The sequence below is a fragment of the Brumicola blandensis genome (genome assembly GCF_031846165.1).
Classification (GTDB): domain Bacteria; phylum Pseudomonadota; class Gammaproteobacteria; order Enterobacterales; family Alteromonadaceae; genus Glaciecola; species Glaciecola blandensis.
Window position 1 is genome coordinate 288,357 of sequence record NZ_JAVRIE010000003.1, and the last position, 169,288, is coordinate 457,644.

Annotated in this window: 149 protein-coding genes, 6 tRNA genes, 1 other RNA gene, 1 pseudogene and 1 riboswitch (1 of these 158 running past the window's edge); of the genes and pseudogenes, 116 read left to right on the forward strand and 41 right to left on the reverse strand. The window is 42.2% G+C overall.

The window, feature by feature from the left end:
- The 19 genes from RM544_RS09730 to fliJ all read left to right on the forward strand — a co-directional run.
- Window positions 1-420: the 3' portion of an SDR family NAD(P)-dependent oxidoreductase gene (locus tag RM544_RS09730; protein ID WP_311361595.1), read on the forward strand. It extends 348 nt beyond the left edge of the window; 420 of the gene's 768 nt are visible here — the last part of the coding sequence; the start codon falls outside the window, past its left edge; its stop codon occupies window positions 418-420.
- A 3-nt stretch (window positions 421-423) separates the two neighbouring features.
- Window positions 424-1,992 carry an AMP-binding protein gene (locus tag RM544_RS09735; RefSeq protein ID WP_311361596.1) on the forward strand — a complete coding sequence of 523 codons (1,569 nt, stop codon included), beginning with the start codon at window positions 424-426 and terminating at the stop codon, window positions 1,990-1,992.
- Window positions 1,989-3,137, forward strand: a complete 1,149-nt coding sequence (locus tag RM544_RS09740) for a LuxE/PaaK family acyltransferase (RefSeq protein ID WP_311361597.1) — start codon at window positions 1,989-1,991, stop codon at window positions 3,135-3,137. Before RM544_RS09735 ends, RM544_RS09740 begins: the two co-directional genes overlap by 4 nt.
- Entirely contained in the window at window positions 3,130-4,503 is a 1,374-nt protein-coding gene (locus RM544_RS09745) for an acyl-CoA reductase (RefSeq protein ID WP_311361598.1), read from the forward strand. Before RM544_RS09740 ends, RM544_RS09745 begins: the two co-directional genes overlap by 8 nt.
- A gap of 238 nt (window positions 4,504-4,741) precedes the next feature.
- Entirely contained in the window at window positions 4,742-6,046 is a 1,305-nt protein-coding gene (gene aepX / locus RM544_RS09750) for a phosphoenolpyruvate mutase (RefSeq protein ID WP_311361599.1), read from the forward strand.
- Window positions 6,046-7,182, forward strand: coding sequence for a phosphonopyruvate decarboxylase (gene aepY, locus RM544_RS09755; protein ID WP_311361600.1), 1,137 nt, complete (start codon window positions 6,046-6,048; stop codon window positions 7,180-7,182). The genes aepX and aepY overlap by 1 nt, the downstream gene beginning before the upstream one ends.
- Before the next feature lie 74 nt (window positions 7,183-7,256).
- A complete protein-coding gene (locus tag RM544_RS09760) occupies window positions 7,257-8,396 on the forward strand; it encodes a phosphonoacetaldehyde reductase (protein WP_311361601.1) in 1,140 nt (379 codons plus the stop codon).
- Entirely contained in the window at window positions 8,393-9,325 is a 933-nt protein-coding gene (locus tag RM544_RS09765) for a nucleoside-diphosphate sugar epimerase/dehydratase (RefSeq protein ID WP_311361602.1), read from the forward strand. The genes RM544_RS09760 and RM544_RS09765 overlap by 4 nt, the downstream gene beginning before the upstream one ends.
- Window positions 9,326-9,412: 87 nt before the next feature.
- A complete protein-coding gene (locus RM544_RS09770) occupies window positions 9,413-10,264 on the forward strand; it encodes a pirin family protein (RefSeq protein WP_311361603.1) in 852 nt (283 codons plus the stop codon).
- Window positions 10,265-10,439: 175 nt separating this feature from the next.
- Window positions 10,440-11,240: a flagellin gene (locus tag RM544_RS09775; protein WP_311361604.1), complete on the forward strand. Its 801-nt coding sequence runs from the start codon at window positions 10,440-10,442 to the stop codon at window positions 11,238-11,240.
- A 199-nt stretch (window positions 11,241-11,439) separates the two neighbouring features.
- A complete protein-coding gene (locus RM544_RS09780) occupies window positions 11,440-12,873 on the forward strand; it encodes a sigma-54 dependent transcriptional regulator (RefSeq protein ID WP_311361605.1) in 1,434 nt (477 codons plus the stop codon).
- Between the two features lie 168 nt (window positions 12,874-13,041).
- Window positions 13,042-14,280, forward strand: a complete 1,239-nt coding sequence (locus tag RM544_RS09785; RefSeq protein ID WP_311361606.1) for a sensor histidine kinase — start codon at window positions 13,042-13,044, stop codon at window positions 14,278-14,280.
- The gene (locus tag RM544_RS09790; protein ID WP_311361607.1) at window positions 14,277-15,644 is read left to right on the forward strand and encodes a sigma-54-dependent transcriptional regulator; all 1,368 of its coding nucleotides are present in this window, start codon (window positions 14,277-14,279) and stop codon (window positions 15,642-15,644) included. The genes RM544_RS09785 and RM544_RS09790 overlap by 4 nt, the downstream gene beginning before the upstream one ends.
- A 250-nt stretch (window positions 15,645-15,894) precedes the next feature.
- Complete coding sequence (gene fliE, locus RM544_RS09795) at window positions 15,895-16,233, forward strand: flagellar hook-basal body complex protein FliE (protein WP_311361608.1); 339 nt, start codon at window positions 15,895-15,897, stop codon at window positions 16,231-16,233.
- Window positions 16,234-16,244: 11 nt separating this feature from the next.
- Complete coding sequence (gene fliF / locus RM544_RS09800) at window positions 16,245-17,939, forward strand: flagellar basal-body MS-ring/collar protein FliF (protein ID WP_311361609.1); 1,695 nt, start codon at window positions 16,245-16,247, stop codon at window positions 17,937-17,939.
- 12 nt (window positions 17,940-17,951) lie between these two features.
- Window positions 17,952-18,992, forward strand: coding sequence for a flagellar motor switch protein FliG (gene fliG, locus RM544_RS09805; protein ID WP_311361610.1), 1,041 nt, complete (start codon window positions 17,952-17,954; stop codon window positions 18,990-18,992).
- Window positions 18,992-19,807, forward strand: a complete 816-nt coding sequence (gene fliH, locus RM544_RS09810; protein WP_311361611.1) for a flagellar assembly protein FliH — start codon at window positions 18,992-18,994, stop codon at window positions 19,805-19,807. The genes fliG and fliH overlap by 1 nt, the downstream gene beginning before the upstream one ends.
- Complete coding sequence (gene fliI / locus RM544_RS09815; protein WP_311361612.1) at window positions 19,785-21,155, forward strand: flagellar protein export ATPase FliI; 1,371 nt, start codon at window positions 19,785-19,787, stop codon at window positions 21,153-21,155. The genes fliH and fliI overlap by 23 nt, the downstream gene beginning before the upstream one ends.
- A gap of 7 nt (window positions 21,156-21,162) precedes the next feature.
- Window positions 21,163-21,615, forward strand: a complete 453-nt coding sequence (gene fliJ / locus RM544_RS09820) for a flagellar export protein FliJ (protein ID WP_311361613.1) — start codon at window positions 21,163-21,165, stop codon at window positions 21,613-21,615.
- Window positions 21,616-21,727: 112 nt separating this feature from the next.
- Here the strand turns inward: fliJ and RM544_RS09825 are convergent, their stop codons facing one another.
- Both RM544_RS09825 and RM544_RS09830 read right to left on the reverse strand, forming a co-directional pair.
- A complete protein-coding gene (locus RM544_RS09825) occupies window positions 21,728-22,162 on the reverse strand; it encodes a hypothetical protein (protein ID WP_311361614.1) in 435 nt (144 codons plus the stop codon).
- Between the two features lie 121 nt (window positions 22,163-22,283).
- Window positions 22,284-26,525, reverse strand: a complete 4,242-nt coding sequence (locus RM544_RS09830) for a response regulator (RefSeq protein ID WP_311361615.1) — start codon at window positions 26,523-26,525, stop codon at window positions 22,284-22,286.
- Window positions 26,526-26,820: 295 nt separating this feature from the next.
- Between RM544_RS09830 and RM544_RS09835 the strand changes: the two genes are divergently transcribed.
- The 26 genes from RM544_RS09835 to RM544_RS09960 all read left to right on the forward strand — a co-directional run bounded on the left by RM544_RS09835 (window position 26,821) and on the right by RM544_RS09960 (window position 56,479).
- Window positions 26,821-29,238, forward strand: a complete 2,418-nt coding sequence (locus RM544_RS09835) for a flagellar hook-length control protein FliK (protein ID WP_311361616.1) — start codon at window positions 26,821-26,823, stop codon at window positions 29,236-29,238.
- A 125-nt stretch (window positions 29,239-29,363) separates the two neighbouring features.
- Window positions 29,364-29,882 carry a flagellar basal body-associated protein FliL gene (fliL, locus tag RM544_RS09840; protein ID WP_311361617.1) on the forward strand — a complete coding sequence of 173 codons (519 nt, stop codon included), beginning with the start codon at window positions 29,364-29,366 and terminating at the stop codon, window positions 29,880-29,882.
- A gap of 85 nt (window positions 29,883-29,967) precedes the next feature.
- The gene (fliM, locus tag RM544_RS09845; protein ID WP_311361618.1) at window positions 29,968-31,026 is read left to right on the forward strand and encodes a flagellar motor switch protein FliM; all 1,059 of its coding nucleotides are present in this window, start codon (window positions 29,968-29,970) and stop codon (window positions 31,024-31,026) included.
- Between the two features lie 16 nt (window positions 31,027-31,042).
- Window positions 31,043-31,513, forward strand: a complete 471-nt coding sequence (gene fliN / locus RM544_RS09850; RefSeq protein ID WP_311361619.1) for a flagellar motor switch protein FliN — start codon at window positions 31,043-31,045, stop codon at window positions 31,511-31,513.
- A 133-nt stretch (window positions 31,514-31,646) separates the two neighbouring features.
- Window positions 31,647-32,018, forward strand: a complete 372-nt coding sequence (fliO, locus tag RM544_RS09855) for a flagellar biosynthetic protein FliO (RefSeq protein ID WP_311361620.1) — start codon at window positions 31,647-31,649, stop codon at window positions 32,016-32,018.
- Window positions 32,019-32,064: 46 nt separating this feature from the next.
- Window positions 32,065-32,796 carry a flagellar type III secretion system pore protein FliP gene (gene fliP / locus RM544_RS09860; RefSeq protein ID WP_409220070.1) on the forward strand — a complete coding sequence of 244 codons (732 nt, stop codon included), beginning with the start codon at window positions 32,065-32,067 and terminating at the stop codon, window positions 32,794-32,796.
- A 4-nt stretch (window positions 32,797-32,800) separates the two neighbouring features.
- Window positions 32,801-33,070, forward strand: coding sequence for a flagellar biosynthesis protein FliQ (gene fliQ, locus RM544_RS09865; RefSeq protein ID WP_311361621.1), 270 nt, complete (start codon window positions 32,801-32,803; stop codon window positions 33,068-33,070).
- 43 nt (window positions 33,071-33,113) lie between these two features.
- Entirely contained in the window at window positions 33,114-33,890 is a 777-nt protein-coding gene (fliR, locus tag RM544_RS09870; RefSeq protein ID WP_311361622.1) for a flagellar biosynthetic protein FliR, read from the forward strand.
- A 33-nt stretch (window positions 33,891-33,923) separates the two neighbouring features.
- Window positions 33,924-35,051 carry a flagellar biosynthesis protein FlhB gene (flhB, locus tag RM544_RS09875; protein ID WP_311361623.1) on the forward strand — a complete coding sequence of 376 codons (1,128 nt, stop codon included), beginning with the start codon at window positions 33,924-33,926 and terminating at the stop codon, window positions 35,049-35,051.
- A gap of 199 nt (window positions 35,052-35,250) precedes the next feature.
- Window positions 35,251-38,214 (forward strand): ligand-binding sensor domain-containing protein, encoded by a 2,964-nt coding sequence (locus RM544_RS09880; protein ID WP_311361624.1) that lies wholly within the window; start codon window positions 35,251-35,253, stop codon window positions 38,212-38,214.
- A gap of 108 nt (window positions 38,215-38,322) precedes the next feature.
- The gene (gene flhA, locus RM544_RS09885; RefSeq protein WP_311361625.1) at window positions 38,323-40,422 is read left to right on the forward strand and encodes a flagellar biosynthesis protein FlhA; all 2,100 of its coding nucleotides are present in this window, start codon (window positions 38,323-38,325) and stop codon (window positions 40,420-40,422) included.
- 32 nt (window positions 40,423-40,454) lie between these two features.
- Window positions 40,455-41,954 carry a flagellar biosynthesis GTPase FlhF gene (gene flhF / locus RM544_RS09890; protein WP_311361626.1) on the forward strand — a complete coding sequence of 500 codons (1,500 nt, stop codon included), beginning with the start codon at window positions 40,455-40,457 and terminating at the stop codon, window positions 41,952-41,954.
- Window positions 41,951-42,802, forward strand: a complete 852-nt coding sequence (locus tag RM544_RS09895; protein ID WP_311361627.1) for a MinD/ParA family ATP-binding protein — start codon at window positions 41,951-41,953, stop codon at window positions 42,800-42,802. Before flhF ends, RM544_RS09895 begins: the two co-directional genes overlap by 4 nt.
- An 11-nt stretch (window positions 42,803-42,813) precedes the next feature.
- On the forward strand, window positions 42,814-43,542 hold the full coding sequence (locus RM544_RS09900) for an RNA polymerase sigma factor FliA (protein WP_311361628.1): 729 nt from the start codon (window positions 42,814-42,816) through the stop codon (window positions 43,540-43,542).
- A gap of 50 nt (window positions 43,543-43,592) precedes the next feature.
- Complete coding sequence (cheY, locus tag RM544_RS09905; protein ID WP_195732081.1) at window positions 43,593-43,976, forward strand: chemotaxis response regulator CheY; 384 nt, start codon at window positions 43,593-43,595, stop codon at window positions 43,974-43,976.
- Between the two features lie 31 nt (window positions 43,977-44,007).
- Window positions 44,008-44,766, forward strand: coding sequence for a protein phosphatase CheZ (locus RM544_RS09910; protein ID WP_311361629.1), 759 nt, complete (start codon window positions 44,008-44,010; stop codon window positions 44,764-44,766).
- Window positions 44,767-44,778: 12 nt separating this feature from the next.
- Window positions 44,779-47,013 carry a chemotaxis protein CheW gene (locus tag RM544_RS09915; RefSeq protein WP_311361630.1) on the forward strand — a complete coding sequence of 745 codons (2,235 nt, stop codon included), beginning with the start codon at window positions 44,779-44,781 and terminating at the stop codon, window positions 47,011-47,013.
- A gap of 57 nt (window positions 47,014-47,070) precedes the next feature.
- The gene (locus tag RM544_RS09920; RefSeq protein WP_311361631.1) at window positions 47,071-48,180 is read left to right on the forward strand and encodes a protein-glutamate methylesterase/protein-glutamine glutaminase; all 1,110 of its coding nucleotides are present in this window, start codon (window positions 47,071-47,073) and stop codon (window positions 48,178-48,180) included.
- Window positions 48,177-48,947 (forward strand): ParA family protein, encoded by a 771-nt coding sequence (locus RM544_RS09925; protein ID WP_311361632.1) that lies wholly within the window; start codon window positions 48,177-48,179, stop codon window positions 48,945-48,947. The genes RM544_RS09920 and RM544_RS09925 overlap by 4 nt, the downstream gene beginning before the upstream one ends.
- Window positions 48,937-49,725, forward strand: a complete 789-nt coding sequence (locus RM544_RS09930) for a chemotaxis protein CheW (protein WP_311361633.1) — start codon at window positions 48,937-48,939, stop codon at window positions 49,723-49,725. The genes RM544_RS09925 and RM544_RS09930 overlap by 11 nt, the downstream gene beginning before the upstream one ends.
- Window positions 49,726-49,764: 39 nt before the next feature.
- Window positions 49,765-50,256, forward strand: coding sequence for a chemotaxis protein CheW (locus tag RM544_RS09935; RefSeq protein ID WP_311361634.1), 492 nt, complete (start codon window positions 49,765-49,767; stop codon window positions 50,254-50,256).
- A 164-nt stretch (window positions 50,257-50,420) separates the two neighbouring features.
- Window positions 50,421-50,918 (forward strand): DUF2802 domain-containing protein, encoded by a 498-nt coding sequence (locus tag RM544_RS09940; protein WP_311361635.1) that lies wholly within the window; start codon window positions 50,421-50,423, stop codon window positions 50,916-50,918.
- Window positions 50,919-51,043: 125 nt separating this feature from the next.
- Window positions 51,044-51,967, forward strand: a complete 924-nt coding sequence (locus RM544_RS09945; protein ID WP_311361636.1) for a homoserine O-succinyltransferase — start codon at window positions 51,044-51,046, stop codon at window positions 51,965-51,967.
- A gap of 109 nt (window positions 51,968-52,076) precedes the next feature.
- Window positions 52,077-53,129, forward strand: coding sequence for a homocysteine S-methyltransferase family protein (locus tag RM544_RS09950; RefSeq protein ID WP_311361747.1), 1,053 nt, complete (start codon window positions 52,077-52,079; stop codon window positions 53,127-53,129).
- 37 nt (window positions 53,130-53,166) lie between these two features.
- On the forward strand, window positions 53,167-55,794 hold the full coding sequence (gene metH, locus RM544_RS09955; RefSeq protein WP_311361637.1) for a methionine synthase: 2,628 nt from the start codon (window positions 53,167-53,169) through the stop codon (window positions 55,792-55,794).
- A 52-nt stretch (window positions 55,795-55,846) separates the two neighbouring features.
- Window positions 55,847-56,479 (forward strand): DUF938 domain-containing protein, encoded by a 633-nt coding sequence (locus RM544_RS09960; protein ID WP_311361638.1) that lies wholly within the window; start codon window positions 55,847-55,849, stop codon window positions 56,477-56,479.
- Between the two features lie 76 nt (window positions 56,480-56,555).
- Here the strand turns inward: RM544_RS09960 and RM544_RS09965 are convergent, their stop codons facing one another.
- The 4 genes from RM544_RS09965 to RM544_RS09980 all read right to left on the reverse strand — a co-directional run bounded on the left by RM544_RS09965 (window position 56,556) and on the right by RM544_RS09980 (window position 65,577).
- Window positions 56,556-58,511 carry an alpha/beta hydrolase family protein gene (locus tag RM544_RS09965; protein ID WP_311361639.1) on the reverse strand — a complete coding sequence of 652 codons (1,956 nt, stop codon included), beginning with the start codon at window positions 58,509-58,511 and terminating at the stop codon, window positions 56,556-56,558.
- Between the two features lie 72 nt (window positions 58,512-58,583).
- Window positions 58,584-61,775 (reverse strand): TonB-dependent receptor domain-containing protein, encoded by a 3,192-nt coding sequence (locus tag RM544_RS09970; protein ID WP_311361640.1) that lies wholly within the window; start codon window positions 61,773-61,775, stop codon window positions 58,584-58,586.
- 430 nt (window positions 61,776-62,205) lie between these two features.
- Window positions 62,206-64,287 carry a M13 family metallopeptidase gene (locus RM544_RS09975; RefSeq protein WP_311361641.1) on the reverse strand — a complete coding sequence of 694 codons (2,082 nt, stop codon included), beginning with the start codon at window positions 64,285-64,287 and terminating at the stop codon, window positions 62,206-62,208.
- A 129-nt stretch (window positions 64,288-64,416) separates the two neighbouring features.
- Window positions 64,417-65,577, reverse strand: a complete 1,161-nt coding sequence (locus RM544_RS09980; RefSeq protein WP_311361642.1) for a GNAT family N-acetyltransferase — start codon at window positions 65,575-65,577, stop codon at window positions 64,417-64,419.
- Between the two features lie 35 nt (window positions 65,578-65,612).
- Here RM544_RS09980 and RM544_RS09985 point away from each other — a divergent pair, with 35 nt between their 5' ends.
- The 15 genes from RM544_RS09985 to RM544_RS10055 all read left to right on the forward strand — a co-directional run bounded on the left by RM544_RS09985 (window position 65,613) and on the right by RM544_RS10055 (window position 81,645).
- Window positions 65,613-66,056 carry a regulatory protein RecX gene (locus tag RM544_RS09985; RefSeq protein ID WP_311361643.1) on the forward strand — a complete coding sequence of 148 codons (444 nt, stop codon included), beginning with the start codon at window positions 65,613-65,615 and terminating at the stop codon, window positions 66,054-66,056.
- Window positions 66,057-66,158: 102 nt separating this feature from the next.
- Window positions 66,159-68,750, forward strand: coding sequence for an alanine--tRNA ligase (gene alaS / locus RM544_RS09990; RefSeq protein ID WP_311361644.1), 2,592 nt, complete (start codon window positions 66,159-66,161; stop codon window positions 68,748-68,750).
- 239 nt (window positions 68,751-68,989) lie between these two features.
- Window positions 68,990-69,184: a carbon storage regulator CsrA gene (gene csrA, locus RM544_RS09995; RefSeq protein ID WP_311361645.1), complete on the forward strand. Its 195-nt coding sequence runs from the start codon at window positions 68,990-68,992 to the stop codon at window positions 69,182-69,184.
- A 196-nt stretch (window positions 69,185-69,380) separates the two neighbouring features.
- A tRNA-Ser gene (locus RM544_RS10000) sits at window positions 69,381-69,473 on the forward strand.
- Between the two features lie 123 nt (window positions 69,474-69,596).
- A tRNA-Arg gene (locus tag RM544_RS10005) sits at window positions 69,597-69,673 on the forward strand.
- A gap of 23 nt (window positions 69,674-69,696) precedes the next feature.
- A tRNA-Arg gene (locus RM544_RS10010) sits at window positions 69,697-69,773 on the forward strand.
- A gap of 286 nt (window positions 69,774-70,059) precedes the next feature.
- Window positions 70,060-70,320 carry an OadG family protein gene (locus RM544_RS10015; protein ID WP_311361646.1) on the forward strand — a complete coding sequence of 87 codons (261 nt, stop codon included), beginning with the start codon at window positions 70,060-70,062 and terminating at the stop codon, window positions 70,318-70,320.
- 13 nt (window positions 70,321-70,333) lie between these two features.
- On the forward strand, window positions 70,334-72,121 hold the full coding sequence (oadA, locus tag RM544_RS10020; protein WP_311361647.1) for a sodium-extruding oxaloacetate decarboxylase subunit alpha: 1,788 nt from the start codon (window positions 70,334-70,336) through the stop codon (window positions 72,119-72,121).
- Between the two features lie 4 nt (window positions 72,122-72,125).
- Window positions 72,126-73,259, forward strand: a complete 1,134-nt coding sequence (locus RM544_RS10025; protein WP_311361648.1) for a sodium ion-translocating decarboxylase subunit beta — start codon at window positions 72,126-72,128, stop codon at window positions 73,257-73,259.
- A 288-nt stretch (window positions 73,260-73,547) separates the two neighbouring features.
- The gene (locus RM544_RS10030; protein ID WP_311361649.1) at window positions 73,548-74,624 is read left to right on the forward strand and encodes an SPOR domain-containing protein; all 1,077 of its coding nucleotides are present in this window, start codon (window positions 73,548-73,550) and stop codon (window positions 74,622-74,624) included.
- 25 nt (window positions 74,625-74,649) lie between these two features.
- Window positions 74,650-77,607 (forward strand): fimbria/pilus outer membrane usher protein, encoded by a 2,958-nt coding sequence (locus tag RM544_RS10035; RefSeq protein WP_311361650.1) that lies wholly within the window; start codon window positions 74,650-74,652, stop codon window positions 77,605-77,607.
- On the forward strand, window positions 77,604-78,146 hold the full coding sequence (locus RM544_RS10040; RefSeq protein WP_311361651.1) for a hypothetical protein: 543 nt from the start codon (window positions 77,604-77,606) through the stop codon (window positions 78,144-78,146). Before RM544_RS10035 ends, RM544_RS10040 begins: the two co-directional genes overlap by 4 nt.
- A 22-nt stretch (window positions 78,147-78,168) precedes the next feature.
- A complete protein-coding gene (locus RM544_RS10045; protein ID WP_311361652.1) occupies window positions 78,169-78,993 on the forward strand; it encodes a fimbrial biogenesis chaperone in 825 nt (274 codons plus the stop codon).
- Window positions 78,994-79,176: 183 nt separating this feature from the next.
- Window positions 79,177-79,764, forward strand: coding sequence for a DUF4402 domain-containing protein (locus RM544_RS10050; protein WP_311361653.1), 588 nt, complete (start codon window positions 79,177-79,179; stop codon window positions 79,762-79,764).
- Window positions 79,765-79,941: 177 nt separating this feature from the next.
- Window positions 79,942-81,645, forward strand: coding sequence for a PglL family O-oligosaccharyltransferase (locus RM544_RS10055; RefSeq protein WP_311361654.1), 1,704 nt, complete (start codon window positions 79,942-79,944; stop codon window positions 81,643-81,645).
- A gap of 4 nt (window positions 81,646-81,649) precedes the next feature.
- Here the strand turns inward: RM544_RS10055 and RM544_RS10060 are convergent, their stop codons facing one another.
- Genes RM544_RS10060 through pspF form a run of 6 tightly spaced genes read right to left on the reverse strand, consistent with a single transcriptional unit; the run spans window position 81,650 to window position 88,168 of the window.
- Window positions 81,650-82,444: an ATP-binding cassette domain-containing protein gene (locus tag RM544_RS10060; protein WP_311361655.1), complete on the reverse strand. Its 795-nt coding sequence runs from the start codon at window positions 82,442-82,444 to the stop codon at window positions 81,650-81,652.
- Complete coding sequence (locus RM544_RS10065; RefSeq protein ID WP_311361656.1) at window positions 82,441-83,499, reverse strand: oligopeptide/dipeptide ABC transporter ATP-binding protein; 1,059 nt, start codon at window positions 83,497-83,499, stop codon at window positions 82,441-82,443. The genes RM544_RS10060 and RM544_RS10065 overlap by 4 nt, the downstream gene beginning before the upstream one ends.
- Window positions 83,499-84,392, reverse strand: coding sequence for an ABC transporter permease subunit (locus RM544_RS10070; RefSeq protein WP_311361657.1), 894 nt, complete (start codon window positions 84,390-84,392; stop codon window positions 83,499-83,501). Before RM544_RS10070 ends, RM544_RS10065 begins: the two co-directional genes overlap by 1 nt.
- Window positions 84,379-85,410, reverse strand: a complete 1,032-nt coding sequence (locus tag RM544_RS10075; RefSeq protein WP_311361658.1) for an ABC transporter permease subunit — start codon at window positions 85,408-85,410, stop codon at window positions 84,379-84,381. The genes RM544_RS10070 and RM544_RS10075 overlap by 14 nt, the downstream gene beginning before the upstream one ends.
- Window positions 85,407-87,020, reverse strand: coding sequence for an ABC transporter substrate-binding protein (locus tag RM544_RS10080; protein ID WP_432264483.1), 1,614 nt, complete (start codon window positions 87,018-87,020; stop codon window positions 85,407-85,409). The genes RM544_RS10075 and RM544_RS10080 overlap by 4 nt, the downstream gene beginning before the upstream one ends.
- A 38-nt stretch (window positions 87,021-87,058) precedes the next feature.
- The gene (gene pspF / locus RM544_RS10085) at window positions 87,059-88,168 is read right to left on the reverse strand and encodes a phage shock protein operon transcriptional activator (RefSeq protein WP_311361660.1); all 1,110 of its coding nucleotides are present in this window, start codon (window positions 88,166-88,168) and stop codon (window positions 87,059-87,061) included.
- Window positions 88,169-88,388: 220 nt separating this feature from the next.
- On the opposite strand from pspF, the gene pspA reads away from it, so the two are divergent.
- The 7 genes from pspA to maiA all read left to right on the forward strand — a co-directional run bounded on the left by pspA (window position 88,389) and on the right by maiA (window position 94,629).
- Entirely contained in the window at window positions 88,389-89,078 is a 690-nt protein-coding gene (gene pspA, locus RM544_RS10090; protein ID WP_311361661.1) for a phage shock protein PspA, read from the forward strand.
- A gap of 115 nt (window positions 89,079-89,193) precedes the next feature.
- Entirely contained in the window at window positions 89,194-89,409 is a 216-nt protein-coding gene (gene pspB / locus RM544_RS10095; RefSeq protein ID WP_409220072.1) for an envelope stress response membrane protein PspB, read from the forward strand.
- Complete coding sequence (pspC, locus tag RM544_RS10100; RefSeq protein WP_311361663.1) at window positions 89,406-89,882, forward strand: envelope stress response membrane protein PspC; 477 nt, start codon at window positions 89,406-89,408, stop codon at window positions 89,880-89,882. The genes pspB and pspC overlap by 4 nt, the downstream gene beginning before the upstream one ends.
- A gap of 275 nt (window positions 89,883-90,157) precedes the next feature.
- Window positions 90,158-90,985, forward strand: coding sequence for a phenylalanine 4-monooxygenase (gene phhA, locus RM544_RS10105; RefSeq protein ID WP_311361664.1), 828 nt, complete (start codon window positions 90,158-90,160; stop codon window positions 90,983-90,985).
- 170 nt (window positions 90,986-91,155) lie between these two features.
- Window positions 91,156-92,709 (forward strand): transcriptional regulator TyrR, encoded by a 1,554-nt coding sequence (gene tyrR / locus RM544_RS10110; RefSeq protein WP_311361665.1) that lies wholly within the window; start codon window positions 91,156-91,158, stop codon window positions 92,707-92,709.
- Between the two features lie 194 nt (window positions 92,710-92,903).
- The gene (locus tag RM544_RS10115) at window positions 92,904-93,914 is read left to right on the forward strand and encodes a fumarylacetoacetate hydrolase family protein (RefSeq protein ID WP_311361666.1); all 1,011 of its coding nucleotides are present in this window, start codon (window positions 92,904-92,906) and stop codon (window positions 93,912-93,914) included.
- A 55-nt stretch (window positions 93,915-93,969) separates the two neighbouring features.
- The gene (maiA, locus tag RM544_RS10120; RefSeq protein ID WP_311361667.1) at window positions 93,970-94,629 is read left to right on the forward strand and encodes a maleylacetoacetate isomerase; all 660 of its coding nucleotides are present in this window, start codon (window positions 93,970-93,972) and stop codon (window positions 94,627-94,629) included.
- Here maiA and RM544_RS10125 read toward each other — a convergent pair.
- On the reverse strand, window positions 94,616-95,083 hold the full coding sequence (locus tag RM544_RS10125) for an Lrp/AsnC family transcriptional regulator (protein WP_311361668.1): 468 nt from the start codon (window positions 95,081-95,083) through the stop codon (window positions 94,616-94,618). The two genes, maiA and RM544_RS10125, sit on opposite strands and share 14 nt — an antisense overlap.
- 223 nt (window positions 95,084-95,306) lie before the next feature.
- Here RM544_RS10125 and RM544_RS10130 point away from each other — a divergent pair, with 223 nt between their 5' ends.
- A complete protein-coding gene (locus tag RM544_RS10130) occupies window positions 95,307-96,359 on the forward strand; it encodes a Glu/Leu/Phe/Val dehydrogenase dimerization domain-containing protein (RefSeq protein WP_311361669.1) in 1,053 nt (350 codons plus the stop codon).
- Between the two features lie 85 nt (window positions 96,360-96,444).
- An RNA gene (gene ffs, locus RM544_RS10135) (signal recognition particle sRNA small type) lies at window positions 96,445-96,541 on the forward strand.
- A gap of 34 nt (window positions 96,542-96,575) precedes the next feature.
- Here the strand turns inward: ffs and RM544_RS10140 are convergent.
- Window positions 96,576-96,857: a late competence development ComFB family protein gene (locus RM544_RS10140; RefSeq protein ID WP_311361670.1), complete on the reverse strand. Its 282-nt coding sequence runs from the start codon at window positions 96,855-96,857 to the stop codon at window positions 96,576-96,578.
- A 511-nt stretch (window positions 96,858-97,368) separates the two neighbouring features.
- On the opposite strand from RM544_RS10140, the gene RM544_RS10145 reads away from it, so the two are divergent.
- The 4 genes from RM544_RS10145 (at window position 97,369) to RM544_RS10160 (ending at window position 104,349) form a co-directional block, all read left to right on the forward strand.
- A complete protein-coding gene (locus RM544_RS10145) occupies window positions 97,369-100,212 on the forward strand; it encodes a TonB-dependent receptor domain-containing protein (RefSeq protein ID WP_311361671.1) in 2,844 nt (947 codons plus the stop codon).
- A 123-nt stretch (window positions 100,213-100,335) separates the two neighbouring features.
- Entirely contained in the window at window positions 100,336-102,159 is a 1,824-nt protein-coding gene (locus RM544_RS10150) for a 2OG-Fe(II) oxygenase family protein (RefSeq protein WP_311361672.1), read from the forward strand.
- The gene (locus RM544_RS10155) at window positions 102,152-103,096 is read left to right on the forward strand and encodes a class I SAM-dependent methyltransferase (protein ID WP_311361673.1); all 945 of its coding nucleotides are present in this window, start codon (window positions 102,152-102,154) and stop codon (window positions 103,094-103,096) included. Before RM544_RS10150 ends, RM544_RS10155 begins: the two co-directional genes overlap by 8 nt.
- On the forward strand, window positions 103,096-104,349 hold the full coding sequence (locus tag RM544_RS10160) for an aspartyl/asparaginyl beta-hydroxylase domain-containing protein (RefSeq protein WP_311361674.1): 1,254 nt from the start codon (window positions 103,096-103,098) through the stop codon (window positions 104,347-104,349). The genes RM544_RS10155 and RM544_RS10160 overlap by 1 nt, the downstream gene beginning before the upstream one ends.
- Here RM544_RS10160 and RM544_RS10165 read toward each other — a convergent pair.
- The gene (locus RM544_RS10165; protein WP_311361675.1) at window positions 104,346-105,041 is read right to left on the reverse strand and encodes a 2OG-Fe(II) oxygenase; all 696 of its coding nucleotides are present in this window, start codon (window positions 105,039-105,041) and stop codon (window positions 104,346-104,348) included. The two genes, RM544_RS10160 and RM544_RS10165, sit on opposite strands and share 4 nt — an antisense overlap.
- A gap of 1 nt (window position 105,042) precedes the next feature.
- Window positions 105,043-105,759 (reverse strand): SapC family protein, encoded by a 717-nt coding sequence (locus RM544_RS10170; RefSeq protein WP_311361676.1) that lies wholly within the window; start codon window positions 105,757-105,759, stop codon window positions 105,043-105,045.
- Between the two features lie 313 nt (window positions 105,760-106,072).
- Here RM544_RS10170 and RM544_RS10175 point away from each other — a divergent pair, with 313 nt between their 5' ends.
- Genes RM544_RS10175 through RM544_RS10200 form a run of 6 tightly spaced genes read left to right on the forward strand, consistent with a single transcriptional unit; the run spans window position 106,073 to window position 111,023 of the window.
- Entirely contained in the window at window positions 106,073-106,840 is a 768-nt protein-coding gene (locus RM544_RS10175) for a DUF3450 domain-containing protein (RefSeq protein WP_311361677.1), read from the forward strand.
- 5 nt (window positions 106,841-106,845) lie between these two features.
- Complete coding sequence (locus RM544_RS10180) at window positions 106,846-108,204, forward strand: MotA/TolQ/ExbB proton channel family protein (protein ID WP_311361678.1); 1,359 nt, start codon at window positions 106,846-106,848, stop codon at window positions 108,202-108,204.
- Between the two features lies 1 nt (window position 108,205).
- Window positions 108,206-108,730, forward strand: a complete 525-nt coding sequence (locus RM544_RS10185) for a MotA/TolQ/ExbB proton channel family protein (protein WP_311361679.1) — start codon at window positions 108,206-108,208, stop codon at window positions 108,728-108,730.
- A gap of 11 nt (window positions 108,731-108,741) precedes the next feature.
- Entirely contained in the window at window positions 108,742-109,140 is a 399-nt protein-coding gene (locus RM544_RS10190; protein ID WP_311361680.1) for an ExbD/TolR family protein, read from the forward strand.
- A gap of 1 nt (window position 109,141) precedes the next feature.
- Window positions 109,142-109,750, forward strand: a complete 609-nt coding sequence (locus RM544_RS10195; protein ID WP_311361681.1) for an energy transducer TonB — start codon at window positions 109,142-109,144, stop codon at window positions 109,748-109,750.
- Window position 109,751: 1 nt separating this feature from the next.
- A complete protein-coding gene (locus RM544_RS10200) occupies window positions 109,752-111,023 on the forward strand; it encodes a tetratricopeptide repeat protein (RefSeq protein ID WP_311361682.1) in 1,272 nt (423 codons plus the stop codon).
- Between the two features lie 50 nt (window positions 111,024-111,073).
- Here RM544_RS10200 and RM544_RS10205 read toward each other — a convergent pair whose 3' ends face one another.
- Window positions 111,074-113,356 carry a GNAT family N-acetyltransferase gene (locus RM544_RS10205; protein WP_311361683.1) on the reverse strand — a complete coding sequence of 761 codons (2,283 nt, stop codon included), beginning with the start codon at window positions 113,354-113,356 and terminating at the stop codon, window positions 111,074-111,076.
- Between the two features lie 64 nt (window positions 113,357-113,420).
- Here RM544_RS10205 and RM544_RS10210 point away from each other — a divergent pair, with 64 nt between their 5' ends.
- The 13 genes from RM544_RS10210 (at window position 113,421) to lysS (ending at window position 125,906) form a co-directional block, all read left to right on the forward strand.
- Window positions 113,421-113,834 carry an acyl-CoA thioesterase gene (locus tag RM544_RS10210; RefSeq protein WP_311361684.1) on the forward strand — a complete coding sequence of 138 codons (414 nt, stop codon included), beginning with the start codon at window positions 113,421-113,423 and terminating at the stop codon, window positions 113,832-113,834.
- A 107-nt stretch (window positions 113,835-113,941) separates the two neighbouring features.
- Window positions 113,942-114,044, forward strand: a riboswitch (TPP riboswitch).
- Window positions 114,045-114,096: 52 nt separating this feature from the next.
- Complete coding sequence (locus RM544_RS10215) at window positions 114,097-116,208, forward strand: TonB-dependent receptor (protein ID WP_311361685.1); 2,112 nt, start codon at window positions 114,097-114,099, stop codon at window positions 116,206-116,208.
- A gap of 13 nt (window positions 116,209-116,221) precedes the next feature.
- Window positions 116,222-116,479, forward strand: a complete 258-nt coding sequence (locus RM544_RS10220; RefSeq protein ID WP_311361748.1) for a YkoF family thiamine/hydroxymethylpyrimidine-binding protein — start codon at window positions 116,222-116,224, stop codon at window positions 116,477-116,479.
- Window positions 116,476-117,084 carry a nicotinamide riboside transporter PnuC gene (gene pnuC, locus RM544_RS10225; protein ID WP_311361686.1) on the forward strand — a complete coding sequence of 203 codons (609 nt, stop codon included), beginning with the start codon at window positions 116,476-116,478 and terminating at the stop codon, window positions 117,082-117,084. The genes RM544_RS10220 and pnuC overlap by 4 nt, the downstream gene beginning before the upstream one ends.
- Window position 117,085: 1 nt before the next feature.
- On the forward strand, window positions 117,086-117,886 hold the full coding sequence (locus tag RM544_RS10230) for a phosphotransferase (protein WP_311361687.1): 801 nt from the start codon (window positions 117,086-117,088) through the stop codon (window positions 117,884-117,886).
- Between the two features lie 79 nt (window positions 117,887-117,965).
- Window positions 117,966-118,042: transfer RNA gene (locus tag RM544_RS10235), tRNA-Trp, on the forward strand.
- 110 nt (window positions 118,043-118,152) lie between these two features.
- Complete coding sequence (locus RM544_RS10240; protein ID WP_311361688.1) at window positions 118,153-118,515, forward strand: hypothetical protein; 363 nt, start codon at window positions 118,153-118,155, stop codon at window positions 118,513-118,515.
- Entirely contained in the window at window positions 118,512-118,997 is a 486-nt protein-coding gene (locus RM544_RS10245; RefSeq protein ID WP_311361689.1) for a GNAT family N-acetyltransferase, read from the forward strand. Before RM544_RS10240 ends, RM544_RS10245 begins: the two co-directional genes overlap by 4 nt.
- A gap of 99 nt (window positions 118,998-119,096) precedes the next feature.
- Window positions 119,097-120,674 (forward strand): peptide chain release factor 3, encoded by a 1,578-nt coding sequence (gene prfC, locus RM544_RS10250; protein WP_311361690.1) that lies wholly within the window; start codon window positions 119,097-119,099, stop codon window positions 120,672-120,674.
- A 12-nt stretch (window positions 120,675-120,686) separates the two neighbouring features.
- Window positions 120,687-122,420: an arginine--tRNA ligase gene (argS, locus tag RM544_RS10255; protein ID WP_311361691.1), complete on the forward strand. Its 1,734-nt coding sequence runs from the start codon at window positions 120,687-120,689 to the stop codon at window positions 122,418-122,420.
- A 139-nt stretch (window positions 122,421-122,559) separates the two neighbouring features.
- Complete coding sequence (locus RM544_RS10260) at window positions 122,560-123,132, forward strand: NADPH-dependent FMN reductase (protein WP_311361692.1); 573 nt, start codon at window positions 122,560-122,562, stop codon at window positions 123,130-123,132.
- A gap of 105 nt (window positions 123,133-123,237) precedes the next feature.
- A protein-coding gene (gene prfB, locus RM544_RS10265; RefSeq protein WP_311361693.1) for a peptide chain release factor 2 occupies window positions 123,238-124,336 on the forward strand; the annotation gives its coding sequence in 2 pieces (ribosomal slippage) (window positions 123,238-123,312 and window positions 123,314-124,336; 1,098 coding nt in all).
- 25 nt (window positions 124,337-124,361) lie between these two features.
- Window positions 124,362-125,906 (forward strand): lysine--tRNA ligase, encoded by a 1,545-nt coding sequence (gene lysS / locus RM544_RS10270; RefSeq protein ID WP_311361694.1) that lies wholly within the window; start codon window positions 124,362-124,364, stop codon window positions 125,904-125,906.
- Window positions 125,907-126,022: 116 nt separating this feature from the next.
- On the opposite strand, the gene RM544_RS10275 is transcribed toward lysS, so the two are convergent.
- From RM544_RS10275 to RM544_RS10285, 3 genes are read right to left on the reverse strand one after another with little or no spacing between them, the layout of a single operon-like run.
- On the reverse strand, window positions 126,023-126,934 hold the full coding sequence (locus RM544_RS10275) for a ketopantoate reductase family protein (RefSeq protein ID WP_311361695.1): 912 nt from the start codon (window positions 126,932-126,934) through the stop codon (window positions 126,023-126,025).
- A 34-nt stretch (window positions 126,935-126,968) separates the two neighbouring features.
- Complete coding sequence (locus RM544_RS10280; RefSeq protein ID WP_311361696.1) at window positions 126,969-127,697, reverse strand: pseudouridine synthase; 729 nt, start codon at window positions 127,695-127,697, stop codon at window positions 126,969-126,971.
- 16 nt (window positions 127,698-127,713) lie between these two features.
- On the reverse strand, window positions 127,714-128,274 hold the full coding sequence (locus RM544_RS10285; protein ID WP_311361697.1) for an Hpt domain-containing protein: 561 nt from the start codon (window positions 128,272-128,274) through the stop codon (window positions 127,714-127,716).
- A 219-nt stretch (window positions 128,275-128,493) separates the two neighbouring features.
- On the opposite strand from RM544_RS10285, the gene RM544_RS10290 reads away from it, so the two are divergent.
- The 4 genes from RM544_RS10290 to RM544_RS10305 all read left to right on the forward strand — a co-directional run bounded on the left by RM544_RS10290 (window position 128,494) and on the right by RM544_RS10305 (window position 134,063).
- Window positions 128,494-131,331 carry a M16 family metallopeptidase gene (locus RM544_RS10290; RefSeq protein WP_311361698.1) on the forward strand — a complete coding sequence of 946 codons (2,838 nt, stop codon included), beginning with the start codon at window positions 128,494-128,496 and terminating at the stop codon, window positions 131,329-131,331.
- Between the two features lie 114 nt (window positions 131,332-131,445).
- Window positions 131,446-133,023 carry a glutamate--cysteine ligase gene (gene gshA / locus RM544_RS10295; RefSeq protein ID WP_311361699.1) on the forward strand — a complete coding sequence of 526 codons (1,578 nt, stop codon included), beginning with the start codon at window positions 131,446-131,448 and terminating at the stop codon, window positions 133,021-133,023.
- A 156-nt stretch (window positions 133,024-133,179) separates the two neighbouring features.
- Window positions 133,180-133,803, forward strand: coding sequence for a transglycosylase SLT domain-containing protein (locus RM544_RS10300; RefSeq protein WP_311361700.1), 624 nt, complete (start codon window positions 133,180-133,182; stop codon window positions 133,801-133,803).
- Between the two features lie 131 nt (window positions 133,804-133,934).
- Window positions 133,935-134,063 (forward strand): DUF3149 domain-containing protein, encoded by a 129-nt coding sequence (locus RM544_RS10305; protein ID WP_311361701.1) that lies wholly within the window; start codon window positions 133,935-133,937, stop codon window positions 134,061-134,063.
- A 61-nt stretch (window positions 134,064-134,124) separates the two neighbouring features.
- Here the strand turns inward: RM544_RS10305 and smrB are convergent, their stop codons facing one another.
- Complete coding sequence (gene smrB, locus RM544_RS10310; RefSeq protein ID WP_311361702.1) at window positions 134,125-134,697, reverse strand: endonuclease SmrB; 573 nt, start codon at window positions 134,695-134,697, stop codon at window positions 134,125-134,127.
- A gap of 78 nt (window positions 134,698-134,775) precedes the next feature.
- On the opposite strand from smrB, the gene prmB reads away from it, so the two are divergent.
- The 3 genes from prmB to RM544_RS10325 are packed head-to-tail and all read left to right on the forward strand — an operon-like array spanning window position 134,776 to window position 138,171.
- Window positions 134,776-135,780: a 50S ribosomal protein L3 N(5)-glutamine methyltransferase gene (gene prmB, locus RM544_RS10315; protein ID WP_311361703.1), complete on the forward strand. Its 1,005-nt coding sequence runs from the start codon at window positions 134,776-134,778 to the stop codon at window positions 135,778-135,780.
- A 58-nt stretch (window positions 135,781-135,838) separates the two neighbouring features.
- The gene (gene aroC, locus RM544_RS10320) at window positions 135,839-136,936 is read left to right on the forward strand and encodes a chorismate synthase (protein WP_311361704.1); all 1,098 of its coding nucleotides are present in this window, start codon (window positions 135,839-135,841) and stop codon (window positions 136,934-136,936) included.
- Window positions 136,937-136,956: 20 nt separating this feature from the next.
- Complete coding sequence (locus RM544_RS10325; RefSeq protein ID WP_311361705.1) at window positions 136,957-138,171, forward strand: MFS transporter; 1,215 nt, start codon at window positions 136,957-136,959, stop codon at window positions 138,169-138,171.
- Window positions 138,172-138,247: 76 nt separating this feature from the next.
- Here RM544_RS10325 and RM544_RS10330 read toward each other — a convergent pair whose 3' ends face one another.
- Window positions 138,248-138,829: a Fe-Mn family superoxide dismutase gene (locus RM544_RS10330; protein WP_311361706.1), complete on the reverse strand. Its 582-nt coding sequence runs from the start codon at window positions 138,827-138,829 to the stop codon at window positions 138,248-138,250.
- Between the two features lie 287 nt (window positions 138,830-139,116).
- Between RM544_RS10330 and RM544_RS10335 the strand changes: the two genes are divergently transcribed.
- Window positions 139,117-139,446, forward strand: a complete 330-nt coding sequence (locus RM544_RS10335) for a Grx4 family monothiol glutaredoxin (protein ID WP_311361707.1) — start codon at window positions 139,117-139,119, stop codon at window positions 139,444-139,446.
- A 102-nt stretch (window positions 139,447-139,548) separates the two neighbouring features.
- Here the strand turns inward: RM544_RS10335 and RM544_RS10340 are convergent, their stop codons facing one another.
- Both RM544_RS10340 and rnt read right to left on the reverse strand, forming a co-directional pair.
- A complete protein-coding gene (locus RM544_RS10340) occupies window positions 139,549-139,743 on the reverse strand; it encodes a bacterioferritin-associated ferredoxin (RefSeq protein WP_311361708.1) in 195 nt (64 codons plus the stop codon).
- Between the two features lie 72 nt (window positions 139,744-139,815).
- Window positions 139,816-140,457, reverse strand: a complete 642-nt coding sequence (gene rnt, locus RM544_RS10345) for a ribonuclease T (protein WP_311361709.1) — start codon at window positions 140,455-140,457, stop codon at window positions 139,816-139,818.
- 166 nt (window positions 140,458-140,623) lie between these two features.
- On the opposite strand from rnt, the gene RM544_RS10350 reads away from it, so the two are divergent.
- Window positions 140,624-141,496 (forward strand): flagellar protein MotY, encoded by an 873-nt coding sequence (locus RM544_RS10350; RefSeq protein ID WP_311361710.1) that lies wholly within the window; start codon window positions 140,624-140,626, stop codon window positions 141,494-141,496.
- 4 nt (window positions 141,497-141,500) lie between these two features.
- Here RM544_RS10350 and glpQ read toward each other — a convergent pair whose 3' ends face one another.
- Together glpQ and gloA are read right to left on the reverse strand one after the other, a co-directional pair.
- A complete protein-coding gene (glpQ, locus tag RM544_RS10355) occupies window positions 141,501-142,535 on the reverse strand; it encodes a glycerophosphodiester phosphodiesterase (protein WP_311361711.1) in 1,035 nt (344 codons plus the stop codon).
- Window positions 142,535-142,921, reverse strand: a complete 387-nt coding sequence (gloA, locus tag RM544_RS10360; protein WP_311361712.1) for a lactoylglutathione lyase — start codon at window positions 142,919-142,921, stop codon at window positions 142,535-142,537. Before gloA ends, glpQ begins: the two co-directional genes overlap by 1 nt.
- Before the next feature lie 396 nt (window positions 142,922-143,317).
- Here gloA and RM544_RS10365 point away from each other — a divergent pair, with 396 nt between their 5' ends.
- Both RM544_RS10365 and RM544_RS10370 read left to right on the forward strand, forming a co-directional pair.
- Complete coding sequence (locus RM544_RS10365) at window positions 143,318-144,124, forward strand: alpha/beta fold hydrolase (RefSeq protein WP_311361713.1); 807 nt, start codon at window positions 143,318-143,320, stop codon at window positions 144,122-144,124.
- 35 nt (window positions 144,125-144,159) lie between these two features.
- Window positions 144,160-145,011 (forward strand): GGDEF domain-containing protein, encoded by an 852-nt coding sequence (locus tag RM544_RS10370; RefSeq protein ID WP_311361714.1) that lies wholly within the window; start codon window positions 144,160-144,162, stop codon window positions 145,009-145,011.
- Between the two features lie 178 nt (window positions 145,012-145,189).
- Here the strand turns inward: RM544_RS10370 and RM544_RS10375 are convergent, their stop codons facing one another.
- Window positions 145,190-145,600 carry a DUF6326 family protein gene (locus RM544_RS10375; protein ID WP_311361715.1) on the reverse strand — a complete coding sequence of 137 codons (411 nt, stop codon included), beginning with the start codon at window positions 145,598-145,600 and terminating at the stop codon, window positions 145,190-145,192.
- A 391-nt stretch (window positions 145,601-145,991) separates the two neighbouring features.
- Here RM544_RS10375 and RM544_RS10380 point away from each other — a divergent pair, with 391 nt between their 5' ends.
- Complete coding sequence (locus tag RM544_RS10380; RefSeq protein WP_311361716.1) at window positions 145,992-147,008, forward strand: helix-turn-helix transcriptional regulator; 1,017 nt, start codon at window positions 145,992-145,994, stop codon at window positions 147,006-147,008.
- Between the two features lie 21 nt (window positions 147,009-147,029).
- Here the strand turns inward: RM544_RS10380 and RM544_RS10385 are convergent, their stop codons facing one another.
- Window positions 147,030-147,218, reverse strand: a complete 189-nt coding sequence (locus tag RM544_RS10385) for a hypothetical protein (RefSeq protein ID WP_311361717.1) — start codon at window positions 147,216-147,218, stop codon at window positions 147,030-147,032.
- Window positions 147,219-147,422: 204 nt separating this feature from the next.
- Between RM544_RS10385 and RM544_RS10390 the strand changes: the two genes are divergently transcribed.
- From RM544_RS10390 to RM544_RS10400, 3 genes are all read left to right on the forward strand, one after another.
- Window positions 147,423-147,959, forward strand: a complete 537-nt coding sequence (locus RM544_RS10390) for a MarR family winged helix-turn-helix transcriptional regulator (RefSeq protein ID WP_311361718.1) — start codon at window positions 147,423-147,425, stop codon at window positions 147,957-147,959.
- Between the two features lies 1 nt (window position 147,960).
- Window positions 147,961-148,815, forward strand: a complete 855-nt coding sequence (locus tag RM544_RS10395; RefSeq protein WP_311361719.1) for a CPBP family intramembrane glutamic endopeptidase — start codon at window positions 147,961-147,963, stop codon at window positions 148,813-148,815.
- 215 nt (window positions 148,816-149,030) lie between these two features.
- Entirely contained in the window at window positions 149,031-149,732 is a 702-nt protein-coding gene (locus RM544_RS10400) for a DUF4386 domain-containing protein (protein ID WP_311361720.1), read from the forward strand.
- 41 nt (window positions 149,733-149,773) lie between these two features.
- Here the strand turns inward: RM544_RS10400 and RM544_RS10405 are convergent, their stop codons facing one another.
- Window positions 149,774-150,823: a helix-turn-helix domain-containing protein gene (locus RM544_RS10405; RefSeq protein WP_311361721.1), complete on the reverse strand. Its 1,050-nt coding sequence runs from the start codon at window positions 150,821-150,823 to the stop codon at window positions 149,774-149,776.
- Between the two features lie 164 nt (window positions 150,824-150,987).
- Here RM544_RS10405 and RM544_RS10410 point away from each other — a divergent pair, with 164 nt between their 5' ends.
- The 4 genes from RM544_RS10410 to RM544_RS10425 all read left to right on the forward strand — a co-directional run bounded on the left by RM544_RS10410 (window position 150,988) and on the right by RM544_RS10425 (window position 154,095).
- Window positions 150,988-151,482 (forward strand): hypothetical protein, encoded by a 495-nt coding sequence (locus tag RM544_RS10410; RefSeq protein ID WP_311361722.1) that lies wholly within the window; start codon window positions 150,988-150,990, stop codon window positions 151,480-151,482.
- Between the two features lie 109 nt (window positions 151,483-151,591).
- Window positions 151,592-152,047 carry an RNA polymerase sigma factor gene (locus tag RM544_RS10415; RefSeq protein ID WP_311361723.1) on the forward strand — a complete coding sequence of 152 codons (456 nt, stop codon included), beginning with the start codon at window positions 151,592-151,594 and terminating at the stop codon, window positions 152,045-152,047.
- A 1-nt stretch (window position 152,048) separates the two neighbouring features.
- The gene (locus RM544_RS10420) at window positions 152,049-152,645 is read left to right on the forward strand and encodes a hypothetical protein (RefSeq protein WP_311361724.1); all 597 of its coding nucleotides are present in this window, start codon (window positions 152,049-152,051) and stop codon (window positions 152,643-152,645) included.
- A 127-nt stretch (window positions 152,646-152,772) separates the two neighbouring features.
- Window positions 152,773-154,095 (forward strand): serine hydrolase domain-containing protein, encoded by a 1,323-nt coding sequence (locus RM544_RS10425; RefSeq protein WP_311361725.1) that lies wholly within the window; start codon window positions 152,773-152,775, stop codon window positions 154,093-154,095.
- Window positions 154,096-154,206: 111 nt separating this feature from the next.
- On the opposite strand, the pseudogene RM544_RS10430 reads toward RM544_RS10425, so the two are convergent.
- Both RM544_RS10430 and RM544_RS10435 read right to left on the reverse strand, forming a co-directional pair.
- A pseudogene (locus RM544_RS10430) lies at window positions 154,207-154,419 on the reverse strand (endonuclease III); the annotation flags it as partial.
- Between the two features lie 107 nt (window positions 154,420-154,526).
- Window positions 154,527-155,054 (reverse strand): LysE family translocator, encoded by a 528-nt coding sequence (locus RM544_RS10435; protein WP_311361749.1) that lies wholly within the window; start codon window positions 155,052-155,054, stop codon window positions 154,527-154,529.
- Between RM544_RS10435 and RM544_RS10440 the strand changes: the two genes are divergently transcribed.
- Complete coding sequence (locus RM544_RS10440; RefSeq protein ID WP_311361751.1) at window positions 155,023-155,154, forward strand: hypothetical protein; 132 nt, start codon at window positions 155,023-155,025, stop codon at window positions 155,152-155,154. The two genes, RM544_RS10435 and RM544_RS10440, sit on opposite strands and share 32 nt — an antisense overlap.
- A 31-nt stretch (window positions 155,155-155,185) precedes the next feature.
- On the opposite strand, the gene RM544_RS10445 is transcribed toward RM544_RS10440, so the two are convergent.
- Entirely contained in the window at window positions 155,186-155,884 is a 699-nt protein-coding gene (locus tag RM544_RS10445; RefSeq protein ID WP_311361726.1) for a CPBP family intramembrane glutamic endopeptidase, read from the reverse strand.
- A 138-nt stretch (window positions 155,885-156,022) separates the two neighbouring features.
- Between RM544_RS10445 and RM544_RS10450 the strand changes: the two genes are divergently transcribed.
- Window positions 156,023-156,955: a LysR family transcriptional regulator gene (locus RM544_RS10450; RefSeq protein ID WP_311361727.1), complete on the forward strand. Its 933-nt coding sequence runs from the start codon at window positions 156,023-156,025 to the stop codon at window positions 156,953-156,955.
- Window positions 156,956-157,003: 48 nt separating this feature from the next.
- On the opposite strand, the gene nth is transcribed toward RM544_RS10450, so the two are convergent.
- The 9 genes from nth to RM544_RS10495 form a co-directional block, all read right to left on the reverse strand.
- Complete coding sequence (gene nth / locus RM544_RS10455) at window positions 157,004-157,636, reverse strand: endonuclease III (protein WP_311361728.1); 633 nt, start codon at window positions 157,634-157,636, stop codon at window positions 157,004-157,006.
- Complete coding sequence (locus tag RM544_RS10460) at window positions 157,633-158,334, reverse strand: electron transport complex subunit E (RefSeq protein ID WP_311361729.1); 702 nt, start codon at window positions 158,332-158,334, stop codon at window positions 157,633-157,635. The genes nth and RM544_RS10460 overlap by 4 nt, the downstream gene beginning before the upstream one ends.
- Window positions 158,327-158,986: an electron transport complex subunit RsxG gene (gene rsxG, locus RM544_RS10465; protein WP_311361730.1), complete on the reverse strand. Its 660-nt coding sequence runs from the start codon at window positions 158,984-158,986 to the stop codon at window positions 158,327-158,329. The genes RM544_RS10460 and rsxG overlap by 8 nt, the downstream gene beginning before the upstream one ends.
- Window positions 158,983-160,056: an electron transport complex subunit RsxD gene (gene rsxD, locus RM544_RS10470; RefSeq protein ID WP_311361731.1), complete on the reverse strand. Its 1,074-nt coding sequence runs from the start codon at window positions 160,054-160,056 to the stop codon at window positions 158,983-158,985. Before rsxD ends, rsxG begins: the two co-directional genes overlap by 4 nt.
- Window positions 160,053-162,029 carry an electron transport complex subunit RsxC gene (rsxC, locus tag RM544_RS10475; protein WP_311361732.1) on the reverse strand — a complete coding sequence of 659 codons (1,977 nt, stop codon included), beginning with the start codon at window positions 162,027-162,029 and terminating at the stop codon, window positions 160,053-160,055. Before rsxC ends, rsxD begins: the two co-directional genes overlap by 4 nt.
- A gap of 10 nt (window positions 162,030-162,039) precedes the next feature.
- A complete protein-coding gene (gene rsxB / locus RM544_RS10480) occupies window positions 162,040-162,609 on the reverse strand; it encodes an electron transport complex subunit RsxB (RefSeq protein WP_311361733.1) in 570 nt (189 codons plus the stop codon).
- Window positions 162,609-163,187 carry an electron transport complex subunit RsxA gene (gene rsxA, locus RM544_RS10485; protein ID WP_311361734.1) on the reverse strand — a complete coding sequence of 193 codons (579 nt, stop codon included), beginning with the start codon at window positions 163,185-163,187 and terminating at the stop codon, window positions 162,609-162,611. The genes rsxB and rsxA overlap by 1 nt, the downstream gene beginning before the upstream one ends.
- 219 nt (window positions 163,188-163,406) lie before the next feature.
- A tRNA-Asn gene (locus RM544_RS10490) sits at window positions 163,407-163,483 on the reverse strand.
- A gap of 29 nt (window positions 163,484-163,512) precedes the next feature.
- A tRNA-Asn gene (locus tag RM544_RS10495) sits at window positions 163,513-163,589 on the reverse strand.
- A gap of 938 nt (window positions 163,590-164,527) precedes the next feature.
- Between RM544_RS10495 and RM544_RS10500 the strand changes: the two genes are divergently transcribed.
- The 3 genes from RM544_RS10500 (at window position 164,528) to RM544_RS10510 (ending at window position 169,258) form a co-directional block, all read left to right on the forward strand.
- A complete protein-coding gene (locus tag RM544_RS10500; RefSeq protein WP_311361750.1) occupies window positions 164,528-165,883 on the forward strand; it encodes an MATE family efflux transporter in 1,356 nt (451 codons plus the stop codon).
- Between the two features lie 2 nt (window positions 165,884-165,885).
- Window positions 165,886-167,901, forward strand: a complete 2,016-nt coding sequence (uvrB, locus tag RM544_RS10505; protein ID WP_311361735.1) for an excinuclease ABC subunit UvrB — start codon at window positions 165,886-165,888, stop codon at window positions 167,899-167,901.
- A 427-nt stretch (window positions 167,902-168,328) separates the two neighbouring features.
- Window positions 168,329-169,258 carry a LysR family transcriptional regulator gene (locus RM544_RS10510; RefSeq protein WP_311361736.1) on the forward strand — a complete coding sequence of 310 codons (930 nt, stop codon included), beginning with the start codon at window positions 168,329-168,331 and terminating at the stop codon, window positions 169,256-169,258.
- Window positions 169,259-169,288 lie beyond the last annotated feature (30 nt).

Consider the following 169,288-nt stretch of genomic DNA (forward strand, 5'->3'; position numbering starts at 1 on the left):
CAGCTTTTGGTGAATGTCACAGCTTGCTTTCAACACTTGCAACTGGCAAGTCGACTCATGACCAAACAGAAACAAGGCAGCATTATAAACGTAAGTTCGGTTGTTGGTCTCGACGGAGCCTCTGGACAAGTCGCTTATAGTACCAGTAAGGCTGCGCTTTTAGGTATGACTAAATCGGCTGCAAAGGAGCTCGCTAAGCTCAATATAAGAGTCAATGCGGTCGCACCGGGTTTCATCGAAACGCCATTGACGGATGCTTATCAAGATGAAAAACGCCAGGCGGTGCTTAACAATGTGGGTATGAAACGTGCTGGCACCGCCAATGAAATTGCTGCCACCATCGTCCATCTTCTGCGCTCGGACAGCGCTTACATAACTGGCCAATGTATCCGTGTTGATGGCCTGATGACCGTTGCTTAAAAGATGACTTACTTCTATCAAAACCTAAAACAGTTTGGTGATAGTATTGCCTTGATTCAAGGTGATGCAGAACTCAGCTATAGCGGTTTGGCAAAGCAGGTTGAAGAGAGAGCGCTAGCGATTCAAAACGCAGTTGAGCAGTCAATGAGCGATATGGGCTTGAATGGCTCAGAAGCAGACCAACCACCCAAGCGCTTGGTCGGCATGATTGCTGATAATTCAGTAGCCAGCGTAGTGAATTATTTAGCGCTACTGTCACAAAATTACGCAATCCTTTTTATTAGCGAAGCACAACTTGAGACGCATCAGAAAAATGTTGATAAAGCACACAATAGAGAAACGCAGCCGCTTGACGTGATCAGTGCATATCAAATTCGAGTGGTGATACACGAAGAAACGTTTCATACTTTGCATCCTCAAAGTGCCAAAGATAATAGCGATACGCAAACTATGTTGCCGAGTATACAAGACAATGTTGCGCTATTACTCAGCACCTCGGGTAGCACGGGTACGAGTAAACAAGTGGTCCTTTCTTACGATAATCTACAAGCTAATTGCGACAGTATTTGTGCTTATTTACCCATCGAAAAGTCTGACGTGACCATTACCACTTTACCCTTCAATTATTCCTATGGTTTATCTATCATAAATACTCATTTAGCGGTGGGAGCGAGTATTGTTCTGACCTCACTCTCAGTAATGCAGAGAGAGTTTTGGCAAACATTTGAACGACATGCAGTCACGAGTTTTGGTGGTGTACCGCATAGTTATGAAATGCTCTTGCGCTTAAAGTTTACGTCTATGGCGCTACCCAGTCTGAAATATTTTACTCAAGCCGGTGGCAAATTAAGCCCTGATAGGGTGAAACAGCTTGCAAGCTACGCGAGCGATAATCACAAGTCATTTTTTGTTATGTATGGGCAAACTGAAGCGACAGCTAGAATGGCATACGCTGACCATATCAAACTCTTGGCCAAACCAGAGACAATTGGCAAAGCGATACCCAATACCAGACTTCGCGTAGAAGGCGATGAGCTTGTGTTTACAGGTGAAAATGTGATGTTGGGTTATGCAAACTCCTGCCGTGACTTGGCGTCATTGCCTGGCGTTGCATTACTGCACACCGGTGATCTTGCTTATGAAGATGATGACGGTGATTTTTTTATCACCGGCAGAAGTAAGCGCATTGTTAAGTTATTCGGTGAGCGTTTAAGTTTAGATGCCTTGCAAAATTCTTTGCAAAGCGCTCTGCAACGATGTGCCGATTCGCACACCTTGCGTAATATGATTGAACATGTATTTTGTGTCGGTGATGATAAACGTTTGCACATTGCAGTCGTGGTGAGCAGCGTGGCAAAACAGAGCGACGCTGATATAGAGCTAATCTTGAATACGCTCAAGCAGTATATGCGAAACCTGAATATCCATGCGAGCGCAATGAAGTATCACATCATCAATGAAACCCCGTTAACCTCAAATGGTAAGGTTGATTACCCTGGTTTGCTGGCCAGTTTGCAAAGTCAGCAGGTAGCAAGCAGGTCAGCGACAGGACAGGCAGGAGAGCAGTCTTGAGTTTCGATAGCACCGACAATATTGCAAGTGAAGATCCAGCAAAAAAAGCGGCATACGAAGCTTACCTGCAAGGCTTTCAGAGCCTGTTGGAAACTGCGCCTTTTTCATTGAGTAAATTTGCAAAAGATAAGCTATTAGGTGCCGTGATCAAAGATTTGCATGAATACCATACTACCCAGTGTCTTGCGTTTAAGCATATTCATCAAGCTATCGAGTTTTCGTCAAACTCACAAAATGATCTATTGTTGCCGTCAATTCCTATGCTTGCCGTTCGCCTATTCAAACAGCATGAACTGAGCAGTATTGAATCAGAGGCTATTTTCAAAGTACTCAGTTCTTCAGGGACGAGTGGCCAAACACCTGCAAGAATACTACTTGATCGTGATACCAGTGCACGGCAATCCAAAGTCTTAGTGAATATCATGCAAACCATACTGGGTAAGCAACGTTTGCCGATGCTAGTTATTGACAGTGAATCAGTTGCGCGCGGCCGAGCAGGCTTCAGTGCGAGAACCGCAGGGATACAAGGTTTATCTTTTTTCGGGCGCAAACATACCTATGCTCTAAATGAAGACATGAGCCCTAACTGGCAGGCTATTGAGGCGTTCTTTGCAGCACATGGCAAAGGTCCTGTTCTCATCTTTGGCTTTACCTTTATGATTTGGCAATATTTGATCAAGCAAGCGAAGCAAGATAAAAGGCAATTCGCGGCTGAAAAAGCGCTGATAATTCACAGCGGTGGGTGGAAAAAATTAGAAGCAGAAAAAGTCGACAATGCCACCTTTAAAAAGGCATGCGAAAGCATGATAGCCGGCAGCCAAGTGCATAACTTTTATGGTATGGCGGAGCAGGTAGGTAGCATATTCATTGAGTGTCCATTAGGTCACTTACATGCGCCTAACATGGCCGAGGTCTTAATTCGCCGACCACATAACTTGAGTCTTGCCGAACATGGAGAAACGGGGATCATTGAGGTACTTTCAGCCTTACCTAGTTCTTATCCAGGACACGCTATTTTAACTGAAGATATGGGCCGCATATTAGGTGAAGACGATTGCCCATGCGGTTGGAAGGGTAAATACTTTGAAGTTTTGGGTCGTATCCCGAAGGTCGAGGTGAGAGGGTGTAGTGACACGCATGGATAACATTCACTTTTTAAGCCCCTGCAAAGTTAATGGTGACTTCGTTAGAACGTTGCCTATTCTGCCGACGAGTCAGTCTGGCAATGCTATTGTTGATGATAGCGCTCATACACATGCTCGTACAAAGAAAAGTGCTCATATCTACAAACATAGCCTTGAAACATGGTTAAGCGATTTTATAAAGACTCAGCCTTTACCTGCGTTCTATTCTCTGAGCTTTCATTTCATTGAAGACCTGTCTAAGAAATTATTAAAAAATCCACAATATCGTGAATACCCTGAACTTATTGCTTTAGGCTTTTGGTTACGAAAATCAAATTTGAGTAAGAAAATCGACTCGGCCAAAAATAAAAGAGAAGAGCACATTGAGAGTCAGCAAGCACTGGGCCTTGTCGCGCACTTTACGCCAGCGAACGTTGATACGATGTTCATTTATAGTTGGGTTGCCTCGTTACTGATTGGTAACCTAAATATTGTCCGAGTGGCCAGCCAAGACTCTGTCAGTAAAGTATTACTGCTAGAGTTGATCAATGCGCTATTCGCTGAGTCAAGATACCAAGAGATAGCAAGTCGAAACGTGTTTGTGAGTTATGACAAGTTATCGGATGCAAGCCAAATCATATGTGCGAAAGCCGATGCACGAATGATGTGGGGTGGTGATGCAAGTGTTGCGCAGATTCAAGCGCTACCAACTAAGTCGCATACAAAAGACTTTAGTTTCGCCGATAAATATTCGGTCGCTATCGTTTCAGATAATGTAATCTCTCATTCTATTGAGAATATAGCGCAGCGTCTGTGGCGTGATACGCAGGCTTTTCAGCAACAAGCATGTTCCTCACCGCGTGTCCTCTATGTGATTCAGCAAGAGACAAGCAAGAGTGAATTGAGAAAAGCACTAAAAGCATTGTTTGCCAAGCTAGCGCAAATGGCGAAAGCTGATAAAGGTGACTGGCCTGATATTGGTAGAACTAATGAGCATCTATTAGCCCTGCAAAATTTGGCCGTTGGACAACTATGTTGCCCAGATGATGCCCTGATTGCATTAAACTTAGTCAGTGCAATATCCCTAGATACACTGAGCCAAGATGCTCTCGATCGTCATTCAGGTAATGGCTTGTTTTACGTCAGAGTTGTCTCGTCTACTGAAATAGTCGCCGATGAATTGGCGACTTGTTTACCAGATAAACTACAAACGGTATCGATTGCCATTGAAGACGATATAAACCCCAAGATTGCAGACAGCATCTATCATTTGTTAGGTCAGCGTATACAGCATGAGCAATATCGTGTGCAAGCACTGGGTGAAGCCTTGGACTTCAGCTTTCATTGGGACGGCTACGACCTTTTGCGTCAACTAGCAAAAAATTAAGCTTCTTTCGAGAGCTTGGTGCCTTGTTGACAAAAGAACACGCGAAAAACTACCTTTAAAGACGCGGCAATAGAAAGTGTCTGGCATTCATTTTGCTTTGTATTTGATAACACCGCCGGTTTGCCGCCATCAATAGGTCAATAATTTTATGATTTGGCCGATATCGTGACAAACCTTATGTCATCACAACGAAGATAAGATCGGCGACAACCTCAACTACAAAGGTAAACAATTTACAATGAGCGATAAAACAGTTTATGTCGGCATGAGTGCTGACCTTGTGCATCCTGGGCATCTCAACATATTGAACAAAGCAGCTGACTTAGGTGACGTCACCGTCGGCCTGCTAACCGACCAAGCGATAGCAAGTTACAAACGAGTTCCGTTCATGACCTTCGAGCAACGCAAACAGGTGATAGAGAATATTAAGGGTGTGAGTAATGTCATCCCTCAACATACCTTGGATTATCGCGATAATTTAAATGCGGTGAAACCAGACTACGTGGTTCATGGCGACGACTGGAAAGAAGGGGTTCAACAAAAAACCCGTCAACAAGTTATCGACTGCCTTGCTCAATGGGGTGGTGAGCTTGTTGAAGTGCCTTACACACAAGGTATTTCTTCAACACAATTGCAGGCAGCCATGAAAGATCTTGGTACAACACCTCAGATCCGCTTGAAAGCCTTACGTCGATTATTAAATGCCAAACCTCTCGTGCGCTTCCTTGATATTCATAACGCCTTGTCTGGCCTGATCATTGAAAATACCAAAGTTGAGATCGAAGGGCGTATTGAAGAGTTTGATGGTATGTGGGGTAGTAGCTTGACTGACTCCACGGCAAAAGGTAAACCAGACATTGAGGCAGTGGATGTATCTTCTCGTATGAGTACCTTAAACGAAGTACTAGAGGTAACAACAAAGCCGATTATTTATGATGGCGATACTGGTGGTAAAACAGAGCACTTTGTATTTACAGTAAAAACACTCGAGCGCTTGGGAGTGTCAGCTGTCATTATCGAAGATAAAACAGGTTTGAAGAAAAATTCTTTGTTTGGTACTGATGTTGAACAAACCCAAGACAGTATCGAAAATTTCAGTTTGAAAATTCAAGCCGGTAAACGCGCTCAAGCAACCGATGACTTTATGATTATTGCACGCATCGAAAGTTTAATTTGCGGGCAGGGAATTGATCATGCTATTGAACGTGCTGAAGCTTTCCTTGAAGCAGGAGCCGACGGGATTATGATCCACAGCCGTGAAAAGTCACCAGACGAAATTCTGACGTTTTGCGAAAAGTATGCGGCATTGCCGAATAAGAAATACCTCATTGCAGTACCTTCTAGTTACAACAGTATTTATGAATCTGAGTTGCAAGCTGCCGGCGTGAATGTAGTGATATATGCTAATCAACTCTTGCGCAGCGCCTATCCAGCAATGGTTTCCACAGCGCAAAGTATCTTGCAACACGGTCGCTCAGCGGAAGTTGACAAAAATATGATGCCGATTAAACAAATCTTAGAATTGATCCCGGGGACGAAGTAATGATTGCACCGAGTGAATTTTGCGATTTACTGCAGGACCAGGGCATAGATTTCTATTGCGGTGTGCCTGACTCATTATTAAAAAATCTGTGCGAACATATTGATCAAAACACATCGGCGTCAAATCATATTATTACCGCGAATGAGGGCAACTCGATTGCTATGGCAAGTGGTTACCACCTCAGCACAGGAAAGGCTGCGATGGTGTATATGCAAAACTCTGGAATGGGGAACACGGTCAATCCTTTAACGTCACTTGCCGACCCAGAAGTTTATAGTATTCCTATGTTAATGGTCATCGGTTGGCGAGCTGAGCCTGGTGTAAAAGATGAACCACAGCATGTGAAGCAAGGGGCAATATCAACACAACTTTTAGACGTGCTAGACATTCCTTATGTTGTGCTGGATAAGACATCCCCCTTAGATGAGCTGCCGGAATTACTGGCAAAAATGTACGCAGAGAATCGACCTGTTGCAGTGCTTGTCAAAAAATCTGTCTTTACAAAGTCAGCGGCTAAGACTGCATCTACAGAAGCGTCATTAGGTCAAGACGAACTGATGTTGCGAGAGCAAGCACTATCGACAGTATTAACAGCGCTTCCAAAAGAGGCACTGGTCATTTCGACAACGGGTAAAACGAGCCGAGAGTTATTTGAATTACGCAAAGCTCAAGGTGATGTTTGTGCCGACTTTCTGACTGTTGGAGCGATGGGACATGCCTCCTCAATTGCCATGGGGGCTGCACTAGGCTCACCGGACAGGCAAGTTGTTGTCATTGACGGTGATGGCGCATTATTAATGCATATGGGCGCAATGCCAATTATCGGTGCACATAAGGTAAAGAACTTGCTGCATATCCTGCTTAACAATGGGTGTCATGAATCGGTAGGAGGTCAAGCGACCGTTGCTAATACATTAGATATTCCAAGTATTGCCTCTTCCTGTGCCTACGTTCACTCTGCGAAGGTAAGTAAATCGGAAGATATTCAAGCTAGCATTGCGCAATTTGTGGGTGTAAAGTCTGGACCAAATCTGCTCGAAATTTCAGTTAAACCGGGTTCAAGAGATGATTTGGGGCGACCCACTGAAACACCCGTCGCCAATAAGATGGCTTTTATGGCGAAAGCAAAGCAATAAGTAAAAGCCGTAATCAACATACTCAATACTAGCTCGCGAACATCCGAGTAAAAAGAGAAGTCTAAGAGAGTGAAATGATAAACAAAACAACTATCATCGAAACCCAAACGCTGAACGCTTCTCTCAGCCAATTGCTCATTGAACTCAACAACAACTTACCTTTAAATAAAGGGGTGCGAGTCCTGATTGTAAGTTCCGCTGGTTTCGTGAAAAGGGGATTAACAAAACACCTCATCGACGGTCTCGAGCATGATTTCGAAGGAGTGCAGATCGATCGCTACTTTGACGTCACACCAAATCCAGAACAAATGGCTTTGCAAAACTTTGTCGATGCCCATTCAAAGCAGACTGCCCACAGTGTCAGTTCAAAACCAGCATTTATCATTGCTGTTGGTGGCGGCAGCGTCCTAGATAGTGCAAAAGTGCTCAGTCGATGGTTAGAGCAGCCCAGCGTGAACTTCGATGCCTTGCTGCAATCGGACGCTCAGTGTATTCCTCTCATTGCCGTTCCTACTACGTCTGGCACGGGAGCTGAAGTGACGCCGTTTGCGACGGTTTGGGATACATTAAGTCATAAAAAATACAGCGTGATGAACGTCGCACCGACATATGCTTTGCTCAATCCCTCGGTAACGAGCAGTTTGCCAAATGAAGAAACATTATATGGTGCGCTTGATGCCTTAAGTCACGCCTTAGAGTCGCTTTGGAACAATAATCGCAATGACACGAGCGCAGCGTTTGCATTAAAAGCCATTCCACTGATTTTAGACGCTTTACCCACTGCTTTAAATGGCGCTGACGAAGATGAGGTTTTACAAGCAAGAGCGAAACTTCAGCAAGCAGCCTGTTTTGCTGGGCAAGCGATTGCAACTACCAAAACAGCTTTGGCTCATGCAATGTCATATCCCATTACATTAAGTTTCGGTGTGCCGCATGGATTAGCGTGCAGCTTTACCTTGTCTGCCATTATTAAGCATTACCGCCATGAAACCTTGCATTTGCCAGAAGTACTAGCTAACAAGGTCTGTGCGCTTCTCGATAGCTTAGATTTGCCCACCTACCTGAAGCATTACACGCAAAGTCAATCGATAGTAGAGTCAATTGATTTTAATCTGGACCCCAGTCGCGCAGGGAATTTTGTTGCACCCTACAATGAGGATGTGTTGACCGACATCGTAAACGAATCGCAAAACAAGGTTGAAGAACAATCATGAGTAAAGAAAGTAGCCAGAAAAAAATTAAAACGATTTTATTCGGCGCCGGTCCAGGGGCGGCAAATTTCATAGCAAATTATCGAGTGGAGCGAGAGTTTATTGCTATTCTTGACAATAACTCTGATAAGAGTGGCTCTTTATATGAAGGCTTGCCTGTGCATTTACCAACGATTTTGCGCGAACTCGAATATGACGAAATTGTTATCACGACGCAGTGGGTTGAAGAGGTTAAAGTTCAGTTACGGGATAAGGAAGGTGTTGCTCCAGACAAAATAGTGATTCCACAAAAAAATCAATTAAAAAAGCCATATCCATTTGAAAACCCCAACAGCCTCGAATTAGCGCGACAAGTCGTTCTCGGCTTAAGTCAATTGGGTCTAAACGCTGGAGTGGAACTAGTTGTAGACTTTGGCACTCTATTAGGTATTGTTCGTGATGGCGATATTATCCCTTGGGATGATGATATAGATTTTGCTGCGCCACTGGGTAGTGAACTTGAGATCGAGCAAATTCTAAGAAAGTTTGTTCAAACTAACGTTCACCCAGTTCATTGGTCTATCAGAAAAGTCACCAGAAATGATGGAGTCTGCACTTGTTTACTCTTGGAGTTTTCAGAGCTTAACGAAACGTATAAGCCTTTCACGTCTTCCGTCAGCTTTCGCGAGAACGTAGATGGACGTTCACTACACTTGCCTAGTATTGGAATGTGGTACGCGCCGGAACACCACTTTGCAGGTGCCGATAGTATCGAGTGGCGAGGGCAAGAAATTTTAGTACCCAAAGACCACCTCGCTTACCTGACCTTCCAATATGGTGATTGGCAAACACCAGTGAAAGATATTCAGTTTGATGACTATGCACATATCCAAAGTGTGAGTTTTGAGGAAGTCAAAGCCGCAGGCATAAGTGTTGAGAATTTAAAACCCTAGTATAGCGACGCTTTTGTTTTTTCTTGTTTTAAAAGCAAAGGCATTCTGCCAGTATAGTGCTAATGACAATATACTCGAGCACAGAACGTGGCAAAAGAACTCATCGCAAAAGAGCATGACTTAGGTGGTTTAACCGTAAAACGTGTGCTACCTCATTTCGAAAAGAAAATGGTCGGTCCTTTTATCTTCTTTGATCACATGGGTCCTACTCAGTTTAAAGCTGGGCAAGGTATTAACGTAAGACCACATCCACATATTGGCCTTTCAACCTTAACCTATCTGTTTGAAGGCGGTATTTTACATAGAGATTCTCTTGGCAATCACTTGGAAATACTACCTGGCGACGTTAATTGGATGACCGCTGGCAAAGGCATAGTGCATTCAGAAAGAGAGACCTTCGAAGTAAGAGCCAATCCTCATGCAATAGATGGCTTGCAATGCTGGATAGCATTACCAGAAGAAATGGCTGAATTAGAGCCTTCTTTTATTCATGTGAAAAAGCAGCAATTACCGCAAATTATTTTTGAAGATGTAATGATGCGTCTTGTTGTCGGCGAAGCTTTTGGCCTTAGCAGCCCCGTAAAAACTTACTCACCGATGTTCTACCTTGATATCGCAGCCTGCGCAGGTTCGAATATTGAAAGACCAAACCCGACACAAGAAGCCGCGGTTTATGTCATATCAGGCAAAATTTCCGTCGCTGGCACTGAGTATGGTGCGGGACAGTTTGTGTTGTTTGAAGAGCAAGACATGGGCTTCTCTTTCTTGGCGCCTGGGCGAGTAGTGATGTTAGGTGGGCAGAAATTTGAAAAGACACCCTACCTGAAGTGGAATTTTGTGTCTTTTAACAAAGACCGTATCGACCAAGCGGTAGATGATTGGAGAGAAAGAAGGTTTCCTGACATTCCTGACGACAACAAAGAATTCATTCCTTTTTGAAAATGTTCATACAGCAAAGATCAAGAGCTCAAATAAAAGTTAAGCATTTTCAGTGTGTTATTTTTGAATTGTAAAATAATGAAAATAATTACTAAAGTTCTCTTTGCCACCGCCGATAACCTGATGTGGAGTAATGTTTGTCAGCGTGACACAGCTTTACGAGAGGAGAAGTAATATGATCAAATTAGACGGTGCAAGTAACTTAGGTTTATTGCAACAAGTCCAAGACAAGCAATCAAGCCTACTTGAAAAGCTTGCTTCTGGAAAACAAGTGAATAAGGCTTCAGACGACGCGGCGGCGCAGTTAATCATCGATCGTCTTACGTCCCAAACTGAGGGTAGTCGTCAAGCTATTGCGAATGCTTACGATGGTATCTCACTTGCTCAAGTTGCCGAGTCTGGTTTAGCTAACATTAATGAAGACGCTAATCGTATTCGTGAGCTAACAGTGCAAGCGGGCAATGGCGCTCTGAACGACTCTGATCGCCAAGCACTGCAGAGCGAAATCTCACAGCTACAAGAGAATATTGCCTTAACGGTAGAACAAACTAACTTCGCGGGTAAGCCGTTGTTAAGTGGTGACCAAGACATTAAATTTCTGGTAGGTGATTCTGCGGGGGCGAATATTAACGTTGAAACCAACAATGTGACTGATTCGATCAGTGGTTTATTGAGTATCGATGTAACAGATGCTGAATCTCGCCAACAGGCTCTAGATATTGCGGATGGGTCCCTAGAGACTATTGGCAGCTTTAGAGGTGACTTAGGGGCAACTCAAAATCAGTTCGCGAGCGCCGCGAGAGTATTGAGTGAATCATCGATTAATACACAAGCTGCTCAAAGCCGTTTACAAGACTTAGATTTTGCGCAAGCGACTAGCGAGTTAGCTGCGGCACAAGTCCAGGGGCAAGCCTCTTTGTCAGTCCAAGCACAGTCAAATCAACAACAAGGTCAAGTTTTAGCCTTACTTTCATAAACGATGAAATCGAAAACGCGCATTTTGCGACATTTATGAATAAAAAAAGCGGCTTAGCCGCTTTTTTTTATGGTAATCCCTTGGTTATCAGATACCATGTGAGTATATTATTCTGGGTACAGAAGTTTAGGTTATCGATGAATACACCTATGCCCCAAATTTTATAGCGCATATTGTTTGAAACTCAATTGAGGTAGAGATGAAGGAAATTCTGATTATCAGCGACAATGAAGTTCGTAAAAATAATCTGAATGTGATACTGACTTTTATGGGTGAGGCTTGCAGTCATAGTGAATATAATCATTGTTTAAAAACGATTGAGAGCAAACCTAACTTACTCGCTGTGCTGATAGACGGTGAGGTACCTGAATTAGCCGAAGACGTTATCGAAAAATTTCAATCCATTCCATTCGTCAATATTGGTTTTCAACTTAGCGCAGAAACTTCTTTCAAAAATATGATGGGTTCACTATTTGAACCGGTCACCATGCCAGCACTGACTGAATTGTTAAACAAGTGCCAAGACTTTCGACGATTAAACACACCATCGCTTGGCTCTACAAGCGGAAAAACCAGACTATTTCGAAGCTTAGTCGGTAATAGCGATGGTATAAAAGAGGTGCGAGCTCTAATAGAGCAAGTGGCCCCGACCGAAGCCAATGTGCTCATTTTAGGCGAATCAGGCACAGGTAAAGAAGTTATCGCGCGTAACATTCATTACATGTCGAAAAGGCAAAAAGGCCCATTCATTCCTGTTAATTGCGGCGCGATTCCAGGTGAACTGCTTGAAAGTGAATTGTTTGGGCATGAGAAAGGTGCATTTACTGGTGCAATAGGGTCTCGAAAAGGTCGTTTTGAACTTGCGGAAGGTGGCACACTTTTCCTTGATGAAATTGGTGATATGCCGTTGCAGATGCAGGTAAAATTACTTCGTGTTTTGCAAGAAAGAATTTTTGAGCGCGTCGGTGGCACAAAGACAATGAAGTGCGATGTACGTATTGTCGCAGCAACTCACCGTCACCTTGAAACTATGATTAACGACGGAAAGTTTAGGGAAGATTTGTACTACCGCTTAAACGTATTCCCAATAGAAAGTCCAGCGCTACGTGAACGAGGCCAGGACATTCCTTTGCTTTTACAAGAGTTGGCCCATCGCTTAGAAAATGACAATGAAAATATTGTACGTTTTAACGATGAAGCACTGCGCTCATTAATGGCACATCAGTGGCCAGGTAACGTACGTGAGCTATCGAATTTAGTTGAGCGTCTCGCTATTTTGTATCCTACAAAAGTAGTGGGCGTGAATGATCTTCCTGTTAAATACCAGTACGGCGATATTCCAAAACCTGTCAGCTCTTTGAGTGAAGAACAGCAGGAAAGAGAAGCCTTGAACGAACTGTTCGTATCGCAACAGGATCCAGAAGGCGAGTTGTCGCAAAGTGGCATGTTGAGCACTGCGTTACCTTCTGACGGGGTGAATTTGAAAGAGTATCTCTCTGACTTAGAGATCAACTTGATCACACAAGCACTAGAACAGCAAGATTGGGTAGTTGCAAGAGCTGCTGATCAACTAGGAATGCGCAGAACCACGCTGGTCGAAAAAATGCGGAAATATGAAATTAGCCGCCAATAAGCGGTGTTAAAAAATAAATAATAAAAAGCCTTTGTCATTTTCTTGACGTTCAAAAAGGCTTTTTTTTTGGCTTGAAAATCAATAAAAACTAACAAAATCAATTGATTAAAATTTGGCATGGCTCATGCATTATCTCGGCATAACCGTAGTTGAGGTAAGAAAAGTATTATGTCGCAATTTAATCAGAGTTTTTTTGTCATTGAACCACAAAATCCATTTTCCGTTGGTATGAATGATAGTACCGTGTTTCAGCCTGTCAGCCTTGAAAAGCCAAGCTCGCTAATTAGAGTAGGCACGCAAGCGCGCGTTGAAGTAAAGGAACATGATGAGAAAGACTCTGTAGAAGAGTTGCAGAATAAAGCAAAACGTCTTAACCACTTATTAGAAGTTATGCCTGCTGGCGTCATCGTGCTAGACCAGTTTGGACGAATTAAGCAAGCCAATCAGCAAGCTGTTGAACTGTTGGGTGAGCCCTTAGAGAAAGAGTTGTGGCGAGAGATTATACATCGCTCGTTTAAGCCACAAGCGGATGATGGTCATGAGGTTTCGTTGCGAGACGGCCGAAAAGTAAAATTATCAATTACGCCTTTGGTTGAAGAGAAGGGGCAACTGATTGTGATTACTGATTTAACTGAAACGCGCGAACTACAAAGCCGCATCAGTCACTTACAACGACTTTCATCGCTCGGAAAAATGGTAGCCTCACTTGCACATCAAGTGCGTACGCCATTATCTTCTGCCATGCTATATGCAGCCAATTTACGCTCACTCAATCTAAATAACGATATGGCTGACCGTTTCACCACCAACTTGCAGAACCGGTTGAAAGACCTAGAAAGCCAAGTGAATGACATGCTTCTATTTGCGAAAAGCGGCGAGCAACAAATCGTAGCGCCACTTACCTTGTATCAAGTCATGGTGAATAGCGTTGAAGCGGTAGATGCCCTGCTTGGCACTAAATCAATCCACCTCAAATTGGATGATAAACCACTAGATGCTGAATTGATGGGGAATGAAACTGCATTAACTGGCGCTATCAGTAATCTACTGCACAATGCCATTCAAGTATCTAAAGAGGGTGATGTAATCCATGTGAACTGTGATGTAGTTAATGAAGACGACGTAAACTACATTCGCATTAAGGTTAAAGATCAAGGTTGTGGTTTATCTAGTGAGCAGATCGATAGAATATTCGAACCGTTCTTTACAACAAAATCTCAAGGCACAGGCCTTGGACTAGCGGTGGTGAAATCTGTGGCAAAGTCTCACAAAGGTTTTATCAGAGCTGAAAATAATCAACACAAAGGCGCTTGTTTTACCCTCATGCTTCCTTGTTTAAGCAGTGCGAGCAAAGCCGTAACAATCACCCCTCAAACCAAGAAAATTGAATATGGAGCCGCGATATGAGTAAAACCAAAATTCTCATTGTTGAAGACGACCATGGCTTGAGAGAAGCCCTAGTTGATACACTCATGCTTGGAGGTTATCAGGTCACACCGGTTGATTCAGCTGAAAATGCGATGGTCAAACTGGGCAGTGCGTCGTTTGATTTGGTGGTGAGCGATATTCAGATGGGTGGCATGAGCGGCCTGTCGTTGTTAAAGAGTGTGAAAGCAAAATACCCTAAATTACCCATGTTGTTGATGACTGCATTTGCAAATATTGACGATGCAATTCAGGCAATGCGCGATGGTGCAACCGATTACTTATCGAAACCATTCGCTCCTGAAGTATTATTGAACTTAGTTGGGCGTTATGCGCCGGCACAGAAAGTTGAATCCACAACACCGATTGTGGCAGATCCATCAAGTATTCGTATGCTAGAGCTGGCGCGCAAAGTCGCCAAATCCGATGCCACTGTGATGGTGCTAGGACCAAGTGGTTCAGGTAAAGAAGTGTTATCGCGCTACATCCATGATCAAAGTCGTCGTAATTCATCTCCATTTGTTGCCATCAATTGTGCTGCAATTCCAGAAAACATGCTAGAAGCCACGCTGTTTGGCTATGAAAAAGGTGCGTTTACAGGTGCGGTTCAAGCTTGTCCTGGTAAGTTCGAACAGGCGCAAGAAGGCACCTTGTTGTTAGATGAAATTACTGAGATGGACTTAGCTTTACAAGCTAAATTACTGCGAGTTCTACAAGAGCGCGAAGTTGAGCGCTTAGGCGGTAGAAAAACGATTTCCTTAAATGTGAGAGTAATAGCGACGAGTAATCGCGATCTAAAACTTGCAGTAGATGAAGGGAAGTTTAGAGAAGATTTATACTATCGATTGAATGTGTTCCCTATCACTTGGCAGCCACTCAGTCAGCGTATTGGCGATATCATCCCATTGGCGAAACATATGATTCAGCGTCATGCTTCTGCGCAAGGCATCGTGGTGCCCGATATTACTATGGCGGCCCAACATAAGCTGATGCAGCATACGTGGCCGGGCAATGTTCGTGAGCTAGAAAACGTTATTCAACGCGCATTAATTTTGTCTGAAGAGGGCAATATAGATAGCGACGACTTGATGATTGAAGCGACGAACAACGTAGAACGTACCACAAGTACACATTTTAATGCTGAGACTGAAGAAAATACCGACGCTGTCGATAACAATTTATTAGGGTCAGAACTTCGATATCAAGAACATCAGATCATTCTGGACGCTTTACAAGCTTTTAATGGCAAGCGTAAAGACGTTGCAGAGAAGTTGGGTATAAGCCCAAGAACGTTGCGCTATAAGTTAGCAAGAATGCGTGATTCTGGTATTGAGGTTCCGAACTAAGTCTATTTTTAAGTACGATTTCCCAATGCTTGTTTGTAAGCAGTAAAGACAGGATGTCATCCCTATTATGCCGCTAGCCTTTAGCGGCATTTTTTTGTCACTCACTTTCTTATCCCAAATATATCACTAAAGCCTTGCCTGTATTGCGCTACAAGCTAGTTCATGAAGTTGGCACTGTTATTGCAAAATCCACATCAATCGTCGGTATTAGGCCGCAGAAATTCAAAATAATGACACAAGAGGCATTGTGATGGACATTAAAGCAAACTCAATTTATCAGGAAATGCAGGCAATGATGGGTGATATCAAACCTATTCAGTCACCTATTCAATCTGGTATGCCAGCGGGCTTGGGAAATACTTCAGGTGCGCAATTCTCAGATATGTTGAGTCAAGCAGTAAACAATGTGAACGATATGCAGGCGACCTCTCGTGAAATGCAAAAGTCATTTGATATGGGCAACCCCGACCTCAGTCTAGCTGATGTCATGATTGCCAAAGAAAAGGCGGGTATTGCTTTTGAAGCAACCATGCAAGTACGTAACAAAGTACTTGAAGCCTACAAAACTATTATGAATATGCCGGTTTAAGGAACTAAGTCGTGGCTGAAGCAGCAAGTACAGAACTCGCACTATCCGATAATCTTGATAACGGAGATGATGCAGTAGAGTCAAAACCCAGTTTGGTAGACCAGTTGGGTACTACTGAGATGGTTAGACAAATTACCTTGGTTGTTACCTTAGTGATTTGTATCGCCATCGCCTTTTTCGTGTTTTTGTGGTCAAAAGAGCCGACTTACCGTCCTTTGGCTCAAATGCCTACTCAAGAGCTGATTGAAACGCTTGATTATCTCGACCAAAACGAAATTCAGTACAAGCTAGAAGGCAATACAGTTTATGTCGTTGAGTCACAATTTAAAGATGTGAAGTTCGGCATGGCGCGCAACGGTATTAGTAATGAAGCGTCCCAAGGCACTGATATTATCATGCAAGATATGGGCTTTGGTGTGAGTCAGCGCGTTGAAATGGAGCGTTTGAAGCATGCTCGCGAACAACAGATTGCACGTACAATTGAAGACATGAATGGTATCGGTAGAGCCAGAGTGTTGCTTGCTTTACCCAAAGAGAACGTGTTTGCCCGCAGAGAGAAAAAGGCAAGCGCAACGGTTGTGGTAACCGCTCGCCGTGGCAATGTGATTTCGGGAGAAGAAGTTGACTCTATTGTTGATATTGTGGCCAGCGCTGTGCAAGGCATGGAGCCTAGTAGAGTCACCGTCACCGATAACAATGGGCGTTTATTGAATTCGGGATCACAAGATGCAGGTGCATCGGCTGCCAGAAAAGAATATGAGTTAGAGAAAAAACGTGAATCAGAATACATGGAAAAGATAGATTCTATTCTGATCCCTGTATTAGGTTTGGGTAATTATACAGCACAAGCCGACGTTACCATGGACTTTACTGCGACTGAGCAAACTCAACGTCGCTATAATCCAGACTTGCCGGCTGTGCGCAGCGAAATGATTTCAGAACAAAACAATGTTGGCAACGTAATTGCGGGCATTCCCGGGGCTCTCTCGAATCAACCGCCATTAGATGCCAACATCCCAGAAAATGCGGGTGGTGGTGCTAACGGTGCTCCTGTCCCAGGAAGTAACAGTAAAGAATCAACCCGTAACTACGAATTAGATACAACGATCAGCCACACTAAAAAGCAAAGCGGTGTAATTCGTCGCCTTAGTGTTTCTGTGGCTGTGGACTATACTTCAGCTACAGCTGAGGATGGTACCGTATCAATGACACCTAAAAGCCAAGAGGAACTGTTAAATATTCGTCGCTTGTTGCAAGGCGGTATTGGTTTTGATGTGACTCGCGGAGACTCTTTAGAGGTGGTTAGCATTCCATTCAATCGAATTGATTTGGGTGCGATTGAAGAAAAGCCACTGTGGGAACAAGAGCGCTTTATGCCAATCTTAAAGTTAGTATTGGGTGCCTTAGTCATTATTGTTCTCATCTTCTTTGTGGTTCGCCCAATGTTGATGAAACTTATCTTCCCAGAGAATAATATTGCTGATGACGAATTTGATGAATCTGATCTAGACTTAGGTGATGATCCTATCGCGATGCTAAGCGATGAATTCGACGAAACACAAGTCGGTTTTGCTGCAGATGGTTCATTGATGCTGCCAAACCTGCGTAAAGATGAAGATGTACTGAAAGCAGTACGAGCCTTAGTTGCGAACGAGCCTGAATTATCAGCGCAAGTAGTGCGCGGTTGGTTGTTACAAGACGAATAAGGAATAGAAAAGATGGCTGATGATCAAATTGAAGAAGAAAAACCGCTCTACGACGTCAACAAATTAGACGGCGTTGAAAAAGCATCCATTCTATTGTTAAGTTTATCTGAAGAAGATGCTGCCCAAATTTTAAAGTTCATGGAACCCAAGCAGGTCCAAGTACTCGGTGCAGCAATGGCAGCGATGGACGATATGACGCAGGACAAGATTACTGCAGTGCATACGCACTTTATTGATGAAATTCAGAATTACTCGACTATTGGCTTCAAGAGCCAAGACTTCGTAAAACGTGCATTGATTTCCGCACTAGGCGAAGATAAGGCCGCGCATCTACTTGATCAAATTATGACAGGTAGCGGAGCGAAAGGCCTTGAGTCTCTAAAATGGATGGACTCGAAACAAGTCGCTACGATCATCCGAAATGAGCATCCTCAAATTCAAACAATCGTGATGTCATATTTAGAGCCTGAACAGTCAGCCGAGATATTAGCGCAGTTCCCTGAGAAAGTACGTTTAGACCTATTAATGCGTGTTGCCAACTTGGAAGAAGTACAACCGGCGGCACTACAAGAGTTGAATGAGATCATGGAAAAACAATTTGCCGGTCAAGCCGGTGCACAAGCAGCCAAAATGGGCGGCTTGAAGTCAGCTGCAAATATTATGAACTACCTCGATACCAACATTGAAGGTCAGTTGATGGATGCGATTAGAGAGCAGGACGAAGAAATGAGTCAGCAGATTCAAGATCTGATGTTCGTGTTCGACAACCTCATTGATGTTGATGACCGCGGTATTCAGGCTATCTTGCGTGAAACACAGCAAGAAAGCTTAATGAAAGCAATCAAAGGCGCTGATGAAGAGTTACGTAACAAAATTACTGGCAACATGTCTAAACGAGCCGCTGAGATGCTTTTGGATGATCTTGAAGCCATGGGTCCTGTTCGCCTGAGTGAAGTCGAAACAGCTCAAAAAGAAATTCTCTCCATTGCACGACGCTTAGCTGATGCTGGTGAAGTGATGCTCGGTGGTGGCGGTGGTGAAGAGTTCGTTTAATGACTATTTCTAGTAGTAAAGGGAGCACTCAATCCTATCGACCTTTGAGTCAAGCAATGCAAGACGATGCACAAGCCTGGGATTTACCTACGGTTGATCCCAGAGTTAAAAGCACAGAAACAAATGCTTTAAATCGAAGCCGCGAATGGAAATATGAACCGCCAGAAATTGAAGAAGAAGTAAAACCCTTAACCGCCCAAGATATTGAAGCTATTCGTCAATCTGCCTATGAAGAGGGTTTAGCCTCAGGTAAAGAAGAAGGCTATGAAGCCGGTTTTACTGAAGGTAAGGAAGCGGGTTTCGAAGCCGGTATGAGTGAGGGCAAAGAACAAGGCCTTGCACAAGGAATGGAGTCGGGACAACAACAAATTGACGAACTGGCTCGCAGCTGGCAAAACATCATAGAGCAAGCTGCCAAACCTTTGGCGCAGGTGAACTTAGACCTAGAACAAGAGCTAGTGATTTTAGCCTCAAAGCTAGCAAAAGCGGTAATTGGTGTTGAAGTCCAAACCCAGAATGACGTGTTACTGGCAGCAATTAGCGAAGGTATAAAAGTACTTCCCATTCAAGAAAGCCAATATCAATTCCAAATGAATCCTATCGATTTAGCAATGGTGAAAGGGCATTTTGGTGAACAAACAATTCAAGACAATCATTGGCAACTGATTGAAAACCCGAGCATGGAGCGCGGTGGTTGTGAAATTACTACGGTGAATAACGCCGTTGATATGTCCATTGAACGTCGCAGTAAAGAAGTATTCAATCAATTTTTATCTGCACAGGGAGTGAATCATGACCCTCGCAATGCTGGATAAAATAAAACAATTACAAGAACAAGTCCCAACGCCAACACCTATTTCTTCTGGGAAGTTAGTGCGTGGTGTAGGGCTAACATTAGAAGCGGTAGGGTGCCAAGTTCCCGTCGGTGGTCGTTGCCTAGTGCAAACTAGCGCAGGTGAGATTGAAGCCGAGGTTGTTGGTTTTTCTGGTGACATTACCTACTTAATGCCGAGTGAATCCGTTAAAGGGATCGTACCAGGATCTCGTGTAAAACCCTTATCAAAAGACAGTGGTTTGCCTGTGGGGGACTCATTATTAGGTCGTGTTATCGATGCCAATGGTGAGCCATTAGATGGAAAAGGACCCTTAGGTTGTGATGCGAGCGCATCATTGACGCCCCCCCCGATTAATCCTCTTGTACGCAAACCAGTAAAAGAGCCACTTGATGTTGGTGTAAGAGCCATTAATACCGTATTGACTGTCGGAAAAGGACAACGAATGGGTTTGTTCGCAGGCAGCGGTGTGGGTAAAAGTGTGCTTATGGGTATGATGACTCGAGGTACAAGTGCTGATGTTGTTGTAGTGGGTTTGATAGGTGAACGTGGTCGAGAAGTAAAAGAATTCATTCAAGACATTTTGAGCGAAGAAGACCGTGAAAAAGCGGTCGTAATAGCAGCACCTGCAGATACTTCACCGCTCATGCGTTTAAAAGGGTGCGAAGCTGCAGTCACTGTTGCTGAGTACTTCCGTGATCAAGGCAAGAATGTATTATTGCTCATTGATTCCTTAACACGTTATGCAATGGCACAGCGAGAAATTGCTTTGGCTGTTGGTGAACCGCCAGCAACGAAAGGATATCCACCATCCGTCTTTGCTAAATTACCCGCACTAGTTGAACGGGCAGGGAATGGCACTGAGTTGCAAGGTTCTATCACTGCGTTTTACACGGTACTAACAGAAGGCGATGACCTACAGGATCCGATTGCTGATTCTGCCCGGGCGATTCTGGACGGACACGTTGTATTGTCGCGTAAATTAGCTGAGTCAGGGCACTATCCAGCTATTGATATAGAAGCGTCGATTAGTCGTGTAATGCCTCAAGTTGTTGATGAAGAGCATGTGCTTCAGGCACGCAATATCAAGCAGGTTTATTCCACCTATCAACAAAACAAAGATTTAATCAGCATCGGTGCATACGCAAGAGGGTCAGACAACCGTATTGATTTATCAATTGCGGCCGAACCTGCAATCAACGCTTTTTTACAACAATCGATGGGACAAGTCATCCCTTTCCAAGATTGCATCGAATCAATGGCGACCTTGAGTCAAGGTTTGAACGCAGCATCTGCGCATGGGCAACAAGCCCAGCAAAATCAGCGGTAGGTGATGTGTGAGTAATTTAAAGCAATTACAACTTGTTGCTGATCTTGAAACGAAGAAAGAGCAAAAGTTCGCCCAAGACTATCAACAAGCTGCACGAAATTTAGAAGAGAATAAACAAAAACTATCAGGCTTAGAGCAATATCGACTCGACTACTTGCGCCTAATTCAGCAAAAAGGCCAATCGGGCGTTGAGATGAAAGAGTTACACCAACACCAATCATTCGTTGGAAAGCTGGATCGCGCCTGCGGTCAACAGATGCAGTTTATCAGTCAAGCAACTTTAGTGGCTGATCAAAGAAAGCGACAGTGGTTAGCCCAGCAAAAACGCCGAAAGGCTATTGAGCTACTCATCACCAATAAGCATCAACAAGCACAAGTGCTAGAAAACCGCAGGGAACAAGAGATGTTCGATGAACTAGCGATGCAAAAGTTTGTTCGCAAAGCACTGCATTCTAATTAAACGTCAAAAATGACACTTAATCGGGCAGATACTCACCCATGATCAGGCTAAGGTGTACAGGAATATATGTGCTCCCAGTAATGTCGATCGGCGTTAATCCATATCAGCCTAGCTAATTGTTGTCTCTATCTGCTTCGTTTTTTTCGCTACCATCTTTCGACTTTAAGGCTAGCACTAAAATGATAATACCCATGACATAAAACCACGCTTCGTGGATCTCGAATTGTGCGTCATTTAAGCCTTCAGCGGTGGAAGCTTCATTGCTGTTGTTAGCGCCAAGGTAAGTTTGCTCACTGCTAATAAGGGCTGCATTTGTGGACAACATATCTAACGTAAACTCACTAACCTTGGTATTATCCTTGGCTTGAGCTGGATTCGCCATGAAGAGCATACAAGTGCAAAGTAAGATTGTAAGCAAGGTGTTGTGTATATTGAATATATCGCTTCTCATTGGAAGTCCCTCTTTCATCATTCGAGCAGTATCTATTTTACTAGACTCGCTCAACTTCATTCCGTGACCATCTCGCTTCTGATAGCGTAACGGCATATGTAATACCACTTAAGAGTATCTCAAAATAGCAGTTCTTCATTTCAATATTGTTGCAACAATTTGACAATTTGTTGCAAATTTCAATGCGTAGCTCGGTTTTTATGCGTACCAAGATAACTTAAGAGATCTTATTTGACTGAGAAGGGCTTATGCCAAAATGCTTTTTAAAACTGCGAGAGAAATAAGCCAAGCTTTCAAAACCGCAGGCATAGGCTACCTCTGAAATTGACAAGGTATGTTGATTTAATAAGTCATGTGCCTTTTGCATTCTGTGCATCACAATTAAGTTGAGAGGCGTTTCTCCAAACTCTTTTTTACATTTTCGAATGAGTGTGTCTCTGGACATAAATAAACTTGCTGCAAGAGATTCAACATTAAAAGAAGGGGATGCCAATTGTTGATTAATTTCTAACTGTACTTTTTCTTGGAAGGCGTTATGTGTGTTTTGCGCCGGTTTGCTTGAATAGCTTATTGGTAAAGAATCACGGACTTGTTTGCGTGCATTGATTTGTGCATTCACCCGCATGACTAACTCAGATGTATCAAAGGGTTTAGTCAAGTAATCATCAGCGCCAACAGCAAAGCCTTCCACTGTCTCTCGCTTCGTTGCTTTTGCAGTCAATAGTATGACTGGTATAGTTTGAGTTTCTGGATTCTTCTTTACCGATTCCGTTAATTGCAAACCATCCATAACCGGCATGCTTACATCAGAAATGATCAAGTCGGGCAAAGTGTGTTGAATAAGCTTCAGGGCATCCTTACCGTTTTTCGCTTGCAAAATACGGTAAGAAGCAGACAAGCGTAAACTAATAAAATTTAGTAGTTCGTCGTTATCATCAACAACAAGCAGCGTTGTTCTGTCTTCACTTGTGTCTTTAGGTTTAGGTTGTGAGAACGGGCCTGATTCAAGCGATGCTGGAACAGTTGTTTTAGTCTGATTTGCGTTTGCACCGGTGGCTTCGTGCAAGTGAATATCGATTGGTTCGATAATCTGCTCACTTGAAAAATGCGCATTGCCTAGTTGCAGCTCCAAGGTAAAGCAACAACCAGGCTCTTGTTTATCCACTAAGCGCACTTCTCCTTGGTGCAAATGCATAATTTCCTTCACCAATGCTAGCCCAATACCAGTGCCCGGTTCAGTATGCTGTTCCGAGGATTTATCCTGATAAAATCGCTCGAACACTTTATCTCGTGCTTCCTCGCTGATCCCTTTTCCGTTATCTATGACGCTAATAACTGCTTTGCGGTGTCGTGAGTCTATTTGTAAATCAATATTAATTTCACAATGTTCACCTGCGTACTTAATCGCATTTGAAAGTAAATTTGATACACACTTTTCAATTTGATCAATATCGAACCACAATAATAGGGGCTCTTCACAGTTCGACGTAGTGAGTGTTTGATGATGTTGTTTGGCCCACAAGTCAAAACGCTCTTGCAAACTGCGCAAGAGCATCGAAATATCATGTTGTGCCACTCTGATGGGCAACTTTCCAGCCTCTAGTCTATTTAGGTCGAGAACTTGACCAACTAAAGCAAGCATTTTACTCGCATTGTTCAAAGCGGTCGTTGCTAAATACTGCACGTCTTTTGATATCTCCGCTTTGTGTTCGCTAACGATTTCCTCCAAAGGGCCAATAGTTAGGGTCAGAGGCGTCCTAAACTCGTGCGAGACATTGCTGAAAAACCTGTCTTTCAAAATTTGCTGATGCTTGAGTTGCTCGACTTTTTGGTTTACGTCTGCAGTGCGCTCTTTAACGATACTTTCTAAGAATCTGTTTTTTTCACGTAACTGCGCTAAGCGCCACTTTTGAACTAAGTAAGCAAAGAGTACAAAGAGGCTAATGACTAGAAATGTGAATATAGCAATAGCGAAAGGAGTTGCGTACCAAGGTGCAAGCACCAGCAATGGATATTCGGTTTTGGTGACCCTACCAAATGCATCTTTTGCCTCCACTTCGAATAAATAGCTGGCTGGCGATAATTCATTAAAGTCACGGTAGGTCTCGAGAGACCACTTGGACCATGTTGGGCTTGCGCTGTATGTCGGCTCGGTGGCACTGAGATCATTTATCTTTGCCATTCTTGTGCGATACAAGATTGGTTTTGCTGAATAGTGGTCACTGGAAGTGTATGAAAAGCGTAAATTAGTCTGTTCTGGTAATAAGCTTAAAAAGCGTTCTTGCAAAGCGACTTTTTCGAAATCGAGATGTTCCCCGCTTCTATTAATACTGCGAATATGCACACTTGCTATGTTAGGAAGCTGCTCGGCTTTAGCAATATTCACACGATAGACTTCGCCTTTATCTCTAATAAACCAAAGTACACCGTCTTTCGTTATAAACAGGTCACTAAAACCACCATCTGGCACGAAATCAAATATGATACTTTTTTCTAGCCAATTATCTAAACTCAGATCTTGGTTGTTGTCTTGCCTTTCAAAATAGCCGCTCTTACCATTTTTACGATACCAAATTCGTTCATTTTGCCCCACTATGCCGTCACTCAAAGCGCCTGATTGGACAATTTTGTCGATAGCTTCGTTGTCTGATAGCCACTGGTCAGTGAAAAGGCTCGAGCGATAGCGCTGTAGTACGTTACCGTCGAATGAGAACAACTCCCCGCCACTACTAATAATAATAGTGTTATCAATATTGAAAAGCTCTACAGGGCCGGCAAACAAACCGTCCTGCTCGGTTAGCTTAATAAGCTCGGCTTTATCTCCTAACAGACCAACTTGCTCAAGATAATAAAGCTCTCCTGTCGCAGTCCCCATGAACAAGGTGCCGCTCTCATCAATTTGGAGGCTGATAAGCTGATCATTAGTGCCAAGAATTGCTTGTTTTTGCCATACACCATTTTTTGTTTTATCTAATATGAATGCGCCGTCAGAGCTACTTGCGATGAGTTTGCCACTCAATGGGTCTATTTGCATGATTCGTCCCAGACCGGCGGCAACAAGCTGCTTTCCTTGCCTAGTGCTTAAAATATCATTAAGTGTATTTCGAGCATCATAGTTTAGTGCAGTTGAACTGTGTTGCTCAATATGTGAAGGGCTCTGTTTATTGACCTCGAGCTCAAATATTCCACTCCATTTTGCGTGCACTAATGCATCCTTGAATTCGATAATGTCCACACTACTTTCTTGATTATCGCTCAGTGGCAGAAACTGAGGGCTGAGAAGCTTATTGGCGCTAGCGCTTAACTTAAATATACCGTTTCCTGCGGCTAAAATGCCTCGACTTGTCTCTTTTAGCCTGAGGATCTCAGTAGAGCGATTGCCAATTTTAAACTGACTAATAATATGCGCAGGTGTCATCTTAATAATATTCGGTATACCCGTTAACCAGATATTGCCTTGGCGGTCCTCCTGCGCAGAAAAAACCGTATTCATACTGATATCAGACTCTATGTAGTTCCTGAGGAAATGCAGATTTTCATCAAGCACAAACAGGCCGTGATAGACCGTTGTGATGTAAAAGTAGCCATCGGAAGAGAAAATAGCGCGATACAGCTGTGTATCCTTTGGGAAATCACTTGGGTTGAGAACTTGAAGTAAGTCAGTATCTTCTAGTCGATAAACACCATGTGACTCAGTCACGAATACTATCTTTTGATTTTTATCTTGTAGTATTTGCGTAACACGCGATTCTGAGCTTAGTGTATAAGGCAAAGTCTGATGATTCAGGATGATATTGTCTTGTTCAACGTGTGTCGTGATCTTATTGATATGCTGGTCATTTTTCGCTTTATACCAAAACTCATTATCAATATTGAAAATGAAGTGTTTACTTGAAATTGCCCCTTCCACTATTCGCAATTTTTTGCCGTCATAGAAGAAAGTAAATTGACTGGAAACAAATAGGACACCATGTTCATTGCTACGTGTCGACCATATTTCACCAAATTCCTCAATGTTCGGGAGATATTGAGCAAGCAGGCTTGTATACTTCAGCTTACCTGCTGCACTTATCGACACTTTGGCTATATCGTTGGTTGTGCCCAGATAAAGCTCTCCTTGCCACTCAGCTATTTCTCTTACTGGTGTTGCATGAGGAGTCGAAATGTTGCTCCAAGAACTCCCGTCCCACATTGAAATGCCGCTTGTGTGTCCAACATAAATAAATCCTTTTTTATCCTGAATGGACGTCCAGTTTTGGTTATGCCCACCATGTTCATTTGGAGGATATACCGTAATTAAAGGTTGGCCCACAAATTGATACTGCTGTTCCTGAGCCTGCATTCCAGATTCATTGGCATGAGCGACAAAATGCAAGAATAGAAAGATGAAAAATGAAAGCCCGACTAAAGCTGTGTCGTGAATTACCTTCATGAATCTGTCGCTTGGAGCTAAAAACATGCGTAATAATTTTCCTTATCTGTTTGGCCTAACACAGTAAATAGCCTTATAGAGACAGCCGGATGGACCTAGTTTGAAGCAAGTGCCTCAGCACTTTATTCCCTCCGAGCAGTGTAGCGCAATTCATGAATAAGAACCAAGGCGAAGTGAATACTTGCTTGACCGTTTTTTTACTGTTGGTACGGCCTTTGCAAATTCACCTAGTATTGTAACTAAATAGCCTGTATTTTTTGAATTAATAGTTAATAAAAACAGAAGTTTAGTCTTATTGTCACGGTTTGGATGAAAATTAATTATGCAACAATTTGCCACCGCTCAAACAACTATTGCCGCATCAAACATAGCGTTTGAAGAGATCCAAGTGAATTCACCTGTGAGCCGGGAATCAGCTGGCTCTCAGTATGATAATAGTCAACAACGCAGCGCATTTGAAGAAGCTTTAGCTAGGCAGGAAAAGCAAGCTGAAAACCGTCGTGAACCTGAGCGTAATGATAATAAACGCAACAGCCAGGTTCAGGATAAGAATGCAGAGCAAGCTCAGTTGAGCCGAGAAAGAGCGCAAGAGAGTCAAGAAGCTAGGAATAGAAAAAGAGATGAGCAGGCTGAGCAAAGCAGGCTCGACAATGAGCGTAATCGAGACTCAGACAAGCAAACGAGCTCGACAAATAATGCTTCATCAACCGAGCGCTCAGAGCCGACAAATCGAGGTTCAGCAAGCTCAGAAAAGCAGAGCGAGGAGCATTGTGTAAATTGTGAAGAGCACCAAACCGCTCTGCATGAGCAAGCTAAGCTAAGTGAAGCTAGTGAGGAGCAGCGCAATATTGACGAAATTTTAGTGGCTGAGAAAGCAGCGGCACAAAAAGAGGCTTCCAGCCAATCAGGTAAATCTGAAAACGAGGCTGCATTAGCACCAGGCGAGGAGTTCAATTGGGTTGACTATGTTGACCGTATTAAAGACCTCTCTGATAAAAATATTAGCAATGATTTGTACATTGATGACTCAAGCAATAATGAGGACTTTTTCAAACAGGCACTAGACTCTTTGGCTTTAACTTCAACGAAGAATGCCAGTGATAGTTCAGACGAAATTGCTGTAGACAGTGTTTCTGATATTGTCACAGAAGAGACAGACACAGAGTTTCTGGAAATTCATCTTAGTGAGAAAGAGCTTGAAGCGCTGCTGAAGGCGAGTGGTGTAGAAAAAGAATTGAGTTTGCATGGTGACGCACTTGAGGAATTAGACAAAGCGATTACGTCTTTATTGCAGCAATTAATGGATAGAAGTGGACCAAGCGAAGCTGATCCAGCCGAACAAAATCTTGAATCACAACAAGAGACATTAGGTGCATCCGAAGTAGATGCTAGCTTATTGAAAAACCTTCTATTATCTTCTGAACAAGAAGCTAAAGCGATGGCCAAAGCCAATGATGCGAAATTACAGGCACTTGATAATGAGAATGCGGTTCCAAATGAATCTTTAAGCGCTTTTGAATTGGCTCAGGATGAGTTTACCGATCAAGAAAAAGTACCTCAGCCAATCGAAGGCAGCATTGATGACGCACTTCTTGCCGGTATCAAACCAGTAACAGGTGAAGTTGAAGGCGAAAAAGTAGCACAGCCGCTTGATAGTGAACTCAAGCCAAATCAAAACCCAAACATCGATACACTAAAAGAGGACGTGATTGATGAGTCTGCGCTCATATCTGCTTCAACTCTTGCATCGACTGGAAAATCTGAAGGTAAAGAAGCCAAAGTAGCTACAGTAGCGCCATTAGTGCTTTCGATGGGTGACAAATCAGCGAAAAAACAATTGGAAGTGCTAGCCAAGTTACCGCCAGAAGCTGAAGCAGCTGCGCTTGAAAATATTACTCAGCGTTTAGAAACGACCATTTCTGACTTGAAAACAGAAGGTAAAGCAACTGAATTTATTGCCGCTTTACAATCTGGGGTCAAAGAGATGAAAGAGCAATTAAAGCAAGGTAGAGAACCAGGTATAGACTTGAAAAGTTTGGTTAATGAAGCGCTAGCGAGTGCCGAAGTCAAAGTGCCTCGGGCCGAAACCGCGGGTGTTGATAAGCAATTAACTCAGATTAACAATATCTTGTCAGCTGCGAGCTCAATTAACCAAAGTGCGCAAACGCTGCAAAGTCAAAACTATCTGAATACAGGCTTAAGTGAAGTTCAGGGCGTAAAAGAGATAGCACAACAGCAACTTGAAAGTACCAAACTAGCGCAACAAACCCTAAACTCTGATAAAGCCGTCAATATATTCAAGCCAGAGGGTCAACAACAATTGACTGAAAAAGTCCGCTGGATGGTTAATAGCCGAAACTTGAGTGCTGAAATACGCCTTGATCCACCAGACCTAGGTGGCATGAATATCAAAGTGAATATCAATGGTGATTCAGCCAGTGTGAGCTTTGTTGTGCAATCCCAACAAGCGCGTGATGCTCTTGACCAGGCAGTGCCCAGACTACGAGAAATGCTTGAAGAACAAGGTATTGAACTTGGACAATCATCAGTAGAGCAAGATAGTTCTGGACAGAATCAAAGTGCAGAGCAAGACACCATGGCAAAAAATGCGAATGCAAATGGCAATCTGGCACAACAATCGCAAGATGGGGTAACAGAGAGTCAAGAAGAGCACGCTTCGAATCATATCGAACAGAGAATAAGTGGCGCTAGCATTGGTGGCATCGATTACTATGCCTAAAATGACTTATACTAACACTGACAACAAAGTGTAAGTGCAGTGTCGAAAATCTGACAAGACTGTCATTAAGTTGTTGAATCGTTTGATTTATAAACAGTGTTTCGTATTTATACAGAGAGAAAATAATGGCTGATGAAGAGTTAGAAATCGAAGAGGGTGGCAAGAAAAAAGGCAAAATGATGTTAATTATCATCATTCTTGTTGTGCTACTTGCTGGCGGTGGCGCTGCTTATTACTTCCTATTTATGGGAGAAGAGCCTAGTACGACTGAAGATGGTGAAGAAGTTGCCAGCGAGATGGTTGAAGACGAAGTTATGCCTGAAGGGCAAGCACTTTATGTTGCGATGCCCAGAGCTTTCACCTTTAATGCACCTGGTGTCGCACGAGAAAGAATTGTGCAAATTGAAGTCCAGCTTATGGTGCGCGGTTCGATAAATGAAGAGCTAGCCAAGCGTCATATACCGATGATAGAGGGCTCTCTTCTGCAAGTTTTTAGTGCATCGAATGCTGACGATTTAGTTACAGATGTGGGTAAAGTCGAATTAAAAGAAAAAGCCACAGCGCAGGTACGTCAAACCATGATGGAACTAGAGAAAACATCTGTGGTAGAGCAAGTGCTATTCACCGGTTTTGTTATCCAATGATAACGCATACGAAAAACGTAAAAGAGTGTCTGTTAGCAAACAGCAAAATGCTTGATAGCAGCGACTCCCAAAACAGAGAATAAATGTGAGCGACTTATTATCACAAGACGAAATTGACGCACTCCTTCACGGCGTTGACGATGTTGAAGAGGAAGAGGTTGAAGAGGTTGTAGACGATGGCTCCGCCATGGAATATGACTTCTCCTCCCAAGACCGCATCGTGCGCGGGCGTATGCCGACATTGGAAATCGTTAATGAACGGTTTGCAAGGCACATGAGGGTTAGCCTATTCAATATGATGAGGCGTTCTGCTGAGGTGTCAATTAACGGCATTCAAATGATTAAGTTTGGGGAGTACATTCATACCTTGTTTGTTCCCACTAGCCTAAACATGGTTAGATTTCGTCCTTTGAAAGGTACAGGCTTGATCACCATGGAAGCACGACTTGTGTTTATTATGGTAGATAACTTTTTTGGCGGTGATGGTCGCTATCATGCGAAAATTGAAGGTCGAGAATTCACCCCAACCGAAAGACGTATTATTCAGATGTTACTGAAGCTGATCTTTGAAGACTATAAAGAGGCTTGGGGTCCGGTAATGGACGTGTCGTTCGAATACTTGGACTCAGAAGTGAATCCAGCAATGGCGAACATTGTCAGCCCAACCGAAGTGGTTGTCATAAGCTCCTTCCATATTGAATTAGACGGCGGTGGTGGAGACTTCCACATTTCATTGCCATATTCAATGTTAGAACCGATTAGAGAGTTGCTTGACGCTGGTGTCCAGAACGATAAAGAAGATACCGACTTCAGGTGGAGTAAGGCACTACGTGATGAAATTATGGATGTGCATGTTGGGCTCACCACACATTTGTTGGACATGAATGTGTCGCTTGAAAGACTGATGAATTTTCAAGCGGGAGATATTATCCCAATAGATATGCCGAATCATGTCACGGTGTTTATAGAGGAATTACCTACGTTTAGAGCAAAACTTGGTAAGTCCCGCGACAATATTGCTCTGAAAATAACAGAAAAAATTCCAAGACCACATTCCGTCAAGTCTGAGCTTCAGTTGTTGACGAGAAATGGCAAAGTGATAGATAACGACGCCGAACTTCAGGTGTTAGAAGAAGATTTATAAAAGATAGGAAAAAATTATGAGTGAAGATGGCGAAGGCTTAGATGATTGGGAAGCAGCGATGGCCGAACAAGCTGAGGCTGAGGCAGGCGAATCAGACGGTGGAGATCCACAGGATGACATTGATGCCATAATGAATGAGCAAGCAGCAGGCGCAGGTGCGACTGACGATGCACAACCTGCAGAGTTTGACGAGTTGCAAGAAGATGCCCCAATTTCTCAAGCTGAGAAGAAGAAGCTTGATACGATATTAGATATCCCTGTGACCATCTCGATGGAAGTGGGACGCAGTGAAATTAGTATTCGAAATTTACTCCAATTGAACCAAGGTTCTGTTGTTGAATTAGACCGCGTTGCGGGCGAACCATTAGATGTTTTAGTAAATGGCACGCTGATTGCTCATGGAGAAGTAGTAGTCATCAACGATAAATTTGGAATCCGTTTAACCGATGTTATTAGCCAAGTCGAGAGAATCAAAAAACTCAGGTAAAAACCTTTATAAATTAGGGTCTTGCATCCTATTTCTATTTTTGTTTTGTAGCGTGGTCAACGCGGAGGCTTCGGCCTCCACCCCCCAAACCTTACAAAACCCCACATCAATACTGTCAATTTTTCTAAGCCTTATGTTAGTCGTCGCCATTATTTTAGCGCTCGCTTTTGTTGCGCGTCGATTTAATGTCACTCAAGCAGGCAACGGTCAATTAAAAGTCGTTGCTTCTATGAGTGCAGGTGCGAAAGAAAAGATTATGGTAATAGATGTGGCTGGCGAGCAATTCTTGCTAGGTGTCACCGCACACAATATCAATCAGTTGGGTAAGTTAGAAAACCCAATTGTCAGCAAAACAACGACGGTGGCCGGTAACAAGCAACTTAACCATGATGACAATGCCCAACTCGCTTTCAAAGACAAGCTAGTGCAAGCAATGGCGCAAGCGATGGTGGGTTCAAAAAATATTCCCAAAGCTGGATCACAAGGACAGTCTAATGAAGCGTAGCCGCGTATTAACGTTTCTTGAGCGTAGCGCGCCGCTGATGCTCATCATGGGTTTGTTAACCTTGTTTTTTAGTGGCAGTGCGATGGCACAAGAAGGTATCCAAGCGATTACTGTGACCACGGCAGATGACGGCTCACAAGAATACAGCATGACCTTGCAAGCCTTGTTCATCATGACGGCGTTAAGCTTGATCCCAGCGTTTATCATGATGATGACATCGTTCACGCGGATTATTGTTGTTTTGTCTATTTTACGTCAGGCCATCGGTTTGCAGCAGTCACCATCGAATCAAATTTTGATCGGTGTGAGCTTGTTTCTTTCAATGTTCATTATGGCGCCAGTGTTTGACGAAATTAACGAAAGCGCTTTGCAGCCTTATTTGAAAGAAGAGATGACGTCTATTCAAGCTTTCGATGTGGCCAAAGAGCCGATGCGCGCATTTATGTTATCGCAAACGCGCATTAAAGATTTAGAAACATTTGTACAAATTGGTGGCTATGAAGACCAGTTTGATGATCCTGCTGATGTTCCTTTAACAGTCTTAATCCCAGCATTCGTGACGAGTGAATTGAAAACCGCATTCCAAATTGGCTTTATGTTATTCATTCCATTTTTAATTTTGGACTTAGTCGTCGCTTCTATTCTGATGGCTATGGGTATGATGATGTTGTCTCCAATGATTGTTTCCTTACCATTTAAACTGATGCTGTTTGTGTTGGTAGATGGTTGGAATTTAATTTTCGGTACCCTAGCAACTAGCTTTGGCATGGGAGTGTGACGATATGAGCCCAGAAGTTTTTGTGGAAATATTACGCAGCGCTATGCTGATTGTTATCGTCATTGTCTCAGCAGTGATTGTACCGAGTTTGATCATTGGTCTTATTGTTGCGGTTTTTCAAGCGGCGACATCTATCAACGAGCAAACGATGAGTTTCTTACCTCGTCTTATCGTGACTCTACTTGCATTGAGTTGGGGCGGTAGTTGGTTGGTTCAAAAGATGATGGATTTCACCTTTGAAATGGTCCATAGCATTCCATCGGTAGTGGGCTAGCGTATGTTGTCTCGTATTTTGACTGGAAGGCAGTACTAAGCACATGGAAATTGTCGCATCTACAATCACTAATTTTATGGCAGACTACCTTTTGCCATTTATGCGTATTTCTGGCTTGTTTGCCGCGATGGTAGGTTTTTCAGCGAAAACGATTCCGACCCCAATTCGCAGTTTATTGGCCGTATTATTAACGCTCATGATTGTACCTAATATACCACCCGTACCAGTGCAAGACCTAGTTAACTTAGGGTCTTTTGTGCTCGGTATCAAACAGCTCATCATCGGTATCGTGATTGGCTTTATTTCGATGATGGTACTCAATACTTTTGTTTTGGCTGGTCAAATTATTGCAATGCAGACGGGCCTGGGTTTTGCCTCAATCGTCGACCCAGTGAACGGCATAAGCGTGCCCGCTGTTGGTCAGTTTTATTTAATTCTAGCAACGCTTTTATTTTGGACCTTTGACGGTCATTTATCCATGATTCAAATGATTGTGATGAGCTTTAAAGCCTTTCCAATTGATGCTCCATGGTGGACAGGTGAACAGTTTAGGTTGGTTGCACACTGGGGAGGTTGGATGTTCGTATCCGCCGTGACTATGTCTCTTGCACCCATCGTGTCTTTGCTTATCGTGAACCTAGCGTTTGGCGTCATGACTAAAGCTGCACCACAGCTTAATATATTCAGTTTGGGCTTTTCGATAGCGCAAATAACAGGGTTACTTATTATCTATATCACATTAAGTAATCAGACTTATCATTTCGAGCAGCAATGGCAACGTGCACAAGAGTTCATGTGCAAGCTATTGCTGACGTGTTGATCAACCATCGACTCTCGCAGAGGATATTAAAGCATGGCTGACGACTCCTACGAAAAAACCGAAGAACCCACCCCCAAGAAACTCGACGATGCCCGAAAAAAAGGGCAGGTTGCGCGATCGCGTGAATTGTCCACGGCATTGGTCTTAATTTTCAGTGCAATTGCGTTTTTGTTCGTCGGTTCCTATATTGCTTCAGCGATGTTTAACGTCATGCAGCGCTCATTCATGCTCTCCAGAGATGAAACCTATGACAAGGTTCACATGTTTCAGATTTTAGAAATGTCTGTGACTGAATCTGCTTGGCCTGTGATGATGTTCATGATTATTTCGTTGATAGGTGGGATTTACGGCAGCATTGCCTTGGGCGGCTACAATTTTACTTGGAAATCGGCGGCACCAAAAGGTAATAGACTCAGCCCAGTTCAAGGCTTTAAAAGAATGTTTGGCACCAATGCGTTGGTTGAGTTGCTAAAAGGTATTGCTAAAGTCTTGGTCATCGGTGGAATGGCCTATATTGCGCTGATCATCTTCGAAGATGAAGCCTTGCACCTTGATATGGAGCTTTATCCTTTAAACCTCTTCCATGCTTTGAATATGATTGAGTGGGCTTTCCTCATTTTATGCCTAGGGATGATCCCGATTGCTCTGATTGATGTTCCATACCAAAGTCACAAGCATAATGAAGAAATGAAAATGACCATGCAGGAAGTGAAAGATGAAAGGAAAAATGCAGAGGGTGATCCGCAGGTTAAAGGGAGGATCAGAAAGCTTCAGTATCAGGCTGCCGCGAATCGAATGATGCAAGATGTACCGGAAGCCGATGTTATTGTGACTAACCCGACTCACTTCTCAGTGGCACTTAAATATGAACAAGATGGCAATCGTGCCCCGGTTATGGTCGCCAAAGGTGCCGATGAACTAGCCATGCACATTCGTAAGATTGCAAACGCACATGAAGTTCCTATTATCGAATCGCCAATGTTGGCGAGGGCTATTTTCTACAGTACTGAACCCAATGAAGAAATACCGTCTAAATTGTTTATGGCGGTTGCTCAAGTATTGGCTTATGTGTATCAATTAAAAGCATACAAAAACGGAAAAGCAAGCAGACCAAAACCGCTGAAGAAAAACTTGCCAATACCACCTGAGCTCAGACGGTAGTTATTAAAAGTACTTAAAGTACGAGTGTTAAAGTCGGTGTTTTAGTGCGTAAAGCATTGATTCATCGAGTGCTTTGCTTATTCCAAGAAACACCATATACTGGTTGTGCTTGTTTGTTTTGCATACGGTTTCTGCATAAATTTTTGTCGAAATTTGACTGTATTGCCTATTTTTACTAACGCCATTATTGAATTACCTAATGTTAAAACCATCTTTCTATGTAGTGTTGTTTTTATTTTCTGCTGTCGTGTCCAGTCGCCAAGCTGTGGCGCAGAATTTGCCGCTGGATTATCAGTTGCCCTTAGCAAAAAGCTATAGTGTCGAAAACGGCTTATCTCAGGTGACAGTGAGTGATATTGCACAAGACAAGGATGGGTACATTTGGTTAGCAACGCAATCCGGAATTGATCGCTTTGATGGTTATGATTTTATCCATTATGGGCAAAGTGATGACCCAAGTAAGGGCCTGAGTTCCGCGTTTGTTTATGCTATTGAAATTGATCCTTCTTCTGGCGATTTATGGATTGGTACACTCAATGGCTTGAATGTAATGCGAGCAAAAACACGGCGCTTTGAACAGCTTGAATTACCCAATGATTTCGATGATAACGATAAAACGATACACAGTATTCATATTGACGAAGGTGGCAGTATTTTTGTCGGCACACAAAAAGGCCTGTACGCAAAGTATGCCGGTGAGAACGAATTCCTTCGTTTATCACCGCAAGCTGAAATTATTACGGTAGAAGATATCGCTGAACATGATGAACAACTTTTCATCGCGACGTCCGCTGGTTTGTATTCATTGGATAAAATGAGTCGGCGTTTTTCTCTCGCTCTATTGGAAGAACAAAATGTAGAGTCTGTGTTTGTAGATAACCAATCTCATCTTTGGATTGGTACCATTGGCGATGGACTATATCGGGCAAAACTGACAAATGATGGCTTTTCTAATTTAGTTAAGCTTTCCGTTGAGGAAGGTTTTACGAATAACTTGATTAACGATATTTACCAGGTTCGTGACAACAGTATTTGGGTTGCAACGACCAATGGTTTGTCAATTTTTCCAGATCCGAACAAACTTGACTTTGTGACTTTTTTCGAAAGTAGCTCTAATTCCAAAGATACGCTTCAAAGTCATATTCACACTCTTTTCTCTACTGACAATGGCTTGGTTTTCTTAGGCACAAACGGCAATGGTGTTGGCGTTATAGATCAAAATAAAAACATGTTTAAGCGATTTGTATTGGACAATACCCAACATCATTTCAGTATTGCTCCGAAAGAGAACGATGTAAATTGGTTGGTTGCTGAAACGGGCATTTGGATATTAAACCCAGACAATAGTGTATCAGGCCCGTTGATTGATGAAGCAAGAAGCCAAAAGACAAATAAAGTCATGTCGGTTGCCTATGACAAATCAACTCGAACACTTTGGATTGCCACTCGCCTTGGCCTTGCGCGTTATCAGGATGGCGACGAATTTATAGAGTCAGTCGATTTAAAAAATAAAGAACTGTACACACTAGAATTAGCGCCTACCGGGGTTTGGGTAGGGACCACAAAGCATGGATTGTATTTTTATGACTTTGAAACCCAAAGTACTACCATGCACTTTAATACTCCCATGGTGATTGACATCGTTTACTCCAACGAAGAAGAACTGATTGTTGGAACCACCAACGGTTTATTTTTAATCAATCCGCAAAGTCGCCAAGTGCGAGTCATTACCGAAGATAAAAACAATCCAAACGGAATAGCACACAATGTCATCACATGGGTTTCTAAAGTATCGGCATCTCGATACTACGTTGGCTTGCACGCCCATGGCTTGATGCTCATGGAACTTGATGATTTTCAAACCGCCCCCGTATTTACACAATTGTTTAAAGACTCAGAACTCAGTGCCTCTTCGATTGGCGCGGTGGTAGAGGATGAGCAGGGATTATTGTGGATATCTACAGAACGGGGCATCGCCAGAGGTGATTTAAAAACGCAGAAACTTGATTATTTTGGTCAAAATGATGGCACAAACGAGAGTGGTTACTATATTGGCGCGGGAGCCAAGAACTCTGATGACAAGATTCTGTTTGCAGGTGATCAAGGCCTGACTTACTTCTACCCCGAGAGTATTTCAAAAAATGAAGAAATGCCTTCACTACATATTACTAAAATAGGCAAGCTAAGCAGCGAAGATAATTACGGTGCCAGCACTTACGTAGACGAGAATAATAACTTCACGAGGGTGACTTTGCGTCCAGAAGACCTGTTATTAACAATTGATTTCGCTGCCTTGGAGTATGGTAGTCCGGAAAGTATCGAATATGCGTATCGTTTACTTGGTTTTGATAGTCGCTGGCAATATCTCGATAGCAGAAATCGCACAATCACCTATACCAATTTAGATCCTGGTAACTACCAATTGGAGATTAAATCTACCAACCGCTATGGGCTGTGGAGTGATACACCTCGGTTTGTAGATATTCAAGTACTCCCCCCTTGGTGGCAAACGCCGATCGCGGTGTTACTTATCGGTATTCTTGTATTTCTGCTTCTATTTGGCATCTTTAGATGGCGAACATACGCATTACACAAGCGCTCCGAAGAGTTGTTGCTATCAGTCAAAAGCAAAACACAAGCATTGCAGCTTGCGAACGAGAGACTCAAGGTATTAACCACACTCGATCCCTTAACCGAGGTATATAACCGCCGTGGCTTCACTGAGAACCTATCCAGAGAGTTTTCACGGTATCAACGAGAGCAAGTTCCTTTTTCCATTATTCTTATCGACATTGATTTCTTTAAGAAAGTTAACGACAACTATGGGCATGAGTCTGGTGATATCGTGTTAAAGGAAATTGCCGATGTTTTGCGTCAATCTACGCGCAGTTATGACATGTTAGCGCGATGGGGGGGAGAAGAGTTTATTGCCTTGTTACCGAATACCAAATTACCAGAGGCTATTTTATTAGCCAATAAGTATCGTGAGACGATTGCTGAGCATGTATTCGCTGTGAAGCAAGGCGAAACCAGCATCACGCTGACTGCTGGTGTAGCGTGTATAGAAGAACATAAGAGCGCTGATGATTGCATTAGCCAAGCTGATAAACTACTGTATGAAGGTAAAAATATGGGCCGAAATCAGGTTTTACCTATGCTCTAAATACAAGGCAAAAGCCCGAATATTTTACCTATTTCAAGTTCTTAGACAGCTTGGCACGGTAGTTGATATAACCAAGGTATTATTCCTTAGCTGTCAAAATTCTGTTGTATGCAATTAACCACCGCTTTTCAACGTGTTGATAAAACACAAATAAAGAACATAGCTGCCGGCATGGGCGCACCAGTGGTCGTTCTCGCGATTATGGGTATGGTCATTTTACCGATGCCAGCCATTCTTCTGGATGTGTTATTTAGTTTTAATATCGCACTGTCACTCGTCATTATTTTGGTGTCTGTTTTTACTAAACGTCCAATTGATTTTGGCATCTTTCCGCTTGTTCTATTAGTCGCTACAGTATTGCGTTTAGCGCTGAACGTTGCCTCTACTCGTATTGTTTTAATACAAGGTCACGAAGGTGGAGACGCTGCTGGTAAAGTGATTCAAGCTTTTGGTGAAGTGGTTATTGGTGGTAACTATGTGGTCGGTGTCGTTGTTTTCGCGATACTTTTGATTATCAACTTTAAAGTAGTAACCGCTGGTGCAGGCCGGATTTCAGAAGTGAGTGCACGATTTACCTTGGATGCAATGCCAGGTAAGCAAATGGCGATCGATGCCGACTTGAACGCAGGCTATATCGATCAAGACCAAGCTCGCAAGCGTCGTGAAGAGATTACAACAGAAGCCGATTTTTATGGTTCGATGGACGGTGCGTCAAAATTTGTAAAAGGCGATGCAATTGCTGGCTTATTTATTATGTTAATCAACATTGTTGGTGGCTTGTTTATTGGCATGTTCCAGCATGATTTACCCTTCAGTAATGCCATGGAAGTCTACACTATTCTCACCATTGGTGACGGTTTGGTGGCTCAAATACCTTCACTTTTATTATCGGTTGCCACGGCGATTATTGTTACAAGAGAAAATGATTCGCAAGAAATGGGGCACGAAATTCGTGAGCAGCTTGCTAATCGTAAAGCCCTATACATCACCTCCGCTATTTTATTCATTATGGGCATTGTGCCAGGCATGCCACATGTTGCCTTTTTAAGTTTCTCATTCTTAGTGGGTGGCTACGCTTTCTTCAGAGACAAGATGGCCGCAAAACAAGCCGCTGAAAAAGCCTTGGTTGAAACGATGCCTGAAAGTAATAACGGTCCGGCTGAAATCAAAGAACTGGATTGGGACGATGTTCAGCAGGTGGATACTATCGGCTTGGAAGTGGGTTATCGATTAATTCCGTTGGTTGATAAAGCACAAGGTGGGGAGTTATTAACTCGAATTAAGGGCGTTCGGAAAAAACTGTCTCAAGAGTTGGGCTTTCTTATCCCACCTGTTCATATCAGGGATAACCTCGATTTCTCCCCGAACGCATACTCGATATCGATGATGGGGGTGTCCATCGGTGACGCCGAAATTAGCCATGACAATGAATTGGCAATCAATCCTGGGCAAGTATTTGGAGAATTAAGTGGCACCAAAACCACGGATCCTGCATTTGGCTTGGAAGCCGTTTGGATTAAGGCGAATCAACGCGAACATGCGCAAACGTTGGGATATACCGTTGTGGATTCAGCCACGGTTGTCGCCACTCATCTAAGTCAACTGTTAACAACAAATGCATATCAGTTATTGGGCCACGAAGAAGTGCAGCAATTACTTGATATGCTTGAGAAATCAAACCCGAAATTAGTGGAAGGTCTAGTCCCAGATATCCTGTCGTTAAGTACTGTTGTCAAAGTTTTGCAAACCCTGTTATACGAAGGTGTGCCTATTCGTGATATGCGCACCATCTGTCAAACTCTCTGCGAGTATGGGCCGAAGAGTCAAGATCCGGATGTTTTAGTGTCTGCCTTACGTATTGCTTTGAAACGACTCATTGTTCAGGACATCACGGATGGCGGGGATGAAATACCTGTTATTACTTTAGCGCCAGACTTGGAACAGATGTTGCATCAGTCACTTCAAGCAGGTGGTGAAGACGGTTCGGGCATCGAACCTGGCTTAGCTGAAAAGATTCAGCAGTCGCTGACTGAAGCGAGTCAACAGCAAGAGTTAGCTGGCGAGCCAGCAGTTTTACTCACATCTGGCATGTTACGCCCTGTGTTATCAAGATTCTTAAAACACTCGGTAGTGGGATTACATGTGTTGTCTTATCAAGAAATTCCAGACGACAAACAAATTAAAATAGTGTCATCAGTCGGTCAATAAACTGACGCAATGCAAACACTAAAGAGGACATCATGAAAATTAGACGCTTTTTTGGCAAAGACATGCGCGAAGCACTTAAGCAAGTGAAAGATGAGTTAGGTGGTGACGCCGTTATTATGTCGAATAAAAAAGTTAATGGCGGCGTTGAGCTAGTTGCAGCAGTGGATAAAGAAACTGAAATGAGCCAAGCCGCACCAACAATCAGTCTGGGTAAAAAAGGCAAAACAACGCCAACACTCAGTGAAATTATTGGTGATGATGGTCCTGATAGTCTTAAAGCACTGCTTGAGAAACAACAAGCTGGACAGTTGGAAGACAGAGCATCGCAGCCTGCGGATCTATATGGTTCAACTAATCTAAATGTAGATACTGCGCCAAACAGCAGACAGTCGTCTGCAAGGCATGCACCTTCAGAGCGAACAGAGCCTGTACTAAGCGCTACTTATGCAGATAACGAACAAGCAGAAAAACGTCGACGTGAAGCTGAACTGACCAACGAGTATGTTAGAACACCAGTGAACAAAGCACATGATGACTTTAATGTTGAAGAAAGTTTGTCAGAAACTCAAGCATCAAGTCTATTCCGTGATGAAAGCGGGCATAGCCAAAACGATATGGCGAGTATTCAAGCTGAACTTGCTTCCATTCGCAATGTTTTGCAATACCAAGTAAAAGGCTTGAGTGACGAAAAGAGTAAACGACAAAATCCAACCCACCATTATCTTGCCAGCAAGCTGATGGGTATGGGGATCAGTGAATCACTCATCGAACAAATGGTTAATTTCTTGCCGCCAAAAGCAAATGAAACAGAAGGTTGGAACTATTTACTCAACTTAATTGCTAACCGATTACAAATTGGTGGGAATGACATTTTGCAGCAATCTGGTATTGTTGCCCTTGTGGGACCTACAGGGACAGGTAAAACAACCACAGTTGCTAAGCTAGCAGCAAAATATGCCCAGAAGTATGGTGCCAACGAAGTTGCAATGATCACGATTGATACGTATCGTATCGCGGCATTTGAGCAACTGGCGACATATGGGAAGATAATTGGCTGTTCAGTGAAGAAAGCGCAGACGTCAGAAGAGCTAAATCATATCTTGTATCAAATGAGACATAAAAAGTTAGTCTTAATTGATACTGCAGGCTTTTCGCAACGAGATGCGAGACTAATCAGTCAACTCGATGATTATGAAAGAGAAACGACGGTTAATATTAAGAAATATTTGGTTTTACCCGCCGGTGCACAGCACCAAGTGTTACACCAAACCATACAAGCGTATAACAATACACAACTAAGTGGTTGTATTTTCAGTAAACTTGATGAATGCTATAGCCTCGGCGAAGCGCTAAGTGTGGCGATTGAAAATGACCTTAGCCTAAGCTACGTAACGGATGGACAGCGAGTCCCCGAAGATATTAAACTGGCAGATGCAAAGAATTTAACCATGGTGGCGTCAAAGCTTTATAAAAAGTATGGATTGGCGCATACTACACTATCAAACACTGCCAAGGGTATGAGAGCAGTATGATAGAAGATCAGGCGAGTAGCTTACGAAAAATGAATCAATCGAAACTAATAAAAGTCATAGCAGTTACAGGTGGTAAAGGCGGCGTTGGTAAAACCAATGTGTCTTTAAACTTAGCGATATCACTCGCTAAGCAAGGTAAGCGTGTAATGGTGCTTGATGCCGATTTAGGCTTGGCTAACGTTGATGTCTTGCTTGGTTTGCGCGTTGATAAGAATTTATCACACGTTTTGCGTGGCGAATGCACGCTTGATGACATTCTAGTAACCGGTCCTCACGGTATCAAAATCGCGCCAGCAACTTCAGGTTCGCAATCAATGGCTGAATTGAGTTCTACGGAACATGCAGGTTTGATTCGAGCGTTCAGCGAACTGCGAACCGATATAGACGTATTATTAGTGGATACTGCCGCTGGCATCTCAGATATGGTAATGAGCTTCTCCAGAGCCGCACAAGACGTTTTAGTTGTAGTGTGTGATGAACCTACTTCATTAACCGATGCCTATGCACTGATTAAAATTCTGAATAGAGAGCACGGTGTATTCAAGTTTAAGATTGTTGCGAATATGGTTCGCAGCGATAAGGAAGGAAAGGAATTATTTAGTAAGCTTTCCAAAGTTACAGGGCGATTTTTGGATGTTGCATTAGAATTAGTGGGAGTTATTCCATTTGATGAAAATATTCGTAAATCTGTACGTAAGCAGGCTGCTATTGTCGATGCATTCCCATCTTCACCAGCAGCAGTGGCGATTACTAAATTAGCCGAAAAATCGATGTCTTGGCCTATCCCGGCGCAGCCTGGTGGTCATCTCGAGTTTTTCATTGAGCAATTAGTATCGAGAAACGAATAGGTATTTAATCAGTGAGTAACAAAGTGGCAGTCTATCAACAACAAATTGATAAAAACCAACTGGTTGAGCGGCATGCTCCGTTGGTGAAAAGAATTGCTCATCATCTAATGGCAAGGTTGCCAGCTAGTGTCCTTGTGGACGACTTGATTCAAGCAGGGATGATTGGTTTGCTAGAAGCAGCCAAGAACTTTGATGGCTCTAAAGGTGCAAGTTTTGAAACATTTGCTGGTATTCGCATACGCGGCTCAATGCTTGATGAAATTCGAAAAGGCGACTGGACTCCGCGTTCAGTGCATAAGAATAGTCGAGCTATCACGGAGGCAATTTCGCAAGTTGAGAAAGCCACCGGAAGAGACGCAAGAGATATTGACGTAGCCGAAAGGTTGCAAGTATCGGTGCAAGACTACCATCAAATGTTAAACGAAGTGAATGCAGGGAAGTTAGTTGGTATCGAAGATCTTGGCGTAAGCGAAGACGTGCTAACAACGGATGCAACAAAAGGCGAAGACAGTCCTTTTGAAGATATGGTGCAAGGATCATTTCAGAAAGCGCTAGCGCGGGCGATAACAACATTACCAGAGCGAGAAGCGATTGTACTCTCACTCTATTATGATGAAGAACTTAACTTGCGTGAAATTGGAGAGGTACTTGAGGTGAGTGAATCTCGGGTCAGCCAAATTCATAGTCAAGCGATGTTAAAGTTAAAGTCTAAGATGCAGTCATGGCGTACAGCCGACTAAGTTTTAGTCCCAATTAGTGTAGTTATTTTTATTCCTCAACGGAGGCTGTTTTGGATAAGAACATGAAGATCTTAGTTGTTGACGATTTTTCAACAATGAGACGTATCATTAAAAATTTATTAAAAGACTTGGGTTTTACAAGTATCCAAGAGGCAGATGACGGTAATACCGCTCTACCTATGCTTCAGCAAGGCGATTTTGACTTTGTTGTCACTGATTGGAATATGCCAGGTATGCAGGGTATCGATTTACTCAGAGCGATTAGGTCTGACGACAACCTCAAGCATTTACCTGTGTTAATGGTGACAGCTGAAGCGAAGAAAGAACAAATCGTTGCGGCGGCTCAAGCCGGGGTAAATGGTTATGTTGTAAAGCCATTCACTGCTGCAACATTGAAAGAAAAACTAGATAAAATCTTTGAGCGTTTAGGCTAAACAGCGATATTTCTTTATGGGGTAACGTTGAATGACAACGACCGACAGAGACCTAGTTTCCCTCGATGAAGCGAAACTCCTGGTAGAGTACCTTGAGAAAGGCGATCGCGAACAAGCGAATGCCTTAGTCGATACTATTACCATGCGTGAATCTACCGAACTTTTTTCCGAAGTGGGTAAATTAACACGACAATTACATGATTCTCTTAATTCTTTCCAAGTAGACGAACGTATTGCCAATCTGACTCAAGACGAGATCCCAGATGCGCAATCTCGATTAACATACGTCATTGAAGAAACGGAAAAAGCAGCCAATGCAACGATGGATGCAGTTGAAAAAAGCATGCCGTTGGCTGAAGGTTTGAATGAAAGATTGATTTCTATTGCACCCGAATGGCAAAAGCTAATGGGCCGTCAAATTGAGCTCGGTGAATTTAAAAGCCTCTGCATTGAGATGGATAAACTCATTTCCGACGCCACTCATGACTCTGCAACACTTAATTCCTTACTCACTGAAGTACTCATGGCTCAGGGTTATCAAGACCTAACCGGCCAAGTAATTCGACGGGTTATTGAGTTGGTGAAAGAAGTTGAAGACAGCTTAGTTTCTATGCTTACAGCGTTCGGTGATGCCAGTGAGAAGAAACAGCATGAAGATAATCCTCAAAGTTCTAAGAAAGATACCGATACAGTAAAAGCCGAAGGGCCAATTATCGATGCAGAAACACGAGACGACGTAGTAAGTGGGCAAGATGACGTTGACGATCTGCTGTCAAGTTTAGGGTTTTAGGGGAGCCGACAAATGTCGTTTGAAGTTGACGAGGACATATTACAAGATTTCTTGGTTGAAGCCGGAGAGATTCTTGAACAACTCCAGGAACAACTTGTTGACCTAGAGAATAATCCAGAAGATGCGGATTTGTTGAATGCGATCTTCCGTGGTTATCATACTGTCAAAGGTGGTGCAGGTTTTCTTGCGCTAGGTGAACTCGTCGATATCTGCCATGGTGCCGAAAACGTTTTCGACATCATGCGTAACGGGCAAAGGACACTGACACCAGAGTTAATGGATGTTATTTTGCAAGCCACAGACGTTGTGGTTGATATGTTCGAGAAGGTTAAATCGCGAGAGCCTCTTGAAGCAGCACCTGACGAACTAATCGATGTGCTACACAAACTTAGTAAGCCAGAAACACCAGACGAAAAAATCTTCGAATCCGAAGATGACAGTGGCACTCCAGCAAATAACACCGAAACAGGCCAAGAGACGCTCTCTGATGAGAGTGAAGGTGATGAACTGGTTATCGAAGATAATGATGAAGTTAGTTCTGAAGGTGCAATCGACGAAATTACTGAAGACGAATTTGAAGCGCTGCTCGACGAATTACATGGTAGCGGCAGCCCAAACAAGCCTGCTGCAGCACCAACAACGCCAGCTGTGCCAAGCACAGTAAGTGACGGCGATGACATCACAGACGATGAATTTGAAGCATTGCTAGATGATTTGCATGGTAAAGGCCAGTTTAAGGGTGACGACGTCGTTGCTGAAGAAAAGACCAGCGCTGCGAACGCCAGTGATGATTCAGAAGAAATAACTGATGACGAATTTGAGGCTTTACTTGACCAATTACATGGTGAAGGGCAAGGCCCCAAAGTTGATACACCAAAGAAAAGCGAAAAACCTGCTGAACCTACAACACCAACAGCAAGCGATTCAAAAGCGACTAGCTCGGCTGAAAACAAAGCAAAAGACAATGCAGAGAAGCCGGCGGTAAAACCTCAGGCGAAACCAAAGCCTGCGCCAGAACCCGCTAAGAAATCTGTCGCTAAGCCAGTTGCAAAGAAAGATGAGAAAAAGCCTGCGGCGGCTGCTCCTCAAGCAGAAACGACAGTTCGAGTTGATACTAAGCGCTTAGACCAAATCATGAATATGGTGGGTGAACTGGTATTGGTTCGTAACCGCCTATTGAGCTTGGGTATAAACAATGCTGATGAAAGTATGTCTAAAGCAATTGCTAACTTAGACGTAGTGACGGGAGACTTGCAGGGCGCGGTGATGAAAACCCGCATGCAGCCAATCAAAAAGGTATTTGGTCGTTTCCCTCGAGTTGTCAGAGATTTGGCGCGAACATTGAAAAAAGAAATCACCTTGGAATTGGAAGGTGAAGAGACAGATTTAGATAAGAATTTGGTCGAGGCGCTTGCTGATCCATTGGTTCACTTGGTCAGAAACTCGGTTGACCATGGTATTGAAATGCCAGATGAGCGAGAAGCTGCTGGCAAGCCAAGAATGGGAACCGTTAAGCTATCTGCTTCTCAAGAAGGCGACCATATCCTGTTGACTATCGATGACGATGGTAAGGGAATGGACCCAGAGAAGCTAAAAGATATTGCGATTAATCGCGGCGTATTGGATGCTGATGCAGCGGCAAGAATGTCCGATGTCGAAGCATTTAATTTAATATTTGCCCCTGGCTTCTCTACTAAAGTCGAGATCAGTGATATTTCTGGTCGTGGTGTTGGTATGGACGTGGTGAAAACCAAGATAAATCAGCTAAATGGTTCTGTGAGCATTAACTCAGAGCTGGGCAAGGGGACCGTTTTAGAAATTAAGGTTCCACTGACACTCGCGATATTACCAACGCTTATGATTGTTGTTGGTGAGCAAACATTTGCATTACCATTGGGGTCGGTGAATGAAATCATCAATATGGATATTAGCAAAACCAATACCGTAGATGGCCAACTGACGATGATTGTTCGCTCAAAAGCAATCCCGCTGTTTTATCTCGGCGATTGGCTAAACCGTGTACCTGTTACGGTAGATAGAGCACAAGGGCACGTTGTAGTAGTCCAGATAGGCACTCAACAAGTTGGTTTTGTTGTAGATTCCCTAATAGGGCAAGAAGAGGTGGTTATTAAGCCTTTGGATGCGCTACTACAAGGTACGCCAGGTATGGCTGGCGCAACGATTACCTCAGATGGTGGTATTGCTCTAATCTTGGATATCCCAAGTTTATTGAAACGGTATGCATAACAACACATAATTAGCTAAACAAGTCTGATTACAAGAGCAGTAGGATAAAACTCAAAAATGCCATATCGAGTGCTGATAGTAGACGATTCTGCGTTTTATCGTAGACGTTTAAGCTCGTTTCTAGAACAAGATCCCAGCATTGACGTTATTGGTTATGCAGTGAATGGTGAAGATGCGCTAAATAAAGCCCTAGCGTTAAAGCCAGATGTGATCACAATGGATGTAGAAATGCCTGTATTAGATGGCATTTCTGCAGTCGCACAGATCATGCAAAAAATTCCTACGCCAATACTTATGTTTTCTTCTCTTACGACTGCAGGTGCCAAAGAGACCTTAGACGCACTTGAAGCCGGCGCAATCGACTTCCTCCCAAAGAAATTTGATGATATCAGTCGTGAACGTCCCCAAGCGATCCGCTTACTTCAGCAACGCGTTAAAGCCATTGCTCGTACACCGATAAAAAGCATTCGGCCGAGTCGACCTATCGGCTTGTCTCCTAGAGAGAGAGCCTCACAACGTAGCGTCATTACTGGTCAAAGCTTAAAGCTTAGTCCTCATTCAAGCCCGAGCCAAGCAAGCAACAAAACATACAAATTATTGGTGCTGGGCGCAAGCACAGGTGGTCCAGTGGCTTTGCAAAAAGTCATATCTGGCCTACCTGAGAACTTTCCGCATCCGATCCTTATTATTCAGCATATGCCCAATACCTTTACCAAAGCTTTCGCAGAAAGATTAGACAAGCACGCGAAAATCAATGTGAAGCTGGCACAAGACAATGAGCGTATTAATAAGGGAACCGCGTATTTAGCTGTCGGCGGAAAACAATTGAAAGTGACTGGCAGAGGGATGTTTGCAAAAATTAATATTTGTGATGCGCCCCGAGAACAGAAAATTCATTTTCATCCCAGCATCGACTTTACCTTGGATTCTGTAAAAGATGCGTTCGGCGGTGATGTACTTTCAGTGGTGCTCACCGGCATGGGCACAGATGGTGCTTTAGGGTGTAAACTCTTGAAGAGTAAAGGTGGTACTATTTGGGCGCAAGACGAAGATAGTAGCGTCATATACGGAATGCCGAAAGCCGTCGCTGAATCAGGTGACTGTGATAGAGTCATACCTATCGACAAAATCGCAGAACATATAATTACAGAGATGATGAAAGCTTGAATATTTGGACCGTCGCAAATCAGAAAGGTGGTGTAGGCAAAACAACTACCGCAGTGACCCTTGGAGGCTTGTTGGCTCAGCAGGGGCACAGGGTACTTCTGGTTGATACAGACCCTCATGCATCTTTGAGTTATTATTTTGGCATTGATTCTGAAACGTTGAATACAAGTATTTATGATGTGTTTGCACAGCCCGTTCATTATAAAGGTGATGCGCTGATTGCTGCTTTATGCAAAACTCAAGTCGACGGTCTACACGTTCTTCCTGCGACAATGGCTTTAGCGACGCTTGATCGTAAAATGGGCATGGAAAGCGGCAAGGGACTTATTTTGAAGAAAGCCTTGCACTCCATTGATGCTGATTTTGATTATGTGTTGATAGATTGCCCGCCAATATTGGGTGTTTCAATGGTGAATGCTTTAGCCTGCAGTTCACGCATTATTGTGCCGGTTCAGACCGAGCACCTTGCCTTGAAAGGCCTAGATAGAATGATGCGCACATTAAAGATTATGAGTAAGACAATGCCAAGCGATGTGCCCGTAAATATCATTGCGACTATGTTTGACCGGCGAGTCAATGCCACTATTCAAGCTTATAATCGTTTAAAAGAAGATTATCCAGAATATTTATGGCGAGGTTTTGTGCCAGTAGATACCCGATTTAGAGATGCTAGTCAGGCAAGAATGCCTGCTTCGGTATTCGCACCAAAATGTAGAGGTGTGTTTGCCTATCAAAAGTTTTTGAAGGACATAGCTCGTGAAGGATAAGAACGAATTTGCCAAAGAAAGCGTGGTCGAGGATTACCTGACTGACCTGCTGACCGAGCCTGCAGAAACAGACGATGCTGATACCGCAGTGGCGAAGAAATTGCTTGAGCAGGCTGCCTCATCTTTAGTGAATGAGCTGAAAACAGCTGAGGAAAATGTTGACTCTGTTAGTGATTCAGCCGTTGAGCTCGCTCAAGAAACCGCTGAAGAGCTTGTACTGAGAGAGAAAAATGTCGATTTAATGCTAAGTGAACATAAAGAAAAGTTCGAAGAGGTCGACATAGAGAGTAGTGAAGTACATGTTGAGGCATCGGCAAGTTTAAAAGATGTCTTAGATGAGCGATTTCAAGCCTTGTTTTTTGAGGTGGCTGGTTTAACTTTAGCTGTGCCTCTTATTGAACTCGGCGGTATACACGAAATTAAGAAGATTGCGCCAATTATTGGTAAGCCAAATTGGTTTATGGGCGTGATGATTAAGAATCAAGATAAGTACAATGTTGTGAATTCAGCGTTGTGGGTAATGCCTGAAAAGTATAGCCCAGAAATGGCCGACAACTTAGATTATCGTTTTGTGATAAATTTAGGTAAAACGCCTTGGGGATTAGCCTGTGAAAAGCTGGTTAATACCGTCGAGTTAAATAAATCAGATGTAAAATGGCGAGCGAATACCGGGAAGCGTCCTTGGTTGGCTGGTATGGTAAAAGAGAAAATGTGTGCTTTAATTAATGTTGCTGAGCTAGTCCAAATGTTACAATCTGGGCTAAGTAACAAACAGTAAGGCCTAACAGCAACTTAGTTGTGCGACGGAGTAAATTACATGAGCGAAGAAAGAACAACGATTGCCGCGAGCGACCCTAATGATGAGGTCTTGCAATGGGTAACTTATCGTTTGGATGAGGAAACTTACGGTATCAACGTTATGCAAGTTCAAGAAGTCTTGCGTTATACCGAGATCGCACCGGTGCCGGGAGCACCCGACTATGTGTTAGGGATTATTAACCTACGTGGTAATGTTGTTACCGTTATCGATACTCGTTCACGGTTCGGTTTACCCCCTACAGACATTACTGATAATACGCGGATCGTGATCATTGAATCTGATGAGCAAGTTGTGGGCATATTAGTTGATAGCGTTGCCGAAGTGGTTTATTTACGCTCATCTGAAATTGATAGTGCGCCAAACGTTGGTACGGAAGAAAGTGCTAAGTTCATTCAAGGGGTTAGCAACCGTGGCGGACAGCTATTAATATTAGTCGACTTGAACAAGCTACTCAGCGATGATGAGTGGGATGAGTTAGGCGGCATTTAAGCGTTTACATGACTAAACGCTTTACAGTCAAGAGAGGCCACTTCTATAGTGGCCTTTTTGTTTTGTGTGTAGCATAAAATAGTTGCCATTGAGTTTGTATCCTACTCAAAAATAAGAATATACTGGTTTCATTCAATTTATAACGAGTCTCGCAGCGAGGTAGTATGGAAACCCTTGAACCAATATCAATGACTACAATGGTGAGTTTGATCGTCGCCGTTATCGCGCTAAGTATCGCTATTATAGCAATACAAGCTAGCAGCAAAACGAATAAGCGATTAAATATCACACTTGAACTGCTCAACAGCTTGCATAAAATTATTGAAACAAATAAAGCTAACATTGCGGAATTAGAGAATAAACTGAGCGTTGAATTGCAAGAAGCTGATCACGTGACCAAAAATACCAGCCAAAGTGATATCGCCAAAGAACAAGATATTATACAAATAAGCCAGTCGATAGCAGACTTGCAAGTTCAAATAGACAAACTTTCTGCGCAATATCAGGAGTTAGTTGAGCAAGAGCCAACAGCTAAAATCTATACCAAAGCACAGAGTTTAGTGCGCTCTGGAGCCAGTGTCGCTGAGGTAATGGAAGCATGTGATTTGCCGCGAGCAGAAGTAGAAGTCATGATGGGTATTCAAGAAAAGGCGCGAAAATAAATCAAATTGTCACAATAGAAAACCTAATTTGGACGTCTAGACGTAAAGAAGTTGACATTTGGGTAATTATTGCCAGAATGGAGGCATAACTTTTACTTTTCTATACGACTAAATAGGTGGTCTGAATGCCCATTAATATTCCATCCGACCTACCAGCGCTCGATGTTCTGCTTCAAGAGAATATTTTCGCGATGGATAGTCGTCGTGCAGGTAGCCAAAATATAAGGCCACTTGAAGTTGGAATTTTGAATTTAATGCCGAATAAGATCGAGACCGAAATTCAAATCCTTCGCCTTCTATCTAATACACCGATACAAATCAATGTGGACTTGATCCGCATTGATGAGACCACTCCAAAAAATACGCCAAAATCGCATATGGATGCGTTTTATCATGAATTTAGTGAAGTATCCGACAAAAATTACGACGGTTGGATTGTGACAGGTGCACCTCTAGGCTTATTAGATTACGAGGATGTTAAATACTGGGACAAGATGACAGAGCTACTAGACTGGGCTAGAGACAATGTGCAGTCTACGTTATTTCTTTGCTGGGCGGCTCATGCGGCGCTTTATCATTTTTACGGGGTAGACAGGAAAATACGAGAGTACAAACTGTCTGGTGTATTTGAGCATAAAGTTGAACAAGCGAAGGATGAGCTAATGCGCGGCTTTGATCCGCTGTTTTGGGCACCCCACAGTCGAGTAGGCGAAGTTGCAGAGGCTGACTACAAAAGCATTGAGGGACTAACGGTATTGGCTCAATCAGATGCTGCCGGCACATATATCTCTGCGACTGATGACAAGCGCTTAGTGTTTGTGACGGGCCATCCCGAATACGATCCCCTTACCTTAGCGCAAGAGTATGAGCGAGACCTTGAAGCGGAGCTTTCGCCACAAGTTCCCGAAAACTACTTTGCCAATGACGATCCGAACCAAGCTCCTTTAGTCAGATGGAAGTCTCATGGTAGTCTGTTGCTAACGAATTGGTTGAATTATTACGTTTATCAGAATACACCTTTTGACCTGACTCAATTACGCAGAAAGTAAGCGAGAGTTTGGTTATTACGACATATTGTTTATCACCTTTACTTCGAGAAAAAACGTGACTGAAAGTTTTCAAACTGAAATAAGATTATCTAAAGAGCACAAAGCACGCATAGCGAGACAAACTGATGCGTTAGAAGAGGCTGCAAAAAAACGCATTTTGATTCTTGATGGTGCGATGGGCACGATGATTCAAAAACATCAACTAGACGAAGCTGATTATCGTGGTTCTCAATATGCAAATTGGCATTGTGATGTCAAAGGTAATAATGACCTGTTAGCGATTACTCAAGCGGGGATCATTAAACAAATTCATTTAGAATACCTAGCTGCAGGTGCAGACATAATTGAAACGAACACCTTTAATGCAACCACTATCTCCATGGCTGATTACGATATGCAAGAGCTATCTCGAGATATTAATTTACAAGCAGCAAAACTTGCCAGAGAAGCTGCCGATGAGTTTACGGAAAAAACGCCAGAGAAACCGCGTTTCGTTGCTGGTGTGATTGGTCCAACAAGCAGAACGGCCTCTATTTCACCTGATGTCAACGATCCGGGAAAGCGTAATGTGCACTTTGACGAACTTGTGGCGGCGTATCGGGAGTCAACACTGGCGTTAATTGAGGGCAAGGTAGATTTGATCCTAGTTGAAACTATATTCGATACCTTAAACGCGAAAGCTGCCGTGTTTGCCGTTGAAGAAGTATTCGAAGCCTTAGGTATCAGTTTGCCTATTATGATTTCCGGCACCATAACTGATGCATCTGGACGCACTTTATCAGGACAAACTTCTGAAGCATTCTATTACAGCATGCGCCACGTCAATCCATTCTCCATCGGTTTGAATTGTGCATTGGGTCCCGATTTACTCAGACAATATGTAGCGGAAATATCTCGGGTGGCGGAGTGCAGAGTGTCTGCTCACCCTAACGCAGGATTGCCGAACGAATTTGGAGAATATGATATGGAGGCTGACGAGTTAGCAGAACACCTCCAGGAGTGGGCTGAATCTGGTCTAGTGAATATTCTGGGTGGCTGCTGCGGAAGCACGCCAGCACATATCAAGCAAGTTGCTAAGGCAGTTGATGGGTTACAAGCACGTACTCTCCCTGAGATTGAAGTAAAAATGAGACTATCGGGCTTAGAGCCCTTCGTTCATTAAATTTTATCTACTTTTACCATAGTTATTAGGAAAAACAGTGAGCGCAGATTTTTCAAGCTTTATAAATGTCGGTGAACGAACAAATGTTACCGGCTCCGCCATGTTCAAGCGTTTGATACTAGAGGACGACTTCGAGACTGCGTTAGATGTAGCGCGACAGCAAGTTGAAAATGGAGCACAGATCATTGATATCAATATGGATGAAGCCATGTTGGATTCAGAAGCTGCGATGGTGCGCTTTCTTAATTTGATCGCTTCCGAGCCCGATATTTCCAGAGTACCGATTATGATCGACTCATCGAAATGGTCCATTATTGAAGCGGGTTTAAAATGTGTGCAAGGCAAGGCCATTGTTAACTCTATTAGCCTAAAGGAAGGTGAGGCTCCATTTCTCGAACAGGCTAAAAAAATTAAGCGATATGGTGCCGCCACTGTGGTAATGGCGTTTGATGAAGTAGGGCAAGCTGATACGCAACAGCGTAAATTTGAAATATGTAAGCGTAGTTACGAGCTATTGGTGAATAAAATTGGGTTCCCACCAGAAGATATCATTTTTGACCCCAATATATTTGCAGTAGCAACCGGAATAGAAGAGCATAACAACTATGCTGTCGACTTCATCGAAGCCACACGCCAAATTAGGCAGCACCTACCTCATTGCCATGTGTCAGGTGGCCTATCGAATATCTCTTTTTCGTTTCGAGGGAATAATCCTGTTCGCGAGGCAATGCACAGCGTATTTTTATACTATGCGATCCGCGCAGGTATGGATATGGGTATCGTCAACGCTGGTCAGCTAGAAGTCTATGATGAAATTCCCATGGAACTCAGAGAAGCCGTTGAAGATGTCATTCTTAATCGCAACCCAGATGCAACCGACAAGCTACTCGAATTAGCGCCCAAGTATCAGGGGGGCGGAAAAGTAGCGGCGAAAGAAGATTTAAGCTGGCGAGAGCAAAGTGTCAATAAGCGACTCGAACACGCCCTCGTAAAGGGTATCACCGATTACATCATTGACGATACTGAAGAGGCTAGGTTGAACGCCGAACGCCCTCTACAGGTCATTGAGGGGCCTTTAATGGACGGTATGAATGTCGTTGGTGATCTTTTTGGCGAAGGAAAAATGTTTTTGCCTCAAGTGGTTAAATCTGCCCGCGTAATGAAAAAGGCTGTTGCTCATCTACAGCCATTCATTGAAGCCGAAAAAGATGGCGTGAAAAGCTCCAACGGCAAAATCATTATGGCGACGGTAAAAGGCGATGTGCACGATATCGGCAAGAATATTGTTGGTGTTGTATTACAGTGCAATAACTTTGAGGTGATTGATCTAGGCGTCATGGTGCCTGCTGCAAAAATTCTTCAGGTGGCCAAGGATGAAGGTGCAGATATGATTGGCTTATCTGGTTTGATAACGCCTTCGTTGGATGAAATGGTACAAGTTGCAAAAGAAATGCAACGACTAAAAATGGATTTGCCCCTGTTAATTGGCGGTGCCACGACCTCTAAAGCTCATACTGCGGTTAAAATTGAACAAAACTATGACCACCCCGTCGTTTATGTGCCTAACGCAAGCAGAGCCGTAGGTGTTTGTCAGAAGCTGATATCAAAAGAAGCTAGGGCAGAGTATGCGAAGCAAATTTCTGCGGAGTACGAAAAGGTACGGATTCAACATGCGAAGAAAACACCGCGTACAAAAGCCATTCACTTTGTTGATGCAAAAACGAATAAATTTCATTGTGATTGGGCTAACTTCGAGCCTGCGGTGCCTAAGTTCTTAGGTGTAAAAACAATTGAAGTGGCGCTATCAACCCTTCGCGATTACATAGATTGGACACCATTCTTTTTAACCTGGTCTTTAGCCGGTAAATATCCGCGGATACTCAATGATGAAGTCGTCGGAGAAGAAGCTCAGTCATTGTTCAAAGATGCAAATGACATGCTTGATGAGCTTTGTAAAACAAAACAATTGAAAGCGTTGGGACGAGTCGGTATTTTCCCTGCAAACGCTGTCGGTGAAGATATTAAAATATTCGATCCCATTCAGGCCAACAAGGTCCTAGGCGTTTCGCATCACCTTCGTCAACAAACGCATAAACCGAAAGGCCCTAATTATTGCTTGAGTGATTTTATTATGCCTGAAAGTGAGGGGCGTCAAGATTATGTGGGCGCATTTGCCGTAACCGCGGGTATAGGTGAAGATGAGATTGCCAAGGCTTATGAAGCAGACGGCGATGATTATAACTCAATCATGAGTAAAGCGGTGGCTGACCGTCTTGCCGAGGCATTTGCAGAGTATCTTCATTTAATTGTTAGGAAAGAGCTATGGGCTTATGCGCCAGATGAAAAGCTCGATAATGTGTCTTTGATCGCCGAGAAATATCAAGGTATTAGACCAGCACCGGGCTATGCTGCTTGCCCAGAACATACAGAAAAGCAATTGATTTGGGATTTACTCGATGTTGAGGACACTATCGGTATGGAGCTCACCTCAAGCTATGCTATGTGGCCAGGTGCGGCAGTATCGGGTTGGTATTTTGCTCACCCGGAGTCACGTTATTTTGCGGTAGCCAAAATTCAACAAGATCAATTAAAAGATTATGCACAACGTAAGTCTTGGACCATTGAAGAAGCAGAGAAGTGGTTGTTGCCTAACTTAAATGACTAGCTTGTTTCTCTAACCTTGAACAGACAGTTTAAATACCGAAGAGATGTAAGCAATGAATGAAGAAAAGCCTTATAGCCAAGCTTGCGAAAATAATAAGCAAGCGATCTTGACTGTGCTTGAGAAAGAATTTGCATCTGTGAAGCATGCTCTTGAAGTCGGCAGCGGCACTGGTCAGCATGCTGTGCATTTTGCGGCAAATTTACCTCACCTCACCTGGCACTGTTCAGATGTCGAGGATTATCATCAAGGAATCAACCTCTGGATTGATGAGTTTCCGAGTAAAAACTTAAGACGACCTTTTGCGCTCAAGTTAGCAAGAGACGAATGGTATACCCACACACCTTTAGATTCGACAAGAACCGACGCCGATGTATTCGATGGGGTATTTACCGCAAATACAGCTCACATCATGCTTGAGCATGAAATAAAGGCTTTAATGCAATCGATAGATAAACATTTACCTGAAAATGGCGTATTTTGTCAATATGGGCCATTTAAGGTTGATGGTCACTTTACGAGTCAAAGCAATGAGGATTTCCATTATAAGTTGCTTGCTAGTGGGCGCGGGGGATATCGTGATATTGAAGAACTTGCATCCTGGGCTCAAGGTTTACGCTTAATTGATACTATTCAGATGCCTGCGAACAACCTGCTATTGGTTTGGCGTAAGCGCAAGGTAAAATAAAAAACCCCAACAATCGTAATTGCCGGGGCTTTGCTAATCATGACCATATGGTCAAGATTGATATTCGCTAACAGGTTTAATTAGCAGCGATAACGCCGCCGTTAAAACATTTGTTATCAAACCAATCAATTAACTCACCATAAAACTGCATTTTGTGCTCGTAATATAGTGTGTCTGAGAAGTGATCTGCACCTTCCAACTCTGTATATTTGAAATTAGTCGTGTGGCTCTTAAGCGCATCTATGAACGTGCGACTGTGCTTGATAGGCACACGCTGGTCGATGTCACCATGAACCACATAAATAGGGATGTTGACATTCTTCACGTTGTCGATAGGGTCAACTCCTTTAATTGTTGGTGCTTGAAAGGTTCTAAGGTAACGAGAACCATTAATGCTTGAAAGTACTCGATCTAAATCACCTACACCAGCGCCAGCAACAGAGCATTTGTAGATGTTGTTGTCACGCATAGAGGCAACAAAAGCGGCATAGCCCCCGTAGCTCCAACCAAACATCGCTAAACGCTCTTCATCAGCTAGCCCTTTTTTCACTAGGTACATAGCAGCATCATCAAGATCATCTTGCATCTTGAGGCCCCATTGCTCGTCGCCAGCTTTCCAAAGTTCAAGTCCAAAACCTTGCGACCCACGGAACTGTGGCTGAATAACTAAGTAACCAGCATTAGCAATCAATTGTGACCATTCATCATATACGTTCACATCGCGTGCCCACGGGCCGCCATGAGGCATTACAACAGTTGGGAAAGGGCCTTTACCATGTGGAATCGTCACATAAGCAGGAATAACGAGTCCATCTCTAGCCTTGTATTTTACGTAACGTACTTTTGCTAGTTTTTCGTTATCAATAAGTGGTGCGGTGTCACCAATAAATACTAACTCTTGCTTATCTTTAAGCAAATAGTAAGTACCCGGATCTTTATCACCCGAGGTGCGGACAATAATCATACTGTCATCTTCAGAACGACTCGCTAAGCTAACAAACTTCTTCGGAAAGATAGCTTGAACAGACTTATGCAAAGCATCTTCATCTGGGTTGATGAAGTAACGCTTCGGATGCTTCGCCGTGTAGGAGAAACCGAGTAATTCACCAGTATTTGCTAACTTAGTACTAATAATGACATCACTTGCATCTACCGACTCAAGGCCGAATAAGCGCTCTGAAAATGTTTTTGTCTCGATGTTGTAAGTATATATGCCAGCTGTGTTATTGCCTAAGGTGGCTCTTACATATATTTCGTTAGGATTTTCTTTATTGAAATATAAGAAATCAAAAATCTCACGGCTTTCAGGACTGTTTTTGTGAATTTCTTGCCACTCAGTGGAGCCCTTCGCTCTTGCATAAAGCACGATTGAGGAAGTGGAAGGATCATATCCCTCACCAGCTCTGACTTCATTATCGTAGTCTGCAATGAAACCACCGCTGACTTTTTCATTACCGCGCAAAATAGTATTAGTACGACCAGAATTGATATTGTAGCGAATAACATCAGGAAAGCGGTCACCGTTGATGTCATAGCTCAAATAAATATGTTCAGGATCGCTTCTATCAATGCGAACAATTCCATAATTGGTAAAGTTCTCTTTAGCGAAAGGAACTTCCCACTTACCTGTGCCATCGGAGTTAACTATGGCACGTTTACTTACCCAATAGTTGCGATTCCCATCTTGTATATTTTGGCGAAAACTTACCATGATTTGTTCGTCGTTTAGCCAAAAGAAGCTGGTCATTTCCATTCTGTCAGCACCAAAGACAACGGGCTCTGCACCCAAGTTGCTCGTTGGTCTTACTTCTAAGATGTAGTCACCACGCTTAGACATAGCGCGCAAATAACCAATTTTTTTGCCATTCGGGCTTAAATTAACTGTTTTCATTGCCGGTTCTATTGCGAAAGCCTCAATTGGCATTCGAACAGACTCAGTTGATTCTTTTTCTTGTGCTTGCACACTAGTATTTAGTGACATCGCGAATAGCGAAAGGGCAGTAGATACAAGAAGCTTTTTATTTAACATCATAATCATCCTCTAAAAAAAAAGACCCTTGGACTGGTAGTCCAAGAGTCCTTTGTTCGCTAATAAACTATCTTATTAGAAAGTGTAACCAAAGCTGATATAACCTGTACGACCAAGCGTATCATAGCCTACACCAAGAGGGATGTTTCTGGTAGCAAATACACCAGCAGTATCCACTTTAGGTGGAGCATCATTGAATACGTTTTGTACACCTACAGTTACAGTCAAATCGTCCATTGAGTAGCTCAAAGAAGCATTGTGAACTGTGTAGTTGTCAGTGTAGTAAACCGCACGACATGATACGTTTGCGATACCATTACAAGGTGGATTATCGTCTTCAAATGTGGGTGGCTCATCTGCTTGACCCGCATCTATGTAACGTGTAAACCAGTTAAATCTAAAGTCACTATATGCAAGTGACAATCGAGCACTACCTCTCCATTCAGGGAAAGCAGGTTCACCTTTGTTATCATCGAACGTTTCGAAGATTTGGAATTCAGCAGACTTCAACTTCGTACCGATAATGTCTAAAGTCACGTCTAGTTCTTGGTCACCAACAACAAATGCTTGATTATAGAAAATGTTATAGTCAGTACCTTCAGAGCCTTCTAGGCCGATATTGATGAAACGTGAATCTACGTTGTCAATCAAACCATCATCGCCACGCTCTAGGAACGCACAGAAACCACTGTCACCATTTGGCTGATCGATATTGTCATAACATTGAGCAGCAACGAAGCTAGCAGAAGGTTCAGCAACACCGTTTTCGATATCAATGTCATATCGGGTTACAGATAGTGTTAAGTCAAACGCATCTGTGAACGGCTGTTCGATAACGAAACCGTAAGTGGTAGATGTTGACGTTTCTGGATTAAGGTTCTGAGTACCACCAGTGGTGATTTCAGATTGGTAACCACTACCTGAACCTAGCACGTTAATACCGAGAGAGGTTGGGTCAAGGTTATTTGCACGACAAGCGTCTAATACACGTGTTTCACGAGTATCTAAAGCAGCGTCATAAGTGTTGCCAGCTGAAGGGTCTGTGATGTTACCAACACGAGCTGCCTCTGGGACTACACATGGATCAAATACTGTGCCGAAACCAGATGTACCATTCAAGAAACGCTCACGAAGGTTAGGTGCACGATATGATGTACCACGAGTACCACGAATAGTTAACCATTCGTTTGGACGGTAGATACCTTTTAAGCTCCAAATCTGTTCAGCACTGTAGAAACTTTCTTCTGTAATACGACCAGCGGCAGTAACAGTCAATTCTTCAGCATATTCCTGACCACGTAGAAGTGGGAATTCAGTTTCGAAGAATACTTCACGAATAATACGAGAACCATCTGCGCCTTGATCTGAGAAGAAACCTGCTAGTAAGCCGTCAGCTGCTACATCATTAGCGTCAGTGATGATCTCATCTTTACGCCATTCAGCACCAACAACTAATGGAACAGTTTGGTCATTCCAAGGTAAGTTAAATAAATCACCTGTTATGAAACCACCAAATACAGTTTGTTTAACTTCAGTTTCAATGATTCTGTCAATGAATAAGAAGTCGCGTTCTGCCTGAGTTGCGAAATCACCAGCGCCAAGTTGATATAGTGTAGGAGATAATAAATCAACAACCACACAATCAGTACCACAAGTAATTGAACCGTCAGCGTTACGCACCGCGTTATTCAATGATTGATCAATACGTGCTTGGCTAATACCAGAGATGGTGTTTTTACCGTCTGAAGCACTGTGAGTTGCAGATACCTCATAAGTCCAGTTGCCTTCACCGAAGCCGTCTAGAAGACCAATGTTACCATTCAAGCCAGCAGCTAAGCGGAATTGACTCACATCAACTTCACTGTTTTCTCTGTCGCCTCTAACACTGATAATCGGTTGAATATCAAGTCTAGTGTCACCAAAGAAAGCGTCTAAGCCGGTAGTAGCGTAACAGTTGTTACCATTGATTGGGTCAGTACCACAAATATTTAGTGGGTGATCTGCAGGGATAATACCTTGGAAGAATTGAGCACCGTTATTGAAAACATCAGATGCACGCTGTGCATATAAGGCTTCATAGTAGAAACGAGTGTCATTTTCGTCATTAAACAAGTAATCACCATTAGCAAACAAACTGAAACGTTTGTTTGGGCTTAACCAATCTGATTGGTTAACATAGTCAGACGCACTTGCGTTGTAGAATGGGTCTTGGAAATCGACATCACGGAGGCCGTCACCGTCGCCATCATAAATACCTGCGTCAGGGATACCGTCGCCATTCGTATCAGCAGCAAACAAGCCATTGATGAATGGAACGTTACCTAAACTACTACCTGAGTCAGAGAAGTTAGGAATACCGATGTTAGTGAAACCTTCAGTGTAATAAACCGAACCAAAGAAACCTAAAGATACACGGTTAATGAGTGAACTTAACTTACAGTTTTGTGGTGGATTGATGTTTGGACCAATACCTCTGTACTGCGTGTAGATGTTGCCGTCATTACCTTCGTGGTAATATTCGTTACAGTCGCTAGCGAAAGCACTGTCTGCGTAAGTTTGTGTTTTACGCTCGAAATATTCAGCAGCAACGTTGAATGAGTAGTTGTCGCCAGACGCGCCGTACATTGCGGAGAAAGTAGTTTCTTCACCGCCAGAGGCTTGTGGATTTGAGAAGCTACCTTGGAAGTCAAAGCCTTCAACGTTTGAACGTAAAATAACGTTCGCAACACCAGCGATTGCGTCTGAACCATAAACTGTTGACGCGCCATCGAACAAGTTTTCGATACGGTCAATGATAACTGATGGAATAAGGTTCAAATCTGGAGAAGATGGCGCGCCACCAACACCAGCAGGAGCCATACGGCGACCGTTGATCAATACTAGAGTACGGTCAGCACCTAGACCACGAAAACCGATAGTTGACGCACCTGGACCATTATCAAGTACGAAACCACCAAAGGTGTTATCGATTTGAAGACCAGATACTTGTGAGGTTGTTTGCAGCATTTCTGTCGCGTCAAACAAACCTAATTCACGTGAGATCTCACCACTAACCACTTGGATAGGTGATGCATTTGAAAATTCATCTCTTTTAATACGTGAACCGGTGACTGAAATTCTTTCTACGACTTCAGCAACTTCTTCCTCTTCTTCTTCAAGAAGGTCGTCTGTTTCCTGTGCGTATAGGTTGGGCGCTGCTAAGCATCCAAGGGCGACTAACACCGCCATTGATACTTTATGCAACTTAGTATCGTTGCTTTGATTCATATTGTTTCCCTGTTACCGCTTTATAGCGATTAGTATTATTGTTTTATCCAAAAAATATTTTTGGTCAAAATGTGCAACTTTTTATTATGTCGGCTGGTCAATTATTACAACGCAGTGGTTTTGACCACTTTACTGTTGAACAAAACCAATAGATTAGCCAGTTGCTTTTTTCTGCACAACCTAATTTAATCAATGTACTAGAAACAGTCAAACATCTTACGTCATCAAAGTAGGCTCTTTTTTGAACGATTTTACGTATTTTTTTCTACAATTATGTATGGTTTCTGAAAATCTAATAAAAAACAATGGCTTACTCTTTTGTTCTCTGGGTTGAAATGTTTACAAAATAGTTCAAAAAAAAAGAAAAATTTATAAAAAAGGCGAAATTTTTGACAACATTTCGCCTTTTTTTGACTTCAGTAATGAATTATTACCAAATTTTGACTCGGTCCTCTGGCGCAAGGTACAAAGCGTCCCCCGGTTGCACATCGAATGCTTCATACCATGCATCGTGATTACGTGGCGCTTGAGCTCTATAACGTCCTGGCGCATGTGTACCTGCGCGAAGTTGATTAAGCATACTTTGCTCCGTTCGCTTCTCACGCCACACTTGCGCCCACGCTAAGAAGAAACGTTGGTCACCAGTCAGGCCATCAATGATGGGCGCTTCTTTTCCATTCAACGAAAGCTGATAAGCATGATAAGCCATTGCTAGGCCGCCCACATCACCAATGTTCTCACCAAGGCTATTTCGGCCATTTACAAAGTTACCCTCGATCGGTTCATACTGACTATATTGCTCGGCTAGCATATCGGCTTTTTTCTCAAACGCAGCGCGATCTTCTTCGGTCCACCAGTTTGTCTGGATCCCATTTGCGTCAGATTTAGATCCTTGATCATCAAAACCATGACCCATTTCATGCCCAATAACTGCGCCAATCGCTCCATAGTTCACGGCATCATCTGCATTAGGATCAAAGAATGGTGCTTGTAAAATAGCAGCAGGGAATACGATTTCATTAAAAGAACTGTTGTAATATGCATTCACTCGTTGCGGTGCCATGCCCCAACGCTCTCTATCGGTCTTTTGCATTTCACGCTCCACACTCTGAGCTTGGAAGAAGCGACGTAAACTTTTTACATTACCTAAAAGGTCATTATTTGATAGTGATAGACCTTCGAAGGACTGCCACTCATCGGGGTAACCAATTTTGGGTCTGAATGCCATGAGCTTTAATTTTGCGTTGACCTTCGTTTCTTCACCCATCCAGTCTAAGCCATCAATACGTTCGCCAAGCGCTTTGCGTAAGTTTTCAACCAATACAGCCATTTTTTCTTTAGAACTTTCTGGGAAGTACTTATCAACATACACTTTACCAATCGCGAAACCCAATGAAGACGTGCCTGACATTTGAGATATCGCTCTTTTCCAGCGAGGGCGAGGCTCTTGTTGGCCGCTAAGCACTGTTCCATAAAATGAAAAATTCAGCGCATAGATATCTTCAGGCAGCATGCCTGCGTTTCGACTGATAGCGTGGTATGTCAGGTAGTCCTTCCATACCGCTAAGTCTTGTTCGTTGATCAAGGTGATCATATCTTTGACTGGCTCGGGTTGTGTCACATTCAGCGCAGGTACTTTGTAGCCAGATGATGCAAAAAAGGTATCCCAATCAAAGCCCGGGTATTCTTTCAACAGCTCTGCTCGACTAATTTGATTCAGTGTGAGATCTCTATTTCTGCGTTTTTCTCTTGGCCATTGCGCCTCAGCAATTTTGGTTTCAAGCGCGATAATTTGTTCAGCTTTGCTTTCTGCATCTTCGATATCTAAAAGTGCTAGGGTTTTAACGATATTGTCTTTGTAAGCGGCAAGGATTTTTTGAAACCGTTCTGTGTCTGTTAAGTAGTAGCTTCTATCGGGTAGGCCTAAACCGCCTACGCCAATTGACATTTGGTATTCATTTGGATCAAGACGATTGAAACCAAGACCACCGCCAATTGGACTGATAGAGCCACTTAGCCATGCGTTACCAAATACAGATGTGAGATCAATTACACTATCAATATTATTGATATCGTCTAATAGAGGTTGAATGGGTGTTAAGCCTTTCGCATTGATTGCGTCAACATCCATGTATGCATTATAAAAGTCTGCAATGAGTTGCTCTTCGGCGTTTAATTCATTGGCTTTGCTAATGTCATCGATAATTTGTTTAACACGCTCTTCACTGCGATCAGCCAATACACTAAATGCACCGTAACGGGTCTTATCGGAAGGCATTTCGAAATTGTCATACCATGTGCCACTCGCGTACATGAAGAAATCATCCCCAGGCTTCACGTCTAGGTTTCTTGCGTCGAGTTGTATACCGAAGCTACCTAGTTCTGGTTGACCTTTTGCGATGGCTTGCTCAAGCTTATCGTTAACCGTTTTCTCGCTTGCTTTTTCAGTTTGAGCACATGCACTGATAAACAAAGCGCTGGTGACTGCTAATGTGATTAAAGACTTCTTCATGTTTTTCCTATGTCGTTTTATTTTTATTTGTTTTCTAAAAAGCGTGACCGATACGAACGAATATGTCTTTTTCGTATTGGCTAATTTATTGCGTATATTATTAGAACATTTTCATTCCAAGTAAAAGCTTTAGTCCTGTTTAAATGGCAATACACTATCAGCTTGGTGTTTATACTGTTGTACACCGAGTGTTTCTCTTTCGAGAAAATCAGCTACAGCAGACCGAAAGTCTGGATGTTGTAAGTAGTGATTTGAGTAGCAATAACTTGGCCTGAAACCCCGAAGTATTTTATGTTCCCCTTGTGTACCAGGATTAAACGTCTGTATCTTATTTTGAATACAAAACTCAATACCTTGGTAGTAACAGCATTCAAAGTGTAAACCAGACAATTCCTTTAATGCGCCCCAGTAGCGACCACATAAGAGTTGTTCGTTATAAAAAAACAAAGCAGATGCAATACAGTTGTCGTCTTCAAAAGCCATGACGATCATGAGGCTTTGGCGCATATGCTTTTGCAGATAAGTGAAAAATTCACGATTCAAATAGCCGGTGTGTCCACTTCTTTTGAGGTAAGTTTGTTGATAGCATAAATAAAAATCGTCGAGTACACTTTCTGTAATGTCTTCACCACAAAGTTGCTTAATTTCTAAGTTGTCTTGTTGGAGTTTTGCTCTTTCTTTTTTAATTGAACGACGTTTCCGTGATGTCATTTCATCTAAAAAGTCGTCAAAGTCTCTGTAAGCATTGTTCTGCCAAACAAATTGCACACTAATGCGAGGCATGATGCCGAAAGGCTCGAGTTGTTTACTATCTTTTTCTGGTAAAAACAAAGTATGAAATGAAGAGGCAGTTGCTTGTTGTACGATATCTTCAACGTGCTTGCCAATGAACGCATAGATTTCATCAGACTTAATGTTAGTGTCTTGACGTAAAAGCAGTCTGCTACCAGTGACAGGGGTAAATGGTATACAGCAAACAAGTTTGGGATAATACGGTATTTGATGGTGTTGATAGGCATTTGCCCACGCATGGTCAAATACATACTCACCATAGGAGTGAGTTTTCAAATAACAGGGTAAGAAAGCTAGCAGCTTTTCTTTCTCGAAAACAGCGATGTGTTGACTGATCCATCCCGTGCCTTGTCCAACGCATTTGCTTTGTTCCAAACCCTTCAGAAAATGAAGGCTCAAAAATGGTGTACAAAAGTCAGGTTTGTCATCGATAAGTTGTTGCCAAAGCGCTGGCGCTATATCATCAACGCTGACGATAAATTTCCACGATAAATCCATGAGATCGATAAATAAAGAAGGTAATGTTGATAACTATGACAGATTCGCCAACAAAGATCATTCGCCACAAAGTGACTCGATTGCTCGCTAGACGAGAACAAAGTCTACACGAGTTGCGCAAAAAACTGCTGGAATCCGTTGATGATAAAGCATTGATTGAGGAGGTATTGGCACAGTTTAGCGCGAAAGACATTCAGAGCGACTTACGTTATGCCGAAGCAGTTGTAAGAGGAGCATACCGCAAAGGAAAAGGGCCTTCATTTATCGAGCGAAGTCTGGCAGAACATGATATTGAGTATTCACTTGTCGCGACGCTCATTGCGAGTGACGATTTTGACTGGTTTGAACTTGCTCGTGCTGTCAAAGTTAAAAAGTATGGCGAAGAAGCGCCAGAAGATTGGCAAGCGAAACAAAAACAGATGCGATTTTTGCAATATCGCGGATTTTATCAAGACCAAATAAACTACGCCTTTGAATAGGCTTAACAAAGCAAGTGCTTACATGATATCTTTCGGTATAATTAAACAACGCTTATCGAATGATAAATAATTTGTAATCCTCTGACCGCATTAGGAACATTAATGACACGCTCTACCGCTGATATTCGACGCACTTTCCTGCAATATTTTCAACAACACAAGCACCAAATCGTTTCTAGTTCATCCTTGGTTCCGCATGACGATCCTACTTTGTTGTTTACGAATGCGGGTATGAACCAGTTTAAAGACGTATTTCTAGGTGCTGAACAGCGAAACTATACCAGAGCAGTCTCGTCGCAACGTTGCGTTAGAGCCGGCGGTAAACATAATGATCTCGAGAATGTCGGGTACACCGCGCGTCATCATACATTTTTTGAAATGCTCGGTAATTTTAGCTTTGGAGACTACTTTAAGGAACAAGCGATTAGTTTTGCATGGAATTTCTTAACAGAAGAACTTGGCTTACCCAAAGAAAAGCTATTAGTCACTATTTATCATGAAGACGACGAAGCGTTTGATATTTGGGAAAAGAAAATCGGCATACCAGCTGACAGGATTATTCGAATCGCAACATCTGACAACTTTTGGTCAATGGGTGATACCGGGCCATGTGGACCCTGTTCAGAGATTTTCTATGATCATGGAGAGCACATTTGGGGCGGACGCCCAGGCACGCCGGAAGAAGATGGAGACCGATTCATTGAAATCTGGAATTTGGTATTCATGCAGTTTAACCGCCAAGCTAACGGTGACATGTTACCGTTGCCTAAGCCGTCTATCGATACTGGCATGGGTTTGGAGCGTATTTCTGCGATTCTGCAAAATGTGCACAGTAACTATGAGATTGATTTATTCCAAAGCCTGATTAAGTCTGCAGCAAAAATTGTGGGGACCGAAGATTTAGAGAACAAATCGCTGCGAGTGATTGCGGATCATATTCGCTCTTGTAGTTTCCTGATTTGTGATGGTGTAATGCCATCAAATGAAGGACGTGGTTACGTGTTGCGACGCATCATTCGTCGTGCAGTGCGTCATGGTTACAAGATGGGTGCAGACGACATTTTCTTCTACAAGTTAGTCGCAACATTAGTGAGCGAAATGGGAGAAGCATACCCAGAGCTTGCGCAACAACAAGCCGTCGTTGAAAAGGTATTGAAAGTCGAGGAAGAGCAGTTCTCGAAAACATTGTCCCGCGGTATGGTTATTTTAAATGAGGCGCTCGCTGAATTAAGTGAGAAGCAAGTGCCTGGAGATGTTGTTTTCAAACTATATGATACTTATGGCTTTCCTGCTGACCTTACCGCAGATGTTGCGCGTGAGCAGGGCTTTACCATTGATGAAGCGGGTTTTGAAAAAGCGATGGCCGGACAAAAAGCCTTATCGCAGTCCGCTAGCAAGTTCGGCGCTGACTATGCCAATGTCTTGAGTTTAGAGCATACTACTGATTTTACCGGGTACACTGAACTTAGCGGTACAGCCACAGTGGTTGATATCATTATTGATAATCAGCAGGTGGCATCAGGTAGTGGAGATGCCATGTTGGTTCTCGATTCAACCCCATTTTACGCAGAATCAGGTGGTCAGGTCGGCGACACGGGTCACATGACTGCGGCGAATGCTCAAATAAAAGTGACTGATACCGTCAAAGTAGGAAATGCTTTTGGCCATCGTGTGACCATTGATGGTGAAGTGAAAGTGGGTGACAAAGTAGATTTGAGCGTCGATCGTGCTCGTCGTGACCGCATCAAAGGGAATCACAGTGCTACTCATTTATTGCACGCTGCCTTACGCCAAGAACTCGGGGACCACGTCACTCAAAAGGGTTCATTGGTCGATGCAGAAAAACTACGCTTTGACTTTTCACACTTCGAATCAATTAGCGCTAAACAGTTAAAGAACGTGGAAGATCTAGTAAATGCTGAAATTCGTTTGAATAATCAATTAAGCACCAAGCTGATGGACTTAGATGAAGCGAAAGCGTCCGGCGCAATGGCTTTATTCGGAGAGAAGTACGATGAAAAGGTGAGAGTGGTGCAAATGGGGCCGTTTTCTACTGAATTGTGTGGAGGCACGCACGTGAGCCGCACAGGCGACATTGGTTTGTTCAAAATTACCTCTGAAGGAGGTATAGCTGCAGGTGTAAGACGAATTGAGGCGACGACAGGACAGAGTGCACAAGACTTCGTTAGCGATGAGTCCGACAAATTATTTAAGATTGCTAGTTTAGTTAAAGCCGATAAAGCCTCTGCTGCAGAAAAAGTATCAGCAGCCTTACAACATATAAAAGTGCTTGAAAAAGAAATAGCTCAGTTTAAAGACTCGATGGCGGGTCAAAAAAGTAAAGATTTGATTTCTAATGTTCAGGACGTGAATGGCGTAAAACTGTTAGTCGCCAGACTAGAGGGTGTCGAAGCCAAAGCGTTGCGCGGGATGGTAGATGACCTCAAAAATCAAATGCAGTCAGGTGTGGTTGCATTAGGTATAGCAAATGACGGCAAAGTCAGCTTGATAACTGGCGTTACAAAAGACTTGGTGTCTCGTTTTAAAGCTGGAGAACTTGTGAATCATATGGCTGCTCAAGTTGGTGGCAAAGGTGGTGGTCGACCTGATATGGCTCAGGCCGGAGGCTCACAACCAGAAAACTTACAAGAAGCTTTAGATTCAGTGAAAATTTGGCTCGAAAATAGCATGTAAAAATTGCAGCTTAAAAATGTGAGAGAAATGAGCGAGATAAATTGCAGCTGCAGGATGTTTGTAGATTTCTTGAGCAAAAAAAAATAGATTTCTCTTGGCTAAAATCGAGTTTTTAACGTATATTTACAACTCAACGATGGCCAATGTCGTACAAGTCTTGTATCCGACTACTGACTCAGTGGTGTAGACATGTGTGAGGCAGGTACATTGATTGGACCATAACTAAAAGGAGCTACAACATGCTTATCTTGACTAGACGCGTAGGGGAAACTTTAATGGTGGGTGATAACGTCACTGTTACCGTTTTAGGCGTCAAAGGAAATCAAGTTAGAATTGGTGTCAATGCACCAAAGGAAGTTTCAGTTCATAGGGAAGAGATTTATATGAGAATACAAGCGGAAAAGGGAAATCAGGCTGCGCCAGGTAACTCTTAATATTCGTGTATTTTCATTTTCTTACTAGCAATAGTAAGGATAGAAAACTCAGGTCATTCTGAGTTTTTTACTTTTTGTCGGAAGAAAAAAACGGCCAATTGGTCAAAAAACTGACAAACGAATAGTAATAGTAAATTAGTTGCCAAAAAAGCATTGACTTATACTATCGATTCAGTAAACTTCCGCCCCACATTTAGGAGAGGTGGCCGAGTGGCTGAAGGCGCTCCCCTGCTAAGGGAGTATAGGGTTTATAGCCCTATCGAGGGTTCGAATCCCTCTCTCTCCGCCATTTAAAACATGGTAGAATGAAGCGATAGATAACGTTGAACTTTTAACGAAATTTAAAGCTTGGAAAGATTGATAAAGACTTAACCGTTTTTATCAAAATGAGACGAAACGATTGTTTCACTACGCGCATGTAGCTCAGCTGGATAGAGTACCTGGCTACGAACCAGGCGGTCGGAGGTTCGAATCCTTCCATGCGCGCCATACATGTAAGAATATGAGTTTACGCGCATGTAGCTCAGCTGGATAGAGTACCTGGCTACGAACCAGGCGGTCGGAGGTTCGAATCCTTCCATGCGCGCCATGTTAGCCGAAAGGCAAGTAAATGCCCTGCACAAAGTGTGGGGCATTTTTTTTGCTTTTGAAAAAGTCTTTCTATGACGATTCTTGAAATGCTTTAGCTTTTCTAAAAAAGCAGGCTTCTTGTTAAAAATTCGTAAAAAATGCATAAAAATAGAACATACATCATCAATAATGCATAATTATCGTAATCTTATGCAACCTACATCAGGTTTTCGATTGTATTTTCAGGCTCTCCATGCTATTTATCCTAGCCAGTTTTTGAAAGCGCACTTAAAAAAGGAATAGTGATGGTTGAACAGTTAACGGAAGCCGGCATTTTGCTCGGGGTTGGTATGTCTGTTGTATTTACATTTTTAACTCTGTTGATTGTTGGTATTCATGCTATTGCTTGGTTTTGCCGAACATTTCCATCACCAGAGCAAACACCCGATATAAGACCGCAACAAACACAGAATAATAATAAGAAAGCATCATCGACAGTCAGTCCTGAAATTGCAGCTGCTATTACCGCTGCCGTTCATACACACAGACACACGACTTCAAAATAACAAGGAACGCCATATGTCCAATTCACTCGGTATTACAGAACTGGTCCTTCGTGACGCGCATCAATCTTTACTCGCCACCAGAATGCGTTTAGAGGATATGCTACCCATCGCTGAGAAACTAGATAACGTTGGTTATTGGTCAGTTGAGTCCTGGGGTGGTGCAACATTTGATGCTTGTATTCGCTACTTGGGTGAAGATCCTTGGGAGCGTATCCGTGCTTTAAAAAAGGCGATGCCTAAAACAAAACAACAAATGCTTCTTCGTGGCCAAAATTTACTAGGTTATCGCCACTATGCGGATGATGTTGTTGAAAAGTTCGTAGAACGTGCTCACACCAATGGTGTAGACGTATTTCGTATTTTTGACGCGATGAATGATGTGCGCAACCTTGAAACTGCGGTTAAGTCGGCTATAAAGGTTGGTGCTCACGCGCAAGGGACAATTTCTTATACTGTCAGCCCCGTTCACAATCTCCAGCTCTGGCTAGATATGGCTAAAAAGCTAGAGGATATGGGGGTGCACTCTATCTGTATCAAAGATATGGCAGGCCTACTGAAGCCTTACGATTGCGAGGCTTTGATTAAAGGCTTAAAAGAGACAGTACAGGTGCCGATTGCAATGCAATGTCATGCAACCACTGGTTTAAGCACGGCGACTTATCAGAAAGCAGTGGATGCAGGTATCGATATGTTAGATACCGCGGTGTCATCAATGAGTATGACTTATGGCCATACCGCAACCGAGACAATGGTATCTATCGTTGAAGGCACAGAGAGAGACACGGGTTTAGATATCGAAGGCTTAGCTGATATCTCTGCTTATTTTCGAGAGGTTCGGAAGAAATATGCACAGTTTGAAGGCTCTTTAAAAGGAGTTGATGCAAGAATACTGATTGCTCAGGTCCCGGGCGGTATGCTGACAAATATGGAAAGTCAGTTAAAAGAACAGGGCGCTGAAGACAAATTTGATGAGGTGTTGCTAGAAATTCCAAGAGTGAGAGAAGATCTTGGCTTTATTCCTCTAGTCACACCGACCTCACAAATTGTTGGCACCCAAGCCGTACTCAACGTTCTAACAGGCGAGCGCTACAAAAGCATCACCAAAGAGACGGCAGGTGTGCTTAAGGGCGAATATGGTGCGACAGCCGCGCCAGTCAACAAAGAATTGCAAGAACGCGTGCTTGAGGGCGGTAAACCTATTACATGTCGCCCAGCGGATGTAATTGAACCTGAACTTGAAAAGTTAGAAGCGGAATTAGATGAACTTACTGAGAAAAAGTCTCTTCGTATAGCAAAAGATAAAGTTGACGATGTATTAACTTATGCTTTATTTCCACAAATTGGCTTGAAGTTTATTGAAAATCGCGACAACCCAAGCGCCTTCGAACCAGTTCCGGCAGATACTAAAAGCGTTGTGGAAGCGAAAGATGTTGAAGCTTTGGCTGGCGATGCAAAAGCGTATCAAGTTCGCGTTGAAGGAAAGGTTTATGATGTTGAAGTGGCTGAGAGTGGCGAGGTTAAACATATATCTTCAGCAGCTTCAGCCAGCCCATCAGTATCTGAAGCTCAGTCATTGCCATCTGGTGCAAGCACTGATGTCGCTGCGCCCTTGTCTGGTAATATCTTCAAAATAAATGTGCAGGAAGGCGCCACAGTTAACGAAGGCGATGTGATTTTGATATTGGAAGCAATGAAAATGGAGACCGAAGTCAGAAGCTCTGTTTCAGGTGTTGTCCAACAACTTTTAGTAAAAGACGGTGATGCAGTGCAAGCGGGCCAAACAATGATGGTAATTGGGTAAGCACATGGATAAGTTTCTAATTCTTTGGGAAAGTACATCTTTACCCCATTTCGAAGTGGGTCAAATAGTCATGATGCTTGTAGGCTTCGGTTTACTCTATCTCGCTATAGTACGTAAGTTTGAGCCACTTTTATTGCTACCTATAGGCTTTGGTGCCCTGCTTACTAATATCCCTTTAGCGGGCTTTAGCGAAGCAGGAGGCATCCTTCATTATATTTACTATATTGGAGTCGATACAGGCGTTTTTCCGCTCCTTATATTCATGGGCGTCGGAGCAATGACTGATTTCAGCGCATTAATTGCTAATCCTCGCATGCTGCTGTTGGGAGCTGCCGCTCAATTTGGTATTTTCGCTACTCTATTTGGCGCCATACTATTGAATGGCTTGCCTGGCTTTGATTTTACCCTGCAAGATGCATCAGCGATCGCCATTATTGGCGGGGCAGATGGACCCACCGCCATATTTTTGGCATCTAAGCTGGCACCTGAGTTACTTGGTGCTATCGCCGTTGCTGCTTATTCATATATGGCATTAGTGCCGATTATTCAGCCGCCAATAATGAAGGCTTTGACGACGCCAGAAGAGCGTAAGCTAAGCATGGCTCAGCTAAGGGTTGTATCAAGAAAAGAAAAAATCCTATTTCCGCTGGCAGTGCTAGTGCTCACATTGATTTTCTTGCCTTCAGCAACGCCCCTAGTCGGCATGTTCTGTTTTGGTAATCTTTTAAAAGAGTGTGGTGTGGTTGACCGTTTAAGCAATACCGCACAAAACGAATTGATTAATATTGTTACGATCTTTTTGGGTTTGGCTGTTGGTTCAAAGCTAAGTGCCGATCAGTTTTTAACATATGAAACACTGGGTATTTTAGCGCTAGGCGCTGTTGCATTTTCTATTGGAACAGCTGCGGGCGTGCTAATGGCTAAACTAATGAACAAGTTCAGCAAAGACAATATTAATCCGCTCGTCGGTGCTGCTGGCGTCTCAGCGGTGCCAATGGCCGCTAGGGTAGTGAATAAAGTAGGTTTAGAAGCAAATCCGCATAATTTCTTACTGATGCATGCCATGGGGCCAAACGTTGCCGGTGTACTTGGTTCTGCCGTTGCTGCGGGGATTTTGTTGGCGTTGGTTGGGCCTTGAATTAGCTGAAAAATTTTGGCTTTAAATAAGCCGTTTACATCCAATACAGAAAGCCAAATGCATAGATATTTTCTATTTTTTTGGCTTTTTTTTCATTCATTAACCTCTTAAGTCGCTGAATTTTATTGTAAATGTGACAGTGTAATCTGCCGTCGATGTACACTTAATTTCTGGTCCGCTTCTTGCTACCTCCCTCAAAGTAAAATAATTCAAATCCATACCGTCAAAAAACTGTGGCTTCAATCAGCGCATGTGCGGAATGAGAAGACTCACTTTGAGGAAAAGAACATGAATCAGAAATCAAGATCTATTAACACCCTATTTATTTCAGTGTTGAGCGCTCTCTCATTGTCTGCTTGTAGTTCGCTACCCTTCATGGCAGACGGTGAGTCAGAAATAAATACGGCGAGCGTTAATGAGTTTTCTCAGTTTAATCAGCCAAGTAATAATGATTCTTTAAAACGTGAAGTAGAAGACTTTAAGTCGATGAAAGAAAGCCTATCTCGTTTGGTTGCACTTGAGTCAGACCTCAATTTTTTACTTGAAGAGATGAGTCGATTCAATGAGAAGAGCCCTGTCATTTATGATGAAGCGTCTATTCCCCTCGCTCAAAATAATGCAAGTGCTTCAAGCTTTCAAGCGAAAGACACTGTTGTTTTTTCTTCCGAAGGAAGAAATGTTACATCGAACAATAATCGAGAGCGCCAAGTCGGCGGGGGAAACGAGAGATGGGCTTCTGAATCAGGCGAAATGAATAACTTAGGTATTGCGAGAAAAAATCAAAATGATTTACGTAGTACAAATTCAGGCGTATCTACTCAAGGAGTGAATACTGCAAAATTTGAGTCGTCACGCAATGTAGAGCTTGCACCAGCCACTCCCATTATGCAAATGCCAGCGGCTTTAACGAGGGCAGATCAGCAAAAGACAGCAGTATCCATGGATAAATTTAAGCAGGACAATGTTGCTCCGAACGCTCAGGTGCAGGGAGGTTTACCAAGAGAACGCAATGCCAAAGCAGACATGAGTAAATTTTCAACTGATCCGAGTCAAATTGTTGGTGAGGTAGGGAGTTGTATGGAATGGAAATCGGATAAAAACAAAACATATGCCCTGCATTTAGCGTCTTACACCAGTCGCACTGCAGCGGAAAGTGGTTGGAATAAGCTTGATCAGAAATATCAAGACTTGTGGTGTGATACGCCAGCAAGCTTAGCGAAAGTTGTAGTGAAAGGTACTGAGTATCTCAGTTTGCGTGTTGGTGGCTATGACTCAAGAGACAAAGTATTAGAGCTTTGTTCTGAGATAAAGCAGCGCGGGGATTATTGTGCCGTTAGCACTGCTGTTGGCGAAAGAATTCAATAAAGCATAGAAGAACAGAGATAATCCTGTGATTAAACTAAACCTCATCACTTCAGCATTACTGTTCACTCTAGTTAGTGTTAGTGGTGATGTCTACGGACAGCAAACTTATGATGCTGAAGGCAACTTAATTGGGAGTTCAACTAAAGAGGTTGCACTGGCAACATTATCCGAACGTTTTGAAATTGGTGAAGAGCTAATCGTTACAATTAGGGTTGGTTCACTGAACTACGGTGAGGTTTTTGCTGTGGTAACAGGCCAAGGGTTATTTGTTAACCCTGAAGAAGTAATCAACGTAATGAATTTTCCAATCACAAGAGTAAATTCAGAACAGCGACTCGAATTGAAGGGCTGGTACATATCTGAAAACAGGACGTTTGACTTAATATTATACAATGAAGTGCAAGGCAGCAACGCCGGAGAGCTTGTAAGGTCTGAAAACAAGACATACATAAGCTCACAAAACGTGCAAAGCTTTAACAATGAAGTTTTGATGGATTTTGACTTAGTCGCTTCTTGGTTTGGCCTGTCTCTTACTTTTGAGAGTGAAAGTTTATCAGTTAACGCTAAAGCTAGTATCCCTTTGCCAGCACAAGAAAAGCTGAAGCGAGAAGAAACAAATGTAAATTCAAGAGAACACCTTACTATTAAATACCCGAACTTTGATTTCGGCTACTTTGAACGCTCTCATCAAATGTTTGATGCAAACCTCACATCAATATACAGGGACGATGATTTCAATAGTTTTTATAGCGTTGTGGGTATCCAAGATATTGCAGGCTTCTCGACTCGATTTTTTGTACGTGGCGATGACACTGATATTTTTCAGTCGGCAAATGTTAATTTCAAACAACAGTCCTTAAATGAGGATCTGCTCGGTCCTTTAAATGCATCCACCTTTCAATTCGGCGATGTTCGACCTACTCGAGTGAGCGGAGTGACAGGCTCTGAGTCGATTGGCGTAAATATCAGTAACCAGAAGCTAGGACAACCTTTTGACTTTGAGTTTACAAATATTACGGGCATTATTCAGGATGGATGGGATGTAGAGTTATATCAAAACGGTGTACTGACAAGAAAAGAGCTTAATACCAGTGGAGGACAATACGAGTTTCTCGATATACCACTTTTTGCTAACCTGAATACGTTCGATGTAGTTAAATATGGTCCACAAGGACAGATACAACGAGAACGTTATGAGCGTAATTTGGACGCCGATATATTCAACCCGAAACTTCGTTATAATGTGTCCTTAACTCAAGCAAATACTACATTGTTGAACGATTCTTCCTCAACTGGTGAAGAACAAGATCTGTTTCTATCAGGTGCATACTCTTATTCATTTCTAGGGTGGTTATCAACACGCTTTTCACATAACATCAACCTGTCCGATTCAAGCGGTCTGTATTCTATTGGAGCCACGGCAAGAATAAGTCCTAGAGTTTTATCTAGTGTCGCATTGAGCACATCGGGCAGCGATACTCACACTGTTTCAGCGTCATTGCAATCAAGGTTATTTGATCAATTCCTGAATGTAAGTGCTAGTAGCGCATTTGGAGACGGGGAAAGCCAAACTGATAATTTAGCATTGAGAATGAGTGGTAACCTCTACACAGGAGACCTTTTTCGGGTATCTTATGCCAATATTGTCTCGGGGTCTTGGCTACAGAACAATGATTCCTCTCTTAATCTGAACAACACCCTGACTTTATCTTCTCGTTATGGCTTTCTGAGTCACGATTTCGGTTATCAGGAAACCAAAGTAGGCGATGAACGAAACACATCAAAACAAGGGGGAGTTACCTTTAGTACGACTACCGGTAATGTTTTTACCCGTCTTAACGCTAGATATAGTATCGATGAGGTCACAGGACTTGACTGGAAAAGTGCAGAAGCCTCAATAAATTATGAGTTTTATAATAATCTCTCAACCAGGTTTAAAGTAAATAGAGAATTTGAGACTGGATTGAATGCTTATCAGTGGAGTCTTCAGTGGCAACAGCCAACTTATGCAATTTTTAGCAGTTTGTCGCACAATTCAAACGACGATATGGCCATATCATTGAACGCCCGCTTCAGTATGTCTGAGGCGCCATTTGGAAGAGGCTATGTCGCCAGTAGTTTGCCTTTAACATCGAACGGACTGGTCGCAGTAAGGCTTTACGAAGATGTAAATCAGAACTTTGTATTTGACTCCGAAGATAAGGTGCTGCCGAGGGTAAAAGTGGCTGCTGATCAGTTGTCACGTTTTGCTGAAAGTGATGAGTTTGGCATTGCTATACTAGATGGAGTCCCTTCATTTAGAAAAACAGATTTGAGTGTGGATTTAGAGTCGCTAGAAGACCCGTACTTACTGCAATCGACTGAAAATACCTCATTGACACCTCGTGAGGGCTTGCTGACCCTAATCAACTATCCATTTGTGCAAGGTATTGAATTTGAGGGAGAGCTGAAAGTTTACGACGGAGCTGGAGATGCGAAAGCACTGCGTAATGCGCCAATCGATATTTTTAGAAGTAACGGCGAGTTCGTTAAAACGATTAAGAGTGAATATGATGGGTATTTCTATTCTGATGTCTTGTTTCCTGACACTTACTCTTTAAGAGTGTCTACAGAGTTTTTAGATGAAAATGAGCTCACAGCGGACTACTCATTTAGGGTTGATGCAAGGAAAGCTGGTTCATTTATTCCTGATGTTCAACTAAACATGCGAAAACTACCATACAAGACCCAATACCAGGCATTTATAGGCGAGTTTTCAATAAAAAATGCGGCCAAGGCATACCTTAAAATAGTTCAACAGAAATTTAAACAGCAAAACATTCGCTTTACACTTCATGAAGCAAAAAACGAGGGTAAATATGTTATCGGCGTTGGTATTTTTGACAGTGCAGAACGAGCAAGCTCTTTCTGTGAGCAGCAAAGGGTGATACTTCCTACTTGTTCGGTTCGGAAGGATCGTTTTAAAGTAGGTAACAATATATGAGCATTAATATGAGTATGAAGTTCGATTGTCTGAAACCATTCCGATATTTTTTAAGAGCAAAAGGCATCAGGGTATTTTTTCAAGCGTTAAGTCTATTGACGCTTGCTGTTAGCCCTTGGCAAAAACTATATGCTCAAACAGTTGAAGAGATTCAGGCGCTTGACCTTGGCACTGTAGCTGTATTAGACAACTCTACGGTAGGTACCATTGAAATAGATCTCGACTCGTTCACTAGAACGAGTGGAGGAGTGAGACTTTTACAAGTTGGTCAGCCCGCTATTATGCGGGCTCAAGGCTTTGATCCAGAGCGCCGGCTATATATCACCGTTCAGGCGAACCAGGGTGGGACTGTCACCGATCAGGTTTCGCAGGAACAGTTTGTTGTGCAAAGATATGATGCAGAAGAGTTCGTAATTACAGATGAAAGTGGAAATGTCGACTTTGTCGTTGGAGGTGTATTTGCCACGTCTGGATCGGGGGGAACAAATTTTAGAGATACTGTTTTTAGAGCGCAATACACAGTAACGGTTAATTATTAGTAGTAGGAAGGAAGAAAAGAAAATGAAATATATATTCACTATGTTAGTGCTTGTGTTTGGCTTTTGTCAGAGCGTTAATGCTAATTTGTTGGTATCACCCACTCGGATTGCATTCGAGGACAGAGATCGCGTAAAAGACATTATTTTGATAAACGTCACTGAACAGACTCGGAGTTATCGAATAGAATGGCAAGAAAATACAACTGACGATTTTGGTAACTATATTTTACTCGCTGACAACGATGTCAGCTTTGCGTCAAGCGATTATATTCGCTATTCACCTCGTCAAGTAACGCTAAAACCAGGTGAAAGACAAGTTATCAAACTGATGCTGAGAAGAAAGTCAGACATGGACCTTCCTGAGTATCGTTCCCACTTAAAAGTCACAGCATTACCTACAGCACCAAACCCAGCCGCTGAGAGCAGGGACGAGGGCATTGGTTTTAAAATAAACGTACTCACAAGTTATACAGTCCCCGTAATTGTTAGAAACCAGAAAAATAATGCAAGCCTGAGATTAAACGACATTAAGGTAAATGTTAAAAATGAGAAAAAAGTATTTTTTGAGATTGATTTAGGAAAGACAGGAACGAGCAGTATCAATGGTGATATCAATGTTTCTGTAATAGATGAACAAAGTGGGCAGTCAGAAACGATTGGTATATTGCGAGGTATAAATGTCTTCCATGAAAAGGATCGACGAGTCATCAAAGTGGAATGGCAAGGGTTTACTGAACCCAAAAATATGAAGGTGCGTTTAGACTTTGTAGGAACTAACGAGCAAATTGGTCAGAAGTTTCTATCTGTGACCAAAGATATCTCCATCAATGACTACGTTAGAAAGTAACACGCAGGCATTATTTAAAACTTTTTTTAATTTTACACTTAAGTTTCAAAATTGAGGGTCGATAGAGAGTTTGTCAGGCGAAAACCTTACATTCGAACTATGATGTTTGATTTAGGCTTAGACAACGCAATTAAACATGCGTGTCTGTGTCATTTAATTTTATAAAGTAAATTGGAGATTTCCATGTTTAAACGCAATCAAATTCAAAAATCGCTAGTAGTTGCAGGTGTTACTCTTGCCTCTTTTGCTGCTTTTTCACAACAGAACGAAACCACTACTGCATCGGTAACAGTGCAAAATGCTTTTACCTTGACTGAAGATGCAGCATTAAGCTTCGGTACTATTACTGCTACTGTAGTTTCTGGCACCGATGGTACGCTAACGGTTAATCCAGATGGAACTCAAGGTCAGCCTGCTGGTGGCATTAGAGTCTTGGTTCCTGGGACTGCAGCAAGTTACACAATCGCTGGAGCTGCGCCCTTCACTGACCTAAAAATCAATACAAACGTTGATACTGTAGCTCTAATCAACTCTACAGCGCCTCCAGGTAGTCCAGAATTTACCTTGAGTGCATTCCAAGTAACAGACGGTACCGTTACTGAAAGTATCAACTCTGGTGCGTCTGCATTTACTGCTGGTGATTTTCAAACGGATGTTGGTGGCACATTGACTGTCGGCTTAGGTGGCACACTTACATTGCCAGGTGGTCCAGCAGAGTTACTAATCGATGGTAACTACGAAGGAAACTTTACAATCACCGTGAGTTACTAGTTATTAGTATCTTTTAGTAAGACTAAGATATTATTCGAATAATAACTGTATTTTAAAATCCCGCACTAATGCGGGATTTTTTTTGGTCTGATATTTGCAAGTTTGCTGAATAGTATAGAGAAATGAAGTTGCTCTCACTTTCGACATCTTGATTTCAAGCATAAGGAACAAAAGGTAATGCCTCATCAATCAAGCTACCAGTCAATTTCAAATAACACTATTCTAGCTTTATTTGGCCTCACCTTCCTTATACTGATGAATTATACAACACATCAACTTGGCGGTTTTGGATTAGGTTTAGCATTCAATAATGCTACATGGCTCGGGTTTACCTTGATATTCGCGATGGGCGGGCTTTTCATTAGCCTCAAATGCAGTATAAAGTTAAGTAAGAGTTTAGTGGGGTATTTTCTTAGCATTGTATTGCTGCTACTGCCCTTGAGCTATGCGAAGCAAGCGCTTGAATACGACATGTTCTTAATTGCGCTGGCTATAAGCAGTGCCTTAATACTTTTTTTTATAGTCGAACAGTGCAATCGTCGACGCTTTAAGACGATATTGTTAGCCATTCTGCTCTTGTCTGCACTCGTGCAAACTGTTTGGGGGATGGTTCAGTATTATTTGATCTATGAACCAAGTTTATGGTTTGTCGCTGCAAATAGCACCCAACCTCATGGAACCTTTGGTCAAAAAAATGTATTCAGTTCTTATCTGGCTTTTGGGTCATTGTTAGCAATATATTTCTTATTCAATCAATCAAAAAAAAGTCGATTGGCAATAACGCTAGTATTCTTAATTATTATACTGAACGCCCATTTAACTATGCTGGCTGAGGCCAGAACTGGCCGTGTTGTGCCGATCATTGCCGTCCTTGCCTACCTTAGTTATTGCGCATTCAAATACAAATCGCGTAAGCTAACGTTTGCTCTCGGTATTGTATGTCTTCTTACTAGCTTTACCCCTAAACAATGGTTCGATATTCGCCCAAATCAAATAGTGACGGCACCCATTGGTATTCAGTCAGTTGGGGTGAGGCCATTGATGTACCAAGTGGGCGTTAATCTCATCATGGATAAGCCATTACGAGGTGTTGGTGCGGGTAACATGGCGAGAGAGTTTATGCTCAAAAAAATCGCCTTGGAAGAGCAGCAGAACAGAATACCTACGGAGCTTCCTATTACAAGCCATATCCATAACGAGCCGCTGCAATGGATGGTAGAACTTGGAGTTGTGTCTGGTTTAGCTTTTGTGGGCTTTATGATTACTTGGCTACTAGGTTTGAAAAATGGGTGGATTGACCCAAGCGTCTTGCTTTTAGCTTTGCCTTTTGTTGGTCACTCGCTTTTAGAGTTTCCATTTTATGCATCCGCGCCACACCTTTTCGCGTTTGCTATTATTCTGGCGTTGGCGAGTAAGGGAAGAAAGAAAGTCGTGAAGTTCACACCGGTGGCTAGCGGTTTTATCATCCCCGCTGTAGGACTCATATCTTATAAAGCTATTATGTTTTTGCTTCTTTCAATAGCCTCAATGAATGCCCTGATTGAGTATCGACAGGGCAATAAACAAGATGAAAGTCTGCTTTACTCCGTAACACCCACACAGAGTTTTGAGCGTTTATTTACGCACGAAAAATATCAATGGACGTTCAAGCGAGGGAAGCAACAAGGTTCGATCAGCAAAGAGCAAGTATACAGCTACATCGAATTCCTAGAAGATAATGTAATGCAATGGCCAGAAGCACTCTTGTATGTCCAACTTGCAGAGATGTATCTCATTTCAGGTCAAAATAAAAAAGCACAAGAAATCATGAAAGAAGCATATGCTTTTTTCCCATCTGATGAGAAAGTCATCGCACTGCACACAAAATTAAATCCAAGTTAGTAGATCAAAACTGCTCAAAATGCTTATCCACTAAACTTGAATGCGAGTCGATAAGCTTCTTCGTCAATTCATGCTCAGGTTGTTTAAATACAGCCTGGGTAGGTCCTTCTTCTATTACCTTACCTTTATCCATGATCATTACTCGGTCGCTGATATGTCGCACAATCCCAAGGTTTTGTGAGATAAAGATAAAAGCCATACCCAGCTCTTGCTGAATATCTAATATGAGGTTAACGGTTTGAGAACGGACAGAGGGATCTAAGGCCGCAAACGGTTCATCGGCGACGATGATCTTTGGATCTAATATCATTGCTCTTGCTAGCGAAACACGCTGTTGCTGACCATCTGATAGCATATGACGATAAAAATAGTAGTGCTCTCTTAATAGCCCCACTTTAACTAGAGTCTGTTCTATCTTTACCTTTCGATCTTGTTCATCAAAATCTGTATTCAGTTGCAAGGTTTGATTAAGCACTGCACCGACAGTAACCGCGGGGTTTAAGCTGTTTTTACTGTGTTGAAGGATGAGTCTGACATCATGGTTTCTAGTTTGTTTATCACTTTGCTCAACCTCTTTACCTTCTAACAATATACTGCCTTGTTGAGGACTTATTCCTCCCACCAAGGCTCTGGCTAAGAGTGTTTTTCCAGAACCGTTATGTCCAGTGATAGCTAAGGTTTCACCCGCATTAACTTTAAAGCTAACAGGACCCAACACAAATTCATCTGGCTTTGAAAAAATCGACCGTTTTACACGGTGAGTGTATATCAGATCTTTTACCTCAAGAATCGCTGTCATTGTCGACTTCCTTCGGAACTGCCAAGGTTAAAGTCTTCTGTGTCATCTGAACTCTTGTCATTGCCAGTAGGTAAATGTAAAGGAAAGTGGCAACTATATGCATGTTGCTGAATGAACCGTTCTTCCGGAACTTTGACACACTCTTTTCTAGCACTGGGGCAACGTGGTCCTAAGCGACAGCCAATCGGTAAATGTTGGAGCGTAGGGATCGTACCTTCCAATGATACTAAGTGTGATTTAGGCGGCAAGTTAATTTGAAAGCTTGGTGCACTATCCAGCAATGCTTTTGTATAGGGATGCAGCGGCCTTCGGTGCAGATGCTTTACTTTTCCAGACTCCACGGTTTGCCCACAGTACAATACTGTCATGCTATCGGCCATGCTCGAAATTGCTAACAAATCGTGACTAACAAACAATATAGCAAGTTTTTTTGATTCGTTGAGAGCACTGAGTAATCGTAATATTTGATTTTTGGTCGTGCTTTCCATACTTCGAGTGGGGTCGTCCGCAATTAATATCTCAGGTTCAGACACTAAAGCCATGGCAATCATAAACTTTTGCGCAATGTCAGAGGCAATTTCATGTGGATATCGTTGCATGCAACTATCGTGGTCTTTAATACCCACTTTGTGCATTAAGCCGATGGCGATTTCTCGGCGTTGTTTATTACGTTGCCAAAACATTCCTTTATCTAAAAATTCAGAGGGAATACTTTCTTCTAACTGTTCTCGTAAAGTAGCTGAAGGATCGAGTGACGAGGTCGGATCTTGAAAAACAACTGCTATTTCGCGGCGCATGATCACACGACGTTGCTCATTGGACATCGTAAGCAAGTTTTGCCCTTTCCACGTCATTCTATCTGCAGTGATTATCCAATGGTCAGGAACAGCTCCAATTATTGCTCGTACAATTAAGCTTTTTCCAGAGCCAGATTCGCCAACTAATGCCCGAATTTCGCCTGCTTCAACAGTAATACTCACTTTATCCAACGCTTTGACAAACTCATTGCCAGTGTCGATTTCAACCGTGAGGTTTTTGATATCAAGTAAGGGCATTAGTGTATTAACCTATTGCGTAAGGCTGAACGTAAACCTTCACCAACAATGTTGATTGATAACACCATCAGAAAAATGCAAAAACCGGGCAAGGCAATTAACCAAGGTGCGGAATAAGCGACTTCTAAACTTTGCGACAAGCTAGCCCCCAGTTCGACTACTGGGCTTTGCGCGCCTAAATTTAGGAAGCCTAACGCTGAAATATCGATAATCGCAACAGACAAAGCCAAAGTACTTTGCACCGCGAGCAACTCAAACATTCCTGGTAAAATAGACTTCCAAAAAATGCGAAATGAAGATGCTCCGTCGAGACGATCGAGTAGGATGTAGTCCTTTTTCATTTCCTCTCGCACAAAATTACGAGTTTGGTGTACAAATTGCGGTATGAGAGCAAGAATGATTGCTAACATACTGTTTGCTAAGCCTGTGCCTAAGATAGCAACAATGATAATCGCAATCAGTAGTGTAGGGACTGCCATAAGACTATCTAGCAGGTGGTTTAATATACTTGACTTGACCCCTCGATTCATCCCAGCAAGCGTGCCCAAGGCTACGCCGACCACTAAAGCAATGAATACCAGTATAACACTTGAACCAAACGTTATTCTGCATGCATGTAATGTTCTTGAAAACACATCTTGACCCAAAGCATTGGTGCCGAATAGATGTGCGATAGTGCCATTTCCTTCCCACGCAGGGGGTAATAGGATGGCATTCGTATTTTGTACGTTAGGATCATAAGGCGCTAACAAAGGCGCTAAAATTGTAATAACACAAAAAAGCAATAAGACCGCAAAGCCAACTAGCGCGAAGTGGCTTCGTTTAAACTCAAGCCAAATATGCATAATTGGAGAAGGGTGATACTCCTCTTGATAAAGATTAAACTGCGCCACGTTCAAATTTATCCCTTGCTGGGTCGATAGCTCGACTTAAAAACTCAATAGTGATGGTTAAGCTTACCACGAACATAGAAACGACCAACATACCAATGCGTATTGCAGGGTAGTCCCGTTGGTAAATTGCTTGAATAAGCCAGTTACCAATACCTGGCCAAGAAAAAATAGTTTCAACAACCATGGCATTCGTTATCAAGGTTGATATTTGCATCGCCATGAGAGGTAAAATAGGCAGTAAAGCATTGCGCAAACCATGTTTGAAAAATATCTGTTTGGTTGTGAAACCACGTGATTTTGCCGCATCAATATACCCTTTCTCCATTACGTCCATAATGGAGCGTCGGGTAAATCTTACAAAAATTGCAGTGGTGACAAAGGCGATTGATAGGGTGGGCAAAATTATATGCTGAATAGCGTCGTAGAAGGCATCTGCCTTGTTCGGCATGTCTGCTCTTAGAATATCAAGCAGGATGAAGCCTGTTTGATGAGGCACATCATAAAGTAAATTAACACGGCCAGACAGAGGCAAGAAACCGAGTTGTAAACTAAATATAGTGATGAAGATTAATGCTAACCAAAACACAGGGAATGAATAACTGACGACGCTAAATGTGACGACACCAAAGTCAAAAGGTTTGTGATGCCAAAGGCCACCTAGGAAGCCCAGCGGAATACCAAAAATAACGGAAATAAGCAGTGCGTAGGTGATTAATTCAATTGTTGCAGGGAAGGCAATGCTGACTTCTTTCAATAAAGACGTTTGCGAGGTAAAACTGACGCCCCAGTTACCATTCACTAATGTATTTAAGTAATGCCAAAATTGAGCGAAAATCGAGCCGTCTAGCTTATATGCAGCCTCAAGCGCGGCTCTTTGAGCATCAGATTCAGGCACAATGCCAGATAAGTTGGTTAATGTATCGCCTGGAAAGAAGTAGGGAAGAGCAAATGAAATAACGACCAACACTGCAATCGTAATCACCATCAAGTTGATGTAGCGTAAAAGCAGGTTAATCAAGGTTTACGCTCCACGTCATCAAAGCGGATCCCACCGAAAGGATTGATAACCATACCACTTATATTGTTGCTGACCGCTTGATATTGATAAGCGTGAGCAATAGGGACGAGCGGTGTTTCGTCAAAAATAATGTTATTTGCTCTGTGATAATACACTCTGCGCTCGTTGGCGTTATCCGTTTTTAATGCGCTTTCGATCAGCGTGTCGTAATCTTCGTTGCACCATCGTGCTCTATTGGTACCAGACGGTATTGCAGAGCATGTTAACAAAGGACGATAAAAGTTATCTGGATCGCCATTGTCTGCAGACCAGCCAATTAATACCGAATCATGCATCCCGATGGTTAGGTTTTCTCTAAATCTGGCCCAATCATAACTGACGATATTCACGGTAACACCAACTTCAGCTAGGTAAGACCTCATCAATTGAGCCATCTTCATCGCGTTTGGGTTATAGGCTCGTTGAACTGGCATGGCCCAAATATTCATGGTGAAGTTAAATGGGATCCCTGCCTCGTCTAAAAGCTTACGTGCGGCTACAGGGTTATAGCCTAGGTCTTGCATATTGGATTGATGCGCCCAAGATGCTGATGGCACTAGACTCTTTGCTCGCGTCGCTTGACCTAGATAAACAGCTTCAAGCAATGATGTCTTATCAATAGCAAGTGCTAAGGCTCTTCGTACTTTTGGATTGTCGAAGGGGGGTTTACTGGTGTTGAATGCCCAGAAACCAATATTTAGGCCAGGTTTCTCCAATAGTGTTAAGTCTTCGCGCTCTCTAATAATTTCGAGATCATTTTGCGATGGAAATGCAACCGCATCGCACTCACCGGTAATTAATTTGGCGACACGCAGCGAGCTTTTCGGAGTGATATCAAATACTAAGTGCTCTGGCCCTTTGGTATCTAAAAAATAATCAGTGTGTCGTTCGTATCGTATATATTGGTCTTTACGATAAGCCACAAACTTATACGGGCCCGTGCCGACTGGGAATTTATCGAGATCACTAGGGCTGCCATCTTTCAGCAATTCCATGGCATATTCTGCTGAAAGCACAACCGAAAAGTCGGTTGCTAGGTTTGCTAAGAAAGAGCTGTCAGGTTTATATAACGAAATCTCAACACGATAGCCGTTTATCCTAGTCACTTCTTTGATTGTGCTTTTTAGGCCTAGGCTCTGAAAGTACGGATAATTGCCGCCTGCCACGTCGTGATATGGATGCGAGTTCACACGCCAACGATCTATGCTGAATATTACGTCATCTGCATTAAAATTCCGACTAGGTGTGAAGTTTTCAGTGTTATGAAATTGCACGCCCTTCCTAAGCTGAAAGGTATATGTTAGTCCGTCACTGCTCACTAACCAGCTGCTGGCTAGGCCAGGTTCGATGCGACCATCTTCAGTATTGAATTCAAGTAAACGGTCATAAATTTGATGTGATGATGCGTCAGCGGTTGTGCTAGAAGTGTCTAGTTGTGGATTAAATGATGCAGGACTGCTTTCTGAACAAAAGGTGATACCGTTTTTGGTGATATCGGTTTTCTCGCTGGTACAGGCAAACAAAATAAAGCAGGCCGATGCGATGAAGCTCGAGCTCAGGGCAAGCCTCATTGTGCTTTTTGCCTTACTATATCTTTGTGATGCCATGATTATTCGTCAGCTTTGTCTAAAAGATTGTATTTCTTAAGATATCCTCTCAATTGATGATACGTTAAACTTAGCTTTTCTGCAGTTTTTTTCTGATTAAATTGTGCATCTTCTAAGGCGGACTTAAGCATAGCAATTTCATGATCTTGTGATGCTTGTTTTAGGTCCAACGGAAATTCAAATAATGGGCTACTGTCTGAGCTAGCTGCAATTGGTGGAGCTTGATGATTTGCTACAGAGCCATCGATTGCGTCAACAAGGGAGTTGTTGTCAACTGGCGCAGCGCTTATCGGTGTTTGGTTAAGCGGTGCCTTGGTACGTTGCTTGGGTCTGAATTCAGACTCAAAAGGATTGACGTTTATTTCATGCACAGGCAAATGAGGATTATTCTTATATACGGCTCTTTCAACTACATTTTTTAACTCACGGATATTGCCGGGCCAATCGTATTCCATCAAGGTTTGTTTTGCTTTTGCGGTAAACCCACTAAAAAGCTCTAATTCCAACTCTCGCGCCATATTAATTGCAAAGTGTTCAGCCAGGTTCATTATATCTTCTTGTCTATGGCGAAGTGGGGGAATAGTAATGACATCGAAGGCTAAACGATCGAGTAAATCCGCTCGAAACTCACCTTGTTCTGCCAAAGTCGGAAGGTCTTCATTCGTAGCAGCTACCAGTCGCACATCTACCTTAACCGTGCGGGTGCCACCTACGCGCTCAAACTCGCCATACTCGATGACACGAAGGAGCTTTTCTTGAACAAGTGCCGAAGTATTTGCTAATTCATCTAAAAACAAGGTTCCTTGATCGGCATATTCAAAACGTCCTTCTCGACGTTTTGCCGCCCCCGTAAAGGCACCAGCCTCGTAGCCAAATAATTCACTTTCTAATAAATTGTCGTTAAGTGCGGCACAATTGAGTTTTACATAGTTTTGCTCCCAACGTTGGGAAAGGAAATGTAAACGTGCCGCAATTAGTTCTTTACCGGTGCCTCGCTCGCCGATAACCAGCACTGGCTTATTTAATGGCGCGATTTGCGATATTTGTTCTAAGACTTCCAGAAAGCTGTTGGCTTGGCCGAGTAGATTGTCTTGTTGTTTGAACCGGCTCATTAAAAATCCCTTGATAAATAGTCAATTTCACTAAAAGTTAGTGTACTTTAAAATTGAGAATATTCCTCTACTTCTTTAAAAATAATTATTATCTATATAAAACAATTGCTTATCTCGTTATTAAGAGTTGGCAAGCATATTGAATACTCATCAGTAAGTTTCAGAATGCAAATCAAAGTTGATGAGCAACTATTTAGATTAACTACAGAGGTATATAACGATGGGTATATTTTCACGTTTCACAGACATCATTAACTCTAACATCAACTCGTTGTTAGACAAGGCTGAAGATCCAGAAAAAATGGTTCGCCTTATTATACAAGAGATGGAGGATACCTTAGTAGAGGTTCGTTCAGCATCAGCAAAAACGATTGCTAATAAGAAAGATGTTAGTAATCAAATCGCACGCTTGACGGCAGAAGCCGATGAGTGGCAATCAAAAGCAGAGTTAGCGCTTAGCAAAGAACGCGAAGACCTAGCGAGAGCCGCGCTACATGAGAAGCAAAAGACGAGTGAATCTGCTGATGCTTTAAAGCACGAATTGGGTTTGATTGAATCAGAGCTTGAGAAGCTCCAAACTGAGACAGGTCAGCTTCAAGAGAAGCTAGCGGATGCAAAAACACGCCAAAAAACCATTATCATGCGTCAGAAGACAGTGAGCTCGCGTTTAGAAGTAAAAAAGCGCTTAGACAGTTCAACCGTCGATGCAGCTATGGGACGCTTTGAGCAGTTTGAACGTAAGATTGATGACCTTGAGTCACAGGTAGAAGCTTATGACATGGGTAAGAAAACGCTTAAAGATGAGTTCGCAGAATTAGAAGCTGGTGGCAAGATCGATAGTGAGCTCGAAGCATTGAAGAAAAAAATGCAAGCGAAAACTGAGAAGCCAAGTAAGGCGAAAAAAGCATAATTTTAAGATATGCTTGAACAATCAGAGAGCCAGTTGAAGCGGCACATGGAGTGCCGCCCTCCGCTCACTAGCCATCACTAGGAGAGATATTGTGGACGAATTATTAGTTATTTTCATGGGCGTTCCGCTAATTTTATTTACGCTTTTTGTCGCGCCAATTTGGTTGATTTTGCACTATCGAAGCAAAAAACAAGTTAGCCAAGGCTTGTCAGAAGAAGAGTTTGCAACGTTACAAAAGCTTGCCGAAAAAGCAGAAATGATGTCGGATAGAATCCATACTTTAGAACGTATTCTTGATGAAGAAGCACCAAAGTGGAGGGAAAGAGCATGAACACTGGAACCACTTTGTATCGCGACCCCGAGAATGGCAAAATTGCAGGCGTATGCGCAGGAGTCGCAGAGTACTTTAAACTAGAAACTTGGCTGGTTAGAATTTTAACGGTCACTGCCTTCTTTCTTATGGCTGGTCCTTTCATATTTGTTACTTATATTGCTGCATGGTTCATTTTGGATAAAAAGCCAAGCGGAAGCAGTCTTGGTGACACACAATCGACCCATGTTAGCGGCGAGTCGACATTCGTTTACAGAGGTTGGGGGAAACGAGCTAAAAATCCCGCTGGTGCGAAAAGCGATGAAGCTAAGATAGAGGTGAAATCACGTATTTGGCAAGCAGGAGAGCCGCCTAGACAAGCTTTTTTCGATATCCAACAACGCTTTCGTTCTGCAGAACAAAGATTGCGTAAGATAGAAGGTTATGTGACGTCGAAAGAGTTTGAAATAAACCGTGAAATCAGTCGACTTTAACTAGACATTAAAACTTGCTACATGCTGAATAAAAAAGTATCACTTCGTTAGTAATTACCCAAAAGCACAAAACTGCTTTTGGGTTTATCCTTTCTCGAAAACCCCGCGAACTACCTCGCCAATTTATGGATTTACAGGTGCTCTGGGGTAAATTCGTAAATTAAATTTTACAATAGCTGCTTAATTCGAAGCTCTCCCTTCGCGCAAAATAGACAAGATCTTAATAAAATTGGTTACCATCCTCCGGTCGAAATTAACACGAATCCATAATATTTATGATGAGCGATACTGAACAAAAAGTACCAGCGAAAAAAACGAAGTATGTTTCTCGTCAGTCAGACGAAAACGGCCTTATTGCTTGGTCTGATACCGAGAATAAAGTTTGGGAAAAACTGTATCAACGGCAAATAGAATTACTGCCGGGAAGAGCTTGTGAGCAGTATATGAACGGCCTTGATTTGCTTGCTCTGCCTGAAAACAAAATCCCTCAACTTAAAGATATAGACGAAGTGTTGCTGCGTGAGACTGGCTGGAAAACGGCAGAGGTCCCTGCGCTAATTAACTTCACAGATTTTTTTACACTCTTAGCTAACAAAGAGTTTCCCGTTGCAACATTCATAAGAAGCGAAGAAGAGTTTGATTACTTGCAAGAGCCGGATATTTTTCACGAAATATTTGGGCACTGCCCATTATTAACAAACCCTGCATTTGCTCATTTTACACATACCTATGGCAAGTTAGGTTTAGCTGCGAATAAAGAGGATAGGGGCTATTTAGCGAGACTTTATTGGTTTACTGTTGAGTTTGGCCTACTTAATACCCCTGAGGGCCTTCGGATTTATGGTGGTGGCATTCTTTCGTCACCAGGCGAAACGCATTACGCTTTAGAAAGTGATATTGCCGAGCGCCACCCATTAAAGCCAATAGACGTGCTAAGAACACCTTATCGTATTGATATTATGCAACCACTTTACTATGTGCTAAATCACTTTGATGACCTTTTTGATATCGCACAACTCGATATCATGGCGCTAGTTGAGGAAGCTAAAAAACTCGGCTTATTCGAAGCGAAGTTCCCACCGAAAGAAAAAATCGCAAGTTAAACAATTTCAAAAATTGAAATTTAATTCGCCTCACACCTGTCTTTGTTAACAGCAAAAGCCGGTTGTGAGGAGAGTTTGCAAACTGATCTAGCTGGGTAAAACCGCGTATATTATGTTAACTCATTAGCTAAATTTCACCTTGGGGTGAGCACTCGGATACTAATTAAATCATGCGATTGGAAATAAATTGTCAAGATAGGCTCGGGATAACGCAAGACGTACTGGATATTCTTACCGAGTACGATATTGACTTGCGCGGTATCGAAATTGATGAAACGGGAAAGATCTTCCTTGATTTCCCTACGATTGAGTTTGAAAATTTTCAACACCTTATGCCGAAGATTCGACGCATCGAGGGGATTGATGATGTAAAAACAACGCCTTTTATGCCTATTCAGCGTGAACGAAACCAATTAAGAGCGCTGCTACAAACATTACCTGACCCTTGTTTCTCAACAGACACTAACGGCAAGATTATTTTGTTCAATGACGCGGTTGCGAGTGGCTTAGAATTAAGTCCCGAGGAAATCCTTCAACTTAATATAGATGAAGTGTTAAGTGGTTTTGCGATTACCAAGTGGCTAGATTCGAAAGAGATATATGCGCAAACACAGCGCGTAAAATTCATAGAGCAAGATTATATTGCCGATATTTTACCGGTAGATGTCCCTGACAATGACAAAACAGTGCTGGCCGGTGCCGTGGTGATTTTAAAGTCTGAATCGCGCTTAGGTCAGCAGATTACGATGTTTAATAAAAGCGCATCTAACAGCTTCGATTCGTTCCAAGCATCGAGTACCGCAATGCGTAAAGTCATTCGGGATGCCAAACGAATGGCTGAATTAGACGGTAACATGCTTATTTATGGTGAAGCGGGAACGGGCAAACAACGTATCGCAAGAGCGTGTCACGATAGCAGCCCCCGTTCTGACCAAGGTTTTTTCGCCCTTAACTGTGCTTCTTTACCAGATGATGTCGCCGAGACTGAACTTTTTGGGATTGACCAAGGACAGTTTACTGGCTCAGAAACAAAAGTTGGACTGATAGAGAAAGCATCAGGTGGCACCCTCGTGTTAGATGAAATATCTGAGATGTCTCAGCAATTGCAGTCTAAATTGTTGCGCGTAATAGAGGATGGTTGTTACCGACGTTCTGGTCAGAACCATTCAATACCGGTTGATTTGCGCATTATCTGCACAACCGGCAAAGACTTGTCTGAATGCGTTGAATTAGGTACGTTCCGGGAAGATCTTTTTTATCGCCTAAATGTGCTGGCGATGGTAGTGCCACCTCTCAGGGAGAGGAAGGCTGATATTATTCCACTGGCTGAAAACATTGTTCGTTCTCACAGTAATAAGCTTGGTATTCGCTCACCTAAACTCAGTAAATCGTGCGTAGAATATTTGCAAGCCTATCCTTGGCCTGGAAATGTTCGTCAACTAGAAAACGCTTTGTATCGAGCCATTGCGCTAATGGATGGCAATGAAATAACCAAAGAAGCAATTCAGTTGCCTAGTTGCAGCACAACCGTGAATTATATTGATGAAAATTTCGAGGGAACGCTTGAGCACGAAGTGAAGAAGTTTGAGAAAGAGTTACTGAAGCGACTGTATCCTTCATATCCATCGACTAGACAACTAGCGAGAAAACTTGGCTTGAGCCATACAGCTATAGCAAACAAGTTGCGCGAATATGGCATAAGTAAGGCTACTGTAAAGTATTGATTACATAAAACGCTTGAAGCCCCTAATAAAGGGGCTTTTTTGTGTTTGTATCTTGTGTAGCAAGAGATACTAAATCGGCTGTTTGATTCGGCTATCACGGCTATAATAGACGCCAAACAAGCAATTATTATTTGATGTTTTTATCGTTAGCGTCAATGATTATAATATTCAGCCAATGCAATAAGGTTTAATTAATGAAATTAGCAACTTACAAGAACAATACTCGTGACGGAAAACTGATGTTGGTTAGCCGCGATTTGAGCAAAGCCGTCGCCGTAGGTGATATCGCAGCTACGCTACAAGCAGCCTTAGACGATTGGGCAAAAGTAGAGCCGCTTTTGCAAGCGCGCTATGACGAGTTAAATGAAGGTAAGTTATTTAATGTGGTCGAATTTTCTGAAGATGATTGCGAAAGCCCGCTGCCAAGAGCATACCAATGGGCTGATGGAAGCGCATACGTTAATCATGTTGAGCTTGTGCGCAAGGCCCGTGGTGCTGAAATGCCCGAAACGTTTTGGACAGACCCTTTAATGTATCAAGGTGGTTCAGACGACTTTATCGGCCCAAGAGACGACGTACTTTTACCATCTGACGATTGGGGAATAGATTTTGAGGGCGAAGTTGCCGTAATTACCGGAGACGTGCCTATGGGCGTCGATGCGGATAAAGCGGGTAGCAGTATCAGGCTCTTAATGTTGGTCAACGATGTTTCATTGCGTGGTTTAATTCCAGGTGAATTAGCCAAGGGCTTTGGTTTCTTCCAATCCAAACCTTCTTCTGTGTTCTCACCTGTCGCTGTCACGCCAGACGAGCTCGGAGATGCTTGGAAAAATAATAAGGTACATCTACCTCTTATCTCTCACTACAACGGAGAATTATTCGGTAAGCCAGAAGCTGGTGAAGACATGACCTTTGATTTTGGTCAGTTAGTGGCTCATGCAGCGAAGTCTCGCAACTTAGGAGCGGGTGCAATTATCGGTTCTGGTACAGTGTCAAACAAACAGGGGACTGACCATGGTTCTGCGATTTCAGAAGGTGGTCTCGGTTATTCATGTATCGCAGAGGTCAGAATGATTGAAACGATAAGAGATGGCTCACCTAGCACTGCATTCATGTCTTTCGGAGATACCATAAAAATCGAGATGTTTGACAAGCAAGGCAACAGTATATTCGGGGCAATCGACCAAACCGTGAAACAGGCTTAATTTGTGATCACTCGTGCTAGGTCAATAGACTTAGCACCAAAAAGGAAGGTTTGAAATGAGTCTACAACTACATGGTTATTGGCGTTCTTCGGCATCTTACCGAGTGAGAATTGCCCTACATTTGAAGCAGTTAGCGTTTGATTATATCCCAGTTCATTTGGTAAAAGGCGGGGGGCAGCAGAAAGCTGAGCCTTACACGCGAATCAACCCATCCATGTTGGTGCCCACCTTCATTGATGACGATGAAGATGTTGTATTAAACCAGTCGATGGCAATATTGGAATATTTGGATGACAAGTATCCTGATTCACCACAGCTACTACCGAGTCATAGTTTAGATAAGGCTAGAGTGAGAGCTCTGGCTCAAGATGTTGCCTGTGACATTCAGCCTATTACGAATTTACGTATATTAGAAACATTAAAAAGTGACTTTAATGCCAGCGCTGAGGATGTAAAAGCTTGGAATCAGAAGTGGATTACAACGGGGTTTGACGCCTTAGAAAAACGTTTACAAACACGGTCTGGACAATACTCTTACGGTTATGATGTGACGCTTGCGGATGTGTGTTTAATACCTCAGGTCTACAATGCTATTCGATTTGAAGTGGATATGAGTGTATATCCACTTATTTCTAAGATATGGGAAAACTGCAATAAACTGGATGCGTTCAAAAAAGCGGCACCAGAAAACCAAGTTGACGCTATACGTTCTTGATAGGGAGTTCTGTCGTGTTCTTCACTTGTTTGAGGGCGAAAGTTGAACTTAAGTGATCGACCAGGGGGAGATGAGTTAATTTATTTTTTAAAAGCTGCTCGTACTCCTCAATGCTCTCGACAATGACTTTCAGTAAATAGTCTTTGTCACCACTCGTCGTATGACACTCCACTATCTCGTCAACTTCTTGAACGGCTTTCTCAAAATCAATGAGGGAGTCGCCATCATGATTTTTCAGAGTCACGTAGATAAATACTGACACCCCTAAATTGAGCTTTTTGCTATCGAGCAAGGTTACTTTTTGGCGTATTACACCGTCAGCTTCCATTCGTTTTACTCTTCGCCAGCATGGAGTATGCGAAAGCCCAACGCACTGACTTAACTCTGCCATAGACACCGTAGCGTCCTTTTGCATAACTCTCAGAATTTCTCGATCAAATTTATCTAGCTTCATTATTCCACCATTGTGAGACATTTATCACTTTTGACTAAAGCATTATAGGATAGGTATCCTAGGAAAAGGAAATAATAAACACATTTATTTGACAACTTTTCACGCAGACACTGTAAATTGCAAGATACATCCTCTGTGTCATCGGCTACAATTTCGCCAACTGTTTATACTCGCAGTATATTTTATCGTCTTTAGCCAAATATAATTAAAAACAAAGGTACTTATGTCGGTTTTCGATCATCCAGAATTTGCATCTCATGAACAAGTCGCGTTTTGCCACGACGAAGAAACAGGCTTAAAAGCAATTATTGCCGTGCACAATACACACTTAGGTCCAGGCTTAGGGGGATGTAGAATGTGGAATTACGCAAATTCACACGAAGCACTCACTGATGTACTTCGTTTGTCTAAGGGCATGACATATAAAGCTGCCATGGCTGGCCTGGAACAGGGCGGTGGTAAGGCTGTGATTATTGGTGATCCTAGAAATCATAAGACTGCCGATATGATGGCCGCAATGGGTCGTTTTGTAGATACTTTTAAGGGTAAATATATTACTGCGGAAGACTCTGGGATTTCCGTTTCAGATATTCTCACGATGGGGCAGCATACTGAACATGTTGGAGGAACTTTCTCTAAATACAGCTTTGATGGAAGTCCTGCAGATGGCAACCCCGCGCCAGCGACAGCTTATGGTGTTTTTGTTGGCCTACAAGCTGCTGTTCGTCATCGCTTCGGTAGCGATTTAAGTGGCAAAACTGTCGCAATAAAAGGGGTTGGTCACGTAGGTTTAAGGCTTGCCGAGCATCTTTATAAGGCGGGAGCTCGTCTTTTTGTGGCGGATATTTTTCCTGAAGGCCTAGACCGCGCGGTTAATGAATACGGAGCGACTGCTGTCTCGGTTGATGAAATTGATGCTTTAGATGTTGATGTCTTTGCGCCTTGCGCACTCGGTAACGCTATTAATGCTGATAATATTTCTAATATAAACGCAAAAGTCATTGCTGGAGCGGCAAACAATCAATTAGCGTCTGATGAAATGGGCAAAATACTTGCGCAAAAAGGGATACTTTACGCACCTGATTATGTCATCAATGCTGGGGGTATTATTGATATATTCCATCAACGTACAGAGAGTAACGCTGAAAATCTGAAAGCTCACCTAGAACGAATTGGCGAAACTTTGAGCCGTATTTTTGATCAAGCAGCCGAGACTGGTCAGGCTACGGCGCAGGTCGCTGACGAGATGGCAGAGAGTCGCTTTCAAAAAAGCTAAATTTTTATGTGATAGCTGTTGCAAGCGCAAGTATAGTTCGTCATAATCCACGCCGTCTTGGAAACAAGGCGGTTTCTATGGTGAGCTCTGGTTCTCTCGCAATGATAGTTTGGAAACCCGGTCAGGCCCGGAAGGGAGCAGCCGTACCAAAGGACTCATGTGCCGAGATGTGGCTGGAGCTTACCACCCAAATTTCTAAAGCCAAATAGCTAAACGTTACTCCACCTCTTCTTGTTGCTTCGGATTCGCTTCCAAGTACTTTGTCGCATTGTTTACCGCGTGTGAGACATTCATCTCCATTTGCCTACGTTCTGACATGGGTAAATAAAATGCCATATCAACTTCATAGCGTATATAACGTGGTGGTAATTGATTGAGTACAAGGCACGTCAAATCTGCTAAGAAGTCCGCATCTTTGCTTTTGTTAAAACCCATGGTTTCAATTTTTTCGAGCACCAAGTGTTCGTAATAGTTGTGTATATCATCATCAAGTTTCATGCTCATTCTCCAACATCTTTAGCTTCTGGCTAGGCCATCTCTTCGATTTATCGGCTGAATCGTAAATGTCTACAATCAAGCATATATCTCTTATCCACTTTAGTACATTCAAAACCATTCAAGTTCATGAGAATGAAATATTTCTATGCTTTTCTTGGACGTTTTTTAAACTAATTGCAGTTTTTAGGTATGAAAGACGATAGTCGTAATTCAGTAGGTACATAATACTGAAAGTAGTGATCCAATTAGAATGTTGAAATTTTCATCATAATAAATTAGTATTATTAGGATGTAACTGTTAAATAGAGTGGTATTGTAAAGCGCAAAGTTAGCGGATGCTTTAAGCTCTACCACAGATGAGTACTGAATTTGTGATTGTAAGTGTTGACCAAAATTGTAGCGTGTGTATATTATTGTCGGTATGGGAATAGAAACCCATACAATATATAAAAATCGTATAAACGATTATTTCACACAAGCTTTCGAGCTTATGGTGTCTAGGGAGACATAAATGTTTACAAATACAAAGCTAGCAAAGTCAGTAAAACTGGCTTGTTTGTTTGGTGCTGCTTCGACAGCTGGTATCGCAACTAACGTTGCGGCACAAGCTGAAGAGGGTGCTAACACTGTCGAGAAAATTCAAGTAGTTGGTTCGCGTATTAAACGTCAAGAACTTACTTCTGTAACTCCAGTTGTTGAAGTAACAGATTTCGAATTCGATATTTCTGGTAACTTGAACATCGAACAAAAATTAAACGAACTACCTTCAACACTTCCTGCCTTCGGTCCAAGTTCAAACAACCCTGGTGATGGTACTGCTACTGTTAACCTTCGCGGTTTGGGAACTGCTCGTACCTTGGTACTAGTAAATGGTCGTCGTTGGGTACCTTCACGCCAAGATGGTGTTATTGATTTAAACACTATTCCTGCAAGCCTAATCGAAAAAGTTGACATCATCACAGGTGGTGCTTCAGCGGTATACGGTTCTGACGCTCTTGGTGGTGTTGTAAACTTTGACTTAGTTGATGACTTTGAAGGCGTAGAGTTCTCTGCACTTTATGACATTACTGGCGATGGTGATGGTGAGAAATTCAACTTCGATATCACTATGGGTGGTAACTTTGCCGACGGTAAAGGTAACGCTGTTGTTTACATGGGTTATTCAGAGCGTAAGCCTGTTTTCCAAGCAGACAGAAGCTTCTCTGACGTTGCATTAACCGAAAGTGGCGGCGTTTTGGTACCAGGCGGTTCTTCTGGTGTACCAGGAACGCGTGTTTTCGGTGGCCCAACGCTACCAAATGGCGAAGTGCTAGGTATTTTTGAGCCAGACGGTTCAGGTCGTGCTTTCCAAGACCCAGCTGACCGCTTCAACTACGCACCTGATAACTTCCTTCAGTTGCCACAGACTCGTCACACAGTACAAGCGTTTGCTCACTACTACCTAGCTGACGAAGCTCGTTTGTATGGTGAAATGACTTTCGTACGTAACGAAGTACCACAGGAACTTGCTCCTACTCCTGCTTTCCTAAGCTCGCTAGAAGTTAACCCAGATAGCCCATTCTTTGGTGCAGGTGTTCAAACAGCCCTTGACGGCGAACGTACTGATACCAACGGTGACGGTATTGTTGACGGTGACGACAATGCATTCTTAGGCTTTATCGGTCGTCGTATGGTTGAGAATGGTTCACGCCAATCTGTTGATACTCGTGATGCATTCCGCGTTCTAATCGGTGTTGACGGTGCAATAAATGACTACTGGAACTATGACGTTTATTTAAGTCGTTCTATCTTGTCGCAAAGCAACACGCTTAACAATGACGTTTCTGAAAGTCGTTTCCGTCAAGCTATCTTAGTGACCGACGATGGCACTGCTTGTCAAAACACTGCTGGCGGTTGTGCTCCATTGAACATCTTCGGTGCGGGCAATATCTCTCAAGATGCTATTGACTTCATTAACGTTGGTGCAACTAACCTAACAACAATTGAACAAAACGTATTCTTAGCATCAGTAGCGGGTGAACTTCCGTTCACACTTCCTGGCGCAGACGAAGCGATTGGTCTTGTGTTAGGTTTTGAGCGTCGTCGTGACGAATCAAATTTCCGTCCTGATACTTTCCTTTCTGGTGGTGACGTTCTTGGTTTCAACGCTGGTCGTGCAACAGTTGGTGATTACAGCTCGAATGAGTACTTTGCAGAATTGTCTATTCCAATCTTGTCAGGTCACGATTTAGCTGAAGAGTTAAGTTTGTGGGGTGCTTTCCGTTCATCTGATTATTCAAATATCGGCGCAGTAACTTCATATGCAACAGCATTGAACTACAAGCCAACTGAAGAAATCGGTGTTCGTGTTGGTTACCAGCGCGCTGTTCGTGCTCCTAACGTATCTGAGTTGTTCTTGGGTCAATCTAACGGTTTCCCTGGTGCAACAGATCCATGTTCGGCTGATGGTATCACTACAGACACAGACACTGCATTATGTTTAGCCACAGGCGTTCCTGCTGGTCAAGTTGGTGTATTTACACAAGCTAACTCGCAAATCGAAGGTTTATTCGGTGGTAACCCAGACCTAGGTGAAGAAACTTCTGATACATTCACTATCGGTTTGGTTGTTGAGCCATTAGAAGGCTTAGATTTCACATTGGATTATTTCGATATCGAAATTGAAGATGCAATCTCTGTACTTGGTGGTGGTGTAGCTAACGTACTGGACATTTGTTACAACGTAGTTAAAGACGTAAACAGTGCATTCTGTCAAGCGATTACTCGTCGTCCAGACGGTAACGTTGACGTAGTAAATGTATTGAATGAAAACATCGCTAAGATTTCTACTAGCGGTATCGATTTCAACGTAAACTACTCTACTGAAGTTGGTTTCGGTCTGTTTGAAGATACCTCTACAATGAGTGTTAACTTCCGTAGTACATTCCTTGACACATTCGATGTTCAGCCAGTTGCTGACCTACCTGATGTGAATGAGTGTGCTGGTTCATTCGGTAACACTTGTGGTATTCCACGTTCTAAGTTCCAGTATAACGCTCGCGTGAACTGGAGCACTGGTCCTCTAACAGTATCAGGTCTATTGCGTTACTTGTCAGAAGTTGATGATGATACCATCGCAACTGCAGGCGTTAACCGTAATGATATCGTAGTACCAGAACTAGCTAAGGCATACTACTTTGACTTAAGTGCAGCTTACTTAGTAACTGACGACTTCAAAGTTAACTTCGGTGTAAGAAACTTGTTTGAAGAAGATCCAACGCCAGTTGGTGATCAACAGCAACAAGCTAACACTTTCCCAGAAGTTTACGACGTACTTGGTCGTCGCTTCTTCCTAAGTGGTACTTATACGTTCTAATTTGACTTCTTACTAAGTTAAACATGTAAAAGCCAACCTTGTGTTGGCTTTTTTTTTGAGTTGGCACAATGATTATTTAGAATAAAGTGATATCCTGATGTCATATAAAGGAGTGTTGGTTTTATGTCAGGTTCGCAACAGCAGTTTCAACGCATTCTGCAGCAAATAACGTCGAAAATTCAGAGTAATGAAGCAGAAAAAGCCATTTCTATTATTGAAGCTTTACCGACTGCTATCAAGCAGCATCCCAATGTTCAGCATCTGCAGGCACTGGCATTTAAGGTGCTAGGTCAACTTCCCGCGAGTTTATTGTTGTTTAAGCAATTACTCAGTCAATACCCTAATCAAGCTGAGTTTCAAAATAACGCTGGAAACGTATATAAGGACCTAGGCAACACTAAGCTAGCTTTAGAGCATTACCTAAAAGCGTTAAATTTAAAGTCGGACTACCTTGATGCCTTTAAAAACGCGATGTTAGTACATATTGAGGAGGCTGATTATGAAAGCGCTAGACAGATGCTTAACGCTTACAGTATGGTTTTTTCAAAGCACCCTGTGACGCAAAAGTTTGAAGCCGACGTACTTCTGGGCCAAAAACAATATGAGTCTGCTGCGAATTTGTATGAGCTTATAGTTCAACAGAACCCGAGCTACACCGTTGCAAAACTTGGCTTAGCAGCTGCGCTTCGATTAAGCGAAAGGCTTAGCGAAGCGAAAATGTTGTTGCTAGATGTTTTAAATGAACAAGCATCAGCCAATGCTCATTATCAGTTTGGCCTTTGTTTATTCGAAGATGGAAATTACGAAAAAGCTGAGCACGCTTTTGAGCAAGCAATTTTGCTCAAGCCAAGTTATAGGGCTGCGCACAATCAATTGAACGAAATGCTTTGGCAACTGAACAGCATGACTAAATTTGGTAGTAGTTATCAGCGTGTTTTACAGACTGAGCCAGATTTAAGCCAATTGCGTGAAGACTATGTAGACATGCTGATTAATGCGGAACATTACGATTTGGCAGTAGAACAGATCGAAATTGGTTTGAATTCAACACCAAGTCAATCTGGTTTGTTAGCGGCTAAGTCAATGCTCTTAGCAAATCAGCAAAATTATGAAGAGGCCTATGAGTTGGCCAAACAAGTATGGACTGAAAGGCAGTCATTTAGGGATGGTATTGAATTTATTAAACTCGCGATCAAAATGGAAGACTATCAGGCTGCAAGCAAAATTATTGACAAGCTGAAGGCCGAGTACCCTGAGAATCAGTTAGTGCAGGCATATCACGCCACTTGTTTAAAATTGACAGACCCAAATGCTTATCAAGAGTTTATAATGCTATCGCATTCGATTAAAGCCTTTGAATTACCTGTTCCGGAAGGGTACGACTGCCTTGAGATGTTTCTATCCGATTTAAAAGCTTTGCTTAGCTCTATGCACACGACAAATACCCGACCGTTGCAACAAACTTTGCGCAAGGGGACCCAAACTCCGGGGCGTCTTTTAGAGCGGGGAGAGCCATTGTTAAATAAGCTTAAATGGGCCTATGAAAGCACGGTTTCAAAATACATATCGGCACTCCCTGATGATGATCAGCATCCTTTCCTAAGGCGCAAAAGCAAACACTTTAAAATTACTGGAAGTTGGTCGGTAAAACTCGATAATTTGGGTTTCCATGTAAATCACGTGCACCCTGACGGTTGGATAAGCTCCGCATGTTATATTGCTGTACCAGATAATCTAAGTGAATCAGAAGGCTGCATAAGGTTTGGTCAATCACCTCTTGAACTGGGAGATAAAGATACACCCGACTTATCGATTACTCCTCAAGCTGGACAGCTTGTGCTGTTTCCATCTTTCATGTGGCACGGCACTTTGCCTTATCATTCCGAGCAAATGCGCTTAACGGCACCATTCGACGTAGTACCCATCGCGGAAAAATATAATGATTAATGAAAGTAAGGCTTGGGATTTGTATTGGGAAACTGGTGCGCTTGAAAGCTGTGTAACACAATCTGATGAGTTAGTACAAAGCGCCTTAGAAACGCTTTGGACTGGTTTCGTTTCTGACAAAAGTCAAACCCAAAGTTTATTGGATTTAGCGACAGGAAATGGCTCTGTACTAAAGATATTAGTGCAAGTTCAACCAACGCTTCAGTTGACGGGTGTTGATCAAGCGAAAATCACAGCTCACCCATCTATTGTTAAGCAGGGTTCAAAAAACGTAGCACTTATTTCTAATGTCGATATAAAAAATATGGAGTTTAAAGACCAGACCTTTGACTTCATCACTAGTCAGTTTGGCCTTGAATATGCGCTTGATAAACCTATTAGTGTCGAAGCAAAGGCACTTGTTGAAATAAATCGATTGTTAAAGCCTTCCGGTTCTTGTCAGTTTTTGATTCACCATGCTGATAGTGCGTTGGTGAAATCAAATAAGGCTCGTCAGAAGGAATTGCATGCTTTACTTTCCGAAAATGGATTAATTACGCACCTGTCGTTACTGGCGAACGGGCACTCATCTATTGGCGTTATTGAAAAAGTTGGTCAAGATTATTTGGCTATGCCGACTAAAAAAACAAAAGCTATCAGCGGGCAAGTGTTCGATGCAGTCGCCTACTTTATTCAGCGCTTGTCAGCAGGGGAAACGGTTGACGAACTGAAAGAGCAAATAGACCAGACAGTGTTAAGAATTGAGGCTGAGTACTCTCGTTTAAGTCAATTAATTCAAGCTGCATTGTCCGAAAAAGACTTTGCTAACTTTTGTTCTGTATTTCAAAGCTTCGGTTTTGACATACTCAAAGATAAGCCATTTGAAGTCGTAAATCAAAAAGACAGTTTTGATTTGCTAGGATGGCAGTTTTTGGCACAAAAAAGTGGTAGGGCATAATGTCAGGTAATAGCAACAAAGATCTCAGGGGCAAGCAGGCCAGCTCCACTACTCTTAGACCAAATAACGCTCAAGACATCAAATACGAAATTGATAGAATTACTCAATTGTTAAATAGTAATGAAATAGAGAATGGTTTGCGTCAAACTCGAGAACTCGTCAAACAGCATGCTACAAATATTGAAGTCTTAAACTTCTGGGGTAATGTTGAAGAGCAACTGGGGTCATTAGATGAGGCCATTAAAGCTCACCGAAAAAGTATTCAGGTGAAACCGGATAGTCCAATTTCCTATCTGAATCTTGGCTACCTGTTGGCTACGAGCAGCAAGGTAGACCCTGTATTAAAACAAGAAGTGGATTATTGTTTTTCGCTGCTATTAGACTTGGCACCAGCTTGGTTTTTTCAGCTTCACGAGCAAAATTTTTCGAGCTTGGTCAAGCAGAAAGTCGTTTATGCTGGCAGAAGGTTGGTTCAGCTATTTGACACACTTCATATTGAGGCTGTCGGTGACTCAAGTAACACGATACGTGTGAAAAATGCTGTGTGGCCTCAAACTCATTTGAAACCATTTACATACAATTATGAATCTCAAAAACCACATCTTTTTTATGTGCCCGAGCTCAAAGCCATTCCAATTTGGCCTTTGCGAGAATTCTTATGGGCGAATGAATTTATGGCTCAGTATCCGTCAATAGCAGAAGAGTTTCATTCAACACAGACCTTGGAGGAGATGCAAACACGCCCATACCTAGATACGCATTTCGGAGCCAATAGCGATTTAGAGGAGTTGGCAGGGCAAAGTTCATGGACCGCGCTGGATTTATACAAAGAAGGGAAGCGCTCCCCATTCGCTGAAAAGTATTTCCCCAAAACACTCAAAGCTTTAGAAGCTTTGCCTCTTTCTGGGCGTGGGGAGCGTCCTGATGAAGTTTTCTTTTCAATACTTCAGCCTGGGCAGGAAATTCCTCCTCACTTTGGTCTATCAAACCACAGTCTAACGGTCCACTTGGGAATAGATATACCTGGTGGTGAATTAACCGTCGCAGATGAACATTATTGCTGGAAAGAAGCGGAGTTAGTTGTGTTTGATGATAGCTTCCTGCATTCTGCAATAAATGACACAGAGAAGGTGAGGGTTGTTTTACTTTTTTCTATTTGGCATCCAGATTTGAGCGATAAAGAAATACTCGCAATTAAACGAGCATTCAATTATCGCCAAAGTTGGTTAGAACAGCGCTATGTTGGTTCTTAAGCCCGAAACCAACCGCTAATTGCGAGACGCAGAGCTGGCGCATAAGGTGCGATACACGTTACTGAATGTATATGCTTGACATCAAATAGACTTAGGCTATTGAAAGTGGGTGTCCAAGAGTGTGTGCTCGTTCCATCCGCTTCAAAGAATTGTAGCAAACCACCCCAGTCTGCATGCCAGTTTGGTGATAGGTTAATCACGAAGGCAACACGCCTTGTCTCGTTTGGTAAAACATCATTATGACGAGTTAAAAATTCAGAGCGAGCAAACCGAGTGACATTCGCATCGGCGTGTGTAATATCATGCATGCCTGTAACTGATTTAATCCAAGTGATAGTAGTGGGGCTGTTAAGCCATTCAATCACCTGACGCAACTTCTGATTTTCATCATCCTTTTGGATAATGTGACGGCCATAAAGAAAGCCAACACCTTTTGCTGCGTTACCGAAAATCTCAGCCTGCAACTGTTGCCTCGTTTCGTCGCTATGCTTGCGCAACTCAGCTTCAGGTACAGCTTTGTTTTCACCTCCTGCATGAAAGACTAAATCAAACTCACGGATGCTTTGCAGAGTCTGACTCAAACTTTTTGCATCTTCGGGCTGTAAGAAGTTGGTTAAACGACATTTATTTGATTCGGAAAAAACCTCAGCTACTGATGTAATCTGCTTAGCATCAAAATAAGGAGAATACATATTACTTTGCCTTTTTTATTGTATTTAAACGCACAAGGTTTTGCATTTGATTTAATGAACCTAAATGGATATGAATACACTCTAGGCCGCTGTCTACTTTTCTAAGTTTAATAAAATCTTCATCAGACAAGCTACGTAGCTTTTCGTAATCTATGACCATAAAACCACCAATCGACTTAGCTTCGCCGTCTTGCTGAAATTCAAGAGCCTTCTCTGAAAACAAACCGATATTGTCTAATAGCTGAAAGAAATCCTTAGAGCGATATTGCATATTGTGGATGTGAGCAAGAAACTGCTGCACTTTTAACACCTGTGCGCTAGGACTGCCATCCGATTTAAACAAGTCGATTCCGAATTTATCATTAATTAAGCTCTTGTCATCATTCACGCACAAGGCCATTTCTTCAGAATCTGGTGATGTTCTAACCAGACTGAAGGGGTAGCGGCGAACAATTGAAGGGATATAACTTACCGTCCATTTTCCAGCATCATCTATGAACAAGTTTTGTTCAGGCTCCAAGCCAAGGATAGTTGCAGCGGATACAGACTTGTCTTCGTTGCGCAAAAATACGATTGGGTAGCTGGTGCTGGCCATGCCAAATTCATCCATAGTAATACTCGCAATATGGAAGTTTTTAGCATGTTCGAAGTTAGTTATCTCTTTGATTTTTTTGTTTTTATGGATGTCTGCGTTCAACGCAACGTAATTAGCATTCATTCTTTATTCAAAGCCTTATTATTTGTTTTTATGTTATGGCGGTTGGCGATACTTAACTATCACTGATTTCTTGATCCTTATTGTACTCAATAAGAACAAAAAAACTAAGAGAAGATTTGTAAATTAAATGTTTAAAAAAATCCGCATTCTCATTGATTCTTCCTGAGCGATTTCTTGACATTTATCTAACATCCTGTGACTATCTAAAGGGAGTGCATGCGTAAGTGAATGCACGTCTATGATAATTATAATTTCAATGCCCTTTAAAAAAGCGGCGTGAACATCTAAAACTATGGTTGGGAATATGTCCAAAATGAGCAAGAGAACTCAAATAGCGTCATGCGTTCTAGGTGCCTTAGCACTAGGAAACGCTACGGTCGTCTCTGCAGATCAGCTTCAGGATTTACAGAAAGCAGAAGCAAAGATTCATACAGCTGCAGCGAAATCTCAAGAAAAAATCAATAACCTTTTTGAGCAATCACAAGAATTGTTGGCGGAATACAGAAACGTCATCGATACGACTGAAGGCTTGAAAGTGTATAACGATTACCTCGCGAACTTGGTTGCTGACCAACAGCGCGGTATCGACTCTTTACAACGTCAAATCGATTCAATTGACGAAACGCGTCAAAACATCGTACCTCTTATGTTTGCAATGATTGACAGCTTGGAAGAGTTCATCAATTTGGATATTCCAATCAATCTGGAAGAAAGACAGGAACGTGTACAAAGACTGCGTGACGTGATGAGCAACTCTAGCGTAACAGTTGCCGAGCGTTTCCGCTTAGTTCTTGAAGCTTACCAAACAGAAAATGAATACGGTACGAAAATCGAATCATATTCAGGTCAAATCGATGACAATGGTCAGAGTGTACAAGTTGATTTCTTCAACCTAGGCCGTACTGCTTTGTTAGCGCTATCTAAGGATCAAAAAGCCGCTTGGGTGTGGGATAACGATTCTCGCAGTTACCAGCAGCTAGGTGATGAATACCTCAGCTCGGTAATTCAAGCTGTACGTATGGCGCAAGGCTTGGTTCCACAAGACCTTATTAAACTACCAATCAAAGCAGCTGCGGAGTAAGTTAAATGAAAACAACAATTAAAACACTTGTTGCTGCAGCGACGATTGCCTGTATGTCGTCTTTTGCACAAGCGCAAACATCAACAACATTGCAAGACCTTTTGAAGAAGGTTGAGCAAAATGCAACTTCACAGTCGCGTGAAAACCAGCAACGTGAAGCTGAGTTTAAGCGTAACAGAGACCAACAAGCGGGCCTTCTGCGTCAAGCGAAAGCTGACCTTAGAGCAGAAGAGCAACGTGGCGACCGTTTAGCAGCACAGTTTGCAGCAAACGAACAATCGCTTATCGACAAAGAAATTGAACTAGACCAAGCTAAGGGCGACCTTGGTGAAATGTTTGGTGTTGTTCGCCAAGCTTCATCTGACGCGTATGGTCGTATTTCAACCTCTATCGTGAGTGCTGAATTCCCAGGTCGTGAAGAGTTCTTGAAAGAAATGTCTAGTGACTCCAAAGGTCTTCCGAATATTGAAGAATTGAGAAAGCTTTGGGTTTCTTTACAAACTGAAATGACTGCATCAGGTCAAGTAAGCCGTTTCACGAAAGAAGTTGCTAACTTGGACGGTGGTAAGTCTGAACAATCTATCTTACGAATCGGTACCTTCAACTTAATCGGTGAGCAAGGCTACCTGATCTATGACGAATCTGAAGGTCAAGTGACTCCTCTAGGTCGTCAGCCAGATAGCTTCCAGGTAAATACTACACAAGACCTACTAGCTGCACAGTCTGGGTTTGTGCCAGTGTTTGTGGATCCATCGCGTGGCGTTATCTTGAACTTGTTCAAGCAAAAAGCGACTTGGTCTGAAAGATATCATGCTGGTAAAGAAGTGGGCTATACCATTACTGCTATGCTTCTTATCGGCCTTTTAATTGGTTTGTATAAGTTTGTTACTCTATCTGCTGTTGGTGCGAAGATGAAGTCACAACTTAAGAATGTTGACTCACCAAATACTTCAAACCCGCTTGGCCGTATCCTTACAGTGTATGCTGACAACAAGCAAGCTGATGTTGAGACACTAGAATTGAAACTTGATGAAGCGATTCTCCGCGAGCTACCAAGAATCGATGCTGGCGTTAATATCATTAAGATTTTTGCTGCAATTGCACCGTTACTAGGTCTACTAGGTACGGTATTGGGTATGATCGAAACCTTCCAACAAATTACTTTGTTCGGTACAGGCGACCCAAGAATCATGGCTGGTTCAATCTCAATGGCACTAGTGACTACCGCTCAAGGTATTATCGCTGCTTTACCATTAATCTTGGTACACAGCATCGTAGCTGCGAAGGCTAAGTCTATAGTTCACGTACTTGACGAGCAAACTGCTGGATACATCGCAGCAGCTGCTGAGACGGAGAAAGCTTAATATGTTGTACCTGATTGGATTATGGGAATCTGTCAGGGACTTTATCGCTACCGGCGGTGACGTGTTGTATTTCGTTGCTGCCGCGCTTTTCCTAATGTGGGTTTTAATGGTTGAGCGTTATTGGTATTTAACTTCTGTGTTTCCATCAGTAAAGAAAAAAATTATTGCTGACTGGGACGCAAGAACAGATACCACTTCATGGTATGCGCATAGAATTCGTGACACGTGGATTTCACAGGCGTCAGATTCTTTGAATGCAAGAATGCTAATTATCCGTACATTAGTGGCTATGTGTCCATTAATAGGACTGTTAGGCACAGTAACCGGCATGATCGGTGTATTCGAGAGTATGGCAACACAAGGTACTGGTAACCCAAGAATAATGGCTGCTGGTATTTCGATGGCAACGATTCCAACAATGGCTGGAATGGTTGCGGCTCTTTCTGGACTGTTTTTCAGTTCACGTCTTGAAGCGAAAGCGAAGATGATGAAAGAGACATTAATCGATAGTCTGCCTCATCATTAAGAGAGATTAGTATGGGTCGTAAAGTAAGAGAACAAGAAGAAGACGCCCAGATCGACATGACGCCGATGTTGGACGTTGTCTTCATCATGCTTATCTTCTTCATCGTTACCACGGTATTTGTTAAGCAAGCGGGTATGGAAGTAAACAAACCTGAAGGCGAGACTGCGGTACTTAAGAAGAAAGCGAATATATTTATCGCGATTACCGAAGATGGTGATATTTGGATGGACCGTCGTGAAATATCAGTTGAGACTGTCACAGCGAACCTTGAAAAATTGCTAGCAGAACAACCTTCAGAAGTTGTTTTCATTCAAGCCGACTCCAAAGCAAAACATGGTGTTGTGGTTGAAGTGATGGATGCAGTGAAAGATGCTGGCATTGATCGCGTAGCAGTAGCGGTGAGGAGTTAACATGATAAGAGCGATAATTTCGATATTATTAGGCGCTGCCATTGCTTTTGGTCTGTTTGTCGTAATGGCTAAATTGGTCGAAAACGATGGTAAGGCTCAAGAAAAGCTTGATCCGCCACCAGTAATCGACATCGTTATGCAAAAGCCTGACGATGAAGTTAATACTCGCGTGAGAAAGCCACCACCGCCGCCACCACCGCCTCAAGAGCCACCAAAGGTTGAGCCATTGGAGCCTGATCAAGCTGAACCAGATAATACTGGTTTTAGTTTAGCACTTCCTAGTGTTGATACAGGTGACATTGGTGTAAGTATTGGCGGTGTGGGTGCCATGCGTGATGGTGACGCAGCACCTATTGTACGTATTCCACCAGAGTATCCGCCTCAAGCATCTCGTGATGGTAAAGAGGGATGGGTAAAACTATCTTTCACAATCAACGAAGTAGGTGGTGTTGAGGATGTCGAGGTAATCGACGCGGATCCAAAACGTATTTTTGACCGCTCTGCGAAACGTGCATTACGTAAGTGGAAATATAGACCTAAAATTGTTGACGGCGTTGCTCAGAAACAGTTTGGTCTTGAAGTTCAATTAGACTTTAAGTTGGATCAATAATATGAAGAAGCAATTTAAAAATCTAAAGGCAACGGTCTTAATGACTTCCGCGCTAGTTTTAGGTTCTTATTCGTCTCTTTCTATGGCTCAATCGTCTATGCAGGTTCAGTGCCCAGGGTACAAACCTGCTAAGACCAAACTCTTGAGCGAAAGAACGGGTAAAAAGCTGAACAAAGCGTTCGAAGCTTATAACCAAGACTTAACGAAAGAAGCTATCGACCTTCTATATGAAATTGAGGCTAAAGACCCTTTCGACCGTGCATCGGTAGACCGTTTTTTGGGTCAGTTATTGATTTCAGAAGATGGTAAAAGAGCTGAAGCGAAAGACTATCTTGAGCGTGCCGTAAAAACTAAGGTACTTAATGACAACGACCATGCACCACTATTGAAGCTAGTTGGCGACCTTGAATATGAGGCAGGCAATTACGAAGTGGCAATGAGTTGGTTCGATAAGTGGATGGACTTTACGTGTAAAGAAGATGGCTTGACCTATTTAAAAATTGCTAAATCTTATATCGAGATGAAGCAAATGGAGAAGGTCATTGCGCCCGCCGATAAAGCGATCGCATTAATGGATCCACCTAAAGAAGGTGCATACTCTTTAAAAGTACAGTCTTACTATGAACGTAAAATGTATAACGAAGCTATTGATGTTATGGAAACAGCTATTCACGTTTTCCCAGACTCAGATACTTGGTATACGCGTTTAGGTCTGTTTTATCAAATTACAGAGCAGTACCAAAAAGCATTGGCGATGTTTGAGTTGTCTTATATGCAAGGCTTTTTGACTACAGCAACTCAACATAAACAGTTTGCTCAGTTGTATGCCGTCAATGGTATTCCACATAAAGCGGCTGAAATCGTTGAGAAGCACATTAAGTCTGGTTTGATACCAAGAGATAAAGATAACCTTTCTAGTGTAGCGAATTCTTTATACCAAGCGCGTGAGTTCAAGAAAGCCGCTGTGTATTTTGGAGAAGCTGCAAAAGTGGGTAACGATCCAGACTTGTATCGTCGTCAAGGTTCTATGTTATTGTCAGCTGGTGATTATAAAGGTGCGGTTGAAGCATTGAATAAAGCATTAGTTAACAATGCAGAAAACGAAGGTAAAGTGCACTACGCTCTAATTGAAGCGCATTTTTACCTTGGTGATTACAAAGCTGCCATGTTAGCCGCGAACAAAGCTAAAACGTTCCGCGCGATTCGTAAAAATGCAGACGCTTGGATACCTTATATCCAAACCAAAGCGACGAATAAAGGCATACGAATTTAGTAGATTGCTAAAGCAGAAAAAAGCTCCGTTTAAACGGAGCTTTTTTATTTCTACTTTAAAAAAGTGAGCAACTGTTTACACGTTTCCCTCATAGCTTCTAATGTTAACCCTTTTTCTTGCTTCGGCATGTGGCCTGCTAAAAGACAGAATAGGGTCTCCATGCTGATCTCAATTGTATTTTGTAAGGTTGCTTGTTCAGAGCTTGTGATGTCAGCGCGCAGAAGTAGCATATTTGCACTGTATATAGCTGGCATACTTAAGTTAAAGCTTCGTTTACCCTCAACAAAGTCGTGTAATTGGCGCTGGATAATAGCCTTACTGCTGTTTTTAACGGGTAAGGAGTCATCAACGGGTAAGGAGTCATCAACGGGTAAGGAGTCATCAACGAGTAAGGAGCCACTAAGCTCGGCTTCTAATTTATCTCTTATAAACTCAATAGCAGGTTCGTTTTCAATGTCTATGAGTTGCAATTGAAGCACTCGTAATTCAAGTAAGGCCCTTAGTTGCATCTCATAACCTTTAGTTAAAGGCTTTGTCATAATAATGCTATGTTTTCCGCTTGAGGTGTCTACTCTCATTCCGGCTTTAACAAACTGAAAATCACTCTTATACCAGAAGTTAACTAATTCAGAGGTAACACCGAAAGATGTTTGTAAACTGTTTATCGAAGAGTCTTCTCTCGCTTTTTGCTCAAGATGATTTAGCAGATAAGTGCCAATACCATATCCTTTATGCTGATGGCGTACTGCGATTCTACTAATGCGCCAAGAGACTTGTGACATAAAGGTCTCTATTGAATAGCTGGTACACAGATTTTGTGCAACAAGATGTCCCGGAACGCGTCGTTCACCACTTGCTATTTGATTTATAAGCGCGGACTGGTTATGTGGTAGGCCACCTTCGACTTGCACCAATGCCGCAGCAAGGGCTTCTATCGGCGTATTTTCAGACTGTTCAGCTTTTAATACTGTTAAAAATACAATCTGATCATTAACGTCTAGCATGCGCATTAAGTCATCAGGTGTCGTCTGATAGTGACTTTGAAGCAGAATGCTGAATACTGAAAGTAGCAGTTCTTCATTGTTTATGAGGTCTTGTTTGCTTAGCCTGAGCGTTTGAAGTCCTTCATTCAGATTGTCTGCCTTGTTTTGAACTTTGTTTAGCGTCCCCTTTATATTCTGATTAAAGTTTATGCTTGGAGCAAAGGCCTGTTCAAAACTTGCTTCTAAAACGTCGCTTTCATACCATCTGATAGGAGAGGATAGTTGGCTAGTAATACAAGCGTATTCTTCTTTTGCTAATGCTGGCAATACTCTTAACGTAAAACCTAAGCCACTGCCTTCATAACCTACTTGCGTACTTGCCATTATCACTTTATCAAAGTGAGCACATACGTCGAGAAGAAGCTCCGGAGGGAGAGAGGCTGCTTCATCTATGAGTAAACAAGCTTGTTTATTTAGACTGGTAAGGCGGTCGATAGGGACATATGTGATTTTAGTCGATGCAAGGTTGCCGTCGTTTGCGCCCGAATGGTCTGCGTTTTGATTAATATAAGCGCTAAACTCGTTTATTGCTCTCTCACAATTATAACGGTGGAGCGCAGTTATGTAGATTTCACTTTGAGCATTAGCCAAGCATAAGTCGGCTGCGATTTGTGCTAGCAAGGTAGATTTGCCGCGTCCTCGTTTTGCTGTAATAACAGAAACAGAGGCATTGTCTTGTAAGGCTTTAAGATGATCACGCTTCGTTTTTTGTTGATGAGGAGTTAGTACACAAGCCCCTGAGACTTTTTCTTGCTCAACTGGCGCGCTCTTTACGTCATCGATGGCTTTGCAATAGGGGAGTTTACTTTCCTTACTGTTTTTTGCGTATATCGCACTCGATTTATCAAGCTGAACTTGCTTCAAAAATCGCTGAATAAATGTACTATGCGTATGTTTTTCGCCATAGCTAAATTGTATACCTGGCGTTTGAGCTTCGTATTCAGGCCAATGCTGTAGCTCAGGACACACTATAATAAACAGCCCACCTTTTTGAACAGTACCTTCAAGCCCAAGTACAGCGCTAGGTTTTAAACCATCGAAAGCATTGTAAATAACACACGAGAATTCATAACCTAAGTACTGTTTGTAGTGTTTATTCTGAATGACTTTATGTTCATTATCAGTATCAATAAGCGCTTGTTTTGAAATAAACAAGCAGGAAGCAGGTAACGCGAGCTCTTTTAACTGAGACTGGCACCAAACTAAGGAGCCAGACAGCACTAGAAGTTGTCTATGCGAAGCGAATCTCTTTCGCTCCTCAAACCAGGTTTTCAATGAATTGTCTGTCAATCTTTAGGCTCTACTTTATAATACACAAGCTATTTATTTATATTCTAACTCGATAAGGAAAAAAATGCGTTTTTTATCAAGACGTTTAGTCATGCCAAATGACCTCAATTATGCAAATGCTCTGTTCGGCGGCCGTGCCCTTGAATGGATTGATGAAGAGGCTGCGATCTACGCTATTTGCCAATTAGAAACAAATTGCCTAGTGACAAAGCATATCGGTGAAATCTCTTTCGAATCACCTGCAACGCAAGGGGATATTGTTGAGTTTGGTTTAGCAACGAAGAAAGTCGGTAAAACCTCAATCACAGTGACCTGTTTAGTGCGAAACAAAGCAACAAAGAAAACGATTTGCTTGGCAGATGACATTGTTTTCGTCAGAGTCGACCCTGACACAAAACTACCGGTGCCACACGGCAAAACGATAGAGGCTTTAGTGGCGCAAACTCAGGAAGAAATGAAGTCTCTTAATATCTTGTAGAAACTGTCACATCAATATTGCATGCGTTATAAACAATTGAATTAATAAAAGGTTTACAAAGCCTTTATTGTTGATATCATCGCATCGCAAATTGCTTAGGCGATTTGTTTTTAACCAGGGGGTGCAACTTAAGGTTGCTGAGATTCGGAAGAAAACCCTTATTTACCTGATCCGGTTAGTACCGGCGTAGGAATGGTTGTATCACACATCAATTACCTGCTCCAAAACCGGCTCTTTTCTATGGAATTGAAGAGAAGCTAAAATGAACAAAAATATTTATTATTTACATCTAAGACATCGAAAGAAGTCATCTGCTGCTTTGTGTTTACTCAGCGCTATATTGACCTCCAACATTGCACATGCACAAGTTAACGACGACGACTCAGCAGACATTGAGCGCATTGTCGTTACTTCTGACTTGCGTCAACAGAGTCCTGATAATTTAGCCACGAGCGTTGCTGTATTGGGCGAGTCTTTATTAGAGCTAAGACAAGCGACGCATTTAGAAGATGCCATCGCAGTTGTACCCAACTTAAATTTCTCTAGTGGGGCATCAAGAGGCAAATTTATTCAAATTCGCGGGATTGGTGAGCGTAGTCAATTTTCAGAACCTATTAACCCCTCTGTCGCCCTAGTTGTCGATGAAATTAACTTTTCAGGTATCGGTGGCCTAGGAACCCTATTCGACGTTCAACAAGTTGAAGTATTATCAGGCCCACAGTCAACCGGCTTCGGTGCAACGGGTTTAGCAGGTATCGTTAAAATAGTTAGCAATCAAAGCACTGATTTTCAAGAGGGCTTTGTACAATTGGGGTTAGGTCAGTCTGGCTATCAGAAGTGGGGCGGCGCATATTCCGATCAGATCGCAGAGGGTCTTACGGGTCGTGTTGCTATTCAACAAGTGAAGAGTGATGGTTTCGTTGAGAATATCTTTTTGGGTAAAGATGACACGAACAATATTGACGAATTTACAGCAAAAGTCAGCTTAGATTATAGTCTGGCAGACAACGCTGATCTTGAATTAAAACTTTATCATTTTGATATAGACAATGGTTATGACGCTTTTTCACTTGATAATGACAACCTAACTCGTTCAGACGAACCCGGATTTGATCGCACCGATACCCAAGCGGGCAGTGTCAAGTATATACATGATTGGGATGATACCCAATTTTCCATCGCAGTAACTCAACTCGAAGCTGAGCTAGACTATGCTTATGACGAAGATTGGACCTTTGTTGGTTTTCATCCTGATGAGTACGCGTCATTTGATCAGTACACCAGAGACATCAGTAACCAAAGCCTTGATGCTCGCTTTGCTTCTACTGAGGAACAGCCTTGGGTCATTGGTTTTTACTATCAAAGCAGTGAGCAATCATTGTTGCGTCAATATACCTTTGCCTCTGCCGATTTCACTAGTACTTACGATCCAAACTCATTAGCCATGTATGGTGAATACAGTTTGCAAGTGGGGGAGCCTCTCTCTCTTACCTTCGGCGCAAGAGCAGAACAGTTTGAAGCTGACTACCTTGATTCCAACGCATTTTCAGAGTCATTAGACGATACACTTTTTGCTGCAAAAGTCAGTGCACAATATCGTATAAACCAAGCATCGATTTTCAGTAGTATCTCACGATCGTATAAAGCTGGCGGATTTAATCCGGATGAAAGAGTCGGTGACTCTGATCGCTTATTTGAACCTGAATATAACTGGAACTACGAGCTAGGAGTGAAGGGTAAGATAGCAAGCGACAATGGCGTAAAAGGACAGCTTTCACTCACGTTTTTCTATATGGAGCGTGAAGACGCGCAGGTTAGTGACTTTGCAGTCTTAGATCGTGAAGACGGTAGCGGAGCAGTCGAATTCATCGATGTTATCGGTAACGCAGACACTGGCTTAAACAAAGGCATGGAAGTGCAAACCCAATGGCAAATCAATGATGCTTTGACGATGCGCGTAAACGCAGGTTACTTAGACGCTACTTTTGGTAACTATGAGACGGTAGACGGCACATTCGTACCAAAACAGTTTCAAGCGCAAGCGCCAAAGTGGACTCTTTACGCTTCAAGTAATTATGCGCTAACGGATGCTTTATCATGGTTAGTTGAGTTCGAAGGAAAGGATAGGCACCGCTTTTCTGTGGGGCATGATGAAACAGCACCTTTCACTGCTCTGGTAAATACTTATGTCACCTGGCAGTCAGAGAATGTTGAGGTACAGTTATGGGCCAAGAATATATTCGACAGAGAGGTACTAACAAGAGGCTTTGGTGGTTTCAATAACGATCCTCGAGACGGTTATTTCCCAGCCAAACCGTATTATCAGTTTGGTCAAGAAAGGCAGTTAGGTCTTACAGCTACTTACCGTTTTTAAAAAGGAGAGTATGATGAAACTTGTGGTTGATATATCACTTTACCCATTAAATGAAAAATACATTGCCCCCATTCAGGCCTTTATTGACCGTCTAAATGACGACTCTCAATTAGATACCAGCACCTCTGCAGCTAGCACTATTATTAGTGGCGAGTATGAGCATGTTATGTTGGTGTTAGGAAGGGAAATGAAACGCACCTACTCTGAAACGGGACAAGCCGTTTTTGTCTGTAAGTTTTTAAACGGGGATAAGATGGGCTCTGGACGTTGAACGAATTTTTTCAGCAGGCGCTAGAGCAGTTTGCACAGCAAAGTCCATTAGAGGTCATTGCTGTGCTTCTGTCCATTCTGTATGTCGTATTTGCCTCTAGACAAAACATCCTGTGTTGGCCCTGCGCTTTGATTAGTACCATTATTTATGCGTACTTATTTTGGGAGACCACCTTAATCTTCCATATGATGCTAAATGTGTACTATGTTGTGATGGCTGTCGTTGGTTTTGTCAGTTGGTCATCAAGTAAAGAGAGCCATGCCCCTTCGTTACCTGTAAGTCACTTGTCCTTATTGTCGCATTTGTATATTCTGTCCGCTGGTTGTTTGATTACACTGTTACTGTCATTGTTAGCAAGTCAGTGGTTCACTTCTGAGTGGGTATACTTAGATGCGGGTACAACGGTGTTTTCGGTTTTTGCAACAGTAATGGTTGCTCGCAAGAAAATAGACAATTGGTATTATTGGTTAGCCGTTAACCCTTTAAGCGCCTATTTGGTCTATCAAAATGGATTGTATCCAACGAGCTTGCTTATGATTTTTTACACCTTAATGTCTGTCTATGGATTGTGGCAATGGCGTAAGGATTTAATAAAAGGTTGCTGAGTTGAAAAAGGGTAAAGAGGAACTATTAACGCTGCTTAGCGAACCTCTTGGTTTGTCTGATGACGCGCTTCTTTACCCTTTATCCGGTGGTGCAATTAACCACTCTTTTTATCTGAATGATGAAAAAAATGAATTCTTAGTAAAATGCTTTGAAGGTGAAGAAGCAACGAATATTGATCGGCTCGAAAGGTTTGAATTACAAGCACATCTGGCTAAGAAAAAAGTAGCTCCAGCGCCTTTGTATATATGTCCTGATAACGGCATATATGTAGAGCAGTGGATTAAACAGCATCGTAGCCAAATTCCTCTATTCTTTGATGAGTTGCATGTGAACGCCTTAGTGAAGTCCATGTCTTTAATTCATAAAATTAATGTCAATACTCGGGTCATTGATTTGCCTGCAGAATGGCGCAATTATCTTGAGTCCATCCCCAGCCCTTCTAGTTTTGTGATTGAACAAGTTGCCGCAGTGACCGAGAAATGGAACAAGCAAGCTAACGAGCAGTCATCATCATGGGTTTTCTGTCATAATGATCTCGTTTGGGCGCATTTATGTCCGCCGACTAAAATCATTTTAGACTGGGAATATGCTGGAATAGGCAATCGTTATTTCGACTTGCTTTCCTGTGCGAAAGTGAATAATTTTAACTCAGAACAGCATGACTTATTGTTGAGTGCCTACGCCAAATACAATGAAATAGCGATCGACGATGTATATCAAGAATGCGCGATTCAAAGTGAATATTTACAACTCACTTACCAATTATGGTACGACGCAGTAGGTTTGCAGCCTAAAAAATAATCACTTGTTTGTCTGTTCCGATAATTATGCATAAAATTCTTTTCTTTTTTTTTCCTAGACGTATAATGCTCGGCACTTCAGGGGTGTAGTTCGAATTGGTAGAACAGCGGTCTCCAAAACCGATGGTTGGGGGTTCGAGTCCCTCCACCCCTGCCACTTATCCATAATTGACTCCAGCATGTGACCGCGCGTTTAAAAAACTGTAAACTCGCATCTTAATTGTCTATGCTATAGCCAAATAGGTAATCTAGGTAACGGCATTTTACATGACGACTGAATACCAACAAGCTGTGTTACAAGCCATGTCCATCCCTCTTTTTGTTCGAACGCTTGAAGCGCAATCGGCTGAAGAGCCATTAATCGATGAAAAAGAACCTGTTACTGAAACTCAAGTAAAACAAGATCCTGAGCGTGTGGATGAAAATTCTCCTTTTGTTCAAAAAGTGCTTGAAGCCATTGGTTTTGGTTCACTGCAAGATGCGAATCTACAATGGTTTATAGAAGACGCTCCCCACATTGCCTTATCAGACAATGTGCTAGTGACTCCACAATTAAAGCAGATGCAAAGCCCTGCAATGAAAAAGACCCTTTGGCTGGCCATACAGCACCTCCGAAGAGACGTTAAATGATCACCGTCTCGGCTTTTAAAGAAGATGACGTTGCCATTGCCTATTCAATATTTAAAACGGCCAGGATTAACCCTTGGTCTTTCACAACCTTTCATCAGTCAGCAATGAATGGACTTTCGCTCGTAGCGAAGGAAAATAAGATGGTGGTCGGTTATATTTTGTTGAGTAGTGTTTTGGATGAGTTTACCTTCGAGGATATTACCGTTGACCTAGCTCATCGCAATAAAGGAATTGGTCGTAAACTCATGGAAGTTTCTTTTCTTAAAGCGGCGGAAATGAAACAAAAATCCATTTTGTTAGAAGTTCGTTACTCAAACAAAAAGGCGATTAACCTTTACCGTGCCTTAGGGTTTGAATTGATAGGCGAGCGTAAAAACTATTATGATACTGCAGTTGATGTGAGTCACGGTGTAGAGACAAAGAAAACAGATAAAAACCCGCCAACTCGAGAAAATGCCTACATCATGAAAAAAGTCTTGTAGATTTACATAAACAGACTCTAATTGCTTTTTAGCATTCAAAAACGCCTCAGAAGAGGGTACAATTCGCGCCCTTGAATTCGTGCCATTAAATGAGACATCATGACCTATCAGAGTGAAATAGAGAAGCGCAGAACCTTCGCAATCATCTCTCACCCCGACGCCGGTAAAACCACTATCACAGAAAAAGTGTTGTTGTTTGGGAATGCTTTACAAACAGCAGGTACCGTTAAAGGTAAAAAGTCCGGCCAGCATGCAAAATCTGATTGGATGGAGATGGAAAAAGAACGTGGTATTTCTGTTACTACATCTGTGATGCAATTCCCTTATCGAGAGCACCTTGTTAATCTCCTCGATACTCCAGGGCACGAAGACTTCTCTGAAGACACTTACCGCACACTAACCGCTGTAGATTCGTGTTTGATGGTGATTGATGCTGCAAAAGGTGTAGAAGCAAGAACGATCAAATTGATGGAAGTCACGCGACTCAGAGATACACCAATAATCACCTTCATGAACAAACTTGATCGGGATACTCGTGATCCTATTGAGTTGCTTGATGAAGTTGAAGATATACTCAAGATAAAATGTGCTCCAATTACGTGGCCAATAGGCATGGGTAAAGAGTTCAAAGGTGTTTACCATCTGTTGAGAGACGAAACAATTTTGTATAAAAGTGGTCAAGGCCACACCATACAAGAAACGAAAATTATCAAAGGCTTACATAATCCTGAGTTAGATACAGCCATTGGTAGTTATGCCGATGAGCTAAGAGACATGCTAGAACTGGTTCAAGGTGCGTCGCATGAATTCGAGTTAGAGGCTTTCTTAGCCGGTGAGCTAACGCCAGTGTATTTTGGTACGGCATTGGGTAACTTTGGTGTTGATCACATGCTCGATGGTTTAGTGGAATGGGCACCAAAGCCACAAGGCAGAGAACACGACGAAGGCAGAGTAGAAAGCCAAGATTCAAAGTTCAGTGGTTTTGTATTTAAAATTCAAGCAAACATGGACCCTAAACATAGAGACAGGATTGCATTCTGTCGTGTCGTTTCTGGCAAGTATGAAAAAGGGATGAAGATGCACCACACACGCATTGGCAAAGATATTCGAGTTGCAGACGCTGTGACCTTTCTTGCCGGTGACCGCTCTTTGTTGCAAGACGCCTATGCGGGTGACATTATCGGCCTGCACAATCATGGCTCAATTCGAATTGGTGATACATTTACCTCAGGTGACAAGTATCGTTTCACCGGGATACCTAACTTTGCTCCAGAGTTATTTAAACGTATCCGCTTAAAAGATCCATTGAAACAAAAACAACTGCAGAAAGGTTTAATTCAATTGTCTGAGGAAGGTGCCGTGCAGGTATTCCGTCCCTTACAAAATAACGATTTAATAGTAGGAGCAGTGGGTGTGCTGCAGTTTGACGTGGTCGTTGCCCGTTTAAAAGCGGAGTACAATGTAGACGCTATTTACGAAGGAATTGCAGTGGCGACAGCTCGCTGGGTTTATTGTAAGGACGCTAAGAAACTGGACGAATTTAGACGTAAAGCAGAAGCAAATTTAGCACTCGATGGCGGCGATAACTTAACCTATGTTGCTCCAACAATGGTCAATTTATCCTTAGCGCAAGAGCGTCACCCAGATATTGAATTTAAAACAACACGAGAACACTAGGGCTTTATAGCAATGAACATTCATCATTTACTCAGTGCGAGATTTTCACAAGCAATCCAAGCGATGGGCATTGAAGATGCGCCTATCCCGATAAGCCGCAGTACTCGTCCTGATTTCGGTGAGTATCAGTTCAATGGTGCAATGGCGCTGGCAAAGAAGCTTAAACAGAAGCCACGAGATATTGCAGAAGAAATACTCAAGCATGTTGAGTTGCAAGACCTTGCTGAAAAATTAGAGATAGCGGGTCCCGGCTTCATAAACATTCACCTTAAGAACGACTGGTTATCACACTGGTGTGAACTAGCCCTAGCGGATGCTCAATTAACAGTAGAGAAGCAGCCGACACAGCGCGTTGTTGTTGATTATTCGTCACCAAACCTAGCCAAGGAAATGCATGTGGGACATTTACGTAGCACCATTATCGGTGATGCGGTTGTCAACGTACTTGAGTTTTTAGGCCATGATGTTATTCGTCAGAACCACATGGGTGACTGGGGAACACAGTTTGGGATGCTTCTGGCCCACTTGAGTGATCAACTTAACAAGTCATCGGTTGCCGAAACGGCGCTATCAGACCTGGAAGACTTTTACCGTGCAGCAAAAGTGAGATTCGATAACGAAGATGGCTTTGCTGACCGTGCAAGAGAGTTTGTCGTTAAATTACAAAGCGGTGACGAGCAGTGCCTAGGTTTATGGCAACAATTCATTGATATCAGTATTCAACACAGCGAAGAAGTTTATCAGAAACTTAATGTACGCCTCAGTCGCGACGATGTCATGGGCGAGAGCGCATACAACCCCGATCTTCCGCATGTGATTGCAGACCTAAGTGAAAGAAATATAGCGGTGGAAGACCAAGGGGCCAAAGTTGTGTTTATTCCCGAACTGGCCAACAAAGACGGTGATCCCGCTGTGTATATCGTACAAAAGTCGGGCGGTGGTTATCTTTATGCAACAACTGATTTGGCTGCAATTCGCTACCGTTCGAAGCAATTGAAAGCAGATCGCACCTTAATATTCACAGATGCGCGTCAAGCCTTGCATTTTAAGCAGACAGAAATTGTTGCGCGGAAAGCCGCCTACTTACGTGAAGATGAAAGCTACGAACATTGTCCATTTGGCATGATGTTAGGTAAAGATAGCAAACCATTCAAGACGCGTTCTGGTGAAACAATTAAACTCTCTGATTTGCTCGACGAAGCGATCGAGCGAGCGGGTGTGCTGATTAATCAACGAGAGTCAAACTTGAGCGCTGCGGACAAGGCTGATGTTGCAAAGACCGTCGGAATTGGTGCTGTTAAGTATGCTGATTTAAGCAAAAACAGAACAACCGACTACATCTTCGACTGGGATACAATGTTGAGTTTCGAAGGTAACACCGCCCCGTATTTGCAGTATGCTGTCACTCGAGTGAAAAGTATTTTTCGAAATGCGAACGAAGACCTGAATGCTTTCCGCGCTAAGGTAACCGTTGAATCAGCTCAAGAGCACGATCTGGTGGTAAAAATGATGCAGTTTGACGAAGTGTTAGAAGCCGTTGCAAAAGAAGCTACGCCACATTTGATGTGTACATACTTATATGAAGTCGCTAGTGCATTCATGCGTTTTTACGAGGCTAATCCAATCTTGAAGTCTGATGTTTCAGAAGAGAATCGCGCAAGTCGCTTAGGTTTAGCAAGTTTGGCTGCCAGAACATTAGAAACAGGTTTGGAAATTTTAGGTATTCAAACTTTGGATGCGATGTAAACATCAGGCCCATTGGCATTTTGAACAGTACAGAAGTGTCAGTGTGCATGTTGTGGTGAACAATAAATCATAATATGCGTACCAATTTGTTCAGATAATAAAGTTGGGGTGGTGAGACTGCCCCACGACAGAGGATACCATGGTAAAACTACTAGCATTTTCAGGAAGCGCTCGAAAGGGTTCATTTAACTTTAGCATTGCAAAGTGTGCAGCTGAAGGCGCTGAGATAGAAGGCGTAGAAGTCACTACAATTGATATGTCAGAATTCAATATGCCCTTGTTCAATGAGGATTTAGAAGCTGAGTCTGGCATGCCAGAAAACGCGACGAAATTTAAGCAACTATTAATGAGTCACGATGCCTTTTTAATAGCGAGTCCAGAATATAACAGCGGCTATAGTGCGGTTCTTAAAAATGCGATTGATTGGGCGTCTCGAATGGAAGAGGGTGAAAAGCCATTACAAGCTTTCCGCGGAAAATACGCTGCGATTATTGCTGCATCACCCGGTGGCTTGGGCGGTATTAGAGGACTTGTTCCCTTAAGAATGCTTCTAGGCAACATCGGTATTAACGTATTGCCTAATCAACTAGCCGTCAGTGGCGTTAATAAGTTGGTGAACGACAACAACGTTGTCAGCGATGAAAAAACGATTAAAAACCTGCACAACATTGGCCGCTCATTGGCCGAAGCTGTTTTACAGTCAAAAAAATAAATAATACCTCGGTTTTCATCTGAATTCCGAGGACTTTCGTCTATTAAACCTGCGCAAATTTCTGTAATATTCCCGCATTGATTTTTAAGCTACTTTTTGGAACTTATGTTTGAACTAAATCCTATTCAAACCGCCATTGCTGATGTTCGTGAAAGAACGAATTCGCTTAGGGGGTACCTTTGACTTCGACCTTAAAATGGAAAGGTTGGAAGAGGTTTCTCGAGAATTAGAAAGCCCCGATGTATGGAATAATCCAGAGCAAGCACAAGGTTTAGGCAAAGAAAAAGTTGCCTTAGAAGAAGTGGTTGTGACCATTCAAAATTTAGAGCAAGGCGTCGAGGATGTTGAAGGCCTGGTAGAATTGGCTGTTGAAGCCGAGGACGCAGATACGCTTACTGAGGCTGAGACCGAGTTAGCTGAGCTAGTAAAGTCGCTTGAAGTCCTTGAATTTAGACGTATGTTTGCTGGTCCGAACGATAGCAACGACGCGTATTTAGATATTCAATCCGGTTCTGGCGGCACTGAGGCGCAAGATTGGGCTAATATGTTGCTGCGCATGTATTTGCGCTGGGGCGAAGAGCACGGTTTTAAGACAGAGTTGATTGAGGTATCCGATGGAGACGTCGCGGGGATTAAAAGTGCAACGATTCGCTTTGGCGGCGAATATGCATTTGGTTGGCTGCGAACAGAAACTGGCGTGCATCGCTTAGTGAGGAAGTCTCCTTTTGACTCTGGTAATCGTCGCCACACGTCATTCGCATCGGCATTTGCCTACCCTGAAGTGAGCGATGATATCGAAATAGATATTAATCCGGCAGACCTACGCATTGACACCTATCGAGCGTCCGGTGCTGGTGGTCAGCACGTCAATAGAACCGATTCAGCTGTGCGTATTACGCATTTACCGACAAACATTGTCGTGCAATGCCAAAATGACCGGTCTCAGCATAAGAACAAAGATCAGGCATTTAAGCAGTTGAAGGCGAAATTGTACGAGTATGAGCTACAAAAACAAAATGCCGAGAAACAAGCCCTAGAAGACGGTAAGTCTGACATAGGGTGGGGTAGTCAAATTAGGTCTTATGTTCTTGATGATTCCAGAATAAAGGATCTTCGCACAGGCGTTGAAACGCGTAATACTCAAGCCGTCTTAGACGGTGATTTAGACAAATTTATTGAAGCCAGCCTCAAGTCTGGTTTGTAAACTATTAGCATTAACAGGACAACACATGAGTGACCATCAGCAAGATGAAAATAAATTGATTGCGGAGCGTAGAGGAAAATTAGCGCAAATCCGTGAAAATTGCCCATCAAATGGCTTCCCAAATCAATTTGACCGCGAGCATTACGCACAAGACTTACAAGCTAAATTTGGTGATAAAGACAAGGAAACCTTGGCTTCTGAAGCAAACAAGGTGAGTATCGCTGGTCGCATCATGGCGAAACGAGGACCTTTTTTGCTCTTACAAGACATGACCGGTCAGATCCAGTCATATGCAGCAAAAGACATCCAGAAAGACATTAAAGAGAAATACGGTTCTTTAGACATCGGTGACATTATTGGAGTGAGTGGCGATCTACATAAATCCGGTAAAGGCGACTTGTATGTCAATATGGATCAGTATCAACTATTAACTAAAGCACTTAGACCTTTACCTGAGAAGTTCCATGGTTTGGCTGATCAAGAAACTAAATATCGCCAACGTTATGTTGACCTGATCACTAATCCTGATACTCGAAACACTTTCAAAGTACGTAGCCAAATAGTCAATGGCATCCGTAATTTTCTAGCTGATCGCCAGTTCATGGAAGTTGAAACACCGATGTTACAAGTTATCCCCGGCGGTGCGACTGCAAAACCTTTCGTGACTCACCATAACGCCCTTGATATCGATATGTACTTGCGTATTGCACCTGAGCTGTATTTAAAACGTTTAGTCGTTGGCGGTTTTGAGCGAGTGTTTGAAATTAACCGAAACTTCCGCAACGAAGGTTTGTCGACGCGCCACAACCCAGAATTCACGATGCTTGAGTTCTATCAAGCTTACGCCGACTATAATGACCTAATGAACTTAACAGAAGAAATGTTACGTCATTTGGCTGAGACCGTTATGGGTACAAGTGTTATCACTAATACTGTTAAAAATGCAGAAGGCGAGGTCATTGAAACGAAAGAGTATGACTTCGGACAACCTTTTCAGCGTTTAAGCATGGGTGATGCCGTTTTGAAATACTGGCCTGATGCAAATGCTGCTGCGATAAACGATCCTGAGAACCACTTAGATGAACTTAAAGCAATGGCCAAGCAACTACATATTAAAGAGCCTGAAGTTGATGGTATTTGGGGGCCAGGCAAGTACTTGTGCGAGATTTTCGAGGCAACGGCAGAAGAACAACTCGACCAACCCACTTTTATCACGCAATACCCTTGGGAAGTGTCTCCATTGGCTCGACGCAATGATGAAGACCCCTTCGTTACTGACCGCTTTGAATTTTTCGTCGGTGGACGTGAGTTGGCAAATGGCTTCTCTGAGCTTAATGATTCTGAAGATCAAGCAAGCCGTTTCAAAAAACAAGTTGAAGAGAAAGATGCCGGTGATGATGAAGCTATGCACTTTGACGAAGACTATATTACTGCCTTAGAGTATGGCTTACCGCCTACAGCTGGTGAAGGAATTGGTATCGACCGCTTAGTCATGCTATTCACTGACAGCCCGACGATCAAAGACGTTATCTTGTTCCCGCATATGAAGCCGCAAAGCCAAGAGCAGTAAACAAGAAACGCAAGTAGCAACATAGTTAAATATCAAAGAAGCGCCTTCAGGGCGCTTTTTTTTGTTTAAATAATAGTGCAAGTTTTATCGAGGTGTTGCGATAAACATTGCCGGATTCATGCTGAGCCACTTGAGACTATTTGTTGATAGAGGCTCTCAATAAACGGTAGCTTCATTCCTGTTTCTTCGCCTTTTAATAGCAAAAAGCCGAGGATCCCATCAACTTCAGTTTGTCGATTTTTATTAAAATCCTGATGCATTGATGAGTAGTTATTCTTTGTTAAGTCGATAACATCGTCTATTTGCTGCGAAAGTTCATGATTATCAATTGGAAGATTCATAAATTCATAAAGATCAAATATTTCGCTCTTAATTTGTTTTAGTTCATCTTTAAAGTGTTTAACTTGACCATTTTTGCAGTTTTTAGTTGCACTTAGCGGGTTTATCGCAGCATTTATAGCAAGTTTTTGATATTGAGCGTATTCAATGTCTTCTCTCCACGTCAACCGCGGGTGTAACTTCATTAATTCGGTCATTGATCGTGTCGACACATTTCTTGAATCGATTTCAGAAGTTTGTATGGGGCAGCCTATCTCTAACTTTCCGCAGGCGACTTGATGAAAACGGTTAGCTGATACCTGATAAGCAGCATCCGTGGTAATTCCGATCAAATATGGGGTATTTGGTAGGTGCTTTTCAATGAGTGCTTGAGTACCCATACCGTTGTGCAAGAGCAAAACCGTCGTATGATGAGACAGTTTTCCTTGCAGCGCCAGTAGGGTGGTTTCCACTTGGTAATGCTTGATGGGTAAGATGAGCAAATCGATATCTTTCAGTGTTTCCGCATTCAAGTTTACTTGCGGCGCGGTGATCGCAATGTCGACACCGTCTACCTGTTGGAGATATAGAGGTGAAATGGGCTCATAGGTATCGCGGATAAATAAAACCGTTTGCATTTGGTTTTGTTTACTCAAATAAGAAGCAAGGCATACGCCTATCGCACCACGTCCAATAATGCCAACTTTCATGCTAAGCGCACCATAATGATACTTCTTTTAAAAGTTAGGGCCATTTAAGCTCCCATGGTTGACCGCAGCGTGCAAAGCACTGCTGCATTATCGTGGATTCAAACAAAGATCCCGCTAGCGGTAATGCCGATAATTGAAAATGTTCAGATTGATATCTAAATGATAAGCCATAGCTGTGCAAATAAAGCCTATCTGCTTGACTACTAGAGTAACGCTGATCGCCTAAGATCGGGCTACCGAGTGACTTCAAAGCCACGCGTATTTGATGCGTTTTGCCAGTGAGCGGTTTGACCATAAATAGCCGCAAGCCTTTTGGGAAGCTGTCATTTGAATTAGCGCCATTTGCAGAGGTGTCATTTTCAGAAGCGAGTGGCAATGGATGTAAGGGAAAACTAAAAAACTGGCTAATTGCTGGCTTTACTCTGCTTTGCGTCAGTTTATAGTTACCATTTCTTGCCTTTTGCATATCACCTATAATTTTACCTTGTTTCTTCTTCGGCTTTTTATCGCTGATAGCAAGATAATATTTTTGTATTTCTCTACGCTCGAATAATTGAGATAGGGCACTCGCAGCTTGTTGGCTCTTCGCAAGTATCATACAGCCAGAAGTTGCGTCATCTAAACGATGCACAAGCCATAGCTTACTCACGCCAAAGATAACTTGCGCACTGGGAATTATACCATTTTGTGCGTCATGCATAGGCATTCCGGTCGGTTTATTAACGACTAAGAAATCGGTATGCTCAAAGACTAGGCTTAGCATGTTGTTGCGAAATTAATTATTGAGCAGAGACTAAATTCAGCGCGTCTTGATATTGCAACTCTTCAATCAAATCGATCAATTCTTTACTTTTCTCTTCGCTCATGGATAAACCAGATACAAGATTAATTAAGGTATCATCATCGATAAATTCATTGCGTTCGAGTTTTCTCGTCAGTTCCAATTTACTGGTCTCGAGAGAAAGAGTAGGTGAAACAAGTGTTTTTGCAGGCGCCTTGATTTGTTCACGTTCTTGTATTTGAGCACAGGTTTGTTCGACTAAGGCGCTGAAATGTTGAAACATATCTTCTTGGTAATTATCTTCTCTTAGCTGAGCGTCGAACTTTGTTGCACATTCATACAATGCTTGTAGGCCTAAGTTGCCACTGATCCCTTTAATCGTGTGAACGCGCATCTTAGCGCTTTTTATATCTCCAGAGGCAAGCAGTTCTGCTAACTCGCTTGACACTGACTCAAATTCATTTGAAAACTTCCCCAGCATCTTGCTTAACAAACTTTCATTTCCACCCAATTGGTTAAGGGCAAAATCGTAGTTAAGAAGTGGAAGGTTTGATGACATAGTTAGGTCCAGACGTTAGTTCGTTAATGGCTTGTAGGCATACTAATGTAATATGCCTAGTGTAAACAAGCTGAATTATCTGTTTACACTTTTATTTTCGTTCATATTGGAGCTTAGCAATATTCAAGGTTATAGTACCAAGTAGGGGTTTTTTAAACTCTGCAAGACGAGAGAACGGCGAAAGAATACCGCTTTATAATAATTAAAAACAGGTTAACAATGATTAAAAATCTAAAAAGAAATCTTGCACTGAGCGCAGTTGCTGCATCAGTCATCGTACTCGGGGCATGTAGCACAGCCGATAAGGATCAAGAACAACTTGAAACTGGCTTATCTGGCTCAACTATCCCATATGAAAAATATGAATTAGACAATGGCTTAACAGTTGTTCTTCATCAAGACGATTCTGATCCTTTGGTTGAAGTGAACATCACTTACCATGTTGGTTCCGCAAGAGAAGAACTGGGACGTTCAGGCTTTGCACACTTCTTCGAACATATGATGTTTCAAGGCTCTGAAAATGTGGCAGATGAAGAGCACTTTAAAATTGTGACCGAAGCCGGTGGTACAATGAATGGTTCTACAAATAGTGATATCACTAACTATTATCAGACTGTCCCAGTAAATCAACTTGAAAAAGTACTTTGGTTAGAAGCAGACCGAATGGGTTTCTTGTTAGATGCCGTAACTCAAGAGAAGTTTGAAAATCAACGTGAAACCGTTAAAAACGAACGTGGTCAGCGTGTCGATAATCAACCTTATGGTTTGCGCTTTGAGAGAACGGGTGAAGCACTTTACCCTGTTGGACATCCTTATTCTTGGTCAACAATTGGTTATGTAGAAGATCTTGACCGTGTTAATGTGAATGACCTAAAAAAATTCTTCCAAAAATGGTACGGACCAAATAATGCCGTGCTCACTATCGGCGGGGCAATTGATAAAGCTGAAACGAAAGCATGGGTCGAAAAATACTTTGGTAGCATCCCTCGCGGCCCTGAAGTAACAAAAGCTGAAAAAGCACCAGCAAAACTGGCTGAGACGCGTTACATCACTTTAGAAGATAAAGTGCACTTGCCGTTACTACAAATCACTATGCCAACGGTATATGCGAAGCATCCAGATGAAGCACCGCTTGACGTGTTAGCGGATATTCTTGGCGGTGGGAAAACGTCGTTATTATACAAGAATATGGTAAAGAATGGCTTAGCGATTCAAGCATTCGCGTCGCATCCATGTCGTGAATTAGCCTGTGAATTTACCTTACTTTCTCTTGTTAACCCTCAGAAAGTACAAAGCCTTAAACAAATGCAGACAATCATTGATGAGACATTGGTTGAATTTGAAGAGCGCGGCGTGCAAGACGATGATTTACAACGCACTAAAGCGAGCATCGAAAGTAACACCATTTTTGGCTTGCAAAGTGTTGCAGGAAAGGTTCGCCAATTAGCGAGCGGTGAAATATTTAGCAATGAGCCCGACGGTATTCAAGCCGATATCGAGCGATATAATGCTGTGACAAAAGAAGATGTAATGCGAGTTTATAATCAATATGTTAAAAACAAACCAGCAGTTGTACTGAGCATTGTACCAAAAGGACAAGCACAACTTGCTGTTGCAGAGCAGAACTTCACCTTACCTGAGCGCAATTTTGAAGCACAAACAGGCGAACAAGCGGATATTAAACAAGCCGTCATTAAAGATGACTTTGACCGCAGTATTCAGCCAAGCGCTGGTGTGAACCCAATCGTAGGGATTCCAGACTTTTGGAAGCACAACTTAGATAATGGCATCGAGATATTAGGTGTAGATACAAAAGAAACGCCTACTGTATTTATCAATATTGCGATGGAGGGAGGCACGTTACTAGATTCTCCTAGCAAGCCAGGTGTAGCGTCAATGACTGCTCAAATGATGAATGAGTCTACAGCCCTTTCTAGTAATGAAGAGCTAGCTAATCGTTTAGCGTTGTTGGGTAGTCGTATTACCTTTACGTCTTCTGGTCGCTACACAAATGTGTACGTGACTTCACTCAGTAAAAACCTAGATGAAACATTAGTTATTTTGAAAGAAAAGCTTTTCTCTCCCGGTTTTAAAGAAGAAGACTTCACTCGTCTGAAACAAAATACTTTACAGGGCTTACAACAAGTACTTAAGAACCCGTCAGCGCTGGCAAGTCGAGCACGTGCTCTTGTTTTGTATGGCGAAGATACTATCTTAGGTCAGCCTGAAGGTGGCACAACTGCCAGTGTTGAATCAATTACTGTAGATGATTTGAAAGCCTATTATGATGCTTATTATCGACCGAATTTAGTCGATATGGTGGTTGTAGGTGATATTTCCAAAGCGCAAGCACTAGAAGCAACAAAGTTGCTTGCTTCGTGGGAAGCTAAACCCTATGAGTTACCTAGTTTTGGGGAATTTGATGCGCCAGAAAAAGGTAAGATTTATTTAGTGGACAATCCAGGTGGCGTTCAATCAGTAATATCGATTGTTAAGCATGCAATGGTGTATGACGCTGAAGGCGAGTACTTTAAATCGAGATTGATGAACTTCCCTCTAGGTGGCATGTTCAATAGTCGTATCAACTTGAATCTTCGCGAAGATAAAGGGTATACCTATGGCGCTCGAAGTGGCTTTAGTGGTGGTAAACTTACCGGTACTTTCTCTGCCGGGGCTGATGTTGCTGGTCAACATACTGTCGCCAGTATTCAAGAGTTTTTAAGTGAAATTTCTGAGTATCAAAAGTCAGGAATGACCGAAGAAGAACTTGAATTAATGAAAAAAGCCTACACTCAACGAGATGCGCTTAGTTCTGAAACACCGACGCGTAAAGCGGGTATTTTGATCCGTATGCTCGGTTACGACTTAGATAAAGAGTATCGAGAGCGTCAAAAAGACATTATTAACAAAGTGACGACTGAAGAACTCAATAAATTGGCTGCTCGTTGGTTAGATACTGACTCAATGGATATTATTGTTGTTGGTGATGCAGAGACATTGCGTGAGCAATTGACTGTCTTAGATCGTGAGATTGTCGATCTTAGCGTGCCAAAGTAACAGATTCTTTGATGCGATTTATTGATTAACCCTCTATACTAGAGATAATCAAAAAAAGTACCCCTGCAGTAGATTATTGCAGGGGTTTTTTAAACCCAGTAATGGAATAATAATTTGGCTATTGATCCGCAAACCTTCTCAAATCGCCTTAGCGCATTGTCACAGTCTCAGTTCCAATCTTCTTTGCCAAACATTAAGCATGGTGTTGAAAGGGAAGCATTGCGAGTAAACCCAAACGGTGGTTTAGCAACCAGTATGCATGGTGATGCACTCGGGGCTCCTTTAACTCATGAATCAATAACGACAGACTTTTCCGAAAGTTTGATGGAATTTATTACGCCACCTGAAAAGCAAGCGCGAGTTACCTTGGCGCAACTGGCCGATATCCACAAATTTGTGTATGACAATATCGGAGAAGAACGCTTGTGGCCAATGAGTATGCCTTGCTTTGTGAATAAGGAAACGAGCATTCCGATTGCGCGTTATGGCAGTTCAAATGTAGCCAAAATGAAAGAGGTCTACCGGAAAGGTTTGCATAATCGCTACGGCAGTATGATGCAGGTTATTGCAGGTGTTCACTTCAACTTTTCATTGCCTGATGAGTTTTGGCAGGCATGGTGCGATCTGAATGAAGTAGAAAACACCGTAGAGCAACGTTCGGCCTATCATTTTGACTTGATTAGAAACTTCAGACGTTTATCTTGGTTAATTCCTTATTTATACGGCGCATCACCCGCCCTTTGTCAGTCGTTTTTAGCAGGTAAAGAGCAAAAGTTTCCATTTGAAAAGCTGGGAGTAGGTACTTTATATTTACCCTACGCAACGTCTTTGCGAATGAGTGATTTAGGCTATACAAACTCAGAACAGTCATCCTTAAATATTTGCTACAACGATTTAGGGTCGTACGTAAAATCAGTACGCGCAGCAATCAACACACCGTCGGAACAATACGGGGCATTCCCATCCGGAGAAAACGGTCAGTGGGAACAACTAAACGACAATGTATTGCAGATTGAGAATGAGCTTTATAGTCCAATTCGTCCAAAGCAGGTGGCTAAATCGCTAGAGAAACCGAGTGATGCTTTAGAAGACCGTGGTGTTAGCTATATTGAAGTGCGAGCGCTAGATGTTAATCCATTCTCACCGCTGGGTATTGAAGAGAATCAGTTCTATTTCCTTGATGTATTTTTACTTTACTGTCTGCTTGACGAATCTCCCAAATTTGAGCAAAAAGCCTATGAAGAAAGTGAAGCTAACCTCAACAAGGTAGTGTTAGAAGGGCGAAAACCTGGACTAAATCTACTGCGTGATAAACAAGAAATTAGTCTCGCTGACTGGGCCGAAGATCTGTTTGGTGATTTGAAACAAGTCGCCTTAATACTGGATTCTGCAAATGGAAATGAAAAGTATAGTGCTTCTGTTGAGAAAGAGTTCTTAAAAGTGAAAGATCCGTCGCAAACACCTTCTGCACGTTGGTTAAACACTTTGATTGAAAATAATATTGATAATAGTCGAATAGGCTTAGAACTCGCACTTGAGTATAAGAAGTATGCGAGTGGTTTAGATTATCTTCATATCAGCGAAGAAGACTTTAAGCAACAAGCGAGAGAGTCTATTGCCAATCGGGAGCAAATTGAAAAAAGTGATACGCTTGATTTTGCTGACTTTATTGAGCGTTACTTCGCAAAATAAAAATTTCGGTGCGTTTAAGGCGCATCGTATTTTGTTTCATTAACGTTTTTTATTGTAAAAAAAAGCCCAAACAAATGTTGGGCTTGAAGTGAGTTAACAGGGAAACACGTTAATTCAGTAATATTATGAGTTCTTGTAGGTGTAAAAGTTCCCATCATGCTAAAAAAAATTTGTCATTTATTCATTTTTTCTGCTTTTCTATTCTTATTAAGTGCCTGCGTCACTCAGCCACCCAAAGAAAAAGAAAACATTTGTGCCATTTTTTACGAAAAACGAGATTGGTTTGACGCAGCCTATGATATGCGAGAAAAGTGGGGCGTTCCGATTCATGTTCCGATGGCAATGATGTATCAAGAAAGCTCATTTCGGCATGATGCCTTGCCTCCGAGAGATTATGTGTTTTTTGGTCTCATACCGTGGGGTAGAGTGAGTACCGCATATGGCTACTCACAAGCAAAGACAATGACCTGGTCGGATTATAAAAAAGAGACAGGTAATATATTTGCTAGTCGCGAAGACTTTGAGGACGCGATAGACTTCATGGGGTGGTTTATCACTAAAACCCATCAAATTAATCGCATATCTAAATGGGATGCTAACGCGCAGTATCTCAATTATCACGAGGGCTGGGGCGGCTATAAACGCAAGTCATACCGTAAGAAGCAATGGTTGGTCGGTGTTGCTAAAAAAGTTGATGCGCGCTCGAAAAGATACGCCAAACAAATGAAAGTTTGCGAAGAAGACCTCAGTAAAAATTGGTTTATGCGTCTCTTTTCGTAAACCTATTTGATCTACCTCAAACTTTGCGTCTGACTTATATTAATCGGGCACAAAGACTTGATCTCGATCAGCATTAGAGAGCCAAAATACAACTATTCTTACCATAGAGAAACAAACCAACGAGGTGAGTTATGTTAGATTTAATTTTTGGTGATGCAGTTGTTTGGGGTTCTTTGTTAGGCATTTTAATAATGCTTATTATGAGTGCTTATTTTACTTATATGTTTATTCATAATAGTGCGCCAGAAGAACACAAATAAGTAGCATCGACGCTATCGACGCAAAGGGCGTAGGGGCAATCTGCCGATAACCTGCGCTTTTTTAGTCGTACTTTCTGTGCTCGTCATTCTGTTGAATAAGTGCCAGTAATGCGCCTGAGCCACCCCATTCGAGTGGTGCCTGATGAAAACCCATTACAAACGGGTGCTGAACCAGCCAACTAGGCACTTTACGTTTAAGCACTCCTGCACCAAGACCATGTACAATGCAGACGCAATGCAAGTGCTTTTTATGTGCTTCGTAAATAAGCGCAGCGATCTCGTGCTTTGCGTTCTGAGCATTCATGCCGTGCAAATCAAGTATAAGGTCGGGTGGTATTTCGCCATTGCGGAGTCGCTTGACTTCGTCACTTCGCTCGCCTTCTTTAACATACCTAAGAGGACCGTGATTGAGTAAGTTAGCCTCAAAACCATCTGAAAATTCAAACAACGCATTCGCTTTTTTCTCAAGTTGATTTGTTGCTTGATGCTTCTTACGTCGACTTTGCTTTTTTTCATCCACTGTTAATACATATTTGTCATGCTTTACTGGTTTAGCATCAGCAAACAAACGGCTGAACGAGAGTTCATCCTGATTATGGGAATGAGATTCTGTATTTTTAACTTTTTTTGGCATTTGTGGCAGATAACAAGCGAATTTCGTTCTGATATTGCGTATCATATCAGGATTATAGTTAATTGAGTTAGTAAGTTAATGGCTGTCGACAATTCCGACAACAATGAAGTGTTCCCTGAGGTTAACAGTGATGATTCTCTTTCCGATTCGTTAATAGAGCCGCATGTTGCTCAGGAATTAGAAAGTGTACTGGATTGGATCCGTTATAGTATTTCTGTGTTTTACCAAGCCGGTGTGTTTTTTGGGCACGGTACGGACAATGAATGGGATGAAGCCTCCAGTTTAGTTTTCCAAGCCTTAAATTTACCTCTCGATATGCCGGCCTCAAGACTTGAGCTCCTGTATCAGGCAAAGGTAACGACAACAGAAAAAGCGATATTGATTGACTGGTTACAACAACGTGTTGACCAGCAGCGCCCGCTTCCATATATTACGCATCAGGCATGGTTTGCTGGTATGCCCTTCTATGTCGATGAGCGGGTCTTGATACCTCGCTCACCATTTGCTGAACTGCTGCAGAATGGCTTCAAGCCATGGCTAAGCTCTGATTCTGAACCACAGCATATCCTTGACCTTTGTACTGGCGGTGGGTGCATTGCGATAGCCATCGCTAATAAATTTGACTCAGCGGTTGTGGACGCTGTTGATATCGATACGGGCGCATTGGACGTCGCTTCGATGAATATTTATGAGTATCAGCTAGAAGATCGTGTCTTTCCCTTGCAATCCGATTTGTTCTCAAGCCTTGATGGTCAGCGGTATGATTTAATTATATCAAACCCGCCCTATGTGGATGAACAGGATATGCAGGACCTACCAGATGAATTTCTGCATGAACCAGAGCATGCGCTTGCTGCAGGATATGACGGCTTAGATTTAGTCGAAGTGATGCTTCAACAAGCTCCGAATTATTTAAATGATCATGCTTGGATCTTAGTCGAGGTGGGTAACAGTGAGGTACACATGACTCATCGCTTCCCTGGTTTAGAGGTTCAATGGTGTGAATTTGAGAACGGCGGCAGTGGCATATTTGCAGTCCAAAAAGAAACGCTGGTGAATTACTGGCAACAAAACCAGCAGTAAGTCATTGCCGACTGGCAAGCAAGAAAATACTACAAGAAATAAAAAGGAAATAAGAAACATGTCCGGCAACACATTTGGAAAACTCTTTACGGTTAGCACTTTTGGTGAAAGTCACGGCATCGCCATAGGTGGCGTTGTTGACGGGTGCCCTCCAGGCTTAGAGTTAGACGAAAGTGACTTGCAGGGTGACTTAGATAGACGCAAGCCAGGCACATCAAAGTATACGACTGCTAGAAGAGAAGATGATGAGGTCAAAATCCTAAGTGGTGTGTTTGAAGGTAAAACGACAGGCACTAGTATCGGTTTACTGATTAATAATAAAGACCAGCGCAGTCAAGACTACTCAAAGATTAAAGATTCCTTTCGCCCAGGCCATGCAGATTATACTTATCAGCAGAAGTTTGGTTTCAGAGATTATCGTGGCGGTGGTCGCTCATCAGCGCGCGAAACGGCTATTCGAGTTGCCGCCGGTGGAATTGCAAAGAAATATTTAAAACAGGTACATGGCATCGAAATAAATGGCTACATTAGCCAGTTGGGTCCAATCGTAATGAATAAAGTGGATCATACCGTGACGAACACTAATCCATTCTTCTGTCCTGATGAAACAAAACTAGACGAGCTTGACCAGTATATGCGAGCTCTCAAGAAAGAAGGTAACTCAATAGGCGCCAAAGTCAGCGTAAGTGCGACAAATGTGCCAGTTGGTTTGGGTGAGCCTGTTTTTGACCGTTTAGATGCAGAGATTGCACATGCCATGATGGGCATCAACGCAGTAAAGGGCGTGGAAATTGGCGACGGCTTTCAGGTTGTTAACCAAAAGGGGACTGAACATCGTGATGAAATGTCTCCAGACGGTTTTCACACTAATCATGCTGGTGGTGTTTTGGGAGGTATCTCTAGTGGCCAAGAGATCCTTGTTCATATGGCCTTAAAACCTACTTCCAGTATCAGTATCTCTGGTCAGTCGGTAGACATTCATGGCAAACCTGATGATGTTATTACCAAAGGCAGACATGACCCTTGTGTTGGTATTCGTGCCGTACCTATTGCTGAAGCAATGCTAGCCTTAGTGCTTATGGACCATCTGTTAAGACATCGCGCACAAAATACTGGTGTTGAGTCGATAACCCCGGTCATTCCTGCACAGAAATAATTAACTTTAAGGCAATGCACGTGTTTTTACGTTTCTTAATAACAACTAAAAGCCGTGCTGCCGCGAATAGCTCCGTAAATCTGGGTTTATTATCTTTAACCTACTTTTTCTACTTCGGCCAATTAGGTGTCATTACGCCTTATGCTGGCGTATTTTTAGACGGTCGTGGTTTTAGCTCTGAAGAAATCGGCAGCCTATTAGCTATCATTACACTCACACGGGTATTGGGTCCAAACCTATGGGCCAGTATTGCAGATAAGACAGGTCGCGGTGGCGATATAGTGCGCTTTGGATGTTTACTCGCGTTTATCACCTTCAGCGCAGTGTACTTTTCTTTCGATTTTTGGTCTTTAACGTTTAGTTTCGGCATCATGATGATGTTTTGGACAGCGGTATTACCACAACTGGAAGTAATGACGGTTAGCGCTACTAAGCTCTCACGAGGTGGGTATGGTGCAATTCGACTATGGGGCAGTATTGGTTTTATCGTAATGAGCCTTTCGGTAGGCGCGCTGTTAGATTACTTCAGTACCGAAGTAATTATTTATACAGCAAGTTTCACTTTATTCGGTTTGTATTTAAGTTCCTTGCTGATCTCATCACCTCCAGTTTCTACGGATCAGAACAATCAGCATACTAGTACATGGAAAGAGGCCTTACGCTATCCTTTCATTGTCTTTATGCTGTCTGCCATTTTGCTTCAAATGAGTTTTGGGTCTTTCTATAGTTTTTTTGCACTTTACATGACTGACTTAAGTTACTCCGGCAAGCAAACGGGTTTCTTTATAGCGATTGGCGTATTGGCCGAAATTGGGATCTTTCTCGTCGCTTCTCGAGTTATCGCGAGGGTAGGAGTGAAGTGGGTGTTATTTGTTTCATTGCTATTAACCACGTTGCGTTGGTTTATTTTGGCAATCATCCCAGAATTCATTGGCAGCATTATTTTTAGCCAAATTTTACATGCCTTTAGCTTTGGGATGACACATGCAACATCTGTGTATTTCCTACACCATTACTTCTCTGAAGGTTTTCAAAGCAGAGCGCAGGCCTTGTACGTAAGCATTGCTTTCGGTGTTGGCGGGGCAATTGGTAGCTTTGTTGCCGGGCAAACATGGCAACAAGGCGAAGGGGCGAGGTTCAGCTTTTTGCTGTCCAGCGGATTTGCGCTTGCTGGTGCGGTAATGGTGCTGCTTGTTAGTAGCAAAATGTTAAACAAAGCGCCGAGCGAGACTTAAGAGTGACTCTATAGATTAGGGCAGTAGCACACACAAAAAAGCCCGCATACGCGGGCTTTATAATGTTTCTGTTGGATTATGCAAAGTTGCTTGCTGCAAAATCCCAGTTCGCTAGTGCCCAGTAGGCTTCTAGGTAGTTAGGACGAACATTACGATAATCAATGTAGTAAGCGTGTTCCCACAAATCACATGTTAATAGAGGCGTTACACCTTCTTCAGTAATTGGCGTGCCAGCGTTACTTGTGTTTACGATATCTAAGCTGCCATCCGCAGTTTTTACCAACCAAGTCCAGCTAGAACCAAAGTTGTTTACCGCTTTATCATTGAAAGCTGCTTTGAACTCAGCAAAAGAGCCCCATTTTGCGTTGATAGCATCTGCCAAAGCGCCAGTTGCTTCACCGCCGCCATTTGGGCTTAGGCTGTTCCAGTAGAAGGTATGGTTCCAGATTTGAGCTGCATTGTTAAATACACCGCCTTCTGAATTTTTTACGATTTCTTCAAGTGATTTTGAAGCCATGTCTGTACCTTCAACTAAACCGTTTAGTTTAGTTACGTAGGTGGCATGATGTTTACCGTAATGAAATTCTAAAGTTTCTGCAGAGATATGCGGTTCAAGTGCATTTTTTTCGTAAGGTAGTGCCGGTAATTCAAAAGCCATTTTGTTCTCCGTTTTGGGTCTGTGTTTCAAGTTTGAATTTTTATTTAACTATATAGTTGGGATGATTATAGTAAATCCAAGAATAATCACGAATTAATTCGCTAATAAGTTATAACTAGTTCGAAAATAAACCCAAAGAAGATCATTTTTTACTACTTTTTCTGCGTAATATCGTTAATATTCACCTCATAAGCTTAAATCTAGATTTTCTAACGGTAAGGCGCTTGTTTTTTGCGATTACACCCTCACTGTTAGATGCATTGCAACAATTAATAAAAGGTTCTCTAATGGAAACAATTGATAAAATCAAAGAGCAAATTAGTCAAAACCCTGTTCTTTTGTATATGAAAGGATCACCGAAGTTACCTTCTTGCGGTTTTTCAGCACAAACAGTGCAAGCGCTTATGAACTGTGGTGAGCAATTTGCTTACGTAGATATCCTTCAAAACCCTGATATACGCACAGAGTTGCCAAAGTTTGCTGACTGGCCAACATTTCCGCAATTGTGGATTAATGGTGAATTGATTGGCGGTTGTGACATTGTTCTTGAGATGTTCCAACAGGGTGAACTACAACCTTTAATTACTGAAGCTGCTGTTAAAACAGATAGCGAGTAATTCTAGTTCGCAAGCCTGTATTTCTCGGGTGTAAATAAAAAAACCAAACAGGGAGTTTGGTTTTTTTGTATCTGAAATTTTTATTGAGTGGAAAAGAGTAATTTAGCCTACGTCTTTAAATAGGCTTTCATCGATAATAGTGTTGTCGATAACTTCCTGTGCAAGCTCAATGCATTTCCCGCATTGGCTACCCAGTGCCATAATTTGTTTAAGTTCACGCATATTGCCAACGCCGTGGGTTTCCACTGCATTTTTTATTTGCTTGTCAGTGATGCCATAACACATGCATACGAACATTGTTAAACGCCTCTTAATCAATATGCAAATGATAATAATTGTTATTTAGTTTGAGCGCAAGTGTTTTTGCGATTAATTCTCAATAGCGTTTGCGAGGGGCCAAGCGCCAAATGACTGATATCGGTTTACGATGTAACAGAACAGCTCTGCGGTGCGTTGCGTGTCGTAAAGAGCAGAGTGAGCCTCTGATTGATTAAACGCGATACCAGCCGCTTCACAGGCTTTCACCAGTACAGTTTGTCCTAAGGCAAGTGCAGAAAGTGTTGTTGTATCGAATGACACAAAGGGGTGAAAGGGGCTTCTTTTCACTGAATGCCGTTCTAGGGCAGCATTAACAAAGCTTTGATCAAATGTGGCGTTGTGCGCAACAATCACCGAGCGCTGACAATCGGCTTGCTTCTGATATTTCCTGACATGTTTACATAAGGCTTTAAATACTTCGCTTTCTTCTTTCGCACCGCGCAGCGCACAAAAGGGATCGATGCCATTAAACTCAATAGCCGCTTTTTCAATGTTCGCGTCCTCAAACGGCTGAACGTGCTCGTGAAAAGTCGTGTCGGGTATCAACAAGCCTTGCTCATCAAATTTAAGTGTTGTCGCGGCGATTTCTAATATTGCGTCGGTTTGCGCATTAAACCCAGCAGTTTCGATGTCAATTATTACGGGAAAGTAACCGCGAAAGCGGTCTTTTAATAAAGCGTTGGTATTTGACATATGAAACAATCTTCCTTCAATCGTGGCGTGCTAGAGTGTTGCGAGTGGGGGCATTTCCGCTGAGCGGTCGCACTCGTCAAAGATGTTAATTTGCTTAAGTTTTTGCTGCTTGGTGTCGATAGTAACAGTAATCTTCTTGAGACATTCTTTAGATGAAATAATTAAAATGAAAAAAAGAAATCAATTCCTAATTAGCATGTTCTGTCTGATCCCATTCATTGCATCAGCCAACTTGCGTGAGTATAAAGCATCTGTAGAGAATTCTGAATGGTCTTTGGGTGAACAAACACGATTAAAGTGTGAATTAATGCATCCTGTACCAGGTTATGGGCTTGCTTCATTTGTGACCGAGGCCTCTAAACAACTCAATTTAGAATTTGTATTGGATATGCTTCGTTTACCCAATCGATATGATGTGGCTACGGTTTATTCAACGCCACCTAAGTGGATGCCAGGAGAGTTGACCAAGACCATCGGTCAAATGAACCTGCGAAAGCAATATGATGGTGATTTACCATCTGAGTCAGCTTGGGAAATGTTGACGGAGTTAGAAAAGGGCTACTGGCCAACGATTCATTACCAAGATTGGAATAATCGATTTGACTCAGTCGCCGTGGCCTTAAATTCCAGTAATTTTGAACCTTCTTATCATGCATTTGCCGATTGTGTAGCTAATCTTTTGCCATTCAACTTTGAAGATATTGCCTACACCGTGCTGAGCTATAAGAAAAGTAGTGTTGAATTGACCAATTATTCAAAGCGCCGATTAGATATGATTGGTGAGTATTTGAAAGAAGATCTCGACTTAGAGCTTGTCCTTCTTGATGGTTATTCTGATAGCTATGGTGGTTCATGGAATAACGAACAACTGTCTATCCGCAGGGCAAATGAAATCAGAGATTTCTTTACATCTATGGGAGTGGATACTCGCCGTATTGAAGTAACGGGTCACGGCGAAAAACGACACGTTTCACCTAATGATAACGAGCTTTCAAGAGCTAAAAACCGCAGAGTAGTTATTCAGTTGGCTAAGTTGTAATGTGTTATTCTTGCTTGCTTCGAGCGCTGCTCTTTAAATAATTCAATGTGATATCAGGATGATCAGTGAATAGCCCATTGACCCGAATTGTGTCAATGGTGAGTTTTAATAGGCTCTCTGATGTCATAGCTTCAGGCAAATCATCGGCACGGAAAGTATATGGATGAACCTTCAAGCCCAGAGCTTGAGCATTTGCAACAAGGCCAGTTTGTTGGCTTTCCTCGAATGAATAAATGTGTGGCAACCAAGGGCCAATACCTTGCGCGTAGCTAGCTATTTCTGTTAAACCTGCTTGAGTACGCAAATAATCATAATCTGCAGAGCTTTCGGCCCAATCGTTCTCAGCGATAAGCTGCACAAGTGGCGCAGTCACACCAAATTCATATTTTAGCCTTTTTAGGGTCGGCGGATAAAATGACTGTATAAAAATCTTCGACTGCTTATCAAGCAAGTCATGCTCTTTTAGCACATTCACCACAAAGAGGGTAATGTCTTTACCTTGCTCTAAATGCCATTCTGATGCCTTAATTTCGGGATAAAAGCCTACATTTTTACCGTGAATTTTATTCAGTAATTTTATGTGTTGAATATGCTGCTCAAGAGAAGCGACTTTAAATGCCGCTCTCCCTCGATAACGTTTAGGGTAAACCTGTTCACCTTGTATATTTTGTCGCTCATGAACAAATAAGGTTTGCAGTTCAGCCCATGTGAAATCGATGGCATAAAAACGGCCATCCTCGCGAAAGCGCTCAGGAAAGAGACTTTCAACATTTGTGACTGTATCAATGTGAATATCATGCAACACAACGGGCACATTATCAGCGCTTAACACAATATCTTGTTCGATATAGTCTGCTCCTTGCATAAACGCTAAGGTGGCAGCATCTAAAGTATGTTCGGGTAAATAGCCAGAAGCCCCCCTGTGAGCTATCACAGCAAATGAGGTTTCATTCTCTGTATTGAGTGAAGAAAGTGCTTCGCTTTGCGGGTCTTGCGACGTTGACAGCAATAAAAAAAACATCATCACTGTCATCATCATTACTTTCCTTCTTGAATAAGTTCTATCGCGTAACCGCTAGGGTCGCGCACAAAGGCGATGACAGTCTTGCCACCTTTCACTGGGCCTGGCTCTCTATAGACATCGCCGCCTTTCGCTTTTATTTGATCACACACAGCATAGATATCATCGACACCAATTGCCAAGTGACCAAATGCGTCGCCGTGTTCATAATCAGTTTTACCCCAATTATAAGTCAGTTCTATGACAGTATTACTGTCCTCATCGCCATAACCCAAGAAAGCGAGTGTATATTTGTACTCTTCGTTATCGCTTTGGCGCAACAAACGCATGCCAAGGGTATCAGTGTAAAAAGCAATAGACTCTTCGAGGTTGCCAACACGTAGCATGGTATGTAGTAATCGCATTAAAATCTCCTATTTCGTTTTATAATTGCGTATCGACTGTTTGTGTTATCACAACTTCTGTGCTCTGAGGATGTGAACTTCACCTAAGCCAACTATTCAAGGGTGATCAGTAAAATACTCTTCTATTAATCTTGTCGCAACTCTGTCAGCAATTGCAGCATCTAGCACGATAACATCGACCTTTGCGATTCGAAATTCGTCCACCGAAGATAAATGCTGTATTGAAGAATCATGGGCATCAATGTTATGTCGGTTTGGCTATAGAGTTTAAAATCTTTGGGTAGCACTTTGAGAGCATAGTTTTACTTTGTCGTTATACAGGCTATCCTTAGTGGTAGTAATAACATTGCGCTACGATAGTATCGCTAATGCAACTAATGGTCGAGTACGGTTTAGATGATTTTAAATACCAATATCAAGGTCCGAAATAATATTAATATTATTGGCAATGGTGACAAAACAATTTTGCTTGCTCATGGCTTTGGCTGTGACCAAAAAATGTGGCGGTTTTTAACACCGATGCTTGAAAGAAACTTCAGGGTTGTTCTGTTTGATCATGTAGGTAGTGGACAATCGGATTTGTCATCATATGACAAAAAGAAATACTCTTCCCTAGATGGGTATGCAGAAGATATAGTTGAGATATGTGAACAATTGACGTTGAAGGACGTTATATTCATAGGGCACTCGGTGAGCAGCATGATCGGTATGCGCGCAGCCATTCAATCTCCACATCTTTTCTCTCGTTTGGTTATGATCTGCCCTTCTCCTTGCTTTTTAAACTTTCCCCCTGAATATGCGGGAGGTTTCGAAAAAGAAGATTTAAAAGAGCTCATTAACCTGATGGATAAAAACTATATAGGATGGGCAAATTACCTAGCGCCTCTTGTGATGGGCGCTGATAATGAATCAGTACTTATTGATGAGCTAGAGGGTAGCTTTTGCTCTACGGACCCAAGATATGCCAAACCGTTTGCTGAAGTCACTTTTTTTTCTGACGATCGAGCTACGTTATCCCAAATATCTATGCCGACATTAGTTTTGCAGAGCGCTAACGATAACCTAGCCTCTGTAGACGTAGGGCGTTTCATTCATGAAAAAATTGCAAATTCTAAATTAAGCATACTAGAGGCTCACGGACACTGCTTACATATGACCCATCCGGAAGAGGTGTTTAACGAAATAGTCAGGTTTACTGCTTGAGTAATACACAGCTAGATTATTTTCCGTGTTTACTCATGACTACAGACATAGAAACCAATCAGGTTAGCTATTTAAATCAATATGCAGTTGACCTTATTGGCATACCCTTAAACCCTGCGGTCAGTCTATTTGATTTTATATCAAAGGCTTCATGGATCTTTTTTGAAAGCTATATTCGACCTGCTTTAATTAAGGATGGCCAGTGCACAGAAGTTCAAATAACCTTAGTTAGTCAAAAGCTTGGGAAAATTAATGCAGTTGCGAATGTTTCTTTGATTGAGTCTGTTTTATTTTGGTCTATACAGACAGCTGAAAATAGGGACAAGCTTTATCAAGAGTTACTGTCAGCTAGAGAGCATTTGGAAAACCAAAACGAAAAACTATTAGAGCTAACACGCCTAGATCCCTTAACTTCCCTCCTAAATCGTCGAGCTGCGGCCGATGACTTTATGAAAATGGCAAACCAATTAACGCGATCGTTTTGTCCAACATCATTTTTGATTATTGATATAGATTGGTTTAAAGAGATAAACGATAATCATGGTCATGGTGTAGGTGATGAAGTATTGACTAAGTTGGCAAATACTTTCAAAGAGGCATCAAGAAGCACGGATATCCTAGCTCGGTGGGGCGGGGAGGAGTTTCTAATCATTTTATTCAACTCAAACGTCATTGATGCTCAACTTTTTGCATCTCGCTTGCACGAAAAAATAAAATCAATCTTGCTACCAAATAGTGAACAGTTAACCGTGAGTATTGGAATAAGTGGTTTGAGGGAAAACGAACTGAAAGACAATGAGCTGCTAGATAAAGTATTAAAGCGAGCAGATACTGCGCTTTACAAAGCGAAAGAGAAAGGGCGCAATCGAACCGAAATTCTTGAGTGACTATAACAATATGAATGTTTTGACTGAGTATAAGCTAAACACGCTTAATTCGTGCTAACTCAGACCTGAACAGACACTGACCCGTTTTTCACACTAAAAAACTAGCGCAAAAAAGCGATGAAGCTAAATACTCGCGCTTGTGTAATTAGCTTCTTTGTTTAGGCTTTATTGATGCATTCTATGGCGTTTTGTCTTGTTTCCAAGTAAATGCCAAATAGATGATAAGCAAGCCGGTAAAAATCTCAAAGGTGCTGAAGAACATAAAGTAAATTGCGCCTCCCATGCTCACCGTTGCAATTTGTACTGAAGTGGTAATGATACCTGCCACAATATTAAAATATCTATTGAGTTTAAAAGTTAATGTCCCAGACAAAACAATCATGATCATAGGAACTTGCATTATAAAGGAAAACATCAATAAGAATTCGTCTGTGATTTTCATGTTACCTACTGCACCGGATAAAAATGCTTTTAGATAATCGGCATCGTGTAAAATAAATACATCGCAATAGATATAATTCACGGTTAGGTAAATCCAAAGCAAAGATAATAAGTTTTTACGTTTGCCATCCGGTTCAAAAATTTTCATTGTATTCCTCTCTTTAAATATAAGTTTTTTAAGTGGTAAGTCGTTTGATATTTGTTTCTATGTGAAAGGTGCCTAAATTTAGGTGTGTTGTCGTTCAAATGGGCATATTGGAACGTTTTATTTAATTATTTTTAATTTTTGTTCGTTATTTGTTAGGTATGGGCATCGATGCTGGTTTAGATACATCGGTTATTTTGGATTAGCGCTTGGTAGCTTCATTGATTCTTTAACTATACAATTGCGGTACATTACACATTAGTGATCTTTAATGGTTAACCTTCTTCCCACTATTTTATATTCCTGCATGATAGGAATAACAATATTTGCCTTGTTAGATGTTTTTCAAAGGCCAAACGAAAGGCAAAACTTTTTTCTCAAAGCGCTGTTGCTTTTGCTATTAATTCATCTAGGAGGGGAGTTATTTATCTATTCAGGTGCGTATGTCTATGCGCCGTACTTAGCTGGAGCGCAATTTCCATTTAGAGTGTTACTGGGCCCAGCTCTTTATTATTATGCTCATGCGACTATGTCATTAAACACCGTCGTCGCCAAAAAGGTCGTTGCGGCCACTTTAATTGGTCCCATTTTAGTCTTGCTGGTTATGACTCCTTTCTTATTCTTGATCAGCCCCGAAGAAAAACTAGCGTTAGCTCAGCCAGAAACACGAGATCCTCAGTTGTGGAAAATAGCGTTGTTTACCTGCATTGCCGCAACCTTCATATTCATTTCTTATACCGTGTTTTTCTTATACAAGGCATTAAAGTTACATAATTCGCATCATCAACAATTGTTGGAGCGTTTTTCAGATATTGAACAAAAATCGTTAGATTGGTTTAAGCCTGTGCTGTTAGTTTGGGGAATAGTTTGGCTAATGTACGCGTTTGAGTTTTTCATAAATGCATTGGGATTACGGTGGTTTGGTACAGGCATCATTCTCCCGTGTTTTGAAGTTATCGCGTTGGCTGTTTTCCTCCAAAAAGCCTTAAGTCAGAAAAGACTTAATGAGTCAGACAAAGGTATTCCGCATAGTACAAAAATGAGTAAAAAGCACCGAACAGCATTAATTAGTGCCGAAAAAATGCAGTCAATTGCTACAAAATTAGAACGAATAATGAAATCAGACAAAATCTTTTTAGAGGATAATTTATCTTTGAACCAATTGTCCGCTAGCATTGCCGAAACGGAGAATCATATATCAGAAACACTGTCGCAACACCTAAATACTAATTTTTTTCAATACGTAAACAACTTTCGAATAGAAGAAGCTAAGTTAGCGTTACAGGACAAAAATAAGCTAATTACGAATATCGCCTTTGAAGTAGGGTTTAATTCTAAGACGACATTCAATACGGCTTTTAAAAAAATAGTCGGGCACAGTCCCTCTGCTTATAGAAACACTCTACAATAGTGAAATTGATTCATATTTTTCTCACTTCATTTGACTTACTTTTACCAATAAATTAGCAATAGCAATGCTTGTAATAAACGACAGTAGGAAGTTCGACTCAACTTTATCTTTAAACTCACCCAAATCTTCAACAACGTAACCGCCGCAGCCCGGCTTGCGGGCAATAGCAAGCTTAGTACGATTGCTATCACAGTATACTTGCGTCTTCATAGCAATCGTTGGCCAGAAAAATAACATAAAGCTAGATATTGAAGTATGCCTCTTGTTGGTGTGTTTAAGGGGGTATGGAATTTTATAAATTCAAATAATGTTACAAATAGTTCCTTGCTTGATATGCAATGCTTACCTAATATTAGCAACAACTTTCGCAAGTGGTTGCGGATATAATATGGTTTGAATAAGAGAATAAAAGTCATGACTAAAGAATCACATATTAGTAATCAATTGAAAGCGAATTATGCGTTCATGGCAAAGTCCGTTTTTGATTTACATTGTCTAATACAAAGCCAGTCGGAAGAGTTATATACCGAAAAAGAAATGGGTTTTCCTGTTTTTGCCTCATCTACATTATTATTTTTATCTAGCGTAGAGAGCGCATCTATTATGCAAATTTCCCAAGGACTGAATTTGTCTCATCAATTGGCTTCTCAGCGTTTAAAAATAATGCTTAAGTTAAAATTAGTTGAAGGCATAAAAGATGATAATGACAAGCGAAGAACCTTGTATCACCTGACGCCTAAAGGAAAAGAAAAATCTGAGATACTCAACTTGTATTGTTTGGATGCTACGCACGCATTTAAAGACTTGTCTGACGAAATAGGTGTAGATATTCAAAGTGTCCTGAATTCAGCCATGACAGCACTTCAAAACAAATCTTTTGGAAAGCGTTTTCCTGAACACTTGCAATCCTATAAGCAACGAGTTGCTTTAAAAAAAGGTGAGAAGGCTTAATATGAACTCTACTAAAGACACCTATATCACGCTCGCAACATTTTTGGCCTTCGTTATTGCTTTTTACTTCCTAGGATTTTGGCTGATATTTAGAATGGGGCAAGCAACGCCCCTCATGTTGTCAGTCGGCGCTGCTACGATTTTAACTTGTTTAGTTAGAAAGAAGAGCTTATCTGAGCTAGGTTGGAAATGGGGGAGTTGGAAAGTGCAATGGAAAAGCTATCTGATACCCTTTTCTATTGCATTAGTGGCTTATTTACTTATTTGGTCTTTAGGTGGCGGTGGCTTATACAACAGTGAATTCTTAGCGGACAAAAAACAAAGCTATAACTTAAGTGAATGGAATGATTTAAGTATATTTCTTTTTCATTTCTTTTTAGTCGCATGTATCAGCTTTGTAATGTCAATTCCGTCTATTTTAGGAGAAGAAATTGGATGGAGAGGGCTATTGGTTCCTGAGCTTTCTAAAATAACATCATTTACTGGGGTCGTGTTAGTGAGTGGCATACTCTGGTCTGCGTTTCATTGGCCGTTGATCTTTTTAGGTTTGTATGGGAATACCGATACATCGATTTACTATCAACTGTTTTTCTTTACCTTATTCATTGTTTCTAGCGGCACTATCATGGCTTATATCAGGTTAAAAACAGACAGTGTCTGGACCGCCGTTATGTATCATGGCGCTTCCAATATATTTATTCAAAAGGTATTTACGCCTATTACCATTACAAACGAAAACTCAAGTTATTACATTGATGAATTTGGAGCTGTATTAGCGTTGGTAGCCACAGTTGTTGCATTTGCCTATTGGAGGAAAGGTGTAAAGGAGTTTTCTTCATTAGCTCAAAAAACTTAAAACTCTGTCGATCGATATAGTCAGCAAAAGCAGCAATTGAATAAATTCAAAACAAGGAATACAGAGACACTCTGCGTCAAACGCCGCCCAACAGTAGTATATTTTTAATTTTACTGAATATTATGTACGTCGAATTTCGAATTCGGCGCATAAATCCCTTTCTTATCTGCCAATATGCGGCGCTCACTGTGTACTGCAATAATTAGGGACCACATATGAAATTAAATACTAAAGGCCGATTGGCAGGCATTTTATATTTGCTACTCGTAATAACAGGTATATTCAACTTAAAGTATGTACCAACTGAATTAATAGTTTGGAGCGATGCAGCGTTAACGCTGAGCAATATCTCATCATCGGAGTTTCTTTATCGATCAGGTATTGTTGCCGGAATTCTCAGTTATGTAATTTATCTATTATTACCGCTTATTTTTTTCGATATTTTTAAAGATGTAAATCGGTGTCTTGCGGTACTAATGGTTGCCTTTTCCGTAATAAGCGTTCCTATTTCACTATTTAACATGGTGGATAAAGTAAATGTTTTAACTTTACTCAGTGACGCTAGCTTTTTGAATTCGTTAAGCACTGAACAAATTCAAACGAATGTCATGCTTTTACTTAGGTCGTATAACAATGGCATATCTGTCGTTCAAATTTTCTGGGGCTTATGGTTATTTCCCTTAGGATATTTAATTTTTAAATCTGCGTACATCCCAAAAATGTTGGGTATTTTACTTATGTTAGGATGCTTCGGTTATTTGATTCTATTTTTCCAGCATTTTCTCTTTCCTGAGGTTGAACTCCCAGCATTTGTTTCATTGCCCGCTTCGTTAGGCGAACTAGGTACTTGTTTGTGGCTTTTAATCATGGGGATAACAGATCGCTCTGTTAAACCAAGGTCTCAAATTCTGAAATAAATTCACTCATTTTTAGATTGGGTTGTTTTTGATTGAACGAACTATTGTATTTCTAACTGTTGTTTTCGATATTGCCCAGGGGTACAACCAGAAAATTCCTTAAAGGCTCTGGTAAAAGGTGCTACGGAAGCAAACCCACTTTCAATACCAACAACAAGTACGGGCCAGTCACGTTTATCAGGCGCACTTAATATCGCTTTAGCGTATTCGACTCGCATATGATTAACGTAGTGATTAAAGTTTTTAGCGTTAAAATGGTTGAGCATAATGGCGCGGATACGATACTCGGGAACGTCTAGCTCTCGAGCAATATCGGCAACGCGCAAATTGGGTTCCAAAAAGCGTTTTTCTTCAACCAGCATTACATGGATTTGTTTAGCGAGTATGCTCTCTTCCTGAACGTTTGAATTCGTACTTTTTTCTTTTTGCTCAAACTGATGTTGGCGAAAAATAATTAATCCATGTGTACTGATCAGTATGACAAAAAATGCGAAAGCCGAAAGCCAGTCTCTCCCAGCGCCAGCTGCTAGAGTACTAGGAAGTGAAGCTCCAATTAACATCACACTGATAACGCAAAAAATGAATGACGATAGGTAAATAGCAGCCATTTTCCGCTGTATGGCAGTTGCGCCATGTAAAACCCTATAACCTTCCCAGAAAATAAGAATAAGCATGCCAGGATACAATATTGCGATTATTTCAGTTAAAACGTTTGAAAGCATAGGCAGCCAAATTGAATCGACTAACCCTATTTTTTGAGAAAAGAGGAATAGGTGGCGTAATATCAGGCATGCAGAAAGTAAGGCTACAAAGAGAAGGTGATGCTGATTAATAGGATTGTTTTTTCGAAAAAATGCACGCGCAAATAACCAATATCCACTAGAGATGCCAACCCCCAATAGTCCAATTAAATGGTGATAAGGATCCCAATAGTTACTGGCTAATTTATGTGCAATATACATGGAGCTAGAGGCACAAAAAATCGCAAATATAAAGTGCAAAAGGTGTCTTTCTTTAAGGCGAAAATGAAAGATGCCTAATGCAAAGCTTAGCAATACGATGAATAACTGAGCGACTTCTAGCAGTTCCAATTTATACACCTCTTGTGATTACCGCTATTTTACATTAACCGTGTTCTTTTTCGATGGTATTCACTTTTATTTTCACTTTCGTGTATCGATTTTCAAATTCGATTCTCCTAAAGCCATACAGCATGGGAGTATTGAGGCGAAATTTTAAAAATGAGGTTATGGCTATGAACAGTAAGTCGAACACAAATAATGACGGTGTCATTACAAATGGAAGTATGAATAACGAAGATAATTTAACGCAAAATGACGCGCCATTAGTACCACTTTGGCAAACTTGGGGACTTCGAATATTTTTTGCGGGACTAGTTTTTGTCATTGGTAAATGGCAGTTGATGTCTATTTTACAGGGTCCTTTTGAGTGGACAGCATGGCGAGGTGTGGGGCATTCGCTTTTATTCACACTTGCTTTATTGGCTATAGGCGGCATGTTTCGTCCGTTAGCATTTCTACCGATTATGCTATTTGAAATCGTTTGGAAAGTAGTTTGGCTGACTGCTGTCGCATTGCCACTATGGATGGCAGAAGAGCAAATTCCGGGGGTTGTAAGTGTAAAAGGATCGTTAATTGGGGTTGGTTTAATCATTATTTGCACTCCATGGAAGTACGTTTGGTGGAGATATTTTAAACAAGCTATTGAGCCATGGAGACGCAAAAAGTAAATTACAAAAAAATTTATTATGTTTGACACAATCGTGTTTTGTCACCGACTAATTAAATATCTAAACAATTGGCAATATGCAGATACAGATGCGTAAAGAATTCAAACAAATGATTATGAACAACCAAGGGCGCATACGGTACATCGCGTCCCGATATAGTCATGACGGTGAATTTGACGACATGTATCAGGAAATATTACTGCAGCTTTGGAGAAGTTTCGAGTCGTTTAGTGGCGAGTCGAAACAAGAAACTTGGGTTTTTAAAGTAGCACTGAATACGGCCTGTACATTTGTGCGGGCTGCTGTGAAGCAAAAAGAGATTAAACAATCTCCATTACACCAATCAATGGAAGAGCTTCAGCCTACGCAGGAAAACTGCCAAGCAGACATTCTTAACCACTTTATGGATAGGCTAGGTGACACAGATGCGAGCTTGTTGATGATGTACTTAGATGGACTATCTTCGGATGACAGCGCCAAAGTGCTTGGTATTAGTTCCAATGCCGTTAGGTCGCGTATTAAGCGCATCAAAGATGAATTTGAAACTAACTACATAGGAGATTGATGTGAAACTAGATGATTTAAAGCAAGACTGGCAACAAGCCATTGAAACCGAATCAACTCCTGATAATTTAACTGAGGTGATAGACATGATTGAGCAGCAAACCACTAAGATTGATAATGAGGTTAAACGTCGCGATTTTCTCGAAATTGGAATCGCAGTATCTCTTATCCCGGTTTGGATATGGGGTTTATTAAATTCGGCAAGCACGATGCAAAGCATTGGTTTAATCATTGCGATTGTCGCATGCATGTACATACCATATCGACTGATATCTGCGAAAAAAGTATACGCCAAGAAAAGTGGTAGCGTTAAGGACTTTTTAGTCCAAGAAAAACAAAAGATTCAGCAACAAAAACAGATGTTGGAGTCGGTTGTATGGTGGTACATAGCGCCGCTGACGATTGCAATTTTACTCATCACGCTAGGGGCAAAGGTAAACGAACAAGGCATTCCTCAAATACCGTCGGGTATGTACTGGTATTACGCTTGTGTTGGTTTGCTGGTTGTGGGTGTGTACCTTTTAAATAAACGCGCTGCCAAAAATAAATTTGCCCCATTGCTAAAGAACATTGAGCAACGATTGGCAGAAATGAGCTAACTAACCACAGACAGTCCATTCGTCACTAACCCCTCTTATTCACAAAAACTTTAAGGGCGTTTTGAACGACTTGTTGAGCAAGTGGCTTCGGGCAAATGCGCCCAAAATTTACTAAGGAATTTCGACCATGAACAACGAAAAAACAAACAACAAAAAAACAAACAGCAAACAACAAAGTAAGAAGAAAGCTTCTTCTTCAGCGGTGATTGTCGTCTTTATCACATTAATTATAGCGATAGCGTCTGGTAACTCAGAAGCTGCAATAGCTGGAGATGAACTAGAAAACGGGATAAGCGAGAACCTTTCACCTCCAATGGCAGCAGAAAATGAAGCAAACCTTAGGCACTGGAATATACCTGAAACTAAACAGGAGTTCTGGGATCTTGCCGAACTTAAAAACGCATATGTGAATGCCGCGCCCGCTTTTCTTGATGACGGAATTTCTGTTGGGAAACTCGATGACGAAGGTCGCAACAAAACAGTGATTTTAGACCTAGCAAGGGAAATCGCAAATAATGAGCATGCAGAAGTGGATAGTTTACTGATTGCACACAACGGAAAAATGGTATTTGAGTCATACTACGCAAGAGGCCGTATAAATTTATCTCATCCTCAATCTTCAGCGACTAAGGCCTATACCGCTTTGTTAGTGGGTCGTGCTATTAAATTGGGCTACCTATCGCTTGAGGACTTAGACAAACCCGTAGTGTCGCTTTTGAAAGGCGTAGACCGTTCCAAATTGGCAAAAGGTGCAGAGACTATAACGCTACATGATGCTTTAACAATGTCTTCTGGATTGGAAATTAGTAAAGAAAACGTGGCCGAATATCGAGGCAACCTCGACAAGTATTACGGAATAGCTCAAGTCCAAGCATACTTTGCAGATACCGCCCCAATAGTTGAGTCAGCAAAGACATTTAGTTACCAAAGTTTTAATCCTATTATCGTCATGAATGTGCTTAGCACCGTTGTACCTGGCTCGGTCGAGAGTTTTGCGAAAAATGAATTGTTCCATAAGATGAATATTACCAATTACGATTGGCGCACAAGGGAAGTTGGTATGCTAACGGCCGAGAGTGGGTCAAGCATCACTTCTCGTAATATGTTAAAAATTGGCACATTGATTATGAATAAGGGTAGGTGGGGAAATGAGCAATTAATTCCCAAATCGTATATTAAAAGAATGGTAGGAAAACACACCGCCTCGCTAACGGAAGAGCAGGTATTTTCGTCAGGCAATAAAATATTGAAGACGGCTTATGGGTATTTCTGGTGGCAAACAGATATAAAAGTGGGTGAGAAAGTATATTCTTCGAACTCAGCGCAAGGTGCGGGTGGTAACACAATTCTTGTTATTGAAGAACTAGGTGTCGTGGTGGTTGTCACGGGCCATGCCACGCAGTCTTATTTACAAATTATCACTGAAAAAGTCTTGCCGACATTTATTTAACACTATGCATTGTCGGTGGAGCGGACTGGCAAAGCTTAGCTTGTGACATTCTGCTTATCGCTTAAGACAGTTCTAGAACTATTCTGTCTTATCTTTAAACTCACACAAATCTTAAACAATACAAGAGCCACAGTGTGGCTTGCGGGCTATGCATGTATAACGACCGCGTAATATTAACCAATGATGCACATCGACTTTAAATTCAGCAGGAACGACTTTTAGCTGCTTTTCTTCAACCTTGTCGACGTTTTTACCCATCGCAAGCTTGGTACGATTGCTAACACGGTATATGTGCGTGTCCACTCCTATTGTTGGCCAGTTAAAAGGTAAGGAAGGTATCAGTAACATAATAACGCTATATTTACCAAGAACTCATGCAGTTTGATTCTGTTCTTTTAGATTACCACTTCCTATAATTTTTAATGAATTTACTACAAAGCTTTTATTACCGGAATGATAGATAAAATGAGTAGAAGCGCCATAAACATATTGAAGTTTTTCATGTAGCTAGGATTGATAAGATGCTGCTTTAAAAAAGCCCCCAAGAATATCCAAATGCCAACACATAAAGGCCCAACTATTAAGAAGGCAGAGGTAAGCAGAAGTATTTGACCAATATATGAATTCCCCGGTGTAGTAAATGTTGACACCGCACTCACGCATACAACCCAAGCTTTTGGATTTACCCATTGAAACAACACCCCTTTCAAAAAATTCAAAGGTTGATCAAACTTGGCCCCTTTTTTAAGCTCTCCACTGTATGCAATGACGTAGGCTAAATAAAGCAAGTAAACAACGCCGATAACCTTCATGTATATGTTTAGCTGAGGAAACAGTGTAAAGACTTGTCCAATCCCTATGCCCACGAAAAAGAGCATTAAGGAGAAACCTAAGCATACCCCCCAAAGCAATGGCATGCTTCTACGCATGCCAAAATTCAAACCGGATGACATGGCCATTATCGTGTTTGGCCCTGGTGTTACCGACGCTGATATTGAAAAAATGATCACAGAAAACAAGTACTCCATAAAAGCTCCTGTGCGACGAAATGTGACTTAAATTTTTTCGTTAACTTTGCAGTCGATAGATATTAGGTGATGTTTCCATCACTTAAAAAGTAAGCTGTCAGACTTAGGGAATTGATGATTCCATGAGCGATAATCAGAGGGAATAGTTTGCGACCATTAAATAGATATACAACCGCGAAGATAACAGCAACAACGCCCGTGCCAATAATTCCCGGAACGCCTTGCGATATATGCAGCATGCCAAATATAGCAGCATGCAAAACAACGGCAGCGATTACGCCTACTTTCCTTTGACCAAAGAGCGACATCAGGTTGTTTAATAAAAAGCCCCGCATTAATAGCTCTTCACCAACCGCTGCGCCAACCCATATTACTATCAATAAATAAGCCGCAAAATACAGTGGATTCCCCAACATGAACTCAAATTTATCAGTAGAACTTTCAGGGACTGTGACACCAAAAACAGTTGAAACAATAGGAACTATTGCTGCCATAAAAGCGATTACAACCACCACAACTAGCAAAGCAATTCCTATCGATTTTAACCCGTCTTTGGTACTACCAGGTAAACCGAGCCCTCTGTCTTTCCACGTAATATTTTGTTTCTTCATAAACATAGTAGCGACAACTATGCCACACCACATTGCGATTGAGCCTGCGCCGATAACGTTAAATCTATCGGCTATATCTTTAACTAATAGCATAGTGCCGAGTACACATATGATTTCGAAAATTATTCGCTGTTTTGAGGTTAAATTCACTAATACCACCATTTTAATTGTTTAAGGCTTTACTGTTTTTCTGAGTGTAACTTTCACGCAAATATAATGCTTTCACACCCATTTTTTAAATGATAATATTTCACTTATTTATTAGTAAATGAGATAATTAACCGTTATATGGCATTACATTCTGCGACTTTGACCTGTCTTCAAGTTTTCAACGCAATAGTTGAACAAGGTAGCTTTAGTAAAGCATCGGAGCGACTGAACTTAACCCAAAGTGCAGTTAGTCATAGACTGAAGCAGCTAGAAGAAATCACTGGTGTAGTACTGATTCATAGAACAACAAGATATATTAAAATTACAGATGCTGGCCAACGTTTGTACAACCAGTCGCGATTAAACTTAGCTGAACTAGAGCGCACATTGACCAGCTTGAGGAGTACTTCTGCTGCTCCATTAAGCTTGACGACTATATCTTCATTGGCAACCAAATGGTTACTCCCTAAACTCAGTGAATATAACCAAGAATATCCGAGTCAGCCTTTGTCAGTACTAACTGACGATAACATTATCGATTTGAAGTATGAGGGTATAGATGCAGCAATACGCCTTACCGATGTCAACGATCCTTCATTGCATATGTCTTTTATTAGTGATGAATGGGTTTTCCCCGTTGCAAGTGATGTTATCGCTAAAGATAGAGAGCTTATTGATTGTCCGAAGAAGTTATTCGACTTTCCCCGGCTAGTAGATGTCATTGCCGAAAGAGGCACTGACGAAAGCTCGTGGAAAGGTTGGCTACTAAGCCAAGGACTTAGTTTTCCAAATAGTCAAATGGAACAAAACTTTAATCGAACCGATATTGCACTTCAGGCGACTGCAGCTGGTCAAGGGGTGGCAATCGCCAGAGCGAGCTTAGTGGAAACCGATATGCTCGAAATGAAGCTATTCAAACAAGTTGGGCGTGCAGTAAAAATGAAATACTCATACTACTTTGTATGCCCTCATGAAAAAGCAGAGAACCCCGAAATCATCAATCTCAAAAACTGGATATCAAAAGAACTAAAGACATCTGTGAGCAGAGTTAAGCAGCAACTTATTTATTAAAAGCATTGCACGTAAAATAAAGTGTCTAATTAACTAAAGTGAATCTAGCTATTCAGTCTTATCCTTAAACTCACACAAGTCTTCAATAATACAAGAGCCACAGCGTGGCTTGCGGGCTATGCATGTATAACGACCATGTAATATCAACCAATGATGCACATCGACTTTAAATTCAGCAGGAACGACTTTTAGCAGCTTTTCTTCAACCTTGTCGACGTTTTTACCCATAGCAAGCTTGGTACGATTGCTAACACGGTATATATGCGTGTCTACCGCGATGGTAGGCCAGCCAAATGCGGTATTAAGTACCACATTCGCTGTTTTTCTACCTACACCCGGTAGTGCTTCAAGGTGCTCTCTACTCTCTGGAACCACTGAGCCGTGCTTTTCGATGAGTATTCTGCATGTTTCGATTACATTTTTCGCTTTGGCATTGAACAGGCCAATCGTTTTTATGTAGTGTGTTAATCCTTCTACACCTAAAGCGTAAATCGCTTCTGGCGTGTTCGCTATGGGGTAAAGTTTGTCTGTCGCTTTGTTCACACCAACATCAGTGGATTGAGCGCTTAGAATGACTGCTATTAATAATTCAAAAGGCGTTGAAAAGTTTAACTCTGTCGTTGGGTGAGGGTTGTTCGCTCTTAAGCGAGATAAAATTTCGTAGCGTTTTTCTTTATTCATATGTCTGTTCCGGTGACACGTGCACGGTGCACTACTTTTGCCTCTTGCTTACTGGCTTTTCTTAGTTCAATACGCTTGTCGATCATATTCTTTAAAGCAATGAGTAGACCCATACCAAGAAAAGCGCCAGGGGGTAAAATTGCCAATAAGAATGGACTGTTAGTTTCGAAAACAACAATGGTCAGGCTTTTTGCCCATTCACCTAAGAGTAAATCAGCACCTGCTAATAAAGTGCCGTAACCAAGTACTTCTCGAAGCCCGCCAAGCACCACAAGCACAAGAGTAAAGCCAATTCCCATCATCAGGCCATCAAACGCTGCAAAGTGCACAGGATTCTTCGATGCGTACGCCTCTGCGCGTCCGATAATGGCACAGTTGGTAACTATCAATGGAATAAAAATCCCCAAGGCCTGATATAGCTCAAAGGTAAAGGCATTCATAACCAGTTGAACAATAGTAACGAACGCCGCAATCACCATTACAAATATAGGAATTCGGATTTCATTTGGTACAAAATTTCGAACGATAGACACTACGACATTAGAGCCTAAAAGCACCAGAGTGGTCGCTAAACCTAGGCCAAGACCATTAATGACGGTTGCCGTAACAGCTAAGAGTGGACATAAACCTAAAAGTTGAACAAGCGCAGGGTTATTTTTCCATAAACCTTGGATACTCAGATTTTGATACTCATTCATCAATCAGCACCTCTGGTTCATTCGTCGCATTGCAGTTACTCGGCGTATTGAAAATAAGTGCTTGATTCTGATTGAAGTAGAGAAGTGCATTTTTAACCGCCTCAACTACCGCTCTGGGTGTAATCGTCGCGCCAGTAAACTGATCAAATTGACCACCGTCTTTCTTAACCTGCCAACGATTATCAGCTTCTCCATCAAAAGGAACATCATTGAAAGACAAGATCCAATCACTGACTCGAATGTCTATTTTATCACCTAGACCGGGTGTCTCTTCATGTTTAATAACTCTTGCACCTAGGGAGTCACCATTAATATCAGCGGCAACAACCAGTTTGATTTCTCCACTGTACCCATTCGGTGCAGTTGCTTCCAATACCGCTGCTACATTGTTAGATTCATTGCGGGCTCTGAATATACGCTTGCTTTCGCTGCTACCCAATAAAGAGTCTTTGATAACAATACAATCAAGATGCAGTTCATTTGTATGTTGTGATTCAGGGACGAGCTCATTTAATACGGATAGAAGTTGCTTCTCTTCAGCTGCTTTGATACGTGTTTCAGTGCCATTGAAGGTCAGAGCAATTAGGCCTGTGGTGACCAGCGCAAATGCCCCTAAAATCAACCCGTTTTTGCCCATATAATTCATGATCATGAGGCTTTACCTTGTTTCTTCTGATGCCCGTAAGTACGAGGTTGGGTGTAATAATCTATTAAAGGTACGGCCATATTCATAATAAGGACTGCAAAAGCAATTGCATCTGGGTAGCCGCCCCATTGTCGGATAATGATAATCCACACACCAATTGCCGCACCAAATATAAGCCGGCCTTTGTTGGTGGTAGACGCAGACACTGGATCGGTCGCAATGAAGAAGGCGCCTAAAATCAAACTACCGTTAAATAAATGAAAGAGTGGGGATGCATACTGGTCACCATCTAACAGATAGAAAAATAGACTGAATGCTAATGCGCCTAGAATCATGCTACCAGGAATATGCCAATTGATAACCTTAGTTTTTACCAGATAAAGGCCGCCAGCAAGATAGGCTAGTGCCATCCAAAACCATCCCTTGCCAAAGATGCCGTCAAAAATCACATTTTGTTGTGCTTCAGATACGGTATAACCTTGAACCAAGGCTGTTTTAACATGGTCAAGTGGGGTTGCCATTGTAATACCATCATACCCAACCTTTAATTGTTCGATACTGAATCCGGTGCTAGTGAATCCCGTGAAAACTGTATATATCGCGTCGAGCAAGTTGTGTGATTGTTCAGCGATAGACTGTGGCGGAATCCAAGAGGTCATCGCGACGGGGAAGGAAACTAACAACATCACATATCCTGCCATTGCAGGATTGAACATATTGAAACCTAAACCACCATAGAGTTGTTTCACGACCGCGATCGAGAAAAATGTGCCGATGACGATCACCCACCATGGAGCAAGGGGAGGAATGGAGATCGCCAACAAAACAGCAGTTAACACTGCGCTGTAATCTTTCAGAATACGCTCAGTTCGCTTTTTTCTTAACTCTAAAATAATGCCTTCCGTGATAAGTGCGGTAGCTATGCCCAAGCAAAGTTGCACTAAAACACCAAAGCCAAAGAACCATATATTGACTAAAATGCCTGGAATACACGCATAACAAACCATACGCATGACCTGACCGGTATCTCGGCGGATATGGTGATGAGGCGAACTTGAGATACTTAACTTACTCATGATTCTTTATTCTCTTTTTTTGCAGCTTCAGCTTTCTTTTTGGCTTTAGCTCTTGCAACAGCGGCGGCAACTTTTTTCTTTTTCTCGGCGGCAGCTGCTTTTTTCTTTGCATCTTCGCTGCTACTTGCGCTCGCTTGTTCCGTGGCTGTTGACTTTTCTGTAGGCTCTGCCTGTTCAACGCTCTTTGCGCTCTCACTCGGCGTATCGGCTTCTTTCGCTTGGGCTGCCTTCTTCGCTTTCGCTTTAGCGATAGTTGCTGCCACCTTTTTCTTTTTCTCAGCAGCAGCGGCTTTCTTCTGATCTTCAGCCTTGTCTGCAATAGCGCCTGCTGACTCAGCTTGTGCAGGCGAATCGGTCTTTTCTACTTGCTCATTTGTCGGTTCGGTAGCTTCTGTTCCAGATGCTTTTTTCGCAAGAGCTTCTTTCTTTGCTTTGGCTCTCGCCAAGGCCGCAGCTATTTTGTCTTTAGCTGCACCACCGTCGGACTTCATTGATGCTTTTCTTGCTTCGGCCGCCAAGCGGTGTTTTTCTTCCCGCTCTTCTTTTTCACGTTGTAATCTTGCCTTGCGAGCTTCAAAGCGGATCTTCGCGCGATCAGATTTTGCTTTTTCTTCTTTTTGATTTCGGATATCAGCTTTGGTTTGGCGATAATAATGCACTAAAGGGATTTCGCTAGGGCAAACGTAAGCGCAGGCGCCACACTCAATACAGTCGAAGAGATTATATTCTTCAGCTTTGTCCAACTCTTTTGCTTTGCTATACCAAAATAGTTGTTGAGGAAGCAGTGAGGCAGGGCAAGCATCAGCGCAGGCAGAACAGCGAATACAAGCTCTCTCGTCGTCAATGTGCGGTAACTCATTGTCGCTCGGAACCAGTATGCAATTTGTTATTTTAACAACAGGCGTTTGCAAAGACGTAATGGCGAAGCCCATCATTGGGCCGCCCATGATGAATCTGGCTTCTTTTTGTTTACTTGCATCATAAGCTGCGGAATCAATGAGGTGGGAAACGGGGGTCCCCAGTCTAGCCCATACATTTTTAGCATTTGAGAGGCCTTGACCTGTCAGCGTGACGACTCTCTCTATCAGTGGCTTGCCCTCAACGATGGCATCGGCTATTGCATAACAAGTGCCCACGTTATACATGATGCAACCTACGTCTACTGGAAGGCCGTGCGCAGGTACTTCTCGAGACGTCAGCACTTGAATGAGCTGTTTTTCGCCGCCAGCCGGGTATTTGGTTGGCACGCTAATTAGGTGATAATTTTCTTTTTGCTGGCAAGCAATCGATAAAGTTTCAAACGCTTCTGGTTTATTGTCTTCGACGGCCACAATAACTTGTTTGGGTGACAGTATGTGAACCAAAATATCAATACCTTGACGAATTTGCCAAGCATGCTCTCGCATCAAGCGGTCATCTGATGTGATATAGGGCTCACATTCAATTCCGTTAATAATAAGAAACTCGATCGGTTTGACGTTACTTGACTTGATGTGTGTTGGAAATCCCGCGCCACCCATGCCGCTAATACCGGCGTCACAGATTGCTTGAATGACATCTGTTTTTGAGGCCTTAGTATAATCTACAATCGGCTTTAAGTCGCACCAAGTGTCTTTTCCGTCGGCTTCGATGCATACCGTTAACTCTGGAATGCCAGAGGGATGCGCTGAGACATGCTCTTTGATGCTTTTCACTGTACCTGAACTCGGCGCATGAACCGGCACCGACATCGCTTGCTCACGACTGGTTAAGGCTTGGCCTTTCAAGACCTTGTCGCCCTCATTGACTAATAGGTCACCATGGATCCCGATGTGCTGTTTTACTGGGACATAAAATAACTCAGGTAATGCTAGGGCTTCAATGTTGGATTGATTCGACAGCTCTTTTTCTTGTGCAGGGTGCACACCTCCAGGAAAATCCCAAAGTTGTTTCAAGCTTAATCGCTCTATAATTTTGTCGTAATCTGCAAACACCCAATAACCTCTAAGATACTTGTTTAATAGGAATATCGCCAACGGACACTTTCTTGAAGTTCCACTCCCAATGCGCAGCATCGACTTTTACAGGTAACATGTCGATGCAATCTACAGGGCAGGGGTCGACGCATAAATCACAACCGGTACATTCATCAACAATGATTGTGTGCATCTGTTTGGCGGCTCCTAAGATTGCGTCTACTGGACACGCTTGGATACATTTCGTACAGCCAATGCATTCATCTTCCCTAATGAAGGCAACTTTCTTTACATCTTCTACGCCATGCGCAGCATCAAGTGGAATAGCTTCAACACCCATAAGATCTGCGAGTTCTTTTATCGTTGCTTCGCCACCAGGAGGACATTTGTTTATGACATCGCCATTAGCAATAGCTTCAGCATACGGTTTGCATCCTGGATAGCCACACTGTCCGCACTGCGTCTGTGGCAGTATGGCGTCAATCTGTTCAACGAGAGGATCGCTTTCGACTTTGAACTTAATTGCGGCAAACCCTAATAAAGCGCCGAAAACCAGCGCTAAGAGAGCGACCATAAATAATGAAAACACCGTCAACATTACTTAATTAATCCTGTAAAACCCATGAATGCAAGCGACATGAGGCCTGCTGTAATCATGGCAATAGAAGCCCCTTTGAATGGGGTAGGAACGTCAGCCGCTGCCAAACGCTCACGCATAGCGGCAAATAACACCAAGGCCAGCGAGAACCCTAGAGCAGCACCGAAGCCGTAGATAATGGATTCGATGAAGTTGTGTTGTTCTGTAATATTTAAGAGTGCAACACCCAAAACAGCACAGTTAGTTGTTATTAAGGGTAAAAATATTCCCAAAAGGCGATATAGGGTTGGACTCGTTTTATGTACAACCATTTCAGTAAATTGCACTACAACAGCGATAACCAAGATAAAACTTAAGGTTCGCAGGTACTCAATACCCAAAGGTGTGAGGATGTAAGTTTCGACCAAATAGCTCGACATCGACGCAATTGTTAATACAAAGGTCGTCGCCATTGACATACCAATCGCGGTCTCTAATTTGCCCGACACACCCATAAACGGGCACAGGCCTAAAAATTGAACAAGAACAAAGTTATTTACTAACACTGTTCCTATGAGTAGCAGAATGATTTCTGTCATTTATACTGAATTCAACGTTTTAACTAAAAGATAGAGAGATAAATCTAGGTAAACAGACCTAGGTCGTATAAACCTTATTAAAGTATAGTTTTGCTGTGTTTTTACTGCTAAAAACTACATTTAGATTTGTTTGGGTGATTATCGCTTTTTCTAAGCAAATTAACAACTTGATTTGTTTTGAAGGTGTGCAGAATTTTGTACTGAAATTGCAGTGTGAAGTGGCTCCCCCTCCCCGACTCGAACGGGGGACCTGCGGATTAACAGTCCGTCGCTCTAACCAACTGAGCTAAGGGGGAACAGGTCTTACTATGACTATCATTAAAAGTGGCTCCCCCTCCCCGACTCGAACGGGGGACCTGCGGATTAACAGTCCGTCGCTCTAACCAACTGAGCTAAGGGGGACCTGCTTTTAACGGATGCGCATATTAATGAGCGAAGGCTTTCCTGTCAACAATGATCTGAGGTTTTTTCAGTTTAATTTTCGATTGTTTATAAAGTAAACAAGCTAATTCTCTTATCCGTTTTGTACTTTTGATGCTTTGCAGAAAGTAGTTTTCTATTTAAAACACGCTAACTGGCTGATAAGGATAGTATTTAAATATCGAGTAGATCGTCGTATTGAGTAGGTAAAAGTGCATAAGACTTAAAATACCAATATTTTAATATATTTAGATGAATAAGTTATTAAAATTACTTTGACCACTGTTATTATAACCAGTGTTTCATAAAAGTGTAACCTAACTGTTTTGTCCCTAAGGTTAGTAGTGACTTACATAAAAATTTGGCAAATGCTCGACACTGAGCGTCATTATTAGGGCGCAATCACTTATCCACTAGATCTGTGGATAAGTATGTGAATGAAATTGGTAAAAAATGAGTTACAAACATCTTATCGTTGTCAACAAAAATAACTAAGATTCTAAAAAAATAAAATTTATCAATTAAAACAGGTGTTTATGTTTTTTTTATTATTTTGCGTAATTCTTACGTTGACATAGGTGTCGGAGTTTGAAACCTGTGTATTAATTCAAATGATGACAAAGCGAATGACAATTGTGACATTTTCTTGACGTTTTTTTGAACCGTTTTCAATAGCTTGTCAATAAATAGGGCTATAAGCTCGGGTATGAAAAAATGTGGTTAAAAAGTCGGCATGACAGAAGTCATGAAATAAAATTGAAAATATAAATCTAAATACTCATAAAAAACATACAATGAAGGCGTCCATACAGTTTGTGTTGAAAAATTATCGCAATATTATTTTTCTGAGAGAAAGCAAAGCTGATAGCCCCAATTAGTAAAAAAGAGAGCTTGTGACTAAAACGATAAAACACAACGATATGCTGTCCGGAGATATCAAAACAACTTTGAGGCGAATGACCGTTCCCATGATATTTGGGATGGTTATGTTAATGACCTTTAGCATAGTTGATACTTTTTTCGTCAGTATGCTAGGTACCGAACAGCTCGCCGCGATCAGTTTTACTTTTCCAGTTACATTCACTGTTATTAGTCTGAACATCGGTTTGGGCATTGGTACGTCTGCCATAATTGCAAAGTATATTGGAGGCGGTGACACGGCCAACGCAAAGTCTATTGCTACGGGGGCTTTAATGTTGGCGGCCTTATTGGTTGGGGTTCTATCCACCATAGGTTTCTTTTCTATAGAGGCAACTTTTTCCCTGATGGGTGCCAGCGATGAGCTGATGCCTTATATCAGTGCCTATATGGCTCCTTGGTATCTTGCTGGTGTGTTTCTGGCTATACCAATGGTTGGCAATGCGGTTCTTAGGGCGTTTGGTGACACTAAAACCCCGAGTATTATCATGGCAGCCGGTGGTGGTATTAATGCATTGTTGGATCCCATCCTCATTTTTGGTTGGGGGCCGATTCCGGCTATGGGTATCCAGGGAGCTGCGATTGCTACCGCGATTGCTTGGGCAGTGAGTGTGTTTTGGATTATCCATCTGCTAGCGGTAAAAAGGCAGCTCATTGAAACCCGGCTCTTATCATTTGCTGAATTTATTGTTGCTGCTCGGGGTGTATTGAAAATTGGTCTCCCGGCGGCAGGAGCAAATATGTTAACCCCAATTGCTGGTGGCGTAATGACGGCTGTTGTCGCCACGTATGGCGCCGAGGCTGTGGCAGCTTGGGGTGTCGGAAACCGTTTAGAATCTATAGCGAGTATTATCGTGCTCGCGCTATCTATGTCATTGCCACCATTTATTAGTCAGAATTATGGGGCAAATCAGTTCTCGCGGATAAAACAAGCGTTTGATATGTGCGCAAAGTTTGTTGTTGCGTGGCAATTGTTTGTGTTCATCGTGTTGGCTCTATGTGCACCTTGGATTGCTGCCGTATTCGCTGAAGAAGCCAGTGTGGCAAGAGACATTCGCTTATTTTTATTGATAGTACCTCTTGGATATGGCTTACAAGGTATCATTATTCTTGCCAACTCCTCTTTCAACGCAATGCATTTACCCATGTCTGCGTTGATACTCAGTATTCTCAGACTATTCGTGTGTTATGTACCTATTGCATGGCTAGGAAGCTACCTATATGGCTTGGAAGGGTTGTTTTGGGGGTGCGTCGTCGCGAATTTATTTACTGCCTGTATTTCTTATTTTTGGTTTAAGCAAAATATCAAAAAAGAAATTGAGCAAAGTCCTGTTTTACCAATTGTAGAAAGTGATTGATCATGTCGAAAGGTTTTAATTTAGTTTCAAAATACAAGCCCGCAGGGGATCAACCAAAAGCGATAGAAGGCTTGGTGGATGGTCTCGAATCAGGTTTGGCAAAACAAGTTCTGCTTGGCGTTACAGGTAGTGGTAAGACTTTTACTATGGCGAACGTGATATCAGAAGTTCAACGTCCAACCCTCATTATGGCGCATAACAAAACGCTAGCGGCACAGCTATACGGGGAAATGAAGGAATTCTTTCCGGATAACGCCGTTGAATATTTTGTTTCATACTACGATTACTATCAACCTGAAGCATACGTGCCAAGCACAGATACTTTCATTGAAAAAGATGCGTCGATTAACGACCATATCGAGCAGATGCGTTTGTCTGCAACGAAAGCCCTTATGGAAAGACGCGATGTTGTGATTATTGCGTCAGTCTCAGCAATTTATGGTTTGGGTGACCCTAAGAGTTATATGAAAATGTTGTTGCATTTGCGCCAAGGCGACACGATGGATCAACGTGACATCTTAAGGCGACTTGCAGAGCTCCAATATAAGCGTAACGATATTTCCTTCGAGCGAGGTACTTTCCGAGTGCGCGGCGATGTTATTGACATTTTTCCAGCGGATTCTGAGAAACAAGCAGTGCGCATTGAACTATTCGATGAGGAAATTGAAAGTTTAAGCCTATTCGATCCACTTACTGGTGCGGTAGATAAAAAAGTAGTCAGGACCACCGTTTTCCCCAAAACGCATTACGTTACTCCAAGAGAAAAAATCGTTGCTGCAATTGATCGGATTAAAGATGAGTTAAAAGAACGAAAAGAGAATTTAAAAGCCAATCATAAGCTGATTGAAGAGCAACGCATTAGTCAGCGTACTCAGTTCGATATCGAAATGATGTTAGAGCTTGGTTATTGTTCAGGTATAGAAAACTATAGTCGATATTTATCTGGTCGTGCGCCAGGAGAGCCACCACCAACCTTACTCGACTATTTTCCAGCAGACGGTCTTATATTTATCGATGAGTCTCACGTTACCGTTTCTCAAATTGGTGCGATGTATAAAGGAGACCGTTCGCGCAAGGAAACACTGGTGGAGTTCGGTTTCAGATTACCATCGGCTTTGGATAATAGACCTTTGAAGTTTGAGGAATTTGAACATATTTCTCCGCAAACCATTTATGTGTCGGCAACGCCAGGTAATTATGAATTAGAGAAGTGTGACGGTGACATCATAGAGCAAGTGGTAAGACCGACAGGCTTAATAGACCCAGAAATCGAAGTGAGACCTGTGGCTACTCAAGTAGACGATGTTCTGTCTGAAATTCACCTTCGGGTTGCCTTGAATGAGAGAGTGCTGATTACTACGCTGACGAAAAGGATGGCGGAAGACTTGAGTGAGTATTTGAATGAACATGGCGTAAAAGTCCGTTATTTACATTCTGATATTGATACAGTGGAACGGATAGAGATTATTCGAGACTTACGCATTGGTAAATTTGATGTTTTGGTTGGTATCAACTTGCTGCGGGAAGGTCTTGATATGCCCGAAGTTTCCTTAGTCGCTATCTTAGATGCAGACAAGGAAGGTTTCCTTCGAGCGGAAAAGTCGCTCATCCAGACAATTGGCCGTGCTGCCCGACATTTAAACGGGAAGGCAATTCTGTATGCCGACCGAATTACGGGTTCAATGAAAAAGGCAATGGATGAAACCGATCGTCGGCGAAGTAAACAAGTTGCTCATAATGAAGCGAACAACATTACGCCACAGCAGTTGAACAAACCGATTACAGACATTATGGATTTGGGAGACACGAATCATCCGGCTTCTGGAAAAGTGAGGTTGCGCAAAGTTGCAGAGAAGGAGAAAACCTATAAAGCAATGACGGCGGGCCAACTAATGGAGAAAGTCAGTGCGCTTGAAAAGGAAATGTTTGAGTATGCGCGGGACTTGGAGTTTGAAAAAGCAGCGAGTCTACGAGATGAAGTTGAAACACTTCGAGCTGAAATATTAAAGCTCTCTTAGATGCGATTCGACATTCCCACTAAATATAGGAAATACTGCATCATTCATATTATTTATTAAGGGTTTAGGCGCTTTTCATTGTATGAATTTTGCTGTATTGTATCCAATTAGATACGCTTTTATATCATTTCTCGCCACAAGAAGACTTTGAGGTGAGGGACTTAAATGCGGTCAACTGCAGGTGCTTACAGCGCTAGCACGGAAGTTGGCAACATTCTTATATGTTGCGGTTTACGGATGAACACAGATAAACATGTAGTCACGCTCATCACTTGGTTTCATCTTGTTTATGCGTCTTTAAATGGACTAATATTATTCATAAGCGTTCTAGTTATGCGAATTTATAACAAATACGTTGTAATGACTCACGTCTTTGAATAGTATGTCGATAAGTTGTATGGGCAAGTATACCTAATGCGGTGGATATATGTTAAATCGTTTACAAGAATCTGATATCAAACTCCTACGAGTCTTTTACGCTGTTGCTTCCTGCAATGGTTTTACTGCAGCTGAGCCAGTGCTTAGAATGCAGCGTCCAAATATTAGTGCTGCAATCAAAAAATTAGAAGAACGGTTAGATTTGGTGCTTTGTCACCGAGGTCGAGGCGGTTTTCAAATGACGAAAGAAGGCGAGGTCGTATTTCAGGAAACAAAACGTATATTTAACGCGTTTGATAACTTTGTGTTCAATCTAAAAAGTTTACACGATGATTATAGTGGTCACATTACGCTTGTCTTGATGGCTGGCTTAGCGACGTCGATGCAGTTGGCAGTCAGTAAAGCTGTTAAGAGCACGATGAAGAAATTCGATGATATTCACGTCAATATACAAACGCGACTGTATAACGAAGTAGAGCACGTTGCTCTGTCTGGCGAATGTCATTTGGTCTTATCTACCTATGACATGGTGAAGCCTGAATCAGTGACGTTCCATCCAACAGGTGTTCACTGTAAAGGACGCTTATACTGCGCGCCAACACATCCACTTGCCAAATACAGAGAAGCTGATGCGCTTCCAGATAATATGCGAATCGAAGACTTTCCTGCTATCGGTATGTCAGGTTTGTCGTCAGTCAATTACATCAACGGTGAAAATCGTTTAGCAATCCAGACTTTCTCTGACTCTTACGACGTTTGTATGGCAGCGGTAATGACTGGCGAGTATGTAGGTTTGCTTCCGGATTACATCGCGAAAGAGCAGGGCGCAGCAACGGGGTTAGTCCCGATCTGTAAAGGTAGCTTATTCGAATTCAGCCATGAGTTGTTTGTAATGAATGGTAAAAATACTCGATTGAATCCTGTATTGCGCCACTGTATCAAAGAATTAGAATACTTTATTTCCGAAAGTCAGAAGTAAAGTAGATAGTACGTTAAAAAGCCAGCTTTT

Excerpts from the sequence above, each read along its gene's own strand:
- RM544_RS10065 (WP_311361656.1), bottom strand. The coding sequence starts at position 83,499 with ATGCCCTTACTTGATATCAAAAACCTCACGGTTGAAATCGACACTGGC.
- RM544_RS10150 (WP_311361672.1), top strand. The coding sequence starts at position 100,336 with ATGTCAGGTTCGCAACAGCAGTTTCAACGCATTCTGCAGCAAATAACG.
- RM544_RS10415 (WP_311361723.1), top strand. The coding sequence starts at position 151,592 with ATGATTATGAACAACCAAGGGCGCATACGGTACATCGCGTCCCGATAT.
- argS (WP_311361691.1), top strand. The coding sequence starts at position 120,687 with ATGAACATTCATCATTTACTCAGTGCGAGATTTTCACAAGCAATCCAA.
- fliL (WP_311361617.1), top strand. The coding sequence starts at position 29,364 with ATGGCTGATGAAGAGTTAGAAATCGAAGAGGGTGGCAAGAAAAAAGGC.
- RM544_RS10410 (WP_311361722.1), top strand. The coding sequence starts at position 150,988 with ATGAACAGTAAGTCGAACACAAATAATGACGGTGTCATTACAAATGGA.
- RM544_RS10145 (WP_311361671.1), top strand. The coding sequence starts at position 97,369 with ATGTTTACAAATACAAAGCTAGCAAAGTCAGTAAAACTGGCTTGTTTG.
- RM544_RS10045 (WP_311361652.1), top strand. The coding sequence starts at position 78,169 with ATGAAATATATATTCACTATGTTAGTGCTTGTGTTTGGCTTTTGTCAG.
- prfC (WP_311361690.1), top strand. The coding sequence starts at position 119,097 with ATGACCTATCAGAGTGAAATAGAGAAGCGCAGAACCTTCGCAATCATC.
- RM544_RS10305 (WP_311361701.1), top strand. The coding sequence starts at position 133,935 with ATGTTAGATTTAATTTTTGGTGATGCAGTTGTTTGGGGTTCTTTGTTA.
- RM544_RS10350 (WP_311361710.1), top strand. The coding sequence starts at position 140,624 with ATGAAAAAAAGAAATCAATTCCTAATTAGCATGTTCTGTCTGATCCCA.
- rsxD (WP_311361731.1), bottom strand. The coding sequence starts at position 160,056 with ATGAGTAAGTTAAGTATCTCAAGTTCGCCTCATCACCATATCCGCCGA.
- RM544_RS10015 (WP_311361646.1), top strand. The coding sequence starts at position 70,060 with ATGGTTGAACAGTTAACGGAAGCCGGCATTTTGCTCGGGGTTGGTATG.
- RM544_RS10435 (WP_311361749.1), bottom strand. The coding sequence starts at position 155,054 with ATGGCCATGTCATCCGGTTTGAATTTTGGCATGCGTAGAAGCATGCCA.
- RM544_RS10500 (WP_311361750.1), top strand. The coding sequence starts at position 164,528 with ATGCTGTCCGGAGATATCAAAACAACTTTGAGGCGAATGACCGTTCCC.
- RM544_RS10200 (WP_311361682.1), top strand. The coding sequence starts at position 109,752 with ATGAAGAAGCAATTTAAAAATCTAAAGGCAACGGTCTTAATGACTTCC.
- rsxB (WP_311361733.1), bottom strand. The coding sequence starts at position 162,609 with ATGTTGACGGTGTTTTCATTATTTATGGTCGCTCTCTTAGCGCTGGTT.
- gloA (WP_311361712.1), bottom strand. The coding sequence starts at position 142,921 with ATGCGATTACTACATACCATGCTACGTGTTGGCAACCTCGAAGAGTCT.
- pspA (WP_311361661.1), top strand. The coding sequence starts at position 88,389 with ATGGGTATATTTTCACGTTTCACAGACATCATTAACTCTAACATCAAC.
- RM544_RS09830 (WP_311361615.1), bottom strand. The coding sequence starts at position 26,525 with ATGTTTTTAGCTCCAAGCGACAGATTCATGAAGGTAATTCACGACACA.
- RM544_RS10190 (WP_311361680.1), top strand. The coding sequence starts at position 108,742 with ATGGGTCGTAAAGTAAGAGAACAAGAAGAAGACGCCCAGATCGACATG.
- rnt (WP_311361709.1), bottom strand. The coding sequence starts at position 140,457 with ATGTCAAATACCAACGCTTTATTAAAAGACCGCTTTCGCGGTTACTTT.
- RM544_RS10245 (WP_311361689.1), top strand. The coding sequence starts at position 118,512 with ATGATCACCGTCTCGGCTTTTAAAGAAGATGACGTTGCCATTGCCTAT.
- flhA (WP_311361625.1), top strand. The coding sequence starts at position 38,323 with ATGCAATTAACCACCGCTTTTCAACGTGTTGATAAAACACAAATAAAG.
- RM544_RS09960 (WP_311361638.1), top strand. The coding sequence starts at position 55,847 with ATGAATGAAGAAAAGCCTTATAGCCAAGCTTGCGAAAATAATAAGCAA.
- RM544_RS10055 (WP_311361654.1), top strand. The coding sequence starts at position 79,942 with ATGCCTCATCAATCAAGCTACCAGTCAATTTCAAATAACACTATTCTA.
- pspF (WP_311361660.1), bottom strand. The coding sequence starts at position 88,168 with ATGAGCCGGTTCAAACAACAAGACAATCTACTCGGCCAAGCCAACAGC.
- RM544_RS10240 (WP_311361688.1), top strand. The coding sequence starts at position 118,153 with ATGACGACTGAATACCAACAAGCTGTGTTACAAGCCATGTCCATCCCT.
- RM544_RS09940 (WP_311361635.1), top strand. The coding sequence starts at position 50,421 with ATGGAAACCCTTGAACCAATATCAATGACTACAATGGTGAGTTTGATC.
- nth (WP_311361728.1), bottom strand. The coding sequence starts at position 157,636 with ATGAATAAAGAAAAACGCTACGAAATTTTATCTCGCTTAAGAGCGAAC.
- RM544_RS10365 (WP_311361713.1), top strand. The coding sequence starts at position 143,318 with ATGATTTTAAATACCAATATCAAGGTCCGAAATAATATTAATATTATT.
- RM544_RS09910 (WP_311361629.1), top strand. The coding sequence starts at position 44,008 with ATGACAACGACCGACAGAGACCTAGTTTCCCTCGATGAAGCGAAACTC.
- fliI (WP_311361612.1), top strand. The coding sequence starts at position 19,785 with ATGACCCTCGCAATGCTGGATAAAATAAAACAATTACAAGAACAAGTC.
- fliP (WP_409220070.1), top strand. The coding sequence starts at position 32,065 with ATGGGTTTGTTAACCTTGTTTTTTAGTGGCAGTGCGATGGCACAAGAA.
- RM544_RS10395 (WP_311361719.1), top strand. The coding sequence starts at position 147,961 with ATGAACTCTACTAAAGACACCTATATCACGCTCGCAACATTTTTGGCC.
- RM544_RS09880 (WP_311361624.1), top strand. The coding sequence starts at position 35,251 with ATGTTAAAACCATCTTTCTATGTAGTGTTGTTTTTATTTTCTGCTGTC.
- RM544_RS09775 (WP_311361604.1), top strand. The coding sequence starts at position 10,440 with ATGATCAAATTAGACGGTGCAAGTAACTTAGGTTTATTGCAACAAGTC.
- RM544_RS10140 (WP_311361670.1), bottom strand. The coding sequence starts at position 96,857 with ATGAAACTTGATGATGATATACACAACTATTACGAACACTTGGTGCTC.
- fliE (WP_311361608.1), top strand. The coding sequence starts at position 15,895 with ATGGACATTAAAGCAAACTCAATTTATCAGGAAATGCAGGCAATGATG.
- RM544_RS10260 (WP_311361692.1), top strand. The coding sequence starts at position 122,560 with ATGGTAAAACTACTAGCATTTTCAGGAAGCGCTCGAAAGGGTTCATTT.
- RM544_RS10340 (WP_311361708.1), bottom strand. The coding sequence starts at position 139,743 with ATGTTCGTATGCATGTGTTATGGCATCACTGACAAGCAAATAAAAAAT.
- RM544_RS10385 (WP_311361717.1), bottom strand. The coding sequence starts at position 147,218 with ATGAAGACGCAAGTATACTGTGATAGCAATCGTACTAAGCTTGCTATT.
- RM544_RS10510 (WP_311361736.1), top strand. The coding sequence starts at position 168,329 with ATGTTAAATCGTTTACAAGAATCTGATATCAAACTCCTACGAGTCTTT.
- oadA (WP_311361647.1), top strand. The coding sequence starts at position 70,334 with ATGTCCAATTCACTCGGTATTACAGAACTGGTCCTTCGTGACGCGCAT.
- RM544_RS10170 (WP_311361676.1), bottom strand. The coding sequence starts at position 105,759 with ATGAATGCTAATTACGTTGCGTTGAACGCAGACATCCATAAAAACAAA.
- RM544_RS09765 (WP_311361602.1), top strand. The coding sequence starts at position 8,393 with ATGAGTAAAGAAAGTAGCCAGAAAAAAATTAAAACGATTTTATTCGGC.
- pspC (WP_311361663.1), top strand. The coding sequence starts at position 89,406 with ATGAACACTGGAACCACTTTGTATCGCGACCCCGAGAATGGCAAAATT.
- rsxA (WP_311361734.1), bottom strand. The coding sequence starts at position 163,187 with ATGACAGAAATCATTCTGCTACTCATAGGAACAGTGTTAGTAAATAAC.
- RM544_RS10165 (WP_311361675.1), bottom strand. The coding sequence starts at position 105,041 with ATGTATTCTCCTTATTTTGATGCTAAGCAGATTACATCAGTAGCTGAG.
- RM544_RS10025 (WP_311361648.1), top strand. The coding sequence starts at position 72,126 with ATGGATAAGTTTCTAATTCTTTGGGAAAGTACATCTTTACCCCATTTC.
- csrA (WP_311361645.1), top strand. The coding sequence starts at position 68,990 with ATGCTTATCTTGACTAGACGCGTAGGGGAAACTTTAATGGTGGGTGAT.
- RM544_RS09980 (WP_311361642.1), bottom strand. The coding sequence starts at position 65,577 with ATGGATTTATCGTGGAAATTTATCGTCAGCGTTGATGATATAGCGCCA.
- RM544_RS09985 (WP_311361643.1), top strand. The coding sequence starts at position 65,613 with ATGACAGATTCGCCAACAAAGATCATTCGCCACAAAGTGACTCGATTG.
- RM544_RS10185 (WP_311361679.1), top strand. The coding sequence starts at position 108,206 with ATGTTGTACCTGATTGGATTATGGGAATCTGTCAGGGACTTTATCGCT.
- flhF (WP_311361626.1), top strand. The coding sequence starts at position 40,455 with ATGAAAATTAGACGCTTTTTTGGCAAAGACATGCGCGAAGCACTTAAG.
- RM544_RS10215 (WP_311361685.1), top strand. The coding sequence starts at position 114,097 with ATGAACAAAAATATTTATTATTTACATCTAAGACATCGAAAGAAGTCA.
- RM544_RS10400 (WP_311361720.1), top strand. The coding sequence starts at position 149,031 with ATGAAATTAAATACTAAAGGCCGATTGGCAGGCATTTTATATTTGCTA.
- RM544_RS10030 (WP_311361649.1), top strand. The coding sequence starts at position 73,548 with ATGAATCAGAAATCAAGATCTATTAACACCCTATTTATTTCAGTGTTG.
- pspB (WP_409220072.1), top strand. The coding sequence starts at position 89,194 with ATGGGCGTTCCGCTAATTTTATTTACGCTTTTTGTCGCGCCAATTTGG.
- fliO (WP_311361620.1), top strand. The coding sequence starts at position 31,647 with ATGTTAGTCGTCGCCATTATTTTAGCGCTCGCTTTTGTTGCGCGTCGA.
- RM544_RS10290 (WP_311361698.1), top strand. The coding sequence starts at position 128,494 with ATGATTAAAAATCTAAAAAGAAATCTTGCACTGAGCGCAGTTGCTGCA.
- RM544_RS10155 (WP_311361673.1), top strand. The coding sequence starts at position 102,152 with ATGATTAATGAAAGTAAGGCTTGGGATTTGTATTGGGAAACTGGTGCG.
- fliR (WP_311361622.1), top strand. The coding sequence starts at position 33,114 with ATGGAAATTGTCGCATCTACAATCACTAATTTTATGGCAGACTACCTT.
- RM544_RS10330 (WP_311361706.1), bottom strand. The coding sequence starts at position 138,829 with ATGGCTTTTGAATTACCGGCACTACCTTACGAAAAAAATGCACTTGAA.
- RM544_RS09975 (WP_311361641.1), bottom strand. The coding sequence starts at position 64,287 with ATGAAGAAGTCTTTAATCACATTAGCAGTCACCAGCGCTTTGTTTATC.
- RM544_RS10160 (WP_311361674.1), top strand. The coding sequence starts at position 103,096 with ATGTCAGGTAATAGCAACAAAGATCTCAGGGGCAAGCAGGCCAGCTCC.
- glpQ (WP_311361711.1), bottom strand. The coding sequence starts at position 142,535 with ATGATGATGACAGTGATGATGTTTTTTTTATTGCTGTCAACGTCGCAA.
- RM544_RS10425 (WP_311361725.1), top strand. The coding sequence starts at position 152,773 with ATGAACAACGAAAAAACAAACAACAAAAAAACAAACAGCAAACAACAA.
- RM544_RS09735 (WP_311361596.1), top strand. The coding sequence starts at position 424 with ATGACTTACTTCTATCAAAACCTAAAACAGTTTGGTGATAGTATTGCC.
- lysS (WP_311361694.1), top strand. The coding sequence starts at position 124,362 with ATGAGTGACCATCAGCAAGATGAAAATAAATTGATTGCGGAGCGTAGA.
- RM544_RS09935 (WP_311361634.1), top strand. The coding sequence starts at position 49,765 with ATGAGCGAAGAAAGAACAACGATTGCCGCGAGCGACCCTAATGATGAG.
- RM544_RS10125 (WP_311361668.1), bottom strand. The coding sequence starts at position 95,083 with ATGAAGCTAGATAAATTTGATCGAGAAATTCTGAGAGTTATGCAAAAG.
- RM544_RS10300 (WP_311361700.1), top strand. The coding sequence starts at position 133,180 with ATGCTAAAAAAAATTTGTCATTTATTCATTTTTTCTGCTTTTCTATTC.
- RM544_RS09895 (WP_311361627.1), top strand. The coding sequence starts at position 41,951 with ATGATAGAAGATCAGGCGAGTAGCTTACGAAAAATGAATCAATCGAAA.
- fliH (WP_311361611.1), top strand. The coding sequence starts at position 18,992 with ATGACTATTTCTAGTAGTAAAGGGAGCACTCAATCCTATCGACCTTTG.
- RM544_RS10220 (WP_311361748.1), top strand. The coding sequence starts at position 116,222 with ATGAAACTTGTGGTTGATATATCACTTTACCCATTAAATGAAAAATAC.
- phhA (WP_311361664.1), top strand. The coding sequence starts at position 90,158 with ATGATGAGCGATACTGAACAAAAAGTACCAGCGAAAAAAACGAAGTAT.
- tyrR (WP_311361665.1), top strand. The coding sequence starts at position 91,156 with ATGCGATTGGAAATAAATTGTCAAGATAGGCTCGGGATAACGCAAGAC.
- RM544_RS10280 (WP_311361696.1), bottom strand. The coding sequence starts at position 127,697 with ATGCTAAGCCTAGTCTTTGAGCATACCGATTTCTTAGTCGTTAATAAA.
- flhB (WP_311361623.1), top strand. The coding sequence starts at position 33,924 with ATGGCTGACGACTCCTACGAAAAAACCGAAGAACCCACCCCCAAGAAA.
- RM544_RS10210 (WP_311361684.1), top strand. The coding sequence starts at position 113,421 with ATGCGTTTTTTATCAAGACGTTTAGTCATGCCAAATGACCTCAATTAT.
- RM544_RS10450 (WP_311361727.1), top strand. The coding sequence starts at position 156,023 with ATGGCATTACATTCTGCGACTTTGACCTGTCTTCAAGTTTTCAACGCA.
- RM544_RS09760 (WP_311361601.1), top strand. The coding sequence starts at position 7,257 with ATGATAAACAAAACAACTATCATCGAAACCCAAACGCTGAACGCTTCT.
- aepX (WP_311361599.1), top strand. The coding sequence starts at position 4,742 with ATGAGCGATAAAACAGTTTATGTCGGCATGAGTGCTGACCTTGTGCAT.
- RM544_RS10195 (WP_311361681.1), top strand. The coding sequence starts at position 109,142 with ATGATAAGAGCGATAATTTCGATATTATTAGGCGCTGCCATTGCTTTT.
- RM544_RS10390 (WP_311361718.1), top strand. The coding sequence starts at position 147,423 with ATGACTAAAGAATCACATATTAGTAATCAATTGAAAGCGAATTATGCG.
- RM544_RS09745 (WP_311361598.1), top strand. The coding sequence starts at position 3,130 with ATGGATAACATTCACTTTTTAAGCCCCTGCAAAGTTAATGGTGACTTC.
- RM544_RS09970 (WP_311361640.1), bottom strand. The coding sequence starts at position 61,775 with ATGAATCAAAGCAACGATACTAAGTTGCATAAAGTATCAATGGCGGTG.
- RM544_RS10440 (WP_311361751.1), top strand. The coding sequence starts at position 155,023 with ATGCCAAAATTCAAACCGGATGACATGGCCATTATCGTGTTTGGCCCT.
- RM544_RS09920 (WP_311361631.1), top strand. The coding sequence starts at position 47,071 with ATGCCATATCGAGTGCTGATAGTAGACGATTCTGCGTTTTATCGTAGA.
- prmB (WP_311361703.1), top strand. The coding sequence starts at position 134,776 with ATGGCTGTCGACAATTCCGACAACAATGAAGTGTTCCCTGAGGTTAAC.
- RM544_RS10335 (WP_311361707.1), top strand. The coding sequence starts at position 139,117 with ATGGAAACAATTGATAAAATCAAAGAGCAAATTAGTCAAAACCCTGTT.
- maiA (WP_311361667.1), top strand. The coding sequence starts at position 93,970 with ATGAGTCTACAACTACATGGTTATTGGCGTTCTTCGGCATCTTACCGA.
- RM544_RS10180 (WP_311361678.1), top strand. The coding sequence starts at position 106,846 with ATGAAAACAACAATTAAAACACTTGTTGCTGCAGCGACGATTGCCTGT.
- smrB (WP_311361702.1), bottom strand. The coding sequence starts at position 134,697 with ATGCCAAAAAAAGTTAAAAATACAGAATCTCATTCCCATAATCAGGAT.
- RM544_RS09785 (WP_311361606.1), top strand. The coding sequence starts at position 13,042 with ATGTCGCAATTTAATCAGAGTTTTTTTGTCATTGAACCACAAAATCCA.
- RM544_RS10040 (WP_311361651.1), top strand. The coding sequence starts at position 77,604 with ATGAGCATTAATATGAGTATGAAGTTCGATTGTCTGAAACCATTCCGA.
- RM544_RS10175 (WP_311361677.1), top strand. The coding sequence starts at position 106,073 with ATGAGCAAGAGAACTCAAATAGCGTCATGCGTTCTAGGTGCCTTAGCA.
- RM544_RS10370 (WP_311361714.1), top strand. The coding sequence starts at position 144,160 with ATGACTACAGACATAGAAACCAATCAGGTTAGCTATTTAAATCAATAT.
- RM544_RS10115 (WP_311361666.1), top strand. The coding sequence starts at position 92,904 with ATGAAATTAGCAACTTACAAGAACAATACTCGTGACGGAAAACTGATG.
- RM544_RS09825 (WP_311361614.1), bottom strand. The coding sequence starts at position 22,162 with ATGCCGTTACGCTATCAGAAGCGAGATGGTCACGGAATGAAGTTGAGC.
- RM544_RS09780 (WP_311361605.1), top strand. The coding sequence starts at position 11,440 with ATGAAGGAAATTCTGATTATCAGCGACAATGAAGTTCGTAAAAATAAT.
- aroC (WP_311361704.1), top strand. The coding sequence starts at position 135,839 with ATGTCCGGCAACACATTTGGAAAACTCTTTACGGTTAGCACTTTTGGT.
- RM544_RS10050 (WP_311361653.1), top strand. The coding sequence starts at position 79,177 with ATGTTTAAACGCAATCAAATTCAAAAATCGCTAGTAGTTGCAGGTGTT.
- fliN (WP_311361619.1), top strand. The coding sequence starts at position 31,043 with ATGAGTGAAGATGGCGAAGGCTTAGATGATTGGGAAGCAGCGATGGCC.
- RM544_RS09965 (WP_311361639.1), bottom strand. The coding sequence starts at position 58,511 with ATGATGTTAAATAAAAAGCTTCTTGTATCTACTGCCCTTTCGCTATTC.
- RM544_RS10375 (WP_311361715.1), bottom strand. The coding sequence starts at position 145,600 with ATGAAAATTTTTGAACCGGATGGCAAACGTAAAAACTTATTATCTTTG.
- rsxG (WP_311361730.1), bottom strand. The coding sequence starts at position 158,986 with ATGATCATGAATTATATGGGCAAAAACGGGTTGATTTTAGGGGCATTT.
- RM544_RS10275 (WP_311361695.1), bottom strand. The coding sequence starts at position 126,934 with ATGAAAGTTGGCATTATTGGACGTGGTGCGATAGGCGTATGCCTTGCT.
- uvrB (WP_311361735.1), top strand. The coding sequence starts at position 165,886 with ATGTCGAAAGGTTTTAATTTAGTTTCAAAATACAAGCCCGCAGGGGAT.
- RM544_RS10460 (WP_311361729.1), bottom strand. The coding sequence starts at position 158,334 with ATGAATGAGTATCAAAATCTGAGTATCCAAGGTTTATGGAAAAATAAC.
- RM544_RS09915 (WP_311361630.1), top strand. The coding sequence starts at position 44,779 with ATGTCGTTTGAAGTTGACGAGGACATATTACAAGATTTCTTGGTTGAA.
- RM544_RS10285 (WP_311361697.1), bottom strand. The coding sequence starts at position 128,274 with ATGTCATCAAACCTTCCACTTCTTAACTACGATTTTGCCCTTAACCAA.
- RM544_RS10060 (WP_311361655.1), bottom strand. The coding sequence starts at position 82,444 with ATGACAGCGATTCTTGAGGTAAAAGATCTGATATACACTCACCGTGTA.
- alaS (WP_311361644.1), top strand. The coding sequence starts at position 66,159 with ATGACACGCTCTACCGCTGATATTCGACGCACTTTCCTGCAATATTTT.
- fliQ (WP_311361621.1), top strand. The coding sequence starts at position 32,801 with ATGAGCCCAGAAGTTTTTGTGGAAATATTACGCAGCGCTATGCTGATT.
- aepY (WP_311361600.1), top strand. The coding sequence starts at position 6,046 with ATGATTGCACCGAGTGAATTTTGCGATTTACTGCAGGACCAGGGCATA.
- RM544_RS09790 (WP_311361607.1), top strand. The coding sequence starts at position 14,277 with ATGAGTAAAACCAAAATTCTCATTGTTGAAGACGACCATGGCTTGAGA.
- RM544_RS10130 (WP_311361669.1), top strand. The coding sequence starts at position 95,307 with ATGTCGGTTTTCGATCATCCAGAATTTGCATCTCATGAACAAGTCGCG.
- RM544_RS09835 (WP_311361616.1), top strand. The coding sequence starts at position 26,821 with ATGCAACAATTTGCCACCGCTCAAACAACTATTGCCGCATCAAACATA.
- fliG (WP_311361610.1), top strand. The coding sequence starts at position 17,952 with ATGGCTGATGATCAAATTGAAGAAGAAAAACCGCTCTACGACGTCAAC.
- RM544_RS09945 (WP_311361636.1), top strand. The coding sequence starts at position 51,044 with ATGCCCATTAATATTCCATCCGACCTACCAGCGCTCGATGTTCTGCTT.
- RM544_RS10080 (WP_432264483.1), bottom strand. The coding sequence starts at position 87,020 with ATGAGGCTTGCCCTGAGCTCGAGCTTCATCGCATCGGCCTGCTTTATT.